The following is a 225755-nucleotide window of genomic DNA, read 5'->3' as shown; positions in this document are numbered from 1 at the left end:
ACCCCGGCCCGCCGCGCTTTCGGCAGAAGACGCGCTGAACGTTCACGAGCTGTCATTCTCAAGAGGAGCAGACGTCATTTTTCAGGATGTGAGCTTTTCCGTAAAAAAAGGTTCAATCACCGCGATTGCCGGCCCTAACGGAACAGGAAAATCCACGCTCCTTTCTGCCGCGGCCAAGCTCATCCGTCCGCTGGGCGGAGACATCAAAATAGACGGCAGACCGATTGATTCCTATTCTGAAAAAGAGCTGCGGCGGCTGACCGGATATGTTTTCCAAAATCCTGAACACCAATTTGTCACAGATTCCGTCATTCAAGAGCTGATGTTCGGTTTTGAAAGCAGCAGAGCCGCAAAGGAGAAAGCTCTTCAGCTGTTAACCCGATTCGGCCTGAGACGCCATGCCTCACAGCATCCGTTTTCTTTAAGCCAAGGACAAAAACGCCGGCTCAGCGTCGCGACAATGCTTATGCACAATGTGAACGTTTTGATGCTTGATGAACCGACTTTCGGACAGGATGCCAAAACGGCGCGGGAGTGTATGCAAATGCTCCGTGAGATTCAAAAGGAAGGAACGGCTGTTTTGATGGTGACACACGATATGGAACTCGTCTCAGATTATGCCGACACGATCCTTGTGCTCTGCGGCACGAAACTGGTATTCCGGGGAACTCCCGACGCTTTATTTTCTGATAACACCGGGATCGCCGAGCAGGCGCATTTGGCTTTGCCGCTGCGGTATGAATGGATGAAACACGACAGGAGGCGGAGAAATGAACTTGCGGCTGGAGGCTGTTAACCCGTCAATAAAGGCGGCGGCTGTATTGTTATGCGTCATTATGCTGTCGTTTATTTATAATCCGTACACCCCTGCTTTGTTTTATATCATCATTGCGGGAGGCGTCCTCTCGGCGGGGCGTGTGCCGCTGAAAAAATGGCTGCTGTTCACGATTCCGTTTGTCATTCTGGCCTTCGGTTCTTTATGGACAGCCGCCGTATTCGGAAACGTCCCGACAACCGGAAGCAACCTGCTGTTTAAGCTCGGGCCGATTGCCGTCAACAGTGATAACGCGGCGCTCGGGATTTCTATCGCGTTTCGTATTTTATGTTTTTCCGCTTTGTCGATGATGTTTCTTTTCACAACCGATCCGATTCTGTTCATGCTCAGTCTGATTCAGCAGTGTAAGCTGCCGCCCAAGCTTGCATACGGCGTTATCGCGGGGTTCCGGTTTCTCCCTCTTCTGAAAGATGAAATCCTGATCATCCGGCAGGCGCACAGAATCAGGGGCGCGGCGTCTGATTCAGGGCTGAAAGGAAAGCTCTCCGCCTTCAGGCGCTTCACCATTCCGCTATTGGCAGGCGCAATCAGAAAGGCGGAACGCACGGCGATCGCGATGGAATCTAAAGGCTTTACGGGGAGCCGAAACCGCACGTTTTACAGAACTGTTACTGTGCGCCGCGCCGACTGGTGCTTTTTCCTGCTCGTGCTTCTGTTATTCGGCGCAAGCTGGCTCATTTCATTGTTGTTTGTATAAAAACAGGCCGCCGGAGTGATTCGGCAGCCTGTTTTGTTATGTATGTTATTGATGATAATTGAGAGCCTGAGCGAGATTGGACTTGATCGTAATATCTGAGAAATTAATGCCGAGCTGTACGGCGGTTTGAGCCATTTCCGGCCTGATTCCGGATAAAGTGGACGTGACGCCGATCAGGTTCAGCGCCTCAATTAATTTAAAAATCTGATGCGCCACCATCGTATCGACAACCACTACACCCGACAGGTCAATAAACAGATGTTCAATCAGCCGTTTTGCACATGTGCTCAGCGTATTTTCAAGAATGAATTTGGCGCGCTCCGTGTCAATATCGCCGACAAGCGGCAGCAGCGCCGTCCGTTTGCTCAGCGTGATAACCGGCGAGCTTAACTCCAAAATCATTTCTCTTTGCGCGTTCAGCTGCATTTTCGAGTTATGCTCGGCATGATCGACAAACGTGTAAATCGTAAAATCAAATACTCGTACAATTAAATTCTCCCATTTCTTCCTTTCTCCCTCTGCAAACGAAGATTCATGTTTATCGGCAAACGCATCATAATAACTGATGTATAGTCTCCGGTTTCTCATGAATTCACGGACCACATACTGGACGGGTGTATCCAGATGCTTCTGGTCTTTCGCGAGCTCAATCACCCACTGCTCGAACTCTTCTAAAAATTCTTTTTCCGGCATGATATACATTTTATTAATATGCCGGTAAAATTCTTTATCCTGCTCCGTCAGTTCTTCTGTGATGACAGGATTTGTCAAAGAATAAATCGAATTCGGGTCCGAATCTTCCATCGTTTCGATCCACTCTTTCGCAATTTGATCCGCTTGTTCTGAAAAATAGCTGTATAACGCTTCACTTATCTTCATATCTCTTCTCCTTTCCCATTTCCAATTATAGCGTCAGCGGGTCATGAATGAAAATGAAAGCTGTCAAACTATCCATTTATTTGAAATTTTTTAGTACGATAGATTACGCCTTTTTTATGAAAATGCTTCAAATGACTCTTTCCGACCGGCATGCTCTGCCATAAAATAGTAGCAACACCCTTGTATCCACTCGCAAGCATAAAAAAGGAGGGCTTTTTTATGAATGGTGAAATGCATTTGATTCCTTATGTCACGGATGAACAGATCATGGATGTGAACGAGCTTCCAGAGGGTATTAAAGTGATTAAGGCGCCAGAGTTGTGGGCAAAAGGGTTTAAAGGCAAGGATATTAAAATCGCGGTGCTTGACACAGGCTGCGACATCAATCATCCTGATTTGAAAGACCGGATTGTCGGCGGGAAAAACTTCACCGATGATGACGGAGGCAAAGAAGACGCGATTTCCGATTATAACGGACACGGGACACACGTTTCCGGAACGATTGCCGCCAATGATTCAAACGGCGGAATTTCGGGTGTCGCGCCGGAAGCAAGCCTCTTAATTGTTAAAGTTCTCGGCGGTCAAAACGGCAGCGGCAAATACGAATGGATCATTAACGGCATCAACTACGCCGTTGAACAAAAGGCCGATATCATTTCCATGTCACTCGGCGGGCCAAGCGATGTGCCTGAATTGAAAGAAGCCGTCGCAAATGCGGTAAAAAGAGGTGTTCTGGTCGTTTGCGCGGCAGGAAACGAAGGCGACGGAGACGAGCGTACAGAGGAACTGTCGTATCCGGCCGCTTACAACGAAGTGATCGCAGTCGGATCAGTCTCAATCGCCCGTAAATCGTCTGAATTTTCAAACGCCAATAAAGAGATTGACCTGGTGGCTCCGGGAGAAAATATTCTCTCCACCCTTCCCAACCATAAATACGGGAAGCTGACGGGCACTTCAATGGCCGCCCCGCATGTGAGCGGAGCGCTTGCCTTAATAAAAGGGCTTGAACAGGACGCGTTTCAGCGGACGCTTTCTGAGGCTGAAGTCTACGCCCAGCTCGTGCGGCGGACCCTTCCTTTGGACATCGCCAAAACATTGGCCGGGAACGGGTTTCTGTATTTAGACGCGCCTGAAGTGCTGATGGAAAGAGCCGAACAGGCACAGCTGCTGTCTTTCTGATATTTTTCTCATATAATGAATGGTCAGCTTGTCACATCACCAATTTTTAAAATGTGAGATTTTCTATTGACAGTGATCTGAATAAGCTGATAAGATAACCAACAAATGATGTAACTTTTCAAAAAAATTGAAATACTTTCTCTTATCGAGAGTTGGGCGAGGGATTGGCCTTTTGACCCCAACAGCAACCGACCGTAATTCCATTGTGAAATGGGGCGCGTGATTTTTGCGCCGAGACGACTGTCTCATAAGGCACGGTGCTAATTCCATCAGACGTGATCTGAGAGATGAGAGAGGCTTACATTTTGAAGTTAAAGCCTCTTTCTCTCATGAGAAAGGGGCTTTTTTGTTACATCTCACTTAAAGGAGGAAACTTAATGACAACAATCAAAACTTCGAACCTCGGTTTTCCGAGAATCGGCTTGAACAGAGAATGGAAAAAAGCGCTTGAGGCTTATTGGAAAGGAAACACTGACAAAGAAACGTTTCTTAAAGAACTTGACGGTTTATTCTTATCAGCTGTCAAAACACAGCTTGACCAGCATATCGATATCGTGCCGGTCTCTGATTTCACCCATTATGACCATGTGCTTGATACAGCCGTCAGCTTTAACTGGATTCCGGAAAGATTCCGCAGCATCACGGATCCCGTTGATACATACTTTGCGATTGCCCGCGGTGTAAAAGACGCCGTTTCCAGTGAAATGACGAAATGGTTTAATACCAACTACCATTACATCGTTCCTGAATATGACGAAAGCATTGAATTCCGTCTGACGAGAAACAAACAGCTTGATGACTACCGCCGGATCAAAGAAGAATTCGGAGCGGAAACGAAACCTGTCATCGTCGGTCCGTACACATTCGTCACGCTTGCGAAAGGATACGAAGAATCAGAAGCGAAAGCGATTCAAAAACGCCTTGTTCCTCTTTATGTTCAGCTGCTGAAAGAGCTTGAAGCAGAAGGCGTCAAATGGGTTCAGATTGATGAGCCTGCCCTTGTGACAGCTTCTTCTGAAGACGTCCGTGCCGCCAAAGACCTCTATGAAGCGATCACAAAAGAGCTTTCAGGACTGAATGTTCTCCTGCAGACATACTTTGATTCGGTTGATGCATATGAAGAACTCGTTTCTTATCCCGTACAGGGAATCGGGCTTGACTTTGTGCATGATAAAGGCAGAAACCTTGAGCAGCTGAAAAAGCACGGCTTCCCGAAAGATAAAGTGCTGGCAGCCGGTGTGATCGACGGGCGCAACATTTGGAAAATCGATGTTGAAGAACGCCTTGATGCAGCTCTGGATATCCTCAGCCACGCTGACGTTGAGGAATTATGGATTCAGCCTTCAAGCAGCCTTCTGCACGTGCCGGTGGCAAAACACACTGACGAGCACCTCGAAAAGGATTTGCTGAACGGCCTGTCATACGCTAAAGAAAAACTGGCGGAACTCGGCGTCTTAAAAGAAGGGCTTCTGTCCGGCAAAGCGGCCGTCAGTGAGCAGATCGAAGAGTCAAAAGCGGCACTTAAGGCTTTAAAAGCATTCGCAACAGGAGCGAACTCAGCTCAAAAAGAAGAGCTGAATCAGCTGACGGAAAAAGATTTCTCCCGTCCGGCAAGCTTTGAAGAACGATTGGCGCTGCAAAATGAATCACTCGGTCTTCCCCTTCTGCCGACGACGACAATCGGAAGCTTCCCTCAATCTGCCGAGGTGCGGAGCGCACGGCAAAAATGGCGGAAAAAAGATTGGACGGATGAACAGTACCAAGCCTTTATTAATGCGGAAACGAAGCGCTGGGTTGACATTCAGGAAGAAATCGGCTTAGACGTGCTCGTTCACGGAGAATTTGAGCGGACGGACATGGTCGAATACTTCGGTGAAAAACTGGCCGGATTCGCCTTTACGAAATATGCATGGGTGCAGTCTTACGGTTCACGCTGCGTACGTCCGCCTGTCATTTTCGGAGATGTCGAATTTATCGAACCGATGACGGTAAAAGATACGGTCTACGCCCAATCGCTGACGGAAAAACACATGAAAGGCATGCTGACGGGACCTGTCACCATCTTAAACTGGTCATTCCCGCGTGTGGATATTTCAAGAAAAGAAATCGCCTTCCAGATCGGGCTTGCCCTCAGAAAAGAAGTAAAAGCGCTTGAAGATGCCGGTATTCAGATTATCCAAGTGGATGAACCCGCGCTCCGCGAAGGACTGCCGTTAAAAACGCAGGATTGGGATGAATATTTAACTTGGGCCGCAGAAGCATTCCGATTAACGACGTCTTCTGTGCAAAATGAGACGCAGATTCATACGCATATGTGTTACAGCAACTTTGAAGATATCGTAGATACGATCAATGATCTTGACGCGGATGTCATTACAATCGAACACAGCAGAAGCCACGGAGGATTTTTAGAATACTTGAAAGAACATCCTTACGTGAAAGGCCTCGGACTCGGTGTATACGACATTCACAGCCCGCGTGTGCCGGCAACTGAAGAAATCTATCAAATTATTGATGACGCGCTTGAAGTGTGTCCGACTGACCGCTTCTGGGTAAACCCGGACTGCGGACTGAAAACAAGACAGCAGGAAGAAACCGTTGCGGCATTAAAAAATATGGTCGACGCCGCGAAACAGGCACGAAAAAAACAAGCTCAGCTTGTATAATGAAAACAGCCATCCGCAAATCGCGGGTGGCTGTTTTTTCTGGGCGTGCTACTTATTCTTCAGCGCTTCTGCAAGTTCATATAATGAATCATGCTGCTTAATTTGATAGCCCCGCCCTTCTTTTTGCAAATACCCTTTTTGGCAGAATTGCGTCAGCACATGCAAGAGATGACGGTAAGATACACCCAAATAATCACAGACCGTTACGTGCTTCTCTTTATAAACCCCTTCATAAGCCGTCTGCAAAATAAAATCAGCAAGCCGGTTTTCAAGCGGGAACGCCAGACTTTGTGAATATTTCGAAGCCATAAGCGTTGCCTTAGCACTTAAAAACTTAGCCAACTCACGCAGGAATTTCGCATCCTGCAGCAATTGCGCGCGGCAGCGGTAAATAGGCAGAGCAAAACAAACAGTCTTCGCTGAGGCTTGAATTCCTTTTGTGTAATACACTTCATGTAATAGTTCCATCTCTCCGATGTAATCATTTTTGTTGATAAAATTAATTAAAGAAACTTTCCCGTTTTGATGGGTTACATATATTTTCGCTTTTCCTTCAATCACGTAAAACAGGAAGTCAGGCCTCCTGCCCTCTTGAATCATCCATTCGTCCCGCTCATATTCGCGCACTTCCATAAACTTTTCAGCGGGGAAAGAGAATAAATGCGCGATTGAGTGTTTTTCTAACTGATGCCGCTTTTTCTCGCCTTTATAAATTTCCATCGTCCACCCCAAAAATATGAGATATCTCATATTGTCTTTATGTCTTTACATGATAACATGCCAATTAAAGGAGGAACGGGAATGAAAGCATATCGCTGGATGAGTCTGCATTTTTTTAGTTTTTTTATGACATGGGGTGTTTTTCTGCCCTATTGGACGGGATGGATGGTGCATATAAAAGGGGTTTCCGTATCCGAAGCCAGTTTCATTATGAGCCTGGGCTTGGCGGCAAGAGGGATTTCCACATTATTTTTCTTCCCTTATTTATCAGGAAAATTCAGCAGCAAAGCCTTATTAAACGGCGCCAGAATCGGGACGCTTCTCGCACTTTTATGTTATATTCCCGCTGATTCTTTTCAAAGCCTGCTTCTTGTCACATTAGTGCTGCATGTGTTTTACCCTGCTTTAATGCCTGCTTTAGACAGCGCTTGCGGCGTCCTTGTACAGCATAACGAATTAAAGGCTTATGGGACAAGCCGCCAGTGGGGGTCCGCGGGTTTTGTTTCAGCCGGCGTCATCCTGTCCGTCTTTACAGGTATATTCGGAGATCAAGCGATTTTATGGGCACTGCTTTTGGGCACCCTGATATTCGCATGCCTCAGCTTTATGCATGCGCCAGCTGTTCTTTCAAAACGGCCGGAAATAGACCGCGCAAGAAAAGAGGGTATGTTTGCCTTATTCCGCATCAAATATTTCGGTCTGGTGCTCGCAATCGTTATCTTACTGCAGGCGGCACATGCATCTTACTACAATTACGGTTATCTCTTTTTGCAGGAAATCGATGCGCCCGCATATGCCATCGGAATCATCATCAACATCGCCGTTATCGCGGAGATTATCTTCTTTGCAATCGCTGACCGATACTTTCATCAATTTACGGCAGGCTCTTTGCTCGCCCTGGCGGCGCTTGGTGCTACCGTACGCTGGATACTCGTATTTGCCTTTCCGCATGTCATCATTTTCTGTATTGCGCAGACGCTGCATGCCTGTTCATTCGCGATGGGACACTATGCATTTATGAAATACTTAATTAAGAATATTTCACCGGCGCAAATCCCGAAAGCCCAAGGCATATATTCAGCGCTTGCTCTCAGCTGGAGCACTGCGGTATTTACTATTTTCGGAGGTTTTTTATATGAAATTGAACCCCGGTATGCCTTTATCGGAATGATTGTTTGTACGATCCCATCCATGCTTCTCGCCCTTTTATACAGAAAACTCGAAATGAAAAAGAGAGTTTTTGCAGGAAACGCTCAAGATATGTAGCCATCGCTTTATAGACGATCACATGTCCCGCTGTCATTTTGACCGATTTGCGAATGCTGTGCGATGTATTTTCTCTATATTTAAAGTATTTCCTTCATATATGATGAATTTAATGCGGGAATTCGTTCAGAAACTTGGACAGAGTCAGTGAATATACTAATACAGTACTGCTTACGCTTATTTCGGGGAACTTTGTTCGTAATAAAATGATTTTCAGCCAACTCATAAGGAGGGACATTGTGTCACAGCCTAATTTGCCTAATATCACCCCTGTCGTTACACTTTCCAGAGACGATACCATTAACCTTCTTCTTTCGTCAATTGCTATGGAAGAGCTGGGAATGGCACATATTCTGAATGCGGAAGGGGAAAAAATCCAATACGCGCTCGGAACGATTCCCGGATTAACAGGGCCCCCGTCAAGTCTTGCGGATATTCTGAACTTGAATGAGAGCGTCCGGGATACGCTTGACAGCTTAATGAAACAGGAGCTTCTTCTCGGTTCAAAATTGGACAGTATCTCAAATATCCCTACACTGGCGGGACCGACTGGTGCTACGGGGCCGACGGGACCAGCCGGCGGGCCCCCAGGACCTACGGGAGCAATCGGCCCGGCCGGAGCGACGGGGCCAACCGGACCGACCGGGCCGACGGGGGTCACCGGTGCGGGTCTTCAAGGGATTGTTGCTTTTAATCCGCTGATTGCTCCCACTTATACACCCGGACAGGTTGTATTGTATAACGGAAGCTCCTATGTCGTGAACACACCTTCGCCGGCAGGGATTCCGGATACGTCTGCCGATTATACGCTTTTAGCTGCCGCAGGATCAACCGGGCCGATTGGACCAACAGGCGCTACAGGAGCCGGATTGACAGGATTGACAGCTTTTGATCCCGCTGCTGCGCCTTTTTATACAGCGGGGCAGGTTGTATTGTATGAGGGTGCTTCTTATGTCGTAAATATCAATAACCCTTCAGGCATTCCCGGGACATCGCCGGATTATACACTGCTTGCCGCCGCGGGGCCGACCGGGCCGACAGGGGTCACGGGCGCCGGACTGCAGGGCATCGTACCGTTTGATCCCCTCGCCGCCGCTGCCTATACCGCCGGACAGCCAGTTACTTTCAACGGCAGCTCTTACGTCGCAAACGTAAACAGCCCGGCGGGAACCCCTGGAGCCTCAGCTGACTATACACTTTTAGCTGCGGCGGGAATCACTGGCGCTACTGGCGGTACCGGGCCGACCGGATTTACCGGTGCTACTGGCGTTTCCGGGCCGACCGGGATCACCGGCGCTACTGGCGGTACCGGACCGACCGGAAGCACCGGCGCTACTGGCGGCACCGGACCGACCGGATTTACCGGTGCTACTGGCGTTTCCGGACCGACCGGATTTACCGGCGCTACTGGCGGCACCGGACCGACCGGAAGCACCGGCGCTACTGGCGAAATCGGACCGACCGGATTTACCGGCGCTACTGGCGGCACCGGACCGACCGGAAGCACCGGCGCTACTGGCGTTACTGGACCGACCGGAAGCACCGGCGCTATTGGCGAAACCGGACCGACCGGATTTACCGGTGCTACTGGCGTTACCGGACCGACTGGAATTACCGGCGCTACTGGCGACACCGGACCGACTGGAAGCACTGGCGCTACTGGCGGCACCGGACCGACCGGAAGCACCGGAACAAGTCTGACAGCAACTTCCGGCTATGCAAGCAATACGGGCGGCGGTGTTGTCGCAGTTATTGTCGGCGGCACGACCATTTCTTTACCGAATGAACAAAACCTTTCTGCGGATATAACGGTTAATGCCGCAAATACCGTATTCACCGTTGCTCCGGCGGGACGTTACTATATCTCCTACCATATTAATTTAACGGCCGGCTTGCTTGTAAGTTCGCGTATTTTAATCAACGGCACTCCTCCTGCAAGTTCGATTATCGCCCCGGTCGCGTCTTTGGCAAACTTTAATAACTCCTTTATTGTGACTTTGCCAGCAGGCAGCACCATCCAGCTTCAGCTGTTCGGATTATTGGGTGCGGCCACATTGCTTGGAGGAAGCGTCGGTGCAGCTTTAAACATTATTCGATTATCTTAATGAAACATGCAAAAAAAAGGATCAGGCGTTTGTCCGCTGATCCTTTTTTAATTGAGACAGAAGCTCTTGCGCGGGTTTAAATTGAGGATTGAACTTCACGGATTTTTTGGCGTAAGCGATGGCCGTCATATCATGGTTTAATTCAGCATGGCATTTTGCCATATAATAAAAAGCTCTGAAATCGGCGGCACCTTTTAAAATTAAGTGATCAGCGTTTTCTCCTTCAACCTGCGTTCCGTTTTCAAATGCTTTGATTGCCGCTCTGTACTTTTCCAAATGATATAATACAAGGCCTTTATAATAATGAAGATTGCTGTAATCAGGATATAGCTTGAGCACTTTTTCAATCCCTTGTTCGGCTTCTTCATACCGTTTGAGCTCAAGCAATATTGTATATTTCAAATAATACAGGAGAGACGGAGGCATTCGTTTTTCGCTTAAAAATTGAAAAATTGAGCCGTTGACAAGATGTAATGCTTTTTCATAGTCTTTTATTCTGTAGCATTCACTTGCCAAATGATAGACAAGCCACGGATCAGGATTTTCCTCTGAAAGCTCTTCATTTAAAATGCTGATATTCCGTTTATGTTTTTGCTTGATCTTTTCTTCCTGCTCCAAGTAGCCGTAGTGATGAATCACACATGGGAGCGTGAAAAAAGCATTGTTTTCTTCCTCATTGGGAGCCGAGATATTCTCGTGAATTCTGCCTTGATACAGAAGGCCTTTATGATTGCGGAACAGTCTCGGCTGCATACTTTCAAACGCTTCGTTTTCATCGAGCTGCTTCCCCGTATAATTGATGATTTTCAAAAGACCCCGGCTCGGTAATCCGTCATGAAGCAGCGAAGTTAAAAAGCGGCCCGTCTCCTGATCGAGCTCTTCATCCGCGTCAAGCATTAAAATCCAATCTCCTTCGGCATGCTGCAGGGCGTAATTTCTGGCCTTTGCGAAATCATTCTCCCATTCGAAATCAAACACTCTTGCCTGAAAGCTTTTGCAGATATCTTTTGTATTATCTTGTGATCCGGTGTCTGCGATGACGATCTCATCAACGATGTCTTGTACACTTGATAAACAACGGGAGATGTATCTCTCCTCGTTTTTCACAATCATGCAAAGAGTCAGTTTACATTCAGCATTTCCGCTCATTTTCTCACCTTTCCCGATTTTGGAGTTGTTGATTGAACCAAGGCCGTTCAGGAGTGCCGTTCATCGTTATGATGACAGGCCGCACCCATCTGACGGCAGGTTCGGCAGTTGATTCTGCATCCCATTCCTGAAGCTGCCTGACAGCCCGCTTCGTAATGGGATGCGCCCGGAATTCGCGCGGGCTTTCAAAAATGAATTTTTTCGTTCGTTCCGTAACTGTCTTCATTTCATGAAAGTGCCGCTCATACATCTGCTTCTGCTCTTCTTCCAGGCTGACCATTAAAAACAGACGGCCGCCAGTTTCCATCTGCCAGCGGCACAATGCGGAGAACAGCCTGATTTCTTCTTTGTAATCTGAATCCCTTCTTTTATCCACGGTCACAGATAATATATTTAACAGCGCAATCGTGAGGCAATGCATGGCTTCAAAAGATGTCTGTTTCGCTTTTGAGATGCTTGGATACGGCATATGCTTCACCCGTCTCTTTTTTTATGAACGCTCCCCGCCTTTTTTCTTCCAACCGCAGTCCTCACAATCCCCGCACTCACAGCAGCCAATGCGGCCGTAAAACAGGCCGTCACACGGATCTTCAGGATGCGGATTCGGAAAGCACGGGTCGCATGGATCTTCCGGATCATCCGGATCACTGGGATCGTCCGGATTCCACGGGTCATCAGGATCGCCCGGATCACTCGGATTACTTGGGTCGTCCGGATTCCATGGGTCATCAGGATCGCCCGGATTACTCGGATTGCTTGGGTCGTCCGGGTCCATACAGGCTTCAGAATCCTGTAAGAAGATAATGTCCTCAAGCTTCGTCTGCAAAAGGAGTTGTGATTTCATGACGGTGCGCAGGAGCCGTTCAGTGCTTCTATTGATTGATGACAATTCCTCCAAGGAGGGATCGCCGGAAGCGCCGAGAAACATTTGAATCCTTTCCGCTTCCGCCTGCAGAATATGGGATAGTCCGATTTCTTCCATAGCCACGGATGAAAGAAGGAGGTTCAGGGTCTCACATCTGGAGAGTGTAATGTCGGGGGTGATGTTCGGTATGTTTGGAAGAGACATCGATTTCTCCCTCTTTTCTCTTGGTGTCATTATGCAAAAGTGTTATATCGTATTCTTATTCCGGGAGAGAAGAGATCATTACTGATGTTTTCGTTAATAAAATATCCCGGATATAAAATCCGGGATATTCGTTCGTTGATTTATTTTAATTCAAGTTTGACGTCTACATTTCCTCTTGTTGCTTTTGAATACGGACAGAACTCGTGAGCGGCGTGCACTAGCTTCTCCGCCGTTTCTTTGTCAAGATCTTTTGTATCAATGACGAGCGTTACGCCGATTTTGTAACCTCCGTCACTCTCATCTTTTAAAAGGCTGACCTGTCCTTCAATTTCAGAGGTCATGTCGATTTTTTGTTTTTGGGCGGCGAGCTCAAGCGCTCCCCCGAAGCAGGCAGCATACCCTGCCGCAAAGAGCTGTTCAGGGTTTGTGCCGGTTTCTCCGTCTTTTTTTGCATTCGGCATGATGATGTCAAAATCCAGCACCCCGTCTTCGGATTTAATATGTCCTGCTCGTCCGCCGACTGCGGTCGCTTTTGAAGTAAATAATGCCATTATTATCAGCCTCCTCATTGTACTTACTGTATATATTGCCCCTGCTCATATTTTTAAACATGAGGAATAGGAAATGGACCGTTTTTCGGCTACAATAGGGGTAACGTTAACAAACAAAGAGTTGGTGAAAGAAGTAATGGCAGAAAAAGATTTTGAACATATGAAACTGGAGAATCAGCTTTGTTTTTTGCTGTACGCAAGCTCAAGGGAAATGACGAAACGGTACAAACCGCTACTTGATAAGCTCAACGTAACTTATCCCCAGTATTTGGCACTGCTTTTATTATGGGAGCACGAAGAACTGAATGTGAAACGGATGGGTGAGCTTTTGTACCTGGATTCCGGAACGCTGACACCGATGCTGAAACGGATGGAGCAGCACGGAATCATCATGAGAAAGCGGTCGGCTGAAGACGAGCGATCCGTGACGATCAGGCTCACAGATGAAGGACGGGCCTTGCAGAAAACAGCGGCGGATATTCCCATTGCCATGCTGGAACAGACGGGACGGTCAAAAGAGGAATTAAAGCAGTTAAAGCAGTCGCTTTATGAGGTTTTGAATACGCTGCACGGCAAAAAATAAGGATGCCCCGAATGGGCATCCTTATTTTTATTCTGCTGCCAGAAGCTTCACTTCAATATTTCCCGCTGTCGCTTTTGAATACGGGCAGACACCGTGCGCTTTTTGAATAAGGGCTTCAAGCTCCTGTTTATCAATGCCGGATGCTTTGACCTCAAGCGTAACGCCTAGTTTATATCCTTGGTCTGCTTCATCTTTCAGCAGACTGACATGCGCAGTGACCTCTGTTTCAATACTCAGACGCTCTTTTCTCGCTACGAGCTGAAGAGCGCTGTCAAAGCAGGCTGAATATCCTGCGGCAAACAGCTGCTCAGGGTTTGTGGCATGTTCGAGCTTTTTTGCTCTTGGCGTTCCCGGCATGGCAACATCAAGATTCAGCACTCCGTCAGAAGACGTGACTTTCCCTTCACGTCCGCCGGCGGCTGATACGGTTGCAGTAAATAATGGTTTTGTCATGTGAATTCACCTCTATTATATTGTGTGCAATTTAATCTTACACAATATAATAGAAACTGTCAATCTTTCCGCATAAAAAAAGCCTACCCTTTTTGAAGGATAAGCTTAAAAGATTATACGCGGATTTGTCCGTTTCCTTTGATGATGATTTTTGTAGATGTTAACGCCGGAAGCCCCATTGGCCCTCTCGCGTGAAGCTTTTGCGTGCTGATGCCGATTTCGGCTCCGTATCCGAATTCAAAACCGTCCGTAAACCGGGTTGAAGCATTATGATACACGGCGGCGGCGTCAACGGCGGTCTGGAAGTAAGCCGCATGCTCGGCGTTCTCCGTCAGAATGGCTTCTGAATGGTTTGTGCCGTACTGCTGAATGTGGCGGACCGCCTCCTGTACGTCCTGCACCGTTTTCACACTGAGAATCGGCGCCAGGTACTCCGCTCCCCAATCGGCTTCTTCTGCTTGTTTCGCTTGAGGCTCCAGTCTGCAAATCACCTGGTCTCCTCGGAGCTCCACCCCTTTTTCTGTCAGCTGATTCAGCAGCTTTCGTCCGTGTTCTTCGGCCCATTTTTCATGAATCAAAAGAGATTCAATCGCGTTGCAGACCGAAGGACGCTGTGTTTTGGCATTGATGACGACCTCGCTTGCCATTTGAGGATCTGCTGACTCATCTATGTACACGTGGCAATTGCCCGCTCCGGTTTCTAAAACGGGTACGGTTGATTCCCTGACCACAAGATCAATTAAATTTTTACCGCCGCGCGGGATCAATACATCCAGCCCGTCATTTAATGTAAAGAGCTGTTTGGCGGTTTCTTTGCTTGTATCTTCTATGAGCTGAACGGCATCAATCGGAAGCTTTGACAGCCCCAGTGCGCGTTTCATCACACTGACAAGCGCTATGTTGCTGTGGATGGCGGAAGAACTTCCTCTGAGCACAACCGCGTTTCCGGTTTTCAGGCAGAGTGTGGCCGCGTCTACGGTAACGTTCGGTCTGGCCTCATAGATCATGCCCACTACTCCGAGGGGCACGCGGATTTTTTCAATAGATAATCCATTCTCTTTTTGAATGGTCTCCAGCGATTCACCGACGGGATCTTCAAGACCGATTAATAGTTCCACGGCGTCCGCGATATCGAGCAGGCGTTTTTCATCAAGAGTCAGCCTGTCAATAATGTCAGGTGTCAGTCCTCTGTTCCGTCCCGCTTCAATATCTTTCTGATTCTCTGTTAAAATCAGCCGGCGTTCATTTCTGAGTCCGTCTGCAATACATTGGAGCGCTTCGTTTTTTTCAGCCGTCGTTTTCATGACCATTTCGGCAGCCGCTTCTTTTGCCAAAGCCGCTTTTTGCAATACTTCACTCATTTGTGTTCCCCCTCGTCAAATAAATTCACCCAATCATCTCTGTGAATCACTTCCACCTGCTTCGTTCCTGAAAGCTGGTCGCTCCGCTTCCCTTTGGCTTCTAAAATTTCATCGGATGAGTACTGCGTCTGCCCTTTGCCGATAATGCCGCCGGGCCCTCTGACTTCCACTACAGCCCCTTTCGGAAAACTGCCGCAGACATCGGCGACACCGGCCGGGAGGAGACTTGACCCGTTATGGATCATCGCCTGCTCCGCTCCCCCATCAATGATGATTTCCCCTGATATCGGAGAATGAAACATGATCCATTGCCGTGTATTATTCACTGAGGACAGGTCTTTATCGCCGATATAAGTGCCGTCGCCTTTTCCGTCTAAAATTCCCATCAGTTTTTCCCGTCCGGAGCCGGTTCCGATAAATACCTTCACCCCGAGCGACAATGCGGTCTGGGCGGCGAGAAGTTTTGACTTCATGCCTCCGGTGCCGACCTTTGAGCCTGCTGATCCGGCATACCCGAGCAATTCTGGCGTAATGTCATTCAGATAGTCGAACCGATTTGCGTCCGGGTTTTCATTCGGATTGGCATCGTACAGCCCGTTAATGTCTGTGAGAATCATTAATTGGTCTGCATGAATCAACCCGCTTACAAGCGCCGACAGCATGTCGTTATCACCGAACGTCAGCTCTTCGACTGATGTGGAATCATTCTCATTAATAATCGGCACGACTCCCCGCTCCAACAGTTCCATTACAGTGGCATAGGCATTTCTGTACCGCTCTCTTTTTGAGAAATCATTTCTTGTTAATAAAATTTGTGCCGGCGTCAGACCGTATCTTTTTAAATGGTTCATATATTGCTGCATTAAAAGCGTCTGGCCGACTGCGGCAGCTGCCTGCTTCCCTTTTATCGTAACGGGTCGCGACGGATAGCCGAGAGCGGAAAAACCCGCTGCCACCGCGCCTGAGGTAATGAGGATCACTTCATGCCCGTTTTCTTTTAATAAAGAAATGGCTTCCGTATGTTCCTTGATTTTTGCTTCATCAATACTTCCGTTACTGTTGGTGAGCGAGCTGCTCCCGATTTTCACAACAATTCTTTGTTTTTTCATCATTTCTCCTCCGTGGCAATCAATCCAAACCGGCTCTCGTCAATAAAAAAAGCCCATTCCGTCCTGAAAAATAAGGACGAAATGGGCTTTCCGTGGTACCACCTTGTTTGAACGCGTTTTTCACGCGTCCCGCTTTCCTGTAACGCCAGGTTATCGCGCCTGAGTTTTCCCCTCAGGACTCCAAGGCAGGTTCGGCAGGTTTCATGCGGCAAAATGTTTCAGCGGGTCATTTTGCTCTCTGTCACAGAAAGTTCTGCGTACTGATCCTCTTCAACGCTCAATGATTTTTTTATATTATGCAAAGAAAACAGGTTCTTGTCAAGACATTTTCATCCATAAAAAACAGTCCGCCTCCCCGCGGACCGTCATTAATTAAATACGATCGTTTTGTTTCCGTGAACGATGACGCGGTCTTCCAGATGCCATTTTACGGCTCTTGCCAACACGCTCCGCTCAATCGTTCTGCCGATATTCTTCAGATCCTCTGCGTGATCTCTGTGATCGACGCGTTCAATATCCTGTTCAATAATCGGCCCTTCGTCAAGATCGTCCGTCACATAGTGAGAAGTCGCGCCGATTAATTTCACTCCGCGCTCATAAGCCCGTTTATACGGATTAGCGCCGATAAAGGCCGGCAGAAATGAATGGTGGATGTTAATAATCCGATTCGGATGGGCAGATACAAAATCAGACGTCAAAATCTGCATGTATCGGGCAAGAACGATCACATCAATCTTATACTGCTCCAGCAGCTCAAGCTGGCGCCGCTCCACTTCGGCGCGGATGTCTTTGTTAGCTTTCATGTAATGGAACGGAATATTCAGCGGTTCGACCACTTCTTTGGCCTCTTCGTGGTTGCTGATGACGACCGCAATTTCGGCCATCATATTGCCGCTTTGCCATTCCCAAATCAGTTCATGAAGGCAGTGCAGCTCCTTCGATACAAAGATCGCCACTCGCTTCAGCTCACTTGCCAGAGACAGGCTCCATGTCATGCCGAATGTCTGGGCGATTGAGGCGAACGCCTGCTGTAAGTCCTCTTTTTTCTCACGAATGCCCTTACAGTCGAATTCGATCCTAAGAAAAAACCGTCCGCCTTCAGGGTCAGTCGTGTATTGATTTGATTCAATAATGTTTGCGCCATGTTCAAACAAAAACGCCGACACGGCCGATACAATTCCCGGCTGGTCGGGGCAGCTGACAAGCAGGCGCCCTTTTTCCTCATTCCCGCGGCGGTATTCTTTCAGCCGCTGTGTCATATATGAATTCATCTGTTTTAATCCCTCGTATCTTCATAATTCGTAACTTACTAATAGATTATACTGAAGATTTGATAAAAATCAATTTACGAAAGAATTTTCAGCCCTACGGCAGCGCATAAAATAAGCGCAATGAAAAAGATGCGCTTCGCATCCTTCTGCTCGCCGTAGAAAAGAATGCCGGCTAATGCGCCGCCCGCTGTGCCGATACCGGTCCAGATCGCATAGGCCGTGCCCATCGCGATCGTCTCCATCGCATAAGAAAGCAGGGAAAAAGAAGCCGCAAATCCGGCGATAATGAAAAGAATCCATTTGACTTTCTTTTCTTTTTGAAATTGATTCATTAAAATGACCCCGAGCATTTCACAAAGACCCGCGGCTATCAGGCTGATCCAATGCATTACGCCTTCTCCTCCTTCGTCTCAGGCTTATCCTGTGTGACCAGCTTTAATCCGATGACACCGATCAGCAAAACGCCGATCAGCACGATTTTCACCGGATCGGCCTGTTCTTTGAAAAGCAGGATTTCACTGAGCACGGTGCCCGCTGTCCCGAGTCCGGTAAAGACCGCGTATACCGTTCCTACGGGCAGGCTGTCTGTCGCCTTGATTAATAGATAAAAACTGATGATGATTCCCATAATCGTGCCGCTCCACGCCAGTGCTGAATCAGCATGTTTCAGGCCGGTGACCCATACCACTTCAAATACGGCCGCTATGACCACTAAACCCCATTTCATGTTCTTCACCCTTTCTGTATCCGGACAATACAAAAAAGCCCGGATAGTCGTCTCTCATGAGATTGACTCTCCCGGGCTTTTTTCCCTCCGTGTGCATATGCGGGATATGTCCGCATATGTGTTTTCTCTCGGACCAGGCCATGTATGAACATGCGGAACCCTAGAAAACATGTCTGTTCGTATCATACTACATTTCGCCGAAACGTTCAACGTCAGATGTGATGTCAAAAACCGTCAGCTGCCTCTCCCATTTGGTAACGGTCTCACCGGGCACCATGCCGATTTTTTCCGCGACACGGACGGAGGCAGCGTTTTCCGGATCAATCAGCGCCGCTATGCGTCCGTATTGCTGCATATGAAAACCGTAGTCCAGACAGGCGTTCGCCGCCTCTGTCGCATAGCCGCAGCCCCAGTGGCGGCGGGCAAACATATAGCCGATTTCCATCAAAGTGTTTCCGTTTACCGTCTGCGGAACGATTCCGCATTGACCGAGAAATGCGCCCGTCTCTTTATCCTCTGCGATCCAAAGACTGACGCCGTATCCTGTGGTCAATCGTTTGTTCCAGGCAATCCATTCCTTCGTTTCCCGTCTGCTTTTGAGAGAAGGATAATATTTCATGACCTCTCTGTCGGTAAACAGCCCGTACAAATTTTCTTCATCGTCATCCCGCATAGTCCGCAGACGGATACGCCCGGTTGTCAGGATGGTGCCGGAAGACTTATGTTTCATCATGCACGCCACGTCTCCTTTCCCTGTTATAGATTATGGATCCGGCAGGAAAAGTCCTTTCTCAGCATAAAAAAACCGCTTTTTAAAAAAGCGGTTTGACGATTACCAAGGTTTATCTGTTCCGAGCGCCTCGGCCAGGGCTTTGCTGTGTTTTAAGCGGTTTTTTCGTTCTCCGGCGCGCTGAACGGCCGTATTGTGAAGCATGATTTCTTCCTCGGTTTCCGGCACGATCCGCGGAACGGGTACCGATTTCCCGTTTGAATCAAGCGCGACAAAGGTCAGAAACGACGTTGCCGCAAGCTCGCGTTCGCCCGTCATCAGATGCTCTTTAATGACTTTGACAAACACCTCCATAGACGATGTGCCGACCCATGTGACGTAAGATTCAAGGCATACGGAATCCTGTTGGCCGATGGGGCGCAAAAAATCTACAGAATCCATTGAAGCCGTGACTGTTTCACACCGGCAGTGGCGGGCCGCGGAAATTGAAGCGATATCATCAATGTAGCTCATCAGCTTTCCGCCAAACAGCGTATTGTGATTATTCGTATCAAGCGGAAAAACCCTGCTTGTTTTAACAACCCTTGTTTCTTTGCAAAATCTTGATTCTGGCAACTTCATATTATTTAAACTCCCCTTTGGTGTCTGGTCGTTTTGACTCATTCATCTGTACCCTATTAAACAATACTTTGACCGTTTTGTCTAAAATTTTAAATATTAAGTTGGTTAGATATTCTCTCAGAAATGTTTCATTATTCACCACATCCGGGAATAATAAACGCACATTGAATACCGATAGGAGGATATCACATGGACGTATCCATTCCCAAATCCACGCGGAAACCGGCTTGCCGCAGTGAATTTGATGCTTTGCAGACAGTCATCTTATGCCGGCCGGAACACATGGCCATCAAGGATATTATTAACGGAACGCAGAAACATTTCAAACAAGAAAATATTAACATACCCGTTGCCCTCAAACAGCATAGTGAGTTTATTGACATTTTAAGATCTCATCAGATTGAAGTCGTCCTGCTGCCTGCCGATTCCGCATTGCCTGAGCAGGTATTCACCCGGGATATCGGATTTGTCTTAGGCGAGACGGCGTTTATTTCAAACATGGCGGCTTCAGTCCGGCAGGGAGAAGAAAAAGTGTTTCAAGACCTGCTTGACAATAAGAAAATCCCTTATACGCGACTGAAAAAAGCGAACATTGAAGGCGGCGACATCTTGATCGCAGACGGCACCGTTTACGCCGGGCTGAGCAAGCGCACGGATAAAGCGGCTGTCCGGGAGCTGCAGGAGGCGCTGCCGGAGATGACGGTTGTGCCGATCCCTCTCAAGGAGGATTTCTTACATTTGGACTGTGTATTTAATATGATCTCGGAAACGGAAGCGCTATACTGCAAAAATGGCTTGCGGCAGAAAGAAATTGATCTTCTCGCCGAACGTTTTGAGATGATAGAAGTGCCTGAAGAAGAGCAATTCACGCTCGGCCCGAATATCCTGTCAATCGGCAATCAGACAATTATCAGCCTGCCGCAGCACCGTCATACGAACCGCGAGCTCAGAAAAAGAGGTTATACGGTCATTGAAACCGAGTTTTCCGAAATTATTAAATCAGGCGGTTCCTTCCGCTGCTGCACCTTGCCGCTTGTCAGAACATCTTAAACATTTACAAGGCAGTTTCCTTCAAGATACGTTAATATAGAGAAGACAAGACTCTAAAGGGGGAAACCGAATGGCTAAGTACATAGGATACGCGGGAACATATACAAAAGGCGGAAGCGAAGGCATTTATTGTTTTGAACTTGATACAGAAGCGAAACGGCTCAGCCGGCCGAAGCTGGCAGCAAAGCTCGGCAACCCGACATACGTCACTCCGAATTCTGATAACAGCATGCTGTATTCCATTGAAAAGACAGACGGAAAAGGCGGCGTCGCAGCCTATCAGATTCATCAGAACAGCGGGGAATTAACTTTTGTGAACCACCAGCTGATTGAAGGCCCGTCTCCATGCCACGTCAGCATTGATGATAAACATGAATATGTGTTAACCGCTAATTACCACAGCGGAAAAGTGCACGCCTTTCCCGTCAATGAGGACGGAAGTCTGCGGGAGCCGGCTGCCGAAGCCGCTCATACGGGAACAGGTCCTCATGAAAGACAAGAGAAACCGCATACCCATTTCGCAGGCTATACACCCGAGCATAACTACATTGCAGCCGTCGATTTAGGGACGGATACGCTTTATACTTACCAAATGAAAAACGGTTCGCTCACAGAGGTGAAAACTCACTCTTTCACACCGGGTTCAGGGCCGCGCCACATCGTTTTCCATCCGGCGGAAAAATACGCCTATGTCATGACGGAAATCAGTAATGAAGTCATCGCGCTTGAATACAACCCGACCTTAGGTGAATTCAGAGAGCTGCAGGTCATTTCCGCTTTGCCTGAAGGCTTTACGGACAAATCGCAAGGCAGCGCGATCCGCATATCTAAAGACGGCAGATTTCTTTATGCCGCCAACCGCGGACATGACAGCATCGCCATCTATAAGATCAACCAATATTCCGGTGAATTGTCTCTGATTGAATGGGTGCCGACAGAAGGAAACTGGCCGCGTGATTTCGCGTTTGACCCTTCCGAGACATTCCTTGTCGCGTCAAACGAAGAAACGGGAAATCTGGTTTTGTTTGAACGTGATCCGGAAACAGGCAAATTGACTCTGCTTCAATCTGACATTCCGGTTCCGTATCCGGTCTGCGTGTCATTTCTGCATCAGGTTTAATCAAAAAAGAAAGCTGACTTTATATTGTCAGCTTTCTTTTTTGTATAAATGGCAGGCGACAAAACGCCCCGCCTTCACTTCTTCAAGCTCAGGCGTTATCTTACCGCAGGGCTCCATCGCTTCAGGACACCGCGTCCTGAATACACAGCCGCTCGGCGGGTTAAGGGGGCTCGGCAGCTCCCCTTTCAGAATAATCCGTTCACGCTTGTCCTCAAGAAGCGGATCAGGAATCGGGATTGAGGATAAAAGCGCCTTCGTATAAGGGTGAAGCGGTTCCCGGTAAAGCGCAGCGCTTTCTGTAATTTCCATCATGCGGCCCAAATACATCACGCCGATCCGGTCGCTGATATGCTTGACCATTGATAAATCGTGGGCGATAAATAAAAATGTCAGCCCTTTCTCTTTCTGAAGCCTTTTTAAAAGGTTGACGACCTGAGCCTGTACCGACACATCCAGCGCGGAAATCGGCTCATCCGCCACGATAAATTCGGGATGCAGAGAGAGCGCTCTGGCAATCCCGATTCTCTGCCTCTGTCCGCCGCTGAATTCGTGAGGATACCGGCTGCCGAAATCCGGATGGAGCCCGACAGCTTCAAGCAGTTCATCCGCCATCATCAGACGGGCTTTTCTTGTATTGTAAAGATTGTGGATTTCCATCGGCTCCATAATAATTTCCCTTACGGTCAGGCGCGGATTTAACGAGGCGTAAGGGTCTTGGAAAATCATCTGCAGCTTGCGGAAGAAGACAGACCGCTGTTCTGCCGCGGCACGGTGTATATCCGTCCCTTCATATGATACCGAACCGGCCGTCGGGTCATACAGACGGAGAATAACTCTTCCGAGCGTCGATTTACCGCATCCCGATTCTCCGACAAGTCCGAATGTTTCCCCTCTTTTAATGTGAAAACTGACACCGTCGACTGCTTTTACGGCTTTCTTTCTTCCTGCGTCAAAATGCATTTTCAGCCCGCTGACTTCAAGGAGCGGAGATGCCGTCATTTTCTATTCCCCCTTTTCGCTTATACAGCGGCGTACGGTGCATAATTCTTTTTGATAGACGGTTCCTTCCAAAGACAGCACTTCGATTGTTTTTCCCGTTTTCGGGGAGTGCAGCATTCGGCCGTCTCCCAGCGCCAAACCGACATGGTGGATCGCGCCTTTTCCTTCTTCATAGGCGAAAAACAAAAGGTCAGCCGGCCGGATATCGTTTACCGCCGCGCCGCATCCGGCTTTTGCTTGGTCCTTTGCATCACGGGGAAGGGTATAGCCGTTTGCTTTAAATATCGAATACATAAACCCGGAACAGTCAAACCCGAAACCGCTCAGTCCTCCCCATAAATACGGAAGCCCGAGAAACATCATGCCCGTTTCGATGACATCGGCCGCCCGTCCTTTCGTATGCCGGCACTCGTCTGCGTCAGCTTCATTTACGAACCGTTCTCCGAGCGGCGTCACCACCCGGAAAAAACCTTTTTCACGTCCTGGAGCCGGAAGACGCGTTAAGAAACTTACTTCCAAGTCCGGTTCGCCGTTTGTGTGATATAAAAAAGCTGTCGGTTTGGTAATCCATACGGCGGGGGAAGATGTATGAAAGCCGTCTTTTGAAAGCTGGTTTTTTTTCATCCAGCCCGGATATCCGCGCGCGTCCTTGTTTGAAGGCTGGCCGGGAACGGCGACAAAAGCCCATTCCCCTTCCTCTTTGAGAATGATCACTTCTTCTCCGAAAAGCGCTTGCGTTTGGACAAGGTTGTCTGTGCATAATTGCAGCCGCTCTTTATATCCCATAGACACTAACCATTTTCTGATCTGCGGCGGGTTTTCAAGCATCGGCGCATCATCCGAACGGGGAGATGACGGCAGCGTCCATACGTTGACTGCCGCCGCTGTAACGGCTGCTCTCATCCTTTCGCCTCCTCTTGTATCGACACACCGGTAATGCCGAGACCCGGTTCATCGGGAATCGTAATCTGACTGCCGCTGTATGTGATGCCGCCTTGAATCAAATCATCTTTCAGCATAAGCGGCGCATCAAAATCAAACCTTGTCACATTCCGTTTGCCCGCGGCAAAATGAGCCGCGGCGGTGATGCCGAGCTTGGTCTCAATCATGCTGCCGACCATGCATTCCACGCCGCACGTTTCGGCCATCGCATTGATTGTTTCCGCCTGCTTTATGCCGCCCGCTTTCATCAGCTTAATATTGATTAAATCGGCGCTTCTCGTCTGCAGCACGTGAAAGGCCTGACGGGGGGTAAAGACGCTCTCATCCGCCATAATCGGCGTGTCTACGGCATCTGTGACCTGCTTCAGCCCGGCGATATCGTCTTTATGAACAGGCTGCTCGACCAGCTCAATGCCCAGGCCGGCGTCTTCCATCTTTCGGATCGCAGTCACGGCTTCTTTCGGCGTCCAGCCTTGGTTGGCGTCCAATCTCAGTTTGACGTTTCCGCCGACACGTGATCTGATCGCCTGAATCCGGGCAACATCGTCCGATATGTCACCTATGCCGACTTTTATTTTTAAAATATGAAATCCTTTGTTCACATAACGGTCTGCATCCCCCGCCATCTCCTCAGGATTATTGACGCTGACGGTAAAATCTGTTTCCAGTGTATTCCGATAGCCTCCGAGAAGCCGGTAAAGCGGCTGTCCGTGCATTTGCGCCCATCCGTCATATACAGCCATATCCACCGCGGCTTTTGCGCTTTGATTTCTTTCCAACAGCCGGCTGATATCATACAGAACAGCTTCCGTGCCGAAAAGGCTCCGCCCCAAGAGAACGGGCTTCAGCACATCGTGGACGGCGCTTTCAATACCGGCCGTGCTGTCGCCTGTAATGACAACCGTCGGCGGCGCCTCCCCCCAGCCGGTCAGACCGTTGTCAAAAGTGAGCTTCACAATGACCGATTCAGCATTGTAAACCGTGCGCAAAGCGGTCTTAAACGGCTTTTTCAGCGGCACGGACATCCGTCCCGTTTTAATATCTGTAATCTTCACGCCTGATCACTCCCTTCCGGAAACCCCCGATTCAATCGTTACCGCTTTGGCCGCCGTATCCATAACCGCGCGGACTCCGATCGGAACGGCGAAGCTCGGTGAACAATGGCCGATTTTAAAGCCTTTAAGCGCGGGCTTCCCTGATTTGACAATGTAATCATTCAGCACTTGCTCTAAGGTAAGGGACTTTTCTTTGTTTTTCGGTTCGCATTGGTGAAAGTCACAGACCAGGATTCCGGCTGCATCTGACAGTTTTCCTGCCATCTTTAATTGATTCAGCATTTTGTCGATTTGATACGGCTCCTCATCAATATCCTCGATAAACAGCAATTTGTCTTTCGTATCGATTTCAAACGGCGTGCCGAGCGTGGACGTAATGAGCGACAGATTGCCGCCCACAAGCTCTCCCTCGGCCCTTCCGCCTGTCAGCACCTCTAAGGGAGAAATGTCCTCCGTATAGGTGAATTCCGTTTCTGTAAAAAGCTGATGATACGACGCTTTTGTCAGGGGATCAGCGTCTTCAAGCCCGACATCCGTGCTCAGCATCGGGCCGTGAAATGTGACGAGCCCCGTATTTTGATGAATGGCGGTATGTAAAAACGTAATATCACTGTACCCCCAGAAAATTTTCGGATTGCGGCGGATTAAGCGGAAATCGATGTCGGCGGCAATGCGACCCGTGCCGAATCCTCCGCACGCGCATATCACCGCTTTGACATTCTGATCACTAAACATGTCATGGAGATCATCGAGACGCGCCCGGTCCTCTCCCGCCAAATAGCCGTGACGGGTCTTCAGCGCCCGGCCGAGTTTCACATGAAGGCCAAGCTCATTCTCTAAAAACAGCAGCGCGGTTTGCAGCGTCCCGCTCTCAGGCGGGCTTGCGGGCGCAATCACACCGACCGTGTCGCCTTTTTGCAGTGCTTTCGGTTTATGGTTCATAACTTTTTCAATCTCCTTTCCGGATTGAAAAGTGAAACACGCCGCTCCTTTAATGGATAAAGAGCGGCATATGTTTCCGCTGTAAGATCAGGACTTTTCCGCCCATTTCAGATCAATGTAACCGACGGGGTGCCGGACAATGCCCTTCACGCCGCTGTTCTGCAGATGCACCTGATTGTAAAAGTAAATCGGAATGATCGGAGCCTCATTCATGAGCAGCTTTTCCGCTTTATGCATGAGCGCAAAACGTTTTTTGGCATCGGCCTCCTGTTTTGCCTGCTTGATGCAGCCGTCGTATGCCGCGCTGCCCCATCCGGTGCGGTTCATGGAATTATCCGTTTGGAAAGCCTCAAGAAAACTGATCGGATCTGCGTAATCCGGTAAAAATGAGCTTTGAGAGAACTGGAACTTCAGTCCTTTCTGCTCTTCTAAAAAGACGTTCCATTCCATATTGGCGAGCTTAACGTCTATACCGAGCACACTTTTGAGCTTCTGCTGAACCGCTTCCGCTATTTTCTTATGCTCCGGTTTTGTGCTGTATGTCAATGTAACGGCGGGCAGCTTGTCATAATGCTCTTCCGCCATGCCTTTTTCCAGCAGTTTTTTGGCTTCTGACTCATCCGGATTTAATAAACTGCCGCCCGCTTCGCGGAAATCTTTCCCGTCAGGCTGAGTAAATCCCGGGGATACAAAGGCATGTGCCGGCTTTTCACTGTTTTTGGTCACATAATCCGTGATTTCTTTCTGATCAATCGCTGCCGCGAACGCTTTTCTGATCTTCTCATTTTGAAACGGCTCCATTTTTACGTTAAAACGATAGAAATAGAGTCCGGCCTGATCCCACGTGCGGACATTTTTTCCTCCCATCAGCTGCTCGCTCAGCTCTGCCGGCACAAAGGCGGTATCCAAATCCCCCGACTGGAACATCTGATAGTCGGTATTCCGGTCACTGACCATCGCCCATGTGACTTTATCCAGTTTCACCGTCTTTTTATCCCAATACGTCTCGTTTTTGACCATCGTCATGCTGTCGTCATGCTTCCATTCCGTCAGTTTGAACGGCCCGTTGCCGACAAAGGTTTTTGCTTCAGTGAACCATTTCGGATCAGCCTTGGCGACTTTCTCATTAATCGGGAAATACGCCGGATTGGACACGACGCTCAGAAAATAATCCTGCGGTGCCGCCAATGTGACGACAAGCGTTTTTTTATCTTTTGCCGTGATTTTCACGTCTTCTCTTTTGCCTTTTCCGCTGTTAAATTCCTCCCCGCCTTTGATCATATAGCCGAGAAATGCGGAAGATGCGCCCGTTTTCGGATCGAGCATCCGTTTCCAGGCGTACACGAAGTCTTCCGCCGTAACGGGATCGCCATTTGTCCATTCGGCGTTATCACGGATATTGAAGGTATATGTCAGCTTATCAGCGGACACCTTCCAGCTTTCCGCCATGGCCGGTTCGGGTTTATTATCTTTTCCGAGCCTCGTCAATCCTTCCATGATGTTATTCAGCGGCTGCCAGGAAACATTATTAAATCCGATCGGCGGATCAAGTGAGGTCGGCTCATTTTCGTTATTGAGCCGCAGCACCGTTTCACCCCCCTGTTCTTTTGCTTTGCCGGGTTCTGTCCCCGCCTGTTCATTGGCTGTACAGCCCATCAGAGCAAACGAAACAACAGCAATCACACCGATCGCCCATCTCTTTTTCATTTCAATCCCCCTTTTTCCTCTGCTGCCGTCAGCTGCTGCTTCAGCCGCTCTGCACGGTGATCCTGAAGCCAGCAGTTGACGATATGGCTTTTGGATTTCACGGTTGCTGCCGGGTATACCTTTTCACAGACGATCATCCTGTCCGGGCAGCGGGCGGCAAACGGGCAGCCCGGCGGCGGATCGAATAAATCAGGCGGCGTCCCGTCAATCGGCGACAGCTCAATATCCTCCATATCCAGCCGCGGCACTGAACGAAGCAGCCCCTTTGTGTATGGATGAGCCGGACGGTAAAAAATATCATGCCTCGTGCCGATTTCGGCGATTTTCCCCGCATACATGACGGCGACTCTGTCGGCGGTCTGAGCGACGACGCCGAGATCGTGCGTGATCAGAATAATAGACACGCCTGTTTTTCTTTGAATCTTCTTAAATAATTCAAGGATTTGTGCTTGAATCGTCACATCAAGAGCCGTTGTCGGTTCATCGGCGATCATAATTTCCGGCTCGCAGATCAGAGCCATCGCGATCACGATCCGCTGCCGCATGCCCCCGCTTAATTGGTGGGGGTACTGCTTCAGGCGGGATTTCGAATCAGGAATCCCGACCAGATCCAGCATGGCGAGAACTTCGGATTCAGCTTGTTTTCTTGTCATGGCGCGGTGTTCCAACAGCGCTTCTGAGAGCTGATTCCCTATGGTCAAAGTCGGATTGAGCGCCGTCATCGGGTCCTGAAAGATCATAGAAATATCGCGCCCCCGGATTCCCCGCATTTCCCGATCCGACATTTGGCAAAGGTCTTTCTGTTTAAATTGTATGCTTCCGGATTCAATCTTTGCCGAATGTTTCGGAAGAAGGCCCATCACGGCTTGTGACGTCACGCTTTTTCCGCAGCCCGATTCACCGACGATCGCAAACGTTTCACCTTTATATAAATCGAAGCTGACGCCTCTGACGGCTTTTACAGTGCCTCCGTATGTTGAAAAAGTAACATGCAGATTTTGAACGGAAAGAACTTGCTGCGCCATTTTTCCTACCTCCTCAGTTTCGGGTCTAACGCGTCCTGCAAGCCGTCTCCAAGTACGTTAAACGCGTACATCGTTAAGGAAATGAAAAAAGCGGGAAAAAACAGCCGCCACCAATGGCCTGATAAAATCGCCGGCAGCCCGTCGTTTGCCATGACGCCCCAGCTTGCAAACGGCGCCTGAATGCCGAGTCCGAGAAAACTTAAAAATGATTCCGCAAAAATCGCCGCCGGCACCGTAAGCGTCATTTGGACAATAATGGCTCCCATCGTATTCGGCAGCAGATTTTTCTTGATGATCCGAAATGTTTTCGCTCCAAACGTTTTCGAAGCCAATACGTGTTCATCATGCTTCATCCTCAGCACCTGCCCTCTGACAATCCGCGCCATGCCGACCCATCCCGTCACGGTCAGAGCGACGATAATGGAACTGAGCCCCGGCCCCATCAGCACCATTAACAAAATGACAACGAGCAGGTACGGCAATCCGTAGAGAACCTCGATGATTCTCATCATGGCGCTGTCTGTCCGGCCCCCTTTGTATCCGGCGACGCCTCCGTAGATAACGCCGATCAAAAAGTCGATCAGCGCCGCCATCACACCGACAAATAAAGAGATCCTCGCTCCGTACCACGTTCTTGTAAACACGTCCCGGCCAAGTTCATCGGTTCCGAACCAGTGTGAAAAAGACGGCGGAAGATTCTGCTCGGCGAGCGTCTGCCTTGTCACGCTGTGCGGTGATATCAGCGGACCGAACACAGCCGATAGAAACAGGCAGCATAAAATCACAAGCCCGGCCATCGCCAATTTGTTCTTTTTAAGCCGCCGCCACGCATCCTGAGTGTAAGACAGGCTCGGACGCTTGACCGACTCGGTTTCACCCTTTCTTTCCGCGCCCGGCTGAAACCAGTCATCAGGCACTTCTGTGTGTTTTACCGTTTCTTGCGGGAGATTCATCAGGATCACCCTTTCTTATGAAGTTTTATGCGCGGGTCTAACAGGCCGTATGCCAAATCAACCAGAAACAGCAGGACGATCAGAATCACACTGTAAAATACGGTCGTTCCCATGATGACCGGGTAATCACGCTGATTGATGCTTTCTACGAAATATTTGCCCATTCCCGGTATGGCAAAAATTTTCTCGATGACGAAACTGCCCGTTAAAATACTTGCGGCAAGCGTCCCGAGTACTGTCACAACAGGCATAAGAGCGTTTTTTAATGCGTGTTTGATCACAATTTTGACGGGAGAAAGCCCCTTTGCTTTTGCCGTGCGGATGTAATCCTGAGTCAGCACTTCGGCCATGCTCGATCTTGTCAGCCTCGCGATAATGGCCATGGGACCGACGGCAAGCGCAACAGTCGGCAGGACCATGTGAACGGGACTCGTCCAGGTAGCTGCCGGAAACCATTTCAGATGAACCGCAAATTGCTGAATCAGCAGCGTAGCCATAATAAAATTCGGAATAGAAATCCCGAGCACCGCAAGGCTCATGGCCGCATAATCGAGAAAGCCGCCGCGCCTGAGAGCGGCCATTATGCCGAGCGCGAGCCCGGAAATAACAGCGATGATGATCGCCGTTATCCCAAGCTCAAATGAGACCGGAAACCCGCGTTCAAGCATGGCGTTTACACTGTCTGACGGTTTTTTAATTGAAGGACCGAAATCAAAGGTAAGAATGGATTTTAGATAGATGGCGTATTGAGTGATAAGAGGTTCGTTCAGATGGTAGTAGGATTCGAGATTTCGCTGGACCGCTTCGTTTGTGCCCCGCTCTTCGTTAAAAGGCGAGCCGGGTATCACTTTCATCATGACAAATGTCAGAGTGGTGATGACGAGGACGGTCATAATCATGGCGATAAAACGTTTGATAAAATACCGCAGCAATGCCGTTCACCCCTTTAACAGAATGTTGTTCTCATGGCGAGTTCTGTCATGACGAGCATGGCCTGATAGGCTTCCGGCATGTCTTTTGCCTGAAATTGAACGATTGTCGTTCCCGGGATGATTTCTGTGCCCGGCATTAAATGGGCCCATTCAGCCTGTCCGTAGTTGGCAAATTCAATGCCTAATACAGGTCTTTCAGGCGGAGTCAGCGGTTTGACCTTATCTTTATTTTTGAGCGCATAGGCTGTTTTTTCCGTCAGGAGCCGTCCGGCTTTTTGAGGGGACAGGCATTTGACCGCGGTTCTTGAAATGGTTTGTTTGACGGCGGCAGTCGTCACATTCGGGATCAGCTCCTCCGCTTCTTTTGCGGCGCAATCATCTCCGGCAGCCATGATGACCGGGACATCGTAAAATCCGGCGAGATAGGCATTTAACCCCAGTTCACCGACCGGCTTATCATTTATGTAAAAGTGGCGGACGCCGAATATCATGCTGTGCGACATGACGCCCGGCATCGACGCTCTCGCATGATAGCCGATAAACATCACACCTGAATACGATTCATCAAGCCCCTGCATCATGGAAAACGGCTTGACATCCCCCGTAATCAGCTCTGCCTCAGGGTGAAGTTTTTCCGCGAGCAGATTATTCATCTTTGAGTGGCTGTCATTCACGGTCACTTCCGTGCATCCGTTATTAAACGCTTCTGCGATGCACCAGTTTGCTTCTTCGGTCATCAGAACTCTGCCGCGCTCATAATTGTGCATGCGGGAATTGACAAATGTTTCATCAGGCAGTCCGGAAATCCCTTCCATATCCACAGATAGATACAGTTTCATGTAATGCCTCCTTTTTTACTTAAAATTTCGATATTAAATTATGAATATTCTAACAAATTATATTAAAAAAGGATGAAACATGCAATATACCATTCTGCTATTATGGGAAAAAACAAACCCTTTTCACCGGGAAAAGGGTTTGCTGATAGAAAAAGTTACATACCGTTTTTGCTTATATGATGACGCTGAAACTGTCTGACCGCACTTCTGTATTCACGATCGGGAATGACCTGATGCCTGATCGGTTCAGGAGCCTGCGGCGAAGGCTCTTCAGCCGCCTGCTTACGGACGGCATGCGGTTTATGCGCCAGCTTATGTCCCATGCCGGTCGCATTCATGACAAATGATAAACACACTAAAAGCAAGCTTAAGATGAAAGCAATAAGAAACAAATCGCTGTATGTTCCCATCAGCAGGTCATGCGGCGATTGTGTGCCGCGCGCGCCCCGAAGCATGCCGGAAACATCTCTTTTCGTAAAATACCCTATTAAAACAGGTGCGCCCATATAAATGAACAGCCTTAAAAACTGAACTGCCGTCATGCGTTTCACCAGTTCCGGAAGCGGTCCGCCTAACGCGGCTCCCATCAGTCCGGCTGCCACAATAAGCCCTGTCCCGGCCGCCAGCATCACGAAAAGCCCCGCAAATAGAATAAGCGGTATATGATGATCTGTCGTTATCCATTGGAAATTCACGAACACCAGTATAACAGAGCCTGTTATGCCGAGCATGCCCGGACCGACTTTATCATATGCTAATGCACTGATGACAGCGGCGATGGCCACGCCTCCCAAAAGGCTCGCATATAGGAATATCAGTTGAGTTTGTGACATATGATATGCGGTCTGAAGCTCCCCGTGAAATGCAGAAAGACTGACCGCTATGGAAATACTGCCCGCAGCGATCATGAAAACACCCAGAATCGGCTTTGGAATCAGCATAAGTTTAATCGAAATCAGCGCATGTTCGTTTCTGTACTGCATGATCAGCAAGATCAGAAGAATGACGATGCTTCCTCCAAATCCCGCCAATGTCTGCCATGATGAAAAGCCCCATTTCGGCAGATGAATAAATGTATAGGCGGTCAGCACGGCTGATACACCCGCTAACAGAAAACCGATGCCGTCAAATGGAGATTTTTCAGCATTTTTATGAGCGTCATCCCGCAGCCACATATAACTGAAAATGAGGCCGAAAAAAGACAGCAGGCCAAAAATGCCGAACAGCCAATGCCAATGGCCGGCGCTTGCCGCCGCCGTGCCTAAAACGGTCCCCATAATGACGGACCCGTAAAATCCGCCGATTAACACAAATAATGCGTAATTCCGGCGCTCAATCGGAAACGAAAGCACCAGCATCGGGATCATAATCATCAGCATAGTGCCCGCCGCAGCTCCCTGTAAAAAACGGCCCGCGGCGAGCGGATAAATATCATTTGTCACAGCAGCAAGGAGCGCTCCGATGACACCCGCGGCCATCGAAATCATATAGACAGGCCGGGAGCCGAATCTTTTTCTTAAATACGGCCCCGCCGGCACGAATAAGGCAAATGCCATATTACCGATAATAATCGGATGAAAAGAGTCAAAGTTTTCCCCGCCGACCGTCTGCCGGACAAGGCTTTGGACAGCCGAAAGTGCGGTATTCGACATCAGCCCCGGCCCGACCGCCAGCACAGCGAGCAGAGAAATAATCCAATGATGTTTTTCTTTCATTTGACAACTCCTTTCTGACTATTTAACAAAGTGAAAAAGCTAACAGATTTCCCCCATTAGCTTGACAGAATTTTTCATATCTTTTCATGTGAAGGATTGAACATAATATCTCATTTATTATTTCAAATCCGATGGAAATTGTCAATATAAAGCGCCTCCGTCCGATTACGCCTTTTTCACAATTTCCCACAATCTTTTCATTATTATCCCACACTTTTTGTTTAAGATGGAGTCAGTAATAATAGGCAAATCATGCTATGATGAAAATAGAGAAACGGAGTGAACATGATGGATAACTATCGTGATGAAAATCGGACAGACCAAAAAGAACAGGAAGTCCTTTTAGTAAAAGAAAACCCGCAGCCGGCCAGATATTCCGCGTCGGACGAGGACAAGAAAAAACGAAGCTTCGGCTGGTTCAGACCGCTTCTCGGCGGAGTGATCGGCGGAGGGCTCGCCCTCGGCATCTATACATTTACGCCGCTTGGAGACCATCAGACTCAAGATACTTCCAATACGGCTCCCGCTCAGGAAACGTCATCGGTAACCGCCAAGCAGACATCTTCTGATTCCGGCAGCAGCAAATCGGCAAACAGCTCATCGGCAAATTCAAGCAGCATTTCGAATATGGTGGAAGACATTTCACCGGCGATCGTCGGAATCACCAATCTGCAGAAGCAGCAAAGCAGTTCCGATTTATTCGGATTCGGATCAAGCTCAGATTCAAACTCAAATTCATCGGGTGAAGATGCGGAAACGGGATCGGGTTCAGGCGTTATTTTTAAGAAAGCAAACGGCAAAGCGTATATCATTACGAATAACCACGTGGTCGAAGGCGCCTCTTCCCTTAAAGTGTCATTATATGACGGCACCGATGTAACAGCTAAACTCGTCGGCAGCGACTCTCTGACAGACTTGGCCGTTTTAGAAATCAGTGATAAACACGTGACAAAAACGGCAAGCTTCGGCAGCTCATCCGCTCTCAGAACGGGTGAATCCGTCATCGCCATCGGTGATCCGCTCGGAAAAGACCTTTCCCGCACCGTCACACAGGGCATCGTGAGCGGCTTAAACAGAACCGTCTCGATCTCTACGTCAGCCGGTGAGTCAAGCATCAACGTCATCCAAACCGATGCCGCCATCAATCCCGGAAACAGCGGCGGACCGCTCTTGAATACAGACGGCAAAATCATCGGCATCAACAGCATGAAAATCAGCGAAAGTGATGTAGAAGGCATCGGCTTTGCCATCCCGAGCAACGATGTAAAACCGATCGCCGAAGAGCTTCTCACGAAAGGACAGGTAGAGCGCCCTTATATCGGCGTGAGCATGATCGACTTGGAACAAGTGCCGCAAAACTATCAGGAAGGCACACTCGGGCTTTTCGGCAAACAGCTGAATAAAGGCGTTTATATTCGCGAAGTGGCGCAGGGCTCACCTGCAGCCAAAGCCGGATTAAAAGCAGAAGACATCATTATCAGCTTAAAAGGGAAAGAAACCGACACGGGCAGCGAACTTCGCAATATTCTCTACAAGAATACGAAAGTCGGCAGCACCGTTGACGTGAAGATTATCAGAAACGGCAAGGAAATGACGAAAAAAATGAAACTGACTCAAAAAGAAGAAACATCTTCTTAACAAAAATCCAAGGCAGCCGCCTTGGATTTTTTATATACGGATGAAACTTTAGGCCTGGATCAGCCGTATGACTTAGTGTACAAAGGAGGATACACACACATGAAACAAACCGGACTTTTGCTGGTCGTTACCGGTCTGATCTTGCTGCAGCTGAGCATTCAGCTTCCTCAGCAAAACGCTGCTTGGGGAATGACGCTTAGTGCAAGCATTTTACTGAACCTTTCGGGAACCGGACTGATCATGCGCTCTCTGCACACGCAGACCGGCCGCAGATGAATAAAAAAAGCCGCGGGACATTCTGTCATCCCGCGGCTTTTATTTCACATAAAAGCACCCTGTCCGCTGGCCGGACAGGGTGCTTCGGTTAAGACATATGCTGGTCCCGATAAATCTTTTCGTTTTTAATGCCGTACGCTTTTTGCACGATATAGAGCGGACGGTCTTTTGCTTCGTCATAAATCCTTCCGATATATTCGCCGATCATTCCGAGCATTAATAGAACGATGCCGCTGAATAACAGCTGTATCACAATCAGAGAGGACCAGCCCGTAATGGTGCTGTTCGTAAACAGCTTCATGTATAAAACGATAAACATATAGAGAAAACCCGCTCCGGACATGATCATTCCCGCATAACTTGCCGCCTTGAGCGGTTTATGAGAGAACGTTGTGATCCCGTCCATGGAAAGCTTCAGCATTTTTTTAAGCGGGTATTTCGTTTCCCCCGCAAGCCGCTCATCTCGTTCATATTCTACAGCAGTCTGCTTAAAGCCGACCCAGCTGACGAGCCCTCTGACAAAAGGATTTTTTTCTTTTAATTTTTTCATCTCATCACAGACTTTTCTGTCCAGCAGGCGGAAATCTCCGGTGTCGAGCGGAATATCAATATCAGTCACGTTCCGCAGCAGCCGGTAAAACATAGAGGCCGTCTGTTTCTTGAAAAAGGTTTCTCCCTTTCGTTTCGTTCTGACGGCGTACACCACATCGTAGCCTTCTTTCCACTGCTCAATCATATCAAGGATTAATTCAGGAGGGTCCTGCAAATCGGCGTCAATGACGGCGATTGCATTCCCCTCTGCATAATCCATACCCGCTGTGATCGCGATCTGATGTCCGAAGTTTCTGGAAAAATCAATAATTTTCACTCTCGGATCAATCAGACTTTGCTCTCTTAAAATCTCAATACTGCGGTCTTTGCTTCCATCATTGACAAAGATCAATTCATAATGCTCTTTTGTTTGATCCATCACTTCTTTCAGACGCTGATAGGTTGTCTGAATGACGAGTTCCTCGTTATAAACCGGGACGACTATTGAATATTGAATATGTCTGCTCATGTTTTTTCCTCCTATTCATCAGATTGAAGTTCGTATAGTGAAGCTGACTGATTCATTCCGCCCGGCCCGCCGCTCATTCGGCTGTTTTCACCTGAGGTCTTGCTGCTTTTTGTATCAGCTGCATCACTATTTTTCGTTTTCTGATCTGTGTTTGATTGCCATTTATCTGAAGATACTTTCTTTCCGTTTTTCTCAACCCACTGCACAATATCGTTATTTCCGCCTTTGCCCATTCCGGATGCTAAGAAGTATTTTACTTTCCCTTCTTTTACGAGCTTTTTAAATTGAGTCAGCGTAATGGCCGGGTCAGACCCGCTGTATCCGCCGATCGCCATGACCGCTTTTTTCGTTTTAATAATGTAAGGCGCCGCAGTGTTGGAATCGGTTGTTGCAAATAGATAGTCCGCTCCGGCGTTGTGTTTCTCTAAATAGTTGATCAGTTTTGTATTGACAGATGCGTTATCCATTCCCATGCCTTTTCCGCTTGTTGAAGCGAGCTGAGGGCCTGTTTCAGGCAATGAGCTGTTGCCTCCGTACAGAAGCGGTGTGCTCGCCCAATAAATCGGCATGACCATCAAGACGAGAAGGGCTGCAAGTGAAACATAGTAACTGAGCGGTTTTTGGCGCTGTTTGAATACGAACAGAGCGATGGCAGCCACTGCGCCGATAACGCCTACTCCGATGCTCCAGCCTGCGCCGATTTGATCATTGTAGTTTCTGAGGATAAACAGCTCAAATCCGGTTGTCACAAGAATAGCGGCCGGCAATAGCCAAGTTTTCCATCCCGCCTGCTTGCGGTACAGATGAACGAGGGCGACCCATCCCGCACCGACAAGTGCCGCGATCGGAGGCGCCAGCATAATGAGATAATAATGGTGGAAAAATTCTGCGACACTGAAGAATCCGGCAATCGGCACAAGCCACGCTGCCCAAAAGATCGTTTCCTTCTGTTCTGCTGATAATCGTCTTCTTTCTCTCACCCCGGCGATCAATAAACCGGCCATTCCAAAAATCGCAAACGGCAGGAGCCAGCTGATCTGATCAGATAATTCCGTTTGGAAAAGGCGCAGCGGACCAGGGGTTCCCGTACCGAACATTCCTGAACCTGATTGCATTTTCGAGCCGGTGCCTGTACCGCTTTTTCCTCCGCCGCCGGGACCGCCTCCGCCGCCATCTCCGCCGCTTGGAGGGCCTCCTTGACCGCCGCTTGGCATTTCGCCGCCGCTTGGCATTTTCCCGTTAGATGGAGGTGCCGTCATACTGCCGTTTTGTGATTTGTCTCCGCTTGCTGAACTGCTGCTTGAAGACTGGCCAGGCGGTTTTTGCATTTGTGAAGAACCGCCGGAAGAAGACATCTCTTTCGATGCGTTTCCGTCCGGCCCGCCCTGGCCGCCGCCGGAACTTTGCCCTGTCAGCCGCTGAATCCCGTTATATCCGAAAGCCAATTCCAATACGGAGTTTGTCTGGCTGCTTCCGACATATGGCCTTTTGCTGGCAGGAATATTGTCAACAATGAGCGGCCATGACAATGAAACGGCTGCTAAAACGGCTAACGCGCTTACCAATGAAATGATTTTTTTCTTAATCGTGGTGTTTGCCGCAATCATATAGAACAGCAAGAAGGCCGGCAAAATCATATAAGCCTGAAGCATTTTTGTGTTAAAGCCTGCTCCGACGACAAAAAATGCCGCCAAAAGCCAGATCAGTCTGCCCTTTCTGATCGCTTTAAAGAGAAGCCATGTGGCGAACAAGAGGAAAAAGACCAGTAAAGCATCGACATTGTTCGTCCGCGCGACCGCTACTGCGATCGGTGTACACGCCATGACAAATGAGGCGATACGCGCCGCCGTTTTTCCGAACGTCGGCTTTATTAATAAGTACATGAATAGAACTGAACCTACACCCGCCAATGCCTGAGGCAGGATGACGCTCCACCCGTGCATACCGAATATCAACGCGCTGATCGTTTGAATCTGGTATGTAACAGGCGGTTTATCTACCGTGATAAACCCGGCTGCGTCAAATGAAGCGTAAAAGAAATTATGAAAGCTTTGAAGCATACTCGTTACCGCTGCGGTGTAATAAGGATTCACCGTATCGTCATTCCAGATGTTGTACATATTCAAGAATGCGGAAGCGAGTAAAATGAGAATTAAGACTGCGTCTATCTCGCGTTTTTTCATTTTCACCTGTGTTTTCACTCCTTTTGTTTAACTTTGAACAAGTGTAACAACCAAATGTGAAAAATTTATTAATAAACAAAGACAATTATTTTGCCGTTTACAAATAGGTAAAAAGAATGACAAAACGGGTAAAAAAGCAAAAAAAGATGCCCCCGTCAAGCCGGGAGGCATCTGTCATGATTTCTGATTTACTGAATCGGTTTCAGCCGTGCTTCTATTTCAGAACGGCGGTGTTCGAGATAAGGCGGGAGCGCAACCGTTTTGCCCAGCTCTTCAGGTTTTTCATCAACCATAAATCCCGGACCGTCCGTTGACAATTCAAACAGAATTCCGTTCGGCTCCCGGAAGTACAGCGCTTTGAAATAATAACGCTCTACAATGCCTGAGTTGCTGAAACCTTCTTTCGTAATGATGCGGTGCCATAAAGCAAGCTCCTCTTCATTCTGGACGCGGAAGGCCACATGGTGCACGCTGCCTTTTCCAGGACGCTCGCGCGGAAGATCGTTTCTTTCAATGAGATGGACTTCTGTACGCGCGCCTCCGTTTCCGGATTCGAGTACCGTAACCGTGCCCCGGTCTTCATGCGTTTCTTTCCCGATTTCAGTGAAGCCCAGCACATCGGTTAACACACGCAGCGTCGGTTCTGCATACGGGACGGTCAATTCAACGGGACCAAGACCGCGGAAAGAATATTCTTCCGGTATGCCGCTTTGCTTCACCGCTTCACCGATGTCTTTTCCTTTTTCGTCAGCTGTCAGCACAAGCCGCTGTCCTTCATGATCCTGAAAAGCGAGTGTGTCCCTGCCCGCTATTTTCACGATCTCACTGTGAGAGACCTGATGCTCTTCAAATCGTTTTTTCCAATATTGGAGCGCTTGTGCATCCGGGACACGCAGGCCGATTGAAGAAATACTGTTTGTTCCCGCATGAAACGGCGCAATCCGCGGAATCTCGAAAAACGTCAATTCAGATCCCGGATTGGCTGTTTCATCACCGTAAAACAAATGATACATCGTCGGTTCATCTTGGTTTACGGACTTTTTCACAAGCTTCAGTCCCAGGATGTTCCGATAGAAATCTAAATTTTTCTGCGCATCAGCCGTCAATGCTGATACATGGTGTATTCCATTAACTTTCATTATGTTATCCTCCAGTCAATTATCTCGATTTCGAGATATTTATATATACAATTTATGTTATCCGGATCGTAAAGTCAACCCATCTGCTTCACAGACGGTCTGCAGACTGCCGCTCCCTAAATAACGAACCTTTGATATAAAAAAACCATTAATGTTCGCTTTTAAAACGGTATTTTTTCCTTCTCAAAAGCAGAAACCTTTATCTTTTAGGGAAAACAACAAAATCAGAAAATTTATTTTATTCGTGTTTCAGCAATTAGGGTTTACAATATGGAAAATAGTTTTTTCATCATGACGATTTTACATCTGGAGGGAAAGGATATGCAGATTGAAGAGAACGGACTTAAAAAAGAGATCGGCCTTACCATCGCCCTCTCACTTGTTATCGGCACCATCATCGGTTCCGGCGTATTTATGAAACCAGGCGCCGTGCTTGCCTACTCCGGTGATGCGAAAACCGCGCTTATCGCGTGGCTGTTAGGAGGTATTTTGACGCTTGCAGGCGGATTGACCGTTGCGGAAATCGGCACTCAGATTCCGAAAACGGGCGGACTTTATACATATCTCGAAGAAGTGTACGGCGAATTTTGGGGCTTTTTGTGCGGATGGGTTCAAATTATCATTTACGGCCCGGCCATTATCGGAGCAATCGGCTTGTATTTCGGATCTTTGATGGCGCACTTGTTCAATTGGGATTCCGGCTGGTCTAAATTGATCGGGATTTCAGCCGTTTTGTTTTTAAGCATCATTAATATTATCGGAACGAAATATGGCGGCATCGTACAGGGAATTACGACTGTCGGCAAATTGATTCCGATTATCTGCATGATCGTGTTCGGCCTTTGGAAAGGCGATCAGCATATTTTCACAGCCGTTACAAGCAGCATGTCGGACATGAATTTCGGCGCTGCCATACTGGCCACCTTGTTTGCTTATGACGGCTGGATTCTGCTTGCGGCACTCGGCGGCGAGATGAAAAATCCGGAAAAGCTGCTCCCGAGAGCGATGACGGGCGGACTGCTGGTCGTCACCGCCATTTATCTTTTCATTAACTTTGCGCTGCTGCACATTCTTCCTGCGACCGACATCGTCAAACTCGGTGAAAATGCGACCGGCACCGCTGCCGGAATGCTGTTTGGCGACATCGGAGGAAAATTGATCAGCGTCGGAATCATCGTCAGCATCTTCGGCTGTTTAAACGGAAAGATTCTCGCTTTTCCGCGTGTCTCGTTTGCGATGGCGGAACGGAAACAGCTGCCGTTTGCCGGACAGATTTCGCGGGTTCATCCGACGTTCCGCACCCCGTGGATTGCCGTGTCATTTCAGATCGCGCTGGCCATTATTTTTATGATCGCCAGCAATCCCGATAAGCTGTCTGAAATCTCTATTTTCATGATTTATATTTTTTACGTCATGGCCTTTTTCGCCGTGTTTATCCTCAGAAAAAAAAGCGGCGGAAAACCGCGCGCCTACAGCGTGCCTTTGTATCCGATCATTCCTGTTTTGGCCATCGCGGGTTCACTGTTTGTGCTGATCAGCACGATCATTACAGATACACTGAGCTGCGCGCTGTCCCTCTTGATCGGCCTCGCCGGGCTGCCGCTTTATTTTTGGCTGAAAAACGGCAGAAAAAACTGATAAAAACGGTTCCTTTTACGGGAGCCGTTTTTTTTCTGGCAAAATCACGTGCAAAAGTTGACAGCAAATTCACATCTTTTGTTATACTTTTTAAGCAAGATGTCTGAATTCGAAGTATGTTACGTTTTTTTGGCGAAGTGGGTAACATAAGAAAAACAGGATGAGACACGTTTTTACGAAAAAATCAAGAGGCGTTTTTTTCGACTTTATCTGTTTTTTTTCGACAAAAGGCTATATAATAATTTGATGTGTGCATTGTCTCATTCAAACAATGGAGGGTTTTTAATGATAAAAAGAAAAAAAGATAAGTTCTCACTCCTTTTAACAGAAATCGCAAAAAACATAGACGAAACCGCAGAATACTTTGTCAACTTTAAAGTGACGAACCAGACGACTTTAAAGGAATTTGCCGATACGTTAAAAGAGTTTGAAACAAAAGGAGATAATCATGTTCATGTCATGATTAAAGAGCTGAACAAAGCTTTTATCACTCCCATTGAACGTGAAGACATCCTTGAGCTGACAAACAGCCTCGATGACGTGCTTGACGGAATCGAACATTTTTCAGCAATGATGGAGATTTTCTCGATCACTTCTTCCGATGAGCATATCGATAAGTTCAGCGGATACATCAGAGAGTGCGCGAAGGAAATTTTAATCACGATTGAGCTGCTTGCAGAAAACCGATTGAAGGACATTCACCCTCACGCCATTAAAATTAAGGAATACGAGCACAGCTGTGATAACCTGCACCGTAAATCATTAAAAAATCTGTTCGGCACAGAAACCGATCCGATTAAAGTGATTCAGTACCGCGAGATTTACGAAACGCTTGAGGAAATTGCCGACTCTTGCCAAAGCGTTGCCAATAACCTTGAAACCATTATTATGAAAAACGCGTAACGAGGGGTTATAATGGATACTCTATTACTTTTAACGATATTAATTGTCATATGCGCTTTGGTATTTGACTTCATTAACGGATTTCACGATACCGCAAACGCAATCGCCACCTCAGTTTCGACAAAAGCGCTGAAGCCGCGGCACGCAATCGTCATGGCCGCCATCATGAACTTTCTCGGAGCGATGACATTTACCGGTGTGGCGAAAACCATTACAAAGGACATTGTGAATCCTTATACATTAGACAATGGGTCAGTTGTCATTCTTGCGGCTCTACTCGCCGCAATCGCCTGGAACTTGATCACATGGTATTTCGGCATTCCGAGCAGCTCTTCACATGCGATTATCGGAGCGATCGCCGGTGCGGCCATTGCAGCGTCAGGTTTTGCGACGCTTAATTATAAAGGGTTCATTAAAATTATCGAAGCACTTATTTTATCACCGATCATCGCCTTTGTTCTCGGCTTTATCGTATATTCGATCGTGAAGCTGATTTTTAAAGACAGCAATCTGGCGAAAACAAATAAACGCTTCCGCAGAGTGCAGATTTTGACGGCTGCCATTCAGTCCTATACACACGGAACGAACGACGCGCAAAAAGCGATGGGTATCATTACGATGGCGCTTATGACTGCCAATTTACATAAAAGTGATGCCATTCCTTTTTGGGTGCAGCTCTCTTGTGCCCTGGCAATGGGTCTCGGCACATCCATCGGCGGCTGGAAAATCATTAAAACCGTCGGCGGGAAAATTATGAAAATCCGTCCGGTAAACGGCGTATCTGCCGACTTAACCGGCGCAGCCATTATTTTCGGGGCCACGTTTATTCATCTCCCTGTCAGCACGACGCACGTCATTTCGTCTTCCATTCTCGGTGTGGGCGCTTCCCACCGCGTAAAAGGCGTAAACTGGGGAACGGCTAAACGGATGCTCATTACATGGGTCATCACCCTGCCGATTGCAGGTACACTCGGCGCCATCGCCTTTTTCATCTTAGATCTGTTTTTCTGATGACATCCGCTTCTTTACAGAAGCGGTTTTTTTTGTGACAGGAAAATGATGTCATGACATAGAATGAACATAGCAGACCATTTTTCAAATTGTGAGGGATGCTCATGCTTTTGTTTTTTCAGATTATGGTGTGGACGATGGCGGCCGCACTCATTTTATATGTGTACGCATCCTGGCGGTATGAGGCAAAGGTAAAAGAAAAAATGTTTGCCATCCGTAAAACGTGGTATTTACTATTTGTACTGGGCTCCATGGTCTATTGGACATATGATCCTGAATCGCTCTTTGCCGCATGGAGTCAATATTTGATTGTTGCCGTCTGCTTTGCCCTTATTGATGCGTTTATCTTTTTGAGCGCGTATATCAAAAAGCTCGCCGGCAATGAATTAGAGACGGATACGCGGGAAATTTTAGAAGAAAATAACGAAATGCTTCACTCCTATCTTGAAAAACTGAAAACCTATCAATATCTGTTGAAAAATGAACCGATCCATGTATATTATGGAAGTACAGAAGCTTATGCGGAAGGCATCAGCAGACTGCTGGCCGCTTATGCCGAAAAAATGAATGTCACGGCTTCCTTGTGCGACTATTCCGCACAATCGGATAAGGACCGCTTGACGGAGCATATGCCTGATGCGGCAGACGTTCAGTCCCGTCTTAACCGTAAAGACGTCTACTATGATCAAAAAGGCAGGCTTGTGCTTATTCCGTTTACAGTCCAGAACCGCCATTACGTGATCAAACTCACGTCGGAAAACCTGTTGACGGAATTCGATTATTTGCTTTTCACATCGCTAACGAGCATTTATGATTTAATGCTGCCAATAGAAGAGGAAGGTGACGGTTAAATGGAGCAGGCATTTCAAAACGGGCAGCCGGAACAAAGAGCGAAACCGTTCAAAATGTTTAAAAAACGTTCAATGACAAGTATCGCAAGTTACCAGGTCAGCCCTCATACCGCCAGAATTTTCAAAGAAAACGAGCGGCTGATTGACAAGTATAAACAAAAAAAAGCTTGATTACACTAAGGACAGGAGACACGGCTCTTGTCCTTATTCCTTTTTTCCTTATCTTTCATATAATAAAACCAACAAAGAGATGCGACAGGTGATGATGTGAAGAAAATTGTCAGGCGCGTAAAGTTTGTGGATTACGGACGCTTCGGGCTTTCCGCTTATTCGCTGAGGATGCGGGCGAGGAATCTCGGGCTATTGAACCGGTTAAAAAAGAAAAAAGGCTGAATCCCGCAATGTGAACGGGACTCAGCCTTTTTTGTTAAAGCTGCATCAGAATTTTCGCTTTTACAGCGGGACCGTAGACGCCGTCAGACGTCAGTCCGTTTACAGATTGGAAGCGGGCCACGGCATCTGCGGTTTTCGGGCCGTAGATACCGTCAATGCCGTTATTGACAGCTCCTTTTTCAGGATAGAAATAAAGCGCGGCGAGCGCGTTTTGCACCTGGTATACTTTTTCACCGGACGTGTACGGCTCTGTCAGCTGAATCACCTCGTCCGGAAGAGAATACAGTGCTTCAACCGGCGGGCTGACGATCAGTACTTGTCCGACTTTAATCAGGTTCGGGTCAGCGATGTTATTCCATTTCTGCAGATCGGCCACGCTGACGCCGAATTTCCGCGCGATCGCTGACAGCGTATCTCCTTTTTGGACAGTATACGTCTGTCTTTCCCCAGAACCGATTCCCGCTTTAAACTCATCCCATGTATCCAACAGTCTTCTCGGACAAAGCTTTCCTGACCAATGCTTGTGCGCAACGACATTCGCAAGCGGGATGCCGTGCGACGTCATTAATGTGCGGATGAGCCATTGGGCGTTTGCCACGGCCTGTGAAAAGTTGCCGTCTGCGTTTTCACAAATTTCAATACCGATGGATTTACGGTTGCCGTCCCCGTTTCCGTCACCGGCATGCCAGCCGTTTTCGTTCAGCGGAAGATGCTGATAAATTTCCGTATCATCGACTGTGAAATGCCAGCTTGTCGGTGTATCGGGATTTTTCACATAGCTTGCGTGACTTTTGGCGTTAGCTCCGACTGCGGTATTGGCTGTATTGTGCACCGTAATGTAAATCGGTGTCATTGCATAGCCTGGGCGGTTATTGTTTCCTGCCGGGATAAAATCCTGTGTGATTTTTACCATATTCTCATCTCTCCTATTTCGATAAATTGTTTATTTTTAATAAAGCCTGCTGTTTTTTCCCTTTTGCTGTAACGTAATTGTTTTTAAACCAGGCGGCGGCAGTCGTTATGATTGTAAAAACGGCCGACCCGGCGGCATACAGCGTATCTGCAAGCTGGCTGACCTGGTCCTCCTGAATATTCAGCGGCGATTTGCCGAACATCAGCAAAGTTTGATTCAATAAAGCAAGCAAAAGAAGCACCGTCCTGACGACCGTGCCTTTGTCCGCGAATTTCATATCGGTTTCCCCCCTACTTTTGCAGCAGATTGTACATGATGGCGATGGCTCCGCCAATGACGCCCGTGCAGATTGCTGTCACGATCGCTCCTGTAATGGTCCGCTTAATCCATGTTGTGTTTTCGTCAATTTTGTTCAGTTTTTCATTCAGCGTCATGATTTGCTGATCCTGCCGGTCGGATACCCGCTCTAATGCGGCCACCCGCTGTTCAAGCACCTTATGTTCACCTTTGATGCCTGCGAATTCTTTTTGCACCGCTTGTTCATCCAGAAGCACTTCCGCTCCCCCCTCTTACATTGTTCTCACCTCCCTTCGGAAGTTTCATTCTTACGAAAATGCCGTGCCTTTGACAGAAAGGCTCCCGCCGGAAATGCTTTTGATTTCCATGACGATTTCCTTAAAGCCGGCAATATCAAATGACCACACTTCGTCTGTGCCTGATGTACCGGCGGCTGATGTTCCGTCTTCAGACCTGATTCCTCTGATCGGCACATTTCTTCCCGAGATGGATCTCCCCCAAAACGCGATATGGCCCGACTCAGCCGTGCCGGTGATTTCGACGAGAAGTTTTTTCCAAGCGCCCGCTGAGAAGATGCTTCCCTCGCCCGCCTCTGCTGCATTTTCATGAAAAATCACGTCTGTATATGAAAACGCCATATCACCGCCCGTACCGACAGATTGGTATAAAACAAATTCGGACTGCTTTTGATTTCCATTTTCAAAACGGAACCGGTAATATCTTTTTGTCAGACTGACCCACCCCGAAGCGGTCAGCACTCCGCCTTTGACTGCGACAGAATGTGAAGCCGTCCACGAATTGTTATCCTCGCTCTCTTCGATAAAAAGAGTTCCGCTGCGGTCCGAATAAGCCCACCCCTGTGCTCTGTCTATTAAGACGGCTCCTAAACGGTCTTGTCCGAATTGGCTGTATACTTCAATCGCTTCTAGCGGCGTATTGGTAAGAATCTCTGTCATTCCGGACAAATCAGCAACCGGTGTGACATAATCGTTTTTGTTACCGCGATAAGCTTTTACTGCGCCGGGTCTGCCAAGTTGATCGGCAGGAAATTCAAATGAATGCTTTTTCATCGGCCGTCCTCCTGTTCTGATTTATTAAAAATGACAAATAAAAAAAGCCGTTCGGCTTATGACACAGCATTTTTATAGTTTTCGTATGTTTCACCCGTTATTTCTTGAAATTCCTCAGGCGTGATATACTTCGCGGCCACACCTTCCGCCAGATCTTCGGCAGAGCAGTCATCATAGCCCATAGCCTGTTTTACCATTTCTATTGAGGCCCACTTATAAAACAAAGCGTAAACCCAAAAGTTAAGTCTCTTCATTTTTTCATTCTCCTTTTATGTTTAATAATTCTAATTTTAAAGATACTAATTGTTCACCTAAAGCTTTATTCAGCATCTCTGTTTTCTCCCTTGCCACCACTTCGGCAGACAATTGTACACCTAAAGCATTTTGAGCTTGTTCTGCTTGTTTTCTCACAAGTTTTTCATCTGCCAGTTGCTGTCCGATTTCTTTCAACTGTTCCACGATGGGATCCGGCTCCACCACATCCTGATACTTGTTTTTTTGATTTTCCTTATATTCTTTATCAGCAGATTCGTTCCAAATTTTATTTACTTCATCAAACTGCGGTCTCCATAAGCCGTCCGGAGGTTTTATGGTTGTTGAGTTTTGCGGCATTGAACTTGATGTACTGTTTAAGATTTCAGGCCTTTGAAAATAAAAATTCTCATCATACAAAAAGACTTGCATATTCATCCCCCATTACAAAGTGAAATTATTATCTATTGAAATCCCTGTAATATTCCCCTCTATTTTGGCGTATTTTCCGTTAATTCTCAGTTCTCCCGTTGGTTCGGCATAATATTTTGTTATCCCGGTTGTTCCAAAGAGTGGGGCAGCCATTGATTTCTGTGTTGAAGGGTGAGCTTCAGAAGGAAGTACAGCGAAAATGCTGTCGAAATCTGGAGGAACCACTTCACCACGAGTGAATACCTGGTTGCCCCACACTGCATACTGAGGATTTCTTGCGCCAGCCTTATGCCCATTAATTAGTGTTAAATCATACCAGGTCATTTTATTAAATTCTTCTTCAGTAAATAGACGTTTCCACCCCTTAAAAACACCGTCTGTATGAACAGTCGCAATCCATACATTATTATCGTAACTTCTCCAAGCCAAAATCGACTTTCTACCTGACTCACTCTCAATCACATCATAGTTAAAAAAGGAATTATCATTTTCAACCGGATTGTTTTTCAGCTGAGCACCCATTCCATAATAAAATCCCGAGCTCAGTGCCAGTATGTCTGATCCGCTTTCTAAGCGTGTCCGTTTCCCATCATCCTTTGTCAATTTCGCCAACTGGCCGCCGTTCCATTTGTCTCTTTCGATAGGACTTATATGAATTGATGAATCTATCGCATGTGCATCGACCTTTGACTGCGCTCCAGCTATGGATTCAATTGGATACCAATTGATTGCTGTTTGATTAGAGTTATAGTAAAACCACCATGCGTTACCCTTTACGTCTACAGCATAACCATTACCTATTCCCGGCTGCCCCACTAACTGCATACCGCGCAGACTCGTATTTGACGGGTTGTCTGTTACTGCATTGGTTCCGTAAAATGTTACAGAACCAACGTCTTTTAACGAGTCATAAAACGAGCCGGAAGTTAAATTGATTTTTTGGGTGCCATTATCGGCGGTGATTTTAAACAGCTGGCCTGCGTTCCATGTATCCTTCTCAGCTTTCGTTACATGGATATCAGTCTGCTTTGTGTGGGCATCGACTTTTTTTTGGGCGCCTTCCGAAGTTTCTAACTGAACCCAATCAGTCCAGCCGGAAGCTTTAAGGGTTTTTCTCCATGTGCCGCCTTCATAATCCATCGCCAGAGCCTCACCATAAGACTTGAATCCGATATATAAACCTCTGGCGGATAGCGGGGGAGTATGAACTCCCGTGTTATTTGTGTAAAAGAAAAAAGATTGATTAAGCTGATCTACAATTTGATGAAAATCCAAGCCATCTTGTATACTTATTAAATATTTCCCTGAATCATCCGTCAGCTTTGTTAATTGCCCGTTATTCCACTTCTGGCGCTCTTCCTTCGTCACATGCCGGTCCAGATCTTGATTGTGCCGGTCGAAATCTTTTTTTGCTGCCTGCTGGACGTTGTCCACGTTTCCGAGGCCGATTTGGGCCTTTGTCGTTTTGTGCGGGTTGTTCATGTCGTTTTTATGGGCCGCCAGATCCGTGTGGGCGTCTTTTATGCCTTTTTCCCAGCGGTTGACGTCATCTTCGTTAATCGGATCGTCCGGAAGCCAGTCTGTTTTTTCTTCGTAAGCCATCGTTACACCACCTCAAAGGTAAATCTTAAATCAAGCGTTCTGTTATTGCTGAGATCTAAATTTGTTTTTCGTTCTGTGATAACGCTTCCTGTTTCGTCAAGCATCTGCACGGTTTCAATGTGTTTGACGTCTTCTTCCCTGCGTGTCAGAACGGTGACTGCGGCATCTTTTACGGAAATATCCGCAATCGGAGTTTCTTTGCCGTTTAACAGCACTTTTGTGATCCTGTTTTTCAGATCGGCTGCGGCACGCTGTCTGTAAGCGGCTGATATCATGGTAAGACCACCTCGTTATTGTTGAGTGTGACGGAATAACCGACCTTCAGTTCACTGACTTTTCGGTATCTCCGATTGTTGAGAATGACCCGGTCTTTGATTTCCAGTGTTTCGTTTAATGCGGCTCTCAGTGTATACGCCAAATGAGCGGGTTTGATTTTTTCAAGCGTTTCAATCAGCTCGTTCATGTGCTGCAGGTCATCAAGCCCGATATCGGCATAAAAACGATACTGCCCCGGAAACATCCGAACGTAAGCTGACGGATGTTTTAAAAAACGGTTTAGCGCCTGCTCGATCGCTTGATGTGTGATGGGCGGAATATTCGACATCTTCGAAATCAGCCTGAGCCGTCTCATATCCTCCGTGTCACCTGATTCCCGCGGTATTTTTAATATTTTTTCCCAGCGGTCAAGCCCCCATGTCGCCGTCGTGATAAAGAGCTGATCTGTCAAATCGAAAATATCGTTATTCTGCCGCTCAAACTCAGGAGCTTCCGCCTCAAGCAGCTGTGTCATCTCTTTTAATCGGGTTAAAAACGGCGGGAGGTACGCCGTCATCTCATCGAGTCTGCTCAAGGATTGTCACCTCTTTGAGTTTAGGAATTTCCACGTCACTGAGCACGAGGTTTTCCGCCGCACCGTTCATTTTGATATCGGCGTAGTCACTGACGGATGCCGAGTTATAAACGATGTTGTTAATTTGTGATAAACGGACGGTGTTTTCTTCGAAGGCCATTTTCTTAAATAAATTCAGGACGCCTTTTTCAATCTCCGCTTTTACGTCATCGATCGAGCTGTTCAGCTCAGGCAGCACGGAAGCTGAGATTTCGATTTCCTTCCATAGGGCGCTTTCCACCGTTACTGCCGCTCCGATCGGCGCCTGTCCTTCTCCCTGCCCTTCGTCCGGATCAATATAATCCTTTACTTTCTTGATCAGAATATCTGATGCCGGTTCCAAATTCGCATTTGTGATGACAACCTTCACCGTTCCGGCTCCGTTCCAAAGCGGGAAGATTTTCGCCCTGCCGACGCCGTCAACCTCTTCGGCCCATTGTTTATAATGCTGTTTATTTGCGCTGACTGCCTCCCGGCGGACACGGGTAAAATAGCGCGCCCTTAAGCTGTTGTCATCTTCTTCCTCACGGCCGGGAATTAATATATCGCGCATGACTGCTTTCTCAAGCCCGGGTATCGTATCAAGCGGCAGCAGGTTCTGCCCTGAAATGCCGGCATTGCCCGCTTCACCGGCTGTTTCACATTCAAGCGTTCCATCCCCCGTATATTGAAAATACAGGTTATCAACGAAGAAACGGGAGCCTGGCGGAATGGTGATGCCCGCTGTGAATTCTCCTGCTCTGACCGCTTTTGTAGCAGGTGTTCGTTCAATTCCCGCTTCAGCAGCACGCCTGTCCAGAAATTCTCCCTGAGCCGTATCGGAAAACACGAGCTCCAGCACGGTATCAAGCCAAATATAAGACTTTGCGAGCTCAGCGGCCGCAGGCGCGAGCGCATTGTAAATGACGCTGCCTTCTCTCGTATCAATATCCGCCGTAACGCGCGCCAGCATTCTGTCCATAATGTCGTCAAACGTCTGAGCTTCAAACATCCTCACCCAGCACCTCCTCTATCTCAAGCATGCCCTCATCAGTTTCAACGGTAAAAGAGACGATGAAGGCATCATCTTTTTTCTCAATCTCAAAATTGGTAACGGCCAAAATACGGTCATCATACAGCAAGGCTTCTTCTATCAGTCTTGGGATCTCCATTTTTTTATAAGCATCCGTCGTGTTCTGATCTGAAAGCACTTCCTGCAGTTCATTTCCGATATCATGGCTGAAAACCGAATATGAATACCGTTCTGTGTGAAGAGCGATATAGACGAATTGTCTGATTGCGTCCAGTCCGTTTATCAGTTCATTGGTAATCCGGTTGTTTTCAAAATCAATTCGGTAGGTTTGTGAAGTCTCAACGGCCTCACTCGCATCCTCCAAATCTTCAAATTCGATTTCCGGTGTCAGGGCCATTGCACCCGCTCCTTTTAGATTTGTTCATGTAAAAAAGCCCTCTTCGGCAGATGAAGCAGCTTTAATAGGCTGATATTCTCTTACATCTCCGTCCGGATGCCGGTTAAATTTTGTCCAGTACAAAGAAAGACTGTCCTCCTGTTAAAGCGGCGGTCATCACCCGATCTCCCGCTTGGAGCTGATCATCTTCTCCGGATCTCAGCCGCTTCGGCAAAATGAGTGCATCAGACGGAATCAAAAGTTTGTCGTGATCTTTCAGTTTCAGCTCGAGCGGCGAAACGGAGGTCACTTCGGCCGGCATCAGCTCTACCGGCGCTTCGGCGTCAACCGCTCCGACGGCTAAATGTTTAATGGCATCACTTAATCTCATCAGGATGTCCCCTCCGGAAGTGAATTTTTCTCCGTGACGTCAATCGTCATGGTATGTTTTGTTCCTTGGAATTCATGGCGGTCCGTATCTACATAATAGGTTTTCTTCAGCCCGATTTCCGGAATTGAAATATAGACAGGCAATCCGCTTTCCAACCCGGGAATACCGATCGCCTGTATATTTTTCAGCTCTTTCTTAACGCCTTTTTTCTCAGCCTGCTTCACTTTTGCGCGCTGTTTCAGCTGGGCTTCATTAATGTCGTCAGAAACCGTTTCGGTATACTGCAAAACGCCGAATGTTTTCATGCCCGCGCTGTCTGAGGCGGAAGCCTTCACGGTTTTATCGTCTTTTTGCAGCCGCATGACGACACGGGTTGCGGTGTCATCAATTGAGGTGTTGTATTGATACCCTGTGATATTAACTCCTGTTTCCAGCACCCATATGTCAGACGGCTCCGGCCATTCACGCAAGCCGAGCCTGCCTTTTTCTGAATAGAGCTGATAATTGCGCCCCGTCTGGCTTTTTGTCTGCTTTAAAGCTTTTAGCATCATATCGTAAAGGCTTGTATCATTTTTAAAAACGAGTGATTTAATGGTATGGCCTGTGTTGGCAATGGATGTGACGGGAATTTGAAAATCGCTGGCGATCCTTTTTAATATTTGATCGGCGCGCTTGTTGGAAAACACGTAAACGTCCTGGTTTTTCACAAGGTATTGAAGCATATCGTATGCGGTGAAGGCGACGGTATGCTCATCGGGCGTTCTTGCAAAAACAATGCCGCGGAACAGCTCTTTTCCGTTCCATTTGAACAAAACCGTGTCCCCTTCTGATACGCCGTAATACGTCTGGCTGCCCTGCTTTACGACAATCTTCGCTTCGATGGAGCGGGGCGCCTGATATCTGTGTCCTTCCAGCGTGACGCTTTCTGTGACAAGCTCGAGCCACTCCGTTTCTTTTATGACAAATAGTTCAATCATCTTTTCACCCGTTTCATTGCGGTATCTTCAGCTTCTGCCCCGGGAAGATCCAATGCCCCGGCTGCCGGATATTCCGTTTGCTGCGCTTAATCATGGCGGTTTTATTCGCGTTCCAGATTTTCCGCCACTCCGTGTGTTTTCCGTAAAACTTGCCGGCGATGTCCCAAAGCGTATCCCCTTTTTTGACGGTATATGTTTTGGGTGAAGCTTTGGACGGGCGCTTCGCTTTCGTTTTTTTCTTTTGTTTGATTTTTCTTGGCGAAGCGGTTTTATATTCTTTCAGTACGATATCAAAATTCCGGTCGCCGATTTCATTGTCACCTTCGCTGTAATTAAAGCTTTCAATGCTGCATGTGACATTGATTTTTGTCCCTGTAATCAAAAACTGAACGGGTTTTTTCGCTTTCATCCATGCTTCAATGGCTGAAATGGCTTTTTCCGGCGAAGGGATGCTTTGATATTCGGCAATCGGGCTGTACCGTTTCGGAAAAAAAGAAGAGAACGAAATTTCTTTCGCTCCCGGTTCTTCGATAAACGTCACCTCTCCAAGTCCGGTGACTTTCACGGAATCATTCTGCACGCTGTTTGCGATATCAATCGCTTCAGGGAGAACGGGAAGCCGGAGCTTGTCCTTTCCCTGAGACAGCCAAAATTCGTAAACAGATTTAGTCAAAAGCAACGGCCCCCTTTGCTCCGGTATACATGTCTTTTTGCAGTTCATCAATCAGCGCCTGTTTGATTTTGGCGGCGAGGCTGTCGGCGTCCTGTCCGTTATGGAAATGCTGATCGCCGCTGAATTCGATTTTAATCTCTTTTGTTCCCGTTTTTTGAACGGTTTGTCCGCCGCCTTTAACGGCTGCGGAAACCGTGCCGGCTGAAAGCGCCGCCGGTTCCGTCTGTGACGGGTCGGACACTTCCATGCCGAGCGCTTGAGCCGCTTTTTGCAGCAGATAACGGCCGCGGATGCCCCGCTCTTCAGGGATGATCCACTCCCGTTTGTTCCCTTCGCCGACACGGGCGATCTGCTCCTTGGTAATCAGACCCCCATTGGCATAACCGACGTAAGGGCCTCCATGAGCCATACTTTTAATCCCGGGGACATTGCTGATCGAGCCGTATCGGCTTTTAATATAGCCGATAGCGGCAGCGGCGTTGTGAATTGGATTTCTGATATCATTCATGCCCGGCGCTTTGTGATCTTCAAAGGTGCTCGGAATCGTCTGCATAAGCCCCTGTGACGGGTGTCCGGCTTTGGCGTTGCTGTCCCATAGATTAATGGAATTAGGGTTGCCGCCTGACTCATGCTGTGCGATCGTCATTAATCCCGGAAGCCAGCTGATCGGCGTATTGGTTGCTTTCATTGCGGCCAAAAGCCACTCTTTGACGCTTCCTCCCGCTGCACCCATGCCGGAAAAGGCTGCTGCAAGCGAGCCTGCCTGTTTTTCGGCGTATTTTTTCACGTCAACTGAGCCGAGACCTTTGACGACGCCGACTGAAGCAAAGCGTCCGAGACTCATCATGACACGGGAAGGAGAGTGAATATCAAGCTCTTCCCTGAATGCGTCCTCGACTTTTTTGGCCATATCTTTGGCCGCCTGTTTGACTTCGCTTCCTTTTGCAGTCATCCCTGATACAAAGTGTCCGATCAGGCCTGACCCCCAGCCGTTCGCGGAATCTCTTGATTGCACAAACGGTTTATTGATATGTGTGCTTACGTATTGCGACGTTCCCGTATCTTTTGCATTCTGTCCGGCCGAATATCCTTTCACCGTTGCGGCGCCCCATGATGACGATTGATTAACCGCCGATTGATAAGGTGTTTTCACCTTTGTTTTTAAAAATGAATCGGTGCCCGTCGGCGAAGTATTCTGACCTTTGGCATAGCCCGCAACGACTTGCTTTCCGTAACCGGATGAAGACGAAATGAGGGCATTGAACGGCGTTCCGATGTTTTTTTCCTTCCAGCCGTCCATATCCACCGCTTTTTTGCTGATTCCGCTGTCAAAGCCTTCAGTAAACTGTTTGCCGAGTGATGAAGCCGTACCGCCAAGTCCGGATGCCTCTACAGACGCCGCGGCCGATACAGATGCAGAAGAAGAAACACCGCCCGCTCCCGCCGGCACAGCAGAAGACTGAGCCGAAGCCGCGCCCATATCATCGACAACACGCATGCCGAGCTTAGACGCAGCTTGTGAAAGCAGCATCTTCCCGCGGCCGCGATTGTTGTCGACGGGGATGACAAATTCTTTACCGGCTTCACCGATCCAGGAAATGGTCGGCTTTGTAATGTAGCCGCCCGTGGCGTTTTTGTCCGTTTTTTTCTTTTTATCTCCGCCGCCTCCTGTGACAAAGTTCATTATGCCTGAAATCATTTTGCCGCCGGTTTTATCCCAAATCTTTTTCACCCAGTCGAATGCTGCAGAAAAAGCATCTGATATGGCCGTTCCCACTTTTACAAGAGGTTCTTTTATATGTTTCTCAAACCAGCCGCTTAACCCTTTCCATATATCCTTTACCGTATCTAAAGCAGTCTGGAAAGCATCTGATATTCCTTTACCGACATTTTTCACCATGTCTTTCACCGGATTCCAGACAGTATCCATGAACCAGCCGGAAACCGTACTGAAAACCGATTTAATTTTATCCCAAGCTCCTGTGATTTTACTCCAAATGGACGTCGCCACTCCGACGACAGCCGATTTTACGGGGGTCCACACGGTGCTCATAAACCAGCCGGATACTGTGCTGAAGACACCTTGAATCGTCGTCCACGCATTCACGATATTTGACCAGATGCTGGTTGCCACTCCGACGACAGCCGATGAAACCGGCGTCCATACATTCTCCATGAACCAGGATGACACCGTGCTGAAAATCCCTTGAATCGTCGTCCACGCATTCACGATATTTGACCAAATGCTTGTCGCCACTCCGACGACAGCCGTTGAAACCGGCGTCCATACATTTTCCATGAACCAGGATGAAACGCTTCCCCAAGTATCTTGTATTGTTGTCCAAGCACTTTGCGCCGCTTTGGAAATATCATTCCACGTGTCTTTCAAAGCCCCTGAATCAAAGGCCTCTCCCAAGCTGGAACCGCCTAAACTGCCGGCGATGCCGCCTACCGCGCCGCCGATTAATGTGCCCACTCCGGGAACAACGCTGCCGATTGCCGCTCCGGCCGCAGCTCCGGCAAGACCGCCGCCTGCTGAGCCGACCTTCTCTCCTGCATTATCTTTATTGATGCCGGCTAAATCAGTAAGTGATAACAATTCACCTATGCCGGGAATTCCTTTAGCGGCACCTTTTAACCCTTTCAAACCGCCTTTTAGCGCCTTTGAATCTCCTAAGCCTTTCAAAAGCGCGCCGATGCCTTTACCTGCCCCTTTTGTTTTCGGCGTGTTTACGGATGCCTGTTTGCTTTCCTTTACGGAGGAACCTCTTTTCGAGGATTTATTTCGCCCTTCGACTTTACTGCTTTTGCCCCTCGTCACTCCGGTACAGCAGCAGCAGCCCCCCAAAGCCCCGCCGGTTTTTTTGGCTGACTTTCCTGAAGATTTTGGCGCTGTTACCGTGCGCTGCGGACCTTTTGTCAGATCAGGACGCTTCGGGCTGTTGGAGCCGCCGGCAGTAAGGCTGCCCTTACTCTTTTCTTTTTTCGTGCCGCCTCCTAATAATCCGCCGATATTGAGTTTGCCTAATTTTTCAGCGATTCCTGAAAATATTTTTTCTATTAATTCCCCGGCTTTTTCGATGATTTTGTCCGGGCTGAATTTCTCAAATTTCTTGGCAATCTTGCTGACAATTTTATCAACAAATGCCTCGGCTTTTTCGATGATCGCATCAGGACTGAATTTGCCGAACTTTTTATCAATGCCTCCGAACAGTGAGGATGTAAACTGCTCCACTTTTTCCAAAATCTTATCCGGATTGAGAAAATCGAATTTCTCAGAAATCCGGTCAATCGTGTCATTTACAAATTGTTCGGCGCGGTCGATTAGCTTATCAGGACTGAATTTACCGACAACGTCGTCGACTTTCTTCATAAACGAATCAGTAAAATGATCCAGCTCTTTCAATATGGTCTCCGGACTGAATTTGCTGACAACGTCATCTATCTTTTTCATAAATGAATCAGTGAATTTATCCAGTTCTTTCAATATGGCTTCCGGACTGAATTTACTCACGACCCCGTCTACTTTTTTCATAAACGAATCAGCGAATTTGTCCAGCTCTGCTAAGATTGTTGCCGGGCTGAATTTGCTCGCGATTTCGTCCACTTTCCCCATGAATGAGGTCGTGAACTTATCCAGTTCGGTTAATATCGTTGCCGGGCTGAATTTGCTCGCGATTTCGTCTACTTTCCCCATGAATGAGGTTGTGAACTTATCCAGTTCGGCTAATATCGTCTCAGGGCTGAATTTGCTTGCGATTTCATCCACTTTCCCCATGAATGAGGTCGTGAACTTATCCAGTTCGGCTAATATCGTCTCAGGGCTGAATTTGCTCGCGATTTCGTCTACTTTCCCCATGAATGACGTTGTGAACTTGTCCAGTTCGGCTAATATCGTCTCAGGGCTGAATTTGCTTGCGATTTCGTCCGCTTTCTTCATAAAGCTTTCAGCGAATTTATCCAGTTCCGCTATGATTGTTTCCGGATAAAATTTGGATGCGATGTCATTGACTTTTTTCATGAAGGTGTCTGCAATGGAGTCAAGCATTGAAAAATCGTTTTTCGGCGAAGCAGGAGCAGCAGAAGCAGAAGCTTTTCCGACGTCCGGCATATTCTTTTGCATTGCAGCCAGCTGTGCTGTCACCTTTTCGTTTAACGATAATTGAATGACATTGTTTTTTCCCGTCAGCGAATCAATGCCCGCTGAAATTCGGCCGACTGTTTTCATGACGTGATCTATGACGCGTATAGTGACAGAGTACCCGTTCTTTAACGCAGATTGCATATAGCGTTTGATACGTTCCATGGCAGGGGTCACTTCGTCTGACGCATAAAGTGAAACGGTAAATCCTTTAAAACCGGCACCCAGATCCCGCAATCTCTCAAATGCCGCTGTCGCGCTGTCTTTTGCTCCTATTTTAATGGTTAAAGACGCAGGCAGACCCGCTAATTGGGCTTGCACCTTTTGAATGACGGCACTGGCTCCGTCTTCAGCTGAAATAGAGATCATTTGTGCGCCCAGCTTTCTTTTCATAGAGCGCTGGATGCGGTCAATTGTTCTTAAAACAGATTTAGTCTCCTTGCGTATATCAATTTCACTTTGGCGTTTTGTCATTTTCCTGTATTTCTCAAGCGCTCTGAAGCCATTTTGGATTTTCCTTATTTTCTTTGAAACCCGATCTTCCAATTCAAAACGGGCGGTCAGCTTTGCCATGATGTCGCTCCCCCTTTCTTCGCTTGTTTTTCAAGAATGTCCAGCTTGTAACCGATTAAACCGTACAACAGCGCCTTAAAATGTCTCGGTGCTTCATATAACTCTTTCAGTTCTGATGGAGAATAATGAAGCTCATGCATCGCGTAATAGAGATACACGGCTTCCTTATTCCCATCTTTTATCAGTTTTTTGCTTCTTGCTCCAGATCTTCTAATTCATCTTCAAAACCATTGATCTCAATCGCTTTATTCAGCCAATTTGCATACTCACCGCCGACTGAAAGCACGCGTTTTGCCACCTCGACCGGATCTGCCGTTTTGTAAGCGTCGCGGAGCTCCTTAGACCGGAAATCAGGGTAAATCGTAGATTCAACCGCGATCCGCGCATAGAAGCGCTGGCTGTCTAAGTCTTTTACGCGGCCTCTGCCTTTCACATTTTTATATGTCGTGCTTTCCTTCTCCAGTTCGTCAATGCGCTCAGTCGTAATGGCTTTAAAAATAAAAGGCACGATGTTTCCTTTTTTATCGACAAAACGCTTTGAAAGCGGAACCCGAATCTCCTCAGCCTCGACTGTTTTACCCGGCATAAAGAATGACAGATCAAATACTTGTTCGTTTTTTTCGCTCATGATGAAAACTCCCTTACTTTTTTTTATAAAAAACAGGCCTGTAAAAAGGCCTGTTTCACTCATACCGATCTTAATTAAAACGTTTCAGAAAGCTTTTCCGGCACATCGAAATCTTCAAAGGTAAACGGCACTTCTTCTTCGAGTGCTTCTGAGTCTACGTCCAGTCCGGCGATTTTTGCAGAATCAAAGTTGACGTCATACAGAGTGACGCGTTCTGTTCCGCGGCCCGATGATTTGTCATCAAGAACGGCTTGCAGCGTAAAATACGGGTCGCTGCCTTTTTTGACGTAATCCATCATAAGGACGGCGAATTTGGATGTGACCTTGTAGAATGTTGCCGTGCCCGTTCCGTTGGCGCCTGTTGTTTTATGTCCCGTCATGCGGCGGCCCATGATGTTTACTTCTGATTTGTTTTTTTCCACGTTTGCTTCAAACGTTTTAATATGCGCCATCTCTTCTCCGTCTAGAAATAAACGGCCTTCTTTTCCTGAAATCGTGTTTTGCGCTTTTAATGCCATCTTAGTTTACCTCCACGTTAAAGTAGAATTTTTCTGCCGCATCCACAGGCTGTACGGCGAGATCGATTAAAAAGCCGTCGCGGTCTTCATTCAGCCCGATTGTAATGTCTTTGTCTGAATCAAAATTTGCGATGCCGCCCGCATCCTGAAGCGTAGTCAAATATTGAATGATCATCGTTTTGACGAATTGAAGGCCGTCATTTGTCGCAGGAAGATCGCAGCCCGTGCCTTTTTTCGATTTAATTAAGGCTTTCAGTTCTCTTGTCAAATCGTTATTCACCGCATCAAGCACACGGACGATTTTGTTTTTCGCGAACTTTTTGTTTTTCTCTGCCGTAAATGTCACCAATGAGTTGATATCTTTTTCAACGCTGACTGACTTATCACGGGCATCATAAGAGAAAAGGAATTCACCTTTGGAAAGACGTTCGATCACTTCATCATGAGTCAGGCGGTGCAGCACATCGACGGCGCCTTCGTATTCAACGAATGTTAAGGATTGATTAAATGCGGCGCTGGCACTTGCGCCTGCCACCCAGGCGGTCGCATCTTCAGCTTTAATCTCGGTTCCGTCTTCCAGCAGCACACCTTCAGTAACATTGATAATGCCTTCATAATCCCCGCTGTAATGGGCGGTCACCCCTTGCACTTTCTGTCCCTGCGCATCGCGAAGGCGTTTAATGAATGCGGCAAATGTCGCTTTCAGCTGATCGTTTTCCGCTACAGGAAGAGCGATGACATCGAAATTCTCCGTTTCAGCCGCAGCTAAAAAATCCGTATAGTCTGAGTTGACCGGTGCTTTATCAGTTCCGCCCGCAAGACGGATGCCTGCCTGCGGGTTTAACGTTTCCCCGGATTCTTCTTCAGTGCCTGTCAGCGGGATGGAAGCCGACAGTTCGCCCGTTCCCGTGAATGTGACATAGCCGTTTGCTTTTAATTCTTCGGCTTTTTTCACCGTTTGTTTGTCAACTTCCGCTTCATCCATGTAAGTGGTCACATCGAAAGCGGTCTGATCAAGGACGTTTTCACTGATGCGTATGATGATGTCATTTCCTTTTGACCCGCCGTACAAAGCGGTTGCTTTAACACCTTGCGAAAGATCGGCGCTCGCTCTGATTCCCTCTGTCAGACGGTACATCAAAACGGTTTTTGCTTTCTTTTTCGCCTCACGAAGCAGAATCAGTGACGGATCTTCAATACTGAGCCCCACTTTTTTATTCAAATCTTCAATGCTTGAAATGGAAACGAATGTTTTCGCTTCCCCCCAGCCGGATGCGACGGGAAGGGCGACAATCCCGCGTTCACCGATCGATACCCGCTCCTGGGCGGTTGTTTTAAAGTTAAAATAGATTCCGGCACGTTCTTTTTCTTTTCCTTGCGTAAATGTTCCGCCGTTCATTATTGCATGACCTCCTTGGTTAAAAATGCTTCAATGTAAGACTTGGCTTGCGCTTTCGTCATTTGTTTTTGCTTCACGCCGAATAAAGCCCCCTGGAGAATCTCAGGTTTTACGCCGAAAAGCTCCTTCGCGTGCTTTGTTAAATCCGCCGTGTCATAAAGAACCGCTCGTTCCGCCGCTGCGGCGTTTTTCTTTTTATGTTGTTTCACTTTTGTTTCACCCCGCTGTTAATGTCCACATCCCGCAGTGCGGGAGATGTTTGTTTCTGATAGTAGTAGCGGCTCGTCCAGCGGATTGTGATCACTGCCTCGCCTTTGTCTCCGACTCTTGTTTCGATACGGCTGATGCGGACGAAATCACCGGTATCCTCCCCTGATTCCGTTAGCAGCGGAATCAGCTGTCTTGATTCTCTCACCGCATCGGCGATCCGGTCGGCTGCATAGAGCGCCTGCACCGAGTCGGCATGGAACAGCTTCACATTCAGACTGTACGTTTTCTTATAAGTGGAGACTGTGTCATTTTCGTCAAAAACAAATGGGGGCGGAATGTATAGTGACGGCACCTGAAATTGTTCAGGCAGTTCATTTTCATATACGGGCACGCCGCACTGCTGATACAAAAAAGCGGCGATTGAACCGGTTTCGCGATTCATCCGATATCTCCCCCCAACGTGTTAAGCCACTGATTGAAACGCTTGTCCAGCGATTCGGCGAAGAGTGTTTCATACAAAAGAAGGGCTTTGTCCCAAAATCCATTCCCGCTGATCCACTGTTTTTTGAGCGCCATTCCGGTTGAAGCTGACGGATCATAGATGAACCGGGAGCCTTGAAAATACCCGGGCACCCATCTGACATTTTCATCTGAGACGGTCCAATGTCCGTCATTTATGAATGAGGCGTACTCTGCATTGGTGCCGATTTCAAGGGTCAGTCCCCCGTTTTCAATGATCCATATATGATCCTGCGCTCCTTTTCGGAAAGAAGACAGCAGGTTTTCTGTATCAATCCCTCCCGAATGAATAAGCTCCTCCCGTACCAAGTCGAGAAAATCCTTCCCTGACTGCTCCAGCCATTCGCATGCCTGACGGGCAAATTCTCCGGATGATGCCTTTTGCAGCGACCGATTCCATTGTTCAAGGTTTTTTATGCTCATAGTCTGTCATCTCTCACAGCGATAACCTCCCAATGGTGCTGTCTTGCTTTCTTCGGCATTTCCAGAATATACGCCTGTCCTTCCCAAATGATTTTGTCATTGACACGCACAATGGCCTCTTTCGGAAAATGAACGAGAAACCGCTGATATACCTTATGATCAGGATCAAGCTGAATAAGCTGCTGCTGTTTTTCAACAAACAGACACGGCACGTCTTCAGCATCGGGAACTTCCCGATAAGAAAAGACAGGCTGGAGCTTTTCGGCGGGAATCCCGAAGCGTCCGGCCTTCGGAACTGACACCGTCTCATGATAAATATCGCATCTGTCAGTGAGCAGCCGTTCGTAGCTCATAATGGTCTCACCTTTGCGTTTGCAGAAACCGGGGAATAACCCGGCGCGATATATTCACAGAGAAGATGGCGCACAGCCGGTTTTCTGATCCCGCCTTCACCTGCCACCGTATAGGAATAGTCACCTATCTTTTCAGATTGATAGGCGGAAGCGGCTGCTTCATTCTGGTTGATCAGCGCAAAATATTGAGAAAGCTTTAATAACGCAAGCTTAATCTTTTCGGGAAGCGGTGAGTAAATAGGGTCAGTGAACGAATGCCCCGCCATTCTGGCCGCTTCCGCCTCCGCCTCCAGAATGTCCTGTATAAGAAGCGGCTCCGGCCTGTTTTTGACTTGATCATAAACTGAATATGAAACAACGTCAGACGGCTGAATTAACATAACTGCCACCCCCGTCTTATTCTTTAACGTTTACGATTTTGGCGCTTGCATCTTCTTCTTCAAATTTGCTGTCAAGTTTAGCCGTCAGTACGATAATAAATTTGCGGCTGCGAATATCTTTATCTACTTCGATTCGGATATTCCGTGAAAAACCGAGAATGATATTTTTCGGGTGAGTCAAAATGATGTCAGACGCATCGTACTGGGAGTCACCTTCTCCGACCGAGTACGGCTGCAGATTGGACACTCCTTTGACCGGAACGCCGAATGCTGAAGACAAACCGCCCTGCACCGCAAGATCCCCCAGGTTGGTCTGACGGTCAGCCACACGGTCTTTCCATTCAATCTCCATGCCTTGAGATGTGTAAAATCTGAATTCCTGAGGCAGGCGCAAATATTTTGCCGGAATGGCTTTTAAGCCTTTTTTAAATGTGGCTCTGGACAGCTCTTCCCCGTTTCCGTCAATGACGTGAGATACAGTCTGCTTACGGATTCCGTCAAGCTGTGCCAAGTACGGGTCAGAAGAAGATGTATCGCCGTTTACGACAAGCTCCTCAATATCGACTGCCGCCCGCTCCGCCAAAATCTGCATGATCGTCTGCTGCAGGCCGTCTTTTTCAATATTGTTTTCAAGCGTGTCATAGGTGATATTAATTTCCGCAATGACTTCTTTCGTATTCAGCTGCACCGTACTTGTTGCCGGGACGGTCAGCTGATCGTCAGTTAAGGCTTTTCCTTCCTCAGCGGCACGCAGAATACGCTGGCCGAAACCGATTTTTTCAAATTTCTGCGAGTCATTTTCCATTTGAATCACACGCGATTCGCTGAAAATGGTCGGCGTGTTCTGCACCATGCGGATAAATGCTGAAGCTTGTGCGGGGTTCATTAAACCGCCGCTTTTTAAAGCGGAAAGTGACATTTCCGCCTTTCTGATGATATCTTGATTTCTCACTCTACAGTTCCTCCTTCTGACTGGGCTTAAAGCAGTCCGCTCCAAATGGATTTTTTAACAGGCTCTTGGCCGCCCGTCTCTTCTTCCGGCTGCTTTGATGCGCCCCTTACTTTTTCAAGCGCTTCAATGCGTTTAATAATCGGCGCGAGCATGTCCTCAACAAGCGTTTTCAGCTTTTCTTCATCAGACGGCGCAGCCGCCCCGTCTTTGTCTTCCGTGTTTTGGTCCAAGCTGTCAAGCCGCTTTAAAAGCGGGTGCAGCGCGTGTTCAATTGATTCTCTTACGTCTTCTTTTCTCATCTTGTTCAAGTCCTCTCCCTTGCGGTTTCTTGATTTGCGGTCACGGTCGAGAAAGTGCTTGACCGCGCCGAATAAGCCGGCTTGCTTTTCTGCCGGCTCTTCGTAAACGTCAGCGGTTCCCGCCATGCTGTAGCCCGTAATGATACCGGCTTTAATCTGATCCCATACTTCATCGGAAGCTTTGGTGACAAGCACCCAAGATCCTTTCCGGATCACAGCATTCCCGATTTCAAAGTCATCCGGGGCAACGTACGACTCCACCACCTCGCCGGTCCCGCCTTCAAAATTATGATTTGTATCGATGTTGCGGGCGTCCGCCAAAAAACCGTGAGCGGCCTTTTCAATTTCTTCAGCCGTCATATAATCGCCATGTGCATCCGGGACATCCGGTTCGTAAACGATGCCGTAAACAAGCTTCTGCTCATCCGATTCGCTTTTTGTAAACACCTGCACCTTTTTTTCAAATGACGGAAGGCCTCCGGCTGATTTTGTAAAAAAGAATTCCGTTTGGTTCGCCGCCTTATCGACATAGCTCACAAAACTGATGACGGCATTTCTCAATTCTCTCGGCACGAGATGTTTTCACCCCCTTTCAGGATTGCTCCTTTTTCCCTTTCAGCACCGGCCGGCTGTAGTACTCTTCAGGCCATTCCTCAAGCGTCTTCCCGAGCACTCTTCCGGCCAGATCACGGAGGTCATTAGGAGAGACCGCGCCGGCGGAAATAAATGGCGTAAGCACCTTCGCAATTTCAAGCGGATCGCGAAAATCAGGCCCTTTTAATGTGAGCTGTACATCGTGGAGACCCAGTTCAGGCAAAAATAACGTGTTGAGCTTATTAATCAGCGTTTTCCGCTCCGGCTGAAACACCTGCTCCTCCGTTATTTTCCGTGCCGTATCGGCGGTGGCTTTGTTGTATTCCTGCGCCTCGCCCGTGTAAAGCGGCGGGAGACGGAAAGCGGAACGGAGTTTATTTCTGCTCTTGTCGTCATATTCAAGAAACAGCGCATCATCCTGCAGAATTTCCGCAAGTGATTTAATTTCCACAGACACGGGCGTAATGTCTTCGCCTCCGTGAAGGTCTTTTTCCTTCGCAATGCCTTCCGCCTCAATCAGCAGAAATTTGTGGGCGTTTTCCACCCCTTCCAGGTCATTCATATAATCCTGGAGCTCTTTGTACGAGGTTTCTGACAGCATGCCGTTTTCAACCGTAATGGCGGCCGGCACGTGACGGCCCTGCTTGAAATACATAAAATTCAGTTCTTCCGCTTTCCGGGCGCCGTACAGATTGACAATATTGCCGACCCAGCGCGGAATTCCGTAAGTGCCGCTGCCGATTTTTAAGTGAATGGCTTCATTTGCCCGATATTCTTCAGACAGGGTCTTTACGTATTCGCCGGTTCTCATGTCCATCATGCGGGGATCGCCGTATTCTTTAAAAAACACTTTCCGACCGTTCAGTATCTGAACATATTTACGAAACCGTTTTTGCCTTTTAATCGTTTTGGATGCGCCGTTTTCTTCATATGAAAATGTAACTTCAACGGGATCAGTCACACCGCACACGCGCATATGTTTCACATCCAGATATTCAATCCCCGCCGGTTTTCCCGCCCCGTCCCGAAGCACTTCGAGAAAACCGTTGCCCGTTTTTTCGCGGTCTTCTATCGCATATCCGAGGATCGTCTCGGCCGATTCATCAAAATGAAGACATTTGTAAAAGCTCTCCAGCTTCATCCAGTTTTTTTCGGCCCGGGCCTTTTTTGTCGGAGAGCAATCTGGGCTATTTACATCAAAGGTATATTCCACATCAAACCCAAAACCCGTAATATTGACCCGATACGCGTCAATGCACTGCTGAAGAATCGTCGAATATTCGGCGATTGTTTTCAGTTCAATGAGATTATAGGGCGGTGAAATGATGTCTTCGCCGTACAGATCGGCAAATTGATCTTCGTTCATCTGCCTTGCCTGCGGCGCGGCCATTTTTGATTTAAAGACGGTCGCTCTAACGTTTTGATAGTTCGGCAACACCTACCTCCTCCTTTCCCGATTCGGACGTCTCCGTTTTTGTGATGCATCTTTCAGATCCGCCGCGTCATAGTCATCCAGCGCATACCAAATGGCTGAAAGTGTGTGGGGATCAATTGAAAACTCATCTTCCGACAGAACGCCGTTTTTGTTTTTTGCGTACGTTAAGTTCTGCAATTCGCGGATCGTATGTTGACAGCTGTCTGAGCAATAGATATGTTTGAACCGTTTCAGCTTTTTTGTATACTGAAGTCTTGAGCCCGGAAACTTTTTGGCCGCAACCATGCAAAAGCCCTGCCTGCGAAAATATTGGATGCTTTTCGGCTCAGCCGAATCCGCTTTGATCAGCTCTTTTTGATCCGCCAATTCCTGAAGCTCCTCAGCTGTCTGATCATCGGTCATTTTGTTTTTGTAATACTCCCAGAAAATATAAAGCTCTTTTTGATCCGGATCGACGGCAAGCCGGATGACCGCATTGTATGACTCTTCAAAACCGAAATCCATGCCCGTCCGAAACAGGGGGCGCCTGATGGAAGCAATCCGCTCCGTTACTTCGTTGTGCTCCATGACCTGAAACTGCGGAAACACGCGGATGCCGTTAACGCCGAACTGTCCTTTGCGAGCGATCCGGTATAAATCGGGATCGTAATGCCGTAAGCTGTCCAGCTGCTTAATATAGCTTTTCGGCAAAAACAGATTATCGCACGCTGTGGAATGGTGGTAATACGTATCTCCCTTAACGACGGTGCCTTTTTCATACAGCGTCTGATCATCCAATACGAACCGTTTTTTTTGGTCATCACGAAAAAAATGCCGGTACGTCCAATTGGAGGTGCCGACGGGATTTGTGGTGCATATCATATGAAGCGAAAGCTCGGGATGGCGCAGACGGCCGATCAGCTCCTTAAAGCCTTCATACTTCACTTCAGAGCATTCTTCAATCCAAATCAGTGAAATATGATGAATGGATTTCAATTTGGCCGGGTTGTCCATCCCTTTAAACATAATCCGGCTTCCGTTTGAAAATCTCAGCTGCATCGGTGAAGACACGGCCTTTACGGCATGTCCCAGCTCAAGCTCCCCGATAATATCTTCAAACAAGGCAAAAGTAGAATCTCTGTGCGTATCGAAAACTTCCCGCACGACAAGCGCCGTCCGCTTTTCACGAAGCAGCTTCAGGATGATTTTCAGCGCGGTATGATAGCTTTTTGACGAGCCGTAGCCTCCGACGAGAAATTGGTACGTTTCATTCCAATTGAACAAATAATCTTCAAAGCGCGGGTTGACCGCTTTTTCAATCATGACCGTTCCTCTTTCCGCGTAATGACAATGTCAATCGGCTTTTGGCTGTCTTCTGTTTTTTCCATCTTCTGCTGTGCCAGCTTTAATTTTTCATTTTCGATTTTTTGTTTAAATTGATCGGGGAAAAGGTCAAAGTACAAGGACAGCTTTTCAAGAGCCTTCATCTTGTCGGCAAGCTTTATTGCAATGCCCTCTTTTCCGAGTTTTGCTTCTGTGACGATGGTTCCGTCCAGAAGGTGCGAATCTTTAACGTCAACGTAGCTGATTTCCTGCATAATCGGATTATCATTTTCGTCAAAGAGCGGCCCTGATTTTCCGAAGGCCTGAACCTCTTTTTTTCCGAAGGTTACATAATCGGTAATGTCGGCGAAAGCGATTTTCACATAGACTTGAAGAACGTCCATCGCTTCGACAAACACTTTATTGACCATTTCCTTTTTCATGCGGCTGATTTCTTTGGCGACTTTTCCGTTTTTTAACAGCCTGCTTCCCGTCACATGCGCGCTTTCCGGTGAATACCCGGCTTTTATCGCAGATTGGGTGGCGTTAAAGCTTTTCACATAATAAAGACAAAACAGCCGCTGGCGTTCGTTTAACTCATCACCTTCGCCCGGGTTGTTTTTTCCGCCGCTTTCCGCGTTCTTATGGAGCGCCTCGTCCCAGCGCCCTTCTTTTTTCCATCTGCCGATCGTTCTTGCGGATACGCCTGATTTGCCGGCAAGGGCGCGATTTGTGATGCGGCCTTGATGAGACTGATAGATTGTAAATGCCTGTTCTCTTTTTGCGTTTTTCATGCTACGGCATCACCGCCACCTCCGACATGATTGTCTATAATAAAAAGCGGCTTCTAATCGGGCCGCTTTTTGTGATCGTCTGTTCACTTCTAGGTGGCAAACGTATGACAACTTATGAAGCAGGCGATTGATTTCTTTGTTCTTGCTGTTTTTGAATTTTTAGAAGCGCCCGTTTGACCGTCGTCTGTACGGTTGATTTCTTTACATTCAGCAAGGCGGCGATCCGTTCATATGAAAAGCATTCCGCTTTGTGGAGCAGCAGCATTTCTTTTTCTCTATCCGTTAAAACGGCTAATGCGTCCCGCAGTCTGATTCTGTCTTCTTCAGTCACATTTGCGGAAGGTTCAAACATCAGCGCCTGTGAATAGGTTTCTATAATTCTCGGATCTTTAATCAGCATTCTCTGATAAGCGTCTCTGCGGTCTATCGCTCTTCTTATGCCGGGCTGCCGGCCTTTTTCAAGCCATTCGATGACATATTCCACATCTGTAATGATTGTTCTGATGATTTTTTTATCTTTCAGTTCTTCTGAAGTAAGCACCGTTTCATCGGCTTCCTCCAGCTGCTTGTACCACTTTTTCGTCTCTTTCAGCGTGCGTTTATATTCAAATAGTAAGTCTTCCATGTAGATCCTCCTCTTTTTCGGAACAAAAAAAGGACACCAACCAATGCGCAGCATGTGCGCGATTGATCAGTGTCCGCAGGCTTTCCGTCTTGGACGTATTCTGTTTTTAATTCAATTTAAAGCCGATTTCATATTCGACCCGGGCCAGATCCCCTTTTCGCGTTTCGACAAGCGTTTTGCCGTGCTCCGGCGCTTCGGCGAGCCATGCTTCCTTTCTCAGTCCGTCTACAATAATCACCCGAACCTTGCCTTCTTCCAGCTGGCTTTTTAATGTTGTATGTTCAATGTCGGTCAGTTTTTTAGGATTCATGTTTTACGTCCTCCGTCTTTTTCAGGATGTTTACTTCATGTATGAGGCTTTCGAGCTGATTTATAAACGCTTCTTTTTCTTCAGAACTTTCTCCCCGGAGCAGGCGGAGAGCCGTTTCGGCCGCCTCAAAAAGTTCCGGGGCTTTCGCCATCAATGCCGCGTTGATCTGCTGAGAGTATGAACTTAAGTTGAAAACGGCCGCGATGAGCCTTCCGTTTGAATAAGGGAACTTCTCTTTATCCGCTTCGCTGTAAGCGGAATAAATGTAAATGGGTTTTTCTTCTCCGCTGTGTACGGCCCGCCATGGAGCGGGGCTGTGTTTTTCTTGCAATGGTTATCCTCACTTTCCATCAGCCTCATGCCATGCTTCAATTTGCTTTTCTATCCGTTTCGCCCTGAACAGCAGGCAAAAAAGCCATTTAATATATTTACACACGTGCATCAAGCCTCGCTTTTGCGTCTTGAACCATTCGCTCGAGACGTTTAATGACCGGCGTTAAATCAGTGCCTGTTTTGCAGTTCGGGCAAGGGTGAAAGACAGCGCCGAAACCCGTTTCCGTCACAATGACCTTCTTCGGCCCGCACAGCTTACACATTATCTCGCCCCCTCTAATCTGTGGTTTACGTCAAATGAATTGCCATTAATGATGACTAAATAATCGCTGCACATCTCATAAATTCTTGTGCCCAAGGCTTCATCAACCTGCACCAGTCCGTCACAGGCCAGCTCGCTCGAGATAAGAACCGGCTTATGATTTAAATAGCGGTAATTCACGACGGCGTACATTTGTTCAATCTGCCAATCGGTCGCCCGGGGTTTTCCGTTCAGCGGTTTGAACAGATCGTCAATAAAAAGCACATCCGCCTGTTTCATACGGCCAAGCTTTGCATCAAGCAGATCAAAATCATTTTTTAAATCCGTAAAGCCCTCCACAAAAGGAAAATACAGCACCGGTGTCTGCTTCTGTCTCATGACATAATTGCTGAGAGCGGTCAAAAGATGGGTTTTTCCCGATCCCGGACGCCCTAAAAGGGCAATGCTGTTTTTCCGGCAGTTTTTAATCTTGTCGAAGTTTTCAACATATTCAAGGGCGCACTCATATGCGTCGACGACTGCCTGAGGCTTGCCCCGCGTGATAAATCCTTTGAAATCCAGCTTCCGAAAGGCATCTGTAATCTCACTTGCGCTGAGGATGCGCTCTGCTTTTCGTTTGGCGGCGCAGCGGCACTTAACCCACACATCCATTCCCAGCTGGTTTTTGAGATAACCGCCCTGATCTTTACAGAGCGGACAGTCAAAGCGGCTTTCGTCTGATTCTTCCGGTCTGTCCGCCAGTAATGGACGTTTTCCGTTTTTCAGGTCGGCCAGTATCTGCTCGATCGTTCGTTTTGTCATGTATCGTATTCCTCTCTTTTTTTGTTGTGATTGTCCTTCCCGCAATTCGTGCATTCAAGCGGTCTTCCATATACTTGGCGCAATAGCTGAAAGCCTTGATCGTTTCAGCTGAAGAGGTGCGCCGCTGTTCAAAAGCGGTAAAGCATTCGCCGAGCCATTTGATTGCTTCTTGTGCTGAAGCACCGAGGGAAACAATACGGGCGATGGCCTGATAATCCCGCGGCGAGGGGTATACGCTCCGCCCCTCCTGTGCAGACCTTAATCTGATAAAATGGGCGGCAATGTCGTTAATCGCTTCTTCAGCAGTATGATTTTTTGTTATATCTATTTCTCTCCGGACATTTTTGTCCCGGTGATCCGCCGATATTGTCCGGTCTGTGACTTCCGGGCGGGTCAATGTCTTTTTCGGCGTGAATCTTTTCGAGTGCTTTACGGAGACGATGAGTCCGTAAGGGGCGCGGACGGTTTTGATATATTCATGCTGTTCCAAAACCTCAAGCCACCGTCTGACGGTTTTTTCGCTGACGGCAAATACGTCGGCCATTTCTTTTGCTTTTACGGGTTTATGACCGAGGACGATCCCCCACTTTACGCCGTCTTTTACGTGTTCCTTTGTCGTTGAGCTGATGAACCATAAAAACAGCCATATGGCGGACCCTATTTTTTCATAATGTTCTGAATTCAATAATCCGGAATAGATGAAAAACGGGTAACTTTTACGATTCATATTGGACGTCTCCGTTTTTCTTCAGACTTATATAGCGTTCATACTGCAATCGGTTATCAAATCGGAATACCGGAAGTCCGCAAGCGGTAAAAGATATCGAACCGCCTGCTTTCCCTAAACATCTCTGGTCAGCCGGATTGCTGCTGAAACGGATGATTATCGGCTGCATCTCTCACCCTCCTGATCAATTTCTTATCGTATTTTGATACATTTTGTATCCTTATGATGTTGATTATATACGATACATTTCGTATCATCAAGACCTTTTTGATACTTTTTTTATCATCTCTTTATTTTGATACATTTTGTATCTATAATCATAAGTAACTTAGGGTGTTGAAAAAAGAGAGGTCATTCGGATGATAGGCGGAAGATTAAAGAGTCTCAGAGGAAAGAAAACGCAGGAAGAAGTCGCAAATCATATCGGTGTCTCGCGCGCCAGATATTCTCATTATGAAAACGGCCGATCTGAACCCGATTACGACACGCTGCAAAAGCTTGCGGATTATTTCAAAGTGTCGACTGATTATTTGTTAACCGGAAAAGAACCTTCAGATGAAGACATGTTTGCCGATCCCGACCTGCAGATAGCATATCGGGACATGCAGGACTTTTCGCCGGAAAGCAAGCAGCAGGCCATTGAATTCATTAATTATTTAAAAGAAAAAGAGAAAAACCGCAGGCCGAAACATAAATAATCCGCTCTTTTCCTTTAAACTGCTTAACGTTCAGCCGATATAAAAGCTGAATGTTTATTTTTAAAAGAAAAGGGAATTGATTCAAAGTCCGATCAGGGCTTTTCTTTCTCGCTAAAAAAGAACATATGTTCGAAAGGGTGTATTCAATTGGGCGATTTTTTAACACATCTTGAGGAATACGTCAAAAACTTATATTGCCGCATGGGAATGACCGCCCCTCTCCATATTGATATGCAGATGATTGCCAAGGAGCTTGACATTTGGATTCATTTTGAAGATACACACAGTATGATGCTGAAGCGGGACGGCATGTACAGCATCGTCCTGAATCAAAAAAAGTCACCCGAAGAGCAATGGCAGGATTTTGCGCACGAACTGTGCCATGTGCTGAAGCATACCGGCAACCATTTTCATATGAACAAGCTGTTCAGGGAACTGCAGGAATTTCAGGCCAACCATTTTATGTACCACTTCTGTGTGCCGACCTTTATGCTGTTAAACATGGAGCTTCCCCAGCGGAGAAGCCATGCCGTTATTTTAATCGCAGCCGCTTTCCGGGTGACGGCATCATTTGCGGAAAAAAGGCTGGAGCTGTTTGAACGGCGTAAAGCAGGTATTCAATTTCAGAAGCGGCTCGCTTGTCTGTTATCCGACAAGCGGCCGAATGGGTATTATGAAAGCGGACAGACACACTTGCATGCCGCTGAAGAAAAAACGCCGTATTTTATTGAAAACTAGCGGCACTCTGCGGGCAGAGTGTCAGCATTTTGACATCGGAAGAAGTGTATTGTGAAGCCACATTGGCGCCGGTTTAAGATGAGGCGCAGATGCGAACGCGACCGGGACCGAAATATACCTGAACTCGCCCCGTCCGTCAAAGGCTTCACCGCGGGCCCATCTTCCTTGTGAACTCTCATCTCCTCTGGAAAAGTTAAACAGGTCATACGACACTTCCTGCTTTTCGAGTTCACGCGGAAACGTCGCAGGCACGACAATGTCCCGTTCTCTTTCTTCCAGCTCTTTTATCGCCGCGTACCACATATTTTGATGATACGTATCTCTTGCAATTAAAAAGGACAGCATATCCCTGACACCCGGATCGTCAGTCATCGCATACAGCCGGGTCACCTGAAGGCGTCCCTGGGATTCCGCATTTAAATTTGCCCGAAAATCTGCAAGTAAATTCCCGCTGGAAATAATGTATTTCGCATTCCAAGGGTATCCTTCAGCGTCAGCCGCCATTGCGCCTAAACCTGCAACAATGGCGTGCTGCGGATTCATTCCCCCCATAACAGCCGCGACGGCCGGGTCACTTTTATAGGCATTTTCCTGCACATCAGCCGGCGCATCGTCCAAAAGCCTTGAAATCATCGTCGCAAGCATTTCCACATGTCCGATCTCTTCCGTTCCGACATCATGCAGCAAATCTCTATATTTTTCATCGGCACGGCAGTTAAAGCCTTGAAACAAATATTGCATCATGACGCTGATCTCACCGTACTGCCCTCCAAGTACTTCTTGAAGCTTTTTCGCGTAAGCCGGATCAGGACAAGACGGCTTTGCGCGGTATTGAAGCTCTTTAATATGATAAAACATACTATTCCCCCATTCTTTCAAACAATCTTAGTGTATGAAAGAATGGGCAGGCGGTGCGAGTCCGTTTTCTTTACTCATAAAAACCGGCCTTCACGGCTTCTACATACCGAAAAAACAGATCGGTTGGCGTATATTTTTCTCCCCGGCAGCCAAAATTGCTGAACAGCGCGTGTCTCTGCGCCGTGCTCACTTCCAATTGCAGCCCCATTTTCCTTTTTGTCCGATTGACAATGTTGCCGGGATTTACACCTGCCAGCCGATCGTTCTTCTCTGTCAGCTCGGCATCAAACCCCGCTTCACGCAGCAGATCACAAATCAGTCTTGCTTTTTCCAGATCCGCGCCCCCGACGAGTGTATTTGCCTTTTTCAGATCATGATACCCGTGAAAAGCCAATCCGTAATGATGGGCGTTCACTTTTTCTAAAGCCAGGGGTTCGTCAAAGCGTGTGCTTGTCAAGTGGAGAGAACGGTTATTGCACCGCTTCGTTCCTTCAAATAAATAAATTGAGCTTTGGTCAGAAAATGCCCGCACCAGCTCACTGACTCCCGGCTCAATCCTGCCGCCGTGGGGAGCGAGGACGATACATTTACTTCCCTCTTTTTCTTCATAAATAATTCTGTATTCCGATTCAGCAGCTGAAAGGGCTGCGAAATTGTCATATCTATCTTTCATGTGTAACATGCTCTCCTTTTCCAGTCAGCACCAGTTTACTCTACTCATCTGGGAATGGAAACCTTTTTATAGTATGATTTGATAGAATACGTATCAGGGGGGATATATCATGGGGTTCATCAATGGATTGCTGGGCAATGCGTCGACAATATCGACGGCTGAAGCAAAAGAAGAACTGGCCCGTATTCTGCTGGAAGGTGAGAATGTCAACGCCGCGTTTAAGCTCGTACGAGATATCATTGTCTTTACGGATAAGCGTCTTATTCTTGTTGATAAACAGGGACTCACGGGGAAGAAAACGGAGATTCAATCCATTCCGTACAAGAGCATTTCCAGATTCAGCGTAGAAACCGCCGGCCGCTTTGACCTTGATTCAGAGCTGAAAATTTGGATTTCAGGAGCGGAACTTCCCGCTGTCTCAAAGCAGTTTAAAAAAGATGAAAGCATTTATGATATTCAAAAGGCCCTTGCCGCAGTTTGTATGTAAGAAGAAACGGAAGCCCGGGGAGCTTCCGTTTTATTGATTACAGTTTTTCTTCAATTTTGGCCTTCGTTTTCGGGCCGTAAATTCCGTCTGCCGTTAATCCGCTGACGGATTGAAAACGTTTTACGGCATTTGCCGTTTTCGGACCGTAAACGCCGTCCGCCCCATGATTTTTTGCTCCTTTATCGGGATAAAAATAAAGAGCGGATAAAGCGTTTTGCACTTGTTTTACGTTTGTCCCTTTCGTCAGCGGTTTCGTCACTTTGATCACACCGGATGGAAGCGGATAGGAAGGCACAGCCTGACTTTTTGAAGAAGAACCCGTCTGAGCGAGCTTGATCACTTGTCCGACTGTAATGTGATTCGGATCGGTGATATGGTTGATGCTTTGCAGCGATTTTACGCTGACACCGTGCGATGCGGCGATTTCCGATAAGGTGTCGCCTTTTTTCACATGGTATTCAGAGGCGGAAGAAGAAATAGAGGCTTTTTTCGCCGGCATACTTCCGCTTAATTTCTTTGCAATCTTCGCCTTCACTTCATCCCAGCGGCCTTCAGACAAAATGCGGTGCGGGCAGTACTTTCCGTTCCAGTCCTGATGCTTTCTGATTCTGTCAATCCCCCAGCCCCGTTCTTTCAAAAGCTGCGCCGCGAACGCAATCGCCAGTTCTTCTGCGGCTCTGTACCGTTCGCCGCCTGACTTGCTGTAACAGATTTCTATAGCAATCGACTTTCGGTTTCCGGTACCGTTCGTGCCGTCTCCCGAATGCCAGGCATTCCGGTCCAACGGAATTCCCTGGATCACTTCTTTGTCATCAACCGCAAAATGATAGCTCGTTGATTCGCTGTTTCCCGTCATATAGCTGATTTCATTAGCGGCGGATGCGTCGTTTGCCGTGTTATGAATGGTAATATACTCCGGCGTCATCGGATTCGGACATTTTAACGCATATTTATCAGCCGATACGAGCCGTTTTTTCACTTCAATCCCCACTCTTCATCTCTCCTTATGCCTTTTTCATCAATAGGTGGCATTCGTAGGACAGATAACTTGAGCATATAGACCCTGCATTCGGATAAAAATGGAATGGATACGCATGCAAAAAATAAGACCCTTCCAAAGAAGGGTCTTTATGTTATGTTTGGTTGCGCGCGGCAATATGGAATGTGCCGTCCGCTTGGTTTTCCAAATGGCTTTCATGGCCGATCACCTGTGTAAAGCTGAACCCGACAGCAACAAGCAGCAATCCTGACAACAGTTTAGATTTCATATAGACAATCTCCTCTCTGGATTTGTTTTTGGGCGTGCACCATTTTTTCATAAAACGTGAGCGCTTTTTCAGGCTGTCCGTGTTTCATGTAAAATTTGGCAGCATCATGCGCCAATTCTTCCACATACGGATACAGCATGTGTTCTTCCAGAAAATCAAACGTGTGCCTGACGGATGCGTTATCCATTTCCTTGCCGTATAACGCATGTAAAAATTGGAACAGATTCACAAACAATTCATCATTGTATTCGCGGGCGATACTGAGCCCGAGGCGGTATTGCTTCTCTGCTTCGGCTGTAGTGTTCTGTTTATAAAGAACCTGTGTTAATGAGTAAATAGAATGCGGAAGATTATCGAACTTTTCTGACCTGCAAATGGAAACGGATGTCTCAAAATATTCGGCTGCTTTAGAGAGGTCTCCCATTTTTTCGTAACAGTTTCCGAGATTATATAAGGCTGAACTGATAAGACGGGGATTGCCTTCTTGTTTTGCAAGATCTAAAGCAAGTTCTAAGTGGGGCAATGCTCTTTCTGGATACTGCATGTCATCATAATTCCCTGCAATAACGAATTCACATTGGATTCTGCGGACGTTGTACGTCTCATACGATTGGTACGTTTCAAGGGCTTGAACGGCATAACTCATGGAGACGTAGGTTTGTTTCAGGTTGTAAAATATCTCGGCCATTTTAAAAGCAAACTCAGCTTTCTCGATGTCATCAGAAACGAGTGCAAGGTTTTTTTCAGCCCGTTTGTAATACATCATGGCGTTTAGGAACATTTTCTGTTTAAATTCGTACATTCCTCGAAAAAAATTAAAGTAGTAATCAAGCAGTCCTGTCAGTTTATACTGGTTGCCTTCAATGTCTTCCAATAATTCTGAAAACTCAGGCTGAGAAGGGTCCTCCTTTAAGGGCTTGATGTAATCCAGCATGACACGGTGTCTGAATTCCATTAATGAATAATACAGCAGCAGATCCTGATCTTCTTCCATATCCTCGATCTCTCTCTCTACTTCACGCTTGACGCGCTCCGCCTCAAGGACGTGAAACTGCCGGATATGGGTATACCATTCATTAATTTTGAGCCCGACAAAAGAGGACGGAATAGTCTGCTTCATCCTCAATAAATCCCCCCTTTTGGAATGACCGAGATATGTCATATTTTATCATATTTGCTAGAAAAAGAAGAACGCAAAAAGACCGCAATTGTCGAATTTCGGATATCCGCAACGATTTATCTCCGTCACAAGCTTATTGCTTGTTTCTTCCGTGCCGTTGATATAGCATATCCTTGCAGCTTTTATTCTGTATTAAATGGGGGTTTTCACATGACAGCACAAAATCAATTGGTCAGCCACTTTCTGTCACATCGAAACGTGACGATTGAACTGGCGGAAAAAATCAGCCGCGAGCATTACGACTACAAACCGGCAGAGACATCAATGTCCGCTCAGGAACTTGTAAAACACATCGTTTATTCTTTTCTTATGTTTGCAAACGTCATTAACGACGGAAACGGATCAGCCATCCAGAACAAACCGAAAGAAGAAGCGGAAACAGACCTCGTCAAACTGGCGGAAGCATGTACTGAAAAAACGACAGACATCCTGTCACAGCTGACTGAAGAGCAGCTGAACCGCGAAATTGACCTGACCGCCTCTTTCGGCAGAAAAGTGACCGGCGCTGCTCTCCTTCAGCTTGCCATGGAGCATGAAATTCATCATAAAGGCAACCTTTTCGTGTATGTCAGAGAAATGGGCCACACGGAACTTCCGTTTTATCAGCAAAAATCATAATCCGACCATCCGCCGGTCTGCGACATAACAGCAGGCTGGCGGATTTTTTTTGTACTGTATAAAATTTTCCGAAAATTTAATTGATTACCGCCTCTTAATCATATATAATCTGATAAAAATAGTAGGATTATTCAGGAGGCACACAGATGACTGTAAGCATTGTGTTTATGGGTTTCTTTGTCGGAACGCTTGTCGGATTGACGGGTGTGGGAGGAGCGGCGCTTTTGACTCCTTTACTGATCGTTTTGGGGATCAACCCCTCAATCGCCGTCGGCACTGACCTTTTATATAACTCCATCACCAAACTGTTCGGTGTCGTTTCTCATTGGAAGCAGCGTACCGTTCAATTTAAACTTGTCGGCTACTTGGCGCTCGGGAGCATTCCCAGCGCAACAGCCGCCATCGGTGTTCTTCACTTGTTTCCCGCTTTTCACCAGCATCAGGAGCAGATTATCAAACAGGCGCTCGGCTACGTGCTGACCCTTGTCGCCATTTCCATTATCGCCCGCCTTTTTTTCGATAAAAAACTGCGGCCGAACCGCTGGCAGCAAAAAACGCTTGAAGAAAAGCGGACACTCATGATACTGATCGGCGTCATTTTCGGCTTCATCGTCGGCCTGACATCTATTGGGTCCGGCTCATTATTTGCGATCGCCATGTTATACCTGTTCAGAATGAAAACGGCAGAAGTGGTGGGAACGGATATCGCACATGCCTTTCTGCTCGTAACTGCTGCCGGTCTGTTAAACGCAAGCTTCGGAAGCGTCGATTACCTGCTTGTATTGAATCTGTTGATCGGCTCTGTGCCGGGTGTGCTTCTCGGCAGCTTCTTTTCGCCGAAATTCTCACCGCGCCCGCTGCAGTTTGTGATGGCGGCGATTATTTTAATCAGCGGAATAAAATTAATATAAAAAAGGCGGTCTGTTGTCAGATCGCCTTTTCCCTTATAACGTCACACCGGACTTAAAGATTGCAAGCTCCCGAAAATCGTTTTTTTCGTTATTGACGAATTCTCCGCTTGCAACTTTAATAATGTATTGAATAAAATCTCTTACAATGTGATCTTCTGTTGTTTGGTCTTCCGCCAATCTGCCCGCGTCGTAATCAATCCAATGAGGCTTTGATTGAAATAAATCGGTATTTGTTGATACTTTCACAGTCGGGACAAATGTGCCGAACGGCGTGCCTCTTCCGGTTGTAAACAAAACGATGTGACAGCCCGCCGCGGCGAGCGCTGAAGAAGCGATTAAATCATTGCCGGGCGCACTGAGCAGTGTCAATCCCTTTGTTTTCAGGGTTTCACCGTATGTCAGCACATCAGAAACCGGTGCAAGACCGGCTTTTTGGGTGCAGCCGAGCGACTTGTCTTCGAGCGTTGAAATGCCGCCTTCCTTATTCCCTGGTGACGGATTTTCATAAATCGGCTGCTCGTGCTTCATAAAATATTGCTTGAAATCATTGATCAATCGGACTGTTTTATGAAACACTTCTTCGCTCGCCGCACGCTGCATGAGAATCGTCTCAGCGCCGAACATCTCAGGCACCTCCGTTAAAACCGTGCTCCCTCCCTGTGCAATCAAGTAATCTGAAAATCTCCCTAATAAAGGGTTTGCCGTGATGCCGGAAAAACCGTCCGACCCGCCGCATTTCAATCCGATGTTCAATTCTGACAGCGGAATCTCCTCACGTTTATCTCCCTTTGCCGCAAGGTGTATCTCTTTAAGTAGCGCAGTTCCTGCTTCAATTTCATCTGTGACAGCCTGTGATTCGAGAAATTTCACCCGATCTCCGTTCACTTCAGAAAGCGTTTCCTTAATCGCCGCCAGCTCATTATTTTCACAGCCGAGCCCTAAAACCAGCACACCGCCCGCATTTGGATGACGGATGGCGTTTATCAGCATTTGTTTCGTATTCTCATGATCATCGCCAAGCTGGGAGCAGCCGTATTGGTGCTTTAAAACCAGCACATTGTCAAAGGGCGCAATGTCTTTCGCCTCTTTTACGAAGCGCTGCAGGATTTTCTCAGCGACGCCGTTTACACAGCCGACTGTAGGTACGATCCACAGTTCATTCCGGACGCCGGATGTACCGTTTTCTCTTCTGTAGCCTTTAAATGTCCGGTTCTCATTTGTAAAAGGATTGTCCTCGAAGCGCGGTGAATACGTGTATTCTTGCACATCGGATAAATTCGTTTGCAGATTATGGGTATGAATATGCTCGCCGGCCGAAATCCACCTTGTCGCACGCCCGATCGAAAAACCGTATTTAATGATGCTGCCGTTTTCTTCAATGGTTTGCAGCGCGATTTTATGCCCCCGCTTTACAGGGTCCTTCACTTCAATCGTCAGTCCGTCTGTATGCAGCCGCTCCCCTTTGTTAAAATGGCGCATGGCGAGAAGCACGTTATCGTTTTTATGGATTTTTATGACCTCTTTCATTTTACTTCCCCCTTTTTGCCGCAGCATTCATGTAACGCATGCTTCATACCCCGCTTATGAATGACAGACAGAAAAAAAGCCGTTCGTTCAGTCAGCCCCGGAAGATGATTCAGATTCTTCCCCCACAATCGCTCTTCTCCTAATATGGCAGATGCCGCTTGAAACATATCATCTTTGCAACGGGACCGCGCCATTTGAAAACGGTTAAGAACCTCCTCGCCGTCAGCCGGTTTGTTCGGTCCGTTCCAGTATGAATAGATCATGGCGCTGAACGAAAATACCAGCTTCTCAGGTAGCCGGCCCTCCTGTTCGATATAAGCCTTCAGCGTCGGCAGGTTTCTTGTTTTGAATTTCGCGGCGGCGTTAAGGGTAATGCTTTGCAGATAATGTTGGATATAAGGGTTTTTAAACCGCTGTAACACATCTGCCGCGTATTGGGTGACACCCTCCATTTGCAGCACAGGGAGGATTTCTTCATTGATCAGCTCTTCGATGAATCTGCCCGTCACCTCGTGCTCAGCCGCTTCCCGGACGGTTTGCAGTCCGTATAGTAAAGCCACTGGCGCCAATGCCGTGTGAGCGCCGTTTAAGATTCTCACCTTTTTTGTCCTGTAAGGCGTAAGGTCAGACGTGATCAGTGCGTTCAGCCCGGCCTCAGCAAAAGGAAGCTCATTCTGAAGCTGTTCCGGCCCTTCTATCACCCACAAATAATAATGCTCACCGACCACAAGCAGACGGTCTTCGTATCCGAGAAAATCGGTAAGTTCTTCCGCGGTATCAACAGGAAATCCAGGAACAATCCGATCCACGAGAGTATTGCAGAAGATGTTCGCGTCATGAATCCATTGAGTAAAATCAGGCTCCAGCTCCCACAGCCCGGCATATTGAAGCACGGCAGCCTTCAGTTTCCGTCCGTTTTCTTCGACCAGTTCACATGGAAGCACAATGCACCCTTTCTCGGCGTCACCCGTAAATGCCTTATAGCGGAAATAAAGGAACGCCGCTAATTTCCCGGGGAATGTTTTTTGAGGCCTATCTTCAAGCCGGTCGCCTTTCTCAAACGTAATTCCCGCTTCCGTCGTATTGGAAATGATAAAACGAAGCTCCTCTTGTGCTGCCAGCCGTTTAAAGGAATCATAGTCAGAAAAAAGATCAATGCCGCGGCTGATAGATTTGACGATCATGTGTTCTTCAGCCGGTTTTCCGTCCTTTATCCCCTGCAAAAAAAGCGTAAACAAACCGTCCTGCTCGTTTAAACGTTTGATTTTCTCAGAGCCTCTCGGCTGTACAGCGACAACGCTTCCATTAAAATCCGTCAATTGATTCATTTGATCGATCTGCCAGTCTGCGAAGGCCCGCAAAAAGTTGCCTTCGCCGAACTGAAGGACTTTTTCAGGATATTGAATGTATTCACCGCACATCTTTTTATTCAGCTGACGCAAGCTGTCCGCCTCCTTCTGCATTTATGCACACGTTAACATTTTTCTGTACGAAAACCCGGATAATCAGACGGGCCGTTATGTGAGTTTTTTAATTGAATCTCTTATCATCACCTCGGTGTTTTCGTATATTTTTTCCGCCGCCGTATCCGGGTCGGCGATTAGCGCCAAAATCTTCTCTGCGCCGAGTATGCTGATGTTTTCAACCGGGCGTTTTACTGTCGAAAGCCTCGGCGTCATGTATTGGGAAATGCCGATGTCATCAAACCCGATAACGGATATATCTTCCGGAACGTTCAGGCCTTTGGCGAAAATGGCATTCATCGCCCCGATCGCCATATCATCGTTTGAACAAAAAACAGCCGTAGGCGGTGATTGAAGCGCCAAGAGTTTTTCCATCGCCTGACTGCCGCTTTCCATATCATAGCGGCCTTTTACACTGTATTCATGCTTAATCGGGATAGAATGATCAATTAAAGATGTCAAATAGCCTTCTTTCCGCTGAGAAGTTGACCTGAATCCTTCCTTTCCCTCAATGATCGCAATATCTCTGTGTCCGTTTGCGATCAGGCAGTCGACCGCCTGTCTGGAGCCTTCTTTATCGTTTGACAGGATATTCGTGATGCTCCGGTCATCAATGTCCCGGTTCAGCACGACGAGCGGGATGTTTTTCTCGCGGATATGATAAATAAATGAATTATCACTGTCGCTTTGGCTCATTAAAATGATTCCGTCATATCTCATGGGCGTAATGGTTTCAAAGCTTTTCAGGTCGTCAATCGCGCGGACGAACAAATTGTATTCCTCACTGATTGTGCGGTTTACACCTTTGATGGTATCGGAAAAAAAGCTGTGTGAGGTTCCGTTTGTGATGCTTGTAAAAAACAGTCCGATCGTATGGGACTTTTGCATGGCAAGGCTTTTTGCATTTACATTCGGTGTGTAATTCAGCTGTGAAGCGAGCTCTAATATTTTCTGCTTTGTATGCTCTTTAATGTAGGGGCTGCCGTTAAGTGCCCGGGATACGGTGGTGTGGGATACGTTGGCGAGTTTTGCGATATCTTTTATGGTTACCATCGTTTTTCCTTTCTTTCTGTATGCTGTCATTTATTTCTATTGTACCATTAACGGACAGTCCATAAAATCACTAAAGTTGAGGTTTTGCATGATGTAAGTCCTGAACGAGCTCGGCATGCTGCCGGTCCGTCAGCTTATACATCAAACCGATAATCAGCATGGCGCACGCTAAAGCGAAAGCCGGGTACAGCAGCAGAAGCCCTTTAATCCCGATTAACGTGCCTTTTGTCTGAGATGCATTCGGGATATAGCCGATAACGCTCAGCCCGATGCCTGAAAGAAAACCTGATAAAGATTGGGCGAGTTTTCTGGAGAAGTTGAAAAGCGAATATGTCGTCGCCTCCTTCCGTTCACCCGTCTTCCATTCTCCGTAATCAATAATGTCCGACACAAGCGCCCACGTAATGCCGTTTGGTATGCTGATCCCGATAAAAGCAATGCTCGCTAACGCCGTAAAGATATATACATTTGACGGGAGACAGAAATTCAGCGCATCAGCCGCGGCGCTGACGGCAAAACCGATCATCACCGTTTGCTTTTTTCCGAAGCGTTTGACGAGTTTCGGCATAAACAAAACACCTAAAAATGAAGAACCGATGATGATAAAACTCATGTAGGACATCAGCTCCGCATTGTTGAGATTGTACTGGGCGAAGTAAACAAGCATAGCGGATTTAATGTTATATGCCGATATTGAGAAAATCGTCATGAAAACGACGGTCAGAAGCGGTTTGTTGCCGATAAAGCATTTGAAAACCGACATGACGGACAGCTTTTCTTTCGGCGCTTCACGGACGATAATTCTTTCTTTGCAGTTTCGGTAGCAGATCATAAATCCCGCGATTCCGATTACGGCCATCATTCCCATGACTGCCGGGTAGCCGATATGAACGTTATCAAAATGAACGAGAATCGGGATGACGATGACACTTGTAATGAGCAGCGCGCCGAGGGAGCCGATCTGGCGGAATGCAGAAAGCGCCGTTCTGTCCTCCGCATCCTGTGTAATGGCCGCGCCGAGGGAGCCGTACGGAATATTGACGAAAGAATAAGCGACCCCCCACAGCATGTAAGAAGCATAGGCGTACACAAGCTTCCAGGTGACGCTCACGTCCGGTGACACAAAAATCAGTACGGTCATGACCGCAAGAATAATACTTCCGAATAATAAGTACGGCCTGAATTTCCCCCGGGGTCCGATCTTTTTTCTGTAGTCAATGGCCGAGCCGACAATCGGATCAGTCACAGCCGCAAACAGCTTGCTGACCAAAAAAATACTGCCGGCGAACGCTGCCGGAATGCCTGCGACATCTGTGAAAAACTTCAGCAAATAGATCTGCCCGAGATCAAACATAAATCCGTTCCCAAAATCTCCAAATCCATAGGATACTTTTTCTTTCAGACTCAGCTTATGCTCCTTCACTTTTGCGGCAGGTGCTGTCACGACAGGCACATTACTCATAGGCCACCTCTTTCATTCCATTTTTTAAAAGCGGAAATATTCCTCAGCATTCCGGTAACAAATCCCCTCGACAATCTTTCCTAAAAGCTCCATATCGTAAGGCGCTTCGCCTTGTTCCGCCCAGCCGCCGATCAGCGTGCAGACAAGCCGCCTGAAGTATTCATGGCGGGGATAGGACAGGAAACTTCTTGAATCCGTCAGCATCCCGATAAAACGGCTGAACAGGCCCATGTTTGATAACGCTTTCATTTGCTGGAGCATCCCATCTTTCGTGTCATTGAACCACCAGGCTGTGCCGAATTGAATTTTCCCCGGTGTTTTCCCATCCTGAAAGCTGTTGATCATGCTGGCGATAATATAGTTGTCATTCGGATTCAAAGAATACAAAATCGTTTTAGGCAACTGCCGCTTTTTTTCGGCGGAATCTAACAGCCGGGCAAGCGGTTTTGCGATACGTTCATCATTAATTGAGTCATATCCTGTATCAGGACCGAGGCTGCTGAACTTATTTGTATTGGTATTTCTTAACGCGTTAATATGGAACTGCATCGCCCAGTCCAGTTCGGCGTAAAGACCGCAAAGATATTGCAGCGTCCGTGTTTTGAATTTCTTTTCATCTTCAAAAGACACATGCTCTCCGCTTAATCCGGCTGCAAAAATCCGGGCCGCTTCCTCTTCGGTCGTCTCGGCATAAACCATTTGATCTAACGCATGATCCGACACTCTTCCCCCGGCATTGTGAAAAAAGCGGACGCGGGATTCTAACGCATCTAAATACGATTGGTAGGTGGTGACAGCTATTCCGGAAGCACTCTCCAGCGAACGGACCCAATCGGCAAAACCCGGTCTGCTGATGTCCAGTCCTTTGTCAGGCCGAAATCCGGGCAGCACTTGAACCGGAAAATCACTTTCTTTCAACAGTTCGTGGTATGTCAGCGCATCGGCAGGATCGTCGGTTGTGCAAATGACTTTGACATTTGATTTCAGAATGAGATCCCTTGCGCCAAACCCGTCTCCCTGCAGGAGCTCATTCGTTTTTTTCCAAATGGCCGCGGCCGTTTTTTCATTCAATACGTCATAAATGCCGAACCAGCGCTGCAGCTCTAAATGCGTCCAGCTGTACAGCGGATTGCCTATCGCCATCGGCACCGTTTTTGCCCAGGCGAAAAACTTCTCTTCATCTGAAGCGTTTCCGGTAATGCAGCGCTCTTCAATGCCGTTGGCCCTCATAATCCGCCACTTGTAGTGGTCACCGTAAAGCCATGCCTCCGTAATGGTTGCGAAGGTTTTATTTTCATAGATTTCCTTTGGGCTTAAGTGACAGTGATAATCAATGATCGGCATGTTTTCAGCGTATTCCCGGTACAGCTTTACGGCCGTTTTACTATCCAGTAAAAAATCATCACCCATAAAAGCTTTCACACTTTCATCCTCCCTCTTAAAAATGTTAACGTTAACAAAATGGTTCTTTTTTATTTTAGCTTCCTCTTTCTCACATATCAATCATTTTTATTTTATTTTTCAGAAAATTGTATCCGTTAACATTTTCATACAAAAAAAGACACTGCCGAGAAAGTCCGGCAATGTCTTCTGTGTGATCTTAAGGATTAGTAAGCGAGGCTGAATAATCCTTTGATATGTGTTAAATAACGTACGTTACTTGCTTCTTTCATTAAAGATGCCGGAAGACCTTTCAGCGGAGTAGAGTTCGCTCCGATGATGGCAACCGCGTCTTTACGTCCGAGGCTTGCAAGCGTACCAGAGTTTACAGGCTTGAATGTTTCAAGCGTTTTTCCTTCTAAGTAAGCGAACAGGTTGTAACCGACAAGTTCACCCATCTGCCAAGCGATTTGCGCTGTCGGCGGGTACGGACGGCCGTCCGGCGCAAAGTATACAGCGCTGTCTCCGACAACGAATACATCTTCGTGAGAAGTAGATTGTAAGAAATCGTTAACCGTCGCACGGCCGCGGTTCACTTCAAGGCCGGATTCGCCGACTAACGGGTTGCCTTGTACGCCGCCTGTCCATACAAATGTGTTGGCAACGACTTTTGAACCGTCTTTCAGATCAATAACGTTTCCTTCAACATTTGTAACAGGAAGACCTGTTAAGAACTCAACGCCGCGTTTTTCAAGACTTTTTGTCGCGCGTTCGATAAGGTCATCAGGAAGAACAGGAAGAATTTTCGGACCTGCTTCTACTAATTTCAGTTTGATTTCTTTCGGATCTACGCCGTATTTTTTCGTAAGGTTCGGCATGATGTCAGCAAGCTCACCGACAAGCTCGACGCCTGTTAAGCCGCCGCCGCCGATAAGGATCGTTGCATCAGCTTCGTTTTTCGTTTTAGCGTATTCACGCACACGGTCTTCCACGTGTTTGTATACTTTGTTGGCATCAGCAGCAGATTTCAGCACCATGCTGTTTTCTTCGAGTCCAGGAATGCCGAAATAAGCCGTAACAGAACCAAGTCCGACAACAAGCGCGTCATAAGTCAGCTTAGAACCGTCAGAAAGGGCAACTTCTTTCTTATCAACTGAGAAAGAATTGACTTCTGCGATTTTAATGTCGACGTCTTTTCCTTTCAGAAGTTTTTCAAGCGGCATAGCAACAGCCTGTTCAGACACGTTGCCTGCTGCAAGGCGGTGCAGTTCCGTAATGATTTGGTGAGTCGGGTATTTGTTCACAACGGTTACGCGTGCTTCATCTTTACTGTAATGTTTGCGAACGGTTAAAGCAGAAAGAACTCCGCCGTAACCAGCGCCTAAAATGACAATATGTTTTGACATCGTATATCCTCCGTCCTTTATATCAATTTGAATCTGAGATTATTTTTGTTTTTCGTTCATGATTTCAAGATAGCTGTTAGCAAAACGGAACAGCTTTTGAGCTTGAGGATCTTTCAGCATGCGCAGCAGGCCGAAAAGTCCGATCGTTTCATTGCTTGCATCCGCGCGGTCTTTTGCTTCGATCGCAGTAGCCGCCACTTCTTTCGCTGTTTCTTTCACCGGCTCAAGAATTTCTGTAAGCGCACCCACTGTATCGCTCTTCAATACTTCGTCTGTCGCTACAGACTGTGCAAAATCATAAGACTTCGTTAAAATATTTACTAACTCAGTCAGTTTTGGAAGCTGATCCACTAAAACAGTCAGTGATTCTTGAACTTCAGGTTTTAGCAGCTGATCAATAAGATCGCGTTGGCCTTGGCTGACAGATGCATTTGTTTGATCGATTGTTTCTGGCATATCCGATTCTCCTTTACTATAAGCAGTATGCTGATTTTTTTGGAAAGGGTAGCCTTTCCCCCTTCATGCAGAAAAGCATGAAAAAGCAAGATTGTGAATTCATGCACAATCATTTACAAAAATAAATGTTTACTACCCAGTTTTTCACTTTGCCATATCCAGTATTATTTTTATATCAACAAAAACAATTGAATAAGTCAAAATTTCTTTTTCCTCTCTGAAAATAGCAAACATAAAAAACCCCAATTTGATTTACTCTTATATAATAACACTTTTTGAACAAAATTTGAACGTGAATTGTTTCGTTTATGAAATTATTTATATGGCGGGGGTGTAATAACGTTTCTTTTAGGCTATTTTTTTACAGACCATCCGCTTTTCCCCTGTCATTTTTCCCACAATTTTAAAAGCGGGCCCGATTTTCCCGTAAAGGGGTCGCATTCCGGGAGCGGGACACGGCTGATTTCTTCTGAAGTTCTATCATTTTTCTCCGTTTTTGTATCGTACTGCCGGCCGCCCGGATAAGCCCCGATCACGGTAAAATCAGAACTGCCCGACAGTTTTTTATGTCCGGTGCCGGCCGGAATGACCGCTGCGTCTCCCATTTGAAGAACGGCGTCCGCTCCTTGTTCCCCGCCGAACCTCAAAACCGCGTTTCCTTTTACCGCGACAAGAACTTCGTGCGTGGTGCTGTGAAAATGGTGATACGGAAATACTCCGCCCGTCCAGCTGTTCGACCAATCGTGCCGGCGGAGGACGGACTCTGCTTTTTGTACCGTTTCTTCATTAAATACCGCTTTATAAATAACAAGCGGAAGATTCGGGTTATTCGGAATGCGGCCGTCATCTTCGAAATAAAGCACTTGAATATCCTCTTTCTGCACTGTTTTCACCTCCGTATATGTCTGTTTCCCATTCATCATTTGTTAAAACGCTATTTTCTCATATTCCATTGCGAAGCCTGCCGGTGAATAGTATAGTATAAAAAAATATGTGTCAAAATGAGGGATTTAATGAAAGCCATCGTGATCGGAATATTGGCATCTCTGTTTTTTGCAGTCACCTTTATTTTAAACAGGGCGATGGAGCTTTCCGGCGGAAGCTGGATGTGGAGCTCTTCCCTGCGTTTTCTTTTTATGGTTCCGTTTTTATTTTTGATCGTTTATGCGAAAGGAAAATGGGCGCCGCTCTGGCATGAAATCCGGAAAAAACCGTTTTTTTGGCTGAAGTGGAGTTTTACCGGGTTCGTGCTGTTTTATGCCCCGATTACGTTTGCGGCGGCATATGGGCCGGGCTGGCTGATCGCCGGCACGTGGCAGATTACAATTGTCGCGGGTGTGCTTCTGTCGCCGTTTTTCTACGAAACAAAACATTCACCGGCGGGCCCGGTTTCCGCCAGACAAAAGATCCCGCTGATTTCGCTGGTTACTTCCGTCATCATCCTGATCGGAGCCGGTCTGATTCAGCTTCAGCATGCGGGTTCTCTGTCCGGCCGCACGATACTATTCAGCGTGGTGCCGGTCGTCATCGCCGCTTTTGCCTATCCGCTCGGCAACCGCAAAATGCTGGAACAATACGGCGGAAAACTCGATACGTTTCAGCGGGTGCTCGGCATGACGCTCACAAGCCTTCCGTTTTGGCTTTTGATCGCCGCTTTCGGCTGGCATAGAGACGGGCTTCCGTCAATGGGACAGACATTCCAATCCTTTATCGTCGCACTCAGTTCTGGCGTTATCGCAACAGTATTATTTTTCCGCGCCACCGATATGGTGAGGAATGAGCCGCAGAAGCTCGCTGCTGTTGAGGCGACGCAGTCCGGAGAGGTTCTTTTTGCACTGATCGGCGAAATCGTCTTTTTATCCGCGGCGTTTCCGTCACTTCTTTCATTTGCCGGACTGTTCATTATTATTGCGGGAATGGTCATGCATACATTCGCTTCCCGGCAGACAGACCAGAAAACGGCTGAGCAAACGTCAGCCAATCTCACCGGTTCCTGATTTTTTTACGAAAGGTGTCATCCTGTATGAAAGAAGAAATTCCGGCAATATCTTTTCTGTCAGCCGGCAAACGCTTTGAACAAAACAATACGTCTTTTGATGTCCTAAGCCGTGTAACCGGACATATTCAAAAAGGTTCTATCACGGCGTTGATAGGGCCTTCCGGCGCGGGAAAAAGCACATTGCTGTCACTGTGCAATCTGATGAATACACCTGATGAAGGGGAAGTGCTTGTATTCGGAAAAGAAATAAGACACTGGGACATCAGAGAGCTCAGAAAAACCGCGGGCCTTGCATTTCAATCAGCTCCCGTCATGGACGGCACGGTGCGGGACAACCTTCTGCTCGCAGAAAAACTCCACGGGGCGCAGCACTATACCCCTGAAGAGCTCGCAGATTTTACAGACCTTCCGCGCGGGCTTCTGGATCGAAATGCAAAAGAATTATCCGGAGGTCAGCGGCAGAAGCTCTCATTAGCGCGAACTCTCGCCGGACTGCCGTCCATCCTGCTGCTTGATGAAATTACATCGGCGCTGGATCCGTCATCCGTTCTCACCATTGAGAAACTGATTACGAAACTCCATCGGCAAAAACAGCTGACGATCCTGTGGATCACCCATAACCTTGAACAAGCGGAACGGTTATCCGATACGGTATGGTTTATGGCTGAGGGACGGCTTTTAGAGACCGCGGAAACGAAAACGTTCTTTAAGGAACCGAAACACGAAAAGGCCCGGGCGCTTTTACAAGGGAGCGGGTGCTGATATGGATTACCTTTCTCTGTTACTAACAAGTATATTTGTCATTATCGCTTTATTCCTGTCTAAATCTTTTAAAGCCGGCGTCGAAAAGGATATGATCGTCGCAACCGTCAGGGCCGTCATTCAGCTGCTTATCATCGGCTATGTGCTGTCGCTGATTTTTCGCGGTGATCACCCGATATTTATCATATTAATGGTGCTTCTCATGCTCACGGCCGCTTCGCACAATGTCTCCAAACGGAAAAAAATGCGGATCGGCTCATTTTGGCGCGTTTTTCTGACACTGGCGATCGTGGAAGTTGTGACGCAGGGACTTTTACTGACCCTGCATATCATTCCGTTCACTTCAAGATATGTCATTCCGATAAGCGGCATGGTCATCGGAAACTCCATGGTGCTCTCAAGCCTGTTTTTAAACAAGCTCAGTTCGGAAGCGGATCTGCGGAAAGAAGAAATCCAGCTGATTCTCTCTCTCGGAGGAACGCCTAAGCAGGCCGTCCGGCAGATATTGACGTCCAGTATGAAGCTCAGTATGATCCCGACGCTTGAAAGCCAGAAAACATTGGGTCTGGTTCAGCTTCCCGGCATGATGACGGGGCAGATTTTAGCGGGGGCTGATCCGATACAGGCGGTGCGCTTTCAGCTGCTGATCGTTTTTACAACGATGGCCTCCGCTCTTCTTACATGTATCATACTCAGCGCCTTGACATATCCTTCCCTTTTCACGAAACACTGGCAATTAAAAAAATTCAGCAGGGAAGCGTAGGCTTTTTCCCTGCTGAATGATGGTTTATGACAAGGTCAGAGATTCATAGTAACGGGATAATTCAATAATCATCGCTCCCATCCGCTCAATGTCCGGAGCAAGGACCCTCTTTACCCCTTCATCCCGGATCGCTTCAGCCGTCACTTTGCCGACTGCGGCGGCAAGCACATGTTTTTCGAATGCCTGCTGCAATTCTTTTGTGAACCCTTTTTCTTTTGCATAATCAAAGAGAGAGCGCACTTGAATGGCTGTCGTAAAACATACGGCATCGACCTCTCCGTTTAACAGCTCTCCCAGCAGTTTATCGACCGTCTCCCTTTCAGGCGGAATATGCTTATACGGCAGAACAGGGAAAACCTCCGCTCCGTTTTTCTCAAGGAACTCCGTTAAGACCGGCGCTTTTTCGCCATGAAGCTGTATCATGACTTTTTTATCTTTAAAGTCAAATCGTTCCAAGGAGCGGATCAGCCCTCTTGTTGTACCGTCTTCATCTGAGGCATGCGGCGTGATGCCGAGCTTTTTTAAGGCCGCATATGTTTTATAGCCTCTGCAGCCGATTTTCGCTTCATGAACGGCCGCTAAAAATTCTTCTTTCAGACCGATTTTTTCCGATACCGACAATAACGTTTCCGTACCGATGCCTGTGGTGAATATCACCCAGTCGGCTTTTTGCCCGGCAAATGTTCTTACGTCGGGTTCAATTTGATCCTCCGCCAGGTATACGGTTCCTTGGAGGGAACGGACGACTGCCGTTCCGCCCTGCTTTTCTATTAATTTTGTGATCTCTTCTGTTTTCCGCGAACCGCCGATGGCAATCCGTTTCCCGTTCAATCCTTTTCCCATCGCTGTTTTCTTCTTCCCTTCAGATGCCGGGCGCCCTATGGCAGGCCGTCATTTATTTCTATTATTGTTACGCAATCAGCCGGGAAAATCAAGCTATGCTCCCGTTGAATCCCCCGTGCAGTTGCTGTATCATTAACCGGGCAGAACGATTTGATTCGCGGAGGGACTTTCAATCATGGAAACAAAAAAAGAGTTCGAGACAAAAGGATACGATACTTCGGTCATTTATGAGTTCAATGAATATCCTGATGTTCACAGCGGCCGATGTGACAATTGCGACTACACGCTGTTTAAAAGTTCAGTGAAGGGCGGAAAATTTTTGAGGGAATGCCGGAGATGCGGCATGAAGAAAAACATATAACAAAACAGGCAGCCGTCTTCCGGTGCGCTGCCTGTTTCTCAATCAATTTTCGACGGCCGCCGTTTTCAAAAATTCTTCAATGGCGCAAACAGCCTGTTTGGGGCCGCCGGTTTCTTCTATTTTCTGCTGCATGCTTTTCACGCGGCTGAGGATGTTCTTATCGCCGTATACGTTCTGAACGTCTTTTTGCAAACGGGCCGCAGTGACTTCTTTCGGCGGCAGATGCACGCCAAGCCCCAATTCATCCACACGCTTTGCGGTGACCTCTTGTTCGTGCATTTGCGGAACGACAACGAGCGGGACACCCGCATTCATCGCCTCCATTGTACTGTTCATCCCGCCGTGAGATACGAACAGCTTTGCTTTCTCCAGCACATCAAGCTGAGGAACGTGCTGGCGGATGATAAAGTGATCGGGGACATCCGAAAAACTTTCCGGATCAATTGTTGTGCCGACTGACATAATAACCCGCCAGTCCGAGTCCCGAAACGCGTCAATACACATCCGGTAAAATTCAGGCCAGGCGTTAAACGCCGTTCCCAGTGAGATGAGCATAAGCGGACGGTCATCGGCTGCATCAATTTCCAGACTTCCCGTATTTGTGCGTTCTCCAAGAGACGGACCCACAAAACAGAATCGTTCATCAAAGGTTTCCTGTTTCGGCTGAAAGTCCCTTGGCATAAAGACAATATTCAGTTTTTCAGGCATAAAAAATTCTTCCATTGTCATCCGTTTCAATTGTTCATTTTCAATCTGCTCCTGATATTCTTCTATCGCCTGTTTGGCCGCTTCCAGTGTTTCTTCGTCTCTTCCTAATTGAAAATACTCATTCATTGCATAGCTCGGGCAGAACTTTACGGCCGGGATGCCGCCATTATCCGCAAACAATTTTCCGGCAAGAGCTAAAAAATCAAACAGGACGATGTCAGGAAGGTCGTCTTTGTACAGCTCTTCCAACTGCGGAAGCACTTCAACCGCTTCTTCCAGAAACATCACAAACGCGTCATTTTTATTTACCCGTTCTTTTATCGTCTCCGGGTCCGCCTTTATGCTTGTGCGGTATAAAACGGGAATGGCGCCCGTTTTGGCAACGGAAGCTTCAAATTCCTCAGTCGTAGCGAATGTCACTTTATACCCGCGATTGACAAGTTCCTCGGCTACAGGCAGCGTGGGATTGACATGACCGTGAGCGGCCACATTAATAATGGCGATGTGTGTTTTTCTCATCTTTTTTCTTCTCCCTCACTTTCGTTTATCTCCGCTTCTAAAGACTCCAGCCCGTACATGACACTGTTTCGGATCGGCTCAATCCCGACGGGCTCAAGGTGTGAAAAGGTTTTTACAATTCCTTTCAGCGCGGCTTCCGCTTCAAGTCTGGCAAGCGGTGCGCCTAAGCAGAAGTGTACGCCGAATCCGAAGGAAAGGTGCGGATTCGATTGGCGATGAATATCAAATACGCCCGCCTTCTCAAATTTGTTTTCATCACGGTTGGCAGATGCAACGTAGCAGAGAACGATCTCCCCGCTTTTCAAGCGGCGTCCGCGCAGTTCAGTGTCGTGCCGGACCGTCCTTCTGACAAACGGAGCGGGAGCGCGAAAACGCAGCGTTTCTTCCACCGTTTGCGCGATGAGAGAAGGGTCCTGTCTCAGCTCTTCATAAAGGCCGGGCGTTTCTAATATGCTGTAAACCGCATTTGAAATGAGATTAGTCGTTGTTTCATTTCCCGCCACTAAAAGCAGGTTGCAAAACGGGATCAGATCTTCTGCCGTGAGCTTCTCTCCCTCTTCTTCCTCTTTTATCAAAATAGAAATAATGTCTTGGCCGGGCTTTTTTCGTTTGCTTTCTATTATTTCCGCAAAAAACGCCGCCAGCTCCGCCTCACATTGGTCACGTTCCTGCTGATTTTTCTCCGCCGCTTCAGGACTCGCATCTTTCGGCATGCTGACGAGAATGTCCGACCATTTTTTAAACTGATCCATATGTTCGGACGGAACGCCTAATAATTCTGAAATCACCATGACCGGCAAAGGGTAAGAGAGATCTTTAACGATATCAATCCGCCCTTTGTTCTTTGCCTGTTTCAGGAGATGATCGGTAATGTCTTTAATTCGCGGCTCCCATTCCTTCAAGACGCGGGGAGTGAAAGCACGATTGACGGCAGATCTGATTTGGGTATGCTTCGGCGGGTCCATATTCAGCATGGACTTTGCAATCGAGCTTTTCACATCAGTCATGAGGCTTGAGAACGTCTCTTTATCACTGATGACTTTTTTGACATCATCGTATAAAAACACACTCCAAACCTTCGTTTCTTCATCAAAGTGTATAGGGCTTTCCCGTCTCATTTTTTCGTACCAAGGAAAAGGGTTGTATACGTCCAGGCCGTTTTTTCCTTTCATCAGGGTTCTTTGGATGGCTTGTCTCGTGCTCCTCAGCTTACTCATGTTTCATCACTCCTGATTGTTTCATATTTGAATAGTTGACGTACCTTGAATTTTATCCTAGCACATATTTTCAATTTTTTTCTATTCATAACCTGAACTATTAACATAACACAACAAAAGTCATAAATCCGGAGGTGAAATTTCTCCCAAGAAAACAGCAGAAGCGCACAAAAAACCCGAGCCTTCGGCCAGGCTCGGGAGATATGTTCACTCATTCGTCTGCGGTTTCTGGTGCTGCTTTTGGTCTTCAGGAGGCTGCGTATTTCTTTCCATATCGTCCGTATCAGCGCCCATGCCTTTCAGGAAAGAAAACAGCAGAGTGACGGCCTTGTTGATTTCCGGGTCTTTTAAAGCGCGGACGATATCAAAATACCCCGTCTTCCTGCCGCTGTCTTTTTCCTCGACGGCCTTTGTGACGCCCGCATTGATTTTAACGATAAACGGCTCAAGCTGTTTTACATCGAGCATGCCGAGAACGCCGCTTAACAGCAGGAGATTTTTCAGCATATTGGCCGTTTCCGGAGTATTCGCCTTCTTCACGAGGATATCCATCACTTTGTCTCCCTGGCCGAAGAGCCCGCGCAGAAGCGCCAAAACGCCGCGCTCGTTCATGTGCTGAAGAATGTGCAGAGATTCCAAAATCGCGTCTTTATTTCGTAAAAGAGCCGTCTCGATCTCTTCTAAGTCCTTTTTTCGTTTGTCTTCTTCTGTGACGGTCTGTTTTCGGATGCCGCTGATTGCTTTAGCCATTTTGCTGTTTCCCCCTTTTTACGGCGTCTCCCGGAAATACATAATCTTTACGCGTCCATTTCCGCTCAACCCGGACACCGATCTGCGGCTGCGGGTTTCCGTAACGGAAATTGATTTTCGGAAGCGGATTAACGCCTTCTTTTTTCAAAATCTCCATCTTCGCTGATGTTTCTTTATAAGCCGGTGTATCGGTATCCTTATCCGCATAGCTGCTTGTCAAAAGGTTAATGGCGGCGTCTTTTGAATCGTTCATCGGGAGATAGACTTGTTTGCCTTTTACCCTGTCTGTGATGACGCATTTGACTTTCACATTTCCGTACGGTGATGTTAGACGGACAAGCGTTCCGTCTTCCAGCCCTCTTTCTTCGGCGAGTTCGGGCGAGACCTCAAGGAACACACTCGGTGTTTTTTCGGATATTCCTTTTGATCGGTAAGTCAGATTTCCTTCGTGAAAATGCTCGAGCAGCCGCCCGTTATTCACATGGATATCATATTCTTCACCAAATTCTTTCGGCTCGGTCCACTGAACGGGATATAAAATCGCTTTGCCGTCTGAAAACGGGAACTTATCCGTAAATAAAAGCGGTGAATCGGTTCCGTCCGCTGCAACCGGCCATTGCAGTGAATTGTAGCCTTCGAGACGTTCGTAAGTGACGCCTGCATAGAGCGGCGAAAGCATTGCCGCTTCTTCCATAATGTCTGCCGGATGTTCATAGTGCCAATCAGCGCCCAGACGGTTGGCGATGTCCGTAATGATCTGCCAATCAGGCTTTGAATCTCCCAGCGGTTCAAACACTTCGTAAAGGCGCTGCACCCTTCGTTCCGTATTCGTAAACGTCCCTTCTTTTTCAAGGCTCGGGCTTGCCGGAAGCACGACATCGGCGAACTCGGCCGTACGCGAAAGAAAGATATCCTGCACAACGAAGAAATCCAGCTTTTCAAATGCGGCATGAACATGGTTAATATTGGAGTCGACAAGCCCCATTTCTTCTCCTTTTAAGTACATGGACTTCAGTTTTCCTGAGTGGATGCCTTCGATCATTTCATGATTTGTCATTCCGATTTCTTTCGGCAGGTCTGTTCCCCAGCCCTGTTCATACTTTTTGCGGGCTTTTTCATCCGTTACTTTTTCATAGCCGGGGAAGCTGTCAGGCATACTGCCGAAATCACTGGCTCCCTGCACGTTATTATGGCCACGAAGCGGATATGAGCCTGCGCCGGGCTTGCCGTAATTTCCGGTCACAAGGAGCATGTTGGAAATGGCCGTGCTCGTATCACTTCCTCCGATATGCTGGGTGACCCCCATCGCCCACAGTGCGCACACGCTGCCGGCTTCATGAATCATCCGGGCCACTTTGATTAGGGTATCCTTGTCCACACCGGTATGTTTTTCCGCATATTCCATTGTATAAGGTTCAAGACTTTTCACGAATTCATCTAATCCGTTCACTCTCTCATTCAGAAATGCAGTATCCGCCAAATCGTGATCAAGCAGATATTTCGATACGGCATTCAGCCAGACAATATCTGATCCGGCACGCGGCTGGAAAAACACATCGGAGCGCTCGGCCATTTCATGTTTTCGCAAGTCAGCGACGACGAGCTTCTGTCCGTGCAGCTTATGAGAACGTTTAATGCGTGTGGACAGGACGGGGTGAGACTCAGACGTATTTGAACCGATTATCAGAACGAGCTCAGCTTTTTCTATATCTGTAATCGACCCTGAATCACCGCCGTATCCGACCGTTCTGAACAATCCGGCCGTGGCGGGAGACTGGCAGTAGCGTGAGCAGTTATCGACATTATTTGTGCCGATGATAGCTCTTGCAAGCTTCTGCATCACGTATGATTCTTCATTCGTGCATTTGGAAGATGTGATAAAGGCAAGTGCATCCGGGCCGAAATGTTCTTTTATATCGGTAAATTTATCAGCGATCAGCTGCAGCGCTTCATCCCATTCCGCCTCCCGAAACGAGTCTCCTTCCCGGATAAGCGGTTTGGTAAGGCGCTTTTCACTATTGACGAAATCCCAGCCGAATTTCCCTTTCACACACGTCGAAATGCCATTTGCGGGCGCCTCGGCCTGAGGCTCAACCTTTAAAATGTCTCTTCCTTTCGTCCATATATCAAAACTGCAGCCGACACCGCAGTAAGTGCATACGGTTTTCGTTTTTTTGATTCTTTCATCCCGCATGGCCGATTCCATGTCCGATATGGCCAAAATCGATCCGTACCCGGTTTCGACCCCTTTTGTGATGTCAATCATCGGCCGAAGCGTCTCTTGGTTAATGCCTGTTAAATACCCCGCTTCGCCTTCCATGCCTTTTTCCATCATGGCATTGCACGGACATACCGTCGAGCAATGTCCGCAGGAAACACATGATGATTCATTGATCGGCACATCCTGATCCCAAATGACCCGCGGGCGTTTCCGCTCCCAATCAATGCTTAAGGTTTCGGTTACCTGTACGTCCTGACAGGCTTCGACGCAGCGGCCGCATAGGATGCACTGGTCGGGATCATATCGGTAAAACGGATTTGATTCATCTTTAGGATACGGTTTTTGATCGAACGGAATGCTTTGATGATTGATTTTCATTTCCTTTACGGTATTATGTACTTCGCAGCTCCCATTGTTGTAATCACAGACCGTGCAGTACAATTCATGGTTGTGCAAAATGTTGTCCATGCCGATAATCTGCGCTTTTTTTACATCGGACGAAAGCGTATCGATGACATCTCCGTCCTTTATTTGCGCGGAACACGAACGCACCAGTTCCCCGTTAACATTGACGATACAGGTATCGCACGTTTCAATCGGCCCGAGACTCGGATGATAACACACGTGCGGCACGTCAATTGAACTATTGTTCAAAAGCTGCAAAACGGTTTGGCCGTCCGGCGCTTCCATTTCAACCCCATTGATTGTAACTTTCTTTGTATCAGCCATTTTCTTTTCCCCTTTCTGTCCCCCTCTATACATCCTCTATGATTCCCAACCGGCCTTTCACTAAAACATCTCGTTTATCTCAGGAAACATACGGGTATGAGCGGTAAAAAGGAGGCGTTCACATATGTTGAAGAAAAAAACACTCGCCACGGGATTATCGGCAGTGATGCTCACGGGATGCGCATTCGGCGCAGAAGCATTTTCAGATACACAGCTCGTCCATGCCGCAGCCGCTTCAAAAACGGAAAACCAACGTGCACAAGAACTGGTGAACAGCCTTTACCAATCGGCGTTTAAAGGGGAAATGCCGCAACATGTGAAAGGCCTGAAAATCAACCAAAGCACAAGACTGGACGTTTACAATAAAATCGGCAAGCCGGAACAAAAAGCAGACAGCCGCAACCCATTTGATTTATACAGCTGGAACATGGGAAACCCCGGTTATGGATTTTCCTATCATAAAAACGGAAAAATCTCGGAAATACGCTATTTCGGAACAGGGGTCGAGCGGCGCTTAAACCTCGGAAGCGTCACACCTGACGTCTTAAGCAAACAAATCGGCAGCGCTGACAAAATCCTGACAGTGCCAAAAACGGGCGAAACAGATTACGTCTACCATACGGGGCAGTATGAGCTCCGCTTCGTCATCGGCAGTGACCAAAAAGCAGACCACGTCAACCTAAAAGCCAGATAACGCAAAAAAAGCGGCCTCCCGGGCCGTTTTTTTCATAGACAGCTTCTCCGTCGTTCCTTACAATACATGGGAGTACAAAAAAAAGGGGAACAATGTGAAGTGATTAGACATCCATTGACATACGGAATATGTACCGTTTTTATCATCGCCCTCGGTTTGCTGTCCAGAACCGCATACATCACCGCCCTATTGCCCGGCATCATAAACGCTTATTTAGGAGATGCCTTGTGGGCGGCAATGATTTTTACAGGATTCGGGCTTTTCTTTCGGCACATCCGGACGGAAACAGCCGCATTTTTGAGCCTCTCGTTTTGCTGTCTGATTGAATGCAGCCAGCTGTATCATGCGCCTTGGATTGACGCAATCAGAAGCAGCACGCTCGGCGGGCTGATCCTCGGCTGGCAATTTGTCTGGAGTGACATTTTTGCCTATACTCTCGGGGTATGCGCTGCCGCACTTTTAGAATGGGCCGTAAAAAGAAACCGCCAGTCCCCTTCATAATCGGAGCACGCCGCCGATATGAAGGGATAAGGAGGTGGAAGCTATGGATATCCCTGCGTTATCAATCGCTATGCACCAGGCATCTCTGGCGCAGAATGTAAATATCGCTTTAACAAAAACGGTCATGCAGCATGCACAGGCTGCGGCGGAAGAAACAGTGAAAATGCTGCCGTCCCAGCACCCGACTGCCGGACATTCAATTGATGTGAAAGTGTAAAAAAAGATGCCGGATGATAACCGGCGTCTTTTTTTTTGCCCGTTGTACGTACACCATACCGGGCATACAGGAATAAGGTAAACGGAACCAACATTTGAAAAGGAGGTTTTCCTCTTGTACGATCCTTTCTATCATGAATACACAGCTGAGAGCCACGAACGGGTGCCATATCATTATCCGCGGCCGCCTTATTATTTCCCCAGACCATATCCATACTATCCGCGGCCGCCTTATTATTTCCCCAGACCGTATCCATACTATCCGCGGCCGTATATCCCGTTCTATCCTTGGTATTAATGTTTGAAAAGAAATGACTGCAGACAGGAGGCTTCTCCTGTCTGCTATTCAACTTTGACCGACAGAATATACGGGAGAGCTTGAACTTTTTCCATTACCGCCGCTTTCCCGCTTTTGCTTTTCACCCTTCCCTTCACTTCAAGCACCGCCTTATTCAATTCATAGGACGTAATAAGAATTCCTTTTTCCTCAAGAGAAGTTAAAATATCATGCATGACGGCTTTCTCCTCAATCCTGAAACTGACAGACAAAGAATGCGCCGCCGGTTTAAACAGAAAATTTAACAGTTCAAGCCCGATTAACGCCAAAATCGTGCCGCTGATGCCGATGACATACATACCCGCCCCGATCGTCAGCCCGATCCCCGACGTAGCCCAAATCCCCGCGGCCGTCGTAAGCCCCCGCACGACATGCCGCTGCAAAATAATCGTGCCGGCTCCTAAAAATCCGACGCCGCTGACGACCTGCGCCGCCACCCGGCTCGGATCAAAGGACGTATGGCTGTTGGATAACAAATCAAAAAAGCCGTATTTAGAAACGATCATCATCAAGGCGCTGCCGACGGCCACTAAAAAATGCGTCCTCAAACCGGCTTCCTTCGCCCTGAATTCTCTCTCTAATCCAATAAGAGCCCCAAGCAGACCCGCAACCGCCAGACGAATCACAAAATCAAGTTCCATCCGTCTCTCTCCTTTCCTTATCTTCTTACCCGCTTTTTATCCCCCGTATCTTTTTCAATCAGCACAGGACTGCCCAGCTGAAAAAAAACTGCATTTGAATATATACTTTGGTTCTTTATCATATTGTCAGTGCTCTTATTTATATGCGGAAGGTATTAAGCTGGCGTTTCTAAAATAAGGAAAATAACTTATTGAGGGTATATTAAACAAGTTTATTCGTTGAAGCTGCGGCCGCTTGTCTCTTCCAATCTTCTAAAAACAGAACGAATGCTGCTCCCTCATGCTCAAAAATTGCTTTCAATCCGCAAAAATATATCGTAATATAAGATATAATCTTAATAAACGATGTAAGGTGGATGATGATGTCAAACGAAATCATGCGATTAAATGACCTCTGGACAGATATTTACTACCGGCTCCGTTATCAGCACCATGAAAAAATCACTCACCAAGGTGTACGGATTCTGCAAGTCATTCAAAAAGAGAAGGCAGTCGGAATAAAAGACATTGCCGAAGCGATTCAAGTATCACATAATACCGCTTCGGAACATATAAAGCGGTTACTGCAGAAAAAGTACGTTTATAAAACCAGAAGTGTTGAGGATGAGCGGAAAGTCATTTTAAAACTTACCAGTTTGGGGGCGGATGTCCTTTACCGGCATTCCGGTCTTGATGAAGAAAAGCTTAAACAGCTTCTTTTTGACAGCATGAATCATGAAGAAAGAACACTTGTCTTAAAAGCATTCAGTTTGATGAAGGAGCGTGCTGAAGATGTTTACGATCGTTAAAATCATTGTCTCCGCTGCTATTATTGGGATTATCACTGAAATATCAAGAAGAAGCCCGAGTTATGGAGGTATTATAGCGGCATTACCAATTGTCAGTATGCTGAGCATGGTTTGGCTGTACATCCAAGGCGAAACGAAGGAGACATTAAGTCATTTTGCATTCAGCGTGGCTTCCGGCATCCCCTCCACAGTCATTATGCTGGTCATTATCGGCATCGCCCTTCGCCATTCACTGTCTTTCATTGCCGCATCAGGGCTTGGACTTACAGGATGGCTGGTTTTCTTGTATGCTCAGGATTTTATCGTAAAACATATAAACAGTCAGCAATAAGCATCTTAGCGCTTGTTTGTAAATACGAGGAATTTAAAAAAACAGGGATACCCCTGTCTTAAAAGTGACTCCGATTAAAAAGCGAACCCCCTTTCTTCACGAGAAGCAGACACCGCCGAACACAAAAACATCCCGTGTTGCGAACGGAGTCCGCAGCCTGTACAGCCATATCGGCATAAAAAACCGGCTGATCTCTCAAACAGAATGTCCGGCAATCACCTCAAAAAACGAGGTGAAATCTGTCAGTATCCCGTCATCCGCCAGCTGCTTTTCTTCAAATAGCGCGCGGTTTTTTCCGAGCGGGTCAATGGCCATAATCTTGCCTGCACCTGCTTTTTTCGCCGCTGTGAGCCCCGAAAAGGCATCTTCAATGACTAAGCAATCTTCAGGTCTGAGGCCTAACTTTTCCGATGCGATGAGAAAAATATCCGGCGCCGGTTTTCCGGGGAAGCTCCCGTCATCAAACGTGACTTTGTCAAAATCAAACCACCGATCCAACTGAAAGACGTCAAAGTAAAACTCGACATTTTCCTTTACCGTAGCCGTGGCAATGGTCATTGGCGTTTCTGATTTTTTCAGATGGTTCAATACGCCGGTCAGTCCCTTCGTCAGCTTTAACTCATCTTTGTTTTCAAGGCATAATTCTCTGTAGTAGGCTTCTTTTTCAAAAGACAGCTTCTCGATTTCTTCATTTGTTAAATCGCCGGAAATAAAATACGTCAGGATTTCACTGTTTGTTCTCCCGTGAATGTTAACGAAAATGTCTTCATCAGAAATGGTTTTCGGTGCGTATTTTTTCACCATGAAAAACCATGCTTTTTCGTGCAGATGCGAATCTTGAAACATCGTCCCGTTGAAATCAAAAATAACCCCTTTCATCGAACCGCCCGCCTTTTTTATTTTTTTGCGATTTTGACATCTACATATTGCTCGTAATGAATTTGAACATCTTTCATCACTTTATCATCCGTAATCAGATAATCCATATCATGTAAGTTATAGAACACGTAAAAATCTTCCCGGTTGAATTTTTTATTATCCGCCAGCAAAAATTTCGTCCGCGAATTGTTCAGCGCGATTTGATGGGCTTCCCCTTCTTCAATGCTGTAAGAAGAAATCTCATCATTATGTATGCCGTTGGCGCTGATGAAAGCTTTCGTAAAATTGAATTTCTGCAGATTGCCGTTCACGATGGGCCCGACGAAGGCACCGGTATTTTTTCGGAAATCGCCGCCAATCAGGATGGTATCCGCAGTGTCACCATGCTTTAAAATATCAAATACGGGATAGTTGTTTGTGATAATCCTGATTCGCTTATGCAGCAGGTGTTTGGCTAAAAGTTCAATCGTCGTGCCGGGCCCTAAAAAAACGGTATCGCCGTCATTTACATATGAAGCTGCGAGTTCCGCGATTTTCTCCTTCTCATCCATTTGAACACCCAGTTTTTCATTATGCGATAATTCGTGATCAATGGAATAAGATATGCTCTGTGCGCCTCCGTGAATACGTACGATTTTTCCGGCCTTATCCAGCTCGTCCAGATCTCTTCTCACTGTCATATCAGAAACATCCAGTTCATCGATAATATCACTCACCGTAATAAACCCCCGCGAGTTTACGATATCGATGATTTTTAAAAGACGCTCTTTTTTTAACATGTTCAATCATCCCCTCAACTTTACACACAATCTAACACACTGCGGCAATCCGGTCAACAAAAACAAACACTAACAAACAACATAATTAACATATAAAACAACGAAAAACTTATATAAACCCTATAAAAACAGATGTTATTTCTTTATGAAGCTATTGACAACAAAAATGTATGCGTTTACTATTAAACAAAAGATAACAATTACGAACATTAACAAACTCCAATTCACACATTGGCGAAGGAGGATTCAGTAATGCTCAAATTACCTAATGACTTTATTTTCGGCGGGGCGACTGCGGCATATCAAGCGGAAGGCGCCACAAAAGAAGGCGGCAAAGGGCCTGTAGCCTGGGATGAATTTCTTGAAAAACAGGGAAGATTCAGCCCTGATCCGGCAAGTGATTTTTACCGTCAGTTTCCGGAAGATATTAAACTATGTGAAAAATTCGGAATAAACGGCATCCGCCTTTCTATAGCCTGGACGAGAATTTTCCCTGACGGCACGGGCAAAATCAATCAGGAAGGTGTTGATTACTATCATCGTATTTTCTCAGAGTGCCATAAACGCAACGTCACCCCTTTTGTCACGCTGCATCATTTCGATACACCGAAAGGATTATTTGATCAGGGAGATTTCCTCAACCGCGCTGCAATAGAAGCGTTTGTCAGCTATGCGGAATTTTGCTTTAAAGAATTCAGCGAAATCAGATATTGGAGCACGTTTAACGAAATTTATCCCACAGCCACCAACCAGTATTTACTCGGGGTTTTTCCGCCATCTATTAAAAGTGATATCACAAAAGTCATTCAATGCCTCCATCACATGATGGTAGCGCATGCGATGACCGTCAATCTTTTTAAAGACGGCGGCTATCCGGGTGAAATCGGTGTCGTTCACTCATTAGAAACAAAATATCCCGCCAGCGACTCAGAAGATGACCGCCACGCCTGTTTTCTGGATGACGCGTTATCAGTGAGATTCCTCCTCGACGCCACCTACCTCGGCTATTATTCTGAGGAAACCATGCGGGCTCTGGATGAAATCTGTGAGGCAAACGGCGCTTCATACGAGTTTTCAGACAGTGACTTTGACGTGATGAAAAAAGCTTCAACGCGCAATGATTATCTCGGCATCAATCATTATCAATGCCATTTCGTCAAAGCGTACGACGGAGAAACCGTTATTCACCATAACGGAACGGGCGATAAGGGCACTTCGGTCTATAAAGTAAAAGGAATCGGCGAAAGAATTTACAAAGAAGGCCTGAAGCGGACCGATTGGGACTGGCTCATTTATCCTGAAGGCATGTATGACATGCTGATGCGCATCAAACGGGACTATCCGCAATATAACAAAATTTACATTACCGAAAACGGCATGGGCTATAAAGATGAGTTTGAAGACGGCATCATTATGGATAAGGCAAGAATCGACTATTTAAAAGTCTATTTAGAAGCCGTCAGTAAAGCGATTACCGACGGGGTCAATGTAAAGGGGTACTTCTTATGGTCCTTAATGGATTTATTTTCATGGACCAACGGCTACAACAAACGTTACGGTCTTTTTTACGTCGACTTCGACACCCAAAAACGGTATCCGAAAGAATCGGCCTACTGGTACAAACTTGTAAGTGAAACAAAAACAATCATTTAACGATCATACATGGTGAAAAGAGTCTCTTTTCATCATGTGTGCCGTCTTTAGGAGGTTTTTTCATGACAAAGGAAGAATTGCAGATGCTCGGTTTTGAAATCGTCGCCTATGCCGGCGACGCCAGAAGCACTTTATTGAAAGTCCTGAAAGAAGTCCGTGCCGGAAACTTCGAAAATACGGAAGCAGCATTGAAAAGCGCCGATGAAAATTTAACCCTCGCCCACAATGCGCAAACGAAAATGTTAGCTGAAGAAGCTGACGGCAAGGACATGGAATTAGGATTTATTTTCGTTCACGGTCAGGACCACTTGATGACAACCCTTTTGCTCCGTGATCTTATTCAGGATTTTATAGAACTCTACCGAAGCCGCCGATAAGGAGTGGAAAAATGAACGGTATCATCAAGCAAATCGAAAAGGGAAAACCGTTTTTTGAAAAAATCTCAAGAAACATTTATTTAGGCGCGATCCGCGACGGCTTCTTAACTGCCATGCCTGTTATTTTATTCGCCAGCATTTTCATCCTCACCGCCGCTGTGCCGGAAGTGTTGGGCTTCACTTGGCCTAAAAGTGTTTCTGAATGGCTTTGGAAAGTTTATAACTATTCAATGGGCGCCCTCGGTCTGATCGTTGCGGCAACAAGTGCGAAATGCCTGAGTGAATCAATGAACCGAAAAATGCCTAAAAACAAAGGGATCAACCCCGTTTCAGCGATGCTTGCTTCAGTCGTCGGGTTTCTCATTTTAAGCGTCACTCAAATCGATGGCGGATTCTCGACGGAATACCTCGGCACAAAAGGTCTTTTAGCCGCTTTTGTATCCGCTTTCATAACAGTGAACGTTTACAGATTCTGCGTGCTGAAAAATATTACGATTAAAATGCCTAAAGAAGTACCGGGTACCATTTCACAAACATTTAAAGATGTTTTTCCGTTCGCTTTTTCCGTTTTGGCCATGGTGATCGTTGATTTATTGATCAGGAACACGCTGAACGTATCGTTTGCGGAGGCTCTCTCCTCTCTCTTATCGCCGTTTTTTACCGCCGCAGACGGTTATCTTGGGATTTGTATCATTTGGGGAATGATGGCGCTGTTCTGGTTTGTCGGCGTTCACGGGCCTTCTATTGTGGAACCTGCCATCGCAGCTATTATTTACGCAAATGTGGAGGCGAACCTGCAGCTTCATAATGCCGGTGAGCAGGCGTCCAACGTGCTGACCGTCGGACTCGGGAACTTCGTCGGCACAATGGGAGGGACCGGCGCAACCCTTGTTGTTCCGTTTATCTTTCTTCTTTTCGCGAAATCCAAGCAATTGAAAGCAGTCGGAAAAGCATCCGCGGTTCCGGTGTCTTTCGCAGTAAACGAACCCCTTCTCTTTGCTGCGCCGATCATTTTAAATCCTTATTTTTTCATTCCGTTTGTTGTAACGCCAATGGTGAATGTCTGTCTGTTTAAATTTTTCGTGGATGTCATCGGAATGAACAGTTTTATGTATGTTCTTCCGTGGGCCACCCCGGCGCCCGCCGGCTTGATTCTCGGAACCGGCATGGGGCTCTCGGCTTTTGTGCTGACGGCTGTATTAATCATCGTCGATTCCCTGATATACCTGCCATTCTGTAAAGCTTATGACAAAGTATTAGCGGCGAAAGAAGCCCAACACACCGAACCTGAAAGCGCGCCGCAAACATTACAGCCCGCCATGGCCGGCGCCTCCGAAGACGCGGCCTCCGTCATCAGCACAAATCTTCAGGAATCCTCATCCGCCTTGGAACACAGCACCAATGTGTTAGTGCTGTGCGCCGGAGCGGGAACGAGCGCCATGCTTGCGAACGCACTGACAGAAGGAGCCGAAGAATATAACGTGCCGATTACCGCCTCAGCAGGCGCCTACGGTTCCCATTACGACATCATGAAAGACTTCGATATGATCATTTTGGCTCCGCAGGTCGGCTCTTATTATGATGACATTAAAGAAGATGCGGACCGCCTGCATGTGAAACTCATCGCAACGAAAGGAGCGGAATATATCAGTCTCACCAGAAATTCACAAAAAGCCATTCAGTTCATACTGGAGCATACCTCAAAATAGAATCGGGGGTTTATCATGGATGCAAAACTTTTGAAATTAAGATTCGAAGACGTTTTCAAGAGAAGTAACGGAGAACTGTTTTTCGCACCCGGCCGGATCAACCTGATCGGGGAACATACGGATTATATAGGCGGCCACGTTCTCCCCTGCGCGATTACGATCGGAACATATGCCGTATGCGCAAAACGCGGAGATCATCAGATCCGGTTATACTCAGAAAACTTTCCTGACAGCGGCATTGTCTGCCTTGATCTTTCCGCCACAGCATACAAAAAAGAAGACGGCTGGGCCAATTATCCGAAGGGGATGATCCATTACCTTCTTAAAGCCGGCGGCCAAATAGACAGCGGAATGGATATTCTTTTTCACGGTACGATTCCAAACGGAGCCGGTTTAAGCTCCTCCGCTTCTATTGAAATGTTAACCGGCTCCATTTTAAGAAAGTTATTCAGCCTGGATGTTTCCGATACTGAACTGGCGCTTATCGGAAAAAGAGTCGAAAATGAATTTATCGGCGTGAATTCAGGCATTATGGATCAATTCGCAGTGCAAAAAGGCAAAAAGAACATGGCCATTCTGTTAAACTGCGATAAGCTTGAGCACGAAATGATTCCGGCTGCTTTTAACGGATATAAAATCGTCATTATGAATACGAACAAGCGCCGGGAGCTGGCGGCTTCAAAATATAATGAACGCCGCAGCGAATGTGACGAGGCTCTCTCAGAACTGCGGCAATATCGGAATATCGCATCACTTGCGGAATTGACGGCAGAAGAATTCAACGAACTCGAATCCCTTCTCTCCTGTGAAACGTTGCGTAAAAGAGCCCGGCACGCGGTCAATGAAAACGAGCGGACCCTCTCAGCCGCGGAAGCTCTCAAATCGAATGATTTGAAAACGTTCGGCGAGCTCATGAATGCGTCCCACCGTTCGTTACGCGATGATTATGAAGTGACCGGTGACGAATTAGACGCGCTCGCTGAAGCAGCCTGGAAAGAAGGAGCACTCGGAGCGCGGATGACGGGCGCGGGGTTCGGCGGCTGCGCCATAGCCATTGTGGAAAGTGAAGAAACCGCCGGCTTTATCCGGGCCGTTTCATCTCACTACCGCAGCAGGACAGGTCTTGAAGCTTCTTTTTACATCGCGGATATAAGCGATGGCGCTGCTGAATGGAGGGAAAACTAAATCATGGCGATTCTCGTTCTCGGCGGAGCCGGCTATATCGGTTCTCATGCGGTTGATCAATTATTAAACAAAGGATTTAAAACGATAGCTGTGGATCATCTGCAGACAGGCCACCGGAAAGCTGTTCATGAAAAAGTAGTTTTTTACTATGGAGATATCCGTGACAAACCGTTTCTTCGCTCTGTGTTTGCGAAGGAGAACGTAACAGGCGTTCTCCATTTTGCCGCTCAATCCCTTGTGGGCGAATCAATGAAAGACCCTCTTTCATATTTCAATAATAATGTGTACGGTACACAAATTACGCTGGAGGTCATGCAGGAATTCGGGGTGAAACACATTGTGTTTTCTTCATCCGCCGCTGTATACGGCGAACCTGAAAAAGTGCCCATCACAGAAGACATGCCGGAAAAGCCGGAAAGCGCATACGGCGAATCAAAACTCATGGCAGAAAAAATGCTGAAGTGGTGCGAAACCGCCTGCGGCATAAAATATGTCTCGCTTCGATATTTTAACGTTGCCGGCGCGAAAACGGACGGTTCCATCGGAGAAGATCATCATCCGGAAACCCACCTTATCCCTATCCTTTTACAAACCGCGCTCGGTCAGCGCGAGGAGGTTTTGATATTCGGCACTGACTATGATACAAAAGACGGCACGTGCATCCGCGATTATGTCCATGTTTCCGATTTAATCGATGCCCATATTCTCGCTCTGGAATATTTGCAAAACGGCGGAGACAGCGGCATTTTCAATTTAGGATCAAGCAGCGGGTTTTCCGTATCAGAAATAGCGGAAGCAGCCCGGCTAGTGACCGAAAGAGACATAAAAGTAAGAGCGGCCGCAAGAAGACCCGGTGATCCAAGCACCCTCATCGCTTCCAGCGATAAAGCGCGGAACATTCTGGGCTGGAATCCGAAACAAACGGACATATCGGAAATCATTGCGTCAGCATGGAATTGGCATCAGCATCATCCAAACGGATACAAGGACAAATGAAATGGAGGCGGCGGTCATTGACGTTTTTGAATCAGTGGCAGGGTTTCTGAAAGAAAGCACTGTCTTAGGCGACATTAATGAAACAGATGTGATTTACACAAGAAACAGACTTCTCGATCTGCTCGGACTGACGGATTATGCAGAACCGAAACATATCAAGAAACAAAACAGGCTTCACTATGTGGACGAAATGGTGAAAGACGCGGTAAAACGGTCAATCATAAACGATACGCCGGCTGAAAGAGACATGCTGGGAAGCAGAATCATGGACGTGATCACACCGGCCCCTTCTCTGATCAATGCCGCATTCAGCGAATTGTTATCAGATTGCCCGAAAAAAGCAACAGATTATTTTTATAGATTGAGTCAAAACAACGACTATATTAAGACGCGGGCCATCCGAAAAAATATCGTATACCGCTCACCAACACCTTTTGGAGAATTGGACATCACCATTAATTTATCAAAGCCCGAAAAAGACCCTAAAGACATCGCCGCGGTAAAAAACAGTCCGGAAAACCGGTATCCGACATGCCTGCTCTGTATGGAAAACGAGGGGTATGCCGGAACACCGCATTACCCTGCCCGTTCAAATCACCGCATCATCAGGCTTGACTTAGCGGGAGAACAGTGGGGTTTTCAATACTCTCCTTATGCGTATTACAGCGAGCATGCTATCTTTCTTTCAAGCGTGCACAAGCCGATGAAAATCAGCTGCGACAGCTTCAGAAGGCTTCTGGCCATTACGGAAATTTTCCCGCATTATTTCGCGGGATCAAACGCTGACCTGCCGATCGTAGGAGGTTCCATTCTTTCACACGATCATTATCAAGGCGGCGCCCATGAGTTTCCGATGGCAAAAGCGGGTTCCCTCTACCCTTTTCATATGCGTCATTTTCCAGACGTTCAGGCCGAAGCCGTGAAGTGGCCGGTATCAGTGATCCGCCTTCGCGCAAAAGATCCGGATTTGCTGACAGATGCCGCTGCGTATGTTTTTGAAAAGTGGCGGGAATATTCAGACGAAACCGTCAGCATCATCGCAAAGACAAATGAACCCCATAATACCGTCACCCCAATTGCCAGACGCAGGGGAACGGATTTTGAAATCGATCTCGCTCTCAGAAACAACCGCACCTCCGAAGATTATCCGGATGGCATTTTTCACCCGCATCAAGATGTCCATCACATCAAAAAAGAAAATATCGGTCTGATTGAAGTGATGGGACTCGCCGTTTTACCTCCCCGCCTGAAAGATGAGCTGGCAGAAGTGAAAAAGTATTTACTGAATGAACCTCATGACATCAAAGACATTCATCTTCCGTGGGCTGAAAATATCAAAGCGGATAAAGACGTGACACCGGAAAATGCAGCCGCTGTTTTACAAAAAGAAACAGCGAATGTATTTTTACGCGCGCTGACCGATGCAGGCGTTTTTAAAATGACACCCGAAGGAATTCAGGCGTTTCAGCGTTTCACGACATTATTGGAGAATGGCAGCTGAAACATTCAGAGTGAAATCAATCAACAATCTTTTTTATCAGGAGGTATTGTGATGTTCAAAAACCGATTGAAACGTGTATTTGTAAACGCAATCTGTCTTTCTCTCATTTTCACTGCTTTTACATTCTTTGAGAAGTCTCCTAAAGCAAAAGCGGATGCCCCGTTTGCCTATGGCGCTGATATAGGATGGCTGAAACAAATGGAGGACGAAGGTGTGCGCTGGCTGGATGACGGCGGAAAACAGAAAGATGCCTTGCAGATTCTTAAAGATCACGGAATAAATGCCGTGAGACTGAGAGTGTTTGTGAATCCGCCAAGCAGCTATTATTGGCTGAAAGACGGCACAACATGGACCATGCTCGGCTATAGTGACAAAGCGGGCGTACTTGCGGCGGCCAAAAGGGCAAAAGCGTTAGGAATGAAGGTAATGGTTGACTTCCATTACAGTGATGTGTTCGCTGATCCCGGCCACCAGATCAAGCCGAACCAATGGACCGGCTATTCAAGCAGCCAGCTGCAGGCAGCCGTGTATAACCATACGTACGATGTCATGAAAGAACTTAAAAATCACGGCATCTCCCCTGATTGGGTGCAAGTAGGGAATGAAATGAATTCAGGAATTTTACTGCCCGACGGCAGCACGAACGATTTCAGCAAATTGACCGCCTTACTGAACAAAGGCTATGACGCCGTGAAATCCGTCAGCCCGGCCACCAAGGTCATCAGCCATTTGGCACACGGCACGGACAACAGCCTATTCAGATGGTGGTTTGATCAATTCTTTAAAAACGGAGGAAAAACCGACATCATCGGCGTTTCATTCTATCCCTATTGGGAAGGTAAGCCGTACTGGGAGCTCACCGGCCAATTATCATCTAATTTGAATGACATCGCCTCACGCTACAACAAGGAAGTCATGGTGGTTGAACTGGGCGGAGATGAAAATAATCCGAAAGATTCCTACTGGACCATAAAAGACACCATAAAACTGGTGAAAGCGGTTCCGAACGGCAAAGGAACCGGCGTATTTTACTGGGAGCCCGAGGCTCACTCCAGCGTTCTGTCAGACGCGTATCCATTAGGCGCAACCGCCAAAGTGTCTAAAAACGTCTTGAAATACACAACCGCAATCGACGCTTTTCATGACACCGCAACAGGAAAATGATTGATGCGAATCTCAAGCAGGCTCATTTCGCAGCCTGCTTTTTTATAAGGCTGTAGTGTTGGCCTGTTATGAAAAAGAGCAAGTAACGAATACGGAAAGAAAAATACCCGAAAAACCACGTTTCGGTTAAAAAGCCGCTTTTTAAATAGAATACTTCTTCTGTTCCCCCTCCTTCTTATTTCTGCGCACTATCTCTCAGTTCCTAAATAATAACTTTACGATTGTTGAAAAAGAAACAAAAATTTTATAATATTGTGTAAGCACCACCGAGCAGGAGGACAGGACATGGACAAAAAAGAACAGCTCCTCACGGATTTCAGGGACTTTTTTAACAAGATGGTGTGGCTGAATAGGCTGAAGATGGAAGAAAGCCTTAAGGGGCATAAACCTTCTGAAGTGCATTGCATCGAATTCATCGAAAAAATTGAAGATGCCAATGTGACAAAACTTGCGGAGTCTCTTTATATGACAAGAGGCGCCATAAGTAAATTAACGAAGAAGCTTATCAATAAAGGCCTTATCGAAAGCTATCAGAAGCCGCTTAACAAGAAAGAAATCTATTTCAGGCTTACCGAGCAAGGAAAAGTCATTTATAAAATTCACGAGGAATTGCACAAAGAGTTTCAAGAACGCGACAAAATCGTGTTTGAACAAGTAACCGATGAACAATTTGACACGATGCTGAACTTCGTGGAAACATACAGCAGGCATTTGGATTCAGAAATAAAGAAACTTGGTGCAGACATGAAATCGGAATAAATATGAATAAAACCATAGGCAGCCCTGCTCCATGAAAACGGGCTGCCTTTTTATACCCCTCTTATTGTTGACAAAGAAACAAAATCACTCTATTATTTTGTTGACAAGGAAACAAAGACAGCGATTTTGAGAGTAGAATACTATGTCAACACATAAAAGAAAGGAACTTCGGCTGCCAAAAGAAGTTCTCACAGCCGCCTGGGCTATTGCACTGGGAGCAATCGCTCCAATGCTTGACTCTACGATGGTAAACATCGCCATCGACAAACTGACCAAAGACTTCAACACGACATTGGATACCATTCAGTGGTCCGTTACAGGCTATGTCTTAGCACTTGCGATTGCAGTACCCGTATCCGGCTGGCTTATGAATAAATATAACGGTAAGAAAATCTTCATCGGCTCAGTCATCGCCTTTGGTGTCATTTCTGTTTTTGCGGGAATGAGCCGTGACGTTTCCAGCTTCATCTTCTTCCGTTTGCTTCAAGGATTCAGCGCCGGTATTATGACTCCGCTTATGTCAACACTCTTGGTTAAAACGGCAGGTCCGGAAAACCTGGGAAAAGTGATGGCAATCGTCAGCACCCCTATGATCTTCGGCCCGATCTTAGGACCTGTCATCGGAGGCTTCATCGTCCAAGGCGCTTCATGGCATTGGATTTTTTACATCAACGTGTTCATCGTTTTGATTGCTGCACCGCTTATGATGAAAACCATTCCAGACTTTGAACCATTCAACAAAGATCGTAAACTCGATATTTTCGGGATTATCAATTTGTCATTAATGAGCGCGGCATTGATTTACGCTATTACAAAAGCGGCGGATCATGCATCATTTAACAATAGCGACACCATTTTATGGACGGGCATCGGTCTTGTTTCAGCAGCCATTTATCTTGTATATAATCTGATCAAGAAAAACCAAACCGTGCTGCCTATGAATTTGTTTGCAAACAAGAGCTTCTTATCATCTTCGATCGGGTTGTTCTTAGCGAATGTTGCCATCATGGGGCCGATGTTAATACTTCCGCTGTTTTTTCAAAACATTCGTCATTTCACGGCAGTCGGAGCAGCACTCGCTTTAATCCCTCAAGGAGTCGGAATGCTCGTGACTCGTCCGCTGATCGGAAAAATGATTGATAAGATCGGTGCGAAATACGTGGTTACGGTCAGTCTTGTTCTTTCGCTGATCGGATCTATCCCGCTTATTTTTATCACCGATAACACAAGTATGATTTGGATTTCCGTCGTATTATTTATCCGCGGCACCAGTTTTGGAGGAATTATGCTCCCATTAATGAGTGACGCTTATACAGGCCTTGACAGCAAACAGCTTCCGGAAGCGGGTGTAGGTATTCATATGATTGAAAACCTCGGTTCCAGCTTTGGGTCAGCTGTGATCGCAACCGTTACCGCAACTGTCATACAAGGATTGCAGCCAACGATTCCGAACAGTTTAAAAGGCTACCATGCCGGGTTCTTAGTATCCGTCATCATCCTTGCGGCCATCTTCATTCCAAGTCTGTTCCTTACCCATAAAAAGACTGCGATATAAAGAACTTTTTAAAGTAAAAAACCCTTGCGCAGCAAGGGTTTTAGTGAACGAAACTGATGATTGCTGTCGGCAAAATCAGCCAACAATAGACAAAGCCTTTTACTCATTCACATTGCTTTTCATTAACCATTCTACTTCCGTTAATTCTTGTTTTTGAACGTCTTTTGTATGTTTTTTCGTAAAATGGACTTTAACAGCTTCTTCGTTTTCCCAAATCTCCCAAAGCATGATTTTGCGTTCTGATGGTTCAAGCGGATAAGCATGGAACTGAATACAGCCTTCTTCTTTGTTCGTTTCTTCCTCAAGTTTTTTGAATTCCTTCATTATTTCATTAAGGTCTTTATCACTGATGATTTTTAAGCATGCCGTTATGTAATGCATCGAAACTCCCCCTCTTCCCATCTTTTTATGGCTTTACATTATAACATCGAAACCGGCATACCGCATTCTCAACAAATAAAAAGCCGTCCATAAAAAATGAACGGCAATGTTTATTTAAGAGCATTAAGAGCGGCTTTTGCAGCCTCAGCGATAAGAGCATTATCATAATTGGCATCTTCCGTAAACCGGTTTGACAGGATTGCCAAAACAATTGGGGCTCTGTCAGGCGGCCAAATGATCGCAATGTCGTTTCGTGTGCCGTAGCTTCCGGCTCCGGATTTATCGCCGACTTCCCATCCTGCAGGAGCGCCTGCCCGAATCAGTTCGTCGCCGGTAGCGTTGCCCCGCATCCAATCTGTTAAAATCGTGCGCTTGTCAGTCGTGAGAGTGTTACCCAAAGCGAAAGTCTTAAGATCAGTTGCCAGTGCTTTTGCGGTGCTTGTGTCACGACGATCCCCGGGAATCGCCGAGTTTAGATCCGTCTCGAACCGATCAGCTTTCGTTACATGATCCCCGATCTGTTTCAATGACTTTTCAAAACCTTTAGGGCCGCCAAGCTGCTGCAGCAATAGGTTCCCGGCGGTATTATCGCTGTAACGGACAGCGGCTTCTGAGATTTCTTTCAGGCTCATGCCTGTATCCAGATGTTTTTCTGTGATTGGAGAATATGTAACTAAATCGTCTTTGCTGTAGCGGATGATGGCATTAAGTTTTTCATTTGAGCTTTTCTTCAGAACAGCAGCCGCGGCCAGAACTTTATAGGTTGATGCGTAAGCAAACCGTTCATTCGGCCGATAGGCGATTGTCTTGTTTGAACCTGTATCAATCGCATAAACCCCAAGCCTGGCATCAAATTTTTTCTCAAGCTGAACAAATTTTTGATTCGTTATACAGCTTATCATTTTTGTGTTTTCTATAGACTTCGCTTCAGCATGCGCTGAGCCGAATAAAGGATTGAAACCGGTAAAGCTTAAACATAAAAGTCCAATGCATATTCCAAATTGTATTCCCGCTTTATTTTTCACGTTCATCAGGCCTCCTCATTAAAATGATTTTGTATACATCTTCTAATTAACATTACAAACAGGATGAAAGTCAATATATTTCCTGTGAGATGTTGTCCATGACAGTTAGGAAATCAGCTGAAAATTTAATTGAAAACACCCCTGAATCTCTTTAATGGATAGTATTTCTTCCGGCAGATATTTCGAGAAAAACCCGTGTGATACAGCGTTTGGTTTCTTGCCGGAGCCGCCCTGCGGCACCAGATTCGTATCATTCAGCCCGCCGCCGCTGTGCTTCTTGTATACGCCGGCCGTGTATGTCGCGGCATTCGTAAAACACCCAGCCGCTCTACCCGAATTCATTTTGCCAGCCGGACCATACGGCGGAAGCAGGCGGCGCAACGGCCGCCGCTCCCATAAGTAACACAACTGATAAATGATTGACTGAATCGTTTTTTCACCGTCATTGCTTCCCCTGCTTTTTATATTCTGCGATTTCCTTAGGGGTAGCCTTCCGCACTCCGTCTGCGTCTGTCCTGTTTGCCACTTGAACGCCTTCCATGTTTTTTATCTCGCTGACTATTCCCAAATGCTCTAAATACACATGATCACCAATCTTGAAACGATTCTGTTTGGCCCGCTCCTCGGTCATGCTCCTGTATTCAGTCGCGGCTTTCATTTTTAATTCAGCCAGACACATTTGACAAAGTGTTACTGTTACAGAATTGCCGTTAAAATCAGTAAACGAAACCGATCTGACAGATTCCTTTTCCGGGTGCATCGTGCATGTTTTCTTCATAGGTGATAGCCGTGTAAATTCAATCATTCCGCTTCCTCCTCAAAAAAAGTCTTTTCGTCCCCTGACATAACTCCGGATGAATGGGAAGTTCCATACACCCGCATTCGAACTGTCACGACACCGCCATCTGACGGATATTCATACATCCTTCATAGCTGTAAGCCTATATTCCTTTATATTCCCAATGCTTGCCGCACTTCCCTGTTAAGATGAAGTTTCTAAAGCTGTTGACCAGTTGCCCATGTTGGTTCCATGCGGAAAGCCGTTTGGGCATCCATATCCCAATTCATATGGGTAAATTTCAGCCCTCTCATATGTGTGTATGCTTTTTAAAGGAGGTGCATCACATGATGTTCTAACAACCGATTCAACCTGAACAAAGTGATGTAGTCGACAAAAAGATTGTCGAGAGAAAAATGAACGGTGAATCTAAAAACAATTGATCTTTCTGAATATGAATTGCTGGTCAACGCATATTCCAAATTAATAAGATAAATAAAAATAGACCCCCTCAAAGTTAATGGTGAGGGGGTCTTGAGTATGCGGCCGATATTTCTTTATTGAACTCCAAACGAAGAGATGCAAAAATGGATTGAAGAGGTGATGATTTTGCCGCCATGTTAATGTACAAATATTTAATTAATACTGTATCAGTTTATTCAATATGTTAATTTTACTTTGATCTTTATTACTCTTCTTTGTTCTTCTATATCCATCTAATAAAGACATATTATAAACCTTGAGGTAATCATCAATAGTCAGCAAATGATATTTCGCTCCGTCATCTTCAAAAACCCCTAGGTTATGATAGTCTACATCTGCAAATGGTTTTAAATCCTCAATGTAAGCAATGCCTATTTTAGTATTAGTTTTCCTAAATTCATGCTCATGTAAATCAACCAATTTATATCCTTGCAGTTCCATAATTTTTTTAAGTTTTTCCCACTTTTCCTCTAAAAATATTAAAGGAATAAGGATGTCAATATCTTCTGGTGAAAAGTTCAACCCAGTTACCTTTTCAAGACCTAAAGAGCCATATAATAATGGAGTAATGTCTAACTCTTTATTAAGAGTTTTAGCTATATTTATAAATTCATTATACAATTTCATTTTATATCCTCAATTTTTGGCTATTTAGAATCAACTGCTCCTTGGAGTCCACTTTAAAAGGATTCTTTTATCTCAATGGGTCTCCTGAAGCTATATGCCAATGCAGATGCTTTGAATCCTGATAATCTCCTAAGTTTGTAAGCACCCTGCAAGAACCACTTTCTTTTGTCACCTTCGCCGCAACCTTTTTGATCACACCCAGCAACTCGAGTAAAAGTTCATTGTAGTCTTCTTCCAAAGTGATTAAAGAAGAGATATGTTTTTTAGGAATAGCAACAATATGCACCGGCCAAAAAGGTCTTGTATGATGATACGCCAATACATTCTCGGTTTCTAAAACTTTATTTACTTTTGTTTTTCCGCTTAATACTTCATCGCAATAAAAATCTTCTGTCATCATTAATCCCCCCCTTACTTTTTAGCGTTGATCTTCATAGTCAATATACAAATTCACTCAATGCTCTGCTTTATTTTTCACCTTTATCATTAAAATAAGAGAACCACAATAAACTTATGAACCCAGCAGCTCCTATAATTGTAGATATAATGTAAGTCCAATTAAGTAAATCCATAAGCTTTCTCCTCTAAGGAAAATTCAGATCCCTCTAAATAAAATTAATTAAATACAATGAGGAATAGCTCCTCATTGTACAAAGTTAATTCCACCTTTAAACGCCATGTTTTAGATTGTAATAAACCTCTTCTCGGATATCTTTTACAAATTTGTCGCAGATTTCTCTAGCAAAATTCCTTAAACACTTAGCAAAGTAAAGTATATTTTGCACGTGGTCATAACAATTAGTCATGACTAATATAGTTGCTAAAGAAATTAACAATTCTTTGTAGTTTATGCTTCCTGCTAATCCTTTGTAAATTACATGTTGATTATCAGTAAACACTGGATTATCCTCACATAAAATAAAATCGCATTTTGCAGCAACATCTTCACGTTCTTCATAAATCAATTCTTTTATTAATTCTGCAAGTTCCTTTACAGACAAATTAGAGTAACTGACTTTAAGAAGATTGAAAGAATCAACACCTATTTAACCGTGTAGGCCTTCCCGCCTAATATATAAAAATGTATTTTTTATATTAACTCCTTAAAACAATTATTTTGATTTTCACCATAGCTCTCCATCTTCAAGTTTTAAATTGAACACGTCTAAAAAGAGGTTTAATAAATATTCACACTCCTTTTCACCACCACAAAATTCTGGTGATAAAGCTACAGTTATCATGTCCCAATTCCACATTTTCTCTTTCATGTTTAATAATTGAGTCCTTATGGCTTCTTCAGGTAATAACAAAGAATTTGAGTTATAATCTAAATAGTTTTTATTAAAATAATCTAAGTCCAAATCAAGAATCAAACTTGTACCTTCTGTTTCCTTGTACCAATTTTCTCTCAAAACTTGTTCATAATGATTGTATGTATATGCTCGTCGGAAATTTTCAGATTGTTCAATATATACTGTATCATCGCTAATTGTAAAACAACCTTTTAATGTGCCATTTTTTTGTGCTGGTATTATAAATTCTACAATATTTAATTGGTTAGCGATTTCAACTGCCTGACTTTCCTCTTTTATATCCGAAGTATCTATTGGATTGTTACAGTAATCTAAATGCGAATCAATTGAATTAGGGATGCCCCAGGTTGTATGTATCCCCTTAATCTTCCTATTTCCCAAGCTGCAAAAGCGAAATTATGGTCTCTTGAAATAAAAATTCTTTTGTTTGGAAAACAAATACGTAAATTATCATGTAACATTTTTTCAATCATTTTTTAACCTCTTCTGCTATTTTAAATTATACCTTTTTAAATCTTCTAAGACTCTATAATGATAATCAGGATCCTCTTCTAAAACATCATAAATGATCTTTGTTTTGATGAAATCCTCTGCCCAAGACATATCAATTGTATCTTGCGAACTCACTAATAAAATTTTTTTAATATTTTTAAAGAAAGTAATATCCTTTAATAACTCTTCTCTAAGCTTCTGTTTTGTCAGAGGCATAAGAGGGTAAATAATTGCAAAATCCAAATCACTTGGTGTCTTATCCCATGTGCTTCTAGTAACAGTGTCAATATAAACTGTACTTCCGTTCAAATTATAAGGGACTCCTGTTTTTAAAGTTCCAGTTGCCTTCATAAACACCTTTGCATTATCTAAGCTGCTAGTTCTAAGTAAAATTCTTGATCCAACAAAATTCTCAGTTATGGTTTTAAACACAAGTTCATGTTTCTTAAACATGTTTGTTCCAGTCATTAAAGCAACTTTTTCATTTGATTCAATAAAAGATAGAATTTTTTCAATTGCTTGATCTTTGTTATTGCTCATACTTTTCACCTTCATTTTTAATTTTTAAAACGTAACACAATTAACAATGCAGATTACCATAAAACAACTATGTTAATTTAGCGATTAATAGTATAGTAATATCAAACGCTAGATGCACTATGTATCCAATAAAAAAGTTTCCTGACCGGAAAAACAAAAAAACTTGCATTAATGTAAAAGGTAAGCTGATTAAAAAAACGCATTGAAGAACATTACCGTTATATACTGCCATATGCGCTAGGCCAAAAATTAAACTGGCAGGGATTAAAGATATTATAACGACAATTTCATTGTTAAGTTTCAGTTTTAAAAACAATAAAAAGAAAAAGTAATACACAGAAAAGAACAGAATTTGCTCTGCTATAAGACTAATCGATAAACTATAAATAGTGATACCGATTGGATCCTCAACTGCAGGATTTGCACTTGGCTTTATTCCTTTTAGTAAGAGGCCTATGTTTACCGATAGTATAATCTCCGTTAATACTCCCAAAATTATATAAATCAATATTCTTGAAAATTTCACTTTAAAGAATAAAGCTCGGTAATTGCCTTTAAAAACATAGATAAAACTTAGAAGCAAGGGAAACGTCTGAAATATAGGCAACACCAAATTTGCTATTAAGATATTCCCTTGAGATATTCTCAGTATAAAATTGCCAACATGCTCAAAATAAATTACATAGGTGATCCATGTTAATGATACAGAAAAAAGCAAAAGAAGCTTCAAAAAACCTACTTTGTTTAATAATTGCTCAGTTTCAATTAATGTCCTCTTAATCGAGTTTATATTGTACTTAATAAATTCTCTAAATGAATCAGTATTTTTTTGATAAGAAGTTGAAGTTTGATTTACTTTCAATTTACACGTTCCCCTCAGATCCGCTCTATTAGTGTTCCTCTCTCATCTTTTTGTTTAGCTTGAACCCAATTAAGACATTGACTATCGCAGCTGGAAAATATAAAATTCCTGCATCCATTATTCCTAACTCGGTACCTGCCCCCACTGTAAACTACATTTCTGCATTTCTATGTTTCTTGACTTCAAGCTAAGTAATGCTAGAAGGCCAGCAAAACCCATAAGCCGTGCAATACCAGGAATAAAGAAATCTGTTAGGACTCCAAATAATTGCCCTACCTAATTGATAGCACAATCCCTAAAAAGCTGGACAATAAAACTAAATTTTAAATGGCATTTCACCCCTTTTCAAAGCCGCTTCGATTCAACATAATCAAACCGCTTCTGATACAGACCTTCAAGTATAGCAGCCCATTCAACCCACCCTTCAGCAACAATGCTTTTCTACGATTTGAATTTCCCTAACCTCACATTGCACATTACACTTTGTTTTGAGCTCACTTGCTATCTCAATGACTTCATACATTGTTTGCAATTTAGAAGCGCCGTGGAGCTCGCTAGATGTCAAATAACCGTCCTCATCTAACTTAAATGAAATGATTTGAAGTATTCCTTGTTTTCAAACTGCAGTACATAAAGATAATCAATCAAAGGCATTAATCAACCTCTTTAAATAAATTTGTAATCCTCATTACTAATGGCAGCAAACCAATTAACATGAAGAAGGCATTGGCGTTAAGCTTACTTTTGAAAAACAGGCTGGCCAAATTCCTTTCCATGCCCGCTGCTGTTTCTTTATCCATGAGTTCTTTAAACTCTTCATCATAGACCTGATCAACAAAAATAAACTTAATGCCAGTAAATAATCCAACTCCAAGCCAAATAATTAAAAAATAAGCTAATCCAATCATTTGTTCCCTCCCTATATCAAACGGAATTAGGTATTCTTGAGTATGTTGAATAAATTATGGGTGATCTTGTGGAAGAGAAATACGAAACAAACGGGTAGGATACTTCAATCGTTTATGGTTACAAAGAGTATCCTAATGTAAAATATGGTCACTGCGATAATCGCGATTACACTTTGTTCAAAAGCTCTGTGAAGAGTGGAATATTCTTACGTGAATGCCAGCGTTGCGGTATGAAAAAGAGCATTTAGTTTAATGCTCTTTAGCCTGTCTAATCTTCTTCTGTACCAACCTCATATACTTTAATTACTGAAACTGTAGTTGATTTTTCATTTATCTTTAGTGTTTCGGTTCCAACCTTTACCCCTTTAGCCGCTATAAAAACGGATTTCTTCGCAGATGGATTATTTTCGAGTTTATTTCTTATTTCCCAGGTTAAATCCTTAACAGCGCGTCCAACAGTGTTTATACCTGTATAACATTTTATAATGTCTCTATTTGCACCCCTCAAGAAAAAATAAGGATTTTCTAAAGATTTGAGGTTCTTCCATTCTGACATCCAAAGATATCCTAATACATAGAATGCGTTATCTACCTTTTTATTTTGTATATCAATTAAAAGTTTATCGTATGATTTAGTATTATAGAGAACGCACTGATCTTTTAATTCACTATATGTTTTCACTTGTGTTTCTTTGTCAAACTCTTTAAGCTCATTTCGTAATGCAAATAGAGATCTAACGCTAGCCAATTTTTCAATATTAGGTTTTATGGTAAATTTATTTGTTCTATTTAATTTTATTGAAGAATTTTTTTGATCTGTATAGGGGGAGAGACCATCTACATTGGGGCTCTCTAATTCGAATAATGGAACTCTCCATTCGACCCCGTGATATTTGATTCTCTTTTTGTTAGCAGTTTTAATGTTAACGTATTCATTTATATAGTCGCAATTTACATGGTTATTAAGCTCACCTTTTGGGAGCTTACGAAGGAAAAAATATGGTTTGGGATTCTTTCCACGTCCTTTATTATGACTTAACTTAGCCTTACAATTAGAAGTTGGACAATAAAAAATTTCACTTCTATCCTTCATTTCTTTAGTAACTTCTGTTGCCTTAATCGGTTCCAATTTACCCTTTGATCCTTTAACTAAAGCTTTATAAATAGCAGTCCCTCTCCCCATAAAACAAGCCTCCATTTAATTTTTCGCTCACTTTCATACGAATAGGCATAAGAAAAGTTTCAATTCTCTATAAACACTTCTTTTATTAGCAACATAACTTCCACTTACTTATCCCATCCCGTTAAGAAAAGAAGCTGTTAATATTAGAGATTAAATTTTGTAATTCATCTTTTGCATTCTCACTTAATTGAAAATAAAATGAAGCTGCAGCAATTGCTGTGGCAATAATAGAGAATATCACCGTCGTGATTGTGAGAAAAAAAGTGAAAGCTCTTAATGAATTATTTGTTTTAATTTCTAATAATTTAGTTGCTTCGTCTATCATCTTAGCGAAATATTGTGAGTGGTTAAATGTTTTTTCAACTAGATAGCTTGTATTATCAACAATCATATCAGTTACTGCCTTTTCTCTATATTGGGGTCTAGAAGGCTCAAATTCATTTGTCTTTTTTAATGTGGATTTAACGTTATCAAAATAGTTATCACCAATTTCATTTTTGAAACGTTTAAGTATTTGCAAATCTCGTTCTAACTCATGCCTTACATTTATTAGTCTATTATAATTTGGATTTTCTTTTTTTATAGATAAAAAGGTTTTATTCTGTTGAATAGCTACTTTTTTACTTACATCAAAAGCATATTCTCTAATAGCTAATATCGGAAGTAGCCTTTTAGTGAATTCTAGTAATGAATACACAATTTGAAAATCATTATAATGGTACATAGATTGCTTTTGTATTTCCGTGTTGCAAGTAACTTTCAAGGAGCAATCTAAAAAGTGAGGGCTTGTCTCCTCTGAGAATAACTGCAAATATCCATCCTTAGATACATCATAAAAATTATCCATGCCAACAGAACGCCAAAAATCATTATTTAAGCCTTTTTTCTCTCCCTTAATTTCACAAGAAAGTTGCTTTAATTTATAAACCTCAATGCTTGGTGGAATTATTCTGTTATTTGTGAAATACAAATCAAAATATCTGCTGATTTCGTTCATTGTTATCCATTTTAATTCGATTATTAAGTCTTCTAACATTTGATTCTTGATGATTGATTCAGCTAATCCTTTTGCACCCCAAAATTTAAAAAATTTCTTGAGAGACGGAGTGAAAACACTGCTTCCTTTTATGTTCTTCGTTACTAAGCTTTTATATTCATTTAGAAATTCATCCGAAGGCTTTATTAAAAATTGTAAAATAACGGATGAAGAAGTAACATGTGAAGCTTCCACATATATATTATCAACAAACCTTGATAGGCTTGGTTCTATTCCAATATCAATAAAACCAAAGTTACTCCAACGCCCACTATGAATACTTTGTTTTACTTCACTGCAAAAATTATCGATCCGTTCAAATTGTCCATATTCATGTTTTGAAGGAAATTTTTTTATAAGTTTCTTTAGTCCTTTGTTTAAATTATCTAGATTCTCAGTTGGTATATATTCCGCTACATATAAAGATAGTAAATCCAACTCAATGTTATTCGGTTTTTCATTTCTCCAAAAATTTCTGTCCCACCCTTCAATACTTTTCCTTGCATTTTTCAAGACTCGAGGAATGTACTTTGATTTAATGCTCCAATCCTCTTCTAAACGTATTTTTTTAATATACGGTACAAGTAAGTCAGTAAATTTTTTATTGAATTTATCTTTATAACTTAATCTCTTACTACTATATGGGTTTTTTATTTTTATCATGTGGCTCCCTCTTAAAATGTTGATTTTAAATAAAAGTACGATTTTATGTAGACCTAGAAAATTTGTAAGTATTTACTGTTCTTGTAACCTTAGCATAATTCGATCACTTTAAGTGTTCAATATCTTTTTAATCTTTTTTGTAAATCAACAGCTCATGCAGCTCAATGTCTAAATATGTACAGACTTTATCAAGCAGATCCCTTGGATACCGCTCCATTTCATCATGATAAAGCTTCCTAACTGTGTTAAAACCATGGTCAATATCATTGGACAGCTTTCGAATACTGATATTCCTTTCGTCTATTATCGGCTTTAAATTTGATTTAATCAATTTAACTACCCCACATTCATTATGTATGATCACTTTAAATTATCATCATATGCATAAAAAAGGTCAAGGATATACCTTGACAATGTACTAAACTTACCAGTCAAATGAATCTTCATGTTCAAATCCATAAATACCTTTAATCCACACATCTCCACAGCCTGGATTCTTTGTAATCTTTAACACATGATTGCGATTGGCATCTCCTTCTACTCGATCTGCAGCAGTATAGTCGGCATAGTTCCCTACAAACTGCTTTTCACTACGTGGGAATACCCAGCCAGCAAGAGTTATCCTACTGATTTTCATATTTAGAGTACACCCCTCAGCATTGCTAATTGTGAATTTGTAGAAGAGCCAAGTGCGATCATAAGTCCGATCAAAATAATCTGCCATTGAAAAACTCTCTGAATCCTCACTCATGTGAAAATTCACGTTTTTGTAGTCTAATGTAAGCTTCGCCTCAGCACTTGGTGTGTTAAAACTCAATATAAAACCAATGCAAATCACAACCAAAAAGATTAGCTTTTTCATTTCCTCTCCCCCTTTTTCCAAAATTATACTATATTTGAAATAAAGGTGAAAGAACAGGCAGAAGCTTCTTGATTTCCCTATATTCTCTATGATATAGCTAGATATACACGTATCTATGAATATCTACATGTATTTATAAGTATCTATACCTCCCTGTACCACACAAATATACCTTATTGAGAACAAAAATATTAATTTTAGTTCATTTTTAAGAACAAATCTTCCATTTTTATGATATAATCATCACTGCTTATAAGCAACCTTACTGCTTATTCGCCATATGGTATAGGAAAGAGGTTCTTTTAATGAACGTAAAACATTCTAACTGTTTCTTTGTTATCAGGCTGTTTGCTGCTCTTTGTGTGTTGATTGGTCATGCTACAAGAGATCTAAATATTTCTGTCTTTGGTTATACCCCAGAGAGCAAAGCAATATTTCACACCGGCATATCAATCTTCTTTTTTCTAAGTGCATTTTTTCTTTTCACTTCCTATGAAAGATCCAGGCTTAAAGGGAATAATGTAACTGATTTTTATTGGAGCAGAATCACCATCAGAATCGCACCCGCTATATACACCTATGCTATCGTCTCCACCATCCTGTTAATTGTTCTAGGAGCTCTTTCATTAACAGTATTCACTACTAAAGAGTACTGGACATGGCTTCACTGAACCGGTTAAACGATATCCGTATGGGAATTTTCATATGGCACATGGTGATTATCAACATCTTCTTGTAGGCCGAAATTGATAAAACATTGTCTGATTACCCGCTGTTGACAATTGCTGTTACTGCTGCCATCGCATTTCTTTATACAGAATAGTGAAAAAATCCGGTCTTAAATTACGCAATATAAAGACAAACAAGCCAGTCAAAACGAAGATTGCCAGATGATGGAAAAGAGCTGTTCTTATGTAGGCAGCCCGAATCCCGTTTAGCATGAAATGGCGTTTTTATTCTGAGTGCTCAGCTACTTAACCCGCAACTTCCTGTACAAGAATAGAGTCCCAAAGCCAAAAGATCAGAGCAAATAATACGCTGAATAAATATATCTCATAACTCGCTAGTATAGACCCTATTGGATTATAAGGTTCAAAGAGAACGGCCATGATTAGCCATGTAACAAATGAAGATACTGTGTATATTAAGAGATATTTTAAATTGAACCTTCTAGGTTTTCGGTTTAAGATAAGCTGCAATGGCAATTCAAAAATTAAATAACATGTCAACATGATCCCGCTAATTATAAGATAAGGGACATATTCAGCTTGATTCAGGATGATAACATATACCAGTGTGGCACATATGACCGACAGAATAAGGACAGCTAGGTATCTTACCACCATCAAATCTATCTCCCCCCTTGCGATTAAATTTCGTAATAATAAGGATTTGACCCAAGGATAGATTCGGCCCTTATTTTCACACCATTCAACAAATCCCTTTGATTGTTCTTCTTTAAACAACAGCCAGTAATTCAACAAATCTTGATAATAATTAAGTTGTTCGTTATTGCTTTTTCTTGTTTGGTGACATTCAAGCTTGTTGTTCAACTGCCGGGACTTGGTAAAAGTGTTTGATCTTCTTTAATATCGCCTAGATATAAATCTTCGGATATGTGATGAAATGAATACCACAAGGTGTTCAAATGAATATCAATTAACGTTAATAAAGATAATTGTTCATTACTCCCACCTAGTCTAAGTGCATTATTCAAGTAATCAACACGGTTTTCAGTATTTAAAAACACACCATACCACCTGTATGGTCTTGGATCTTCGGGGTTACTCTTCATCCATGCTTCAAGCAGAGGCTTTAAAAGAGCCATTTCCAAAGGGTGAACAAGTATATGGTGAATATCATCTGATGTTTCTAATAAAGCAAATAGCCAACAAGCAAAATTCTGTTGTGCATGATTATCCCACGTCTTGGCTTCATCGATAAAGGAAGATAATGCTTTAAGGGATTCTTTACGTAATCCTTTTTCTTTGAGAAAGCAAAACTTTTCAAATAATGGGTATTCATCTAATCTGTCATTTTTCAAAATATTAGTTAAGATATTTATCATTGTTCACATCTCTCTTTGTTAGAGTAAAGACGTGTTTAAACTTAAACCATCTGAAACACGGCATACAATGCAACTTCAGCTACAAGCAAATAAATCATATATCTAGCATAATTGAATACATCTTCATCAGTATTTTTCTCTTTTTTAAAAGTCCATGCAAATAAACCTAATACAGTTGCCACTAATGCGATTTCAATTATTGTTAATATTTACATACCTTCCTCCTAAAAAAGAACAGGGTAAATAGACTTATGTTAACTTTCATTCAATTAAGTCTCTTCAGTCAGGATTTATCTTATAAAAACTTTCCACTTCTTCATGTTCATCACCTTCAATGAGTTCAAAGCTGCCCGGTACATTATACATTATTTTCCGTTAATATATCAATTCCGGTTAATAAATCACCTGCATCTTGAATTACGCCATTTTCATCTTTTACACACTACAATTCATTATCTAAAAATATGTTCCAGCCTTTTAACTGGCTTAATATTTCCAATTCATTCAAACACTGCCGAGTAATTCCTGCACTCCGGTTTCCCATCCATAAGCTCTCTTCTCAAATGCTTAATCACATAATTAAAAGGACAAAGAAGTGGGTCAAATGATTCATTTTACCATTTTAGATAGTACATTGACCTTATTCCACATTCCTCCATGGTAAAATCTTGTTGAAGTATTTCGAATGAAAGGATTATGGTCATGAAAGTTTTCGAAGCAACCACCCTCCTCGCCGCTGCCAAACAGCGTGCCGATGAATACAAAAAACTGCGCGGCCAGATGGTCAATCTGAAAAAAGCGTTTCAAGGTGTGGCTGACCTCGGTGACAGCGACTTCTCAGGCCGGGGCGCAAATAACATTAAAGCTTTTTTCAAGGACCACGCCGGCGTCACAGACAGCTGGCTTGATCTGATCGATATGAAAATCGCATTTCTCACAAGCCTTCCCGGCAAGGTCGAAGACGCCGGACTTTCCAATTCGCATGTGGAGGAATCATTTCTGGAGCATGAGCTCACCCACGCCCTTAGTAAATCAAAGGCGATTATGGAAGAGCAGAAAAAGGACATGCGCTCCATCCTCGGAGAGATCGAAGACATCATCTCGCTTGATCTGTTTTCAACCGAAAGCACAGATCAGAAGCTCTCTTCAGCTGACAAAAAAAGAATCGAAACGATACATAAACTCGGCAAACTTGATCACGATCTAACGAAAGAATACGCAGAAACCGAAGCAAACGAACAGTTCATCCAAGCCGACTTTCAGCAGCTCCAAAACGTCACGGGCAAAGGAAAAAGCGCCACGCCGCTTCACTACAACGCCAAAGCATACCGTGAAAGCGACATACATAAGAAAAAAGGCGATATCGCAAGACATTCGGATGCCTATTTGACGATTAAAAAGGAAGAAGCGAAAGAGCGTGAAATCAAGGATCTGAAGAAAAAGCTGGCTGATGGCGTAACCGACCCGGATGAATACTTAGAAATCGCCAAAAAGGTTGGCTATGAGAATCTCACCCCTGAACAGCTTGAATTTGTTTCATTTCTGGAACAGCGTAAAGCTTTCATGGATAACGGAAAAGAAGCATTGCAAATCATAGGTGATGGCGCCAAAGGTCTGCTTGTTGGTGTATACGATCTTGCCAAAGATACCGGTGAAGGAGCACTTCAACTCGGACGGAATATCGGTTGGACAATTGACAACTTAAACAAAGATCCTCAAAAAGTTCTGGATACTGTTCTGGAATACGACTATCTAGGTGTCTTTCAAAGTATGGTTGACACATTGAAGGATGATTGGGATAAAAAGATGATTCACGGGGATGCATATACACGGGTGCACTATGTTACTTACTTGGGCGGAAGTCTTCTGTTATTGAAAGGCGGAAAGTCCTCTGTCTCAACAGGCTCAAAAGATCTTGCTAAAGTTGGTGGCACAATTAAGAAAGGCGGAAAGTCTGTAAAACAGTTTTACAAATCTCCTGTCAATCGGTATACTCCTGCATTAGAAGGAATCCTTCAAGATGCTGAGAATACTATTAATGTGAAGAATACACCACTCCTAAAAAGAATAGCCGATTCCACTAAAGGTAGTGTACTCTTTAAATCAATCAATGGTAAGTCATCAAAAAACAAGACAGTTAAAAAAGGCCTTTCCAAAAAATCAAGAGAAGTTGCGCTTCCAAAGGTAGACACATATGAACAAGCTAGAAATGAGGCGCTAAATCTAATTGGTGATTTAGGAATAGATTCAAAACCTTTTATAGGTACTTTATCTAAAAGCGCAGGCTTTGGTAAAGTTACTGGCCGAATGTCTGGAGATAATAAAGTCCTTTGGAGATTAGATTATGACCCCGAAAAGGGACCTCATATAAATGTTGAGGATTATAGAAATGGAAAAGGAGATAAGGCAAAGAAATATTATATACCTTTTAACGGAAACGAAGATACTTATAAATCCCTTTTAAAACATTTAAATAAATAGGAAGTGTTAATATGACCTTATACGAAGAATGTCTAGAAGCTCTTGGAGATAACAAAGAAGTCCTCACTATTTCTGAGACACGTAAATATCATGAGCAACTTGGCGAAAGTTTCCCCTTCACATCATGGGGAAGAATTAAATGGGATGAAGTAACTTATCACAGATCTATTGATTACGCTGAAGATATTGATGAATGGTTAGTTGAGAATAAAATAGCTAATAAAACTGTTATTCTCCTTTGGGCTTACGGTGATTATCCAGCTGTAAAAACCAGCTTAGACAACGCCTTAAACGTAATTGATGATGTAACTGCTGTAGGTTCAGATACCTTCATGTTCAGCGAATCTGGTTATGTTATTGAATTTTTCCATGATGGAGATGTAACAATAGGAAAAGCAATATGAAAATATTAGCCCTTCTTAGTTAAGAGAATCAATATGAATTTAGAGAAAAAAATGAAAGATATATTAATTAAAAGAAAAAAACTTAATCTTAATGATGACTATGGCATTCAAAAAAGTTGGGATGAAATAATTGAAGTGCTCTCAGAAAACGAAGAAAATACAATCAGCTATCTAGAAAATTGTAATAAAGCAGATTTATATTGGGTCAGTGAGGTATTTGAAGATTTAGCTGAAAGTTTGCAAAGTAAAGAACTTATTGATTGTTTAAGAAAATTAGATGAAAAATACTCTGGCCTAGAAATGACAAATGATATTGATATAGCAGAAAGTTATATAGAATAATATACGTACCATCTCTTATATTTGAAGATAACGATTCTTGGTGGTGGTAAGCAATGATTGAAATTAAAGTTTCTGATCCTGTATTTAGATTTCTCGGTGGACATTTCCACCAAGATATAGAGTCTCCGGAAAATGCACTTGATGAATATTTAAATGAAGCATCACAAAAACTAAAAGAAAGAGTTTTAATAGCACTAACTGAGTTTGTAAATAGTGATCATTCAGAAGAAGACAAGAATGAATTTATAGAGGAAGCAGCGGATGGTATATACTTTCCTGAAGACGATATAACTCCATTAGAATGGCTTAAGCAAGTCACTGAACAAATTAAAAAACATCTTAAAACAACATAGTTAGAAAAAGAGCCCTCTTATAAGAAGGGCTTCTTTTATAATTTCAATTTCACTTCTAGCTCCGCTTTCGTTTTTAGTCCGTAAATGCCGTATGTCTTCAAAACAAACATGGACTGAATCGTTCGACCGCATTTTTGATGACAGATAAATTGAAGTGGTATAAACTGCAGAAAAAGAGTGTAATAAAAAAACCCATAATAATGGACTTAATAATGCTAACATGCTACTAATATCTTCTCTTCCAAGAGGTTTATATAAAGGACTTAATTTATATTCTCCCAATTACATTTTATGGGATTTTTACCATCTCTCTGATGAACAAAAAGTCGATAAACCATATTGGCTGTATTAGATGTAGAAATGTATATTAATAAAGATGGCTCAATAGCTACTGCATATCCTTTATATAAAAAACCAAGGGAATGATTGATTTTATTATGGAATATTCATTTGAATGTAAAAGAGACCATTTAGGATACTTACGAGTAGTTCTCCCCGCAGAGTTAGAATACTTTTCTGATTTCATTGAAGACATTGTTTCGGTAGATGAAGCTGATGAATACTTGAAAATGATTCAAGACGTATTGGATGGTTCCTCTGAAGAATATGAGATTCAACTAAATACCACCGTTGCATATATAAAAGAAGATCAAACGGTCATAGAACACCTTTATACAGAAAATGAAAACGATAGAAACTCCATGGAGACAGAAAAATTCAAAAAACTTATACTCGACTGGAGAGACAAGATCCCCCAAAGGTATAAGAGTGATGATTAAAACTTTAGGTCCCTTGAAATTCAAGGGACCTTTTTATTACCTTAATCCCGCTTCAAGTTTCACTTTGTTTTCGATCCGCAGTTACTATCTGGAGAACTCATAAGGAACGGTCTGACAAATTTTCGATTTTCAGTGCATAATAGCTATCAATGCCATTTCCTTGCCCTTCTTACTGGAATAATGTAAGCCTCTAGAGCCGTTTCAATAAAAAGTAAAAAACCCTTGCTACGCAAGGGTTTTGGCTATGATTCCGACTGGGCTCGAACCAGCGACCTCTACCCTGTCAAGGTAGCGCTCTCCCAGCTGAGCTACGGAATCATGATATGTATGTGTTGCTGGGTATGTTGTTGTCTCTCTGACATTTATAATTATATATCCTGATTTCTCATTCGTCAACACTTTTTTTATCTAAAATAAAAAAAAGGGCGCGTCGCAAAATTGACGGCGCCCTTTTCGTTTATGATCTCACTTGGGCGGGGGTTATTTTTTTCAATGCCTGTTCGAAGTCCCGTTCTAAATCTTCGGCGTTTTCGACTCCGACGCTCAGGCGCAGAAGGCCGTCTGTGATGCCGCGTTTCTCCCTCTCTGCTTTCGGCATGGCGGCATGCGACATGGCTGCAGGGTATGAGAGAATGGACTCGACGGCGCCGAGGCTGACGGCAAATACCGGAAGCGATACGTTTTCGACCAGCTTTTTGACGGCTTCTTTGCTTTCCAATTCAAAGGACAGGACGGCGCCCGCTCCGCTCGCTTGACGTTTATGGGTATCGGCTCCCGGGTGTCCGGCAAGGCCGGGATAGTAAACGTTTTTGACGGCGGGATGCCCGTCAAAATAGGCAGCCAGCCGCTCAGCCGTCCGGCTCGCTTTTTCCAGTCTGACCTGCAATGTTTTTAAGCCGCGCAGCACGAGCCAGCAATCTTGCACGCCAAGGACAGCGCCAAACGAGTTTTGCAGCTTATACAGCTGATTGCCGAGCTCTTCATCTTTTACGGCGGCAAGGCCTGACAGCACATCACTGTGTCCGCTCAGGAATTTTGTTGCGCTGTGAAGCACAATATCAACACCGAGATCAAGCGGACGCTGCAGTGCAGGTGTCATGAATGTATTATCCAGAAAGGTCAGACAGCCGTTTTCTTTTGCAAGCTGGACAACCGCTTTAATATCAGTAATTCCAAGTGTAGGATTTGATGGTGTCTCCATATAAATGACCTTTGTGTTCGGCTGGATATTCCGCGCCACTTCGTTGATATCCGTCATATCAACAAACGTGTGCTCAATACCGAAACGGGACAGAACCTCAGTCACCATGCGGAATGTTCCGCCGTACACGTCCTCCGTGACGAGGACATGGTCGCCTTGGGATAAGAGCAGAAATGCCGTCGAAATCGCCGCCATACCGGAGCTGAAAGCAAAACCTCTCGTTCCGCCTTCAAGACCTGCGATCGTTTCTTCAAGCGCTGTTCTTGTCGGTGTGCCTGAGCGGCTGTAGTCATATGTCCCGAATTCTTCAAATGAGGACTGATGGAATGTGGAAGCATGCTGGATCGGCACGCTGACGGCTCCGGTGGCTCCGTCTGTTTTAAATGGATTGTGCACAAGCTGGGTTTCCAGCGTCCAATTGTGATTACTCATATGATACGGCCCCCTCTTTTACTTGCTGTAATGCCTGCTTGACATCCCGCTTCAAATCTTCTGCATGTTCAATGCCCACTGAAAAACGCAGCAGACGGTTGCAGACGCCGTTTGCGATACGGATGTCTTCCGGAATGTCCATGTGCGTCTGCGTCGCGGGATATGTAATAAAGCTTTCCACCCCGCCGAGACTTTCTGCGAAACAGATCGTTTTCAGCGCCTTTAAAAACGGATTGACCCATTCCTCTTTTTGCAGCCGGAAAGACAGCATCCCGCCTTTTCCGGGATATAACACGTCGGCGATTTCTTCTTCCTGTTCTAAAAATTCTGCAAGTTCACGGGCGTTTTCTTCATGACGGCGCATTCTGAGTCCGAGTGTTTTCATCCCTCTCATTAAAAGCCACGAATCAAACGGCGGGAGAACCGCGCCGATCGCATTTTGGTGATTAAACATGATCTCGCCGAGCTCTTCATCCTTAACGACAGCCAGACCGGCAAGGAGATCATTGTGCCCGGCTAAATATTTTGTGGCGCTGTGAATGACGATGTCCGCTCCCAGTTCAAGCGGGCGCTGTAGCACCGGGGTATAAAACGTATTATCCACAATTAAAAGCAGGCCGGCTTCTTTCGTAATCCGGGCAATTTTTTCAATGTCCGCCTCCTGCATTAACGGGTTTGTCGGTGTTTCAACAAATACCGCTTTCGTGTTTTCCGTTATTTTGGAGCGTAAACAGTCTTCATCGCTGAAATCATCGTAAATAAAGCTTAAGCCGTATTTTCTCCATTCGTTTTCAAACAAACGGTACGTGCCTCCGTATAAATCGGAGGATACAATCAATTCATCCCCGCTTTTAAACAATGCCATAATGGTTTGAATGGCTGCCATTCCCGAGCTGAAGGCAAATCCTCTCGCACCGTTTTCCAACACGGCGATGGCGTCTTCGACGAGCTGGCGTGTCGGGTTTTTCGTGCGCACGTAGTCAAAACCTGTAGATTCTCCTATTCCTCTATGGCGGTAAGCGGTGGACAGATAAATCGGCGGACTGACCGTTCCCGTTGCTTCTTCGCTTCTATTTCCGATTTGGGCTAATTTTGTATCAACATGCTGCGTCATCAGTAAGCACCATCCTTTTTCAAAAATAAAAAAGCCCCCTCTTCATAAGAAGAAGGAGCTTTTCTCTTCCTCTTATCTTCCAAGCATGTGAATCGCTTGCTGGATTTAGCACCTTGGCACTTTGCCTTCCCGCGGCAAAGCAAACCGGTTGCTGAGGTTTCAAAGGGCCAGTCCCTCCACCTCTCGTGATAAGAATATTGTTTTGTATTTTCTGATTGTTCTATATTAACGCACAATAAAATGGATTTCAACAACTTTTTATTTATCTGAACTCTCGCAAGAAGTGCATCTGAAGAAAGAAATTTCTAATAATTCATGGTACAATAGGAAAAAACCATCAAGACAAGAAGCGGCCTGGAGGAATGCGAAGTGGCATCGAAAAACGGAATCATTCATGAGAAAAAACTTTTCTCCCATGAGCTTGAAGAGGAAATGACCGTTTTGGTCTACCTGCCCGCCACCTTCTCCCCCCTGTATAAATATCATACGGTCATCGCTCAGGACGGCCATGATTATTTCAGATTAGGGAGAATCGGGCGGCAGGCGGAAGAGCTTATGTCAAAAGGGGAAATTGACCGCTGCATCATTATCGGCGTCCCTTATAAAAATGTGCGGGAGCGAAGAAACACATACCATCCAGAAGGCTCTAAGTTCGCCTCATATAAGCGGTTTATCGCAAATGAGCTCGTTCCTTTTATCGACAAAGAATACCCGACTTATCAAGTCGGATACGGCCGCACCATGATCGGGGATTCCCTCGGCGGAACCGTTTCGCTCATGACGGCGATTGACTATCCGAACATGTTTGGAAACGTCATCATGCAGTCTCCGTATGTTGACGGGCACGTGCTGGATGCCGTCCGGCAGTCGGAGGATCTCAAACAGATTTCCGTTTATCATCAAATCGGAGAAAAAGAAACCGGCGTTCACACGACGGACGGCCAGGTTCTTGATTTCACCGCGCCGAACGAAGAGCTCAAACAGCTGCTGGAAAGCAAACAGTCCGAATACACGTATGAAACCTTCGACGGGGATCATAAATGGACCTACTGGCAGCCGCTCATCACGCCGGCGCTGAAAAAAATGCTGTAACCATTCATTTAAGGAGGGAACTTTCATGAAATACGGTATTGTTTTATTTCCATCAAAAAAATTACAGGATCTCGCAAATTCGTACCGGAAACGCTACGACCCGAGCTACGCGCTCATTCCGCCGCATCTGACGGTAAGAGATCCGTTTGAAGCGACAGAACAGGAAATCGAGCAGGTCGTATCACAGCTGAGACAGACGGCGAAAGAGTCGCATCCGCTCGTTCTGAAAATCACAAAATACAGCTCGTTTTCTCCTGTGAATAATGTGATATATATGAAAGCAGAACCGACGGAGGAATTAAAATCTCTGAGTGAGAAATGCTACTCAGGAGCATTATCCGGCGAGCCGGAATACAGCTTCGTTCCGCATGTCACGGTCGGCCAGAAGCTGTCGTCAGATGAACATTCCGACGTACTCGGACAGCTGAAAATGCAGGACATTTCCCACGAAGAAGTCATCGACCGTTTTCACCTGCTCTATCAGCTGGATAACGGCTCATGGACTGTGTACGAAACATTTTTATTAGGCGGAGGAGAATAACTGCTTGGAATCCATCATCGCAAAAACTGAAAAACAGCTGAACGACGCTTTTTTCGTCAGAAAAGAGGTCTTTGTTAAAGAACAGCACGTTCCGGAAGAAGAAGAGATTGATCAATTCGAGGACACGTCAGAACATATAGTCATATATGACGGCGGCCAGCCGGTCGGAGCCGGCAGATGGCGCATAAAAGACGGGCATGGAAAATTAGAACGCATCTGCGTGATGAAAAGCCATCGTTCTTTAGGCGTCGGAGCCGTCATTATGCAGGCGCTTGAAAAAGCGGCGGCAGCCAAGGGCGCCGACAGCTTTCTCTTACATGCGCAGACGCAGGCGGTTCCGTTTTACGAAAAACAAGGATACCGCGTCACATCCGGCGAAGAATTTCTCGATGCGGGCATCCCCCATCTGGAAATGATAAAGGAACACAAACGATAAAATCAAAAGCACTCCTGTTTATAGCAGGAGTGCTTTTTTTATGAAAATAATACTATTTCATGAATTTTATTGAATTTTATGGAAGGTTAATGTATGTTTAGTATACGAAGTATTACAATTCATACATTTCGGAGGGATATAAACATGACGGCACCAAAAGGAAAACACATATTCGGGACTGTTAAAGTGGGCACAAAAGGACAGATTGTCATTCCTAAAGAAGCAAGAGATGTTTTCGATATAAATCCGGGGGATTCTCTGCTTATGCTTGGGGATGACCAGCAAGGTATCGCACTTGTTAAACAAGAACTCTTTTTCGAATTTGCAAAAGATATTTTAAACGCTAAGCAAATCGATGAAGATAGCGAGGATGAGTAAATGCACGCGATTGAGCTGAAGCAATTAACGAAACATTATAAAGAAACCGCCGCCGTTGACCGTCTTAAGTTCTCAGTTGAGAAAGGGGAATTTTTCGCTTTACACGGTGAGAACGGAGCCGGAAAAACGACATTAATCAGTATGCTTTGCGGACTCCTTTCTCCGGATGATGGTGATGCATCAGTGCTTGGACACAGTATTTTGACTGATTTGGATAAAATAAAACCGAAATTGAATATGTCCCCGCAGGAAACAGCCATCGCTCCTCATCTAACCGTACGGGAAAACTTAGAGTTTATAGCCGGAGTCTACGGAATTCCGAAAAAAGAAGCAAAAAAAAGAACGGATGAGATGCTCGAATTGTTTCAATTAAAAGAGAAAGAAAGAGCAAAAACAAAAACATTATCAGGAGGAATGCAGCGCCGCCTCAGCATCGCAATGGGAATGATCACCAAGCCGGATATTTATTTCTTAGATGAGCCGACATTAGGGCTGGACGTCCGTTCACGCCGCGAGTTGTGGAAAAATCTTGAGGCATTAAAGGGAGACATGACGATTATTTTAACGACACACTATTTAGAAGAGGCTGAAGCCCTGGCAGATCGTATTTGCATTTTAGAAAATGGGACTTTAAAAGCACTGGGCACGGCGGAGGCTCTGAAAAAGCAAACTCATTCAGCCACATTTGAAGATGCCTTTTTAGCGATTTGTGACGGGGAGGCGGGTCTTTATGCTTGATTTCGCCATTCGCAACCGCAAAGAAATTTTTCGTGACCCCCTGTCTATTATCCTTGGAATCGCACTGCCTGTTATTCTATTGTTTCTGTTTACGGCGATTGAAAAAAATGCGCCGCTTGATACCTTTAAAATTCAGCACTTAGCACCCGGACTCATTGTTTTCGGTTTCGCTTTCCTTACAATGTTCTCTGCATTGCTGATCGCAAAAGACAAACAGACCGCCCTTTTGACCCGTTTGTTTGCTTCCCCTTTAAAAACAGCCGATTATGTCATCGGTTATGCAATGCCGATGCTGCCGTTAGCCATTTTACAAATCGTCATTTGTTTTATCGCAGCAGCGGCTGCCGGTTTATCCGCCGAGTGGATGAATCTTCTCGCAGGTATCGCTGTCTTGCTGCCGATTGCGATGATGTCCGTTTTCTTCGGTTTATGTTTAGGGGCTGTGTTTACGGACAAACAAATTTCAGGTATCGGAACGATTTATATTACACTCGTGCAATTTCTGGGCGGGGCTTGGATGGAGGTGAGCCTGCTCGGTGACACATTCAAACATATCGCTTATGCCTTACCGTTTATTCACTCGATCGAGCTGGCCCAGGAAGTCATATCCGGAGATTATTCTTCATTTCATCAGCATATTTGGCCGATAGCGGGATATACCGTTTTGGCGCTTGCACTTGCTTTCCTCAGTTTTATGAAAATCAGGAAGAGATAAAAAAAGCCGGCACTCCGTAATGGGAGCGCCGGTCTTCTTTATTACGTTTCTTTCAGAAGGCTTATCGTATGCGGCAGCAGACGGTCATCCCCCGGACTGCCATGGCCCGGGACGACAATGCTGATGTCCTGATATCTTTTCATGACTTTGCGGACGGCGCGCGGCCACTGATCCGGATAAAAGCCCGGAGTAGGCACGATTTCCTTTGTTTCTAAAGCCTTGATTAAGCATCCGCCGAATAAGAGCTTATCCTCAGGCAGCCAGACGGTCATATTGTCTTCCGTATGCCCTTTTCCCGGATAAAACGTTTCAATTTTCATATCGCCAAACTGCAGCTTTGTCACGTTTTTCAAATCTCCGAGCGGCCGGTCATATCCCTGCTGTCGGGCGAAGTCGGCGGTCAGCTTCGTGCTGTGCACCTTTACACCGTATTTGTACAGGGTGTTCAGACCGCCGATACGATCATCATGGGCGTGTGTCACAATGGCATCGGTCATCCTTTTTCCGGGAAACCGCTTTTTTATTTGTGTCATTAATTGCTCTGTGAGACTGTCATTCCACGGAGTATCAATCAGTACGATTCCTTTGGAAGTCTCAAGAAGCAATCCGTTCGCAGGGACGGGACTTCCGTCTGCCGTACCGATGCTTGTATGCATCCAAACATGCGGCGCCAGCTGTGTGAGAGTGACATCTTTTGCTGCGGAGCCATCCGCCGCATGTGCCGGTTTCATTCCGGCAGTAAAGAGGCCGAATAGAAATAACCCCGCAATTAATAATGAAAGCTTTCTCAAATTGAATCATTCCTTTCCGCATCTTTCATATATACGACTCAAAAAAACCCGGATATATCCGGGCTTTTTCACACGTATTGATTTATTAACCGGCCTTTTCCCATGATTTGCGGCAGACGGGAAAGAGAGCGCTTACGTTTTTCCTCAAGTACTTTCTTTTCTGCGGCTGCGGTGTTTTCCTGGCGGCGTTCCACCTCTCTGTACACCCTGTCATTGGCGAGGGCGGCTGCTTTCGTAATGCCGGCGTAATCAGGCTTATAACCCGCTGCCCGGTTTGCGTATTGAGAATACTGCTGGTTTTGAATCCGTCCCGCATAAATCATATGTACCCCTCCCCTTCGCTTTTCATTTCCCTTAATCTTACTTTTTGAAACGCGGTTCTTTTGTTATGATATTCTTTGTCTATCAAATGGATGAACACCTTTTAATGGGAGGACCCCTTTTTGAAATGCGCCCGACTGAATAACCGAACGATACATTTACATAAATATTCTAGAGAACATTACCAATTCCTTTTTGAAGAAGCTCAGAAAGGAAATATTTTTTGCGCACATTGTGAGCAGCCCGTCTTGATGCGGCTTTCGATTTTAGAGCAGCCGGCATTTTATCACCGGCAAAAGGGAGACTTCACCGCCTGTGAAAAAGCATGCGCGGCCGAGGAACCGCAAGCGGAGAAAGAAAAAGAAGAGTATAGGGAAGCCGGCATGTTCCGCCTGCCGAAAGGAAAAGCGATTTCAGAGAATCCGAAACCGATCGTCTCAGAATGGAAAAGCCCGAAAAAAGTGCCTGCGGCCGAACCGTTTTCACCAACATCCGAGGCGGCTGATACTTCTTTGTTCCCCGGCATCGGCCTGAACCGTGAACAGATGAAGGCAGTTACTGAAACGGACGGGCCTTTGTTAGTGCTTGCCGGAGCGGGAAGCGGAAAAACAAGGGTGCTGACAGCACGCGCCGCCCATATGATTGAACACCTCGGCATTTCACCTGAGAATATGCTGCTTGTGACCTTTACGACAAAAGCCGTCGCCGAAATGAAAGAGCGGATGGCGAATGAGTACGGTCTGGCAGCCGGAAAAGTCTCCCGTCTCGTGACCGGAACATTCCACAGCTTTTTCTATAAAATACTCTATCACTATGATTCTTCAAAATGGAACGGCAGCCAGCTTTTAAAAATGGAGTGGCAAAAAGAGCAATATGTGAAAAAGGCGCTCTATGAAGAAAATTTGGATGAAAAAGAGTTTCCCGTCGACCAGGCGCTTCAGCTTATCGGCTGCTGGAAAAACACGTATCTCCCCCATGAGACCATTCCGCTTGCGGACGACTGGGAGAAAAAAGTGTACAGGCTCTACGAACATTACGAACGGCAAAAGCGGGAAAAACGGCAATTTGATTTTGATGACATGGCCCAAGGCTGTTATGAACTGTTTCAAAGCCGGCCTGATATTCTCGCGCAGTACCAAAACAGATTTTCTCATATTTTGATTGATGAGTTTCAAGATATCAATCCTGTCCAGTACAACATTATGCAAATGATCGCAAGCCCTGAGAATAACCTGTGCTGCGTGGGTGATGACGACCAATCCATTTATGCATTCCGCGGCAGCAGCCCGTCTTTCATTTTAGATTTTCAAAAGGATTATCCGGCTGCAAAGACCATTTACTTAACGGCAAATTACCGATCGCCGCATCCGATCGTCTCAAGCGCTCATGCCGTCGTAAAGAAAAATAAAAAACGGTATGAAAAAACACTATCTGCCGTCAAAGACGGCGTTCACAATCCCGTGCTGTTTTATCCTTACGATGAAGAAGAAGAAGCGACCATGATCGTTTCGGATATGAAAGAGAAAATTCAAAACGGGGCGAGTCCTGACGATTTTGCCGTGCTTTACCGGACAAACAGCGCCGGACGGGCCATTTATGAAAGACTGCATCAATCATCGATTCCTTATCATGCCGACCGGGGCGTGCAGACGTTCTACAGCCGCAGAATCGTACGCCAGATCCTCGCCTACTTATATGCGAGTCAGAATGAAGATGATCCGGATGCGGTGAAAGACCTGCTGCCCGCCTTATTTTTAAAGCAATCCGCCCTGCAAACGTTAAAGGCGCTGTCAATCACGGAAGATTGCACGATGGTTAAGGCACTGACGAAACTGCCTGACCTGAAGCCTTTTCAAATAGGGAAGATCAAGCAGATCGTTCCGTTTTTCGCAAGCATCCGGACAATGAAGCCGGTTGAAGCCATCACCTTTGCAGAAAGCAAAATGGGTTTTTCCGAGTATTTAAAAAAACGGGGCAATGAGGGGAACAAACTGGAAAAAGGCTCTGATGATCTCAGGGATGTCAAAGTGGCCGCCAAAAAATTCAAAACGATTCCCGATTTTCTTGCGCATGTCGATCATATGCGCGCCGCTGAGAATCTGAAAACCGATGAAAACGGCGTCGAACTGCTGACCATTCACCGCTCTAAAGGTCTTGAATTCAATACGGTCTATATTTTAGGCGCGGCTGACGGCTCGATCCCCCATGACTTCGCGCTTGAGACGGCGAGACAGGGCGATCCCGCTCCGCTCGAAGAAGAAAGACGGCTTCTGTATGTCGCAATGACAAGGGCCATGCAGCATTTATATGTATCTTGTCCCGCGTACAGGCGGGGAAAAACAGCGCGCAGCTCAAGATTTCTCGAGCCCCTTCTTCGGACGGACAGACGGAGCGCACTCAGGATATAAAGAACCCGGCAGATCGCTGCCGGGTTCTTCTCACATAAAAAGGCCTTTTTAGCAAGGCCGGCTGATGCCTATTTATTGTTCAGCATTTTAGAAATGGTGCCAAAATCAAGTTTCTCTTTACCGCTTGTAATAGATTGAACGATTTTGTCTTCCAATTCTTTCGGAACACGCTTGTTAGCCAGCTGGGACACCTTCTGAATGACGCCTCTCACCGTGTTTTCATCTTTGAAATTGGCATTTTGCAATGATCCTGCAAGGTTCATGACATCCTTCATGCTGACGCCTGTTTTCTTCTCAATATTTTTGAAAAATTGATTATCCATGGTGTGCCTCCTTTTGTGGAGTAATACGATATTGTATGAATAAAGAGCGGAACATGTGCCCGTAAGACAAGGAAAAAATTCCGAGTGCCCCGTCTCTATACTCCTTCATACATCAGGGAAGCACGGGACTGAACGGTCCCGCGCTTATCCAAGGTCTTGCTAAGGTTTAGCCAAAAAAGGATGCACCGACAATGATCAGAAGGATGAACAATACGACAACAAGAACAAATGTTGAGCCGTATCCGCCTCCGACATAGCCGCCTCCGTATCCGCCGCAGCCGCCATAACCGCCGTAGCCGCCGCCGAATCCGCCATATCCGAATCCCATATCTAAGCACCTCCTTTACTCTCTATACTCTATGTGAGCCGACTTGTTTGGCTTGGATAAATGCATAGGGCCGGTGCGGATTTCATTCATTTTAGTGAGAATGCTCATTTTTCTTCAGTTTTGCTTCTGTTTCGGCGGCAAACACATCTATCCATTCCTCAAAGCGCGATCCCGCTTCATCAAACTCAGACAGCTGCTTTTCAATAGATAAGATATATTTGTCATGCTCCCGCTGGTTTTGATTGTGCCGGCGGTATTTACCGTTTATGAATGATTCAAATATATTCATAACATCCCCTCCTTCTATGATCTATGCCGAACAGAGGCCGGCGTTCGGCAAAAAACAAAAAAACCGGAAGTTCCGGTTTTTTAGAAAACGGCTATTTCGGTTTTTTCTTTTGGCCGCAGCCGCAGCCTTTTTTCTTAATTTTTTTTTCGTAAGGCTGATGCACAGTTGACTTGTATGGAGAATGTTGGGAAGGTTTGCTTGATTGATTCATGGTGATCCTTCCTTTCCTTATGTCATATATGCCAGTTTATGCCGAAAGTGACGGTAAGTTGCTGGTGGAACCGCCTTATTCCTGCAGAAGACGAGAAACCGCAGCTTCAATGATCCCGGCCGCGCCGGCGATGGCTAACAGCAAAATCAGCCATTGCGCAGCCTCGGGTACCACAATCTGGGCCGCAATTAAAAAGGCGGCGCACCACACGCCCGTACACCAGTAGCAGCTGAGAAGTTCACCGATAAATGCCCTGATGCCTTTTCCTTTTATGACAATGTAGGTTTCTGTCGTGCCGTCTGGTGCGGTTTCTGTTTTTTCCTCGTGAAAAAGGCTCCGAAGCGGCGCCATAATGGTGTCAAATACGAAAAGCCTGGCCAGCCGGAAAACGGCAAACGATAACAGAATAAATGAAAGCCAATTGATAACCACCTGTTCACTCCTTTTCAAAACTTGACCTCTTTATACATATGCGAAAACCCTGATCTTCATGAATCGCACCTTGTCCGGTAAAAAAATAGGTGCGGTTTAGTTGTTTTTCTTATTCCGCTCGGCGTTTCATTTGCATTATATAAAGTATGAATGAGAAAGGAGTGAAGGTTATGTCGTTTGAAGAAAAAGTCGAAACACTGCAACCGCAAATATACGAACAATTATCCAACGAATTCGAGCAGACGATCGAAGTGATTGATTGCGAAAATGTCACAATAGATACAACACATATAACGGCCGCTCTTTCTATACAAGCCTCAGTTACTACGGCGATTATCCTCGCGACACAGCTCGCGATCGCAGATGAAGACACAGCCGACCAAATCGCAACCGAACTGCTGATCCTGGATGATTGCCAAATAAAAAAGAGGACCGTCATTCAAGTCCTGAACAGCCGCAATATTAAAATCACACTGACAGCAGACGATATCATGGCCTTTGTACAAATTTTGTTTCAATTATTAAATATACTTTTTGCTGAACTAGACATCCTTTAACCTTTCTTTTCAAATATTTAATCAGAGGTGAGAACAAATGGCAGATAACGAAAAATTAAAAAAAGAACTCGAAAATCTACCAGAAGTGGATCCGCTTTTAAAAGTGCTTGTCAGCAATGTCTTCAAAAAACACGGCGTGACAAAGGATAAAATGCGGGATATCCCTGATGAAGAAAAAGAAATGCTGATCGCATTAGTCAAAGACATGCAGGCAAAAACAGAAGCTTTTCTTGAAAGCCAGAAACAGAAAAAAGAGCAGGAAAAAGCGCAAGAACAGCAGTCAACCCCGAAAACCCGCAGAGAACAATTAATCGAACAGCTCCGGCAAAGACGCCAAAATCCCGGTCAATAACTAAAAAATAGTGATTTTTATCAGGATAAATGCCTGAGTCAAAGTAAGGGGCCGGTTCATTTAATAATAGTAAAAGAAAAGGAGGAATAGATATGGAAAGCAGACCATACTCTTGGGTTGCACTTGATCCTGAATGCGAACATCCGCGAGAAGAAAAAGAAGAAAAAGAAGGCAGAAGATGCAGTGTTTGCTGTAACGGAAACGGATTCGGCGAAGATAATGCCTTCCTTGACCAAGACCTGGCTCAGGCGAATATCAACAAACAAGTTTCTGAAGAAGCGATTATTATCAGAGACTCTTGTGATATTAACGTGACGTCAACAGACGTTCAAGCAGTCGCTTCAGTCATGACAGCGATTAATGCAGCAGTCGTAACGGCCACTCTCACTTCAATCGCTGACGGAGTCATCGCTGAATTGGTCGCACAAGACTTATTGCAGCTAACAGCTAACAAACAAATCAACCGTCAAAAACTGCTCATCGAAAACTCCCGCGGTGTAAACGTGACAACAGTAGATGCCGATATCGCAGTGTTGATCTCAACAGCAACAAATTTACTGATTGCTGTCTTAGTCATCACCCTTGTCCTCTAAAAAGAAAAAGCAGAGCTAAAAATGCTCTGCTTTTTCTTATTTTCTCCGCATATGATGAATATATAGACGTTCACCCACACCAAGTGAGGCTCGCGTACATATGTTGTTAAAGACAAAAGTCAAATACCCTAAAAGAAGGAGCTGAAATCCATGAGCTGCGGAAAACACCATGGCCGAGATGAAAGTTGTGTATGCGATGCAGTCGAGAAGATTTTAGCAGAACAAGAGGCTGTTGAAGAACAATGCCCGACTGGATGCTATACCAATCTGTTAAGCCCGACGGTTACCGGTAAAGATACCATCCCGTTTCTCTTGTTTGATAAAAAGGGCGGTTTGTTCTCCACATTCGGGAACGTCGGAGGATTTGCGGATGACAGCCAGTGCTTCGAGTCTATTTTCTTCCGGGCAGAAAGAGTTTGTGATTGCTGCGCAACGCTTTCAGTATTGCGCCCCGTAGATGTGCACGGCGACACCCTCAGCGTCTGCCATCCTTGTGACCCGGATTTCTTCGGTTTAGAAAAAACAGATTTTTGCATTGAAGTTGATCTGAGCTGCTTCAGCGCCATTCAATGCCTTTCACCGGAGCTTGTTGACCGGCCTGCGCCGCACAAAGAGAAAAAGCATCACGGATAGTCATTGATTCGCATCTTTCCTAAAGAAGAATCCCCTTCCAACCTTCTATTACAGATGCAATCATCAGCCCGCCCGGACTTCCGGGCGGCTGACTCTCCGATATCGTTTAATCCGGTATATAAAACGTGAAGTCAGGAGGGATATTTTGAGCAAGCATACAACATACTGTGTGCGTGAAGCGGTAGAAAATATTGAAGACCTGCAAAATGCGGTCGAGGAAGATTGCCCGACCGGATGCTATTCCAACCTTTTATCGCCGGGTTTTTCATTAGGCGATACAGTTCCGTTTGTGCTTTTCACTTCTAAATCATCACCGTTTACCGCATTCGGAAATGTCGGCGAGCTGGATAACGGTCCGTGTTTTAACACCGTTTTTTTCAGAGTTGAAAGGGTCTGTGACGGCTGTGCCACATTAAGCCTGCTTATTGCTTTTGACGAGCATAAGCACATTCTTGATTTTACAGATAAAGACTCTCTCTGCGATGTATTCCGTTTAGAAAAAACGAACTATTGCGTTGAAGTCGATCTCCATAGCTTCTGCGCCATCAATTGCCTGAACCCGAGACTGATCAACCGCACACATTCTTAAATCAAAAAGCATAAAAATAAGCTGCCGGATTAAAGAATTCAGGCAGCTTTTTGTATGGTTAAAATCCAAGCGGATGCAGCGAGGTAATATCGTCTATTGCGAGTTCTGCCGGCGCTCCGTTGCTTGTCGTCCGCAGGAAGATCGCATTATTTTTTCTGCCGACGATTACGCCTCTGTAGGTTTTCCCGTTGGCTTCTATCAGACAAAGGGTCCGCGGCATATTATGCGGCAGCTTCGTTAAGAAATCAATTTTTTCAAGAATGGACATTCTGCTCATCGGCTTTTTCACGCGCTTTGGCGGAACCTTTTCCTCTGGGGCGGCATTGTGAACCGCTTCAGGCTCTTTTTCAGCGGCATCAGGCTCTTTTTTAGCCGCGTCAGGCTTGGCAGTGTCCTGCTCCGCTTGCGCCGGAACTTCTTGAACGGCTTCTTCTGAGCGGCTGTGCTGTTCAGGTACTTGCTTTTCTGGTTCGACAGCCACTGCTCCTTCAGGCTGAGTTTTACATTCTTCCTCCCGCTTTCCATGCATCGGCTCTTCTTCCGGCGGCTGCGGCGCTTTCCTTTTTTTGATTAATATGTCCTGCATTGATGATTGCGTGTCTGAATAATCCGCCTGAACAATATACATGAGCGGTTTTTTTTCCGCGTTTCTGTTTTGTTTTGACATCTTCATCCCTCCGATTCTGTCATGTTTTATTTATATGACGGAATGATTAAAATCAGAAGAAAGAAAAAAGCAATCCCTGAAAGGGACTGCTTGTTATTTAACGTGCGGTAATGTGGAATCCTGAATCCACGTGAAGATTTTCGCCCGTGATGCCTCTTGACAGGTCACTGAACAAGAATGCAGCCGTGTCGCCCACTTCTTCAGGTGTTGTCGTGCGGCGCAGCGGCGCGCGCTCTTCAATTTCTTTCAGGATAGAGTTGAAATCACTGATTCCTTTTGCAGACAGCGTACGGATCGGCCCTGCTGAAATGCTGTTGACGCGGATGTTTTCTTTTCCTAAGTCAGCGGCTAAATATCTCACGCTCGCATCAAGAGACGCTTTTGCCACACCCATTACGTTATAGTTTGAAACGACGCGCTCTCCGCCGAGGTAAGTGAGTGTAACGATGCTTCCGCCTTCAGTCATAATCGGACGCGCCGCTTTTGCGACCGCTGTCAGAGAGTAAGAACTGATGTTATGCGCAAGCAGGAATCCTTCGCGGTTCGTATTTAAATATTCGCCGACAAGCTCTTCTTTGTTTGCGAACGCGATGCAGTGCGCGATGCCGTGAATCACGCCGACCTGCTCTTTAATGCTCGCAAAGCAAGTTTCGATCTCAGCGTCATTTGTCACATCACACGGAAGGATGATGGAATCATTTCTTTCTAATGTAGCCGCAAGGTCATGAACTGATTTTTCCAAGCGCTCTCCCGCGTAAGTGAAAATGAGGCGCGCTCCGGCTTCATGCAGCGAACGGGCGATTCCCCATGCGATACTGCGTTTATTGGCAACGCCCATCACAACGATGTTGCGGCCTTCAAGTGAGAAATTCATATGTATAAAGCCTCCTGTAATCGTCTTAAAGACATAGTTTTAGTACCTGATCTTAATTTTTATCATATCATAACCTTGTCCAGATTGAAAGCATGGGAAAAAGACCGCGGATGTTGAAGCGGTCTCTTTTTTATCTCGTCTGCAGACTGTTCCTTTTAAAGGCAAAATGATTGGTCGGGCCGTGTCCCTCTCCGATGCCGAGCGTATGTTCCACGGCTTCCCGCACAAAATTGACGGCTGTCTCAAACGCGGTCTGAATGTTTTTCCCCTTTGCCGTTTCCGCCGTCAGCGCGGCTGCGAACGTGCAGCCTGTTCCGTGGGTGTGTTTCGTGTCAATATAAGCGTGGCTGATTTGGGTAAAAGACGAACCGTCAAATAATAAATCAACGATTCTCCCCTGTTCAGGCTGATGTCCGCCTTTTATGATGACATGCTTTGCACCAAGCTTGCAAAGGCATTCGGCCGCTTTTTTCCGGTCCTCAAACGTGCGGATTTCCATTCCCGTCAATACCTCAGCTTCCGGAACATTCGGCGTCACCGCATAGCTGCGCGGAATTAACAGCTCTTTTAACGCGGCCTGAGATTCCTCACGCAGCAGGGAAGCGCCTCCTTTGGCAATCATGACGGGGTCGGTGATGACATGATCAAGCCCGTACTGATCCGTTTTTTCCGCAATTTCCGCAATCATTTCCGCGCTCCACAGCATTCCCGTTTTTACAGCGTCAGGCCGCAAATCTTCCGCCACCGCGTCAATCTGGCTGCCCAGCGCTTCCCGGGTGAGCGGATAAATGCCGTGAACGCCCAAAGTGTTCTGGGCGGTTACCGCTGTAATGGCTGACATCCCGAAAACGCCGAGCTCCTGAAAGGTTTTGAGATCCGCCTGTATACCGGCGCCGCCTCCTGAATCTGATCCGGCAATCGTCAATGCTTTGCATATGCTCATGATGTTCTTCTCTCCTTTCGCATTATCCGATCCATTTATGATAAAAAGATTTCGCTCTGCTGATATCACTTGTGCCGTGTATTAATGCTCTGCCGTCACGAAACAGAACCATCTTGAACTTGTCTGTGCAAAACGAAATTAAATACGGGTTGGCTGAAACATCAAGCCCTGTCCGTCTGAGCTGTCCCGCAAGTTTTTGCAGATCAAACTGTTCGGAGATCCCCGTTCTGATCTGCACCGTGTTCCGCCCGCACAGAACCGCCGCTTTTGTCTGATTTTCATAGGATAAAAACGGAAAATCGTTTGTGCCGCAGCTTGGGCAATCAGCCGACTTAAGACGGGCGACGTTTATTTCTGACCGTTCATTTTTCCATAAATCAAAGGAACGGAGAACATGCTCGATAGATCCGCCCGTTAACAGCTTCAGCGCATCTGCTGCCTGAAAAACGGCCGTCTGCAATACAGCCGGGCTGATGATTCCCGCCGTATCGCATGTCATACCGCCTAAAGGCAATGTCTCAAGCAGACAGTGAAGGCACGGCGTGACACCGGGAATGACGGTAAAAGAGAGCCCGTAGCTGCCGACACAGGCGCCGTACAGAAAGGGAATCCCTTTCTGCACAGCCGCATCGTTCACAATCAGTCTCGTTTCAAAGTTGTCGGCGGCATCCACGATGAGGGAGGCGTCACGAATCAATCCGGGTGCGTTTTCCGCAGTAACATCCATGACAAATCCCTCGACCTCTACATCGCTATTTATAGATCGAAGCCGTTTTTCAGCCGCCGCGGCTTTCGGCATTTCCTGTCTGACATCGTCTTCGGTATAAAGCTGCTGGCGCTGGAGATTACTCCACTCCACATAATCTCTGTCAGCGATGGTTACCTTCCCGACCCCTGCTCTGACAAGCATCTCCGCACTTGCCGTCCCAAGCGCACCCGCGCCGATAATCACGGCATGAGACGACCGGAGCTTCTCTTGGCCGGAGGGACCGATCGGCTGAAACAGCTCCTGTCTGGAATATCTGTCCGTCATACCGGAAGGCCGTCTCGCGGACTGCTTGCAGTTCCGTAATCTTTCACCGGAATTCTCCCGGCTTCATAAGAAAGACGGCCCGCTTCTACGGCAAGCTTCATCGCCCGGGCCATTTTGACCGGATCATCAGCGCCTGATACAGCGGTATTTAACAGCACGCCGTCAGCCCCGAGCTCCATCGCGTAGGCGGCGTCTTTTGAAGATCCAACGCCGGCATCGACAATGACCGGCACCTTCGCCTGTTCAATGATAAAAGAAAGATTCAGCGGATTTAAAATTCCCTGACCGGAACCGATCGGCGAAGCGCCCGGCATAATGGCATGCACTCCGAGCTCCTCAAGACGTCTTGCGAGCACGACATCGTCTGACGTATACGGAAGCACGATAAATCCCTCTTCGAGCAGCTGTTCTGATGCTTTCAGCGTTTCAACCGGATCAGGCAAAAGTGACCGGCTGCATCCGATGACTTCTACTTTTATCATGTCACAAAGCCCTGAAGCTTTGGCAAGCCTTGCGATTCGGACCGCCTCTTCAGCCGTTGCGGCGCCGGCCGTATTCGGCAGAAGCGTGTATTTAGACAAGTCAAGCTGTTCGAGAAAGTTAGGCTGAGACTCTTCAAAGATGTTCATCCGCCGCACCGCAAAGGTTAAAATATCTGATTCCGAGACGGCCACCGCCTCTTTCTGAATCTCAAAACTCGGATATTTTCCCGTTCCTAACAGCAATCTTGACCGAAACTGTTTTCCGCCTATTGTTAACATCCTCATCCGCCTCCTACAAAATGGACAATTTCTATGACATCGCGGTCACACAAACTTGTATTTTCATAATTCTTTTTTTCAATGATTTCTTTATTTCTCTCCACAACCACGATTCTTTGATCAAGCTGGTACGATTCAAGCAAATCCTGAACCGTCCCCTCTTTTCGATTCCAATCAATTTGTTTTCCGTTCAGCTGAAGGATCATATATGAACAGCCTCCTTGCGATCGATTCGAAACGCTTCTTCCCATTCCCGTTTGACTTGTTGCCCCAAGATCATATCCCGCACCATTACAGCCGTTGCCGGCGCCAACAGGATGCCGTTCCGAAAATGGCCGGCGGCGAAGATGATGCCGCTGTCTTCAGGATGCCGCCCGATAAACGGCTTGCCGTCTTTTGTTCCCGGCCTGAGCCCCGCCCAAAACCGGTCTATTTTCATATGTTCGATGGCGGGAAGCATGGTTTTCGCTTTTGCAATGACGGCCTCAATTCCTCCGATGTCAGGCGTATCGCTCCAGTCACCCTGTTTCATCGTGGCTCCGATGACAAGCCGGCCGCTTTTTCTCGGGACGACATAACAATGATCATGGTAAAGGGTTTTGGTCAGCGGGGTATCGTCATTCCACACGGAAAGGCATTCTCCTTTCACAGGAAAAAAAGGCTGTCCCAAGCCGAGCTGGCTGAAAAACCGGCCGCTCCATACACCGCTTGCAACTGCAACTTTGTCAGCATAAACATCCCCGCCGGACGTTGTGATGCAGTATTCTCCGTTCACCCGTTTTACGGAAGTGACTTGTGTATGCTCATATATGTCAGCGCCATAGCGCCGCGCCCCTTTTGCATACGCTTTGCAAACATAGTACGGTTCGACATGGACATCGTCTTTTATAAAACTGGCGCCGAGAATGTCTTTTGAAGCGTAAGGCTCTTTTTCAAGGGCATCTTCCGCTGAAAGCCAAGTGACGGAAGGCAGATCATCCATCTTCCGTAAACGGGCGATATCTTCTTCGGTATACGCCAGTTTAAGCATTCCGCCGTTATGGCGCCTGATGTCAATGCCGCAAACTTCCTCAAGCTCTTGCCCCGCCGCTTCATACAGCCTTTGACTGTGCATGGCAAAATCAAAAAACGCATCCCGTTTTTCACATTCCGCATGAGCGCCCAGCATTCCCGCGGCAGCGCTTGTCGTTTTTCGGCCGACTTCTCCGGCTTCAAACAAGACAACGTTCTGCTGCGTCTTCGCCAGCTCATAAGAAATGGCGCACCCGATAATTCCGCCGCCGATCACCGCCGTATCATAGTGTTTCTTCATAATCGGCCTCCCTTACCGCGCGTGCATACCGTTTTGCCGCCTCCTCAGGATTTTCAGCTGAGAAAATGCCTGACATGACGGCAATTCCGTCCGGCTTCGCCTGCTTTGTGTGTCCGATCGTCTGCAGTGTCATTCCGCCGATTGCGATAACGGGGATGGAAAGCGTGCGTTTGATCTCTGAAAGCAGGCTGATGCCTCTTGCTTCAAGTCCTTGTTTACATTCGGTTTCAAATATATGGCCGAACACCACATAGTCCGCATCTTCCTTTTCAGCTTGGATGGCTTCTTCCAGCGAATGGACCGAACGTCCGATATGAAGATGGGGAAATCTGCTTCGCACCTGCTTTACGGAAAAGCTGCGGGACGGAAGCTGAACACGGTGTATGTTGGCAAAAAGCGCGATATCCGCCCTGTCATTGATGATCAATTTGTCCTTATCCGCTCCGCCCTTTTTCAAAAGGGACAAAAGCTGCATGATCTCTCCCGCTGTTTTATCCCGCTCACGGATATGGATAAAGCTCACTTCGCGCTGAATCGATAGAATATCCTCGGCCAGCTCGGCAACGGGTTTGCGATTATCAGTTACCGCGTGCAGCTCCAAGGGATTCCACCTCTTTTCCGTCCTTCTCGGACCAGCCTTCTTTTTGATAAGCCATTCCCCAAAATTGATATTCATAATAGCTTGAAATCACAAAATTCTCTTTCATTTTCGCGCGGATTTCCTCTGTGCTGTTTTCAGCAATCTCGTCAAAACGGCTGATCTGTTCTTCGACCTGCTGTCTGAACCAGTCTCCGCCGTATGTACCGATCCATTTTTCATAAATCGGATGCTCCGGTTTGCACTCTTTTAGGTGTTCGCCGACTTCATAATAAAGCCAATAACAGGGCAGAAGCGCAGCTAATATTTCTCCAAAATTCCCGCTCATCACCGATCTGTACATATGAGACGTATAAGAATAGGCGGTCGGTGCCGGTTTAAATGCCGCACGCTCTTCTTCCGTAATTCCTAAAAGCTCCGTAAACTCGCGGTGCAGCGCCATTTCCGCTTCATATGTCCCTTGAGCGTGGCCCGCCATCCTGCCCGTCGTAAACAAGTCTTCGGCATATGCGGCGCCGAACGCCTGAACTTTTGCAAAATGCGTCAAATAGTAGGAATCTTGCAGCACGTAATAGCTGAAACGGTCTATCGGCAGGCTTCCGTCACCGATTCCCGTTACAAACGGATGAACAAAACTTCCGTCCCACCATTCGGTTGCCGCCTGTCTGCATTCTTCAGAAAATGTCATCATGTCTTCCCCCCTGATAAAATAAAAAAACCACTTTCCCGCATCGGAAAAGTGGTTTGGAATTTAAATGGATAAAAGGAACCCCAAAAAAATACCGCTCCACTTCCCTACGCAGGTCTGAACCTGTTCAAGTTATGAGGGTCTAAAAGTCTCACTTTTATCTCAGCCCTTTTGAAGGACACCCCTAGTGGTCATACGATTAATGATTTATTTGTTATGCCTTCTATATTATCACGAATTGGAATTTGGTCAAGCTTCAAGGACTTTTCTCAGTTCTGACACGTAGTTGCGCGAGCCCGTGACGATGAGACGGTCTCCTGTTTTCAGCCGCGTGTCTCCGTGCGGAACGATGCTGTCCACACCTCTGAAAATCCGGACGAAAATCACATCGCCCATCAGCGGAAATTCCCGCAGAATGATGCCGTTATACGCCGGGTTTTCCAGATTGATCTGATATAACGAAGACTCCTCATTCGTCAGGAGGCTCATCACGCCCGGCGCCTCAATTAACGCGCGCAGCAGCGTTTTTGTAGACAGAAGGATAGAAAAAATACTGATGCCCTCTTCTTTCAGTTTTGTTTCATGCTCAACCGAGCCGACGCTTGCGATGATACGCTCAGTCCCTTTCTCTTTCGCTAGTAAGGCGATTTCAGCGTTCACATCTTCATTTCCCGTCGCCACGACAAGAATATCCGTTTTAAAAATACCGTGCGACTCAAGCGTGCCGGGCTCGTAATCAGAAATCGTGTCAACCGAAAAAACGGATTCCGCAAGCGTTTCCCCGGCATTTTCCTGATACACATGGACGACCCGTACTTCATATTCCTCCTCTGGCAATTCCAGCGTAACCGGGAGCGTCATTTGGTTGGCGCCGATAAATGTGATGCGCTTTTTTTCCTGCGGCGCGCTTTGCCGTTTGAATAATTTCTTAAAGCCGATCGGCGTGATGATGCTGGCAATAACCGCAACTAAAGTCAGCGCGCCGGACATATTGGCGCTGATAATGTGGAGCCTTTCTCCGATCGTAGCCGCCGCGATAACAAGCGACAGCGTGGACGTCAGCAAAAAGCCCGAAGCAAACACGGTTCTTTTGTCATACCATTTCTTTAAGTAAAACACCGGGAACATTTTGCTGATAAACAGCGCAAGCAGAAGCAGCGGAATCATCGTTAATGTTTTCGGATCTTGGAAAAGCGTCCAAATGTCCAATTTCACCCCGACCATGACGAAAAAGATCGGAATTAAAAACCCGTATCCGAATGAATCCAGCTGTTCCACCATTTCTTTATTCGGAGACAGAAGCGATACCAGAACGCCTGCCAAAAACGCGCCGAGAATATTTTCCGCCCCGAGAGATTCCGATAAAGCGACAAGCACGATAATCAGTGTGAAAATGGCCCGCGTGCCGATCTGCACGGTGCCTTTAGACATCGACTGCACAAATGAACGGTGTTTAAAGATCCTGCCGAAGAAATACAGCACGACCCCCGCGGCAAAAAGAATCAACAGAAGCCACATATTTCCGCTGTCTTCTCCGTAAAGAGAAGAGAAAAAAGCGAGCAGAATCATCGTAGCCAAGTCCGCGATAACGGCGACAAGCAGGATAATCTGGCCGATATTGGAGTTCATGATCCGTTCTTCCTTTAAAGTCGGGACCACTACACCGAGTGATATCGTCGAAATAATAAGCGTCATTAAAAATGCGTTTTGTATAAAACCGGCTAATACAAAGGCATAGGACAGCAGCAATGATAAAATAAAGATGCCGAAAAAGATAATCAGTGCGGCAGAAAACGTGTTGGGCGCTTCCTTGCCATTCGGAAGGAATTGTTTTTTCTTCCCTTTCTCAAATGAAGAAAAATCAATTTCCAAGCCGCTTAAAAACATTAAAAAGATAAAGCCGAGAACAGACAGCGTCTCCAGCCACGTGTCTCCCTGAACGACAAGATTCAGGCCGCTTTTTCCGATAATAAGCCCCATGATGATCTCCGCGACGACGACGGGGATGCTGAGCTTAAACCGATGTAAAAGGAGCGGCGTCAAAAAAGCGACGATCAGAACGACGACTAAAGATGCGACTGATGTGTGTTCCATTCGTAAATACCTCCTTAAAACAAGGGTTATAAAAGCCCGCTTTAAGCGGGCGAAACCTTACTTTTTTTTAAAAACATAACGCATATTCTAACAAGGCTGACCGCGAAAAAAAAGTGATAAGGCTTTATTTCTTTAATTCTTTTTTAATTTGTGCAAAAACAGCGTAATTAGGTATAGGAATTAGCCCCATAATAAATAAAAAACCGTTAATAAGGAGGCTGACACGAATGGCTTATGACATCATCAGCGATATACACGGATGTTATGACGAAATGATCGCGTTAATGCAAAAGCTCGGATATGAAGTGAAAGACGGAACGCCCGTTCATTCTGAAGGCAGGACGCTTGTCTTTGCGGGGGATTTAACGGACAGAGGCCCAAAATCCGTAGAAGTGATGCGCTTTGTGGCAAAAGCATATGAAAAAGGAGCCGTCCGTTATGTCCCGGGAAATCATTGCAACAAACTGTATCGTTACTTAAAAGGAAACCCCGTAAAAGTGATGCACGGACTGGAAACGACGGCAGCCGAACTGAAAGAGCTGTCTCCCGCCGACAGAATGGAAGTCTCCAGACAATTCATCCGATTATATGAGTCAGCGCCGCTTTATGACATTTTACATAATGGCGATCTCGTTGTCGCCCACGCCGGCATAAAAGCTGACGATATCGGTAAATACTCGCGTAAGGTAAAAGAATTTGTTCTGTACGGCGATATCACGGGTGAAACGTATCCCGACGGCAGACCCGTCAGAAGAGACTGGGCCGCCGCTTATGAAGGCAAGGCATGGATTGTTTACGGCCATACCCCGGTAAAACGCCCCCGGATCGTCAACCGTACGATCAACATTGATACAGGCTGCGTCTTCGGCAATCAGCTGACAGGCTTTCGCTTTCCGGAGCATGAAACCGTCTCTGTGGAAAGCTCAATGCCCTATGAGGCTTCACGATTTCGCGAAGATCACGGCAGGCAGGCATGAAAAAAAGCTCGAAACCGGCAAACGGTTCGGGCTTTACATGTGTTCAATTAATGTTTTCATATCGTCAGGCACCGGGGCGTGAAAAACGAGCGTTTCTCCGGTCATGGGGTGTACGAATGAAAGCCGCTCACTGTGAAGAGCCTGCCGCGCAATTCCCTCATTTTTTCCGCCGTACAGTGTATCACCCACTAACGGATGGCCGAGGTAGCTCATGTGCACCCGGATTTGATGCGTCCGCCCCGTTTCCAGCCGCAGGGCTGCAAGCGTAAACGCATGTCCCGCTTTTTCCGTTTGAAAATGCGTCACCGCTCGTTGTCCCTCCGGCGTTACCATCCGCTCAATAATACTGTCGTGTTTTCTTCCGATGGGCGCGTCCACCGTTCCTTCCTTCTGCGGCATGATGCCGTGTACGACAGCGAGATACCGCCTGCTGACAAGCCCCTTCTTCTGCGCTGCTGACAAAAGAGAATGGGAAAGCCGATGTTTGGCGATCAGCATCGCCCCCGATGTATCCCTGTCAAGGCGGGTGACAAGATGAACCGTTGATGGCACGCCGCTTTTCCGGTAGTGGCTGATCACTCCGTTAGCGATGCTTCCCGACGGATGTTCTCTTGATGGAATTGAGGAGACATACGGCTGTTTATTGACCACAAGCACATGGTCATCTTCATAAAGAATATCAAGCGGAACCGGCTCAGGCAAAAGCGTTTCACTCACATGCTCCTTCGGAAATTCAATCTTAAGCACGTCTCCGTCCGCTAACACGGTGCGGACGGTTACATGCTCTCCGTTCACAAGCAGGTCTCCCCCGCCGAATTTAATGTCAGCGAGTAGCCGCTTTGAAATGCCGAGCTGCGCCGTATATTCTTTTACCGTCATGCCGGCTTCCCGGGCAGTCATGTTCTTTTGGATAAAAAAGTTGTCCAATCCGTTTCCTCTTTCTATTCGCCTTTTCCGATAAAGGAGTCCTGCACCCTTTTCCAAAACGGAAAAGGGCGGAATCTTGCAAATCTGACTTTTTCATTTGCCACACGGCATAGAATGGACTTGACATCCTTATGCAGCAAGGTTAAATGATCAATCGTGACTTGAAAGTCGACGTCGTTTCTCGGTTTGATGACACAGTTATGATGATCGGGAAGCAAAAGCGGCGAACCGACAGTCCTGAACACTCTGTTGTTGATGGATGCCATTTCCGCAAGCTGAATCGCCCTGATGGAAGGGTGGATGATCGCGCCGCCTAACGCCTTATTATAAGCCGTGCTTCCGGAAGGCGTGGACAGACATAAACCGTCTCCCCTGAACGTTTCAAACAGCTGGCCTTTAATTTCCACGTCAGCGACGAGACTGCCTTCTATGCTTTTGATCGTACATTCGTTCAAAGCCAGATACCGCTCCTCACGCTCTTCATCATGATAAGTGACAATCACCTCAAGAAGGGGATACTCCACGGTATGATACGGCGTTTTGGCGATGGCCAGAACGAGCTTTTCTATCTCCTGCGGAACCCAATCGGCATAAAAACCCAAATGCCCCGTGTGAACTCCGACAAACGCCGTTTTATCGAGACGGTCGCTGTACCTGTGAAATGCGTAAAGAAGCGTTCCGTCACCGCCGACGGAAATAACGATTTCCGGCTCTTTTTCATCCAAGGTCATATCAAAATCGAGTAAATACGCCTGTATTTTGCTTTTCAGTGTATCTGAAACCTCGTCTCCTTTTGAAGAAACGGCAAATTTCATGCCATTCCCCTCCTTTCCTACTGGCGGTCTCCCGCTTTTTTCTTTCGCGAGAACGCGGCTTGGGCTTCCTGGATTTCTCCGCGGATTTCTGACATTTCTTCATCGAGCCGGGATGCGGCTTCTGAGGCCCGCTGCAGCCTCAGCTTTACTTTTTCGGGAATGTTCCCGCTGTATTTGTAATTCAGTGAATGCTCAATGGTTGCCCAAAAGTTCATGGCAAGCGTCCGAATCTGTATTTCCACAAGAACGTGCTTTTCACCGGACGTTGTTTGTAAAGGATATAAAACGACAAGGTGGTAAGACCGATATCCGCTTTCCTTATGCTCTGCTATGTAATCCCGCTTATCGACAACGGTAAAATCTTTTCTGGCAAACAGCATATTTTTGACGATCTGGATATCATCGACAAATTGGCACATAATACGCAGCCCCGCGATATCCTGCATCGTTTCAATCTGATGAAGCGGTATGCTTTTTCGTCTCGCTTTTTCAAGTATGCTCGCCACCGGCTTCACGCGGCCTGTCACAAACTCAATCGGTGAGTGGTCATCTTCATACTCATAAAGGGTTCTGACGCCTTTCAGCTTCACCTTTAATTCTTCAACAGCCTGGCGGTATGGCGCTAGAAATTGCTCCCATTGTTTGTCATCCATCGTACATCCCCCAATTCCGAACCTGTTCTAAAGAAATACGTTTTTCACTTTTTCTTCCATATCTCCGTAGTTTGCATTATCTTTAATATTTTCAAGAAGATAATCGAGTTCTTCATGCAGCCCTGAAAGTTCAACCGTTTTTCCGCCGGCCTCAAGGACCGCCGGCTTTCTTTGGTCTAAGGCTTCTTTCAGATCCGGCCAGATATGTTCTTTTATAATGACATATTCAAAAGAGTCAGCTGATTCAAGTATGTATACAAAAGCAAAGTGATCGGAATCAACAAGCATTTGACCTGAGGCTTTGCGTTCCGCTCCGCTTAAGTCCTCTCCGCACTTCAAGCGGAGCGCGTCTTCTGTTAATGATGCATTTTGGATTTCAATTCTCTTTTGCATAATGTTCTCCTTTTTTAACAAAGTACAGCATTTATTTTATCATATCAAGGTCGATATTGATAAACGTAACCTCTAAAGAGATAATGGGAATTATACAAATTTTCGTCCTGAAAGGAAGACTGTCATGACCCAAGAAATAGAAATTGAATTCAAAAACCTGCTGACAAAATCAGAATTTCTGAAGCTGAGTGAAGCACTCTGCATGAAAGAACATGATTTTAAACAGCAGGTCAATCATTATTTCGACACGAAAGATTTTTCCCTGAAACAAAAAAAATCAGCACTCCGCATCCGAGAAAAAGACGGCGCGTTCGTTCTGACGTTAAAAGAGCCTGCCGCGGTCGGTCTGCTGGAAACCCATCAAGAGCTTGCGGCACCTGATCTTGACGTCTTCAAGATTCCGGAAGGCCCCGTCAAACGTCAGCTGGAAGGTCTCGGAATCAACTCAGAACACATTTGCTATTTCGGAACGCTGTCGACCGCACGCGCGGAAAAAGAATCAGAAAAAGGCTTAATCATTTTAGATCACAGCCGATATTTAGAGAAAGAAGACTTTGAATTGGAATTCGAAGCTGCTGACTGGGATGAAGGAAAACGGGGGTTTGAACAATTGCTCAAGCAATTCGGCATCCCAGAGCGGATCACGAAAAATAAAATCCAGCGTTTTTATGAACAGAAACAAAAAAAGGTGGAATGACACAGTGAATATAACGAATTGGGCGGCCCTTCTCCAGCTGCAATCAATGGCGCTGCAATCAATCTCTCATACAAGCACGGCTTCAGGCGGACAATCTTCAGAAAGCCCGCTTGCCAATTTCAGCGCGCTGCTCAGCCAGTATACGGACACAGCCGTCCGGCAGCAGCCGGAATCAGGAATTTTAAACGGCGTGCGGACCGCTCACGCTTCTTATTCACCGAGAATTCCCGTTTCATCCGGTTACGCGGCAGCTTCACAGACCGCTTCCCCAAGCATAAAGTCTGCGAATGCGGCTTCTGACATCAGCACCGGAAACTTTTCAATAGACAGCGCCATTCAGAAAGCGGCCGAAAAATACGGAGTGGACGAAAAGCTGATCCGCGCGGTTATTAAACAGGAATCAGGCTTTAATCCGAAAGCGGTCAGCGGTGCGGGGGCAATGGGACTGATGCAGCTCATGCCTTCCACGGCAGAATCACTCGGGGTGTCAAACCCGCTTGATCCCGTCCAGAACGCTGAGGGCGGCACGAAGTACTTAAAGCAGATGCTCACGAAATACGACGGAAATGTATCTCTCGCGTTAGCCGCCTACAACGCAGGCCCCGGCAACGTAGATCGGTACGGAGGCATTCCGCCGTTTAAGGAAACACAGCAATATGTCAAAAACATAACCAAACAGTATTACGCGTAAACCAGAGAGGCTTCCTTCGCCCTCTGGTTTTTTTGCGGAGTGAAATCTTACACATGAATGAAGGCGATGTGATATGATATGAAATACAAGCGCCTGACAGAAAGGCACTTTGTTTGTAGAAATAAAATGTTATTGCTAAAATATACAGTAACTGAAGATAGTAAAACTGAAAGATAAATTCGCAATGGGAATTATGATTCCTATTAGCCATATAAAGGAGTAGTCAACATGGGACAATCGTTTAACGCACCATATGAAGCGATTGGAGAGGAACTTCTATCGCAACTTGTTGATACTTTTTATGAGCGTGTCTCGTCTCATCCCTTGCTGAAGCCGATATTTCCAAGTGATTTGACTGAAACGGCCAGAAAACAAAAGCAATTTTTAACCCAGTATTTGGGCGGACCTCCTCTTTATACTGAAGAGCACGGACATCCCATGCTCAAGGCAAGGCATCTCCCCTTTCCGATTACGGACGAGAGGGCTGATGCGTGGCTAAGCTGTATGAGCAAAGCGATGGATGATGTCGGGCTGGAGGGCGATATTCGTGAATTTCTGTACGGGCGTCTGGAACTGACGGCCAGGCATATGGTAAACCAGTCAGAAGCGGAGGATCGATCATATTGACGAATTATCAGCATGAGCAATACTTCGCCCATTGCCACGGACATCCAAAAAAACCGCTCGAAATTTACATGTTTGTCGACCCTTTATGTCCTGAATGCTGGTCGCTGGAGCCCGCCATAAAAAAATTAAAAATCAAATACGGACGTTTTTTTACGCTGCGGATCATTGTTTCCGCGAGCATTACATCGCTGAATAAGCAAAAGCGGAAAAAACACCTTCTTGCCGAAGCTTGGGAAAAAATTGCGAACCGTTCCGGGATGCCCTGTGACGGAAGCCTTTGGCTTGAGCAGGATCAGCCTCTTTCATCGCCCTACCTTGCCGCACTCGCTTTAAAAGCGGCTGAACTGCAGGGAAGAAAAGCGGGCATTCTGTTTCTCCGCAGCATGCAGGAAAGCCTGTTTGTTTCCAAGCAGAATATTACAGATGAAGACGTTCTTTTAGAAATTGCCGAAAAGACGAAATTGGATGTTGAAGAATTCAAGCGCGACCTCCATTCGCAAAGCGCGGTAAAAGCGCTTCAGTGCGATATGAAAATCGCGGCGGAAATGGACGTCACCGTCAACCCGACATTGACGTTCTTTAACAGCCTGCATGATGATGAAGGGCTGAAGGTCCCCGGCAACTATTCTTATGACGTATACGAAGAGATCTTATTCGAAATGCTCGGGGATGAACCGAAGCCTTCTGAAACGCCGCCTTTGGAATGTTTCATTGAATATTTCCGGTTTGTCGCATCGAAAGAAATCGCACTCGTTTATGATTTGAGTCTAGAAGAAGTTGAAAAAGAAATGAAAAAACTGGCATTCGCCAAAAAGGTCGCCAGAGTGGAAGCAAAGCACGGTCTGTTTTGGAAATCTCTGGCCGGCACCCAGGAGGATGTCACCTGTTGTGATCATTAAAAAAAGCTGATTCCTTACGGAGCCGGCTTTTTTTGTGCAAATAAAGAAACCGCGCCGGGATAAGCGCGGTTTCATATGTCTTAACGACAACAAAGGGGATGGGAGAAATTTTTCACGGTCAAACAAAGGGGTAATGTTTGTTTGTGATCAATTTCACATCCTTATCATATCAAATCTTGTCGAGTTTTGACAAGCCATAAGATTAATGTTCATATTTTTGTCACAAAACATAACTGACTGCTTGTTTTCATAGAATATATCAATGAAAAACAAGGAGGGAAATCAATGCTCCGCACCGTATTGATCATCGGAATGATTGTGTTTTTCTTCTTTTTAAACCTGCTGGCCATGATGCACATGCTGCCGATTTACATTACATCTCCCCTGCTGTTTCTGTCCATATTGTTTGCCTTGTACCGGCTGAACCATAGAAAAACGTTTAAAGGGTTTTAGGAAAAGCCTGCGCAACTTATGCACAGGCTTTTTTGAATTACGAAGGGTTCACTTTCGAAAGAAGCTCTTCCATTTCGTTCAGCTTCTCTTCAAACATTTTGCAGGCCGCCTCGATCGGTTCAGGCGATGTCATATCGACTCCCGCTTTTTTCAGTATGTCGATCGGATATTCCGAGCTTCCCGCTTTTAAGAATTCGGTATAGCGCTCCACCGCAGGCTTGCCTTCTTTTAAGATCTGGCTGCTCAGCGCTTGGGCCGCACTGTAGCCTGTCGCATATTGATACACATAATAATTGTAATAGAAATGCGGAATTCTTGACCATTCCAGACTGATTTCTTTATCAATCACCATGTTGTCACCGAAATACTTTTTATTCAGATCATAATAAAGTTCGTTCAGCAGTTCAGGCGTCAGCGGCTCGCCTTCCTGCGCTTTCGTATGAATCAGATGCTCAAATTCAGCGAACATCGTCTGTCTGAACACTGTGCCTCTGAATCCTTCAAGCATGTGGTTGAGCAGGTACAGACGCTGTTTTTCATCCTTTAAGCTGTTCAGCATATATTCACCGAGCAGCGCTTCATTAGTCGTTGAAGCGACTTCAGCGACAAAAATGCTGTAGTTACCGTACGGATACGGCTGATATTTTCTCGTATAGTAGCTGTGCACGGAATGGCCGAACTCGTGAACGAGCGTAAACAGATTATTGACATTATCATGCCAGTTCATCAAGATGTACGGATTCGTGCCGTATGTACCGGACGAATAAGCACCGCTGCGTTTTCCTTTGTTTTCGTATACATCGACCCAGCGGTTTTCAAGTCCTTCTTTTAAAATAGACGCGTATTCCTCGCCCAGCGGAGCAAGTCCTTTGAGCATATAATCTTTCGCTTCCTCATATGTGACCTTCATTCCCGAATCTTTTACGAGCGGTGTGTACAGGTCATAAATATGGACTTCATCAAGGCCGAGCACCTTTTTCCGCAGGTCAATGTAACGGTGTAATAACGGAAGATGTTTATTTATCGTTTTAATAAGGTTATCGTAAACTTCTTCAGGGATGCTGTTATTGGATAAAGCCGCTTCCCGTGCTGATTTATATTTTTTCACACGGGCGTAAAAATTATCTTTTTTCACAGTGCCGCTGAGTGTAGTCGCCATCGTGTTTTTATACTGTCCGTATGTTTTATATACAGCTTCAAATGCGTTTTTGCGGACTTCACGATTGCTGCTTTCCAGAAAATTAATAAAGTTGCCGTGTGTGATTTGAGTTTCCTTGCCGTTTTCATCTTTAATCGACGGAAATGTAATATCGGCGTTATTTAAAACGCTGAATGTATTGGAAGGCGACGACAGCGCTTCTGAGGCTTCCGCAAGCAGGGCCTCTTCTTGTTCGCTCAGCACGTGCGGGCGCTGTTTTGTAATTTCTTCAATTGCATGGGAGTAAAGCTTAAGCTCTTCTTTTTCCAGAATGAACTGGTGCAGCTTGTCCTCCTGAATCGCCAGAATTTCCGGTTCAATGTAAGCAGTCGCGCTTGCAGCCTGAGAATACAGGCTTGCGGCTTTGTCGTTCAGCCCTTGGTAGAAAGAATTTCCCGTATCCTGGTCTGAGCGCATATGCGCGTATGCATAAAGTTTCCCAAGGCGGTTCGTCACTTCATCCTGTGCCGTAAGCGCCGCGTATAAATTATCAGCCGAATGAGCAAGTGTGCCTTTAAAAGAAGATAAATTCGGGATTAATTCTTTAACTGCTTGAAATTCTTTATTCCAAGCCTCATCACTAGGAAAAATATCCTCTAGTCTCCATGTATGCTCTGCCTTTACTTCACTTCTGTCAGGCAGCTGTGCTGCTTTATTTTCCTTAGTCATGGTGATCCCCCTCGTTTTCTTTACTTCAAGCCAATTGAAAAAACGATTGTTTCTCCAAAAACTTGTGTTGTGATTATCTTCCGGCTTTTCACTGCCTTTTGTCAAATCATATGCGGTATATAAGACCGAGCATACCAATAATACAGTGAAAAAACGAAAACAAAATGCTTGTACGCCCCTCACATTCGCCACCACCTTGACGTTAGGGTGAACGAAATGAAGCATTCTCATTCCCCAAAAAAGAGCAGATCCCGCCGGCGCAGCTCTTCTGCCGTTTGAGGGCGCTTCCATTGAGATGAGGGCATATATACTTCATTCTCAATTTCCCTTAAAAAATCCTGCAAGCATAAGAAATCAGCATATTGTTTTACCGCCATTCCGATAAGGCTATCTTGTGAACCATACCTCATCCGGATCTCCTTACGCCTGATTTTTTGCCGTAAATCATGAACCATGCCGGATAATCGGATTGACGCGCCTTTTTTAGAAAGTTCCGCAATCCGTAAGTATAAATGGCCCTGCCACACAAAAACGGGACTTGCAAAAACAAAGCCCGCTGAAACGGGAATAAACACTTCAGATGGGAGAAATGGAAATGCAACCTGATGTCTTTCGTAAAAAAGACGCCGGATAAGACCGGCATCTTCAGATAAAAACCGCTCGCTTTTGTTGCGGAAGCCGGCTACGGCACGTCCCCACGAGGGAAGTCTGACGCTGTGCCGCCCTTCCGGATGACAAATGTCTTTCAGGTTTGCTTTGTGAAGAGGGATTGCGGTTAAGCCGGCATAAGAATAGCCGGTGTAAAACGGAGTGATGGAATGCAGCCTGTAAAAGGAGCGGGCGTCGGGGCAGTAAAACAGTAAGGAGGAAAATGAATGGACTTCAAAGAACTGCCAGTGAAAAGCAGAAAGCCGGAAAAATTGCGCGGCCATCCGTTTTAACCGTTTTGCCCCGATGATCCAGACCGGCCGGTAACCGGCATTTTTCAGGCCTGCCGTCCGGCTCTTTAAAGAGTCCGCCGAAAGGTTCGCACATTGAAATTCAAAAGCCAGCCTCTCTTCTCCGCTTACTGCCGTCAAGTCAGGCCGCTGTCCAGCGGAAGTCAGATACGGTTCCAGGCTGACACTGCACCCTTGTGTCTTTAGCCAGAGAAAAAGCTGCCTTTTTCCTTCCAGATGGTATTCGCTTTCGGGTTCGGATTCCCCCGGACACAGCCTGCTTTTTTTATGAGCGAAGTGCGGCAGTTTCTCCCGTCCCAGTTTGATATCAAGCTCACTTTTGCAAACAGGGCAGAACCAGCTTTTCTTTCTCAGCTCCGCCGCTTTTTCCTTTGAATAGCTTCCGGCCAGCTGAATGAGCCGTCCGTCGGCAGTCACAGCACTGAACATGTTGCATCTTCTCCTTTCCTGAATCTTGTTGTATTCAGCAGGAAGAAGGCATAATCCTGTTTGCGGATGAGAGCCCGTTATACGGTTTTCAGCCGTTCATCGTGTCATTCAGAACAAAAAAAACCGATTTCTGCTGAGAGAAATCGGTTTGTTATGATGCAAAGTGTTTTTTTATTGTATATAACGCATGATCAGCGATCACCAATTTGCCGTATTCTTCAAGACGGTGAATGCTGACTGATGATTCGTGCGCGTACTCCAACAGGATGCTTAGCTGATTTTCAACCTCTTCATCAGTTTGCTCATAAAAATCTGCATATAAATAATATCGGTCTTCAAACGAATACAGGGTCGTTTTGATTCCGTTAAGATTCAATTTTGATAGCGAGATGAGATCCTCAAAATCATCGAACCGCAAAGTGAACTGAAGCTTTTGCTCCTTATCTTCCCGGCTCTCGGCCTGCTCTTCTTTCTGGAAATCATCAAGTAAAGCATCGAGATTTTCATCTGCCGGCTCTTGTTTTTTATCTTCCGGGATCGGCAGTTCGAGTTTTTGTCCGTCCTTGGAAAGCTGGGCTTTTGTTACGATTATTTCCAGTCCTTTGTCCAATGCCTGAACCTGAATCCAAAGAGGACCCTCGACAGCGAATTCTTCTTCATCATGCACTTCATCCATGACTTCCCAGAACAGTTCTTCACTGCGCTCGCGATTGTACCAGATTTCTTCTCTGTCAAAACCGCGATCTTCAATATCACCATAAGACATATAAAATTTTACAGTATGCTCATTAATTCTTTCTATTTCCATTTTGCCAACCTTCCCTTCTTTATAAGATGTTGAAGGGACATCTAAGCTCCCGATGAATAGTACTTTACTACACTTTACCCATTCCGTCCACATCTTAACCTTATAGAGGACAGCGCAAATTCTTTATATTTCTATTTTATGATAAAACAGTTATAAAAGAAATAAAAAAGCATTTTCACACCGAAAAACAGGCTTTCTCCCGGTTCCCATCATAAATAGCGCACTGCTTCATATATTAGCTGTACAAGCAATCGATCTATAAGCGAGGTGTTACCATGCCGCACGATTACCTGCTGTCCCTTCTGCTTATTATCGGGATTGACCTTATTCTCGGCGGTGACAATGCCGTCGTCATCGCGATGGCCAGCCGGAATCTGGCTCATAAACAAAGACAGCAAGCGATCATCTTCGGAACGTTTATCGCAGTCGTCTTGAGAATCGTTCTGACGAGCGCTGCGGTCTATTTATTGAATGTTCCTTTTTTACAATGCGCAGGCGGGGTATTTTTATTGTATCTCGGCTATCAGCTTCTGATTGAGAAGAAAGATGCGCAGCATGTGAAAAGCAGTTCTTCTCTTTGGAAAGCCATCCGCACAATCGTTCTGGCTGATATCTTTATGTCGCTTGACAATGTCATCGCAGTAGCCGGCGCTTCTCACGGTGAGCTGACACTTGTAGTGATCGGTCTCTTCATCTCGGTGCCGATTATCATTTGGGGCAGCAAGCTCGTTCATGCCGCCATGGACAAAATGCCTTTATTGATGTACGCCGGGAGCGGTCTTCTCGCATTTACCGGCGGTGAAATGATTGCCGGAGACAGCAAGCTGTCATTTTTCATGGCAGAACACGGCATTATACAAATGATGCTGCCGATTTTGACCGTCGTATTTGTTATCCTCGCCAGTATGATTTACCAGCAGACTGAAAAATAAAAAAAGCCCAAACCGCGATGGCTTTGGGCTTTTTCCATGCTTATCATAAGCTTATATCAGTTGGCAAGACGCTGTGCTTCTCTTAATTGGAAAGAACGCACTTTTCTTGGCAGGAATCGTCTGATTTCATCTTCGTTATAGCCGACTTGCAGACGTTTTTCATCAATGATGATCGGACGGCGGAGCAGTCCCGGATGCTCATTGATCAAAGTATATAAGTCTTGAAGCGGCATAGATTCAACATTTACGTTCAGTTTCTGGAATACTTTAGAACGGGTAGAGATAATTTCATCCGTACCGTCTTCAGTCATACGCAGAATCTGCTTGATCTCATCAATTGATAACGGCTCGGAGAAAATGTTTCTCTCTACAAACGGAATCTCGTGCTCTTCAAGCCAAGCTCTTGCTTTTCTGCATGACGTACAGCTAGGTGATGTGTATAATGTAACCATTAATCTTCACTCCTCTAATTAGTAGGATGAACATGTTTGTATTCTCAAATTGAAATGACTTTAAAAAAGGAATCTTTATAGGTATTATACTATAAAAAAGTAAGTGTGAACAGTCTCCTGAGAAAAAAATGTGTCAATCCGGCAAATTTACGGCTGGCGGATTTTTCCCCATTCTCAATTAGCTCAGCTGATCGAAAATGTTTTTTCGTTTTTTCTCATCAATGACTTTGAGAACTTCATCCGTTTTTTCGTATGATTCTCCGTACCATTTTTCATCTTTATAAGTGTGAATGTTTTCATATGTCTGTTTCATCGCTTCAAACATTTCTTCTTCTGATTCCGTCTTAGGTGACCAGTACAGAATCTCCATTTTGTTCACTTCATTCGTAGCCAATGACCGGCGCCGATACCCGATTGACTGCGCGTGTTTGAAATGCTCTCTTTGATAAAAACGCAAGCGTTTCTGTGTATCCGTGTCATCCTCGTCAACAGGCTCCACCTCAAGCAGAATCGGCTTGTTTTTCTTTTTCAGCCTGCCGATCAGCTTGCTTCCGAGGCCTTGTCCTCTGGATTTCTTTGACACAAACAGGTAATCAATAAAGATGAAAGAGTCAAATTCCGCATACATCAGCACGTGGTACTGCCCCTCTTCTTTATGATAAACATCGCTTTGCTCCTTTAACAGAGCTTCCATATGCGCTTTTGATTTCATTTCTTCAATCGGAAAATATTCACTCAGCTTTTCGTACCAGTTCATTCATTTGCTCCTTATGGGTTCGTTGTCTTCACACTTTTAGATATACCCCATTTCCGATTGTTTAAACAATCTTACATCTATTAAGACGTGTGATCCTTTAACATGGTTTCAATTTTTTTAAAATGGTGTGTAATCGACGTTTTTGGTATAGCGGTTTGCCGCGTCCCACAATAAAAATTCGTCAATTCCTTCATCATGCAGCGCTTTAACCTGGTCTTCCACCTGGCGTTTTCCGTACTTTTGATAATTTCCGCTGCCGAGATATGATGCCGTGAAGTCCTGAAGCCACGGACGCGATACAGGCGGGTGTTTCAGCTTAGACAGTTTTTTATTTTCCACCTTCGCGTATTCTTTGACGACATTGTAAGGCTCAAGATCCGGCTTATCAATGCCGAAATAGCTTGTCCAATGGCTCGGATAAATCATGGATGAAATGACATCGACCTGTTCTGAAATCTTGCTGAAATTCTGGCCGATCCCCGGCGCTTCCGGCAGCGTGGCAGAATAGCCGAAAATATCAACCGACACATCCGCGCCGTACGGCTTGAGTTTTTTCTTCGCATAACCGACAAAATCGGTGACGGCGTGAACGCGTTTTTGCACATTGCTGTCTGCTGTTTTCCCGTAATCGCCGTGTCCGTATGTCAGTTCGTCATCACGTTTTTCAAATCCTTCAGGAAAACGGACATAATCAAACTGAATTTCTTGAAAACCCATCTTTACGGCTTGTTTTGCAATCTTTACATTGTAATCCCATACTTCTTTCATAAACGGATTGACGAACGATTCGCCGCGGCCGTTTTTCCAGACACTTCCGTTTTTTTCTTTAAAAGACCACTCCGGCTTTTCGTTCGCGAGTTCGCTGTCTTTAAATACGACAATACGCGCGATCGGATAGATCTTTTTTTCCTCCAGCTTTTTCATCATCTTTTTTGGATCTTTGATGTACGGCTTGGCGATTTTGGCATACTCAGAATGGCCGTCCGGCTTAAAGGTGAGGTTTCCGTTGTCGTCCTTGACATCAATCACCATTGTATTGAGCTCCGTTTTGTCCACAAAGTCTGTCAGCTCCCCGAATTTGCTTCCTCCCGCCGAATGCCCTGTGACGTAAATGCCCCGCACCTTATCAGGATGTGTAAAATGCAGCCCTGACGGATAAGCGAACCGTGCATTTGATTTCGGCAGTTCTTTTTCAGCCAGCGCTATTTTTACAAGCGGCTGCTCCTCTTTCGCAGCGCCGTGGGCCGGATAAGCGGCTGCACTGATAAACAGTCCCGCACAAATGGCGCACAAAATGGTTTTCATACTGATCTCCCCCTTTTTTTCCATTATAGAAAAACGGGAGCAGGCTTAATAAACTTGAATGTGCGCAAAAAAATCCTCCAAGACTGAGTCTTGGAGGAAGATAGGTTTATAGATAGGTTTTAAATTCAGCTTCTGTGCACATGACAAAATGTCCCGGTTTCACTTCTCTGAATTCCATTTTTTCTCCTTCTTGGAGCTGATGAACTGCCGGATCGTATTTCTTTCGCATGCGATTTCTTTCATAGTCCGGATCAGGGAGCGGGATAGCGGACAGCAATGATTTCGTATATGGGTGAAGCGGGTTTTCGTAAAGCTCATCCGCCGGCGCAAGCTCCACCAATTTTCCGAAATACATGACGCCAATGCGGTCGCTGATGTATTTGACCATTGATAAATCATGGGCGATAAACAGGTAAGTGAGCCCTTTTTCTTTCTGCAATTCTTTCATTAAATTGACGACTTGCGCCTGAATGGAGACGTCAAGCGCCGAAATCGGTTCGTCCGCGATGATAAACTCCGGATCAACCGCCAGCGCTCTGGCGATTCCGATACGCTGGCGCTGTCCGCCCGAAAATTCATGCGGGTAGCGGTTGGCGTGCTCTTTATTTAAACCGACCGTTTCCAGCAGTTCGTGAACCCGCTGCATCCGCTCTTTTTTCGTTTTTGCCAGGCGGTGAATATCTATTCCCTCGGCAATAATGTCGGCGACTGTCATTCTCGGATTTAAAGATGCGTACGGATCCTGGAAAATCATCTGCATTTTCCGGTTAAATTCCAGCAGCTTCTTGCGGGATTTTTTCCCGTGGACATTTTCCCCGTTAAAGAGAACTTCCCCGCCGGTTGCCTCATATAGCCGGATAATGCTGCGGCCCGTCGTTGATTTACCGCAGCCCGATTCTCCGACAAGGCCGAGCGTTTCGCCTTTATAAATATCAAATGACAAATCATCTACGGCTTTTACCGTTCCTTTCTGCGTGAAAAAATGCTGTTTTAAATGTTTGATTTCGAGAAGTTTCTCAGTCATTTTTTTCACCTTCCTTCATTAAAACAGGATGCTGATACGTATTCGGAAGCTGACGGATTTTAGCCTTCACCGCTTCAGGGGGCTCGACCTTAGGCGCATCAGGATGCAGAAGCCACGATTTCACAAAATGCGTATCAGACACTTTATACATCGGCGGTTCCTGTTCAAAGTCAATTTTCATCGCATATGAGCTGCGGAGCGCAAATGCATCCCCTTTCGGAGGATTCGTCAGATCAGGCGGCGTGCCCGGGATGGCCGTCAGTTTTTCCTGATCGGTGCTGTCCAGGCTGGGCATTGAGGCAAGCAGCCCCCACGTATACGGATGGCGCGGATCATAAAAGATTTCATCCACCGTGCCCGATTCGACGACCTGACCTGCGTACATGACGGCGACCCGGTCGGCGACATTGGCGACAACGCCAAGATCATGCGTGATAAAAATGATAGACGTATCAATTTTCTTTTGCAGATCTTTCATCAGCTCAAGGATCTGTGCCTGAATCGTCACATCAAGCGCTGTTGTCGGTTCATCGGCAATTAACAGTTTCGGATTTGCCGCAAGCGCCATCGCGATGACGACACGCTGTCTCATCCCGCCTGAAAATTCATGGGGGAATTGGCCGATCCGTTTTTCGGGCATCGGAATCCCGACGAGATCAAGCAGCTCTATGGCGCGCTTTTTCGCCGCTTCACTTGAGATTTTTTCATGTTTGAAAAGCACTTCCGTAATTTGTTTGCCGACTCTCATCGTCGGGTTCAGGGAGGTCATCGGGTCTTGGAAAATCATTCCGATGTCCTTTCCTCTGATGGCCTGCATTTCTTTTTCAGACATCGGCACGATATCGCGTCCGTCAAAAAGAATCTGTCCTCTTTTAAAGTAGCCCGGCGGCATCGGAATCAGCTTCATAATCGCTTGGGAGGTCACACTTTTTCCGGAACCCGACTCCCCCACGATCGCCAGCGTCTCTCCTTTATTCAAATGGAAATTCACGCCGCGGATTGCCTGTACCTCTCCGCCGTATGTTTTAAATGAAATGGCTAAGTCTTTTACTTCTAGCAAACGTGTCACTCATATCACTCCTTATTTGCGTAACTTAGGATCCAGCGCGTCTCTTAACCCGTCGCCGACAACGTTAAAGCCGAACATCGCCAGGCAGATAAAGCCGGCAGGGAAGAACAGACGCCAAGGGTAATAGGTTAATGCAGGCAATCCGTCTGAGGCCATCGTTCCCCAGCTCGCAAGCGGCGCAGGTACGCCGAGGCCCAAATAACTTAAAAACGCTTCTGTAAAAATCGCCGTCGGAACCGTCAGTGTCATCGTTACGAGGATAGAGCCCATCGCGTTCGGGACGATATGCTTAAACAAAAGCCGGCCGGTTTTGGCGCCGAGTGTCTGTGAAGCAAGCACATACTCCTGATTCTTTAATTGCAGCACCTGTCCGCGGACGATTCTCGCCATATTGATCCAGCCCGTGATTGTCATGGCGACGATAATGGTGAGCAATCCTTTCGGCAGGACAACCATCAGCAAAATAACCATTAATAATGAAGGAACAGCCCACAGAATGTCGGCGATGCGCATCATCACTTCATCTGTGCGTCCGCCGCGGAATCCGGAAATGCTGCCCCAGATTACGCCGATTAATAAATCAAGCACGGCAGCTGCGACACCGATAAAGATGGAAATCCGCGCGCCCACCCATGTCCGGACGAATATATCCCTTCCAAGGTCATCCGTGCCGAACCAATGATCTTTCGACGGCGCTTTATCCGCATTTAATAGATTGGTAGTCGCATAATCATACCTTGAAAAGACAGGCGCAAAAATCGCCATCAGAATAATAAGAACGATCAGTACGAACCCGACCATCGCAAGCTTATTGCTGCGGAAGCGGAGCATGGCGTCTTTCCAGAGGGAAAGGCTTTTTTTATTTATTTTTTCGGCATCGCCGGCATTAGCTGAAGCTGGTTCAAACATGTTTTTAGGAATGTTCTGCATGGTCTAGGCTCCTTTCTTTGCTTTGGAAAGCTTGATTCTCGGATCGATTAATCCGTACAGCACGTCTACAATTAATACGCATAAAAGCAGGAGCACGCTGAAGAACACGGTAACTCCCATAATGACCGTATAATCACGGTTTGTAATGCTGTTTACAAAATGCGCGCCTAAACCGGGAATTCCGAAAATGGATTCAATGATGAAACTTCCCGTTAAAATGGATGCCGCCATCGGCCCCATATATGTCACGACCGGCAAAAGCGCGTTTCGAAGCGCATGGCGCACGGTGACTGACGGACGGGAAAGTCCTTTAGCTTTTGCAGTCCGTATGTAATCGCTGTTTAACACTTCAATCATGCTTGAACGGGAGAGTCTGGCAATGAACGCCATCGGCATGGAAGCGAGCGCAATAGAGGGCAGAAAGGTGTATGCCCAGGATTCCCACCCTGCGACCGGGAACAGTTCTAATTTAATTGAGAAAATATATTGCAAAATCGTCGCCAATATAAAGCTCGGAACTGAGATCCCAAAGATCGTTAAAATCGCAATGGTATAATCCTGCCATTTATTATGGTACAGGGCAGCAAGCACCCCGAAAAGCACACCGAACGCTAAAGCGAGGAGAATAGCTTCTGCACCGAGAGTGAATGAGACGGGGAAGCCTGAATTGATTAAATCATTAACACTTTGGCCTTTATATTTAAAAGAAGGTCCGAAGTCCCACATCGCCACAGATTTTAAGTAGCTGGCATATTGAACGAAAAGAGGCTTGTCCAGGCCATAGTGTTCGTTTAAGTTTGCCTCAATTTCAGGCGGCAGCTTTCTTTCGCCGGAAAATGGTCCGCCCGGCGCTGCCTGCATTAAGAAGAATGTGGCGGTCACAATCACAAACAATGTGATGATCATGTAAATGAATCGTTTACCGATATATTTCAGCAAGGTGAACACCTCCATGTTTTTTACAATTTTATACGTAATCAGTAAGAAAGGTATATGGGGACATCCTCCCCATATACCTTGGGTCTTTTGTTTTCAGAACCGTCTTTTATTCAAAAGAAGCGTTTCTGAAGTAAACTTCGCCTGTTCCGGTCAAGATTACATTTTTGAGGTTTTTATCCTGCACCCAAGGATCCGTATAGAAATAAACTGGCGCGACCGGCATTGCGTCAATAAAGATCTTTTCTGCTTTTTTCAGCTCTTCGATACGTTTATCCGGATCCGTTTCAAGCTGAGATTGGTTCAGCAGCTTTTTAAACTCAGGATCTTCCCATCCGGTATCATTGTTTCCGCCTTCTTTATCACGGAACAATTCAAGGAAGTTGATCGGATCGTTGAAATCGCCGAGCCAGCCCATACGCCCGATTTGGTAGTTCTGGCTGTGCAGCTTGTCGATGTAAACATTCCATTCGGAGTTATCAAGCTCAACTTTGACGCCTAAGTTCTTTTTCCACATTTCCTGTACGGCCTGCGCGATTTTCGCATGCGCGTCATCCGTATTGTAGGACAGTTTGATCGCCGGAAGGTCAGAGGCATTCTTGACGCCTAATTCCTTCAGTCCTTTATTTAAGAATTCTTTAGCTGATTTGACGTCATTGTCTTTGAAATAACCTTTTGTGTTATCCTTGAATCCCTTCATTGACGGCGGCACCGCAGCCATGGCCGGGATTTGTTCGCCCTGCGTTACATTTTTCACGATGGACGAGCGGTCGATCGCATAAGCAAGGGCTTTACGGATGTTGACATTGTTCAGCGGTTTCGCTTCTGTGTTGAATTTGTACCAATACACGCCTGCGATCGGTTCAACGTGAAGAGATCCGTCTTTTTTCAATGTCGGCAATGATTCAGTCGGAAGCTGGCCGAGCGGCATCCCTGCCCAGTCAAGCTCACCGGCCTGGAATTTTTTCAGTTCGGTGTTGTTATTGTTAATCATCACCATGTTGATTTTCTTCAATTTCACAGCGTCTTTATCCCAATATTGATCGTTCTTTTCGAGCGTGATGGAACCGCTGTGTTTCCAGGCCGTCATTTTGAACGGGCCGTTTGACACGTAATTTTCGCCTGCGTTTGTGTTCCAGTTTTTATGTTTTTCAGCAATTTTCTTGTTGACCGGCATATACGTATAGAATGAAGTTAATTGCGTGAAATAAGGTGTCGGGTTATTCAGTTCAACCTTTAATGTTTTGTCATTTACGGCTTTTACGCCTACATCATCAATCTTGCCTTTTCCTGTATTGGCAGCTTCAGCGCCTTTGATGTAGTAGAGCTGATAAGCGTATTGTGATTCGTTGTTCGGGTCAAGCGCCCATTTCCACGCATATTCAAAATCCTGCGCCGTCACAGGGTCGCCGTTAGACCATTTCGCACCGTCACGAATCGTAAATGTATAGGTCTTTCCGTCTTTGCTTGTTTCAATTTTAGATGCCATTCCTTCTTCAGGCTCACCTTTGGAGTTTACGCGTGTCAATCCTTCAAAAGTCTGTCGGATTACGCCTCCTGACACGGAATCATTCGCTAAACCCGGATGCAGTGAGAACGGCTCGGTTTTAATATTGATATTAAGTGAAGTCTGTCCTTTGGTGTCTTTTTTACCGCCGCCTGATCCGCCGCTGAATCCGCCGCACGCACTTAATACAAGCGAGAAGATAAGCATCAAACCTACAATAGACCAACGCTTTTTCATGCACTAACCCCCTAATCAAATTTTTCAGCCTTTACTACTAAATACTCAGAAATATCAGACAAAATAACTTAATATTTTTCTAAACTTTAATTGTGTTCCGTCTTTTCTGATTATTTTATGTAAAGAAGCTGTAACAATAGAGTGAACAAGTTCATTATAATGAAATGAATAATTTATTGCAATACTATTTTCTCAATTTAAAATATTTAAATTTGGTCAGTTTTTCTGTCAAAAAGGTGATACACTTCTATAGTTTAAAGCATGACCTAACTAAATTTTTTTATTGCAATTTCCAGTTCATATTGCTTTTTACATATAATATTCGTTATACGAAATGTTGATATACGTTATCATTTAAGCATTTTCAGTTCTTTTTGAGGATTTCCAGCCCTTTAGCAAACTGGAAATAAGCTTGTATTCCTCTGATGACATTTGGCTATAATTGATTTATAATAGATCAATCAAATACATTTGTTGTGATTGCGATGATGAAGAGTAGTACACATTTTCATCCGTTTGAAGAGAGTCTGCGGTGCTGGGAGCAGATAACGGGCGATGTGGAATGGACTTCTGAGCAGCTGACCGAACGTTAGTAGGCCCAGCCGGAGCAGCCTCCGTTACCAACGTCTCGAGCGATTCCATTGTAATGGAATAATCAGGGTGGCACCACGGTTCATTCGTCCCTTTTTTCTACGGGAAGAATGGGCTTTTTTTATTATGTTTTAAGAAATGAGGTAAGAAATATGAAGAAAACGATTTTTTCAGGCATTCAGCCGAGCGGTTCCGTTACCCTCGGCAACTATATCGGCGCAATGAAGCAATTTGTCGATTTGCAGCATGACTACAACGGCTACTTCTGCATTGTCGATCAGCATGCGATTACGGTTCCGCAGGATCGGCTTGAACTGCGGAAGAACATTCGCAATCTCGCGGCCCTTTACGTGGCCGTCGGACTCGATCCTGAGAAAGCGACCCTCTTTATCCAGTCGGAGGTTCCCGCTCATGCCCAGGCGGGGTGGATGCTCCAATGCGTCGCATATATCGGCGAGCTTGAGCGGATGACGCAATTTAAGGATAAGTCAAAGGGCAAAGAAGCCGTCGTGTCCGGACTGTTAACCTATCCGCCGCTGATGGCCGGCGATATTTTACTGTACGGAACGGATCTTGTTCCGGTCGGAGAAGACCAAAAACAGCACCTTGAACTGACCCGCAACCTGGCGGAACGCTTCAATAAAAAATATAATGACATCTTCACGATTCCTGAGGTGAAAATTCCTGAATCAGGCGCGCGCATCATGTCACTGGCTGATCCGCTCAAAAAAATGAGCAAATCAGATCCGAACCAAAAGGCATACATCACGCTGCTTGATGAGCCGAAGCAGCTCGAAAAGAAAATCAAGAGCGCCGTGACTGATTCTGAAGGCATTGTAAAGTATGATAAAGAAAACAAACCGGGCGTTTCTAATCTTTTGACGATCTATTCTATTTTAGGAAACACATCAATTGAAGATTTAGAGGCTAAATATGAAGGCAAAGGGTACGGTGAATTCAAAAGCGATTTAGCCGAAGTCGTTATCGGCGCATTGACACCGATCCAAGAACGCTACCGTGAATTAATTGAGAGCGACGAGCTTGACCGCATTCTCGACGAAGGAGCGGCGCGCGCAAACAAAACGGCCGGCAAAATGGTGAAAAAAATGGAAAATGCCATGGGTCTCGGACGGAAAAGAAGATAAAGAAAAGAGGCGGGAGAATCCCCGCCTCTTTTTTAGTTCACTTTTGATTCCTGCTCCATTTCCCAAAGCTTTTCGAAAAACGGCTGCCCTTTAATCAAATTTTCACAGAACGCAAGATGTTTATCTGACCAGCCTTCAATTGTTTCATTGTAAAGCATGTCCCAGATCTCTTCAAAGCTCATCCGTTTGATCTGCTCATACATATGCGGATTCCATTCCGTGTACCAATACACAATTTCCGCACGGTTTTTCAGCCCTTTCAGCTGGTCGAGCGCCATAAACATCAGCTGCTTGATCTGCCGCTCTTTTCTCGTCAGCCCTCTGACATGCTCCGGCGCCAATGACAAAATGTGATATTCCTTTGAAGACTCCAATTGCGCCGGCTCAAATTGAAACGATTCCGGTTCTACATCCTTTACCATTTCATAAACAAGCTGCTCCTGTCTCGGAATCAGGCGGCTCTTTCTGACCGGAATGGTATACCCGATCGTATCCACGGCAATGATGCCGATCCCGTCTGTCACGACAAAACAGTACTCCAGCTTTGTCCGCTCATGATTTTTTCGCACGTATGACTTTTGGTGGACTTGGTCAAGCAGTTCTTTCGGAAGCTCTGATAAGTCGTTTTCTATGTAATGAAATAATACCGACGGCACTCTGAGCAGCGGTGTCTGATCCAAAAGCTCAACCGTGTCTTCCTTCCGCCATTCGTGAAAATGGCATACATTGTAGCCGTTTTCTTCCCCTTCAAACCAATTGACCCATACATCATGAAGAAATAACATATTCGACCCCTCACTTTATAAAAACTGTTGTCCACAGTATAGGCAAGGGATAGATAAATTATTCCATTTCAATATGAGATTTCCGCAATACGGAGCTGGATTTCCGACTGCATTGCAACAAAAAAATCTCCCGTTCCGTCCGGGAGATCATTTCACATTTTTCGGATCAAGCGCATCACGCAGCCCGTCTCCGACAAAGTTGAAGCACAATACGGTAAGAAGAATGAACAGTCCCGGAAATAACGGGTACCACCAAGCCTGAATCATAATCGTAAAGTTCTGTGCATCCTGAAGCATATTGCCCCAGCTTGCGATCGGCGGCTGAATCCCGAAACCGAGATAACTTAGCGCCGATTCGGCCAGAATAACCGATCCAACTTTTAAAGTGGCTGAGACAATAATCGGTCCCAGCGCATTGGGCAGGATATGTGAAAAAATAATTTTATGTGTTTTTGTTCCGATTGTTTTAGCGGCTAACACATATTCTCTTGATCGCAAGGATAAAAATTCCCCCCTGACCAAACGCGCGGTTGTCGTCCAGCCTGTCAGGCAGAAAATTAAAATTAATTTGTCCACGCCTGGCTTAAAGATTGTAACAAGCGTAATCAATAAGAAAATATCAGGAATGGAAAGAACAATATCCACTAACCGCATAATAACAGCATCTGCGAAACCTTTAAAATAGCCCGCTACCGCTCCTAAAATCGTCCCGATAAAAATAGAGCCGACAACAGAGGCAAATCCGACTAGTAAAGAGATTCGCGCGCCGTACAGAATCCGGCTGAAGATGTCACGCCCGAATTTATCCGTCCCCATCAAATGTTCAAGACCCGGCGCTTTAAATTTATCAAGCAGGCTTTGCTGCTCTTGAGAATAAGGAGCAATCACCGGCGCAAAAATCGCTGACATAATAATCACGAACAGAATAACAGCACCTGCAACCGCCAGTTTATTTTTCGAAAACTTTTCCCAAAAGATTTTTGTCATGGTTTCCGGTTTTTCAGCAATATTTTCTTTCAGCCCGATCTCCGGTGACGGAGATGTGTTCAGCTCAGCCATCGATGTCCCCCCTTTTAATATTCAATTCTCGGATCAACCACTGCGTATAAAATATCAGCGACAAGGTTGCCAATGACCACAAGAACAGCTGAAATGACGGTCATCGCCATAATGACGGGATAATCACGCTGAAACGCTGAATCAACAAACAGCTTTCCTAACCCCGGCCATGTGAAAATTTGTTCGACAACGACAGATCCTCCGATAAACGAAGGAATCATCAAACCGAAAATTGTAATGACGGGTAATAATGCATTTCTCAATCCATGTTTAAATAATACACGGTTCTCCTTGAACCCTTTCGCTCTCGCTGTACGGATATAATCCTGATTTAATACATCAAGCATATTGGATCTCGTATATCTCGTCAGTCCGGCCATGTCAGCTGTAGCTAATACGAATGCAGGCAGAATTAAATGATGAATCCGGTCAAATATATTGAAATCGGCATTCAGCGTCTCGACACCGCCGGTCGGAAACCAGCCAAGATTTACTGATAAAATCATAATCAAAATTAATCCAAACCAAAAGTTTGGAATGGCCAGACCTATAAATGAGGTAAACGTAATGCCATAGTCGAGCTTTGAATAAGGCCGCTTTGCCGACAGGACACCGAACGGAATAGAAATCATAAGAGCCAAAATCGTTGAAACGAGCATCAGCAGCAGCGTATTGGGCATTCGGGCCATAATCAATTCTGAAACAGGCGTTCCTTTTCTGACAATTGACGTTCCGAAATCGCCCTGTACCATGTTGCCGAGCCACTTTAAATATTGAACGTACTGAGGATCATTCAAACCGTATTTTTCAATAAACTGCTCTCTGTCAGCCTGGCTGATTTTCGGGTCCATCATTAATGTCATCGGATCGCCGGGCGCGGCTTTCATAATAACAAATGATAAAATTGTAATTCCCAATAAAATCGGGATAGACATTAAGGTTCTTCTGATAATATATGCAGCCATATACTTGTCCCCCTTTACTTTCCTTATTAAAAACAGAAGAGGGAGAAAACGCTCTCCCTCCCCTTTAAGGGAAAATTATTTTGCAAGCCACCATTTTTGGATATTATATAAATCACGTTTCGGATGGTATTTGTATCCTTCAAGATTTTGCGGCATTGCCATATGGTTGTTAGGGTAATACAAGAACGTATACGGCTGATCTTCCGCAATTTTTTGATAAATCTGCTCATATTCTTTGGAATATTGCTTTCTGTCACTGATTGATTTTGCATCTTTCATGAGCTTATCCGCTTCGGCATTTTTATACCAAACGTAGTTTAAGCCCTTTTTAATCTGGCTTGAGTGGAAGATGTCATATTGATCCGGGAATGTGGATAAACTCCATCCCATGACCATTGCATCAAAATCCCAATTCGGAGGATTCATTTGTTCTACGAGCGCGCTCCATTCAACGATTTGGGTCTTCACTTCAATGCCGATTTTTTTCAGCTGTTCCTGAACGACGACAGCGATGTCTTCACGGACTTTGTTTCCTTGATTCGTTTTAAGCGTAAACGAGAATTTCTTTCCGTCTTTATCTAAAATGCCGTCACCGTTCGTATCTTTCCAGCCGGCTTCTGCAAGCATCTGTTTCGCTTTTTTCTCGTTGTACGCAAATTTCGGAACATCTATATCTTTAGGATAGTTCCAAGATAAAGGGCTTTCCGGAATGTAAGCTACCTTTCCGTCTCCATCCAATACTTGGCTGACGATTGACTCCCGGTCAAGAGCGGTTGTCAGCGCCTGACGGACCTTTTTATCCTTGAATAATTCATTTTTTTCATTCCACCCGATGTACACATACTGTAAGGCCAAATCAGTAACGACTTTCAGATTATTAAATTTTTCAGCCGTTTTGTAGTCAGTGGCGGGCACATTAAAGAAATTAATATCGCCTGCCTGCAGCTGAGCAACGGCAGCATTTGCGTCGGGAATGACTTTATACGTTACAGTATCTAAATACGGTCTTCCTTCAAAATAATCATTATTCGCTTCGAGTTTAATATATTGGCCCTGTTTCCATTCTTTAAACTTAAATGGTCCTGAACCGATCGGTTTCTTTCTGTTAAACTCATTTTCTTCTAAATCAGCAATCGGAACATTACCGAGAATATGCTTCGGCAGAATGGCTGTGCTGTCTAACGCATTATTGTAAAAATTACCGTCTTTATATTGCAGCTTGAACAATACTTCGTAATCGCCTTTTTTCTCTACGGATTTCAGCATTTCATATGTTGAGCCGCGTTCTCCCTTGTAATCTTTGCTTAAAGGGACACTGTACGTAAATACGACGTCATCTGCAGTCAGTTCTTTTCCGTCATGAAACTTAACGCCTTTTTTGATTTTCACATCATATGCAAGGCCGCCGTCTAATTCTTTAATGCTTTCAGCGAGTGATAATTTCACATTCAGTTTTTCATCCGTTTTCGTTAAAAAGCTGTACAGCATATTTTCAATATCCGTACTTGCGTCATCCGTAGAATACAGAGAGTTAAAAAGTGTGGGTTCCCCGATTGACCCGACAACCAAATCTCCGCCTTTTTGCGGTTTTCCTGCCGGTTTGGATTCGGTGCTTGTGGATTTTGAACCGGAGCAGGCTGACAGGAAGATAGCGAGCGCCATAAAAACACTTAGCATCATCAGTGCGCTTTTACGTAATTTCATATCAATTCCCCCTTTGTGATATATATGCAGCAAACTGGTTATGTAATCCGGCATACCCCCTCTCGATGCTTGTCATTTCAGGCATATAAATGGCAGGCGACGTAATGGCCGGGAGCGGCTTCTTCAAATGCCGGGATTTGTTCCTTGCAGATCGGTTTGGCCATCGGGCACCGCGTGTGGAACACGCAGCCTTTCGGCGGGTTTGCCGGGCTTGGCAGTTCTCCTTTCAGGATGATTCGTTCCCGCTTGACGGCGTCTTTTTTTCTCGTGACGGGCACTGAAGACAAAAGCGCCTGCGTATAAGGGTGAAGCGGATTGCCGTACAGCTCGTGTTTTTCAGTCAGCTCCATCATTTTTCCCAGATACATGACGCCGACTCTGTCGCTGATATGGCGGACAACACTCAAATCATGAGAAATAAACAAATAGGTCAGGTTGAATTCTTCCTGCAGTTCTTCCATCAGATTGATGACCTGGGCCTGAATGGAGACATCGAGTGCGGAAACGGGTTCATCCGCAATAATCAGCTCGGGATTCAATGTCAGAGCCCGCGCAATCCCGATCCGCTGGCGCTGCCCCCCGGAAAATTCGTGCGGATAGCGGTTTGCAAAGCTCGGATGAAGGCCGACTTTCGCCAGCAGCTCCTCCACTCGCTCGTTCCGCTCGCTCATGCTGTACATATGGTGAGTCTGGAACGGTTCTTTAATAATGGAACGCAGCGTTTTCCTCGGGTTAAGGGATGCGAAGGGATCTTGGAAGACCATCTGGATGTTTTTGCGGACGCTTTTTCTCAGCTTTTCTTCAGATAAGCCGGAAATATCCTGCCCCTTAAAAAGAATCCGGCCGTCTGTCGGCTTGTATAAACGGATCATCGTCCTTCCCGCCGTTGATTTGCCGCATCCTGATTCACCGACGATGCCGAGCGTCTCCCCGCGCTTCAGTGAAAAAGAAACACCGTCAACAGCCTTTATATCACCGACTTTCCTTTGAAAAAAACCGGAGCGGATCGGGAAATATTTTTTTACGTCTTTCAGCTCTAAAATCGTTTCTTGGCCTGCAGCTGTCATTTTGATTGGGCACCCTCTTCCTCATATAAAAAACATCTTACAGAACGGCCGCTTTCATGCGTTATCAGCTCCGGCTGCCCTGTTTTGCATTTGTCCATCGCTTTTGAACACCTCGGGGCGAATCGGCAGCCTTCCGGAAGATTATCCGGTGTCGGGACACTGCCTTTGATCGCTTTTAATGTATCAATCTCTCCATCTATCACCGGTATGGAGTTTAACAGCCCTTCGGTATACGGATGAAGAGGGTTTAAAAATAAGTCCTCCACACTCGCGCTCTCTACGACTTGTCCGCAGTACATCACGATCACCCTGTCGGCGGCTTCGGAAACCACACCTAAATCGTGAGTGATCAGCAGAATGGAAGTATCGAATTTTTTGCAGAGGTCTTTCATCAGCTCCAATACTTGGGCTTGTATCGTCACATCAAGCGCCGTCGTCGGCTCATCAGCGATCAGAAGCTTCGGATTGCAGCTGAGCGCGATGGCGATCATCACCCTCTGTCTCATCCCTCCGGAAAGGCGGTGCGGATATTCTTTCATCACTTGTTCCGCTCTGGAGAATCCGACGAGTTCCAGAAGCTCAACGGCTTTTTTGGACGCTTCTTTTTTATTCATTTTTTTATGGTATTCAAGCACTTCGGTAATTTGTTCGCCGATAGTCAGCACCGGATTCAGGGAAGTCATGGGCTCCTGAAAGATCATAGAGACGTCATTTCCGCGGATTTTGCAATATTCGTTTTCGGTGAAGGAGGCCAGGTCCCTGCCTTCAAGCTTAATCGAGCCATCCATAATTTTTCCGCCCGAGCCTTGGACAAGTCCCATAATAGAAAGCGAGGTGATGCTTTTGCCCGAGCCGGATTCTCCTACAAGAGCGACGGTTTCGCCTTTGTTAATGTGAAAATCAACCCCGTCGACTGCGGGGATCGGCTGTTTCTTTCTGAAAAAATAGGTCTTTAAATTATTCACTTCTAATAGTGTGCTCATGATACGCCCCTTTCTCATTCCGCTGAAGCAGAGGGAAACATACGTTTCGCTATCACAAAATATAGAATAGTCGAAAAATTTTATAGTTGTATATTATTACATCATTATTACAAAAGCAAGAATTTTTTAGGATAAATGTAATATCCTTAAATAATTTCCATTGTTTTAATCTATTAAAGCGTTGCCTCCAGAAAGGTTTTTGAAGGAATGGCCAATGCTTCTTTTACTGTTTTTTGATGGTCGGTTAAATATTTTTTTACTATATTGAATCCGACGGCATAGCCGAGCATTGAGGGGAAGTATCCTTTTCCGTATAACAGCTGGGAAAACATTCTGCTGTCTCTCGTTAAGCGGAGGTTCGGCTTGACTCTTTTTTCAAACAGAAAATCAAGCTGCTCAGGCGTATAGTAGGACGTCCATTCCGCCGTAAGACTTGAGCCGAACCGCTCATATACAGCATATTCTGCCAGTCCCTCCATCATGATTGTATCAAGGAATGTCTCATCTTTTTCGTCCTTTGTCACATGTTCTAACCGGCAGACGTGATTATATTCATGTGTCATAAGGGCGGATACAGCTGAATTGGAACTATCCGATGATAGAAAGAGGAACATTTTGTCCCGAAAGGCCAGACCGGATTTTGACCCGAATTCCTGACGGATTTTCCGATTTCGTTCATCGACGGGCAAAACTACGATCGGCACGTCCGGCCCGTTCCACTTCTCCTTTAAATAGGCTTCCTCCTTTTGAATATGGCTGTAGCATCCTTTTTCTTTCAGCCGTTTACTGGTCCTAACGCCGTCCTTCAAATAGCGGAACATGCCGTGGTTTTGCAGCATCCCGAGTATCGGCTTCCACTCTTTCTTATCGGCCCCTGAAAAAAGCGGCAAAAGATGCTGGGCCAGATCATTTACGGATGCCGCCTTTTCCATCCATTGATATGTCTGCTTGACGCTCATACCGTTCGCCTCCTCTTGTTGTTATCATATGCACGCACAAAAAAACCGGCCACCTTTTTCAGGCAGCCGGTCAAAAACTGTATTATTGATATTTTTTAAAGATCAAAGTGGCATTATGTCCGCCGAAGCCGAGCGAGTTGCTGAGAACGATGTTGACATCCTGCTCGCGCGCTTTGTCCGGTACATAATCTAAATCACACTCTTCATCAGGTGTTTCGATGTTAATCGTCGGCGGGATAATGCTGTCTTTAATGGCCATGACGGAGAAGATTGCTTCAATTCCTCCGGCAGCGCCTAACAAATGACCCGTCATTGATTTTGTCGAACTGACGGCAAGCTTGTACGCATGATCACCGAAAACGGTCTTAATGGCTTTTGTCTCGTATTTATCATTGTAGTACGTGCTTGTGCCGTGAGCGTTGATATAATCAATTTCTTCAGGCTTGATGCCCGCATCTTTGATTGCTTCCTGCATCGCTCTCGCACCGCCTTCCCCGTCTTGGGCAGGCGCGGTAATGTGGTAGGCGTCACCCGTTGAGCCGTAGCCGACAATTTCCCCGTAGATTTTCGCACCGCGGGCAAGGGCATGCTCAAGCTCTTCAAGCACGATGATCCCCGCGCCTTCTCCCATGACAAAGCCGTCACGGTTTTTATCAAACGGGCGGCTTGCCGTTTTCGGATCAGGATTTGTAGAAAGGGCTTTGTTTGCACTGAAGCCCGCAAATGACATTCTTGTCAGCGGCGCTTCCGTTCCGCCCGTAATCATCGCATCGGCATCGCCGCGCTGAATGACTTTAAACGCGTCACCGATAGAGTTCGTTCCCGTGGCACATGCCGTCACCGTACAGGAGTTGACTCCTTTTGCTCCGAGAGCGATTGAGATTTGGCCTGTCGCCATATCCGGAATCATCATCGGAACAAAGAACGGGCTGACCCTTCTCGGCCCTTTTGTCAGGAAGATTTCGAATTGGGATTCAAGCGTTTCAAGACCGCCGATTCCGGACCCGACCCAAACGCCGACTCTCGGCGCGATCTCGTCTGTGATGTTCAGACCGGCATCTTGAACGGCCATTTTCGCGGCTACGACAGCGTATTGCGTGAAGCGGTCCATTTTTCGCGCTTCTTTTTTATCCATGTGATTTTCAATATTGAAATCTTTCAGTTCAGCAGCTACTTTCGCCGGATACTCGTCCGATTCCACACGTGTGATCGGTCCGATTCCGGATACGCCGCCGATTGCATTTTTCCAGCTTGTTTCGGCGTCGTTGCCAAGCGGAGACAGGGCTCCAAGCCCTGTAACGACTACTCTTTTTTTACTCATCTTGTGTGCACCTCACTTTTTTTTATCGTCCCCAGCGTATTGCTATGGCGCCCCATGTCAATCCTCCGCCGAAACCGACCATGACGATGACGTCGCCGTCTTTAATTTTGCCTGCTTCCAGTTCCTCTACTAATGAAATCGGAATGGATGCTGCGGATGTGTTTCCATATTTATGGACTGTTTTAGACATCTTTTCAACCGGAAGCTCCAAACGTTCCCGTGCCGCTTCCATGATGCGGATGTTTGCTTGATGCGGAATCAAAAAGTCTACGTCCTCTTTGGAGAGGCCGGCTTTTTCAATGACATTTACACTCGATTCACCCATTTGCCGGACGGCGAATTTGAATACTTCTCTTCCATGCATGATTGTATGCCCTTTTTCATCTAAGTACAAGTGCTGACCGCCTGTACCGTCTGCTCCGAGCTCAAATGACAGTATGCCTCTGTCGTCGCTGACCGGTCCGATGACCGCCGCTCCGGCTCCGTCTCCGAACAGCACAGCCGTATTGCGGTCGTCCCAGTCGGTAATGCTTGAGAGCTTTTCCACGCCGACCACGAGGACATGTTTGTATGTTTGCGATTCAATGAATTGTTTGGCGGTTACGATACCGTACATAAAACCCGCACATGCGGCGCTGATATCCATCGCGCACGCTTTTTTGGCCCCGAGCTTCTCTTGTATCATACAGGAAACGGTAGGGAAAGACTGGTCAGGAGTAACCGTCGCCACGAGGATCATATCAAGCTCCTCAGCGGAAATGCCGGCCTGATCAAGCGCTTTTTGCGCTGCCTCAGCGGCCATGCCGGATGAATACATATCTTCCGCGGCGATTCTTCTTTCTTCTATACCTGTTCTCGTACGAATCCACTCGTCCGATGTATCTACCATTTGTTCAAGATCATGATTTGTCAGCACTTTTTCCGGGATGTAACGGCCGACGCCAAGAATTCCAGCTTTCATTGGAAAGACTCCTTTTTTATAATGAATTTAAAACTAATTAGTTATGATCAATTATTAGTATCAGGTACTAATTCTACCCTATTTTTTTTCTGTTGGCAATATATTCGTCTAAACTATCGGACGCTTCTCCTCATAGAATAAAAGGAAGACGAAAGGAGGCTTCACTATGGATATTTTCTCCAAAATGATGTTCGGCGATTCCAGAGACCGGGATAAAGAACCGGAAGAAAACCCGGAGCAGCCTCAGGCTGAAAACGAAGAAGAGATCGATTACAACCACGTGATGAATCAGCTGGGGTCCATCATGAACTCTCTGGATCAATTAAAGCCCGTATTTAAAGACTTCGCGCCGATGGTGTCCGCTATAAAGAAAAAAATCATGTGAAAAGCCACTTCATGAAAAGTGGCTCTCTTTATTTATTCAGCTCTCCGGCATCAGATCTGCCAAGCTCATATGCTTCCGCCATGACCGATGTAAACAGGTCCATAAACGGCTGAATCATTTCCATAGACAGATCTATGCCGGATTTCTCAAGCTCCGCCTTTGCTTCCGGCAGGTATTTCATCGCGATCTGCATAAATTCAAGAGACTTTTCATGCTGCATGTGTATCCACCTCTATTCATTTGACGGCAGTTCATTTGTTCTGTTATACGTTTTGACAAGGTCTGAGATTTTGTCTTGAAATGCTTTGTCCACCAGAGGGCTGAACGTCCCCATTTCAACGACTCCTTCCCTGAAATCGAAGTTGTGATCTCCGCTCTTGAGCGTACCTTTATTATATTGCTCGGCAATTAATGTATAGGCTTTATCTACGTTTTGCACCGTGCTTGTCAGCACCGTGTTTTTGCCGAGATTCGATTGCTCGGCGACATAGCCGATGGCGTAAAGCCCGTCTTTTTTGATTTGCTGAATGACAGGAACATTATACCCGTCTCCGGCCGGATATACAACATCCGTGCCTTCCGCTTTTAACTTCTCGTAAAGATGCAGCGCTTCATTGCCGTTATCCCAGTGGTCCGTAAATTCAGTATTGACGGTGATATCAGGCTTTTCATATTTCGCTCCTTTGATAAAGCCGTCTACTTCAGGCTGCCACAAAAAAGAGGCGATGACGCCGACCTCATTGTTTTTTGACATATGGGCGGCCGTCATTCCCCCGAAAAAGCCCATTGCTTCTCCCATAAGATGAACGCTTGTGACATTATCGCTTTTCGCCGTTCCGTTTGCGACGACGAATTCCATGTCGGGATAATCCTTGCTGATCATATTGAAGATTTCCTCGTATTCATTTCCGTGCCCGTATAAAAGATTGACTCCTTTTTTATGAAAATCATCTATCGCTTTTAAAATATCTTCATCGGATCTGATATTTTCTTTATAATAAACGTCAACGTTAAATTCAGATTGTATCGCTAATAAACCTTTGTAACCTTTTGTGCCCCATACCAAGTCACTGATGGTATCGGGAAAAAGCATTCCGACCTTCTCAATTTTTCCTTTAAACGGAGTTTGTGCGCATCCGCTCAATAAAAGGAGGACAGAAAAGGTCATGACAAGCCTGGTGATCAAGCCATGTTCAACCCCTTTTCAAACTCATAACATGTATAAATTGATATACGTTTATTGTAGCGGTAATGCACATAACATGGAAGGTATTTCTTAAAAAATGTCGAATATTGATGATAATTGTCTTTTCCACTCTTTAATTTTTTCTTCCGCTTCCGTTTTTTGTGTTTTTTCTTTTATTTCCAGGGTAATAATCTGATTTTCGTCTTCTGTGCCGTCAGCCTCAAGCTGATTCATCAGCCCGCAGACTGCGTCTTCTAAAAAGATCCTGCTTTCGCCATCTTCTTTTGCTTCTGTCCAAGGACCGTAAAGGGGAGGAAGAATAATCGCTTTTGCCGTATCCCGCTGACCGTTTTTTTCCCAGTCTCCGTGATCCTCACTGTAAACAATCCAATATAAAGGCTCAGCCCTTTCTTCAGGCAGACACCCGCTCCCGTATTGGACGCAGATACGATCGTATTCCTTTTCACCGATTTCATCTATTATTTGAAAAAGCCCGTTTCTCGCGAGCCACATTAATCGTTCTTCTAAATACAGCTGCCTCGTTTTGTCCTCCGGTTCTGCCAAAATGACATCAACATGCACACCCTCATCCATCAACCGTTCGCACAATGAAAGGCCGAGAAATTCATCTGCTCCAATGATCAGCGCTGTCTTCATCACATCTGCCGCCTTTCCGGTTTTTCATTCACACACAAGCCAAACAGCCCTCTGAAAAGAGATGGCTGTTGTATTCTATTCATTACAGGTCTTTTTCATGACTGCGGAAAAACCGGCAGATGGCTCTGTACATGCGCGCAGGGTTCTCAAGCAGGTGATACGTGATATCAGTCTTGCTTCCGGTTTTTTCCCGGGCTTCTTTATACGCGTTCGCATGCAGGGTGTACGGGTACGGCGCTCCGGTCGTTCTTTGCCATATATGTACCGGCGCGCGGGTGCGGCAGCCGGTAATGGTCTGATAGCTCAGTGAGCTTGCCTCTTTTTCAGAAACACCGAAGCTTTGTGCCGTTTCCCTCAGAAACTGCTTATAAAAAAACTTATTTTCTTTCTCTGATTCAAAATGTGCTTGAAGATCAAGACAAGGATCTAACATTGCGGCTGAACGGATATGCTCCGGTGAAGACTGCAGCAATTGATCGGCGATGAGGGCGCCCATGCCTTCTGCGAGCAAGTGTATTTTCGGATTGAGGGTTTCTTGTTTCAGCACATAATGAATCAGCTGTCTGGCGTAAAGGACGGCTTTTTCCGAACCCCAATGCCGTCCGTATAAATTGCTGTTGAAAATGGTGTACCCTCTGTCAAGCATCGTATTTAACAGCTGGTTTCTCCCTTCATGTTCGAGCCAAAAGCTTGAGTCCCGGCTGACAAAGTGGGTTCTGTCCCCCAGAATAAAGATACAGAAGCCGTTCGGCCGATACGGCAGATGGATGACGTTCAGCTCAGATCCGAATTGGAAGAATCTTTCCGTTATCCCCATGCCTGCCCGCCTCCTTTTACTCCTAATCTCTCTATTGGCTATCATATGTAAGAAGAATGAAAACGGATCGGATAAACTCCTATTTGCTGCTATGTTTTGGCTATTATCCCGAGTACGGGAACCGAATTTTCCTTCAGACGGCCTGACAGGCGGGCAAATGTCAGGTTCAGGCGCGCTTTTTGATGAGAAAATGACCTTCCGCCCGCGCTTTATGTATGGTATGATACAACGTAGAATAAAATGAAGGACGAGGTGGAAACGTGCGGTTTATTATCGGTTTTATTTGGACGTTCCTTTTAACACATATGGCCTGTTATTTGGTCGCCTCCATGAACAGCGCGGCGTACAATTTCAAGCAATCATCCGTTATTGCCGTAGTTATTGCAGTGCTTGTCTTTGTTCTTGCGGAGATCATGCCTGTCAAACAGGATGCAAGCCAGCATTAAATAAAAAAACCTGCTATTCAGCAGGTTTTTTTGTGTTCACGGTTTTCGTTGATACGTCCACAATCTGTTGTGGTTTGAAGTTTCAGGGAACATTTCTCCCACTGTGAGCTTGATTTTTTGCGGATTTTTGACCATGCTTCCCGTTTCGCCGATTTCAACGTACACACCGTTATTCGGCGCTTTTTGTCCCGGGCGGAATTGATGCTGCTGTCCCACGTCATTTCCTCCTTTTTCTTTTTTATGTAGTATGCGCTTGTATGCGGAGAAATATCAAAAACCGCTGAATGAGATTCAGCGGTTTTTTTGTTCATCCTGTTTGTAAAGAAGAGCTTTCAGGAGCGCTTTTTGCGCGTGAAGCCGGTTTTCCGCCTGCTGGAATACCGCAGAGTTCGGGCCGTCGATAATCTCGGACGTGACCTCTTCCTCCCGATGCGCGGGCAGGCAATGCAAAAATGTATAGTCAGGTTTGGCGAGACTGACGAGTGAGGCGTTGACTTGATACGGAGCAAACACGTTCAGCCGCTGCTGCGTCTCTTCCTCCTGCCCCATGCTCGTGAAGACGTCGGAGTAAATCACGTCTGCATCCTGCACCGCTTCCTGCGGATTTTCGGTAAGGGTGATTTTCGCTCCGGAAACAGCCGCCGCTTCTCTCGCGGCATTCACCGCCTCTTCCTCTACTTCATAGCCTTTCGGCGAAGCAATCGCAATGTCACAGCCCATTTTTGCGCAGCCGATCATAAGTGAATGCGCCACATTATTTCCGTCACCGATATAGGCGGCTTTTACTCCTTTTAATTTTCCTTTTATTTCTTGTATCGTTAACAGATCCGCGAGTGCCTGACACGGGTGATACCGGTCGGTCAGCCCGTTTATGACGGGAATGTCTGCATGCTCGGCAAGCTCTTCGACTTTTTCATGTTCAAAGGTGCGGATCATAATGGCATCAACGAAGCCGGACAGCACCTTCGCCGTATCCGCGACCGTCTCCCCCCGCCCAAGCTGCAGGTCGCTGCTTGAAAGAAATAGTCCCGTTCCCCCGAGCTGGGCCATTCCCGCTTCAAAAGACACACGCGTGCGGGTTGAAGATTTTTCAAAAATCATCGCCAATGTTTTCCCTTGGAAAATCGGCTGTATCGGATGTTGTTTTAATAATGAAGCTTCTGTCAGAAGCGCATTGATGTCTGACGGGCTGACATCTTTTAAGGAAAGAAAATCTTTTCCGTACAAATGGGTTAATGTGTGTTCCGCTTTTATTGTGTGCATGATGCCACTTCCTTTTGATAAAGATCTTTGAGCGATACAGGCTGAGGTTTGCCGGAGCCGCTTTCTAAAAATGCCTTTACGGTTTCCGGTTCAGTAAAGACCGTCACACCGTGCGTCATGGCTTCGATCCGTTGTTTACGCGCTTCTTCAGAGTGATTGAAATTGATATGGACCGCTTTATCCTTTCGCTCTGCCCATGCCGGGAACGCATCTTTGCATACCGTAAATCCCGCCTCTTGAGCCTGACGTTCCAATTCCGCATCACAGCCTTCCAGATAGATGCTGCCTTTTTTCTCCCAGACGTGCGCGTAGATTTTTTTCAGGGCGCTTTCTGCGTCAAACGCGACACACATGCCTTCTCCGGTCGACTTCATTTCCGGCCCGGGCTTTACGTCCACATCCTGAATGGCGTGAGAAGAAAAAACCGGGAATTTCACTGCCGTTCCGTGCTGATTTTGAACCTCGGGCTTGATGTCTTTAAGGGAAGCGCCGGCCAGCAATCTGGCGGCAAGCGGGATCATCGGCACCCCCATCACCTTAGACACGACAGGAACCGTGCGGCTTGCCCGCGGATTCACTTCAAGAACGAGAATATCTCCTTTGTCATCAATGACAAACTGAATGTTCATGATGCCTTTAAAAGCCAGTTTTACCGCGATTTTTTCGGCGGCCTCTTTTATATTACGCTGCATATCAGGTGTGACAGACGGACCCGGAAGAATCGCAAAACTGTCGCCCGAATGGACGCCGGCGCGTTCAATGTGCTCTGTATAAGTCGGCACGAATACTTCATGTCCGTCGGAAATCAGATCGATCTCCAATTCTTTTCCTGTAATGTACTGATCGATCAAAATCGGATACGGCATGCCCGCTTCATTTTCCAGCAGTTCTGACATTTGCGCTTCTGAATCAACGATGATCATGCCCATCCCACCGATGACATAAGACGGACGGATCAGCACGGGGTAGCCGATTCGGCTTGCTTTTTCCGTTGCTTCTTCTTTTGAATAAGCGGTTTCGCCTTTGGCATGTTTCAGGTCAAGATCATCAAGCAGCTGATAAAACAGATCCCGATCCTCCAGCGCATCAAGGGTTTCAAAGGATGTTCCGAGCAGCGGAATGCCCGCTTTTTCCAGCGGTTCAGCGGCATTGATCGCGGTCTGTCCCCCAAATTGGACGATGGCAAAATCAATGTTTTCATGTTCCGCCACGTTCAAAATATGTTCTGTCGTCAGCGGTTCAAAATAAAGCCGGTCGGCGATTTCATAATCCGTGCTTACTGTTTCCGGATTGTTATTGATCATAATCGTTTCATACCCCAGCTTTTGCAGGGTCAGAACGCCGTGGACGGCGCTGTAATCAAATTCCACTCCCTGACCGATGCGGATCGGGCCGGAGCCGATGATGAGGGCGCGTTTTTTCTCTTTTCGGCTGATATCTCCGTCGCTTTCCCCGAGGTAGGTGGAGTAGAAATAATTCGTCTTGGCATCAAATTCAGCGGCGCATGTATCTACGATTTTAAACGACGGGACGATGCCTGTTTTCTTTCTGAGAGCACGGATGTCTTCTTCCGTTTTTCCCGTGAGAGATGCGATCATGACATCCGTGAAGCCCTTTACCTTCGCCTGCTTTAAAAGCGGGACAGACAGATGATCCCCTTCTTCCATCAGCTTGTTTTCCAATGTGATGATATTTCGGAATACATGGAGAAAAAACGGGTCAATTTTCGTTTTGGCATGGATGTCTTCTATCGTTTCACCGCGGCTTAACAGTTCCATGACGACGAAAAATCTCCGGTCATCCGGCGTTACCGCTAATTCCCACAGCTGATTGATCGTACAGCCGCCGAGTTCAGGCAGGCGGGTGCCGATCGTTTTCAGCTCAAGGGAGGCCGCCGCTTTTTGAATGGCCGCTTCCATATTTCTTTCGATCGCCATGACCTCTCCCGTCGCTTTCATCTTCGTTCCGAGCGTGCGGTCGGCATGTTTAAATTTATCAAACGGCCAGCGCGGGAATTTGACGATGACATAATCAAGCGCCGGTTCAAAGCTTGCATAAGCAGAGCCCGTCAGCGGATTTTTCAGTTCGTCGAGCGTATAGCCGACGGCAAGTTTCGCCGCCATTTTGGCAATCGGGTAGCCGGTCGCTTTTGACGCGAGGGCCGATGAACGGCTGACACGCGGGTTCACTTCAATGACATAGTACTGTTTGCTGAACGGATCCAGCGCAAATTGAATGTTGCAGCCGCCGACCACATCCAGCGCCGAAATAATCGCCAGGCTTGCTGAACGCAGCATCTGATATTCTTCATCCGTTAACGTCTGGGACGGTGCGACGACGATGGAGTCTCCTGTATGCACGCCGACGGGATCGATGTTTTCCATATGGCAGACGGTGATGCATGTATGATTGCTGTCGCGCATGACCTCATATTCGATTTCTTTAAAACCGGCGATGCTTTTTTCGACGAGGCATTGGCTGATCGGGCTTGCTAACAGCGCCTGTTTAATAAGCGTCTGAAACGCTTCTTTCGTTTTCGCGATTCCGCCTCCCTTTCCGCCTAACGTGTACGCCGGTCTCAGAATGACCGGAAATCCGATAGACTCAGCGAAACGGAGGGCGTCTTCTTCGTTGTCGACGATTTCGCTTTCCGGAACGGGCTGATCGAGCTCTTTCATCAGGGCGCGGAACTGCTCCCGGTCTTCGCCTTTTTGAATGGTTTCCACCGATGTTCCCAAGAGCTTGACGTGATGCTTCTTCAGCACGCCTGCTTCTTCAAGCTTAACGGCTAAATTCAATGCCGTCTGGCCGCCCAAATTGGCAAGCAGACCGTCCGGTTTTTCTTTTTCAATAATGGCCTCGATGCTGTCGGTTGTGAGCGGTTCAAAATATATTTCATCGGCAAACGCCTCATCCGTCATAATCGTTGCCGGGTTGTTGTTGACTAGAATAACGCGGTATCCTTCTTCTTTCAGAGCCATGCAGCCCTGCGTTCCTGAATAATCAAATTCTGCCGCCTGGCCGATGATGATGGGGCCGGAGCCGATGACTAATATGCTGGAAATGGTTGTATCTTTAGGCATGAGCGATTTCTCTCCTTGCTGGTATCACTTTCTCTAGAAATTCATCAAAAATCCACTCGCTCTCAGCCGGTCCGGGGTGAGCTTCAGGGTGGAACTGGACGCTTAATACGGGAAGGCGCTTGTGAATGAGCCCTTCCACTGATGTATCATTGACATGATGAAATCTGATGGACAGCTCGTTTTCGTCAATTGATGCTTCATCAACGACATAGCTGTGGTTCTGGCTTGTCATAAACACCCGTTTCGTTTTCCGGTCAATGACGGGATGGTTGGCACCCCTGTGGCCGAACGGCAGCTTATACGTATTTCCTCCGAAAGCCAGGGCAATCAGCTGATGCCCGAGGCAAATGCCGAGTGCGGGGAAATCACTGAGTAATGATGTAATCCGGTTCATGTACGGCGCAATCGCTTTCGGGTCGCCCGGGCCGTTTGAAAGCACGATTCCGTCAGGCTGAATGTCATAAACGGCGTTCATCTGCTGATACGGAATGACCGTTACTTTACAGCCGCGCTTTACAAGTGACGAGGCGATTGATTTTTTATAACCGAAATCAATCAGCGCGATATGCCGGTCTCCGTTCCCCATTGACGTGATGTCTTCAGACTGCGCCAGCTCCGCCGGGTTTTCTGTTCCGGATGCTGTGGGAATTTCTCCTGTTGTTGACACGGCAGCGTTCATCGTGCCGCCGGAGCGGATGGTTTTGACGACGGCCCGTGTGTCCACTTCGGTTAAGAGCGGGATGTTCCATTTATTTAAATACTCTCTCAAGCTTGAAACTGCTTCATGGTGAGAAAAATGTTCACACGCTTCATAGACGACAACAGCCTTGACTTGAGGAATCTTACTTTCAAGGTCTTTTTCATTAATTCCGTAGTTTCCGATCAGCGGATACGTAAAGACGATGATCTGGCCCTTATATGACGGGTCTGTAAGCACTTCCTGATAACCCGTCATGCCGGTGAAAAAAACCGCTTCGCCAACACAGCGGGCCTCTTTTTCAAGTTCACCGCCGAATGATGTTCCGTCTTCCAATACTAAATAGCCTTTCATCTAAAGCCCACCTCTTGATGAATAATTAATTAAAAATATGAATTTTTATACTCTTATATCGAAAAAAAATTACCGTTTCACTGCCGAATGCGCTTCGATCGCTGCTTTCAGCATACTGACGGCCGACAGCATTTCTTCTTCAGAAACTGTAAGCGGCGGGAGCAGCCTGATGACATTCGGTCCGGCCGGAAGCACGAGAAGTCCGCGTTCCTGCAAATCTCCGATAATGCCGGACACGGGACCTGCGCATTCAATGCCGATTAATAACCCTTTTCCGCGGATTTCTTTTACAAAAGGCCCTGTCAGTTCACGGTTCAGCTGCGCTTTTAAAAATGATCCTTTGTCTGCCGCCGCCTGGAGAAAGTCCGGCTGAAACACAATGTCCAAGGTTGCTTTCACAGCTGCCATGGCAAGCTTATTGCCGCCGAAAGTCGTACCATGCGTACCCGGCGTAAAGGCGTCTCCAAGCTTCTTTTTGCCGATCACGGCTCCGACGGGAAAACCGTTTCCAAGCCCTTTCGCAGCAGTGATGATGTCCGGAGAGATGCCGAAATGCTCATAGCCGAATGCCTTGCCCGTCCGGCCGATTCCGGTTTGAATCTCGTCTGCGATAAGCAGCGCCTGTTTGTCTTTGCAAAATGTCTGTAAGGCTTCGATGAATTCCGGATCGGCGGGATTGACTCCCCCTTCTCCCTGCACCGTCTCAAGCATGACGGCGGCGATATCATCCTCTTTTGAAAGCGTACTGAATGCCGACGGATCATTGAACGGAAGATAGTGAAAGCCTTGAAGCATCGGTCCGAAACCGGTCTTGATTTTGTCTTGTCCGGTGGCGGCCATCCCCGCATAGGTCCGTCCGTGAAAGGATTGATGAAATGTTACGATTTTTGTCTTTCCCGTTGCTTTACGGGCAAGCTTAATGGCGCCTTCATTCGCTTCGGCCCCGCTGTTGCAGAAAAAAACGAGATCCCCCGCGCTAAGTTCGGCAAGCTTTGCCGCGGCTTTTTCCTGAAGATCATTTTCAAACAGATTGGAAACGTGCCATACGCTGTCAAGCTGTTCTTTCACCGCTTCTGTGACCTCATCATGACAATGGCCGAGATTGGAAACGGCGATGCCCTGAATAAAATCGAGATACGTTTTTCCGTTTTCATCCTCTGCGATTGTCCCTTTCGCTTTTTTGATATCTATGGGCCAGCGGCTGTAGGTTTGAAATAAACTGCTCATGACACGCTCTCCTTTTCTTTGACGATTTTTGTTCCTTGGAAGGCTTGATCGGTGAAAAACGCTCCTTTTCCGTTTACGATCATCACTTCCTCGACATCTTCACTCAGTGCCGATAATGCCGAGTTTACCTTCGGAATCATCCCTCCTGAAATCACGCCGTCATCGATGAGGACCTGAATCTCTTGCGGCGTCAAAGTATCCAGCCTGTTCTCTCCGTCCATAATTCCTTCGACATCCGTGACAAATAAAAGTTTGTCGGCGTGTAAGGCTGAAGCGACGGCCGATGCCGCGGCGTCTGCGTTGACGTTCAGCGTTTCGAAATCACTTGTCATGGAAAGCGGAGCGATAACGGGAATGATGCCTGCTTTCATTAATGCGTGTATGATTGACGGATCGGTTTTTTGTATTTCGCCGACTTCTCCGTATTTGTCTTGATTAAGATAGGATGCTTGAAGGAGACCGCCGTCCTTTCCTGATATTCCCGCGGCTTTCAGCCCGTTTTTCGCGAGTTCGGTTACGAAAAATTTATTGATCGTCCCTGACAAGACCATTTCCGCTGTTTCCAGCACCGGTTTGGTCGTTTTCCGCTGTCCATCGACAAATTCCGTTTCAATCTGCAATGTTTTCAGCATTCTTGAAATGTCCGGGCCGCCGCCATGCACGACGGCAATGTTCCAGCCCGATTGCATAAGCTCTTTTACATTTTGAAAAAAATCGGCGGATAACTCGCGGATCACGCTTCCGCCGCACTTAAAAACGATGGTTTTCTTCATGCCGCTCCCCTTTGTTATGTGCGATAGCTCGCATTGATTTTGATATAATCATAGGTTAAGTCACAGCCCCATGCCCGGCCGCTGCCGGAGCCTTCCTGCAGGCGGACTGCAATCGTAATCTCATCACCTGATAAGTACTCCTTGGCATCAGTTTCCGAAAACGGCTGAGGTTCGTTGTTTTTAAACAGACACTGGCCGCCGAGGAAAACTTCCACTTGTTCGGCCGTTACGCTTGCCGCACTGTGCCCGATTGCGCCGATGATGCGCCCCCAATTGGCGTCTGTGCCGTAAACGGCGGTCTTCACAAGGCTTGAACCGACGATTTTTTTGGCGATAATATTCGCCTCAAGGTTATTTTTCGCGCCTTCGACTCTGGCTTCAATTAATTTCGTCGCTCCTTCACCGTCTCTGGCAATATCTTTGGCAAGGTCTTCGCATACAAGCTTTAATCCCTTTTTAAAAGCCGGCCAGTCAGGGTGCTGCTCCGTCAGGCAATCATTCCCCGCGCAGCCGTTCGCCATCACAAGCACCATGTCATTCGTCGATGTTTCTCCGTCAACGGTGATTTGGTTAAATGAAACATCCGTAATCTCTCTGAGCGCGTTTTTGAGCGCCTGTTCTTCCACGGCCGCGTCCGTTGTGACAAAGCCGAGCATTGTCGCCATGTTGGGGTGGATCATGCCGGAGCCTTTCGCCGCTCCGCCGATCGTGATGATGTCTCCGCCGATCACCAGTTCATAACACGTCTGTTTCGTCACTGTATCCGTCGTCAAAATGGCTTCTTCAAATGCTCCGGACACGGACGGCGCTTGACCGAGCTGTTCAATGCCCGCTTGAATTTTTTTCATATCTAAAAGCTCGCCGATCACCCCGGTTGACGAAACCGCAACGAGTTCCGGCTCAATGCCGAGCTGGCTCGCGAAGCCGTCCCGCATTTCATAGGCGTCCTTTAATCCTTGGTCTCCCGTACAGGCGTTGGCAATCGCGCTGTTGACGATAACCGCCTGAAGCACACCCTCTTTTTTCAAGCTGGCTTGCGTCACTTTCAGCGGCGCTGCCTGAAAATGGCTCTGCGTATATACCGCTGCACTGACTGCAGGCGCTTCGCTGATAATCGCTCCGAGATCTTTTTTTGAATAGCGCAGACCGCAGTGCACGCCCTTTGCCTCAAACCCTTTCGGCGAGGATACGCCGCCTTTTATTTTCGTGATTTCCTCACTCAGCTGAATCATATTTTTGAATCCCTCTTTCGTTCTATGGATAGACTGGCGTCATCGTAAGTCCCGTTTCTTCCTGCCAGCCATTCATGATATTTAAATTTTGAACCGCCTGCCCTGCGGCGCCTTTCATCAGATTATCTATGACAGAAACGATGGTGACACGGTTTGTTCTTTCGTCCACAGTGACACTGATATCACAAAAATTGCTGCCGTATACCTCTTTCGTCGCCGGAAATTCACCTTCCGGCCTGATTCTGACAAAATATGAATCTTTGTAGAATTCGGAATACAATTCTCTTACCTGTGCAGCAGACATACCCGGGGGAGCCTCCGTATACATCGTCGCCATAATGCCCCTTGTCATCGGCGCCAAATGAGCGGAAAACGTGATCGGGCCTGTGCCGGGCTGCCAAGCCGCTAATTGCTGTTCAATTTCCGGAGTATGCTGATGCTCATTAACCTTATAAATTTTGAAATTATCATTCAGCTCAGAATAATGAGTGCCCATGGATGCTTTTCGGCCGGCGCCGGATACGCCTGTTTTCGCATCAACAATCAGAAATGAATCTTGTAAAAGCTTATTCTTCGCCAGCGGGGCGAGCCCGAGCAGCACAGCCGTCGGAAAACATCCCGGATTGGCAATCAGCTTTGCAGTCTGAATCTCTTTTTTTTGCAGTTCGGCTAAACCGTAAACCGCGTTTTGAATCGTTTCTTCCGGAGCGGCCTTCCGCTTATACCACTTTTCATACACGGCCGGGTTTTGAATCCGCAGATCGCCGGATAGATCAATGACCGGGATGCCCGCCTCCGCCAGCTTGGGCGACCACTCTCCGGAGACGCCGGGCGGCGCGGCTATGAACATGACATCAATTTCGTTTCGGATCGTTTCTATGTGAAGCGGCTGAAGTGATTGTGACGCTATATTCCTCAAATGCGGATATGAAGCGGCATATTCTTTTCCTTCGTCGCTCGATGAATATAATATACAATCCTCTGCATAAGGGTGATGGTTAAGAATCCTGACAAGTTCGGCGCCTCCATAACCAGTAGCGCCTATAATACCTATTTTCAACGGGTTCACCTTCTTGGTTTTTGTGAAATTATTTAACATTATAACATGAATAAAAATTAATTCAATTGTATATTTAATATTTTTTCATTCATTTTCCATCTGCTTTTGCGGACAAAAAAACTCCCTCTCGTTCGAGGGAGTTCCATAAGAAAAACAGGCTGATCGGATCAGCCTGTTTTCTTCAGCATCATCAGCCCGCTTATAAAAAACAGCACGGAGCTGGCGTAAAAAATAATATAAACCGTAAAGAAATCAGCGAGAAACCCGCCGAGAATAATGGCGGCAGCTGAAAATACGGCCGTCCAGAAATGATAGCTGCCGACTTTTTTTCCCCGCTCCCCGCCGTCGGTGTAATCGGCGATCATGATTTTCTCGCCGTGTTTTTGCATCGCGCCGAACAGGCCCAAAAGCACCTGCACAACATAAACCTGGTGCACGCCGGTAATGTGCGGGAGCGTCAGAAGAAGCACCGCCATCCCCCACGAATTTGCCATAAGGAACCAGCGGGGGTCCAGTCTTGCCGACAGCCGGCCGAGCAGCGGATGAATCAATGCGCCGCTCAGGCCGAACAAGCCGTATGAGAGACCGAATTGCGTGTAGCTGGAACCGATGTTTTTAATAAATAAAATATAAAACGGAAAGATCAGGCTGCCGGCAAAAAAGACACTGCTCTGAGACAGGATCAGCCATTTTAAATGGTTGTGTTTCATGATTTGTACCTCTGATAAAAATAATTCATAAACAAGTCATCCGGATCATATTTGTGTTTTTTCTGAAAGAACATATCGCTTTTCGGATATGCCTCGCGCATCTGCTCTTTCGTTTGGTACAGCATATACGGGAGATAATAACTGCCGCGGTGGCGCAGTGCCGTATCCGTCATTTTTCTGACAATCCGCGCCGCACTCGCCTGGCTGTCTTTTGAAAACCCTTCATTGATTAAAAGAACGAGTGAAAACATGTCTTCCTTTGCGTATGACAGATCGGCTTTTTCATTTTTTTGCACGTAGCGGATCGTAATATTTACGAGATTGAAATCTTCATGTGACAGCGTCTTGCGTAAATCATGAATGTACGGCGAAAATTCGCCGACGGGCACGAAGTATTCTTGTAGCACGTCGGTGTTGTCCGTGTTTTCATATTCCAAAAATTTCGACTCTGACCGCATGACATTGTTCCTGGAGACTTTCACGCCGTTTTGGCTGAGAAAATAAGACTGCTGGGTTGACCAGAACCAATTTCTGCCCCAGTCATACCGGCGGGAGAGGCCAAGCGCGAATTTCGTCAGCGCCGGATGCTCATCTTCTTTCAGTTCATTGTGCTGCTTTAATTCTTTCTGATTGTCTGAGAGCGTGTAATCAGTCACATACATGTCATGCAAAAAGCCTTTATCCCCTGTTGCGATCCGCGCGAGATGCATGCGCACGGCGGGGTTGCGCTGAACATGCTGCGTAAAATATTGACTGTATGTATCAGCGTTCATGCGTTTCGTTTTCATTTCATAAAGTTCATCATCCGTCAGCTCAATATCCGCGTCAAGGATGACGCCGAACAGGCCGTAGCCGCCGATGACGGCTGAAAACAGGTCATCTTTCGGAGTAACGGTGATGATTGTGCCGTCCGCCTTTAAAAGATGAAACGATTTGACCGTATCAATCAGCGAACCGTACCGGATATCCCGGCCGTGGGCGTTGGCGCTCAGTGAGCCGCCGATCGTAAAAATGTTTTGCGATTGCATGACTTTTACCGCGAGCCCGTACGGATTGACATAGCGCTGAATATCATTCCACGTCGCTCCCGCCTGCACTCTGATGATTTTTTTCTTTCGGTCGAGACCGAGTATTTTGTTGTAGCCCGTCATGTCGAGAACGATACCGTCTTCATAATACGTCTGGCCGCCCATTGAGTGCTGGGCGCCTGCGATTGAGATCTTCAGATGCTTTCTCTTTGCTTCCTTAATGGTTTCGATCAATGTTTCTTTCTCTTTTCCTTTGACCGTCTGCTTAATTTTCACGGGCATGAGACGGCTGACATCCGTCATTGTCCCTGCCTGCTGCTCCGGCTCTTTGTGAAAAGCGGAAACAGCGAACAGCGCCGTATAAACAAGAATGCTAAGGATAATGAGAAGTAATTTTTTCTTCATGGGTTCCTCCCTCGCATGCAGCCGGTCTATTATATCATGCCTTACGTCCGTTTTTTTCCTTTTTAACCCGATACCGGAAAACACACGACATAAAAAATACACAGAAATCCTTAAAATGATTTTTTAGTCAGTATATAATCGATATATATGCAGATGTATTACCAAAGGGATTGTTTAAGACAAACATGTTAAATGAGGTGGGGAAAATAAACATAAAAGGAATCAATCATCTTCTTTTTTCTGTTTCAAATTTGGAAAAATCTATAGAATTTTATGAAAAAGTATTTCATGCACAACTCCTGGTTAAAGGGCAAAAAACAGCATATTTTGATCTGAACGGGCTTTGGCTTGCACTTAACTTAGAGGCGGATATACCAAGAAATGAAATACATAAATCTTATACGCATATGGCCTTTACAATTGACCCAAAAGATTTTGATGCAATACATCAACGGCTAAAAAATCTAAATGTAAATATATTAAATGGGCGTCCTAGAGATAAACAAGATCAAAAGTCAATTTATTTTACTGATCCCGATGGGCATAAATTTGAATTCCACACAGGCACACTCCAAGACAGACTGTCCTATTACAAAAAAGATAAACCTCATATGAAATTTTATATATAAAGGTTTGTTTGCGATCCAAAACAAACCCTCACTGTCGCTTATATGCAGACAAAAGAAAAGCACCTCCAAACTTTAGGATGTACCTAAAATCCGAGGTGCATTTTCTTATTACTGAATCCCTAATGCGATTTTTGCGTAGCGTGACATTTTGTCTCTTGTCCACGGCGGATTCCAGACGATGTGGACCTCCGTCTCTTTTACATCCGGAATGTCGGCGAGCGCTTTTTTCACCTCGTCGACGATGATCGGAGCGAGCGGGCACCCCATTGATGTCAGTGTCATCGTAACGTGCGTCAGGCCGTCGTCATCCATATCAACGTCGTATACAAGGCCGAGATTGACGATATCGACGCCGAGCTCAGGGTCTACAACCTGCTCCAAGGCGCCCATGATGTTTTCTTTTAATGCTTCTTCCACGTTCCATCACTCCTTTTTCCTCAGTATAACGTAAAAGCGGGTTTTGTTAACACCTTTGTGCTTTATAAATGCTTATCGAACCAGGCGACGGTTTCTAAAACGGCGTATCTCGGGACTTTATGGTCAGCCCGTTCGTCTTTCAGAAACTGAAGATGGTCAGGCCGGCTGCTGTAATGAGGTTTAATCGTTTCATAAAAGCCGCGGGTCGGTGCATACGGAACGACTTTGTCTTGAACGCCGTGCCAGAACAGCAGCGGACGGCTCCGGAGTTTTTCCGGTTCCAGGCTGAGATCGAACGGTTTGAGCCGCGCAAACAGTTCATCGACCTGTTCTTTTGTGACGTCAATGTCGATGTCCTGCTTTTGAATGTGGTCAATCTGCTGCTGAAAAAACGCCGTATAGTTCGGGCTTCCCATCAGACTGACGCCGGCTTTGACCCAATCATACGCGGCCATCGCGCCGAATGTCGTAATTCCGCCCATTGACGTGCCCGCGAGACCGATCCGCCCGTCTTCAATCAGACCGCGCGCTTCAAAATCCTTTTTCAGCACGTCAAGCTCCTCGATTTCATTTAATACAATGTCCCAAAAATGGACGGCGAGCTCTTCTGCTGACAACTGTTCAGCGCGTTCACCGTGGTAAAGAGCTTCCGGCAGCACCGCCCTGAAGCCCTTTTCAGCAAGCAGGTAAGCGAAATGAAGATTATGCTCCTTCGCGCTTGTAAAACCGTGAATAAAGAAAACAAGGGGAGCGGGACGGTCCCGATTTTCTTCTTTTACAATATGTAAAAACGGAATGCCTGATACGGTTTGATGATCAATAAGAATCACGTTGACTCCCTCCTTAGGATAACCATAATCATAAGTGTAACATGTAGACAATAAAGATGGTAAAAAGCTACACTGTACATAAGAGAAAAACAGCAAATTACATGACAAAAGGAGTTATTTATGGAGACAAAACCTTACCTCATCGCTTTAGATCTGGATGGAACCTTATTAAAAGATGATAAAACCATTTCCCCTGAAACGGCGCGGACGATTCAGACGCTGAAAGAAGCGGGTCATCATGTCTGCATCTCAACCGGCCGCCCTTTCCGTTCCAGTTCGATGTATTATGACGAGCTCGGGCTGACAACGCCGATTGTCAATTTTAACGGGGCATTTGTCCACCACCCGAAAGACGAGTCATGGGGACGATACCACACGTCCTTATCTGTCGATGTGGTCAGACAGCTTGCCGAACTTACAGAGACCTATCAAATACATAATGTGCTCGCTGAGATCATTGATGATGTGTACTTCCATTATCATGATGAGCATTTAATTGAGGCGTTTCATATGAATACGGCGAATGTCACATTCGGCGATCTGCGCGAAACAGTCCAAGAAGATGTGACGTCCGTATTGATACATGCAAAGGAAGAGGACGTCGCGGACATACGCGCGCATTTATCCGATGTGCACGCCGAGGTCATTGACCACAGAAGATGGGCGGCTCCTTGGCATGTGATTGAAATTATTAAACACGGCATGAATAAAGCGGTCGGCCTGAAGAAAATCAGCGACTATTACCAAGTGCCGAGAGAACGGATCATCGCGTTCGGCGACGAAGACAACGATCTTGAAATGCTCCGATTTGCCGGGTGCGGCGTAGCGATGGGAAACGGCACGGATGAAGTCAAACAGGCCGCCAACCGCGTCACGGGATCAAATGAAGCGGACGGAATCGCCGAATTTTTAAAATCCTATTTCTCCCTGTGAGGTTTTGCCGCTCATAACACAAAGCCTTCCGCCCATACTAAAACAGACGACTCATCTCGTCTAAATATGGAAGGGGGACATTGCAATGGGTAAACGGAACAAATCAAAACGGTTTATTCAGCAAGGCAAGGACTCTGTCAGTCTTCATGATGCAAGATTTCCATATCGGTCTACATTAGAGGAAGCACAGCATGATGCAGCAAAAGATTCGGCTGAAAGGCAGGTTGACTTTTAATGAGAAACGAACTGTTTTCTCAAGCCAAGTCATTTGTCCAGCAGGCCGTCATGATTGCTAACGGTTTCGAGGACGGCGATCAGGAAAAAGCCGTCTCACGCGCCAAAAACGCCGTGTCTTCCGCGTACGCCAATTCGACGGATGCAGAACGTCAGCAGCTGCACCAATTTCAGGATCAGCTGGAGAAATTGCAATAAAAAAAGGCGCCCCGTTTAGACGAGGGCGCCGCTTTTTTATTTCACTTCAAATGTTTTTACCGTTTTCAGTCTTTTTCCGATCTGATCGGACTTCCCTAAAAACGTCACCGTCACCGTGTATGTTCCCGGACCGGGCACGTTTTTCCACACATCTGAAAAGTCATACGTTTCATTCGGCATTAAGGTCACGGTCTGAAACGCCTGAGTAAACATTCTGTCTTTTGAATAGCGGTACAGTTCTTTGTTATGTTGGTCATGTACGGTCAATTCGAATTTCTGCCCTGAGCTGAATGTGAAATCGATCGGGCTGCCGCTCTTGTTTTTTAAAGACATTTGAAATTCGATCTGCTGATCCGTCTGCACAGGGTTTACGGCTAATTCCGCTTGCTGTTCATTCATCTCTCCGGATACCTCCTCAGCGGGCTCCTTCTGCCCGGATTGACTGCTGCACCCGATCAATAAAATGACCGGTAATAACAGGCCAAACAGCCACTTCATTCTATCCGCTCCTATCAGTCTTTTCTGAAGAAACCAAAGATCCCCGTCGTTTGCACGATATTTGTGAAGGCTTTCGGGTCGACTTCTTTCACGATTTTCTCAAGGTCATACAATTCGTACCGCGTGATGACGATGATCATCATTTCTTTCTGTTCGTTTGTGTAAGCGCCTTTTGCCGGCACCGTCGTAATGCCGCGGACCATTTTCCCGTAAATCGCTTCTTTGATTTCATCGGCTTTTTTCGTAACGATCATGGCGGTCAGTTTCATGTGGCGGGTGTGAATGGCGTCAATCACCCTTGTTGTGACATACAGAGCGACAAGGGTATATAATGCTTTCTCCCATCCTTGCAATAATCCTGCCGTCAAAATGATAATCCCGTTCAAAATGAAGAAATATGTGCCGACCGGTTTATCCTTCCATTTGGCCAACACCATCGACACGATATCAAGACCGCCTGTCGAAGCGCCGAATTTCAGCGTTAAACCGATGCCGATAGCTGAGATGACTCCTCCGAATACGGTATTCAGAAGAATATCGTGCGACAGTCTCATTTCCGGGAGAATTCCCATAAAGACGGACGTCATCGCTACGCTTAATATACTGTATACGGTGAATGATCTGCCGACTTTCAGCCACCCTAACACACCGATGGGAATGTTTAAGAGGAACATGAGAACTCCTGTCGAAATATAAAAGGGGGCGTATTGATCAACGACGCTTGACAGCAGCTGGGCGACACCGGTAAAACCGCTGGCATATACATTCGCCGGTATCAGGAATAAATTCAGTCCCGCCGCATACAGAAACGCGCCGATGACGACGATTGCTAATTTTTTTGCTTGTTCTAGTACCATGGCTTGCTCCTCCGCTCATTTTCATTATTAGCTTTTCCCTTAAAACAAAGTTTTGAACACTATTTTGCCACATTTATATGATATAGTTGGCATCACTCTCACCAATCGGAAAGAAGGGAATTATGATGACAGTTCACCTTATTGCTGACAGCGCCTCTGACCTGCCGAAATCTTATATTGAAGAAAACCGGATCGGGTTCATTCCGCTGCACGTAACACTTGACGGAAACGAATATGAGGACACGGTCACCATTCAGGCGGATCATATATTTCAAGCGATGCGGGACGGGAAAGTTCCGAAAACATCCCAGGCATCACCGGATACGATAAAAAAAGTATTTTTACAATACGCGGAACTGGGAGAACCGGCGATATACGTCGCCTTTTCCTCAGGTCTTTCCGGCACCTATCAGACGGCCGTAATGATCGCCAATGAAGTAAAAGAGGAATTTCCCGATTTTGATTTACGGATTGTAGATTCCAAATGCGCTTCATTGGGCTGCGGCCTCGCGGTGATGCACGCTCAAACACTCTGTGTTAACGGGAATACAATACAAGAAATCGAAACGTCTGTAAAGAGCTTTTGCGCACGGATGAAACATATATTTACGGTCGATGATGTCGCTTATCTCGCGCGGGGCGGCAGAATTTCAAAAACGTCCGCTTTTGTCGGGGGGCTTTTGAACATCAAACCGATTCTGCATGTGGATGACGGCAGGCTCGTGCCGCTCGAAAAATTGCGCGGACAAAAGAAACTGTTTAAACGGATTATAGAAATGATGAAGGAAGAAGGCGGCGATTGGGCGGATCAAACCGTGGGGATCAGCTATGCAGATAATGAAGAGACGGCGCTTCGGATGAAAGAAATGATTGAAGAAGCGTTCCATCCGAAAGAGATCATTCTTCATTCAATCGGCTCTGCGATCGGCGCCCACTCCGGGCCGGGCACGCTCGCGATTTTTTTCCTGAAGCCATAATTTCAATGCGGGCGGGCATCCTAACGGACAGAAGGGAGGCTTTGCCGCATGAAAGATGATGACAAAAAACCGTTGGACAATAACGCCGTAAATCAGAAAAAGAACCGGCTTGCCGAAAAAAACCGGCAGGCGGGAAAAAACCAGAATTCCAAAAAACCGGACCATCTGTAAAAGCAAAACAGCCCTCTTGTCTTAGAAGAAAGAGGGCTGTTTTTTGTTCTATATGCGTCTAACATCACTTATCACGAATCCGCTTTCAGGCAATGCCGGCATTCTGGACAGGCTGAAGCTTAAATCTTGGGACGGAACATCGTACTCTATTTCATTGGCAAGAAACGCAAGGGAAGTTTTCATGACTTCCACGGTCATTCCCTCACCCGGACAGCGGTGGCCGTTAGCCGGATCACCTCCGCCCTGGGGAATGAAATCAAATTTATTTTCCTCCCGCCCCTGAAAACGTTCCGGGCGAAATTCATTCGGATTCTCCCAAAGCCGGGAATCATGGTTTGTTCCATATAGGTCAAGCATGACGGATGCACCCTTTTTAAACTCACAGTTCTTCCATACGAAATCTTTTTTCACAACGGCTCCTAAAAACGGGGCAAACGGGTAATACCGCCGAACTTCATGTGCAAATCTTTCGGCCTCCTGATCATCTCTCGATCTCAGTTTGCCCCGATATTCAGGGTAATCATGCAATGCAAGAGCTGAAAACGTAATGAAGTAAGAAATGGCGGCAATCGGGCGCAGAACATTAATAAGCTCAACAGCAGCCATGTGAGAATCAAGTCTGTTCCCGTCAAGTTCAGTATGAAAAGCCATTTCATACAAGGCTGAGCCCTCCGGCGTTTGCAGCTTGCCGGACCGCACATCCTCAATGACCTCCTCTATCCATTTCTCCGTTTTCAGCCTCGCCCTTCTGCCTTTCCAATGACGCGGTCCGACAGCGCCGAATGCGTCTACCATATCGGTGAAATCCTCCGCCCGCTCTTTCACTTCTGAGTCTTTCAGCGGGACGCCGGCCCACTCACAGGCAGCCCGGCACAGCACTTTCTTCGCTTCATCAAAAAGGACAATTCGGTTTGAACCCTCCCACATTTCCGCAGATGCTTTCCACTGTTTTGCCACCGCTTCCGCAAGCCGTTTTTGCCGGGGCGGCGTCATCAGCGACATAAATAGAAGCTTCCTGTGCTTATGCCGTTCACCGTCCATTGCCTGGATTGCCCCTGTTCCGAATAACGTTTTCTGCACCCGTTTGGGGAGGGCCTGCTGCCGCTGAAATCGTTCTGTGTCATAAAAAAGCTTTGCGGCTTCCGCTCCGCTCATACAAATGAATGTCTTCCCTAATAAACGGGCGCGAAACACATCTGAGCGATAAGTCTCCGCTCGTTTTTTCACAAATACATAACCATCGCGTAATAAAGCCAGACTATTATCAAGACCCTTTTCATGCGGAATTTGTTCATCCATCCCGATTCCTCCCTTCTTTTTTCACCTTTCACGAAAAAGAATAAATATAAACACATGTATATTCAGTATTTGTGTTTCATTCAGAAGTTACTCATGTCAGGCTGCAAAAATCAGGGGCGGGGCAAAAGCCCGTTACAAAGTAAACCGGCGGACCTGATCGTTTAACCGCTCTGTCAGGCTCACCAGATTATTGACGCTTTCCGCCATTTTATGAAAAGAAGACAGCTGCTCAAGCGCGGAGGCAGAAATCTCTTCGCTTCCTGCAGCCGTTTCCTGAACGACGGCGCTGATGCTTTCGGCATGCTGCAGCACTTGCTCACCAAGCTGTTTCGATTCGATGATCCGTCCGTCCAATTGAGTAAGCTCCGTCTTAATATGGGCGGCTTTTTGTTCAATATGGACGAATGATTCTGACGTTTTCTCCATCAGCTCCTGCTGTCTGTCCGCTAAAGCGACACCGGTCGTGACAGCTCCGGTAATAGACGTGATGCCGTCTTCAATTTGCTTTACCATATCGAAAATCTGCGCTGTCGCTTTGGCTGATCCGTCTGCGAGCTTCCGTATCTCCTCGGCAACGACGGCAAATCCTTTTCCGGACTCGCCTGCTCTGGCCGCCTCGATTGCGGCGTTTAATGACAGCAGATTGGTCTGGCCCGCAATGTCAGAAACGGTCTGCGCCATCATACTGATGCCTGCCGCATGTTCTATGAAGAGATCGGCGGCTTCGGAAATCTCTTTTGATGTCTCATTGCTTTTATCAATGGCTTGCTTGGTCTCAGCTAAAGCACCGCGCCCCGCAGCCACCGCCGCAATCGTCTCTTCGCTGCTTCTCGTCGTTTGTTTTGAACGTTCGGCGTTCGCCTTTGAATGTTCATCCATTTGTTCAATGAATTGCACCGCATGCTGCAGATCTTCTGAAATGGTTTGGGAGCCTTGCGCCATTTCTTCCGTCGACACGGACACCTGCTCGGTCATGTCCTTCAGCGTCTGGTTTTCCTTCGTCAAACCTTCCGCAAACGTCTCGACTTCACGGCCGACCTCTCCGATCGCCTGAATTAAGGTGCGGAGCTGTTCAGCCATCATTCCGAATGAGTCATTCAGCTCTTTCAGTTCGTCTTTCCCTTTATAATCAAGCATTTCAACAGCAAGGTTCCCTCCCGCAATACGACGGGCATTTTCAGCCATGCGGCGTATCGGCCCTGCAATTCTCCTCGTCAGCCTGATGGAAGATATGACGGTGACGGCAAGTATCACGATGGTCAGCACGGCTGCGCTGTAAACGATAAACTGAATCTGGTCAGCCGTCTGCTTCTGCATGTCTTCATAGTGATCCCGGCTTTTCAGATTCAGCATATAAATATCATTCAGAAGACCGTTGATGCGGGCCGCCGTCCTTGTCGCTTCAGCCGGACTTTTCGAATCAAGAGCAGCGTACGCCTCCGCCTGCCACGATTCGTATTTTTTGGCGAGTTTGTCATAAGCGGCTTTGTCCGCATCGTCCGTCATCGTTTTTTTGAGCGCCGCCAGTTTGTCTGAGCTGCTTTTCATATAGCTTCGCACATCTTCTTTCTGAGCGTCTGCGAGCGTATAGGAATAGCCGGTGATGCTTTCTTTTAACGTATTAAGGTCAGCTTTTGCTTCCTGGACGTTTAACAGCGCGTCCACTTCATCTTCATTTGAAGCCTGAATCTTCATCATGTTTACGATGGTAAAGCCGATGACGGCGGCGAAGCAAATCATCGTAACGGCTGCGTTAACGAGCAGCCTTGTCCGTAATGTCACTTCAGATCGCCTCCTTTTTCAATCAGGCTGTTTTTCATATCCGTGATCTTTTTCGCCAGCCCGCCTGCGTTTTTGACAACTCTGATCTTGGCTAATTCCATGCCGTTTTCCTTCAGTCCGTAAACGATCTCACCGCTTTTGATCTCCTTGTTGTCTTTTAAATCTTTCGCCAATTCATAGATGACATGGTCGACATTTTTCACTAAAGAAGAGATAACGGCGTGCTCGGCGGTGTAATATTTATCGCTGTCAACACCGATGGCGTATACTTTTTGCGCCTCCGCTTCTTTCAGTGCGCCGACGCCCGTGAAGCCGGCCGCCGTAAACAGGACATCGGCTTTTTTTCGGATCATGTTTTGGGCGATGCGCTTCCCGAGCTTATCATCATCAAACGTACCGCTGATGTCCGACAGCACGCGGATTTTCGGTTTGACTGATTCCGCGCCTTTCAGATAGCCTTTTTTAAACCGTTTAATGACGTCGGCATCTGAACCGCCGATAAATCCGATCGTGCCGGTTTTGCTCGTCATAGCCGCCAGCGCTCCGGCTAAGAAGCTTCCTTCATCCTCTTTAAACGTGACGGAGGTGACATTATCCAGATCTGATACGGAATCAATCAGCACAAACCGCTGCTTCGGATATTTTTTGGCGACCTTTTCTAAATCCGCCTGCATGCTGTAACCGAGCCCCACCACAAGATCATTGCCTTCCCGGACAAGCTGGGTCAGTCCTTTTTCGTATGTACCGGTATCTTTTATTTCCCGGTAATCAAATGTGATGCCGAGCTCGTCTCTCGCTTTCATCAAACCTTGAAAGCCTGAATCATTAAATGATTGGTCGCCGAGGCCGTTGTCTGTCAGCATGATGCCGATTGTTTTCGTTTTTTCGGCCGCCGTTTCCTCAGATTTGCCGGCACATCCCGCCGTGCTGAGCGCAATCAGCAGTACAGCCGCAAATATCGCCATTTTTTTCATTGAAACTCTCCTTTTGTTTTTTCTATAGTTATATATCGGTTCGGATGTCAGAATATTTTATTTCAATAAAATATGTATGTTCGGCAGGATGTTAAACAAATGAGGAATATAGCAGCTTTTGAGAAAATAAAAAACATCGGTTTTGGTTCACCGATGTTTTTGCAGAACATTTATTGTTTTTCGTATGTCCAGCCGTCTTCCTGATAGACCTTGCCGTTTTTCATCAGATGCCCGAGCGCCCGCTTAAAGGCGGCTTTGCTTAAATGAAACCGTTCGCGGATATCGTCAGGATGGCTTTTGTCTCCGTAAGGCATCGCGCCGTTTCTTGATCTCAGATAGGTCAGAATCTCTTCCGCGTCAACCGAAAGCGCATCCTGCTTTCTCGGCAGCAGGGACATGTTGACGGAGCCGTCTTCCTTTACCTCGATGACACGCCCTGTCACGCGGCTGCCGAGTCTCGGCTCATCTTTTCTTTCTGAAGGGTGAATAAACGCGCGGATGCCTTCATCGGTAATCAGAAAAGAGCCTGATGCGATCAGTCTGTACACCGTGCCCGTCAGGTCTTTATTCATGACGTCTTCCTCTGCATCCGTAAATAATTCACTGATGATATCCTCAGGCGCCGGTTTTGCAAACATGCGCCCGCGGCTTGTCACCTTCAGCATGCAATACAGTCTGTCTCCTTTTTGCGGCCAGACGGATTTGTACGGAGGCAGGTGCTCCGTTGCGACGAGCGCGTCTTTTGACAGGCCGACGTCGACGAATACGCCCATATCCTCCACAGCGTCCGTCACTTCCACCCATCCGTAGTCATAAAAGCTGATGAGCGGCTTTTTCATCGTCGCTGCGAGTCTTTCCTGATGATCGACGTAAATAAATACGTCCACTTCATCTCTGTCTTCGATATCCTCTGTGATTTCACTGTTATGTAAAAGAACCGTATCCTCGCCGTCGGTTAAAAAATAACCGAAATCGGTTTGGTGATCTATACTAAGCGTGAGCTGCTGCCCTGGTCTCATGTTATCGTCCTTCCTGATTCGCCCGTATGAGGCTGATGTTTTTCTCATTTTTTCCAATATGCATAAATTCATGCTTTACGCTGTTGGACATTTCTCTTTATTCTACTATAATCAACTCATAAGTGAAATGTTATAGGAGGTTTTCTCATGGCAAAAGAAAGTTCTTTTGATATTGTATCCAAAGTTGAATTTCCCGAAGTGCAGAATGCGATTCAGATGACGCTGAAAGAAATCGGCACGCGCTATGACTTTAAAGGATCGAAAAGCGATGTGAAGTTAGAAAAGGAAGAACTTGTCCTGATTTCTGATGACGAGTTTAAACTGAATCAGCTCAAAGATGTGCTGAGCGGCAAGCTGATCAAACGGGACGTGCCGACGAAAAACATTGAATACGGCAAAATCGAAAATGCATCGGGAGGCACGGTGCGCCAGCGCGCGAAGCTTGTACAGGGCATTGATAAAGACAATGCCAAAAAAATCAACGCGGTGATTAAAAACTCCGGCTTGAAGGTCAAGTCGCAGATTCAGGACGACCAAGTACGCGTCACCGGAAAAAATAAAGATGATCTGCAGCAGATTATCGCAGCCGTCCGCGGAGCAGACCTGCCGATTGACGTTCAATTTATTAATTTTAGATAAATTATGTGATTCCTATTGATTATTGTCTCTATTTTCGGTAAATTTGGAGAAAGGGATTTTCACAGTTAAGTTTTGGAAACCCATGACAATTACATGAACGTTCTTATCAAGAGAAGCCGAGGGACTGGCCCGACGACGCTTCAGCAACCGGTGTAGTGGTTTACCCAAACCATGACCAAGGTGCTAAATCCAGCAAGCTAAAAACAGCTTGGAAGATAAGAAGAGAGACAAATGATTACAAAGTCTTCTTCTTAAGAAGACTTTTTTTATTTCTCTTTTTTCCTTGCTGAATGTGATGAAGGAGGCAAACAATGGGACTATTACAAGACTTAAAAGAACGGATTTTAATCGGAGACGGCGCGATGGGCACTCTCCTCTATTCCTACGGCATTGACAGATGTTTTGAGGAACTGAACGTATCAAAGCCCGAAGAAATCAAGCGGATACATAAGGCTTACGCGGAAGCCGGGGCAGACATCATCCAGACAAATACGTACGGCGCGAATTTTATTAAGCTCTCAAGATACGGACTTGAGGATGAAACGAAAAAAATCAATCAGGAGGCGGTCAGAATCGCGCGCGCTTCCTCAGAAGGCGCTTATGTATTGGGAACGATGGGCGGCATCCGCACCTTTAACAAAAACGCCTACAGCCTGGAGGAGATTAAACGCAGCTTTCGGGAGCAGCTTTATTTATTGCTGCACGAAGAGCCGGACGGTCTGCTCCTGGAAACATACTATGATTTAGAAGAGGCCCGCGAAGTGCTGAAGATCGCGAGAAAAGAAACGGAACTTCCGATTATGCTGAACGTATCCATGCACGAACAGGGCGTGCTGCAGGACGGAACGCCGCTTCGGGAAGCCCTCAGGTCCATTGCCGATCTCGGCGCTGACATAGCGGGAATCAATTGCCGGCTCGGCCCGTACCACATGATTGAAGCGCTCACCGAAGTGCCGATTTTCCGTGACGCTTATTTATCGGTCTATCCGAACAGCAGCCTTCCGTCTTTAGAAGAAGGCCGGCTTGTTTATGATACGGACGATGCCTATTTCCGGGAGAGCGCCGTACAGTTCCGCACTCAGGGCGCGCGCATTATCGGCGGCTGCTGCGGTACGACGCCAAACCATATCAGAGCCATGGCTGAAGCGGTCCGCGGACTTTCTCCCGTCACTGATAAAGAAGTGAAAATCAGACGGGAAGAAGAAGTCATCTCCGTCCGGAATGAACGGACCGAGCCGGGTTTAAACGAAATCGCCGCTCAAAAACGGTCAATTATCGTAGAGCTTGATCCGCCGAAAAAATTAAATTTTGACAAATTTTTGCAAGCGGCCGCTGAATTAAAAGAGACCGGCATAGAAGCGCTGACGCTCGCCGACAATTCATTGGCGACACCGCGGATCAGCAATGCCGCCTGCGGTTCATTGCTGAAAGAGCGCCTTGATATCCGTTCTCTCGTTCACATTACATGCAGAGACCGCAACATCATCGGCCTTCAGTCACATTTAATGGGGCTGGATACGCTCGGGCTCACCGACATTTTAGCCATCACGGGCGATCCTTCAAAAATCGGCGACTTTCCGGGGGCTACCTCCGTCTATGATTTAACGTCCTTTGATTTGATCAGGCTGATTAAACAATTCAACGAGGGCATTTCTTTATCAGGGAAACCGCTCGGCAAGAAAACGAACTTTTCCGTAGCCGGAGCATTTAATCCGAATGTCCGCCACCTTGATAAAGCAGTAAAACGGCTGGAGAAAAAAATCGAGTGCGGAGCTGACTATTTCGTGTCCCAGCCTGTCTACTCGGAGCAGCAGCTCATTGACATTCATCATGAAACGAAGCACCTCAAAACACCGGTGTATATCGGAATCATGCCGTTAACGAGCAGCCGCAACGCAGAGTTCATTCATCATGAAATCCCGGGCATTAAGCTGTCAGACAGCATCCGCGAAAAAATGGCGCTCGCCGGCGAAGACAAGCGAAAGCAGAAAGCCGAAGGCCTCGCCATCGCCAAGTCGCTTCTCGACACGGCGTGCGAACTGTTTAACGGAATTTATTTAATCACCCCGTTTCTCCGTTCTGATTTGACGTCAGAGCTTGCAGCTTATATTAAGCAAAAGGATGAAAAGCGGGCTGATGTATATTTGCATTGACGCGGAAGAGGCCGCCTGATATGACAGGCGGCTTTTTCATGGTACGATACAGAAAAAGAATCAAGCAAAGGAGGATTTTTTCATGGTTGAAGTAAAACCCATCACCGCAGAAGACACATACGCGATCAGACACAGCGTGCTGCGCCCCCATCAGACGATTGAGGATTGTAAATATGATCAGGACAGCGTCTAAGGAGCCTTTCATCTCGGAGGTTTTTACGACGGAACATTGATCAGCATCGCTTCTTTCTACCCGCAGAACCAGCAGGCTTTACAGGCAGCGCCCGCCTACCAGCTGCGCGGCATGGCGACGCTTGAGGAATACCGGACGCAAAAAGCGGGAAGCACGTTAATCGCCTATGCGGAACGAAAACTGGCAGATATGGGGGCGGCGCTTGTCTGGTGCAACGCCAGATGTCACGTAAAGGGATATTACGAAAAGCTCGGCTGGAAAAGCACGGGCAGCCCCTTTGACATACCCGGCATCGGCCCGCATGTGATCATGTATAAAGAACTCGCCTGAAACAGACAAAAGCCCTCTTATCAGGGCTTTGTTTTTATCTTTCAGTGGGCGGATGACGTTCAAACGGAATGAAGCTTTTATAAGCGCCGCTATTGACGCGATCCCGCTTTGATATTACCCTTTGTTCAGTAAGCAACACGCCATTCGGCAAGGGTGGCAGGGTCGAAAGCGATATCTGCCAATTGCCGGTTTCAGCTATTATGTTTAGAAAAGGGAGTACGAGATGAATACGATCCAAAAACCGAAAATCCCGAAAGAATTGCCGGTGCTTTCTTTCACTGAAGCGCTTCAGGACGACCTCATAAAAGAAGTCGTCATAGAAAACGCCGTGATAAACGGCAAACTGGACGGCCTGCGCGCCGAAAAAGTCATTTTCAGAAACACCGTTTTTACGGATGTCTCTTTCAGACATATGGAATGTACGGATGTCCTGTTTGACAAATGTGATGTCTCAAACGCTGATTTCAGCGGAAGCATCATCCATAGAACGGCGTTTCAGCATTCAAAACTTCTCGGCTTGAATCTGGCGGATTCCGCCATGCGTCATGTACGGTTTGAAGACTGCCTCGCACATTACAGCTCCTTCAGCTATTCCAATATGAAGCATGTACGGTTTGACACGTGCGGCCTATCAGAAAGTGAGTGGAATGATGCCGTTCTTGAATACACAGATCTTGACGTCTGTGATTTGAACGGCGCAAACTTCATCGGCACGTCTCTTTTTAATATGGATATCAGCACGTGCACATTTGATCACCTGCACGTCTCACTTGAGAAGCTGAAAGGATGCCGCATCTCTCCGTCTCATGCCGTTACATTCGCAGAAGCGCTCGGAGCCATTGTGACGTGATCTTTTTATTAAACGAAACGGCGGCCGGCTCCTCGGCATCCTGAATAAATGCTCGGCATTGGTGATGTGGGGTGCTGCTTTTTATTTTGCGGCGCTTTTGTTTCGATAAAAGGAATTCGGCCAGGTCATGTTGAATGTACCGGAAGGAAGAGGGGGAATTGGAATGTCAGACATTTTAAAGCTGTATCACTACCACAGATGGGCAAATGAGCAGGTTATTCAGCATCTGAAGACCCTGCCCGAGGCAAGCTTACAGCAGAAACTGGATAGTGTTTTTCCGACTGTGAACGCCGTGCTTGTGCATATATACCGGGCTGATTACATTTGGCTTCACGTGCTTTACGGAGAAACTTACGAACAAATCGTCTCGCAGTTTGATCAATTTGAAAAGCTTGACGGAGATTTTGAGGCGATTGAACATAGAATGGCTGAACTGGACAAAGAATACAGCAAATTTTTAAAAGAATTGGAGAACACGGAAGGTCCGATCTCCATTTCTCATCCGCGCATGGGAACGCTCCGGACGACATATGCCGATGTGATCCGGCATGTTGTGAATCACGGCACATACCATCGCGGCAATATAAGCGCGATGCTTCACCAAATGGGCTATAAAAGCGTGCCGACTGACTACATTTTTTTCTCATACGAATCATAAAAAAGCAAAGGCCTCCCGGGCCTTTGCTTTTTCACTTCGAATCTATCATAATCCGGCACAGCTGGAGGCGCCCGGGGTAAGCTTTACAGGCCTTCCGGTTTTAAAAGATTCCGTCGCGGCGATCCCGATTTCTAAGTTAATCGTGGCATCGATGTCTGTCACAATCGGCGTTTCCCCTTTTTTCACACATTCGGCAAAGTGCTCAAGCTCCAGACGGTAAGCGTCTTTAAAGCGGGCTTGAAAATCCGGAATAATTTCGTAGCTGCTGCCGGACTCCGTTAAAACGGTGACATGGCTTTTCCGCAGCGTGCCGACCAAGATGCTTCCCGCCGTCCCGATAATTTCGGCGCGGATATCATGCCCGTACGGAGAATTTCGGCTTGCCTCCACATCGCCGGCCGCGCCCGAATCAAATTCAAGATACGTTAATGCCTGATCAACGTCGCCGCACTCTTCCATGAACGGGTGCTTTAAAATTCTCCCGTGCCCGCAGACGGACGTAACTTCGGCATTCATGAGATATCTCGCGATGTCGTAATCATGAATCGAACAGTCAATGAAAAGCCCTCCGCTATGTTTGATAAATTCCGCGGGCGGTGCGCCTTGATCTCTTGTAAATCCTTTATAATAAATGGGCCTGCCGATTTCCCCGGCGTCGATTCTTCTTTTCGCGTCGGCGTATGCCGGATCAAACCGCCTCATAAAACCGACCTGGCAGATGACGCCCGTTTCTTCGATTTTTTTCATGACTTCTTTAGATTCCTCAAGACTCAGGGTGAGCGGCTTTTCAACAAAGATGTGCTTGCCGTTTTCAGCAGCCTTCATGATCATTTCCGCATGTGTGCTTGTCGGTGTGACAATGATGACGGCGTCAATCGTGTGATCTTCCAACAGGTCATACGGATTCTCCGTCCATTTGGCGATTCCTAATTCTTTCGCACACGCTTCCGCCTTTCCCTTCATCGGGTCACAGACGGCCGCAAGCTCGGCTCCCCGCACTTCGCTGACTAAATGCTTCGCATGAAAATACCCTAATCGTCCTAATCCCAGCACCGCACATCTGACTTGATCTGTCATCTATCACCGCTCCTTTTTTCTTGAGGCCGCATGCCGCAATGGCGCAAGCGGTTTCCCTTATTAAACAGAAATCATTATTTTGAAAGCGCTTTATTTATAACCCAAGCTGTTTGCTTTCTTTTCTGTAATCCGCAGTATATGCGCAAGCGCTTTCTCAAATCTGTTTTAATTTTACAATGCTTTTCTCTCGTTTGACAATGTTTTTCACAGAAAAAAACGCGCCTTATCGCTGAGGGCGCGTTTTTGCCGGTGCCGTAGAATGCCTGATGACGAGTTCCGGAGATAAAATGATTTTGCTTTTTGTTTTTTTCTTCCCTTGAATCTCATCAATGAGAAGTTCAACGACACGCCGTCCCATTTCGCGGATGGGCTGAGAAATCGTCGTGAGCGGCGGTGCCGTCATTTCAGCGAGAATGGTATTGTCAAAGCCGATGACCGACAAGTCTTCCGGCACCCGAATGCCCCGGGAGCGCGCCGCCTGTATCGCCGCGCATGACAAGACGTCATTAAAGGCGAAAACGGCGGTCGGAAGGTCTCTGTCAAACAGCTCGCCCGCTGCCTGTTTTCCGCTTTCCAGCGAATATTCCGTCGGTATGATCAGCGATTCATCTAGTGTCATCCCCGCTTCCCGCATCGCTTTTCGAAAGCCTTTGATTCTGTCTCTTTCACCCTCGTCGAACCGTTGCCGACGATACAGGCAATTCTTTTATGGCCTAAAGATATGAGATGCTCAGCCGCCGTATAGCCGCCGAGAAAGTCATCGATAATGACGACGTCCATCGGCGCGAGCGGTTTATCCTGCGTAATCATCGCAAGCGGGATGCCCGATTTCACCATATCATCAAGCGCTGTGACGCTGTCATCATGATCAAGTCCCGTCGCGAAAATAATGCCGTCCGCCTGCTTCTGCCGCAGCATCGAAAAATACTTCGTTTCTTTTTCAGGCTGATAATCGGTGCTGCAGATAATGATATGAAATCCCAGTGCACCGGCGCTGTCTTCAATGCTTTTCGCCAGTTCCCCGAAAAACGGGTTTGAAATATCCGGGGTGATCAGGCCGATCATATTCGTCTTTTTGCCCGTCAAAGCGGATGCGTGAACATTCGGATGATAGTCCATCTCCTCCATGACACGGAGCACCATCCGGCGGGTTTTGTCACTGATCCTCCCCGTATTGTTGATGACCCGCGAGACCGTCGAGATGGAGACGCCCGCTTTTTCGGCCACGTCGTAAATTGTCATTTTCATGCTTACCGATCCCTCTTCTGTTCTCTGGTTTTAGGTCAGTCCGTTTTCCGGCTTACGAATTTGCGGTATTCAAGCGGCGAAATGCCTTCAATCTGTTTAAACAGTTTGGAAAAATAGGTTGGGTCCTCCATGCCGATGGCGTCCGCGATCGTCCCCATTTTGTAATTGGTTGCGGACAAAAGACGTTTCGCCTCCGTCATTCTGACTTTGTTCGTATACTGGCCGGGCGTGACGCCGAGCACCTGCTGCATGCAGCGGGTCACGTAGTCTTGGTTGTAATGAAGAGCCGAAGAGAGCGCTTTGATGGTTGTTTTCTCCTGATAGTGCTCCTGCAGGTACCGGGCGGCCTCCCATGCGACTCTTTCCTTTGCGGACGGGATTTGGAACGCTTCTTTCTGAAGATGGAGCAGCAGCTCTTCAAACAGAATCTGCTTTCTGAGCGGCAGATCGGAGTTCTCTGCGCTGTCATCTGTCAGGACACTGAATTGCCCGGCCATAAACTGCGGGCGTCTCACCTTCCCTTTTTGCGGCAGGGACAGGCGGTAGCGGGACGGCTCTTCAAAGCTCCCTTTTTTTCGCCTCAGCTCCGACCAGTTGTTCCCGGTTGTTTCCGTCACCTCATAAGCCGCTCCTTCAAAATGAAGCCACGAATAGGATGTCGTTTCTTCACTGCCTTTTGTTCCGTAATGTTCAAGGCCGGGAGAAAGCAGAATATATTCTCCCGCTTCAACGGAAAAGGCGTTTTCGTCTTCTGTAATGTAGAGGACGCCTTTTTTCACATACAGCAGATCAAACACCGGGAAGACCCGTCTCACATGGGTTTCGCCTTTTTTGAACACTCCTTCTCCCGCAGCGATAAAGACCGGGAACGGAGGAACTGTGAACTCGAGAAAGGACATATTTTCGGCCCTCCTTTTTAAGTCGGATTTTTGCAAGAAGTTTCGTTTCTCTCCCTTTTTATTATAAGAAAATGGAGGTACACTTTTAAACGTTGATTTTGTCAGGAAAGGGGTTAAAAGAAATGAAACAAGCGATTTTAAAACGGGCTGCGTTCAAACAATCCTCTGATCACAAACTCTCATTATACGCGCTGACTTGGCCGATATTTATTGAGGTTTCATTATATATGTTTATGGGAAACGCCGACACTCTTATGCTTAGCCAATACTCTGACAACAGTGTGGCGGCCGTGGGTGTCAGCAATCAGATTTTAAATTTAATTATCGTGATGTTCAGCTTTATCGCTACGGGTACGACAATTGTGATTTCACAGTTTTTAGGATCTAAACAGAAAAAAGAGGCGCAGGAAGTGGCTTATGTATCAATAGGAGCGAACTTTGTCATCAGTCTCGCCATCAGCGCCGCCATATTTTTTGCGGCCGTTCCGCTGCTTCATGTGATGGGTCTTTCCAATGAATTGATGCCGGATGCTAAAGTCTTTTTGCAGGTGGTCGGCGGGCTGTCCTTCATTCAGGCTTTGATTATGACATTCAGCGCCATTTTAAAAAGCTACGGTCATACGAAGGATACGATGTTCGTTACGATCGGGATGAATATTTTAAATATTGCCGGAAACTTTCTTGTCATTTTCGGGCCGCTCGGCCTTCCGGTGTTAGGCGTCGCCGGTGTTGCGATGTCAACATCCATCGCGCGGATCATCGGGCTGATCGCGATGATTGTGATCGTCAAAAAACGCATCGGACTCGGTCTGACATGGCAAAAGATTTTTCACGTCCATAAAGAGCACTTGCGGAAACTCCTGAAAATCGGGATTCCGTCTGCCGGCGAACAGCTGTCTTACAACATTTCACAAATGGTTGTTACTTATTTTATCGCCATTATGGGCGCTCAGGCGCTTACAACAAAGGTTTATACGCAAAACATCACCATGTTTATCCTGCTGTTCGGAACGGCGATCAGCCAGGGCACACAGATTTTGATCGGCAGATATATCGGCGCCAAACGGTTTGACGACGCTTATGACCGCTGCATGAAAAGTCTGTACTGGGCGCTTGGCATTGCCGCTTTGACATCCGTGATCATGACCTTGTTTTCAAAGCAGCTGATCGGAATTTTCACAAGCAGCCCTGACATTATTGCGACGGCGAGCATGCTGATCGCCATGACGATCATTCTTGAGCCCGGCCGCTCATTTAATGTCATTATCATCAACTCACTGCGGGCTGCCGGAGATGCAAAATTCCCCGTTTACATGGCGATGATTTCCATGTGGGGTATCGGACTGCCTCTCGCTTATCTGTTCGGCATCCATTTCGGATTGGGGCTTATGGGCATCTGGATTTCATTTATCGCGGATGAATGGGTCAGAGGCATTCTTATGTACAGAAGATGGCGGTCGCGGATTTGGATTCAAAAAGGGATTGCATAAACGCCCGAAGCTTCGTTAAGAAGCCGGGCGTTTTTTTATGCTTGCGAAAGCCGTTGTCTCATGTCACCGAGCTCTGACCGGTAATGTGCCAGCAAACCGGTAACGGCGGGCCTTGAGTATAACGGAAACAGCTCCAGCGCTTCAGACGCCTCCTCGAAATACGCCTCGGCCTCGAATGCGATGTACTCCCATACATTCATAAAAGCTTTGTTGACGGTATGGCTCTCCAGCTCTTCTTCCGTATAGCCGAATTGCTTCATCACCTGGCGCGGGAGACGCTTTTTCGCCCGCTCATCCGTATGGACCCCCAGAAGCACCCGGGTCAGCTGAATGGCTGCTCCTAATGAAACGGCTGCATGGCGGAGTTTCTCTTGGTTCCGGCGCGCGCAAACCGGCAGCAGAAGCAGGCCGAGGGCTCCGCCTGTTTGGCCCGCGTACATCAGCAGGTCATCAAACTCTTGATAAGTTACTTTTTCTCTGTCAGAGATTTGGCCGGCGATAAACTCACGTAACGGCTCTTCTTCAAGCGCAAATTGCTGCCGCACATCGGCGAGCGCCTCCCACAAAAAGCCGTCGGCGCCTGTCCCGTTCAGAAAGTCTTGTACCGCCTGTTCAAATCTCCCAAGTTCCTGCACATCAAGCCGGTCAGCTTCGTGAAACAAAGCAAGCACCGCCCATGCGGCTCGCCTGTTTTTTGGCGGCAGTGATGAGAAAGTCCGTTTATATAAAGGAAAGTGCGCCTCGGCAAGCTGGGCGCATGTTTCGTATTCGGTCATGGTATCACTCCTCTGTTTTTTAGTGTACCACATGTTTCACAATAAAAAGACCGATATCCTTCAGCGGAAACCGGTCGCGGCACTGTTATTCTTCTATATCGATACGGTACGCCTCAAACCATGTATGGATCTGGGCAAGATGGGCGATCAGCTGCGGGCCTTTCATCAGCTGGCCGAACCACGGAACCTGAAAAGATGAACCTTCTGTCTCCAGCAGCATTTCCAGCTTCTTTCTGTCAAGCAGGGTGTGAAGCACGGAATCTTTCTGTTGTAAAATCGTTTTCAGCCATTCTGTGACCCCCTGCGTGTATTTCGGGTGATGCGTTTTCGGATAAGGGCTTTTTTTGCGGTACAAAATATCTTCAGGAAGCAGTCCTTCAAGCGCTTTCCGCAAGATGCCTTTTTCCCGGCTGCCATGCATTTTCATTTCCCAAGGAATATTCCAAACGTATTCCACAAGTCTGTGGTCGGCGAACGGCACCCGTACTTCAAGACTTGCGCCCATGCTCATGCGGTCTTTGCGGTCGAGCAGATTTGTCATAAACCAAAGCATATTTAAGTAGAACAGCTGCCGTCTCGCTTTATCTGTTCCCGTCTCACCGTCTAACAGCGGCGTTTCCGCAATGGTTTCTTCATATCTCGCATTCACGTATTCTCTAAGATTCAGCCGTTTTTGCCACTTTTCATCCAAGAGCGTGATTCTCTCCTCAGTCGACCTCATCCAAGGAAATCCGTCTTCTTCTGCTGCGGTGTGAAACCACGGATATCCGCCGAAAATTTCGTCCGCACATTCTCCGGAAAGGCTCACGACAAAATCTTTTTTAATTTCCCTGCAGAACCATAGTAGCGAGGAATCCACATCAGCCATGCCCGGCAGGTCTCTGACGAGAACGGATTCCTCCAGATGTTCAACCAGCTGATCCTGCGTAATCACGCACTTATGATGCTGTGTGCCGTATGCATTTGTCATTTTATCGATCCACGGGCCGTCATCATTCGGCTGAAAGGCGCTCGCTTTAAAAAATTTGCTGTTCTCCTCATAATCAATTGAATAAGTATGAAGGGGATCTCTGCCTTGTTTCTCAAAATGAGCGGCGGCTATCGCGGTTATCGCGCTCGAATCAAGCCCCCCTGATAAAAACGTGCAAACCGGCACGTCAGATACGAGCTGGCGTGTCACTGCATCCTGAAATAAGTACCGAATGTGAGCCGCGGTTTCATCGAAGCTGTCTGTATGCTTTTCGCTCTTTACATTCCAATAACGCCATATGGACAAACCGTCCTTTGAGAAAGTGAACGCATGAGCGGGACGCACCTCGTGAATTCCTTTAAACACCCCGCAGCCCGGAGTTCTGGACGGCCCGAGTCCGAATACTTCCGCAAGTCCGCCGCTGTCTGTGCGGGCTTTCACATCAGGATGAGCAAGGATGGCTTTCAATTCCGACCCAAACAGAAAGGAAGAGCCGTGTTCTTTATAAAAAAACGGTTTGACGCCGAGCCGGTCTCTTGCCCCGAACAGCCGCTCGCGCTTTTCATCCCAGATGGCAAAAGCGAAAATACCGTTCAAGCGGTTCACGCACTCCTCCCGCCACTCAATATAGCTGTGCAGCAGCACTTCTGTATCAGAGGTCCTCTCAAAACGGTGGCCCCTCGCCTGAAGCTCCTTCCGCAATTCCTCCGTGTTATACAGCTCGCCATTATAAATGATGGTGTACGTCTCCTCTTGATGCGTGCAGGCCATCGGCTGGCGGCCGCCTTCAATGTCAACGACCGAAAGTCTTTTATGTCCGAATAAAACATGGGGCTCTCCCCAGACGTTTGAATCATCAGGCCCTCGTTTTGAAAGAGTGTCTATCATATTGTTCATAATATGTTTCTCTTGGACGAGCTGCTTTTGAAAATCGACCCAACCCGCAATTCCACACATGTGATATCAGCTCCAATCCCGTTTCTGTCGGTATCAAATTCGTTTCTATCAGCACTTTACCCAGTTTATGCAAAGAAACGCAGATAGTTGATTTGTCCCACTAAGAGTTGTATGAGACAAGCCCGATTTGGAAAGAACGGAAGAGAAGAAACAAACAAAGGAGACCGGCACGGTTATGAAACGAAAACAGCTTTTCTCAGAAAAAAACAAATGGGGGCGCGGCACCCTGATGATAGAGGACGGCATCTGCCTCGTCGAAAACGATGAAGGCGATATCCTGCTTGCAGACAGTCTAGGAAACGCAGACGTATTGATGAAACGCGGCGGCAGATGGCAGCCGGCACGGATTTGCGGCGGTGCGGCCGAAATCGGCGCTGACACCATCCCCCTGCTCGGCGGGGAAGAAATCCGTTATGAAAAGGCGGTCAAACGGCCGCTGTTAACCTTGCTCGATTCGCTGGACGATGAAACGTTTCTGCTGTTTCTCAGCCATCTTCACGGGTTCGGCCTGTCTGTATATGATTGCGTATTTTCCTACAATCAGGCG

At 46.2% G+C, this 225755-nt stretch carries 250 protein-coding genes, 1 tRNA gene, 5 pseudogenes, 5 riboswitches and 1 other annotated feature (2 of these 262 only partly in view); of the genes and pseudogenes, 83 read left to right on the top strand and 173 right to left on the bottom strand.

Annotated features, from left to right (window positions below):
• Both U2H13_RS07000 and U2H13_RS06995 read left to right on the top strand, forming a co-directional pair.
• Positions 1–796, top strand: the final stretch of a protein-coding gene (locus tag U2H13_RS07000; RefSeq protein WP_289357216.1) for an ABC transporter ATP-binding protein. The gene continues 842 nt to the left of window position 1, outside the view; only the last 796 of its 1638 coding nucleotides appear in the window; the start codon falls outside the window, past its left edge; the stop codon is at positions 794–796.
• A complete protein-coding gene (locus U2H13_RS06995) occupies positions 771–1532 on the top strand; it encodes an energy-coupling factor transporter transmembrane protein EcfT (protein WP_022553447.1) in 762 nt (253 codons plus the stop codon). Before U2H13_RS07000 ends, U2H13_RS06995 begins: the two co-directional genes overlap by 26 nt.
• Positions 1533–1577: 45 nt before the next feature.
• Here U2H13_RS06995 and U2H13_RS06990 read toward each other — a convergent pair whose 3' ends face one another.
• A complete protein-coding gene (locus U2H13_RS06990) occupies positions 1578–2411 on the bottom strand; it encodes an STAS domain-containing protein (protein ID WP_110124667.1) in 834 nt (277 codons plus the stop codon).
• Positions 2412–2630: 219 nt separating this feature from the next.
• Between U2H13_RS06990 and U2H13_RS06985 the strand changes: the two genes are divergently transcribed.
• Together U2H13_RS06985 and metE are read left to right on the top strand one after the other, a co-directional pair.
• Positions 2631–3590: a S8 family peptidase gene (locus U2H13_RS06985; protein ID WP_376700750.1), complete on the top strand. Its 960-nt coding sequence runs from the start codon at positions 2631–2633 to the stop codon at positions 3588–3590.
• A gap of 139 nt (positions 3591–3729) precedes the next feature.
• A riboswitch (SAM riboswitch) is annotated at positions 3730–3884 on the top strand.
• A gap of 83 nt (positions 3885–3967) precedes the next feature.
• A complete protein-coding gene (metE, locus tag U2H13_RS06980; RefSeq protein ID WP_103526951.1) occupies positions 3968–6256 on the top strand; it encodes a 5-methyltetrahydropteroyltriglutamate--homocysteine S-methyltransferase in 2289 nt (762 codons plus the stop codon).
• Positions 6257–6304: 48 nt separating this feature from the next.
• On the opposite strand, the gene yeiL is transcribed toward metE, so the two are convergent.
• A complete protein-coding gene (gene yeiL, locus U2H13_RS06975) occupies positions 6305–6976 on the bottom strand; it encodes a transcriptional regulator YeiL (RefSeq protein ID WP_029973055.1) in 672 nt (223 codons plus the stop codon).
• A gap of 81 nt (positions 6977–7057) precedes the next feature.
• Between yeiL and U2H13_RS06970 the strand changes: the two genes are divergently transcribed.
• Both U2H13_RS06970 and U2H13_RS06965 read left to right on the top strand, forming a co-directional pair.
• Entirely contained in the window at positions 7058–8242 is a 1185-nt protein-coding gene (locus U2H13_RS06970; RefSeq protein ID WP_103526952.1) for an MFS transporter, read from the top strand.
• A gap of 239 nt (positions 8243–8481) precedes the next feature.
• The gene (locus U2H13_RS06965; protein WP_103526953.1) at positions 8482–10347 is read left to right on the top strand and encodes a hypothetical protein; all 1866 of its coding nucleotides are present in this window, start codon (positions 8482–8484) and stop codon (positions 10345–10347) included.
• A 21-nt stretch (positions 10348–10368) separates the two neighbouring features.
• Here U2H13_RS06965 and U2H13_RS06960 read toward each other — a convergent pair whose 3' ends face one another.
• From U2H13_RS06960 to U2H13_RS06945, 4 genes are all read right to left on the bottom strand, one after another.
• Positions 10369–11496: a glycosyltransferase gene (locus tag U2H13_RS06960; RefSeq protein ID WP_094295707.1), complete on the bottom strand. Its 1128-nt coding sequence runs from the start codon at positions 11494–11496 to the stop codon at positions 10369–10371.
• 4 nt (positions 11497–11500) lie between these two features.
• On the bottom strand, positions 11501–11965 hold the full coding sequence (locus U2H13_RS06955; RefSeq protein ID WP_017417627.1) for a hypothetical protein: 465 nt from the start codon (positions 11963–11965) through the stop codon (positions 11501–11503).
• 21 nt (positions 11966–11986) lie between these two features.
• Positions 11987–12565 carry a hypothetical protein gene (locus tag U2H13_RS06950; protein ID WP_071181730.1) on the bottom strand — a complete coding sequence of 193 codons (579 nt, stop codon included), beginning with the start codon at positions 12563–12565 and terminating at the stop codon, positions 11987–11989.
• 140 nt (positions 12566–12705) lie between these two features.
• A complete protein-coding gene (locus tag U2H13_RS06945; protein ID WP_003154758.1) occupies positions 12706–13116 on the bottom strand; it encodes an organic hydroperoxide resistance protein in 411 nt (136 codons plus the stop codon).
• 73 nt (positions 13117–13189) lie between these two features.
• Here U2H13_RS06945 and U2H13_RS06940 point away from each other — a divergent pair, with 73 nt between their 5' ends.
• Positions 13190–13699 (top strand): MarR family winged helix-turn-helix transcriptional regulator, encoded by a 510-nt coding sequence (locus tag U2H13_RS06940; protein WP_014417547.1) that lies wholly within the window; start codon positions 13190–13192, stop codon positions 13697–13699.
• Between the two features lie 27 nt (positions 13700–13726).
• Here U2H13_RS06940 and U2H13_RS06935 read toward each other — a convergent pair whose 3' ends face one another.
• The 8 genes from U2H13_RS06935 to U2H13_RS06900 form a co-directional block, all read right to left on the bottom strand.
• Positions 13727–14152 carry an organic hydroperoxide resistance protein gene (locus U2H13_RS06935; RefSeq protein WP_007610880.1) on the bottom strand — a complete coding sequence of 142 codons (426 nt, stop codon included), beginning with the start codon at positions 14150–14152 and terminating at the stop codon, positions 13727–13729.
• Positions 14153–14265: 113 nt separating this feature from the next.
• Positions 14266–15513, bottom strand: coding sequence for a glutamate-5-semialdehyde dehydrogenase (gene proA, locus U2H13_RS06930; protein WP_012117384.1), 1248 nt, complete (start codon positions 15511–15513; stop codon positions 14266–14268).
• Positions 15510–16622: a glutamate 5-kinase gene (gene proB, locus U2H13_RS06925; RefSeq protein WP_021493806.1), complete on the bottom strand. Its 1113-nt coding sequence runs from the start codon at positions 16620–16622 to the stop codon at positions 15510–15512. The genes proA and proB overlap by 4 nt, the downstream gene beginning before the upstream one ends.
• 368 nt (positions 16623–16990) lie before the next feature.
• Complete coding sequence (gene purU / locus U2H13_RS06920) at positions 16991–17893, bottom strand: formyltetrahydrofolate deformylase (protein ID WP_003154764.1); 903 nt, start codon at positions 17891–17893, stop codon at positions 16991–16993.
• Positions 17894–17967: 74 nt separating this feature from the next.
• Positions 17968–18282, bottom strand: coding sequence for a multidrug efflux SMR transporter (locus tag U2H13_RS06915; protein ID WP_007407235.1), 315 nt, complete (start codon positions 18280–18282; stop codon positions 17968–17970).
• A complete protein-coding gene (locus U2H13_RS06910) occupies positions 18282–18620 on the bottom strand; it encodes a multidrug efflux SMR transporter (RefSeq protein WP_053285021.1) in 339 nt (112 codons plus the stop codon). Before U2H13_RS06910 ends, U2H13_RS06915 begins: the two co-directional genes overlap by 1 nt.
• Before the next feature lie 66 nt (positions 18621–18686).
• Positions 18687–18795, bottom strand: a riboswitch (guanidine-I (ykkC/yxkD leader).
• A 12-nt stretch (positions 18796–18807) separates the two neighbouring features.
• Positions 18808–19353 carry a GNAT family N-acetyltransferase gene (locus U2H13_RS06905; protein ID WP_205160660.1) on the bottom strand — a complete coding sequence of 182 codons (546 nt, stop codon included), beginning with the start codon at positions 19351–19353 and terminating at the stop codon, positions 18808–18810.
• A 99-nt stretch (positions 19354–19452) separates the two neighbouring features.
• On the bottom strand, positions 19453–19971 hold the full coding sequence (locus tag U2H13_RS06900; protein ID WP_003154772.1) for an acyl-CoA thioesterase: 519 nt from the start codon (positions 19969–19971) through the stop codon (positions 19453–19455).
• Between the two features lie 189 nt (positions 19972–20160).
• On the opposite strand from U2H13_RS06900, the gene U2H13_RS06895 reads away from it, so the two are divergent.
• Entirely contained in the window at positions 20161–21021 is an 861-nt protein-coding gene (locus tag U2H13_RS06895) for a dimethylarginine dimethylaminohydrolase family protein (RefSeq protein ID WP_025649646.1), read from the top strand.
• A 70-nt stretch (positions 21022–21091) separates the two neighbouring features.
• Positions 21092–22141: a lactonase family protein gene (locus tag U2H13_RS06890; protein WP_014417541.1), complete on the top strand. Its 1050-nt coding sequence runs from the start codon at positions 21092–21094 to the stop codon at positions 22139–22141.
• A 27-nt stretch (positions 22142–22168) separates the two neighbouring features.
• On the opposite strand, the gene U2H13_RS06885 is transcribed toward U2H13_RS06890, so the two are convergent.
• The 10 genes from U2H13_RS06885 to U2H13_RS06840 form a co-directional block, all read right to left on the bottom strand.
• Complete coding sequence (locus U2H13_RS06885) at positions 22169–23140, bottom strand: ABC transporter ATP-binding protein (RefSeq protein ID WP_100261731.1); 972 nt, start codon at positions 23138–23140, stop codon at positions 22169–22171.
• Positions 23141–23143: 3 nt separating this feature from the next.
• The gene (locus U2H13_RS06880; RefSeq protein WP_100261730.1) at positions 23144–24043 is read right to left on the bottom strand and encodes a C40 family peptidase; all 900 of its coding nucleotides are present in this window, start codon (positions 24041–24043) and stop codon (positions 23144–23146) included.
• Entirely contained in the window at positions 24040–25137 is a 1098-nt protein-coding gene (locus U2H13_RS06875; protein ID WP_376700749.1) for a mandelate racemase/muconate lactonizing enzyme family protein, read from the bottom strand. The genes U2H13_RS06880 and U2H13_RS06875 overlap by 4 nt, the downstream gene beginning before the upstream one ends.
• A 6-nt stretch (positions 25138–25143) precedes the next feature.
• Positions 25144–26079, bottom strand: coding sequence for an LD-carboxypeptidase (locus U2H13_RS06870; protein ID WP_376700748.1), 936 nt, complete (start codon positions 26077–26079; stop codon positions 25144–25146).
• Positions 26080–26166: 87 nt separating this feature from the next.
• Positions 26167–27786 carry a peptide ABC transporter substrate-binding protein gene (locus U2H13_RS06865; protein ID WP_110124665.1) on the bottom strand — a complete coding sequence of 540 codons (1620 nt, stop codon included), beginning with the start codon at positions 27784–27786 and terminating at the stop codon, positions 26167–26169.
• The gene (locus tag U2H13_RS06860) at positions 27783–28811 is read right to left on the bottom strand and encodes an ABC transporter ATP-binding protein (RefSeq protein ID WP_376700747.1); all 1029 of its coding nucleotides are present in this window, start codon (positions 28809–28811) and stop codon (positions 27783–27785) included. The genes U2H13_RS06865 and U2H13_RS06860 overlap by 4 nt, the downstream gene beginning before the upstream one ends.
• Before the next feature lie 5 nt (positions 28812–28816).
• Positions 28817–29764 (bottom strand): ABC transporter permease, encoded by a 948-nt coding sequence (locus U2H13_RS06855; RefSeq protein ID WP_017417615.1) that lies wholly within the window; start codon positions 29762–29764, stop codon positions 28817–28819.
• Between the two features lie 5 nt (positions 29765–29769).
• Positions 29770–30696: an ABC transporter permease gene (locus U2H13_RS06850; protein WP_007610853.1), complete on the bottom strand. Its 927-nt coding sequence runs from the start codon at positions 30694–30696 to the stop codon at positions 29770–29772.
• A gap of 14 nt (positions 30697–30710) precedes the next feature.
• The gene (locus tag U2H13_RS06845) at positions 30711–31535 is read right to left on the bottom strand and encodes a M55 family metallopeptidase (RefSeq protein ID WP_007407248.1); all 825 of its coding nucleotides are present in this window, start codon (positions 31533–31535) and stop codon (positions 30711–30713) included.
• Positions 31536–31690: 155 nt separating this feature from the next.
• Positions 31691–33250 carry an MFS transporter gene (locus U2H13_RS06840; protein ID WP_022553466.1) on the bottom strand — a complete coding sequence of 520 codons (1560 nt, stop codon included), beginning with the start codon at positions 33248–33250 and terminating at the stop codon, positions 31691–31693.
• 288 nt (positions 33251–33538) lie between these two features.
• Between U2H13_RS06840 and U2H13_RS06835 the strand changes: the two genes are divergently transcribed.
• Both U2H13_RS06835 and U2H13_RS06830 read left to right on the top strand, forming a co-directional pair.
• A complete protein-coding gene (locus tag U2H13_RS06835) occupies positions 33539–34888 on the top strand; it encodes a S1C family serine protease (protein WP_021493818.1) in 1350 nt (449 codons plus the stop codon).
• 99 nt (positions 34889–34987) lie between these two features.
• Positions 34988–35164, top strand: coding sequence for a hypothetical protein (locus U2H13_RS06830; RefSeq protein ID WP_164906833.1), 177 nt, complete (start codon positions 34988–34990; stop codon positions 35162–35164).
• An 88-nt stretch (positions 35165–35252) separates the two neighbouring features.
• Here U2H13_RS06830 and U2H13_RS06825 read toward each other — a convergent pair whose 3' ends face one another.
• The 3 genes from U2H13_RS06825 to U2H13_RS06815 form a co-directional block, all read right to left on the bottom strand.
• A complete protein-coding gene (locus U2H13_RS06825; protein ID WP_014417531.1) occupies positions 35253–36224 on the bottom strand; it encodes a glycosyltransferase family 2 protein in 972 nt (323 codons plus the stop codon).
• A gap of 11 nt (positions 36225–36235) precedes the next feature.
• A complete protein-coding gene (locus tag U2H13_RS06820; RefSeq protein ID WP_103526957.1) occupies positions 36236–38413 on the bottom strand; it encodes a glycosyltransferase family 39 protein in 2178 nt (725 codons plus the stop codon).
• 182 nt (positions 38414–38595) lie between these two features.
• Entirely contained in the window at positions 38596–39546 is a 951-nt protein-coding gene (locus U2H13_RS06815) for a ring-cleaving dioxygenase (protein WP_007610844.1), read from the bottom strand.
• A 321-nt stretch (positions 39547–39867) separates the two neighbouring features.
• On the opposite strand from U2H13_RS06815, the gene U2H13_RS06810 reads away from it, so the two are divergent.
• The 6 genes from U2H13_RS06810 to U2H13_RS06785 all read left to right on the top strand — a co-directional run bounded on the left by U2H13_RS06810 (position 39868) and on the right by U2H13_RS06785 (position 44342).
• The gene (locus tag U2H13_RS06810; protein ID WP_007610842.1) at positions 39868–41184 is read left to right on the top strand and encodes an APC family permease; all 1317 of its coding nucleotides are present in this window, start codon (positions 39868–39870) and stop codon (positions 41182–41184) included.
• 285 nt (positions 41185–41469) lie between these two features.
• Positions 41470–42087 carry a DUF47 domain-containing protein gene (locus U2H13_RS06805; protein WP_003154804.1) on the top strand — a complete coding sequence of 206 codons (618 nt, stop codon included), beginning with the start codon at positions 41470–41472 and terminating at the stop codon, positions 42085–42087.
• A gap of 12 nt (positions 42088–42099) precedes the next feature.
• Positions 42100–43098, top strand: a complete 999-nt coding sequence (locus tag U2H13_RS06800) for an inorganic phosphate transporter (RefSeq protein WP_003154805.1) — start codon at positions 42100–42102, stop codon at positions 43096–43098.
• A 104-nt stretch (positions 43099–43202) separates the two neighbouring features.
• Complete coding sequence (locus U2H13_RS06795; protein ID WP_094295697.1) at positions 43203–43949, top strand: type II toxin-antitoxin system SpoIISA family toxin; 747 nt, start codon at positions 43203–43205, stop codon at positions 43947–43949.
• The gene (locus U2H13_RS06790) at positions 43950–44120 is read left to right on the top strand and encodes a type II toxin-antitoxin system SpoIISB family antitoxin (protein WP_003154807.1); all 171 of its coding nucleotides are present in this window, start codon (positions 43950–43952) and stop codon (positions 44118–44120) included.
• A 96-nt stretch (positions 44121–44216) separates the two neighbouring features.
• On the top strand, positions 44217–44342 hold the full coding sequence (locus tag U2H13_RS06785) for a hypothetical protein (RefSeq protein WP_003154809.1): 126 nt from the start codon (positions 44217–44219) through the stop codon (positions 44340–44342).
• A 34-nt stretch (positions 44343–44376) separates the two neighbouring features.
• Here the strand turns inward: U2H13_RS06785 and U2H13_RS06780 are convergent, their stop codons facing one another.
• The 36 genes from U2H13_RS06780 to U2H13_RS06605 form a co-directional block, all read right to left on the bottom strand.
• Positions 44377–45255 carry an N-acetylmuramoyl-L-alanine amidase gene (locus U2H13_RS06780; RefSeq protein ID WP_007407257.1) on the bottom strand — a complete coding sequence of 293 codons (879 nt, stop codon included), beginning with the start codon at positions 45253–45255 and terminating at the stop codon, positions 44377–44379.
• A gap of 13 nt (positions 45256–45268) precedes the next feature.
• Positions 45269–45532 (bottom strand): phage holin, encoded by a 264-nt coding sequence (locus U2H13_RS06775; protein ID WP_003154813.1) that lies wholly within the window; start codon positions 45530–45532, stop codon positions 45269–45271.
• A 13-nt stretch (positions 45533–45545) separates the two neighbouring features.
• Positions 45546–45809: a hemolysin XhlA family protein gene (locus U2H13_RS06770; RefSeq protein WP_022553473.1), complete on the bottom strand. Its 264-nt coding sequence runs from the start codon at positions 45807–45809 to the stop codon at positions 45546–45548.
• A gap of 51 nt (positions 45810–45860) precedes the next feature.
• Positions 45861–46622, bottom strand: coding sequence for a phage portal protein (locus U2H13_RS06765; protein ID WP_376700746.1), 762 nt, complete (start codon positions 46620–46622; stop codon positions 45861–45863).
• A 56-nt stretch (positions 46623–46678) separates the two neighbouring features.
• Positions 46679–46876: an XkdX family protein gene (locus U2H13_RS06760; RefSeq protein WP_007610833.1), complete on the bottom strand. Its 198-nt coding sequence runs from the start codon at positions 46874–46876 to the stop codon at positions 46679–46681.
• Between the two features lie 4 nt (positions 46877–46880).
• Positions 46881–47306, bottom strand: a complete 426-nt coding sequence (locus U2H13_RS06755; RefSeq protein WP_021493823.1) for an XkdW family protein — start codon at positions 47304–47306, stop codon at positions 46881–46883.
• Between the two features lie 12 nt (positions 47307–47318).
• A complete protein-coding gene (locus U2H13_RS06750) occupies positions 47319–48908 on the bottom strand; it encodes a hypothetical protein (protein ID WP_029973066.1) in 1590 nt (529 codons plus the stop codon).
• Positions 48909–48910: 2 nt separating this feature from the next.
• Positions 48911–49183: a hypothetical protein gene (locus tag U2H13_RS06745; RefSeq protein ID WP_003154822.1), complete on the bottom strand. Its 273-nt coding sequence runs from the start codon at positions 49181–49183 to the stop codon at positions 48911–48913.
• A complete protein-coding gene (locus tag U2H13_RS06740) occupies positions 49180–49758 on the bottom strand; it encodes a YmfQ family protein (protein ID WP_029973069.1) in 579 nt (192 codons plus the stop codon). Before U2H13_RS06740 ends, U2H13_RS06745 begins: the two co-directional genes overlap by 4 nt.
• Positions 49742–50788 carry a baseplate J/gp47 family protein gene (locus tag U2H13_RS06735; protein WP_022553478.1) on the bottom strand — a complete coding sequence of 349 codons (1047 nt, stop codon included), beginning with the start codon at positions 50786–50788 and terminating at the stop codon, positions 49742–49744. The genes U2H13_RS06740 and U2H13_RS06735 overlap by 17 nt, the downstream gene beginning before the upstream one ends.
• Positions 50781–51206 (bottom strand): DUF2634 domain-containing protein, encoded by a 426-nt coding sequence (locus U2H13_RS06730; protein WP_003154825.1) that lies wholly within the window; start codon positions 51204–51206, stop codon positions 50781–50783. The genes U2H13_RS06735 and U2H13_RS06730 overlap by 8 nt, the downstream gene beginning before the upstream one ends.
• A gap of 103 nt (positions 51207–51309) precedes the next feature.
• Positions 51310–51576, bottom strand: coding sequence for a DUF2577 family protein (locus tag U2H13_RS06725; RefSeq protein WP_022553480.1), 267 nt, complete (start codon positions 51574–51576; stop codon positions 51310–51312).
• The gene (locus U2H13_RS06720) at positions 51576–52553 is read right to left on the bottom strand and encodes a hypothetical protein (protein ID WP_022553481.1); all 978 of its coding nucleotides are present in this window, start codon (positions 52551–52553) and stop codon (positions 51576–51578) included. Before U2H13_RS06720 ends, U2H13_RS06725 begins: the two co-directional genes overlap by 1 nt.
• Before the next feature lie 13 nt (positions 52554–52566).
• Complete coding sequence (locus U2H13_RS06715) at positions 52567–53226, bottom strand: LysM peptidoglycan-binding domain-containing protein (protein ID WP_007610816.1); 660 nt, start codon at positions 53224–53226, stop codon at positions 52567–52569.
• Complete coding sequence (locus tag U2H13_RS06710; protein ID WP_376700745.1) at positions 53219–57940, bottom strand: transglycosylase SLT domain-containing protein; 4722 nt, start codon at positions 57938–57940, stop codon at positions 53219–53221. The genes U2H13_RS06715 and U2H13_RS06710 overlap by 8 nt, the downstream gene beginning before the upstream one ends.
• Entirely contained in the window at positions 57928–58080 is a 153-nt protein-coding gene (locus U2H13_RS06705) for a hypothetical protein (protein ID WP_015239684.1), read from the bottom strand. Before U2H13_RS06705 ends, U2H13_RS06710 begins: the two co-directional genes overlap by 13 nt.
• A 41-nt stretch (positions 58081–58121) precedes the next feature.
• On the bottom strand, positions 58122–58568 hold the full coding sequence (locus U2H13_RS06700) for a phage portal protein (protein ID WP_032874591.1): 447 nt from the start codon (positions 58566–58568) through the stop codon (positions 58122–58124).
• Positions 58569–58642: 74 nt separating this feature from the next.
• On the bottom strand, positions 58643–59086 hold the full coding sequence (locus U2H13_RS06695; protein WP_003154837.1) for a phage tail tube protein: 444 nt from the start codon (positions 59084–59086) through the stop codon (positions 58643–58645).
• A gap of 1 nt (position 59087) precedes the next feature.
• Positions 59088–60485, bottom strand: a complete 1398-nt coding sequence (locus U2H13_RS06690) for a phage tail sheath family protein (RefSeq protein ID WP_376700744.1) — start codon at positions 60483–60485, stop codon at positions 59088–59090.
• Positions 60485–60694 carry a hypothetical protein gene (locus U2H13_RS06685; protein WP_007610809.1) on the bottom strand — a complete coding sequence of 70 codons (210 nt, stop codon included), beginning with the start codon at positions 60692–60694 and terminating at the stop codon, positions 60485–60487. The genes U2H13_RS06690 and U2H13_RS06685 overlap by 1 nt, the downstream gene beginning before the upstream one ends.
• A complete protein-coding gene (locus tag U2H13_RS06680; protein WP_029973074.1) occupies positions 60691–61137 on the bottom strand; it encodes a hypothetical protein in 447 nt (148 codons plus the stop codon). Before U2H13_RS06680 ends, U2H13_RS06685 begins: the two co-directional genes overlap by 4 nt.
• Positions 61134–61637, bottom strand: a complete 504-nt coding sequence (locus U2H13_RS06675) for an HK97 gp10 family phage protein (protein ID WP_021494024.1) — start codon at positions 61635–61637, stop codon at positions 61134–61136. The genes U2H13_RS06680 and U2H13_RS06675 overlap by 4 nt, the downstream gene beginning before the upstream one ends.
• Entirely contained in the window at positions 61634–61990 is a 357-nt protein-coding gene (locus tag U2H13_RS06670; protein ID WP_021494025.1) for a DUF3599 family protein, read from the bottom strand. The genes U2H13_RS06675 and U2H13_RS06670 overlap by 4 nt, the downstream gene beginning before the upstream one ends.
• Complete coding sequence (locus U2H13_RS06665) at positions 61987–62370, bottom strand: DUF3199 family protein (protein ID WP_021494026.1); 384 nt, start codon at positions 62368–62370, stop codon at positions 61987–61989. The genes U2H13_RS06670 and U2H13_RS06665 overlap by 4 nt, the downstream gene beginning before the upstream one ends.
• A 16-nt stretch (positions 62371–62386) precedes the next feature.
• Positions 62387–63322, bottom strand: coding sequence for a phage major capsid protein (locus U2H13_RS06660; protein ID WP_007407274.1), 936 nt, complete (start codon positions 63320–63322; stop codon positions 62387–62389).
• 26 nt (positions 63323–63348) lie between these two features.
• The gene (locus U2H13_RS06655) at positions 63349–64194 is read right to left on the bottom strand and encodes an XkdF-like putative serine protease domain-containing protein (RefSeq protein WP_021494027.1); all 846 of its coding nucleotides are present in this window, start codon (positions 64192–64194) and stop codon (positions 63349–63351) included.
• 19 nt (positions 64195–64213) lie between these two features.
• Entirely contained in the window at positions 64214–65605 is a 1392-nt protein-coding gene (locus U2H13_RS06650) for a phage portal protein (RefSeq protein WP_089072483.1), read from the bottom strand.
• Positions 65606–65653: 48 nt separating this feature from the next.
• A complete protein-coding gene (locus tag U2H13_RS06645; protein ID WP_022553490.1) occupies positions 65654–66952 on the bottom strand; it encodes a PBSX family phage terminase large subunit in 1299 nt (432 codons plus the stop codon).
• Positions 66949–67746, bottom strand: a complete 798-nt coding sequence (locus U2H13_RS06640; protein WP_022553491.1) for a terminase small subunit — start codon at positions 67744–67746, stop codon at positions 66949–66951. The genes U2H13_RS06645 and U2H13_RS06640 overlap by 4 nt, the downstream gene beginning before the upstream one ends.
• A 112-nt stretch (positions 67747–67858) precedes the next feature.
• The gene (locus U2H13_RS06635; protein WP_012117362.1) at positions 67859–68371 is read right to left on the bottom strand and encodes a sigma-70 family RNA polymerase sigma factor; all 513 of its coding nucleotides are present in this window, start codon (positions 68369–68371) and stop codon (positions 67859–67861) included.
• Positions 68372–68477: 106 nt separating this feature from the next.
• Complete coding sequence (locus U2H13_RS06630) at positions 68478–68681, bottom strand: XtrA/YqaO family protein (protein ID WP_029973081.1); 204 nt, start codon at positions 68679–68681, stop codon at positions 68478–68480.
• Entirely contained in the window at positions 68671–69012 is a 342-nt protein-coding gene (locus tag U2H13_RS06625) for a hypothetical protein (protein WP_014417522.1), read from the bottom strand. Before U2H13_RS06625 ends, U2H13_RS06630 begins: the two co-directional genes overlap by 11 nt.
• 97 nt (positions 69013–69109) lie before the next feature.
• A complete protein-coding gene (locus U2H13_RS06620) occupies positions 69110–69277 on the bottom strand; it encodes a hypothetical protein (RefSeq protein WP_003154863.1) in 168 nt (55 codons plus the stop codon).
• Entirely contained in the window at positions 69277–70077 is an 801-nt protein-coding gene (locus U2H13_RS06615) for an ATP-binding protein (protein ID WP_029973082.1), read from the bottom strand. The genes U2H13_RS06620 and U2H13_RS06615 overlap by 1 nt, the downstream gene beginning before the upstream one ends.
• The gene (locus U2H13_RS06610; protein WP_029973084.1) at positions 69977–70804 is read right to left on the bottom strand and encodes a phage portal protein; all 828 of its coding nucleotides are present in this window, start codon (positions 70802–70804) and stop codon (positions 69977–69979) included. The genes U2H13_RS06615 and U2H13_RS06610 overlap by 101 nt, the downstream gene beginning before the upstream one ends.
• A complete protein-coding gene (locus U2H13_RS06605; RefSeq protein ID WP_014417518.1) occupies positions 70794–70973 on the bottom strand; it encodes a hypothetical protein in 180 nt (59 codons plus the stop codon). Before U2H13_RS06605 ends, U2H13_RS06610 begins: the two co-directional genes overlap by 11 nt.
• A 190-nt stretch (positions 70974–71163) precedes the next feature.
• Between U2H13_RS06605 and xre the strand changes: the two genes are divergently transcribed.
• On the top strand, positions 71164–71502 hold the full coding sequence (xre, locus tag U2H13_RS06600; protein ID WP_003154871.1) for an HTH-type transcriptional regulator Xre: 339 nt from the start codon (positions 71164–71166) through the stop codon (positions 71500–71502).
• A 147-nt stretch (positions 71503–71649) separates the two neighbouring features.
• The gene (locus tag U2H13_RS06595; protein WP_021494032.1) at positions 71650–72240 is read left to right on the top strand and encodes an ImmA/IrrE family metallo-endopeptidase; all 591 of its coding nucleotides are present in this window, start codon (positions 71650–71652) and stop codon (positions 72238–72240) included.
• Positions 72241–72261: 21 nt separating this feature from the next.
• Here U2H13_RS06595 and U2H13_RS06590 read toward each other — a convergent pair whose 3' ends face one another.
• Together U2H13_RS06590 and U2H13_RS06585 are read right to left on the bottom strand one after the other, a co-directional pair.
• The gene (locus U2H13_RS06590) at positions 72262–73098 is read right to left on the bottom strand and encodes a manganese catalase family protein (RefSeq protein ID WP_021494033.1); all 837 of its coding nucleotides are present in this window, start codon (positions 73096–73098) and stop codon (positions 72262–72264) included.
• Positions 73099–73168: 70 nt separating this feature from the next.
• The gene (locus tag U2H13_RS06585) at positions 73169–73771 is read right to left on the bottom strand and encodes a poly-gamma-glutamate hydrolase family protein (RefSeq protein WP_021494034.1); all 603 of its coding nucleotides are present in this window, start codon (positions 73769–73771) and stop codon (positions 73169–73171) included.
• Positions 73772–73880: 109 nt separating this feature from the next.
• Between U2H13_RS06585 and U2H13_RS06580 the strand changes: the two genes are divergently transcribed.
• Entirely contained in the window at positions 73881–74258 is a 378-nt protein-coding gene (locus tag U2H13_RS06580; protein ID WP_017417600.1) for a PH domain-containing protein, read from the top strand.
• A 37-nt stretch (positions 74259–74295) separates the two neighbouring features.
• Here U2H13_RS06580 and U2H13_RS06575 read toward each other — a convergent pair whose 3' ends face one another.
• The 3 genes from U2H13_RS06575 to U2H13_RS06565 form a co-directional block, all read right to left on the bottom strand.
• Entirely contained in the window at positions 74296–75249 is a 954-nt protein-coding gene (locus U2H13_RS06575; protein WP_017417599.1) for an N-acetylmuramoyl-L-alanine amidase, read from the bottom strand.
• 142 nt (positions 75250–75391) lie between these two features.
• Positions 75392–75526: a PhrA family phosphatase inhibitor gene (locus U2H13_RS06570; RefSeq protein WP_003154881.1), complete on the bottom strand. Its 135-nt coding sequence runs from the start codon at positions 75524–75526 to the stop codon at positions 75392–75394.
• Positions 75516–76652 (bottom strand): Rap family tetratricopeptide repeat protein, encoded by a 1137-nt coding sequence (locus U2H13_RS06565; protein WP_087920760.1) that lies wholly within the window; start codon positions 76650–76652, stop codon positions 75516–75518. The genes U2H13_RS06570 and U2H13_RS06565 overlap by 11 nt, the downstream gene beginning before the upstream one ends.
• Positions 76653–76856: 204 nt before the next feature.
• On the opposite strand from U2H13_RS06565, the gene U2H13_RS06560 reads away from it, so the two are divergent.
• Both U2H13_RS06560 and U2H13_RS06555 read left to right on the top strand, forming a co-directional pair.
• Positions 76857–77324: a DinB family protein gene (locus tag U2H13_RS06560; RefSeq protein ID WP_021494037.1), complete on the top strand. Its 468-nt coding sequence runs from the start codon at positions 76857–76859 to the stop codon at positions 77322–77324.
• Positions 77325–77470: 146 nt separating this feature from the next.
• Positions 77471–78235: a sulfite exporter TauE/SafE family protein gene (locus U2H13_RS06555; protein ID WP_007610763.1), complete on the top strand. Its 765-nt coding sequence runs from the start codon at positions 77471–77473 to the stop codon at positions 78233–78235.
• Positions 78236–78268: 33 nt separating this feature from the next.
• Here U2H13_RS06555 and U2H13_RS06550 read toward each other — a convergent pair whose 3' ends face one another.
• The 8 genes from U2H13_RS06550 to U2H13_RS06515 all read right to left on the bottom strand — a co-directional run bounded on the left by U2H13_RS06550 (position 78269) and on the right by U2H13_RS06515 (position 87866).
• On the bottom strand, positions 78269–79762 hold the full coding sequence (locus U2H13_RS06550) for a UxaA family hydrolase (protein WP_376700743.1): 1494 nt from the start codon (positions 79760–79762) through the stop codon (positions 78269–78271).
• Positions 79759–81204, bottom strand: a complete 1446-nt coding sequence (locus U2H13_RS06545) for a tagaturonate reductase (RefSeq protein WP_154817890.1) — start codon at positions 81202–81204, stop codon at positions 79759–79761. The genes U2H13_RS06550 and U2H13_RS06545 overlap by 4 nt, the downstream gene beginning before the upstream one ends.
• Before the next feature lie 75 nt (positions 81205–81279).
• Entirely contained in the window at positions 81280–82278 is a 999-nt protein-coding gene (locus U2H13_RS06540) for a LacI family DNA-binding transcriptional regulator (RefSeq protein ID WP_007407297.1), read from the bottom strand.
• Positions 82279–82348: 70 nt separating this feature from the next.
• Positions 82349–83740 (bottom strand): MFS transporter, encoded by a 1392-nt coding sequence (locus U2H13_RS06535; protein ID WP_014417510.1) that lies wholly within the window; start codon positions 83738–83740, stop codon positions 82349–82351.
• 24 nt (positions 83741–83764) lie between these two features.
• Positions 83765–85162, bottom strand: a complete 1398-nt coding sequence (gene uxaC, locus U2H13_RS06530) for a glucuronate isomerase (RefSeq protein WP_021494041.1) — start codon at positions 85160–85162, stop codon at positions 83765–83767.
• Between the two features lie 185 nt (positions 85163–85347).
• Positions 85348–86526 (bottom strand): NAD(P)/FAD-dependent oxidoreductase, encoded by a 1179-nt coding sequence (locus U2H13_RS06525; RefSeq protein ID WP_014417508.1) that lies wholly within the window; start codon positions 86524–86526, stop codon positions 85348–85350.
• Positions 86527–86565: 39 nt separating this feature from the next.
• Positions 86566–86982, bottom strand: coding sequence for a DUF1641 domain-containing protein (locus tag U2H13_RS06520; protein ID WP_003154908.1), 417 nt, complete (start codon positions 86980–86982; stop codon positions 86566–86568).
• A gap of 386 nt (positions 86983–87368) precedes the next feature.
• Positions 87369–87866: a cupin domain-containing protein gene (locus U2H13_RS06515; protein ID WP_014417507.1), complete on the bottom strand. Its 498-nt coding sequence runs from the start codon at positions 87864–87866 to the stop codon at positions 87369–87371.
• A 129-nt stretch (positions 87867–87995) separates the two neighbouring features.
• Between U2H13_RS06515 and U2H13_RS06510 the strand changes: the two genes are divergently transcribed.
• From U2H13_RS06510 to U2H13_RS06500, 3 genes are read left to right on the top strand one after another with little or no spacing between them, the layout of a single operon-like run.
• Entirely contained in the window at positions 87996–88979 is a 984-nt protein-coding gene (locus U2H13_RS06510; protein WP_095061417.1) for a multidrug resistance efflux transporter family protein, read from the top strand.
• Between the two features lie 26 nt (positions 88980–89005).
• On the top strand, positions 89006–89743 hold the full coding sequence (locus U2H13_RS06505; protein WP_095061419.1) for a phosphate ABC transporter ATP-binding protein: 738 nt from the start codon (positions 89006–89008) through the stop codon (positions 89741–89743).
• 1 nt (position 89744) lies between these two features.
• On the top strand, positions 89745–90506 hold the full coding sequence (locus U2H13_RS06500; RefSeq protein WP_121984188.1) for an ABC transporter permease: 762 nt from the start codon (positions 89745–89747) through the stop codon (positions 90504–90506).
• Between the two features lie 24 nt (positions 90507–90530).
• On the opposite strand, the gene U2H13_RS06495 is transcribed toward U2H13_RS06500, so the two are convergent.
• A complete protein-coding gene (locus U2H13_RS06495) occupies positions 90531–91349 on the bottom strand; it encodes a uroporphyrinogen-III synthase (RefSeq protein ID WP_014417502.1) in 819 nt (272 codons plus the stop codon).
• A gap of 175 nt (positions 91350–91524) precedes the next feature.
• Between U2H13_RS06495 and U2H13_RS06490 the strand changes: the two genes are divergently transcribed.
• Positions 91525–91710 (top strand): hypothetical protein, encoded by a 186-nt coding sequence (locus tag U2H13_RS06490; protein WP_003154919.1) that lies wholly within the window; start codon positions 91525–91527, stop codon positions 91708–91710.
• 42 nt (positions 91711–91752) lie between these two features.
• On the opposite strand, the gene U2H13_RS06485 is transcribed toward U2H13_RS06490, so the two are convergent.
• The 4 genes from U2H13_RS06485 to fdhF form a co-directional block, all read right to left on the bottom strand.
• On the bottom strand, positions 91753–92937 hold the full coding sequence (locus U2H13_RS06485) for a macrolide family glycosyltransferase (RefSeq protein ID WP_121984187.1): 1185 nt from the start codon (positions 92935–92937) through the stop codon (positions 91753–91755).
• On the bottom strand, positions 92934–94154 hold the full coding sequence (locus tag U2H13_RS06480) for a cytochrome P450 (RefSeq protein ID WP_014417500.1): 1221 nt from the start codon (positions 94152–94154) through the stop codon (positions 92934–92936). The genes U2H13_RS06485 and U2H13_RS06480 overlap by 4 nt, the downstream gene beginning before the upstream one ends.
• Before the next feature lie 207 nt (positions 94155–94361).
• Entirely contained in the window at positions 94362–94904 is a 543-nt protein-coding gene (locus U2H13_RS06475) for a DUF1641 domain-containing protein (RefSeq protein WP_012117344.1), read from the bottom strand.
• The gene (gene fdhF, locus U2H13_RS06470) at positions 94897–97854 is read right to left on the bottom strand and encodes a formate dehydrogenase subunit alpha (protein WP_376700742.1); all 2958 of its coding nucleotides are present in this window, start codon (positions 97852–97854) and stop codon (positions 94897–94899) included. Before fdhF ends, U2H13_RS06475 begins: the two co-directional genes overlap by 8 nt.
• 124 nt (positions 97855–97978) lie before the next feature.
• Here fdhF and U2H13_RS06465 point away from each other — a divergent pair, with 124 nt between their 5' ends.
• From U2H13_RS06465 to U2H13_RS06450, 4 genes are all read left to right on the top strand, one after another.
• Positions 97979–98548 (top strand): YjgB family protein, encoded by a 570-nt coding sequence (locus U2H13_RS06465; protein ID WP_021494050.1) that lies wholly within the window; start codon positions 97979–97981, stop codon positions 98546–98548.
• Between the two features lie 99 nt (positions 98549–98647).
• Positions 98648–99049: a DUF2809 domain-containing protein gene (locus U2H13_RS06460; protein WP_014417497.1), complete on the top strand. Its 402-nt coding sequence runs from the start codon at positions 98648–98650 to the stop codon at positions 99047–99049.
• Between the two features lie 43 nt (positions 99050–99092).
• Positions 99093–99266 carry a YjfB family protein gene (locus U2H13_RS06455; protein ID WP_012117340.1) on the top strand — a complete coding sequence of 58 codons (174 nt, stop codon included), beginning with the start codon at positions 99093–99095 and terminating at the stop codon, positions 99264–99266.
• Between the two features lie 114 nt (positions 99267–99380).
• Positions 99381–99563, top strand: a complete 183-nt coding sequence (locus tag U2H13_RS06450; protein WP_072177299.1) for a hypothetical protein — start codon at positions 99381–99383, stop codon at positions 99561–99563.
• A 283-nt stretch (positions 99564–99846) separates the two neighbouring features.
• Here U2H13_RS06450 and U2H13_RS06445 read toward each other — a convergent pair.
• Positions 99847–100243, bottom strand: a pseudogene (locus U2H13_RS06445) (MgtC/SapB family protein); the annotation flags it as partial.
• Positions 100244–100605: 362 nt separating this feature from the next.
• Between U2H13_RS06445 and U2H13_RS06440 the strand changes: the two are divergent.
• Positions 100606–101031: a MarR family winged helix-turn-helix transcriptional regulator gene (locus U2H13_RS06440; RefSeq protein WP_025649618.1), complete on the top strand. Its 426-nt coding sequence runs from the start codon at positions 100606–100608 to the stop codon at positions 101029–101031.
• Complete coding sequence (locus tag U2H13_RS06435; RefSeq protein ID WP_007407319.1) at positions 101015–101362, top strand: DUF3147 family protein; 348 nt, start codon at positions 101015–101017, stop codon at positions 101360–101362. The genes U2H13_RS06440 and U2H13_RS06435 overlap by 17 nt, the downstream gene beginning before the upstream one ends.
• A gap of 195 nt (positions 101363–101557) precedes the next feature.
• On the opposite strand, the gene U2H13_RS06430 is transcribed toward U2H13_RS06435, so the two are convergent.
• Both U2H13_RS06430 and U2H13_RS06425 read right to left on the bottom strand, forming a co-directional pair.
• On the bottom strand, positions 101558–102241 hold the full coding sequence (locus U2H13_RS06430) for an HAD family phosphatase (protein ID WP_029973099.1): 684 nt from the start codon (positions 102239–102241) through the stop codon (positions 101558–101560).
• Positions 102242–102258: 17 nt separating this feature from the next.
• Entirely contained in the window at positions 102259–103020 is a 762-nt protein-coding gene (locus U2H13_RS06425; RefSeq protein WP_022553515.1) for a DeoR/GlpR family DNA-binding transcription regulator, read from the bottom strand.
• A gap of 252 nt (positions 103021–103272) precedes the next feature.
• On the opposite strand from U2H13_RS06425, the gene lacG reads away from it, so the two are divergent.
• The 9 genes from lacG (at position 103273) to U2H13_RS06380 (ending at position 113919) form a co-directional block, all read left to right on the top strand.
• Entirely contained in the window at positions 103273–104673 is a 1401-nt protein-coding gene (lacG, locus tag U2H13_RS06420; protein ID WP_029973100.1) for a 6-phospho-beta-galactosidase, read from the top strand.
• 62 nt (positions 104674–104735) lie between these two features.
• Positions 104736–105050 carry a PTS lactose/cellobiose transporter subunit IIA gene (locus U2H13_RS06415; protein ID WP_007407323.1) on the top strand — a complete coding sequence of 105 codons (315 nt, stop codon included), beginning with the start codon at positions 104736–104738 and terminating at the stop codon, positions 105048–105050.
• 11 nt (positions 105051–105061) lie between these two features.
• Positions 105062–106759: a PTS lactose transporter subunit IIBC gene (locus U2H13_RS06410; RefSeq protein ID WP_021494056.1), complete on the top strand. Its 1698-nt coding sequence runs from the start codon at positions 105062–105064 to the stop codon at positions 106757–106759.
• Between the two features lie 15 nt (positions 106760–106774).
• The gene (locus tag U2H13_RS06405) at positions 106775–107944 is read left to right on the top strand and encodes a galactokinase (RefSeq protein WP_071181711.1); all 1170 of its coding nucleotides are present in this window, start codon (positions 106775–106777) and stop codon (positions 107942–107944) included.
• A gap of 3 nt (positions 107945–107947) precedes the next feature.
• Complete coding sequence (galE, locus tag U2H13_RS06400; RefSeq protein WP_376700741.1) at positions 107948–108940, top strand: UDP-glucose 4-epimerase GalE; 993 nt, start codon at positions 107948–107950, stop codon at positions 108938–108940.
• Position 108941: 1 nt separating this feature from the next.
• On the top strand, positions 108942–110441 hold the full coding sequence (gene galT / locus U2H13_RS06395; RefSeq protein ID WP_376700806.1) for a UDP-glucose--hexose-1-phosphate uridylyltransferase: 1500 nt from the start codon (positions 108942–108944) through the stop codon (positions 110439–110441).
• Between the two features lie 51 nt (positions 110442–110492).
• On the top strand, positions 110493–111605 hold the full coding sequence (locus tag U2H13_RS06390) for a glycosyl hydrolase 53 family protein (RefSeq protein WP_167409020.1): 1113 nt from the start codon (positions 110493–110495) through the stop codon (positions 111603–111605).
• Positions 111606–111890: 285 nt separating this feature from the next.
• Positions 111891–112364, top strand: coding sequence for a MarR family transcriptional regulator (locus U2H13_RS06385; RefSeq protein WP_007407329.1), 474 nt, complete (start codon positions 111891–111893; stop codon positions 112362–112364).
• A gap of 142 nt (positions 112365–112506) precedes the next feature.
• A complete protein-coding gene (locus U2H13_RS06380; RefSeq protein ID WP_109566864.1) occupies positions 112507–113919 on the top strand; it encodes an MDR family MFS transporter in 1413 nt (470 codons plus the stop codon).
• Between the two features lie 99 nt (positions 113920–114018).
• Here the strand turns inward: U2H13_RS06380 and U2H13_RS06375 are convergent, their stop codons facing one another.
• The 13 genes and pseudogenes from U2H13_RS06375 to U2H13_RS06315 all read right to left on the bottom strand — a co-directional run bounded on the left by U2H13_RS06375 (position 114019) and on the right by U2H13_RS06315 (position 121328).
• Complete coding sequence (locus tag U2H13_RS06375) at positions 114019–114300, bottom strand: putative quinol monooxygenase (protein WP_007407331.1); 282 nt, start codon at positions 114298–114300, stop codon at positions 114019–114021.
• Between the two features lie 110 nt (positions 114301–114410).
• Complete coding sequence (gene bla / locus U2H13_RS06370) at positions 114411–115331, bottom strand: class A beta-lactamase (protein ID WP_109566863.1); 921 nt, start codon at positions 115329–115331, stop codon at positions 114411–114413.
• 99 nt (positions 115332–115430) lie between these two features.
• Positions 115431–115706: a hypothetical protein gene (locus U2H13_RS06365; RefSeq protein WP_167408953.1), complete on the bottom strand. Its 276-nt coding sequence runs from the start codon at positions 115704–115706 to the stop codon at positions 115431–115433.
• 61 nt (positions 115707–115767) lie between these two features.
• The gene (locus U2H13_RS06360; protein WP_025649610.1) at positions 115768–116130 is read right to left on the bottom strand and encodes a hypothetical protein; all 363 of its coding nucleotides are present in this window, start codon (positions 116128–116130) and stop codon (positions 115768–115770) included.
• Positions 116131–116742: 612 nt separating this feature from the next.
• Positions 116743–117213: a hypothetical protein gene (locus U2H13_RS06355; protein WP_014417483.1), complete on the bottom strand. Its 471-nt coding sequence runs from the start codon at positions 117211–117213 to the stop codon at positions 116743–116745.
• 67 nt (positions 117214–117280) lie between these two features.
• Positions 117281–117613, bottom strand: coding sequence for an HIT domain-containing protein (locus tag U2H13_RS06350; RefSeq protein ID WP_101287878.1), 333 nt, complete (start codon positions 117611–117613; stop codon positions 117281–117283).
• Between the two features lie 268 nt (positions 117614–117881).
• Positions 117882–118214: a hypothetical protein gene (locus U2H13_RS06345; protein WP_103526980.1), complete on the bottom strand. Its 333-nt coding sequence runs from the start codon at positions 118212–118214 to the stop codon at positions 117882–117884.
• A 123-nt stretch (positions 118215–118337) separates the two neighbouring features.
• Positions 118338–118907 carry a hypothetical protein gene (locus U2H13_RS06340; RefSeq protein WP_260399102.1) on the bottom strand — a complete coding sequence of 190 codons (570 nt, stop codon included), beginning with the start codon at positions 118905–118907 and terminating at the stop codon, positions 118338–118340.
• Between the two features lie 108 nt (positions 118908–119015).
• Entirely contained in the window at positions 119016–119558 is a 543-nt protein-coding gene (locus tag U2H13_RS06335; protein WP_103526981.1) for a hypothetical protein, read from the bottom strand.
• 67 nt (positions 119559–119625) lie between these two features.
• Positions 119626–120420 (bottom strand): CAAX protease, encoded by a 795-nt coding sequence (locus tag U2H13_RS06330; protein WP_103526982.1) that lies wholly within the window; start codon positions 120418–120420, stop codon positions 119626–119628.
• Positions 120421–120765: 345 nt separating this feature from the next.
• Positions 120766–120861: pseudogene (locus tag U2H13_RS06325) on the bottom strand (hypothetical protein); the annotation flags it as partial.
• Positions 120845–121074: pseudogene (locus U2H13_RS06320) on the bottom strand (hypothetical protein). The pseudogenes U2H13_RS06325 and U2H13_RS06320, both read right to left, overlap by 17 nt.
• Positions 121074–121328, bottom strand: coding sequence for a hypothetical protein (locus tag U2H13_RS06315; RefSeq protein WP_103526983.1), 255 nt, complete (start codon positions 121326–121328; stop codon positions 121074–121076). Before U2H13_RS06315 ends, U2H13_RS06320 begins: the two are co-directional and overlap by 1 nt.
• 107 nt (positions 121329–121435) lie before the next feature.
• On the opposite strand from U2H13_RS06315, the gene U2H13_RS06310 reads away from it, so the two are divergent.
• Positions 121436–121576 carry a hypothetical protein gene (locus tag U2H13_RS06310; protein WP_230379021.1) on the top strand — a complete coding sequence of 47 codons (141 nt, stop codon included), beginning with the start codon at positions 121436–121438 and terminating at the stop codon, positions 121574–121576.
• A 20-nt stretch (positions 121577–121596) separates the two neighbouring features.
• On the opposite strand, the gene U2H13_RS06305 is transcribed toward U2H13_RS06310, so the two are convergent.
• The 4 genes from U2H13_RS06305 to U2H13_RS06290 form a co-directional block, all read right to left on the bottom strand.
• A complete protein-coding gene (locus U2H13_RS06305) occupies positions 121597–122511 on the bottom strand; it encodes a hypothetical protein (RefSeq protein WP_103526984.1) in 915 nt (304 codons plus the stop codon).
• A gap of 121 nt (positions 122512–122632) precedes the next feature.
• Complete coding sequence (locus U2H13_RS06300) at positions 122633–124210, bottom strand: hypothetical protein (protein WP_103526985.1); 1578 nt, start codon at positions 124208–124210, stop codon at positions 122633–122635.
• A 127-nt stretch (positions 124211–124337) separates the two neighbouring features.
• Positions 124338–124541 (bottom strand): helix-turn-helix transcriptional regulator, encoded by a 204-nt coding sequence (locus tag U2H13_RS06295; protein ID WP_095272808.1) that lies wholly within the window; start codon positions 124539–124541, stop codon positions 124338–124340.
• Positions 124542–124634: 93 nt separating this feature from the next.
• Positions 124635–125072, bottom strand: a complete 438-nt coding sequence (locus U2H13_RS06290) for a hypothetical protein (protein ID WP_103526986.1) — start codon at positions 125070–125072, stop codon at positions 124635–124637.
• Positions 125073–125377: 305 nt separating this feature from the next.
• Here U2H13_RS06290 and U2H13_RS06285 point away from each other — a divergent pair, with 305 nt between their 5' ends.
• Positions 125378–125743, top strand: coding sequence for an acyltransferase family protein (locus U2H13_RS06285; RefSeq protein ID WP_230379018.1), 366 nt, complete (start codon positions 125378–125380; stop codon positions 125741–125743).
• A gap of 303 nt (positions 125744–126046) precedes the next feature.
• Here U2H13_RS06285 and U2H13_RS06280 read toward each other — a convergent pair whose 3' ends face one another.
• Complete coding sequence (locus U2H13_RS06280) at positions 126047–126418, bottom strand: UPF0715 family protein (RefSeq protein ID WP_103527240.1); 372 nt, start codon at positions 126416–126418, stop codon at positions 126047–126049.
• Positions 126419–126621: 203 nt separating this feature from the next.
• Positions 126622–127140, bottom strand: a complete 519-nt coding sequence (locus U2H13_RS06275) for a hypothetical protein (RefSeq protein ID WP_230379017.1) — start codon at positions 127138–127140, stop codon at positions 126622–126624.
• A 702-nt stretch (positions 127141–127842) separates the two neighbouring features.
• Between U2H13_RS06275 and U2H13_RS06270 the strand changes: the two genes are divergently transcribed.
• The 5 genes from U2H13_RS06270 to U2H13_RS06250 all read left to right on the top strand — a co-directional run bounded on the left by U2H13_RS06270 (position 127843) and on the right by U2H13_RS06250 (position 131499).
• A complete protein-coding gene (locus U2H13_RS06270) occupies positions 127843–129621 on the top strand; it encodes a T7SS effector LXG polymorphic toxin (protein WP_376700740.1) in 1779 nt (592 codons plus the stop codon).
• Positions 129622–129632: 11 nt separating this feature from the next.
• A complete protein-coding gene (locus tag U2H13_RS06265) occupies positions 129633–130025 on the top strand; it encodes a hypothetical protein (RefSeq protein WP_160216810.1) in 393 nt (130 codons plus the stop codon).
• A gap of 33 nt (positions 130026–130058) precedes the next feature.
• Positions 130059–130367, top strand: coding sequence for a hypothetical protein (locus U2H13_RS06260; RefSeq protein ID WP_021494071.1), 309 nt, complete (start codon positions 130059–130061; stop codon positions 130365–130367).
• Positions 130368–130420: 53 nt separating this feature from the next.
• Positions 130421–130720 carry a contact-dependent growth inhibition system immunity protein gene (locus tag U2H13_RS06255; RefSeq protein WP_376700739.1) on the top strand — a complete coding sequence of 100 codons (300 nt, stop codon included), beginning with the start codon at positions 130421–130423 and terminating at the stop codon, positions 130718–130720.
• 422 nt (positions 130721–131142) lie between these two features.
• Positions 131143–131499 (top strand): hypothetical protein, encoded by a 357-nt coding sequence (locus U2H13_RS06250; protein WP_015388387.1) that lies wholly within the window; start codon positions 131143–131145, stop codon positions 131497–131499.
• Between the two features lie 245 nt (positions 131500–131744).
• Here the strand turns inward: U2H13_RS06250 and U2H13_RS06245 are convergent.
• The 3 genes from U2H13_RS06245 to U2H13_RS06235 form a co-directional block, all read right to left on the bottom strand.
• A tRNA-Val gene (locus U2H13_RS06245) sits at positions 131745–131817 on the bottom strand.
• Positions 131818–131956: 139 nt separating this feature from the next.
• A complete protein-coding gene (gene metC / locus U2H13_RS06240) occupies positions 131957–133132 on the bottom strand; it encodes a cystathionine beta-lyase (RefSeq protein ID WP_021495001.1) in 1176 nt (391 codons plus the stop codon).
• Positions 133125–134246: a methionine biosynthesis PLP-dependent protein gene (locus U2H13_RS06235; RefSeq protein ID WP_007610693.1), complete on the bottom strand. Its 1122-nt coding sequence runs from the start codon at positions 134244–134246 to the stop codon at positions 133125–133127. Before U2H13_RS06235 ends, metC begins: the two co-directional genes overlap by 8 nt.
• Positions 134247–134315: 69 nt before the next feature.
• A riboswitch (SAM riboswitch) is annotated at positions 134316–134441 on the bottom strand.
• A gap of 174 nt (positions 134442–134615) precedes the next feature.
• Between U2H13_RS06235 and U2H13_RS06230 the strand changes: the two genes are divergently transcribed.
• The 6 genes from U2H13_RS06230 to U2H13_RS06205 all read left to right on the top strand — a co-directional run bounded on the left by U2H13_RS06230 (position 134616) and on the right by U2H13_RS06205 (position 138146).
• On the top strand, positions 134616–135338 hold the full coding sequence (locus U2H13_RS06230) for an esterase family protein (protein ID WP_007409075.1): 723 nt from the start codon (positions 134616–134618) through the stop codon (positions 135336–135338).
• A gap of 25 nt (positions 135339–135363) precedes the next feature.
• The gene (locus tag U2H13_RS06225) at positions 135364–135879 is read left to right on the top strand and encodes a YjcG family protein (protein WP_003154969.1); all 516 of its coding nucleotides are present in this window, start codon (positions 135364–135366) and stop codon (positions 135877–135879) included.
• Positions 135880–135883: 4 nt separating this feature from the next.
• Positions 135884–136315 carry a GNAT family N-acetyltransferase gene (locus U2H13_RS06220; protein WP_029973128.1) on the top strand — a complete coding sequence of 144 codons (432 nt, stop codon included), beginning with the start codon at positions 135884–135886 and terminating at the stop codon, positions 136313–136315.
• Between the two features lie 144 nt (positions 136316–136459).
• Positions 136460–136693 carry an AbrB/MazE/SpoVT family DNA-binding domain-containing protein gene (locus U2H13_RS06215; RefSeq protein WP_007409078.1) on the top strand — a complete coding sequence of 78 codons (234 nt, stop codon included), beginning with the start codon at positions 136460–136462 and terminating at the stop codon, positions 136691–136693.
• Positions 136694–137431, top strand: a complete 738-nt coding sequence (locus tag U2H13_RS06210) for an ABC transporter ATP-binding protein (protein ID WP_376700738.1) — start codon at positions 136694–136696, stop codon at positions 137429–137431.
• Positions 137424–138146 (top strand): ABC transporter permease, encoded by a 723-nt coding sequence (locus U2H13_RS06205; RefSeq protein ID WP_032874488.1) that lies wholly within the window; start codon positions 137424–137426, stop codon positions 138144–138146. The genes U2H13_RS06210 and U2H13_RS06205 overlap by 8 nt, the downstream gene beginning before the upstream one ends.
• Positions 138147–138187: 41 nt before the next feature.
• Here the strand turns inward: U2H13_RS06205 and bla (U2H13_RS06200) are convergent, their stop codons facing one another.
• Both bla (U2H13_RS06200) and U2H13_RS06195 read right to left on the bottom strand, forming a co-directional pair.
• Complete coding sequence (bla, locus tag U2H13_RS06200; RefSeq protein ID WP_014417441.1) at positions 138188–138937, bottom strand: subclass B1 metallo-beta-lactamase; 750 nt, start codon at positions 138935–138937, stop codon at positions 138188–138190.
• 68 nt (positions 138938–139005) lie between these two features.
• On the bottom strand, positions 139006–139260 hold the full coding sequence (locus U2H13_RS06195) for a hypothetical protein (protein ID WP_014417440.1): 255 nt from the start codon (positions 139258–139260) through the stop codon (positions 139006–139008).
• A gap of 120 nt (positions 139261–139380) precedes the next feature.
• Between U2H13_RS06195 and U2H13_RS06190 the strand changes: the two genes are divergently transcribed.
• Entirely contained in the window at positions 139381–141666 is a 2286-nt protein-coding gene (locus U2H13_RS06190) for an ATP-dependent helicase (protein ID WP_110124648.1), read from the top strand.
• A gap of 68 nt (positions 141667–141734) precedes the next feature.
• On the opposite strand, the gene U2H13_RS06185 is transcribed toward U2H13_RS06190, so the two are convergent.
• From U2H13_RS06185 to U2H13_RS06170, 4 genes are all read right to left on the bottom strand, one after another.
• On the bottom strand, positions 141735–141989 hold the full coding sequence (locus U2H13_RS06185) for a stage VI sporulation protein F (protein ID WP_003154986.1): 255 nt from the start codon (positions 141987–141989) through the stop codon (positions 141735–141737).
• Between the two features lie 166 nt (positions 141990–142155).
• On the bottom strand, positions 142156–142317 hold the full coding sequence (locus tag U2H13_RS06180) for a YjcZ family sporulation protein (RefSeq protein WP_007610678.1): 162 nt from the start codon (positions 142315–142317) through the stop codon (positions 142156–142158).
• A 91-nt stretch (positions 142318–142408) separates the two neighbouring features.
• Positions 142409–142606 (bottom strand): hypothetical protein, encoded by a 198-nt coding sequence (locus tag U2H13_RS06175; protein WP_012117306.1) that lies wholly within the window; start codon positions 142604–142606, stop codon positions 142409–142411.
• 286 nt (positions 142607–142892) lie between these two features.
• Positions 142893–143249: a DUF1360 domain-containing protein gene (locus U2H13_RS06170; RefSeq protein WP_014417437.1), complete on the bottom strand. Its 357-nt coding sequence runs from the start codon at positions 143247–143249 to the stop codon at positions 142893–142895.
• Between the two features lie 170 nt (positions 143250–143419).
• Between U2H13_RS06170 and U2H13_RS06165 the strand changes: the two genes are divergently transcribed.
• The 5 genes from U2H13_RS06165 to cotZ all read left to right on the top strand — a co-directional run bounded on the left by U2H13_RS06165 (position 143420) and on the right by cotZ (position 145973).
• Complete coding sequence (locus tag U2H13_RS06165) at positions 143420–143806, top strand: spore coat protein (protein ID WP_003154992.1); 387 nt, start codon at positions 143420–143422, stop codon at positions 143804–143806.
• A 37-nt stretch (positions 143807–143843) separates the two neighbouring features.
• A complete protein-coding gene (locus U2H13_RS06160) occupies positions 143844–144158 on the top strand; it encodes a spore coat protein (protein ID WP_110124647.1) in 315 nt (104 codons plus the stop codon).
• 92 nt (positions 144159–144250) lie between these two features.
• A complete protein-coding gene (locus U2H13_RS06155; RefSeq protein WP_017417463.1) occupies positions 144251–144751 on the top strand; it encodes a spore coat protein in 501 nt (166 codons plus the stop codon).
• A 150-nt stretch (positions 144752–144901) separates the two neighbouring features.
• On the top strand, positions 144902–145384 hold the full coding sequence (locus U2H13_RS06150; protein WP_029973132.1) for a CotY/CotZ family spore coat protein: 483 nt from the start codon (positions 144902–144904) through the stop codon (positions 145382–145384).
• Between the two features lie 145 nt (positions 145385–145529).
• Positions 145530–145973 (top strand): spore coat protein CotZ, encoded by a 444-nt coding sequence (cotZ, locus tag U2H13_RS06145; RefSeq protein ID WP_021494994.1) that lies wholly within the window; start codon positions 145530–145532, stop codon positions 145971–145973.
• 58 nt (positions 145974–146031) lie between these two features.
• Here the strand turns inward: cotZ and U2H13_RS06140 are convergent, their stop codons facing one another.
• The 10 genes from U2H13_RS06140 to U2H13_RS06095 all read right to left on the bottom strand — a co-directional run bounded on the left by U2H13_RS06140 (position 146032) and on the right by U2H13_RS06095 (position 154943).
• Complete coding sequence (locus U2H13_RS06140; RefSeq protein ID WP_070081637.1) at positions 146032–146640, bottom strand: CotO family spore coat protein; 609 nt, start codon at positions 146638–146640, stop codon at positions 146032–146034.
• A gap of 97 nt (positions 146641–146737) precedes the next feature.
• Positions 146738–147514, bottom strand: a complete 777-nt coding sequence (gene fabI / locus U2H13_RS06135) for an enoyl-ACP reductase FabI (protein WP_003155001.1) — start codon at positions 147512–147514, stop codon at positions 146738–146740.
• Positions 147515–147644: 130 nt separating this feature from the next.
• Positions 147645–148457 carry a bifunctional hydroxymethylpyrimidine kinase/phosphomethylpyrimidine kinase gene (gene thiD, locus U2H13_RS06130; protein WP_014417432.1) on the bottom strand — a complete coding sequence of 271 codons (813 nt, stop codon included), beginning with the start codon at positions 148455–148457 and terminating at the stop codon, positions 147645–147647.
• A gap of 22 nt (positions 148458–148479) precedes the next feature.
• A complete protein-coding gene (thiF, locus tag U2H13_RS06125; RefSeq protein ID WP_021494992.1) occupies positions 148480–149490 on the bottom strand; it encodes a thiazole biosynthesis adenylyltransferase ThiF in 1011 nt (336 codons plus the stop codon).
• A complete protein-coding gene (gene thiG, locus U2H13_RS06120) occupies positions 149487–150257 on the bottom strand; it encodes a thiazole synthase (protein WP_088005363.1) in 771 nt (256 codons plus the stop codon). The genes thiF and thiG overlap by 4 nt, the downstream gene beginning before the upstream one ends.
• The gene (gene thiS, locus U2H13_RS06115) at positions 150254–150457 is read right to left on the bottom strand and encodes a sulfur carrier protein ThiS (RefSeq protein ID WP_003155008.1); all 204 of its coding nucleotides are present in this window, start codon (positions 150455–150457) and stop codon (positions 150254–150256) included. Before thiS ends, thiG begins: the two co-directional genes overlap by 4 nt.
• A complete protein-coding gene (gene thiO / locus U2H13_RS06110) occupies positions 150454–151563 on the bottom strand; it encodes a glycine oxidase ThiO (protein WP_165408908.1) in 1110 nt (369 codons plus the stop codon). The genes thiS and thiO overlap by 4 nt, the downstream gene beginning before the upstream one ends.
• Complete coding sequence (tenI, locus tag U2H13_RS06105; protein ID WP_061890947.1) at positions 151547–152164, bottom strand: thiazole tautomerase TenI; 618 nt, start codon at positions 152162–152164, stop codon at positions 151547–151549. Before tenI ends, thiO begins: the two co-directional genes overlap by 17 nt.
• Entirely contained in the window at positions 152142–152849 is a 708-nt protein-coding gene (gene tenA / locus U2H13_RS06100) for a thiaminase II (RefSeq protein WP_280146815.1), read from the bottom strand. The genes tenI and tenA overlap by 23 nt, the downstream gene beginning before the upstream one ends.
• 87 nt (positions 152850–152936) lie before the next feature.
• Positions 152937–153045: riboswitch (TPP riboswitch) on the bottom strand.
• Positions 153046–153098: 53 nt separating this feature from the next.
• Positions 153099–154943, bottom strand: a complete 1845-nt coding sequence (locus tag U2H13_RS06095; RefSeq protein WP_102421730.1) for a monovalent cation:proton antiporter family protein — start codon at positions 154941–154943, stop codon at positions 153099–153101.
• A gap of 227 nt (positions 154944–155170) precedes the next feature.
• Between U2H13_RS06095 and prpE the strand changes: the two genes are divergently transcribed.
• Positions 155171–155920, top strand: a complete 750-nt coding sequence (gene prpE, locus U2H13_RS06090) for a bis(5'-nucleosyl)-tetraphosphatase PrpE (RefSeq protein WP_115940899.1) — start codon at positions 155171–155173, stop codon at positions 155918–155920.
• Between the two features lie 33 nt (positions 155921–155953).
• Here prpE and U2H13_RS06085 read toward each other — a convergent pair whose 3' ends face one another.
• The 4 genes from U2H13_RS06085 to U2H13_RS06070 are packed head-to-tail and all read right to left on the bottom strand — an operon-like array spanning position 155954 to position 158708.
• Positions 155954–156847: an RluA family pseudouridine synthase gene (locus tag U2H13_RS06085; protein ID WP_160216808.1), complete on the bottom strand. Its 894-nt coding sequence runs from the start codon at positions 156845–156847 to the stop codon at positions 155954–155956.
• Between the two features lie 14 nt (positions 156848–156861).
• Complete coding sequence (locus U2H13_RS06080; protein WP_003155018.1) at positions 156862–157662, bottom strand: NAD kinase; 801 nt, start codon at positions 157660–157662, stop codon at positions 156862–156864.
• A 17-nt stretch (positions 157663–157679) separates the two neighbouring features.
• Positions 157680–158315 (bottom strand): GTP diphosphokinase, encoded by a 636-nt coding sequence (gene yjbM / locus U2H13_RS06075; protein ID WP_003155019.1) that lies wholly within the window; start codon positions 158313–158315, stop codon positions 157680–157682.
• A 27-nt stretch (positions 158316–158342) separates the two neighbouring features.
• Positions 158343–158708, bottom strand: coding sequence for a hypothetical protein (locus tag U2H13_RS06070; RefSeq protein ID WP_012117290.1), 366 nt, complete (start codon positions 158706–158708; stop codon positions 158343–158345).
• Positions 158709–158832: 124 nt separating this feature from the next.
• Between U2H13_RS06070 and U2H13_RS06065 the strand changes: the two genes are divergently transcribed.
• The 5 genes from U2H13_RS06065 to U2H13_RS06045 all read left to right on the top strand — a co-directional run bounded on the left by U2H13_RS06065 (position 158833) and on the right by U2H13_RS06045 (position 162075).
• Entirely contained in the window at positions 158833–159405 is a 573-nt protein-coding gene (locus U2H13_RS06065) for a CYTH domain-containing protein (RefSeq protein WP_029973141.1), read from the top strand.
• Between the two features lie 4 nt (positions 159406–159409).
• Complete coding sequence (locus U2H13_RS06060; protein ID WP_100261698.1) at positions 159410–160096, top strand: lytic transglycosylase domain-containing protein; 687 nt, start codon at positions 159410–159412, stop codon at positions 160094–160096.
• A 228-nt stretch (positions 160097–160324) separates the two neighbouring features.
• The gene (locus U2H13_RS06055) at positions 160325–160723 is read left to right on the top strand and encodes a thiol management oxidoreductase (protein ID WP_100261697.1); all 399 of its coding nucleotides are present in this window, start codon (positions 160325–160327) and stop codon (positions 160721–160723) included.
• The gene (gene spxH / locus U2H13_RS06050) at positions 160720–161622 is read left to right on the top strand and encodes a protease adaptor protein SpxH (protein WP_003155024.1); all 903 of its coding nucleotides are present in this window, start codon (positions 160720–160722) and stop codon (positions 161620–161622) included. Before U2H13_RS06055 ends, spxH begins: the two co-directional genes overlap by 4 nt.
• A 285-nt stretch (positions 161623–161907) precedes the next feature.
• Entirely contained in the window at positions 161908–162075 is a 168-nt protein-coding gene (locus U2H13_RS06045; protein WP_003155026.1) for a hypothetical protein, read from the top strand.
• 37 nt (positions 162076–162112) lie between these two features.
• Here U2H13_RS06045 and pepF read toward each other — a convergent pair whose 3' ends face one another.
• The 3 genes from pepF to mecA form a co-directional block, all read right to left on the bottom strand.
• Complete coding sequence (pepF, locus tag U2H13_RS06040) at positions 162113–163942, bottom strand: oligoendopeptidase F (protein WP_094296111.1); 1830 nt, start codon at positions 163940–163942, stop codon at positions 162113–162115.
• 227 nt (positions 163943–164169) lie between these two features.
• Positions 164170–165330, bottom strand: coding sequence for a competence protein CoiA family protein (locus U2H13_RS06035; RefSeq protein ID WP_376700734.1), 1161 nt, complete (start codon positions 165328–165330; stop codon positions 164170–164172).
• 151 nt (positions 165331–165481) lie between these two features.
• Positions 165482–166138 (bottom strand): adaptor protein MecA, encoded by a 657-nt coding sequence (gene mecA, locus U2H13_RS06030; RefSeq protein WP_003155032.1) that lies wholly within the window; start codon positions 166136–166138, stop codon positions 165482–165484.
• 275 nt (positions 166139–166413) lie between these two features.
• On the opposite strand from mecA, the gene U2H13_RS06025 reads away from it, so the two are divergent.
• A complete protein-coding gene (locus tag U2H13_RS06025) occupies positions 166414–167070 on the top strand; it encodes a TerC family protein (RefSeq protein WP_014417421.1) in 657 nt (218 codons plus the stop codon).
• A 56-nt stretch (positions 167071–167126) separates the two neighbouring features.
• Here the strand turns inward: U2H13_RS06025 and spx are convergent, their stop codons facing one another.
• The 8 genes from spx to U2H13_RS05985 all read right to left on the bottom strand — a co-directional run bounded on the left by spx (position 167127) and on the right by U2H13_RS05985 (position 175287).
• Entirely contained in the window at positions 167127–167522 is a 396-nt protein-coding gene (spx, locus tag U2H13_RS06020) for a transcriptional regulator Spx (protein ID WP_003155034.1), read from the bottom strand.
• 178 nt (positions 167523–167700) lie between these two features.
• Positions 167701–168279 carry a GNAT family N-acetyltransferase gene (locus U2H13_RS06015; protein WP_007409110.1) on the bottom strand — a complete coding sequence of 193 codons (579 nt, stop codon included), beginning with the start codon at positions 168277–168279 and terminating at the stop codon, positions 167701–167703.
• Positions 168280–168396: 117 nt separating this feature from the next.
• The gene (locus U2H13_RS06010; protein ID WP_376700733.1) at positions 168397–169584 is read right to left on the bottom strand and encodes a putative glycoside hydrolase; all 1188 of its coding nucleotides are present in this window, start codon (positions 169582–169584) and stop codon (positions 168397–168399) included.
• Between the two features lie 106 nt (positions 169585–169690).
• Positions 169691–170608 carry an oligopeptide ABC transporter ATP-binding protein OppF gene (oppF, locus tag U2H13_RS06005; protein WP_017417453.1) on the bottom strand — a complete coding sequence of 306 codons (918 nt, stop codon included), beginning with the start codon at positions 170606–170608 and terminating at the stop codon, positions 169691–169693.
• Positions 170601–171677, bottom strand: coding sequence for an ABC transporter ATP-binding protein (locus U2H13_RS06000; RefSeq protein WP_003155039.1), 1077 nt, complete (start codon positions 171675–171677; stop codon positions 170601–170603). The genes oppF and U2H13_RS06000 overlap by 8 nt, the downstream gene beginning before the upstream one ends.
• 12 nt (positions 171678–171689) lie before the next feature.
• The gene (gene oppC / locus U2H13_RS05995; RefSeq protein ID WP_007409113.1) at positions 171690–172607 is read right to left on the bottom strand and encodes an oligopeptide ABC transporter permease OppC; all 918 of its coding nucleotides are present in this window, start codon (positions 172605–172607) and stop codon (positions 171690–171692) included.
• 3 nt (positions 172608–172610) lie between these two features.
• The gene (locus U2H13_RS05990) at positions 172611–173546 is read right to left on the bottom strand and encodes an ABC transporter permease (RefSeq protein ID WP_014417417.1); all 936 of its coding nucleotides are present in this window, start codon (positions 173544–173546) and stop codon (positions 172611–172613) included.
• 106 nt (positions 173547–173652) lie between these two features.
• Positions 173653–175287, bottom strand: a complete 1635-nt coding sequence (locus U2H13_RS05985; protein ID WP_014417416.1) for a peptide ABC transporter substrate-binding protein — start codon at positions 175285–175287, stop codon at positions 173653–173655.
• Positions 175288–175763: 476 nt separating this feature from the next.
• Positions 175764–175975, top strand: a binding site (T-box leader).
• Positions 175976–176030: 55 nt separating this feature from the next.
• Here U2H13_RS05985 and trpS point away from each other — a divergent pair.
• On the top strand, positions 176031–177023 hold the full coding sequence (gene trpS, locus U2H13_RS05980; protein WP_014417415.1) for a tryptophan--tRNA ligase: 993 nt from the start codon (positions 176031–176033) through the stop codon (positions 177021–177023).
• A gap of 32 nt (positions 177024–177055) precedes the next feature.
• Here trpS and U2H13_RS05975 read toward each other — a convergent pair whose 3' ends face one another.
• From U2H13_RS05975 to U2H13_RS05935, 9 genes are all read right to left on the bottom strand, one after another.
• Positions 177056–177808: a YjbA family protein gene (locus tag U2H13_RS05975; RefSeq protein ID WP_007409116.1), complete on the bottom strand. Its 753-nt coding sequence runs from the start codon at positions 177806–177808 to the stop codon at positions 177056–177058.
• Between the two features lie 147 nt (positions 177809–177955).
• Positions 177956–178867, bottom strand: a complete 912-nt coding sequence (gene opp4C, locus U2H13_RS05970) for an oligopeptide ABC transporter permease (RefSeq protein WP_072177127.1) — start codon at positions 178865–178867, stop codon at positions 177956–177958.
• A 14-nt stretch (positions 178868–178881) separates the two neighbouring features.
• A complete protein-coding gene (gene appB, locus U2H13_RS05965; protein WP_007610596.1) occupies positions 178882–179832 on the bottom strand; it encodes an oligopeptide ABC transporter permease AppB in 951 nt (316 codons plus the stop codon).
• A gap of 75 nt (positions 179833–179907) precedes the next feature.
• Entirely contained in the window at positions 179908–181536 is a 1629-nt protein-coding gene (locus U2H13_RS05960) for a peptide-binding protein (protein WP_280157141.1), read from the bottom strand.
• Between the two features lie 77 nt (positions 181537–181613).
• Complete coding sequence (locus U2H13_RS05955; RefSeq protein WP_014417412.1) at positions 181614–182603, bottom strand: ABC transporter ATP-binding protein; 990 nt, start codon at positions 182601–182603, stop codon at positions 181614–181616.
• Positions 182600–183586, bottom strand: a complete 987-nt coding sequence (locus tag U2H13_RS05950; RefSeq protein WP_061862067.1) for an ABC transporter ATP-binding protein — start codon at positions 183584–183586, stop codon at positions 182600–182602. Before U2H13_RS05950 ends, U2H13_RS05955 begins: the two co-directional genes overlap by 4 nt.
• 173 nt (positions 183587–183759) lie before the next feature.
• On the bottom strand, positions 183760–184545 hold the full coding sequence (locus U2H13_RS05945) for a DUF2268 domain-containing protein (protein WP_014417410.1): 786 nt from the start codon (positions 184543–184545) through the stop codon (positions 183760–183762).
• An 82-nt stretch (positions 184546–184627) separates the two neighbouring features.
• Positions 184628–185866 (bottom strand): beta-ketoacyl-ACP synthase II, encoded by a 1239-nt coding sequence (gene fabF / locus U2H13_RS05940; RefSeq protein ID WP_014417409.1) that lies wholly within the window; start codon positions 185864–185866, stop codon positions 184628–184630.
• 22 nt (positions 185867–185888) lie between these two features.
• Positions 185889–186827, bottom strand: a complete 939-nt coding sequence (locus U2H13_RS05935; RefSeq protein ID WP_007409122.1) for a beta-ketoacyl-ACP synthase III — start codon at positions 186825–186827, stop codon at positions 185889–185891.
• Positions 186828–186993: 166 nt separating this feature from the next.
• Between U2H13_RS05935 and U2H13_RS05930 the strand changes: the two genes are divergently transcribed.
• A complete protein-coding gene (locus U2H13_RS05930; RefSeq protein WP_007409123.1) occupies positions 186994–187212 on the top strand; it encodes a hypothetical protein in 219 nt (72 codons plus the stop codon).
• Between the two features lie 28 nt (positions 187213–187240).
• Here U2H13_RS05930 and U2H13_RS05925 read toward each other — a convergent pair whose 3' ends face one another.
• From U2H13_RS05925 to U2H13_RS05910, 4 genes are all read right to left on the bottom strand, one after another.
• A complete protein-coding gene (locus U2H13_RS05925) occupies positions 187241–187432 on the bottom strand; it encodes a ComZ family protein (RefSeq protein WP_003155061.1) in 192 nt (63 codons plus the stop codon).
• Between the two features lie 12 nt (positions 187433–187444).
• Entirely contained in the window at positions 187445–188398 is a 954-nt protein-coding gene (locus tag U2H13_RS05920; protein ID WP_014417407.1) for a BMP family ABC transporter substrate-binding protein, read from the bottom strand.
• Between the two features lie 90 nt (positions 188399–188488).
• A complete protein-coding gene (locus U2H13_RS05915; RefSeq protein WP_110124641.1) occupies positions 188489–189055 on the bottom strand; it encodes a hypothetical protein in 567 nt (188 codons plus the stop codon).
• 82 nt (positions 189056–189137) lie between these two features.
• Entirely contained in the window at positions 189138–189872 is a 735-nt protein-coding gene (locus U2H13_RS05910) for a hypothetical protein (RefSeq protein ID WP_014417405.1), read from the bottom strand.
• A 260-nt stretch (positions 189873–190132) separates the two neighbouring features.
• On the opposite strand from U2H13_RS05910, the gene U2H13_RS05905 reads away from it, so the two are divergent.
• Entirely contained in the window at positions 190133–190318 is a 186-nt protein-coding gene (locus tag U2H13_RS05905) for a YjzD family protein (RefSeq protein WP_007409129.1), read from the top strand.
• A gap of 36 nt (positions 190319–190354) precedes the next feature.
• On the opposite strand, the gene U2H13_RS05900 is transcribed toward U2H13_RS05905, so the two are convergent.
• The 10 genes from U2H13_RS05900 to U2H13_RS05855 all read right to left on the bottom strand — a co-directional run bounded on the left by U2H13_RS05900 (position 190355) and on the right by U2H13_RS05855 (position 202150).
• On the bottom strand, positions 190355–190534 hold the full coding sequence (locus U2H13_RS05900) for a YjzC family protein (protein ID WP_003155070.1): 180 nt from the start codon (positions 190532–190534) through the stop codon (positions 190355–190357).
• A 75-nt stretch (positions 190535–190609) separates the two neighbouring features.
• Positions 190610–191581: an ornithine carbamoyltransferase gene (argF, locus tag U2H13_RS05895; protein WP_021494974.1), complete on the bottom strand. Its 972-nt coding sequence runs from the start codon at positions 191579–191581 to the stop codon at positions 190610–190612.
• Entirely contained in the window at positions 191569–194664 is a 3096-nt protein-coding gene (locus U2H13_RS05890) for a carbamoyl phosphate synthase large subunit (RefSeq protein WP_376700731.1), read from the bottom strand. Before U2H13_RS05890 ends, argF begins: the two co-directional genes overlap by 13 nt.
• Entirely contained in the window at positions 194657–195715 is a 1059-nt protein-coding gene (locus U2H13_RS05885) for a carbamoyl phosphate synthase small subunit (RefSeq protein ID WP_128496563.1), read from the bottom strand. The genes U2H13_RS05890 and U2H13_RS05885 overlap by 8 nt, the downstream gene beginning before the upstream one ends.
• Before the next feature lie 69 nt (positions 195716–195784).
• On the bottom strand, positions 195785–196942 hold the full coding sequence (locus U2H13_RS05880; protein ID WP_376700730.1) for an acetylornithine transaminase: 1158 nt from the start codon (positions 196940–196942) through the stop codon (positions 195785–195787).
• Complete coding sequence (gene argB, locus U2H13_RS05875; protein WP_021494971.1) at positions 196939–197715, bottom strand: acetylglutamate kinase; 777 nt, start codon at positions 197713–197715, stop codon at positions 196939–196941. Before argB ends, U2H13_RS05880 begins: the two co-directional genes overlap by 4 nt.
• A gap of 14 nt (positions 197716–197729) precedes the next feature.
• Complete coding sequence (gene argJ / locus U2H13_RS05870; protein WP_017417439.1) at positions 197730–198947, bottom strand: bifunctional ornithine acetyltransferase/N-acetylglutamate synthase; 1218 nt, start codon at positions 198945–198947, stop codon at positions 197730–197732.
• Between the two features lie 22 nt (positions 198948–198969).
• A complete protein-coding gene (gene argC / locus U2H13_RS05865) occupies positions 198970–200007 on the bottom strand; it encodes an N-acetyl-gamma-glutamyl-phosphate reductase (RefSeq protein ID WP_053285058.1) in 1038 nt (345 codons plus the stop codon).
• A 167-nt stretch (positions 200008–200174) separates the two neighbouring features.
• Complete coding sequence (locus U2H13_RS05860) at positions 200175–200717, bottom strand: MFS transporter (RefSeq protein WP_003155082.1); 543 nt, start codon at positions 200715–200717, stop codon at positions 200175–200177.
• A complete protein-coding gene (locus U2H13_RS05855) occupies positions 200714–202150 on the bottom strand; it encodes an FAD-dependent oxidoreductase (protein ID WP_376700729.1) in 1437 nt (478 codons plus the stop codon). Before U2H13_RS05855 ends, U2H13_RS05860 begins: the two co-directional genes overlap by 4 nt.
• Before the next feature lie 185 nt (positions 202151–202335).
• Between U2H13_RS05855 and fosM the strand changes: the two genes are divergently transcribed.
• Positions 202336–202779 (top strand): FosM family fosfomycin resistance protein, encoded by a 444-nt coding sequence (gene fosM / locus U2H13_RS05850; protein ID WP_007409139.1) that lies wholly within the window; start codon positions 202336–202338, stop codon positions 202777–202779.
• Positions 202780–202887: 108 nt separating this feature from the next.
• Here fosM and U2H13_RS05845 read toward each other — a convergent pair whose 3' ends face one another.
• Both U2H13_RS05845 and U2H13_RS05840 read right to left on the bottom strand, forming a co-directional pair.
• The gene (locus tag U2H13_RS05845) at positions 202888–203196 is read right to left on the bottom strand and encodes a metal-sulfur cluster assembly factor (RefSeq protein ID WP_003155088.1); all 309 of its coding nucleotides are present in this window, start codon (positions 203194–203196) and stop codon (positions 202888–202890) included.
• Between the two features lie 62 nt (positions 203197–203258).
• Entirely contained in the window at positions 203259–204026 is a 768-nt protein-coding gene (locus U2H13_RS05840; RefSeq protein ID WP_007409140.1) for a prolyl oligopeptidase family serine peptidase, read from the bottom strand.
• A gap of 120 nt (positions 204027–204146) precedes the next feature.
• Here U2H13_RS05840 and U2H13_RS05835 point away from each other — a divergent pair, with 120 nt between their 5' ends.
• The 3 genes from U2H13_RS05835 to U2H13_RS05825 all read left to right on the top strand — a co-directional run bounded on the left by U2H13_RS05835 (position 204147) and on the right by U2H13_RS05825 (position 205391).
• Positions 204147–204959 (top strand): Cof-type HAD-IIB family hydrolase, encoded by an 813-nt coding sequence (locus U2H13_RS05835; RefSeq protein ID WP_021494966.1) that lies wholly within the window; start codon positions 204147–204149, stop codon positions 204957–204959.
• A gap of 85 nt (positions 204960–205044) precedes the next feature.
• A complete protein-coding gene (locus U2H13_RS05830) occupies positions 205045–205194 on the top strand; it encodes a hypothetical protein (RefSeq protein ID WP_003155094.1) in 150 nt (49 codons plus the stop codon).
• Positions 205194–205391, top strand: a complete 198-nt coding sequence (locus U2H13_RS05825; RefSeq protein ID WP_003155097.1) for a DUF3813 domain-containing protein — start codon at positions 205194–205196, stop codon at positions 205389–205391. Before U2H13_RS05830 ends, U2H13_RS05825 begins: the two co-directional genes overlap by 1 nt.
• A gap of 36 nt (positions 205392–205427) precedes the next feature.
• Here the strand turns inward: U2H13_RS05825 and U2H13_RS05820 are convergent, their stop codons facing one another.
• Together U2H13_RS05820 and U2H13_RS05815 are read right to left on the bottom strand one after the other, a co-directional pair.
• Positions 205428–205889, bottom strand: coding sequence for a BsuPI-related putative proteinase inhibitor (locus tag U2H13_RS05820; protein ID WP_022553571.1), 462 nt, complete (start codon positions 205887–205889; stop codon positions 205428–205430).
• A gap of 14 nt (positions 205890–205903) precedes the next feature.
• The gene (locus U2H13_RS05815) at positions 205904–206746 is read right to left on the bottom strand and encodes a YitT family protein (RefSeq protein WP_007610547.1); all 843 of its coding nucleotides are present in this window, start codon (positions 206744–206746) and stop codon (positions 205904–205906) included.
• Between the two features lie 125 nt (positions 206747–206871).
• Between U2H13_RS05815 and U2H13_RS05810 the strand changes: the two genes are divergently transcribed.
• Together U2H13_RS05810 and U2H13_RS05805 are read left to right on the top strand one after the other, a co-directional pair.
• The gene (locus tag U2H13_RS05810; RefSeq protein WP_063636853.1) at positions 206872–207723 is read left to right on the top strand and encodes a DegV family protein; all 852 of its coding nucleotides are present in this window, start codon (positions 206872–206874) and stop codon (positions 207721–207723) included.
• A 48-nt stretch (positions 207724–207771) separates the two neighbouring features.
• A complete protein-coding gene (locus U2H13_RS05805; protein ID WP_003155105.1) occupies positions 207772–207894 on the top strand; it encodes a hypothetical protein in 123 nt (40 codons plus the stop codon).
• Positions 207895–207942: 48 nt separating this feature from the next.
• On the opposite strand, the gene U2H13_RS05800 is transcribed toward U2H13_RS05805, so the two are convergent.
• The 4 genes from U2H13_RS05800 to U2H13_RS05785 all read right to left on the bottom strand — a co-directional run bounded on the left by U2H13_RS05800 (position 207943) and on the right by U2H13_RS05785 (position 213016).
• Positions 207943–209193: a cytochrome P450 gene (locus tag U2H13_RS05800; RefSeq protein WP_053285059.1), complete on the bottom strand. Its 1251-nt coding sequence runs from the start codon at positions 209191–209193 to the stop codon at positions 207943–207945.
• 132 nt (positions 209194–209325) lie between these two features.
• A complete protein-coding gene (locus tag U2H13_RS05795) occupies positions 209326–210975 on the bottom strand; it encodes a methyl-accepting chemotaxis protein (protein ID WP_376700727.1) in 1650 nt (549 codons plus the stop codon).
• Positions 210972–211949: a BMP family ABC transporter substrate-binding protein gene (locus U2H13_RS05790; RefSeq protein WP_376700726.1), complete on the bottom strand. Its 978-nt coding sequence runs from the start codon at positions 211947–211949 to the stop codon at positions 210972–210974. The genes U2H13_RS05795 and U2H13_RS05790 overlap by 4 nt, the downstream gene beginning before the upstream one ends.
• A gap of 170 nt (positions 211950–212119) precedes the next feature.
• A complete protein-coding gene (locus U2H13_RS05785; RefSeq protein ID WP_176364447.1) occupies positions 212120–213016 on the bottom strand; it encodes a S1 RNA-binding domain-containing protein in 897 nt (298 codons plus the stop codon).
• 99 nt (positions 213017–213115) lie between these two features.
• Here U2H13_RS05785 and U2H13_RS05780 point away from each other — a divergent pair, with 99 nt between their 5' ends.
• From U2H13_RS05780 to U2H13_RS05760, 5 genes and pseudogenes are all read left to right on the top strand, one after another.
• Positions 213116–213607, top strand: a complete 492-nt coding sequence (locus tag U2H13_RS05780; RefSeq protein ID WP_022553573.1) for a YajQ family cyclic di-GMP-binding protein — start codon at positions 213116–213118, stop codon at positions 213605–213607.
• A gap of 100 nt (positions 213608–213707) precedes the next feature.
• A riboswitch (SAM riboswitch) is annotated at positions 213708–213829 on the top strand.
• A gap of 89 nt (positions 213830–213918) precedes the next feature.
• Positions 213919–215760, top strand: a complete 1842-nt coding sequence (locus U2H13_RS05775) for a bifunctional homocysteine S-methyltransferase/methylenetetrahydrofolate reductase (protein WP_137987988.1) — start codon at positions 213919–213921, stop codon at positions 215758–215760.
• Positions 215761–215842: 82 nt separating this feature from the next.
• Positions 215843–216283 (top strand): annotated as a pseudogene (locus U2H13_RS05770) (GNAT family N-acetyltransferase).
• Between the two features lie 223 nt (positions 216284–216506).
• A complete protein-coding gene (locus U2H13_RS05765; RefSeq protein WP_021494962.1) occupies positions 216507–217133 on the top strand; it encodes a pentapeptide repeat-containing protein in 627 nt (208 codons plus the stop codon).
• A gap of 163 nt (positions 217134–217296) precedes the next feature.
• Positions 217297–217791: a DinB family protein gene (locus U2H13_RS05760; RefSeq protein WP_029973165.1), complete on the top strand. Its 495-nt coding sequence runs from the start codon at positions 217297–217299 to the stop codon at positions 217789–217791.
• A 45-nt stretch (positions 217792–217836) separates the two neighbouring features.
• Here the strand turns inward: U2H13_RS05760 and iolG are convergent, their stop codons facing one another.
• The 3 genes and pseudogenes from iolG to U2H13_RS05745 form a co-directional block, all read right to left on the bottom strand.
• Entirely contained in the window at positions 217837–218868 is a 1032-nt protein-coding gene (iolG, locus tag U2H13_RS05755; RefSeq protein WP_021494961.1) for an inositol 2-dehydrogenase, read from the bottom strand.
• A 223-nt stretch (positions 218869–219091) separates the two neighbouring features.
• Positions 219092–220116 (bottom strand): annotated as a pseudogene (locus tag U2H13_RS05750) (LacI family DNA-binding transcriptional regulator).
• Positions 220117–220151: 35 nt separating this feature from the next.
• The gene (locus tag U2H13_RS05745) at positions 220152–221015 is read right to left on the bottom strand and encodes an AraC family transcriptional regulator (protein ID WP_014417381.1); all 864 of its coding nucleotides are present in this window, start codon (positions 221013–221015) and stop codon (positions 220152–220154) included.
• Positions 221016–221137: 122 nt separating this feature from the next.
• On the opposite strand from U2H13_RS05745, the gene U2H13_RS05740 reads away from it, so the two are divergent.
• Positions 221138–222505 carry an MATE family efflux transporter gene (locus U2H13_RS05740; protein WP_014417380.1) on the top strand — a complete coding sequence of 456 codons (1368 nt, stop codon included), beginning with the start codon at positions 221138–221140 and terminating at the stop codon, positions 222503–222505.
• Positions 222506–222540: 35 nt separating this feature from the next.
• Here U2H13_RS05740 and U2H13_RS05735 read toward each other — a convergent pair whose 3' ends face one another.
• Together U2H13_RS05735 and asnB are read right to left on the bottom strand one after the other, a co-directional pair.
• On the bottom strand, positions 222541–223281 hold the full coding sequence (locus U2H13_RS05735) for a squalene/phytoene synthase family protein (RefSeq protein WP_110124631.1): 741 nt from the start codon (positions 223279–223281) through the stop codon (positions 222541–222543).
• Positions 223282–223366: 85 nt separating this feature from the next.
• Positions 223367–225208, bottom strand: coding sequence for an asparagine synthase (glutamine-hydrolyzing) (gene asnB, locus U2H13_RS05730; protein WP_014417378.1), 1842 nt, complete (start codon positions 225206–225208; stop codon positions 223367–223369).
• A gap of 175 nt (positions 225209–225383) precedes the next feature.
• Here asnB and U2H13_RS05725 point away from each other — a divergent pair, with 175 nt between their 5' ends.
• Positions 225384–225755 carry the 5' portion of a DUF2777 family protein gene (locus U2H13_RS05725; RefSeq protein WP_014417377.1) on the top strand. It continues 171 nt past the right edge of the window, so 372 of the gene's 543 nt are visible here — the first part of the coding sequence; its start codon is at positions 225384–225386; its stop codon lies beyond the right edge, outside the window.

This window comes from Bacillus sp. A1 (assembly GCF_042296235.1).
GTDB classification, from domain to species: Bacteria; Bacillota; Bacilli; order Bacillales; family Bacillaceae; genus Bacillus; species Bacillus velezensis.
This window is presented reverse-complemented; position numbering and strand designations above follow the sequence as displayed.

Bases quoted from the DNA above. Each gene is read 5' to 3' on its own strand.
- U2H13_RS06995 (WP_022553447.1), top strand. From the start codon at position 771: ATGAACTTGCGGCTGGAGGCTGTTAACCCGTCAATAAAGGCGGCGGCT.
- U2H13_RS06990 (WP_110124667.1), bottom strand. From the start codon at position 2,411: ATGAAGATAAGTGAAGCGTTATACAGCTATTTTTCAGAACAAGCGGAT.
- U2H13_RS06985 (WP_376700750.1), top strand. From the start codon at position 2,631: ATGAATGGTGAAATGCATTTGATTCCTTATGTCACGGATGAACAGATC.
- metE (WP_103526951.1), top strand. From the start codon at position 3,968: ATGACAACAATCAAAACTTCGAACCTCGGTTTTCCGAGAATCGGCTTG.
- yeiL (WP_029973055.1), bottom strand. From the start codon at position 6,976: ATGGAAATTTATAAAGGCGAGAAAAAGCGGCATCAGTTAGAAAAACAC.
- U2H13_RS06970 (WP_103526952.1), top strand. From the start codon at position 7,058: ATGAAAGCATATCGCTGGATGAGTCTGCATTTTTTTAGTTTTTTTATG.
- U2H13_RS06960 (WP_094295707.1), bottom strand. From the start codon at position 11,496: ATGAGCGGAAATGCTGAATGTAAACTGACTCTTTGCATGATTGTGAAA.
- U2H13_RS06955 (WP_017417627.1), bottom strand. From the start codon at position 11,965: ATGCCGTATCCAAGCATCTCAAAAGCGAAACAGACATCTTTTGAAGCC.
- U2H13_RS06950 (WP_071181730.1), bottom strand. From the start codon at position 12,565: ATGTCTCTTCCAAACATACCGAACATCACCCCCGACATTACACTCTCC.
- U2H13_RS06945 (WP_003154758.1), bottom strand. From the start codon at position 13,116: ATGGCATTATTTACTTCAAAAGCGACCGCAGTCGGCGGACGAGCAGGA.
- U2H13_RS06940 (WP_014417547.1), top strand. From the start codon at position 13,190: ATGGACCGTTTTTCGGCTACAATAGGGGTAACGTTAACAAACAAAGAG.
- U2H13_RS06935 (WP_007610880.1), bottom strand. From the start codon at position 14,152: ATGACAAAACCATTATTTACTGCAACCGTATCAGCCGCCGGCGGACGT.
- proA (WP_012117384.1), bottom strand. From the start codon at position 15,513: ATGAGTGAAGTATTGCAAAAAGCGGCTTTGGCAAAAGAAGCGGCTGCC.
- proB (WP_021493806.1), bottom strand. From the start codon at position 16,622: ATGAAAAAACAAAGAATTGTTGTGAAAATCGGGAGCAGCTCGCTCACC.
- purU (WP_003154764.1), bottom strand. From the start codon at position 17,893: ATGAATTCATATATGACACAGCGGCTGAAAGAATACCGCCGCGGGAAT.
- U2H13_RS06915 (WP_007407235.1), bottom strand. From the start codon at position 18,282: ATGCATTGGATCAGCCTGATAGCCGCGGGTCTTTGTGAAATGCTCGGG.
- U2H13_RS06910 (WP_053285021.1), bottom strand. From the start codon at position 18,620: ATGAAATGGGGTTTAGTGGTCATAGCGGCCGTATTTGAAGTGGTATGG.
- U2H13_RS06905 (WP_205160660.1), bottom strand. From the start codon at position 19,353: ATGATGAAACATAAGTCTTCCGGCACCATCCTGACAACCGGGCGTATC.
- U2H13_RS06900 (WP_003154772.1), bottom strand. From the start codon at position 19,971: ATGAAGTTGCCAGAATCAAGATTTTGCAAAGAAACAAGGGTTGTTAAA.
- U2H13_RS06895 (WP_025649646.1), top strand. From the start codon at position 20,161: ATGGACGTATCCATTCCCAAATCCACGCGGAAACCGGCTTGCCGCAGT.
- U2H13_RS06890 (WP_014417541.1), top strand. From the start codon at position 21,092: ATGGCTAAGTACATAGGATACGCGGGAACATATACAAAAGGCGGAAGC.
- U2H13_RS06885 (WP_100261731.1), bottom strand. From the start codon at position 23,140: ATGACGGCATCTCCGCTCCTTGAAGTCAGCGGGCTGAAAATGCATTTT.
- U2H13_RS06880 (WP_100261730.1), bottom strand. From the start codon at position 24,043: ATGAGAGCAGCCGTTACAGCGGCGGCAGTCAACGTATGGACGCTGCCG.
- U2H13_RS06870 (WP_376700748.1), bottom strand. From the start codon at position 26,079: ATGAACCATAAACCGAAAGCACTGCAAAAAGGCGACACGGTCGGTGTG.
- U2H13_RS06865 (WP_110124665.1), bottom strand. From the start codon at position 27,786: ATGAAAAAGAGATGGGCGATCGGTGTGATTGCTGTTGTTTCGTTTGCT.
- U2H13_RS06860 (WP_376700747.1), bottom strand. From the start codon at position 28,811: ATGGCGCAGCAAGTTCTTTCCGTTCAAAATCTGCATGTTACTTTTTCA.
- U2H13_RS06855 (WP_017417615.1), bottom strand. From the start codon at position 29,764: ATGAATCTCCCGCAAGAAACGGTAAAACACACAGAAGTGCCTGATGAC.
- U2H13_RS06845 (WP_007407248.1), bottom strand. From the start codon at position 31,535: ATGAAACTGTATCTATCTGTGGATATGGAAGGGATTTCCGGACTGCCT.
- U2H13_RS06840 (WP_022553466.1), bottom strand. From the start codon at position 33,250: ATGAAAGAAAAACATCATTGGATTATTTCTCTGCTCGCTGTGCTGGCG.
- U2H13_RS06835 (WP_021493818.1), top strand. From the start codon at position 33,539: ATGGATAACTATCGTGATGAAAATCGGACAGACCAAAAAGAACAGGAA.
- U2H13_RS06830 (WP_164906833.1), top strand. From the start codon at position 34,988: ATGAAACAAACCGGACTTTTGCTGGTCGTTACCGGTCTGATCTTGCTG.
- U2H13_RS06825 (WP_014417531.1), bottom strand. From the start codon at position 36,224: ATGAGCAGACATATTCAATATTCAATAGTCGTCCCGGTTTATAACGAG.
- U2H13_RS06815 (WP_007610844.1), bottom strand. From the start codon at position 39,546: ATGAAAGTTAATGGAATACACCATGTATCAGCATTGACGGCTGATGCG.
- U2H13_RS06810 (WP_007610842.1), top strand. From the start codon at position 39,868: ATGCAGATTGAAGAGAACGGACTTAAAAAAGAGATCGGCCTTACCATC.
- U2H13_RS06805 (WP_003154804.1), top strand. From the start codon at position 41,470: ATGATAAAAAGAAAAAAAGATAAGTTCTCACTCCTTTTAACAGAAATC.
- U2H13_RS06800 (WP_003154805.1), top strand. From the start codon at position 42,100: ATGGATACTCTATTACTTTTAACGATATTAATTGTCATATGCGCTTTG.
- U2H13_RS06795 (WP_094295697.1), top strand. From the start codon at position 43,203: ATGCTTTTGTTTTTTCAGATTATGGTGTGGACGATGGCGGCCGCACTC.
- U2H13_RS06790 (WP_003154807.1), top strand. From the start codon at position 43,950: ATGGAGCAGGCATTTCAAAACGGGCAGCCGGAACAAAGAGCGAAACCG.
- U2H13_RS06780 (WP_007407257.1), bottom strand. From the start codon at position 45,255: ATGGTAAAAATCACACAGGATTTTATCCCGGCAGGAAACAATAACCGC.
- U2H13_RS06775 (WP_003154813.1), bottom strand. From the start codon at position 45,532: ATGAAATTCGCGGACAAAGGCACGGTCGTCAGGACGGTGCTTCTTTTG.
- U2H13_RS06765 (WP_376700746.1), bottom strand. From the start codon at position 46,622: ATGAAAAAGCATTCATTTGAATTTCCTGCCGATCAACTTGGCAGACCC.
- U2H13_RS06760 (WP_007610833.1), bottom strand. From the start codon at position 46,876: ATGAAGAGACTTAACTTTTGGGTTTACGCTTTGTTTTATAAGTGGGCC.
- U2H13_RS06755 (WP_021493823.1), bottom strand. From the start codon at position 47,306: ATGCAAGTCTTTTTGTATGATGAGAATTTTTATTTTCAAAGGCCTGAA.
- U2H13_RS06750 (WP_029973066.1), bottom strand. From the start codon at position 48,908: ATGGCTTACGAAGAAAAAACAGACTGGCTTCCGGACGATCCGATTAAC.
- U2H13_RS06745 (WP_003154822.1), bottom strand. From the start codon at position 49,183: ATGATATCAGCCGCTTACAGACAGCGTGCCGCAGCCGATCTGAAAAAC.
- U2H13_RS06735 (WP_022553478.1), bottom strand. From the start codon at position 50,788: ATGTTTGAAGCTCAGACGTTTGACGACATTATGGACAGAATGCTGGCG.
- U2H13_RS06730 (WP_003154825.1), bottom strand. From the start codon at position 51,206: ATGGCCCTGACACCGGAAATCGAATTTGAAGATTTGGAGGATGCGAGT.
- U2H13_RS06725 (WP_022553480.1), bottom strand. From the start codon at position 51,576: ATGAGATTAAGTGATGCCATTAAACATTTAGCCGTCGGAGCGGTTGAC.
- U2H13_RS06720 (WP_022553481.1), bottom strand. From the start codon at position 52,553: ATGATTGAACTATTTGTCATAAAAGAAACGGAGTGGCTCGAGCTTGTC.
- U2H13_RS06710 (WP_376700745.1), bottom strand. From the start codon at position 57,940: ATGGCAAAGCTGACCGCCCGTTTTGAATTGGAAGATCGGGTTTCAAAG.
- U2H13_RS06705 (WP_015239684.1), bottom strand. From the start codon at position 58,080: ATGCATGAGCTTCATTATTCTCCATCAGAACTGAAAGAGTTATATGAA.
- U2H13_RS06700 (WP_032874591.1), bottom strand. From the start codon at position 58,568: ATGAGCGAAAAAAACGAACAAGTATTTGATCTGTCATTCTTTATGCCG.
- U2H13_RS06695 (WP_003154837.1), bottom strand. From the start codon at position 59,086: ATGGCATTAAAAGCGCAAAACACGATTTCAGGAAAAGAAGGCCGTTTA.
- U2H13_RS06690 (WP_376700744.1), bottom strand. From the start codon at position 60,485: ATGAACGGCGGAACATTTACGCAAGGAAAAGAAAAAGAACGTGCCGGA.
- U2H13_RS06680 (WP_029973074.1), bottom strand. From the start codon at position 61,137: ATGAATCGCGAAACCGGTTCAATCGCCGCTTTTTTGTATCAGCAGTGC.
- U2H13_RS06675 (WP_021494024.1), bottom strand. From the start codon at position 61,637: ATGAGCATAAAAAACCTTGAACAATGGAATCGGTCGCTGCAAAAGGCA.
- U2H13_RS06670 (WP_021494025.1), bottom strand. From the start codon at position 61,990: ATGAGCTACGAACGGCTGCTCACTGACAGATGCGATATTTATCATGAG.
- U2H13_RS06665 (WP_021494026.1), bottom strand. From the start codon at position 62,370: ATGTTAATTCAGCCGTCTGACGTTGTTTCATATTCAGTTTATGATCAA.
- U2H13_RS06650 (WP_089072483.1), bottom strand. From the start codon at position 65,605: ATGGCCGCGCCGCAGGCAAGGCAGATGAACGAAGATCAATTTGCCGAT.
- U2H13_RS06645 (WP_022553490.1), bottom strand. From the start codon at position 66,952: ATGATTGAAAAAGCGGTCAACCCGCGCTTTGAAGATTATTTGTTCAAT.
- U2H13_RS06640 (WP_022553491.1), bottom strand. From the start codon at position 67,746: ATGAAAAACGCAAAAAGAGAACAGGCATTTACAATCTATCAGTCTCAT.
- U2H13_RS06635 (WP_012117362.1), bottom strand. From the start codon at position 68,371: ATGGAAGACTTACTATTTGAATATAAACGCACGCTGAAAGAGACGAAA.
- U2H13_RS06630 (WP_029973081.1), bottom strand. From the start codon at position 68,681: ATGAATCCTAAAAAACTGACCGACATTGAACATACAACATTAAAAAGC.
- U2H13_RS06620 (WP_003154863.1), bottom strand. From the start codon at position 69,277: ATGTGTAAGCTGTGCGGGCCGAAGAAGGTCATTGTGACGGAAACGGGT.
- U2H13_RS06615 (WP_029973082.1), bottom strand. From the start codon at position 70,077: ATGACAAAACGAACGATCGAGCAGATACTGGCCGACCTGAAAAACGGA.
- U2H13_RS06610 (WP_029973084.1), bottom strand. From the start codon at position 70,804: ATGAATCGTAAAAGTTACCCGTTTTTCATCTATTCCGGATTATTGAAT.
- U2H13_RS06605 (WP_014417518.1), bottom strand. From the start codon at position 70,973: ATGCAGCCGATAATCATCCGTTTCAGCAGCAATCCGGCTGACCAGAGA.
- xre (WP_003154871.1), top strand. From the start codon at position 71,164: ATGATAGGCGGAAGATTAAAGAGTCTCAGAGGAAAGAAAACGCAGGAA.
- U2H13_RS06590 (WP_021494033.1), bottom strand. From the start codon at position 73,098: ATGTTTTATCATATTAAAGAGCTTCAATACCGCGCAAAGCCGTCTTGT.
- U2H13_RS06585 (WP_021494034.1), bottom strand. From the start codon at position 73,771: ATGAAAGATAGATATGACAATTTCGCAGCCCTTTCAGCTGCTGAATCG.
- U2H13_RS06580 (WP_017417600.1), top strand. From the start codon at position 73,881: ATGGGGTTCATCAATGGATTGCTGGGCAATGCGTCGACAATATCGACG.
- U2H13_RS06570 (WP_003154881.1), bottom strand. From the start codon at position 75,526: ATGAAATCTAAACTGTTGTCAGGATTGCTGCTTGTTGCTGTCGGGTTC.
- U2H13_RS06560 (WP_021494037.1), top strand. From the start codon at position 76,857: ATGACAGCACAAAATCAATTGGTCAGCCACTTTCTGTCACATCGAAAC.
- U2H13_RS06555 (WP_007610763.1), top strand. From the start codon at position 77,471: ATGACTGTAAGCATTGTGTTTATGGGTTTCTTTGTCGGAACGCTTGTC.
- U2H13_RS06550 (WP_376700743.1), bottom strand. From the start codon at position 79,762: ATGAAAGAGGTCATAAAAATCCATAAAAACGATAACGTGCTTCTCGCC.
- U2H13_RS06540 (WP_007407297.1), bottom strand. From the start codon at position 82,278: ATGGTAACCATAAAAGATATCGCAAAACTCGCCAACGTATCCCACACC.
- U2H13_RS06535 (WP_014417510.1), bottom strand. From the start codon at position 83,740: ATGAGTAATGTGCCTGTCGTGACAGCACCTGCCGCAAAAGTGAAGGAG.
- U2H13_RS06525 (WP_014417508.1), bottom strand. From the start codon at position 86,526: ATGTCAAAACATATTGTCATTTTAGGCGCTGGTTACGGCGGAGTTCTT.
- U2H13_RS06520 (WP_003154908.1), bottom strand. From the start codon at position 86,982: ATGCCAGAAACAATCGATCAAACAAATGCATCTGTCAGCCAAGGCCAA.
- U2H13_RS06510 (WP_095061417.1), top strand. From the start codon at position 87,996: ATGAAAGCCATCGTGATCGGAATATTGGCATCTCTGTTTTTTGCAGTC.
- U2H13_RS06505 (WP_095061419.1), top strand. From the start codon at position 89,006: ATGAAAGAAGAAATTCCGGCAATATCTTTTCTGTCAGCCGGCAAACGC.
- U2H13_RS06500 (WP_121984188.1), top strand. From the start codon at position 89,745: ATGGATTACCTTTCTCTGTTACTAACAAGTATATTTGTCATTATCGCT.
- U2H13_RS06495 (WP_014417502.1), bottom strand. From the start codon at position 91,349: ATGGGAAAAGGATTGAACGGGAAACGGATTGCCATCGGCGGTTCGCGG.
- U2H13_RS06490 (WP_003154919.1), top strand. From the start codon at position 91,525: ATGGAAACAAAAAAAGAGTTCGAGACAAAAGGATACGATACTTCGGTC.
- U2H13_RS06485 (WP_121984187.1), bottom strand. From the start codon at position 92,937: ATGAGAAAAACACACATCGCCATTATTAATGTGGCCGCTCACGGTCAT.
- U2H13_RS06480 (WP_014417500.1), bottom strand. From the start codon at position 94,154: ATGAGTAAGCTGAGGAGCACGAGACAAGCCATCCAAAGAACCCTGATG.
- U2H13_RS06475 (WP_012117344.1), bottom strand. From the start codon at position 94,904: ATGGCTAAAGCAATCAGCGGCATCCGAAAACAGACCGTCACAGAAGAA.
- fdhF (WP_376700742.1), bottom strand. From the start codon at position 97,854: ATGGCTGATACAAAGAAAGTTACAATCAATGGGGTTGAAATGGAAGCG.
- U2H13_RS06465 (WP_021494050.1), top strand. From the start codon at position 97,979: ATGTTGAAGAAAAAAACACTCGCCACGGGATTATCGGCAGTGATGCTC.
- U2H13_RS06455 (WP_012117340.1), top strand. From the start codon at position 99,093: ATGGATATCCCTGCGTTATCAATCGCTATGCACCAGGCATCTCTGGCG.
- U2H13_RS06440 (WP_025649618.1), top strand. From the start codon at position 100,606: ATGTCAAACGAAATCATGCGATTAAATGACCTCTGGACAGATATTTAC.
- U2H13_RS06435 (WP_007407319.1), top strand. From the start codon at position 101,015: ATGTTTACGATCGTTAAAATCATTGTCTCCGCTGCTATTATTGGGATT.
- U2H13_RS06430 (WP_029973099.1), bottom strand. From the start codon at position 102,241: ATGAAAGGGGTTATTTTTGATTTCAACGGGACGATGTTTCAAGATTCG.
- U2H13_RS06425 (WP_022553515.1), bottom strand. From the start codon at position 103,020: ATGTTAAAAAAAGAGCGTCTTTTAAAAATCATCGATATCGTAAACTCG.
- lacG (WP_029973100.1), top strand. From the start codon at position 103,273: ATGCTCAAATTACCTAATGACTTTATTTTCGGCGGGGCGACTGCGGCA.
- U2H13_RS06415 (WP_007407323.1), top strand. From the start codon at position 104,736: ATGACAAAGGAAGAATTGCAGATGCTCGGTTTTGAAATCGTCGCCTAT.
- U2H13_RS06410 (WP_021494056.1), top strand. From the start codon at position 105,062: ATGAACGGTATCATCAAGCAAATCGAAAAGGGAAAACCGTTTTTTGAA.
- U2H13_RS06405 (WP_071181711.1), top strand. From the start codon at position 106,775: ATGGATGCAAAACTTTTGAAATTAAGATTCGAAGACGTTTTCAAGAGA.
- galE (WP_376700741.1), top strand. From the start codon at position 107,948: ATGGCGATTCTCGTTCTCGGCGGAGCCGGCTATATCGGTTCTCATGCG.
- galT (WP_376700806.1), top strand. From the start codon at position 108,942: ATGGAGGCGGCGGTCATTGACGTTTTTGAATCAGTGGCAGGGTTTCTG.
- U2H13_RS06390 (WP_167409020.1), top strand. From the start codon at position 110,493: ATGTTCAAAAACCGATTGAAACGTGTATTTGTAAACGCAATCTGTCTT.
- U2H13_RS06385 (WP_007407329.1), top strand. From the start codon at position 111,891: ATGGACAAAAAAGAACAGCTCCTCACGGATTTCAGGGACTTTTTTAAC.
- U2H13_RS06380 (WP_109566864.1), top strand. From the start codon at position 112,507: ATGTCAACACATAAAAGAAAGGAACTTCGGCTGCCAAAAGAAGTTCTC.
- U2H13_RS06375 (WP_007407331.1), bottom strand. From the start codon at position 114,300: ATGCATTACATAACGGCATGCTTAAAAATCATCAGTGATAAAGACCTT.
- bla (WP_109566863.1), bottom strand. From the start codon at position 115,331: ATGAACGTGAAAAATAAAGCGGGAATACAATTTGGAATATGCATTGGA.
- U2H13_RS06360 (WP_025649610.1), bottom strand. From the start codon at position 116,130: ATGATTGAATTTACACGGCTATCACCTATGAAGAAAACATGCACGATG.
- U2H13_RS06355 (WP_014417483.1), bottom strand. From the start codon at position 117,213: ATGAAATTGTATAATGAATTTATAAATATAGCTAAAACTCTTAATAAA.
- U2H13_RS06350 (WP_101287878.1), bottom strand. From the start codon at position 117,613: ATGATGACAGAAGATTTTTATTGCGATGAAGTATTAAGCGGAAAAACA.
- U2H13_RS06335 (WP_103526981.1), bottom strand. From the start codon at position 119,558: ATGAGCAATAACAAAGATCAAGCAATTGAAAAAATTCTATCTTTTATT.
- U2H13_RS06315 (WP_103526983.1), bottom strand. From the start codon at position 121,328: ATGATTGGATTAGCTTATTTTTTAATTATTTGGCTTGGAGTTGGATTA.
- U2H13_RS06305 (WP_103526984.1), bottom strand. From the start codon at position 122,511: ATGGGGAGAGGGACTGCTATTTATAAAGCTTTAGTTAAAGGATCAAAG.
- U2H13_RS06300 (WP_103526985.1), bottom strand. From the start codon at position 124,210: ATGATAAAAATAAAAAACCCATATAGTAGTAAGAGATTAAGTTATAAA.
- U2H13_RS06290 (WP_103526986.1), bottom strand. From the start codon at position 125,072: ATGAAAAAGCTAATCTTTTTGGTTGTGATTTGCATTGGTTTTATATTG.
- U2H13_RS06285 (WP_230379018.1), top strand. From the start codon at position 125,378: ATGAACGTAAAACATTCTAACTGTTTCTTTGTTATCAGGCTGTTTGCT.
- U2H13_RS06280 (WP_103527240.1), bottom strand. From the start codon at position 126,418: ATGGTGGTAAGATACCTAGCTGTCCTTATTCTGTCGGTCATATGTGCC.
- U2H13_RS06275 (WP_230379017.1), bottom strand. From the start codon at position 127,140: ATGATAAATATCTTAACTAATATTTTGAAAAATGACAGATTAGATGAA.
- U2H13_RS06270 (WP_376700740.1), top strand. From the start codon at position 127,843: ATGAAAGTTTTCGAAGCAACCACCCTCCTCGCCGCTGCCAAACAGCGT.
- U2H13_RS06265 (WP_160216810.1), top strand. From the start codon at position 129,633: ATGACCTTATACGAAGAATGTCTAGAAGCTCTTGGAGATAACAAAGAA.
- U2H13_RS06260 (WP_021494071.1), top strand. From the start codon at position 130,059: ATGAATTTAGAGAAAAAAATGAAAGATATATTAATTAAAAGAAAAAAA.
- U2H13_RS06255 (WP_376700739.1), top strand. From the start codon at position 130,421: ATGATTGAAATTAAAGTTTCTGATCCTGTATTTAGATTTCTCGGTGGA.
- U2H13_RS06250 (WP_015388387.1), top strand. From the start codon at position 131,143: ATGATTGATTTTATTATGGAATATTCATTTGAATGTAAAAGAGACCAT.
- metC (WP_021495001.1), bottom strand. From the start codon at position 133,132: ATGAGTAATCACAATTGGACGCTGGAAACCCAGCTTGTGCACAATCCA.
- U2H13_RS06235 (WP_007610693.1), bottom strand. From the start codon at position 134,246: ATGACGCAGCATGTTGATACAAAATTAGCCCAAATCGGAAATAGAAGC.
- U2H13_RS06225 (WP_003154969.1), top strand. From the start codon at position 135,364: ATGAAATACGGTATTGTTTTATTTCCATCAAAAAAATTACAGGATCTC.
- U2H13_RS06215 (WP_007409078.1), top strand. From the start codon at position 136,460: ATGACGGCACCAAAAGGAAAACACATATTCGGGACTGTTAAAGTGGGC.
- U2H13_RS06210 (WP_376700738.1), top strand. From the start codon at position 136,694: ATGCACGCGATTGAGCTGAAGCAATTAACGAAACATTATAAAGAAACC.
- U2H13_RS06205 (WP_032874488.1), top strand. From the start codon at position 137,424: ATGCTTGATTTCGCCATTCGCAACCGCAAAGAAATTTTTCGTGACCCC.
- U2H13_RS06195 (WP_014417440.1), bottom strand. From the start codon at position 139,260: ATGATTTATGCGGGACGGATTCAAAACCAGCAGTATTCTCAATACGCA.
- U2H13_RS06185 (WP_003154986.1), bottom strand. From the start codon at position 141,989: ATGGATAATCAATTTTTCAAAAATATTGAGAAGAAAACAGGCGTCAGC.
- U2H13_RS06180 (WP_007610678.1), bottom strand. From the start codon at position 142,317: ATGGGATTCGGATATGGCGGATTCGGCGGCGGCTACGGCGGTTATGGC.
- U2H13_RS06175 (WP_012117306.1), bottom strand. From the start codon at position 142,606: ATGAATATATTTGAATCATTCATAAACGGTAAATACCGCCGGCACAAT.
- U2H13_RS06165 (WP_003154992.1), top strand. From the start codon at position 143,420: ATGTCGTTTGAAGAAAAAGTCGAAACACTGCAACCGCAAATATACGAA.
- U2H13_RS06160 (WP_110124647.1), top strand. From the start codon at position 143,844: ATGGCAGATAACGAAAAATTAAAAAAAGAACTCGAAAATCTACCAGAA.
- U2H13_RS06155 (WP_017417463.1), top strand. From the start codon at position 144,251: ATGGAAAGCAGACCATACTCTTGGGTTGCACTTGATCCTGAATGCGAA.
- U2H13_RS06150 (WP_029973132.1), top strand. From the start codon at position 144,902: ATGAGCTGCGGAAAACACCATGGCCGAGATGAAAGTTGTGTATGCGAT.
- U2H13_RS06140 (WP_070081637.1), bottom strand. From the start codon at position 146,640: ATGTCAAAACAAAACAGAAACGCGGAAAAAAAACCGCTCATGTATATT.
- fabI (WP_003155001.1), bottom strand. From the start codon at position 147,514: ATGAATTTCTCACTTGAAGGCCGCAACATCGTTGTGATGGGCGTTGCC.
- thiD (WP_014417432.1), bottom strand. From the start codon at position 148,457: ATGAGCATATGCAAAGCATTGACGATTGCCGGATCAGATTCAGGAGGC.
- thiF (WP_021494992.1), bottom strand. From the start codon at position 149,490: ATGACGGACAGATATTCCAGACAGGAGCTGTTTCAGCCGATCGGTCCC.
- thiG (WP_088005363.1), bottom strand. From the start codon at position 150,257: ATGAGGATGTTAACAATAGGCGGAAAACAGTTTCGGTCAAGATTGCTG.
- thiS (WP_003155008.1), bottom strand. From the start codon at position 150,457: ATGATCCTTCAGCTGAACGGAAAACAAATTGATTGGAATCGAAAAGAG.
- thiO (WP_165408908.1), bottom strand. From the start codon at position 151,563: ATGAAGAAACACTATGATACGGCGGTGATCGGCGGCGGAATTATCGGG.
- tenA (WP_280146815.1), bottom strand. From the start codon at position 152,849: ATGACATTTTCTGAAGAATGCAGACAGGCGGCAACCGAATGGTGGGAC.
- U2H13_RS06095 (WP_102421730.1), bottom strand. From the start codon at position 154,943: ATGGAACACACATCAGTCGCATCTTTAGTCGTCGTTCTGATCGTCGCT.
- prpE (WP_115940899.1), top strand. From the start codon at position 155,171: ATGGCTTATGACATCATCAGCGATATACACGGATGTTATGACGAAATG.
- U2H13_RS06080 (WP_003155018.1), bottom strand. From the start codon at position 157,662: ATGAAATTTGCCGTTTCTTCAAAAGGAGACGAGGTTTCAGATACACTG.
- yjbM (WP_003155019.1), bottom strand. From the start codon at position 158,315: ATGGATGACAAACAATGGGAGCAATTTCTAGCGCCATACCGCCAGGCT.
- U2H13_RS06070 (WP_012117290.1), bottom strand. From the start codon at position 158,708: ATGCAAAAGAGAATTGAAATCCAAAATGCATCATTAACAGAAGACGCG.
- U2H13_RS06065 (WP_029973141.1), top strand. From the start codon at position 158,833: ATGACCCAAGAAATAGAAATTGAATTCAAAAACCTGCTGACAAAATCA.
- U2H13_RS06055 (WP_100261697.1), top strand. From the start codon at position 160,325: ATGGGACAATCGTTTAACGCACCATATGAAGCGATTGGAGAGGAACTT.
- U2H13_RS06045 (WP_003155026.1), top strand. From the start codon at position 161,908: ATGCTCCGCACCGTATTGATCATCGGAATGATTGTGTTTTTCTTCTTT.
- pepF (WP_094296111.1), bottom strand. From the start codon at position 163,942: ATGACTAAGGAAAATAAAGCAGCACAGCTGCCTGACAGAAGTGAAGTA.
- U2H13_RS06035 (WP_376700734.1), bottom strand. From the start codon at position 165,330: ATGTTCAGTGCTGTGACTGCCGACGGACGGCTCATTCAGCTGGCCGGA.
- mecA (WP_003155032.1), bottom strand. From the start codon at position 166,138: ATGGAAATAGAAAGAATTAATGAGCATACTGTAAAATTTTATATGTCT.
- U2H13_RS06025 (WP_014417421.1), top strand. From the start codon at position 166,414: ATGCCGCACGATTACCTGCTGTCCCTTCTGCTTATTATCGGGATTGAC.
- spx (WP_003155034.1), bottom strand. From the start codon at position 167,522: ATGGTTACATTATACACATCACCTAGCTGTACGTCATGCAGAAAAGCA.
- U2H13_RS06015 (WP_007409110.1), bottom strand. From the start codon at position 168,279: ATGAACTGGTACGAAAAGCTGAGTGAATATTTTCCGATTGAAGAAATG.
- U2H13_RS06010 (WP_376700733.1), bottom strand. From the start codon at position 169,584: ATGAAAACCATTTTGTGCGCCATTTGTGCGGGACTGTTTATCAGTGCA.
- oppF (WP_017417453.1), bottom strand. From the start codon at position 170,608: ATGACTGAGAAACTTCTCGAAATCAAACATTTAAAACAGCATTTTTTC.
- oppC (WP_007409113.1), bottom strand. From the start codon at position 172,607: ATGCAGAACATTCCTAAAAACATGTTTGAACCAGCTTCAGCTAATGCC.
- U2H13_RS05985 (WP_014417416.1), bottom strand. From the start codon at position 175,287: ATGAAAAAGCGTTGGTCTATTGTAGGTTTGATGCTTATCTTCTCGCTT.
- trpS (WP_014417415.1), top strand. From the start codon at position 176,031: ATGAAGAAAACGATTTTTTCAGGCATTCAGCCGAGCGGTTCCGTTACC.
- U2H13_RS05975 (WP_007409116.1), bottom strand. From the start codon at position 177,808: ATGTTATTTCTTCATGATGTATGGGTCAATTGGTTTGAAGGGGAAGAA.
- opp4C (WP_072177127.1), bottom strand. From the start codon at position 178,867: ATGGCTGAGCTGAACACATCTCCGTCACCGGAGATCGGGCTGAAAGAA.
- appB (WP_007610596.1), bottom strand. From the start codon at position 179,832: ATGGCTGCATATATTATCAGAAGAACCTTAATGTCTATCCCGATTTTA.
- U2H13_RS05960 (WP_280157141.1), bottom strand. From the start codon at position 181,536: ATGAAATTACGTAAAAGCGCACTGATGATGCTAAGTGTTTTTATGGCG.
- U2H13_RS05955 (WP_014417412.1), bottom strand. From the start codon at position 182,603: ATGACAGCTGCAGGCCAAGAAACGATTTTAGAGCTGAAAGACGTAAAA.
- U2H13_RS05950 (WP_061862067.1), bottom strand. From the start codon at position 183,586: ATGAGCACACTATTAGAAGTGAATAATTTAAAGACCTATTTTTTCAGA.
- U2H13_RS05945 (WP_014417410.1), bottom strand. From the start codon at position 184,545: ATGAGCGTCAAGCAGACATATCAATGGATGGAAAAGGCGGCATCCGTA.
- fabF (WP_014417409.1), bottom strand. From the start codon at position 185,866: ATGAGTAAAAAAAGAGTAGTCGTTACAGGGCTTGGAGCCCTGTCTCCG.
- U2H13_RS05935 (WP_007409122.1), bottom strand. From the start codon at position 186,827: ATGAAAGCTGGAATTCTTGGCGTCGGCCGTTACATCCCGGAAAAAGTG.
- U2H13_RS05930 (WP_007409123.1), top strand. From the start codon at position 186,994: ATGGATATTTTCTCCAAAATGATGTTCGGCGATTCCAGAGACCGGGAT.
- U2H13_RS05925 (WP_003155061.1), bottom strand. From the start codon at position 187,432: ATGCAGCATGAAAAGTCTCTTGAATTTATGCAGATCGCGATGAAATAC.
- U2H13_RS05915 (WP_110124641.1), bottom strand. From the start codon at position 189,055: ATGAAGACAGCGCTGATCATTGGAGCAGATGAATTTCTCGGCCTTTCA.
- U2H13_RS05910 (WP_014417405.1), bottom strand. From the start codon at position 189,872: ATGGGGATAACGGAAAGATTCTTCCAATTCGGATCTGAGCTGAACGTC.
- argF (WP_021494974.1), bottom strand. From the start codon at position 191,581: ATGCACACAATAAAAGCGGAACACACATTAACCCATTTGTACGGAAAA.
- U2H13_RS05890 (WP_376700731.1), bottom strand. From the start codon at position 194,664: ATGCCTAAAGATACAACCATTTCCAGCATATTAGTCATCGGCTCCGGC.
- U2H13_RS05885 (WP_128496563.1), bottom strand. From the start codon at position 195,715: ATGAAAGGCTATTTAGTATTGGAAGACGGAACATCATTCGGCGGTGAA.
- U2H13_RS05880 (WP_376700730.1), bottom strand. From the start codon at position 196,942: ATGAGCAGTTTATTTCAAACCTACAGCCGCTGGCCCATAGATATCAAA.
- argB (WP_021494971.1), bottom strand. From the start codon at position 197,715: ATGAAGAAAACCATCGTTTTTAAGTGCGGCGGAAGCGTGATCCGCGAG.
- argJ (WP_017417439.1), bottom strand. From the start codon at position 198,947: ATGATTCAGCTGAGTGAGGAAATCACGAAAATAAAAGGCGGCGTATCC.
- U2H13_RS05860 (WP_003155082.1), bottom strand. From the start codon at position 200,717: ATGAAACACAACCATTTAAAATGGCTGATCCTGTCTCAGAGCAGTGTC.
- U2H13_RS05855 (WP_376700729.1), bottom strand. From the start codon at position 202,150: ATGAAGAAAAAATTACTTCTCATTATCCTTAGCATTCTTGTTTATACG.
- fosM (WP_007409139.1), top strand. From the start codon at position 202,336: ATGTTAAATGAGGTGGGGAAAATAAACATAAAAGGAATCAATCATCTT.
- U2H13_RS05835 (WP_021494966.1), top strand. From the start codon at position 204,147: ATGGAGACAAAACCTTACCTCATCGCTTTAGATCTGGATGGAACCTTA.
- U2H13_RS05830 (WP_003155094.1), top strand. From the start codon at position 205,045: ATGGGTAAACGGAACAAATCAAAACGGTTTATTCAGCAAGGCAAGGAC.
- U2H13_RS05825 (WP_003155097.1), top strand. From the start codon at position 205,194: ATGAGAAACGAACTGTTTTCTCAAGCCAAGTCATTTGTCCAGCAGGCC.
- U2H13_RS05820 (WP_022553571.1), bottom strand. From the start codon at position 205,889: ATGAAGTGGCTGTTTGGCCTGTTATTACCGGTCATTTTATTGATCGGG.
- U2H13_RS05815 (WP_007610547.1), bottom strand. From the start codon at position 206,746: ATGGTACTAGAACAAGCAAAAAAATTAGCAATCGTCGTCATCGGCGCG.
- U2H13_RS05810 (WP_063636853.1), top strand. From the start codon at position 206,872: ATGACAGTTCACCTTATTGCTGACAGCGCCTCTGACCTGCCGAAATCT.
- U2H13_RS05805 (WP_003155105.1), top strand. From the start codon at position 207,772: ATGAAAGATGATGACAAAAAACCGTTGGACAATAACGCCGTAAATCAG.
- U2H13_RS05800 (WP_053285059.1), bottom strand. From the start codon at position 209,193: ATGGATGAACAAATTCCGCATGAAAAGGGTCTTGATAATAGTCTGGCT.
- U2H13_RS05790 (WP_376700726.1), bottom strand. From the start codon at position 211,949: ATGAAAAAAATGGCGATATTTGCGGCTGTACTGCTGATTGCGCTCAGC.
- U2H13_RS05785 (WP_176364447.1), bottom strand. From the start codon at position 213,016: ATGAGAAAAACATCAGCCTCATACGGGCGAATCAGGAAGGACGATAAC.
- U2H13_RS05780 (WP_022553573.1), top strand. From the start codon at position 213,116: ATGGCAAAAGAAAGTTCTTTTGATATTGTATCCAAAGTTGAATTTCCC.
- U2H13_RS05775 (WP_137987988.1), top strand. From the start codon at position 213,919: ATGGGACTATTACAAGACTTAAAAGAACGGATTTTAATCGGAGACGGC.
- U2H13_RS05765 (WP_021494962.1), top strand. From the start codon at position 216,507: ATGAATACGATCCAAAAACCGAAAATCCCGAAAGAATTGCCGGTGCTT.
- U2H13_RS05760 (WP_029973165.1), top strand. From the start codon at position 217,297: ATGTCAGACATTTTAAAGCTGTATCACTACCACAGATGGGCAAATGAG.
- iolG (WP_021494961.1), bottom strand. From the start codon at position 218,868: ATGACAGATCAAGTCAGATGTGCGGTGCTGGGATTAGGACGATTAGGG.
- U2H13_RS05745 (WP_014417381.1), bottom strand. From the start codon at position 221,015: ATGTCCTTTCTCGAGTTCACAGTTCCTCCGTTCCCGGTCTTTATCGCT.
- U2H13_RS05740 (WP_014417380.1), top strand. From the start codon at position 221,138: ATGAAACAAGCGATTTTAAAACGGGCTGCGTTCAAACAATCCTCTGAT.
- U2H13_RS05735 (WP_110124631.1), bottom strand. From the start codon at position 223,281: ATGACCGAATACGAAACATGCGCCCAGCTTGCCGAGGCGCACTTTCCT.
- asnB (WP_014417378.1), bottom strand. From the start codon at position 225,208: ATGTGTGGAATTGCGGGTTGGGTCGATTTTCAAAAGCAGCTCGTCCAA.